This is a genomic window from Flagellimonas hymeniacidonis (assembly GCF_008040165.1).
Classification (GTDB): Bacteria; Bacteroidota; Bacteroidia; order Flavobacteriales; family Flavobacteriaceae; genus Flagellimonas; species Flagellimonas hymeniacidonis.
In genome coordinates, this window is the sequence record NZ_VRUR01000002.1 from 807,401 (window position 1) to 1,038,086 (window position 230,686).

Sequence of the window (230,686 nt, forward strand, 5' to 3'; positions counted from 1 at the left end):
CTCAGATTGTAATTGGTGCTCGTTCCTCCTTGTTTTTGCCCTTTTCCAATTTGGGGTTGGTGGTCATTGATGAGGAGCATGAAAGTTCTTTTAAACAATTTGACCCTGCACCAAGATATCATGCCCGTGATGCGGCTATTGTATTGGCATCGCTTCATAGCGCTCATTGCGTGTTGGGTTCCGCAACGCCCAGTATAGAAAGCATGGATAATGCGAAAAAAGGAAAATATGGGTATGCTAGTATAAAACATAGGTATGGGGATGTACTCATGCCAGATATTTCTCTGGTTGATATAAAAGAGGCTACCAGAAAAAAACGCATGAAAGGACATTTTTCTGAAACTTTGTTCAATGCCATTCAGGAGGCTCTCGAAGAAGGAGAACAAATTATTCTTTTTCAGAACAGAAGAGGTTTTGCTCCTATAATAGAGTGTACCACCTGCGGACACGTATCGCAATGCCCAAATTGTGATGTAAGCTTAACATATCATCAACATCGAAATCAATTACGTTGTCACTATTGTGGGTATCATATGGCTTTGCAACAAGGTTGCTTGGCTTGTGGAAGCCCTACTTTAGATAAAAAGGGATTTGGTACAGAGCAGATTCAAGAAGAGTTGAAGCAGCTTTTCCCAGAAATTAATGTAGGCCGAATGGATTTGGATACCACAAGAGGAAAGTATGCCTATGAAAAATTGATAACTGCTTTTGAGCAACAGGAAATGGACATTTTAGTAGGAACACAAATGGTGACCAAAGGGCTCGATTTTAGAAATGTAAGTTTGGTTGGTATTATGAATGCAGATTCTTTGTTGAATTTTCCAGATTACAGAGCCCATGAAAGAAGTTTTCAAATGCTCACGCAGGTCGCGGGCAGGGCAGGGAGGACCCAAAAAAGAGGTAAAGTATTGATACAGACGTACAATCCGTATCATCAGATATTGCAGCAGGTTACCACTAACAATTATGATAAAATGTTCTCTGAACAGTATTATGAGCGGGAACAATTTAAATACCCACCTTTGGTGCGTATTATCAAACTAACGTTAAAAGATAAAGATTACAATAAACTAAACGAGGCGGCCCAGTGGTTTGCCAGTTCTTTAAAAAATGTGCTTGGTCATCAAATTCTTGGACCAGAGTACCCACCTGTTGCCAGAATACGTAGGGATTACTTAAAGAATATATTAATTAAAGTGGGCAAGGGACAATCATTGCCACAAACAAAAAATAGCATTAAAAGAATTGAAAAATCTTTTAATGCTATTTCTAAGTATAAAAGTGTGAGACTCGTCTACAATGTAGACCACATATAATTATACGTTGGCAAGTGCTTCTGCCAGTTCTGTCTTTTTATTTCTACTTAATGGAATCTGTCTGCCCCCAACCTCTACATTCTTGCTATTGAATTTTTCAATTTTTTCCAGATTCACTATATAAGATTTATGGATTCGTAGAAACTTTTCAGCAGGCAATTGCTGCTCAAAAGATTTCATAGTGGAAAGAATTACAATATTGGCTTCATCTGTCACCAATTTAATGTAATCTCCCAATGCCTCAATCCATTTAATATCGTTTAAGATAACCTTACGCTTTTTAAGGTTGCTCTTTACAAAAATATGCTCCTCATCTTCATCCACCCTATTTATTTGCTCGTACTTGGCTACTGCTCTTTTAACAGAAGACTCAAAACGGGCTAAGGTGATAGGTTTGTGAAGGTAATCCGTTACATCATAATCAAAAGCCTTTAGCGCATAATCAGGCTTTCCTGTGATTAAAATAACTTGAGGAGGGTTCTCCAATGCCTCTAAAAGGTCAAAACCACTAATGATTGGCATCTCAACATCTAGAAAGATTAAATCGATGTCATGGTTCTTAAGACCGTTCTTAGCTTCAATAGCATTACTATATTCGGCTACTAGGGCAAGATGTGGGTGATTGTTGACCAATTTGGCAACGGCCATCCGTTGCATTGAGGAGTCGTCTACAATTATACTTTTTAATTTCATAGAATGGGGTGATTTGTAGGGTTTTAAATCATCGGCAAATTACATAAAAAAGGCGTTTAACGGCAACAAAAGATGTAAACATGGTCTATTTTGTTGTGTATATTACCATATACGTTACGTAGGTTTGCTTAGTTCATTTATGTTAATAACTATTAATGGTTAAACGAAGATTTTATGCTTTTCTTGCGAGAAGAAGTAATTATTACTAATTTTGCGCTCCTTTAAAAATATAATATATGAACCATTACGAAACTGTTTTCATTTTAAATCCCGTTCTGTCTGAAACACAGATAGAGGAAACAGTTAAGAAATTTGAAGATTTCTTAATTAAGAATGGTGGCAAAATGGTCTCCAAAGAAAACTGGGGACTAAAGAAATTAGCCTATCCCATTCAACACAAGAAAAGTGGTTTTTACCACTTATTTGAATTCACCGTTCCCGGTGAAGTAATTTCTCCTTATGAGCTAGAATTTAGAAGAGATGAGCGTATTATGCGTTTTCTAACTGTTAAGTTAGATAAGCACGCTATTTCTTGGGCAGAAAGAAGAAGAACCAAATTAAAAGCAAAAGCATAGGGTATGGCATCAATAGAACAACAAGCAAAAGCAAAAAAAGACGGGGAAATCAGGTATTTGACCCCGTTGAACATTGAGACCAACAAGCAAAAGAAGTACTGTAGATTTAAAAAATCAGGAATTAAGTATATCGATTACAAGGATCCAGATTTTTTAATGAAGTTGGTGAACGAGCAAGGTAAACTGCTTCCAAGAAGACTTACAGGCACCTCTTTAAAGTACCAAAGAAAGGTAGCCCAAGCTGTTAAGCGTGCGCGCCATTTAGCCTTAATGCCGTATGTTGGCGATATGTTGAAATAAAAAATACTGAAGAATGGAACTTATTCTAAAAGAAGATATACAGGATTTAGGCTTTAAAGACGATGTCGTAACAGTAAAAAACGGTTACGGAAGAAACTACCTTATTCCTAAAGGTTTGGCTGCTTTAGCTACACCATCTGCAAAAAAGGTTTTGGCAGAAAACCTAAAGCAGAGAGCACATAAAGAAAAGAAAGTCATTGATGAAGCCAATAAAAAAGCAGAAGCTTTAAAACAATTGGAAATCAGAATTCCTGCAAAAGTAGGTGCTGGTGATAAATTGTTCGGTTCTGTAAATAATATTGATTTGGCCACTGCTTTGGATAAAGCGGGTCATGAAATTGACAGAAAATTCATTAGTATAAAAGGAGGAACAATCAAAAGAGTTGGGCCATATGACGCTCAAATCAGACTTCATAGAGAAGTGATTGTGGACTTTCCTTTTGAAGTAATCGCTGAGGCTAAATAAATACTTAGTTTTCGGTTAATAACTTAATAAGAGCTATGCGTGCATAGCTCTTTTTTTTGTTCTATGTTTGTAGACACTCAAAAAACTAACTCACTCATTATGAAGAAAATTTTACCACTTGGGGTACTGTTTTTTATGGTATTCACCTCCGCTTTTTCACAAGTCACCACATCCAACATCAGAGGTACTGTTGTTGATGATCAACAAGCTCCCCTTCTTGGAGCCAATGTAGTTGCCGTACACACACCAACAGGGACACGTTATGGCGCTATTACCAATGAAGAAGGTAGGTTTAACTTGCTCAACCTTAGGGTTGGTGGACCTTACGAAGTTACCATCTCATACATTGGATTTAAAAGCAGTGTTAGAAACGATGTATTTCTGTCTTTAGGAAAGACGTTTAATTTTAATGCTTCTTTAGTACCAGATAGCCAAGCTTTGGATGAAGTAATTGTGGTTTCTGACCAAACTGGAACTTTTGGAAGTGATAGAACAGGAGCTGAAACCAGCGTAGGAAGAAGAGAATTGACAAGACTACCAACAATTTCAAGATCTACTAACGATTTTACACGTTTGGAACCTACAGCAAGTGCCGGTTCTTTTGGTGGTAGAAATGACCAATTCAATAATTTTTCTTTAGATGGAGCCATCTTCAACAACCCATTTGGTTTGGATGCAGCACAACCAGGAGGGCAGACTAATGCTACTCCTATATCCATAGATGCCATTGACCAAATCCAAGTAAGTACCGCTCCGTATGATGTAACACAATCTGGATTTACAGGAGCGTCAGTAAATGCGGTTACAAAAAGTGGTACAAACGAATTTTATGGTACCGTTTACGGATTTTTCAGAAATGATGACCTCACAGGTGGTAAAATAAATGGCGATGACGTTTTTAAAACAGGTTTAGAACAAAAGCAATATGGTTTCAGTATTGGAGGCCCAATAGTTAAAAACAAATTGTTCTTTTTCGTGAATTTTGAAAAAGACGATCTCACTTCTTTAGGAACAGATGGGTTTGTACCTAATACAGGTACCGGAGCTGCAAATGAGTCTAGAGTAACGCAATCAGATTTTGAGTTGGTTGATAACCTGTTAAGGCAAGTAGTCATAGGACAAGATGGACAAGGAAATGACATTTTTTACAACCCTGGAAGAATTACAGGATTCAACTTTGACCAAGAATCTACAAAAGGAATTTTCAAGTTGGATTGGAACATTAATGATAATAATCGATTGGCCATTATCTATAATTTCTTGGATGCTTCAAAAGGGAAACCTGCCAATCGTAATGCAATTCAATTTAGAGGGCCAGATTTGGCAACCTTGCAGTTTGAAAATGCTGGGTATGAAATCAATAATAGAATTCAGTCCGTTCAAATAGAACTGAACTCAACCTTGTCTAACAACGCTACAAACAAGTTACAAATAGGGTATACGCATTTTGATGACTTTAGAAGGCCATTTTCAACACCAGCACCTAGTATAACCATTTTAGATGCTGCCGGAACGTCCAGTTATATTATTGCGGGTCATGAACCTTTTTCTATCAATAACAAACTAGATCAAAAAGTATTTCAAGTCACAGATAATTTAAATTTCTTTAAAGGAGATCATACCTATACCGTAGGTTTTTCTTTTGAAAAGTTCCAGTTTGATAATTCCTTTAACTTAGGTGTCTTTGGTGCTCAAGGCGTATTTTTTCCAACGGGAACTATTACAGATTTCCCTGATTTCGCAAGCTCTGGTCAATTACAAGCAGCCTTTGATTCTGCTATTGCTACAGATGCAGCACTTAATGCTGCAGGACCCGGCGTAGCAGGTGGTTTGGCTTTAGCCGAAACCAATGTGGGGCAACTTTCATTTTATGCCCAAGATCAATGGGACATTACGGACAATTTTAAATTGACGTACGGATTACGCTTTGATAAGCCCTTATTTTTTGATACATCAGAAAAAGCACAAGAAGTAATAGATCGTAATTGTTGCTATAATCCAAGTATTGAATATACAGACCCATCAACAGGAGAAACTGCATTTTTTGATTCTACCCAATTGCCTTCGAACGATTGGTTAATCTCACCTAGAGTAGGATTTAACTGGGATGTAAATGGCGATGCTTCTTTACAATTAAGAGGAGGCTCAGGAGTCTTTACAGGTCGTTTTCCATTTGTATGGCTAGGAAATCAAGTGGCGAATCCTAATTTCTTTTTCTACACGGTTGTAGACCCTGACTTTAAATTTCCACAAGTTTGGAGAACCAATATAGGTGCGGACAAACGTTTTGAAAATGGCCTTGTAGCCACTTTGGATGTCTCGTACACAAAAGATATTAATGGAATACACGTTCAAAACTGGGGCTTGGCAGCTCCATCAGGTACGTTGAATACGCCATTTGACCAAAGAGCTTTTTATACAGATGCCGATAAATCTCCTAACTCTGCCTATGTATTTACAAATTCTGATGAAAATGGACGTATTTGGAATGTGGCAGGGAAAGTTCAAAAAACTTGGGACGATGGTTTGTACGCACAATTAGGATATAGCTTCCTGGATGCCAAGAGTGTAAACTCCATCGATGCGGAAATTACGAGTGATGCTTATAATGGTAATGCCATAGTGGGTAATTCCAATACAGCCGTATTGTCCAATGCCAGATATGGTGACAAACATCGCTTTATTGGGGTTATTTCCAAAGCATTCAAAACTGGAACAACCATATCTACCTTTTTTGAGTATGCAAAGGGAGGGCGTTACAATTATGTCCATGGAGGAAATATCAACGGCGATGATATTGCTGGAAATGGTGATGGATTCCAAAACGACCTGCTTTACATTCCAACAGCTTCAGAAGTGAGCCAAATGAATTTTAGCGAACCAGGACAAGCTGCAGCTTTTGAAGCGTTTATTCAACAAGATGATTATTTAAGTGATAATCGCGGTGAATATGCAGAGCGTTACGCTGCCTTGGCACCTTGGAGAAGTAGCTGGGATGTAAAAGTGCTTCAGGACATTAAATTGACTGATAAAAACAAGATTCAGCTAAGTTTAGACATATTGAATTTAGGGAATCTGATCAATTCAAATTGGGGTGTTGTTGAAATCCCAACCTTTAATCAGCTATTGGGTGTTTCTGTAGACGCTACGAATACACCAACCTATACATTTGATCCTAATTTAACAGAAACCTTTGCGGCAAATACCGCTGAAATCTCCAGATGGAGAGCTCAGGTAGGAGTTCGCTATATTTTTAATTAGAACAGTATAATTTATAGCAAGAAAGGCTGCGCAAAAGCGCGGCCTTTTTTATTTTTGCCGAATCAAATGAAAATGATCAGATGAAATATGCAAGACTGACGCAACAGCAATTGGAAGAGTTGCACCCAGAGTTTATTAACTTTTTGGCTACCCAATCCATTACTGCCGATGAATGGGCAAGCATAAAGAAAGAAAAACCGGAAGCAGCAGAAGAGGAATTGGATGTCTTTAGTGATTTAATATGGGAAGGCGTATTGTCCAAAGTGGAGTATCTGGAAAATATTTCTGAGTTGCATATGCATTTGTTCCATCTAACAGAAAAGGAAATGAAACTACTTTCTGTAAAGGTGATGAACCCAGAAATAGATTTACGTACCGAGATTGGGTTTGGTTGGTTCAAGAGAAATTTTCAATCTGACTTTGTAGAGTATCTAACCGCTTCCAAGGCTTATTCTGATGATAAAAACCTAGATAAGTTCAACTTGATCCAACAGGGCGCTACCATTACCAAGGGGGAACTTTACCAATGGTTTGATAAAATCATGGAATAACATCCTTATTTTTATATCACTCCGAGCTTGTCGAAGGGTGGGGAAAATGAAAAAATAAAAAAGAGCCCTTAAGGGCTCTTCTTCTTTTAAGCGTGTTATAAAAAATACTATTCCAAGCCAAAGTATTGCATTACTTCGTGGTAATCGCTTGTATCCACCCCGGTAGCTTTAAGCTGGGCCAGAACCTCATTGCCATTTTTGTTTCCTAATGAGATTTCTAAGGCCACTATCTTTAAAGTAGAATAGAATCCTTGAGCCACTTGAAAATCATTACCGTTAGCAGTTTGATAAAAATTTATGTTTACATCTCCTGCATCATTTGCATTATTACCAACCTCTCTATAGTTCACGGCTGAATACGAAGTATTAAAAATCAGAGGTCCGGGTACTGGATAGATAGTAGAAGTAACATTTTCAAGATAAAAAAGAAAAGTATAGTTGGATAGTTCCTGAACGGTAATGTCTAAGTCAGTGTCATCAACAAGATTAAAGGTAAATATGTTACCACCAAAAGGTGACATGTCTATCTGAGCTACCTGTACATTGGCATTGCCCTGTTCTCCTTGTTCTCCTTGTTCTCCTTGTTCTCCTTGTTCTCCTTGTTCTCCTTGTTCTCCTTGTTCTCCTTGTTCTCCTTGTTCTCCTTGTTCTCCTTGTTCTCCTTGTTCTCCTTGACAATCTAGGCCGTTAAACTCTCCATCACCATTAACATCTTCTGAAGATTGGCTGACGCCATCGGCATTTGAGTCCCAGCAATTGATGCCGTTATCGCCTTTATTTCCGGGTGTTCCAGGAGCTCCAGTTAGGCCGGTATCACCATCAGCTCCATTAGTACCATCTTCACCAGAACAGGATATAAAAGTGATGGTGGCTATAAGACACCCAAGCAGTACAAACATTTTTAATTTCATAATAATATGTTTTATGGTTATTATAGCTCTAAAATATGGTCGTTACCATTTCTAATTTTGTATGAATTGATGTAACCCAATTTTCAATTGACCTTTGGTGTGAAAGAGGAAGCTATACAGGTGCTTTTGCTCATACCAAATCAACAAAGAGTGTATATTTGCACGAGAATTTCTAGTACATGCCACAAAAGCCATCTATACCCAAAGGGACCCGGGATTTTTCACCAGCAGAGGTTGCCCGACGCAATTATATCATCCAAACCATCAAAAAACATTTTGAGGTATATGGTTTTCAACCCATAGAGACCCCTTCTTTTGAGAATTCGGATACCTTAATGGGCAAGTATGGGGAAGAAGGTGACCGTTTAATTTTTAAAATATTGAACTCTGGAGATTTTATTTCCAAAGTGGATGATGTCACCTATAGCTCAAAAAAATCTAGTTCGCTACTGCCCAAGATTTCGGAGAAAGCACTCCGCTATGATCTTACCGTGCCTTTTGCACGCTACGTGGTCATGCACCAAAACGAAATAGATTTTCCATTTAAGCGCTACCAGATTCAACCCGTTTGGCGAGCGGACAGGCCCCAAAAAGGCCGTTTTCGTGAATTTTACCAATGTGATGCCGATGTGGTAGGGGCAAATTCGGTTTTACAAGAAGCAGAACTCATACAATTGTATGATGCCGTTTTTACCGATCTCAAATTAGTTGGAAGCACAATCAAACTTAATAATAGAAAAATTTTATCTGGAATAGCTGAAGTGATTGGCGCACAACATTTGCTGATAGATTTTACCGTAGCCTTGGATAAACTTGATAAGATAGGGGAGGAAGGCGTGCGAAAAGAAATGTTGGCCAAAGGTATTTCTGAACTTGCCATTGAGAAAGCGGCACCTTTATTTACAATGTCCGGCTCAAGTTTGGAACAATTGACCCAATTGAAATCCTTATTGGGCGAATCCGAGATTGGGATGCAGGGTGTAGCTGAGTTAGAGGAAATCATTACTACAGTGGAAGCTGTTGGGTTAAAAACAGCAAACCTACAAGTGGATGTGACTTTGGCCCGAGGATTAAACTATTATACAGGAGCCATTTTTGAAGTTAGTGCCCCTGAGGGCGTGAGTATGGGCTCTATCGGTGGCGGTGGTCGCTACGATGATCTCACAGGTATTTTTGGGCTGAAAGATGTTAGCGGAATTGGTATTTCTTTTGGTTTGGACCGAATTTATTTGGTTTTGGAAGCGTTAGGACTTTTCCCGGAACACTTGGACAAGTCCATTGATGTGCTGTGCATTAATTTTGGAGCAAAGGAAAGCTTGGCATCTTTAAAATTGATAAGTCAATTAAGGGAAAATGGTATTAAGGCGGAGGTATATCCGACAGCAACCAAAATGCAAAAGCAGATGAAATATGCCAATAACCGCAAAGTACCTTATGTGATATTGATTGGGGAACAGGAACTTGCCAATGGGGAGTTTGTGGCAAAAAATATGGATACGGGAGAGCAGGAAACCTATTCTATGGACAGCATAGCAGCTTTTACCGAAAAGCTATAATATTTTCTCTATTTCTGTGATAATGTGATGGTAATACGCTACCGAATGCGGGACAAATCCATCTAACTGCTTAACATCAACTTTTGATTTAAATTCTGATAAACCAATTAAAGCTAACTCTTCAACTTCGCTTTCTTGCTTTTTTAAATTGGACATAGGAACATTTAGCCCACACAGAAAAACATGATGAAATTCGTTATCCTTTAGTGTTTCTGAATGCTCTTGCATGGACTTAAAAACTCCTATTGGCTTTAAATCAGATTTGGTAATAGGTATTCCGATTTCCTCGGCTACCTCACGTAATGCTGCCTGTTGAAAAGTTTCACCAGCTTCAATATGTCCTGCAACAGAGACATCCCAAAGCAATGGAAAGGTTTTTTTGCCCTTTCCCCTTTGCTGAAATAGTATTTTACCTTCAGAAGTATAAAACCAAATATGTACAGTGGGATGAAACAATCCTTTTAGGTGTGCTTCCGATTTTAAACAGACTTTTCCTGTGTAGTTTCCATTTTCATCCAGAATGTCAACAAGTTCATCCATTAAAAATGAGTTACGGTCTCATCCCATTTGAAAACTGAAGTTCAATTGGGATCAATCAAAATAGCTAAACGTCTCGCCCTCTTTTATGGTCAACAGCGTTTCATAAATCAATCGAATAACGTTTTCCACATCGTCCTTATGAACCGTCTCAACAGTAGTATGCATATAGCGTAGCGGCAACGAAATTAAAGCTGAGGCTACCCCACCATTGCTATAGGCAAAGGCATCCGTATCGGTTCCCGTGTATCGTGATGAGGCCAGGCGTTGAAAAGGTATCTTTTTAGCCTCGGCTGTCTCAATAATACGCTCTCTTAATTTGTTTTGTACAGCTGGAGCGTAAGAAATCACGGGCCCAGAGCCCATAGCGGTCTCACCCTCTTTCTTTTTGTCGATCATGGGGGTGGTGGTGTCATGACAAACATCTGTGACAATGGCAATGTCCGGTTTTATGGTTTGGGTAATCATTTCGGCACCACGCAACCCAATTTCTTCTTGCACAGAGTTGGTAATGTATAGTCCAAAAGGTAATTTGTTTTTGTTTTCATGGAGCAAACGAGCCACTTCGGCAATCATAAAACCGCCTGCTCGATTGTCTATGGCACGGCAAACGAACTTGTTTTTGTTCAGTACTTGAAATTCATCTGGATAAGTGATTACACAGCCTACATGAACACCCATTTTTTCAACTTCCTCTTTATCCTTAGCGCCTATGTCAATAAAGATGTTATCCAATTTTGGTGGCTCTTCCTTACTTTTATTTCTGGTATGGATGGCAGGCCATCCAAAAACACCCTTTACAATTCCTTTTTTGGTATGGATATTCACCCATTTTGATGGAGCAATTTGATGGTCGCTACCTCCATTGCGAATTACATAAAGTAAACCATTATCCGTGATATAATTTACGTACCAAGAAATCTCATCGGAATGTCCTTCAATGACAACTTTAAATTTCGCATCAGGATTGATAACTCCAACCGCAGTACCGTAGGTGTCGGTAATAAATTCATCCACATAAGGCTTCAAATAATCCATCCAAATCTTTTGCCCTTCCCATTCGTAACCCGTTGGAGAAGCATTATTTAGGTATTTTTCAAAGAATTTTAAAGACTTAGCGGTAATGATTTTTGAAGCTGCCATGTATATATTTTAGTCCACAAACATAACAATATTCACTTTTATTTAATAGCCAAATCCTAGGTTTATCCTTAATTTTGACAGGACTTTTGCTAAATGGCTCAAATGTTTCGTTACAGTTTGGTTTTTGTTTTTTTACTGATCTTCGGTTTAGGCTTTTCCCAAGAGTCTGCTAAAGATTCGGTTGCAGATTACTACGTTAGGTTTGAGGGTGATTCTATTTTGTATAGCTCTATAGCGCTTGACGAGGTTTTTATTTTTGGTAAACTAGAGTTTGCCGATAGAAAGGAAAAACTCAGATATTATATACTTCGTAGAAAAACCTTAAAGGTATATCCGTATGCAAAACTTGCCGCAGAACGGTTGGTGGAATTAAATGATAGCTTGACTAAAATAAAAAAGAAAAGACATCGGAAGAAATACACAAAAGAGGTTCAAAAATATATTGAAGGTGAATTTTCTGATAAGCTTAAAAAATTGACTCGAACAGAAGGTCAGATTTTAATCAAACTAATTTACCGCCAAACGGGAAAAACAGCCTTTAACTTGGTCAAGGAATTGCGAAATGGTTGGCGCGCGTTTTGGTACAACACTACGGCGAAAGCGTTTAAAATTAGCATTAAGGAAGAGTTCCATCCAGAGAAAATCCATGAGGATTATCTTATTGAAGATATTTTACAGCGCGCATTCGCAGCCAAGAAATTAGAACGCCAAGAATCTGTTTTGGATTATGATTATGCGCAGCTTAGCAATAAATGGAAAAACAATTCTCCTGATAAAAATTAGCTTTTGGGTTTCTTTCCAAAAATGGCTTCCATAAAAATTTTAATGGTGTAAAAACCAAAACCGATTGCTGTTATGGCCAAAAGCAGTCCAATGATTAACACCGGAATGTAAGCAACGTGCTCTTGATTTTTAAAAGCCTGGTATATGACAAAAGGGGCTAAAAACATTAATCCAACCGTAAAACCTATGTATTTCAGTCCTTTTGCTAAAAGTTGTTTGTCCGTTCTCATGCCAAGCTAAAGTAGGAATATTAGCTTATATTTATTCGCTTTAGTAGATAAATTAGGTATGGAACTAATAGTATTGGGAGTAGTGGTTTTGTTTATAATTGTTGCCACTGTACGATTTAAGATGCATCCTGTTTTTTCGCTTACCCTTGCGGCTGTTGCAACTGGTTTTCTTCTTGGTCTTGCACCAAACGATATCATGTCCACGATTGGGGAGGGTTTTGGAAAAACCTTATCAGGGATTGGTCTGGTCATTGCCTTTGGTACGGTAATCGGTATTTATTTAGAAAAGACTGGGGCAACCAAAGTGTTGGCCAATGCTATTTTAAAAATGATTGGGCTAAAGCGCTCGCCTTTGGCCATGAATCTAGCGGGGTATATCATTTCTATTCCCGTTTTTTGTGATTCAGGATTTATTATTCTCTCCTCTTTAAATAAAGCTATCAGCAAAAAAACAGGTATTCCTGTACTGGTCTTTGCCATCTCTTTAGCAACTGGACTTTACGCAGCACATGTTTTTGTACCTCCAACACCAGGCCCCTTGGCAGCGGCGGCCATTTTGGAAGCTGATTTAGGAATGGTATTGATTTTTGGATTGCTTGTTTCTATCCCAGTGTCCTTAACGGGGTATTTTTGGGCCAAGTTCATCGGAAAGTCGTTGGTGACAAAAGAGAGCGAAGAAACATCCAGAGTAAATACCGATGAAAAGGAGCGTAATATTAAACCATTTCAAGCTTTTTTACCCCTATTGGCACCAATTTGTTTGATAGCGTTAAAGTCCATAGTCAATTATCCTACCTATCCATTGGGAAAGCAGGTCGTTTTTCAAATTTTTGATTTTTTTGGTAATCCCATTATAGCATTATTGGTAGGCGTGCTTTTTGCATTTATGTTGGGAAGGAAAGTACCTAGTAAACAGAAAGAAGGATGGGTAACGGAAGCATTTAAACAGGCTGGATTGATTGTTTTGATTACGGGCGCTGGAGGTGCTTTTGGTGCTATTTTAAGAACTATAGATATTGCTTCTGTAATAAACCTTGAATCCAGCTCTGGCATTGGAGGACTTCTGATAGCATTTACTATTGCTGCGGTATTAAAAACCGCTCAGGGATCCTCTACCGTGGCCATTATAACAACTTCTGCCATAATTGCACCGATGTTGGAAACTTTTGGTCTGCTAACCATTACAGATAAGGCATTTACTGTGCTTGCAATTGGGGCAGGGGCCATGACGGTATCCCATATTAATGATAGCTATTTTTGGGTGGTATCCCAATTTTCCAATATTGACGTAAAAACAGCATTAAAGGGACACACCTTGGGAACCTTATGCCAAGGACTTGTCGGCATAACGATGATTTTGTTGCTGTATAAAATAATTTAGTTTTTATTCAATGGTAATGGTCTGCGAAAACTCTTCAACCACCGCGAAATATCCTAAGGCAAATACTTCGGGTTGGTCTACGTTGTCAAATACATCAAGATTGTCCAAATCGGTGACATCAAAAACATTACCTCTTACGGTTGCAACTGGTGTAGCAAAAACACCGCCATTGTCTTCGGTTTGTTCAATCAACAAATCCATATAATTATAAAAATCCTGATTGGCTCCTAAAATACTAATGGTAACATCTTGACCGGGAGTCAGGTTTTTGTCATAGAAATAGGAAAACTGAAATTGTTGCCCTTGGATGAACTGGTCATCCAACGCTTGGAATTCGCCAAAATCAAAATCAAACACATAAAAATCATTTTTATCTGGGTCGTCGGTGAATGTGATGATGACCTCGATATCATCTTCATCGAAAAGGGTTTCTGTACCTTGTTCAATATTGTCTAGAGGGGGGCTAGAGGCATATTCCGTTCTAGCCAAATAAGACCTTCCCTTATGGGTTATTTGAAGAATAAACACATAACCTGGTTCGGCATTGGTGGTTCTTATACGTTGGTCTGAGGTAGCATTGGGGTCAGGAACGTAAATTCCACTCCCCGCGGGCACTTCCGAAAGACTGGATACAAATACTTCTTCAAACAGTTCCGGAGCATCTGGCAAAGGAATCCCGTAAATAATGGACATGCTTTCTACTTGGGTAATGGGATTATCTTCAAAAAAATTGCTGGTTTCCTTAACCCTGATTTCCACAGGAACAAATTCAAGACTTTTGTCAACCCTAAGCAATGCATCTACAACCAGCCTTGGTTCTTCTTCAGGCAATTCAACCGTAATCTCATCTTCACAAGAAAAGAGTATAAAAAAAGCCAACAGTGCAAAAATCCGTTTTTTCATAATCTTAAAATTTGAAATTGTAGGTTACTGCGGGAATAATCCCAAAAATAGATGTTCGAAGTGCTTGGTTTCTACCTGTGTCTTCGTCTTCCCTAAAATTTATGGAAGCAGCATTCTTCCTATTGTATGCATTATAAATACTGAAAACCCACTCAGATTTTACTTTTTTGCGACTATTTCGTTTTGGTTTTAATGTTGCTGAAATATCCAATCTATGAAAATCTGGTAAGCGTTCCTCATTTCTAAGTCCGAAAAAAGGAACCGTAAGGCCTTGAAATTCAAACTGACCTAAGGGATAATTGGTCGGCTGCCCGGTTTGGAACACAAAGTTTGCATTAAAATTCCATTTCTCATTTAAATCATAGCTCCCAAATACTGCTATATCATGTGTTTTATCATAAGGTGTATTATACCACTCCCCAAAATTGATCCCTGTTTCCCTATTGGACCTCCCATCATCAGCAGAGGAAACTCTTCCAGGGGTACGCTGTTCCGATTTGGAAAGGGTATAGGCCAGCCAACCTTTTAATCGCCCCTCGTTTTTCCGCAATAAAAACTCCAAGCCATAAGCTCTGGCTTCACCATTTAGAATAACCTGTTCTATGGCATTGTTTGCAATAAGGTCCGCGCCATCTATATAATCAATTCTATTATCAATGTCCTTATAGAATACCTCTGTCTCTAAAGAAAATTCCCCCTCATTTATATTTTGAAAATAGCCTACCGCATATTGATCTAACAATTGGGGTTCAATAAACGGACCGCTTGGGGTCCATACATCTAATGGAGTAGGAGAGTTGGTGTTGGATAATAGGTGCAAATATTGTGCTAGTCGTGTGTAACTTGCCTTTATGGATCTTTTCCCATTAAAATTATAGGAAAGAGAAAATCTTGGTTCTAAATTGGTAAACTTTTCCAAACTTCCACCTCTGCCTGGATTTATGGTGTCGATTGGGGTTCCTTCTCTATAAATAAGCAAAAAGGGATCAAAGAAAACTGGGTCATCATTTTCGTAGACAAAAAATTCATCTTGTCCAAGCCTATTAAAATGACTTACTCGTAGTCCATAATTAATGCTCAGTCTTTCTGTAACCTTTTGCTCCACATCAACATATGCAGCAGTTTCGTTGGCGTATTTTTTGGTTAACTGATCCTCAACAATTCCGGAATCTGGCCTATTGGGAATTATTTTACCGGGATTGAATACGTAGTAAATATTATTTAGGCCATAGTTTAATTGAAACGAATCGTTGATATAGTGTTTAAGGTCATATTTAAGGTTAAAATTCTGAATGCCGGAGTCCCATTCAAAACCAACAAAATCAAGTTCTAAACCATAGGAATAATCAGAATAGATTACCGATAGATTTGAAAAGAGTTTGTCCGAAAACAAATGATTCCATCTAAAATTTCCAACAGCATTGCCATAGGTGTTCACAAAACTATCGCTAATACTAAAGAGGTCTCGACCAAAATAACCAGAGAGAAAAATATTGTTTCTATCGTTGATTTTATGATTGATTTTCGTGTTGAGGTCAAAAAAGTAGGCCTTATTGTCTACATCAAATAATGGTAAAAACAGATGTGCGTATGAAGCTCTTCCACCCACCAAAAAGGCAGTTTTATCCTTTGTAATGGGGCCTTCTACAAGTAACCGACTGGCCACGGCCCCAATACCCCCATTCACTTTTAATTCTTTGCTGTTTCCTTCTTTTTGAAATATTTCCAGCACAGATGAGACCCTACCACCATATCTGGCAGGAATTCCTCCCTTGAATAATTTAACATCCTTTATAGCATCGGGATTAAAAACCGAAAAGAAGCCAAACAAATGAGAAGAGTTGAATATTGTGGCTTCATCCAGTAAGATTAGGTTTTGGTCTGCCGCGCCACCTCTAACATTAAAGCCTGAGGAGGCTTCGCCAGCGTTGGTTACACCGGGGAGTAGAAGCAACGATTTTATAACATCTGCTTCCCCAAGTACCACCGGAATCTGTTTTATAGTCTGAACAGCCAGCGTATTGACGCTCATTTGTGGTCTTCGTATGTCTATTCGTTCCGAATCATCAGTTACCACAACCTCTTCTAATTGTTCCGCTTTCTCAAGAAGATTAAAATCCTTTTTTATGCTTGAATTTAAGGTGATGGTTTCTCGGATATCTTGAAAGCCCAAATAGCTTACCACTACATTGTAGCTTCCTTCGGGTAATGTAATGGAATAGAAACCATATTCATTGGTGGTCACGCCAGTTTTTAAACTTGGAAAGGCAATGGTTACGCCAATTAGGGTTTCATTACTGCTTGCCTCGGAAATGGTGCCGCTTAGGGTGTATTTTTGTTGAGCATGTAAAAAAAAGCATTCGAGGATCAATAAAAAAGAAAGTAGAATTTGCCTTTTTGACATGTATTATGATTTCTTATAATTACTTAAACCTCATCGCATACTACTGAAGTATTATGGGACGAGGAAAGTCAATTTGCTTCTAAACCATTTTGATTTAAGCCTAATGTTCTAAAATAGACAATTATCAAACCAAAAAAAACGGTTTAACAGATTCTTAATCTAACAAAAAACAATTAAGAAATCGTGGTAAGAATTTGATTGAGCGTTTCGCTTGGACACATTGCTTTTGATGCCAAAAGGACATCTGGCAGATAATACCCTCCTATATCTACAGAATTGCCTTGTGCATTGATCAATTCCTTGGTAATGTTCCCTTCATTTGAATGCAATGCTTCAAACACTTTTACAAAAGTAGATTTCAATTCAGCATCTTCATTTTGGGTTGCCAATGCTTCCGCCCAGTACAAGGTCAAATAGAAATGACTGCCACGAGTATCCAATTCGTTCACTTTTCTTGACGGTGACTTGTCATTATCCAAGAATTTTTCAGTGGCTTTGTCCAGCGCGTCGGCAAGTACAAGTGCTTTTTTATTATTATTTTTTTCACCATGATGCTCCAAAGACACTCCTAAGGCTAAAAATTCTCCCAAAGAATCCCATCTTAGATGGCCTTCTTCTAAAAACTGCTCTACATGTTTGGGCGCGGAACCTCCGGCACCTGTTTCAAAAAGCCCTCCGCCATTCATCAACGGCACAATGGACAGCATTTTTGCACTGGTTCCTACTTCCAGAATTGGAAAAAGGTCTGTGAGGTAATCTCGAAGTACATTTCCTGAAACGGATATGGTATCCTTTCCTTGTTTGATGCGTCCCAAAGTAAATTTGGTTGCATCCATAGGGGAGAGGATTCTTATATCCAGCCCTTGAGTATCATGGTCTTTTAGGTATTCTTTAACCTTGATAATCAATTGATTGTCATGAGCTCTTTCTTCGCTTAACCAAAAAACGGCTGGAGTGTTTGTGGCCTTAGCTCTGGAAACAGCTAATTTTACCCAATCTTGAATTGGCGCATCTTTAACTTGACACATTCTCCAAATATCTCCCTGATCTACTTTGTGCTGAATCAATGTTTCATTAGTGGAAGCACTTACAACTCGAACGGTACCGGGTTTTTGAATTTCAAAAGTCTTATCATGAGAGCCATATTCTTCAGCTTTTTGAGCCATTAAGCCTACATTAGGAACAGTTCCCATAGTAGTGGGGTCAAAAGCACCGTGTTCTTTACAAAAGTCTATTGTGGCTTGATAAATTCCTGCATAGCTACTATCGGGTATTACGGCCTTTGTATCCTGAAGCTTTCCATTTTTATCCCACATTTTTCCAGAGTTTCTGATCATGGCGGGCATTGAAGCATCAATAATGATATCACTTGGAACATGAAGATTGGTAATTCCTTTATCAGAATTTACCATGGCCAAATCAGGACCATTTTCTATACTTTCCGTAATAACTTTTTCAATCTCTGTGCGTTTTCCATCTGGTAGTTCTTGCAATTTATCGTAGAGTGTTTCTAACCCATTATTGGCATTAATACCTAGAGATTCGAAAGTGTCTGCATACTCCTCAAACAAACTCGAAAAATAGGTTTCCAATGCATGACCGAAAATGATTGGGTCGGAAACCTTCATCATAGTGGCTTTAAAATGGAGAGAAAGTAAGAGATTGTCTTTTTTTGCTTCTGCAATTTCCTTTGCTAAGAAATCCACTAACGCATTTTTGCTCATTACCGTAGTATCGATAATTTCATCCTTTTGGAGTGTTATGTTATCCTTTAAAACGGTAATCCCTCCACTTGCATCGACCAATTCAATGCGTACATCATCAGCGTTTTTCATGGTCAAGGATTTTTCGTTACTCCTAAAATCTCCATGAGACATGGTAGCTACATGGGTTTTGGAATCTGAAGACCATTCCCCCATGGAGTGTGGATTTTTCTTTGCGTAATTTTTGATTGCTTTTGGAGCCCTCCTATCTGAATTTCCTTCACGCAAAACTGGATTTACTGCACTACCTTTTATTTTGTCGTATCTGGCTTTGATGGCTTTTTCATCATCATTTTGAGGCTCGTCTGGATAGCTTGGAAGCTTATACCCCTTTTGCTGCAATTCTTCTATGGCTTCTTTTAATTGGGGAATGGAAGCACTTATGTTGGGTAGTTTAATGATATTGGCCTCGGGAGTCTTGGCTAGGTCTCCTAGAATTGCCAAATCATCTGTTATTTGCTGATCTTTATTCAAAAATTCTGGAAACACCGCCGCGATTCTACCAGCCAGGGAAATATCTTTTGTTTCTATGGTAATATCTGCGGTTTTAGTAAATGCTTTTACAATGGGCAAAAAGGATAGGGTAGCCAAAGCTGGTGCTTCGTCGGTTTTTGTATAAAAAATCTTAGCCATCTAATGTTTTTATTTAAGCGGAGCAAATATACAATTTATGGCTGTGGCTATACTAAGGGATTTTGCTAAAAAAAGGGACGTTTTTTTGAAGTAATATAAAAAACAAAAGCCATATCTATGTGTGAACATTGATATGGCTTTCTGAAAAGAGCTAAAAGATTTTATTCTGCGTTGCCGCAAAATTGCAACCATTGATTGCATCCGTTGCTCCTTTGACGTTTACTCAACACCATGTTTTTAATTTTACAACTAAACACCATCATGCAAAGTGTCCTAATAGTTTCCTAAATCTTATCAAAACGGGAAATTGCTCTCCTGTCCGCAAATAAAATTTACTATTTCTCTTTAAGGTCCGCCGAGGCTTCCCAAAATTTGAAATTCCTTTTGTGATCAGTAGTGTTACCAATTAAAAGGGAAACATCAGTATTTAAAGAACGTCAACTTTAAATTAGAAACAAGCTTTTGATATAATCTCTTTCTTATTTCTCCTACTAAAGTATAATAAAGTTGCAGAATTCCAAATTCTGTAATGGATTAAAAATCAACAACGTATGAACCGTGGTTATTAACAATTGTTCATAAAAAAAGCACCTATTAATAGGTGCTTTTAATTTGTATATGCGATTAGGTTTATCCCCTAATCTCTTTAATACGTGCTTTTTTACCGGTAAGTCCTCTAAAATAGAAGATTCTAGATCTACGTACTTTACCTTTTTTGTTTACTTCAACTCTTTGCAGTGCAGGCATGTTGATTGGAAAAATTCTTTCCACTCCAACGGTACCAGACATTTTTCTGATAGTAAAAGTTTCTGTTGCACCAGTTCCTCTTCTCTGGATTACAACTCCTTTAAAGAACTGTGTACGTGTTTTTTCACCTTCCTTAATTTCATAGTATACCGTGATGGTATCACCAGATGAAAATTTTGGAAAATCTTTTTTTGGAACAAATTCGTCTTCAACAAATTTTATTAAGGATTCCATGTTATGCTTTTTTATACGTTTAACAAGATTAACTTTCACGAGTTTCGTCAGAGGTTAATTTTGAGATTGCAAAAATAATGCAATATTTAGAAATGACAAGGTATTTTTCGCTTTTTGAAAGGCACGTTAACCAGCAGACAATCTTTTGACGTGCTTTACTGCAAATAAAAGAAGTCCCAAAGCAAAAAGAATATATGGTATGGCTCCTAAAATACTGATGATTTTGGTAGCCTGGACTAGGGACTCTGCGCCATTATACGCTGCAATTTTATTCCATATAATGCTGCCCACAGAAAAAAGCAAGGTCAAAATACTCGCGACCAACATTAAAATGGAAGCACTATTCTTTCGCTTAATTACAATAATAATACACGCAGCAATTACTGCTAAATGGGCAAATCCATTTATCAAGCCACTTATTATAAAATGTATGTATTGATTGGTTTCCATATTATTCCAATAAATCTGGTCTTAGTTTAGTAGTTCGTTCCATGGCTTGTTCCTCCCGCCATTTTTCTATTTTAGGAAAATCCCCGGTCAATAAGATATCCGGTACTTCTGTGCCTTTATAGTTTGATGGTCTGGTGTACACTGGAGGAGCCAATAAATTATCTTGAAAGGTATCCGTTAGTGCAGAAGTCTCATCATTTAAAACTCCAGGAAGCAATCTAATTATGGAATCGCACAAGACTGCTGCAGCCAATTCACCACCAGATAGCACATAATCTCCTATAGAGATTTCTCTAGTAACAAACAGATCACGCACCCGTTGGTCGACTCCTTTATAATGACCGCATAGGATAATCAGATTTTTTTTAAGCGAAATTTCATTGGCTACTCCTTGATTTAAGGTGCTTCCATCTGGGGTCATATAGATGACCTCATCATAATCCCGTTCTTCTTTTAGTTTGGAGATGCATTTATCTATAGGTTCTATCATCAAGACCATACCGGCCCCACCACCAAATTGATAATCATCAACTTGTTTGTAATTTCCTATTGAATAGTCCCTGAGGTTGTGAAAATGCACTTCTACCAATCCTTTTTCAATGGCTCGCTTTAATATGGAGGCCTCAAAAGGACTTTTTAATAATTCTGGTAAAACTGTAATAATATCTATCCGCATGTCCTGTAAAGAAAGTGGTCAAAGATAGCGGTTATTTGGCTTGATTATGAGTCCAAAAATAATGCAAGTAGGCTTCATCCTTTTCCCAGCCCAATCGTTCATATAGTTTTTGAGCGGGATTGTCCACAGCTGTTTCCAATGCCAATCCTTTATATCCCTTTTTTTTACAGAAGTCTTTTGCGTGATTCAGCAAAGCTTCGCCAACGCCTTTTTTTCGAAATTCTGGTAAAACGAATAAATCGTTTAAAATATAAAATGGTTGTAAGGATACAGAGGAGAAGGTTTTGTACAGCTGTGTAAATCCGCAAGCATTGCCATTTTCTAGCGCCAGAAATACTACGTTTTCCTTATTTGTAAAGCGTTCTTTTAAAAAGGAACGTGCTGCATCTAAATTTGATTCTTGCTCATAAAAGACCCTGTACTCATCAAATAGGGGTGCTATAAGTTCTAAATCTGATATGGTGGCTTTTTTAATTTCCATGCCAAAATCTAAAAACTCCCTTTAAAAGGGAGCTTTTATTATTTTTTGCTTTTGTTCAACTCATCTTGAAGTTGACGGCTTATTTTTTGCTCTCGCTCCAAAGCTCTTCTTCTATGGTCTTCAAATTCCTTTTCTACATCAGCCAATGCAGTTTTGGCCTGATGTGTTAAAAAGTTGCTATTTCTAAACCTATATATAAAGAAAAGTAAAAACAACAATAACCCTAAAATGATTGACCAAAGGATTAGTTTATAGGTTCCCTTGCTTACCATAGCGCCAAAAAAGGACATGCTATCTTTTTCTGAAGTAACAGTGGTAAGGTTGTTTGTGGTTTCGGATAACTTTGTATTAAGTTCTTCAATCTTGGCGTTGTTCCCTTCTATAGTGGCCGATAAGTCCTTTATAGTCGCGCGAGCATTATTGATAGAATCGAAGATGTTGCCTTTAATTCTGTTTAAATCAACTAAACGGACAACTTCATATCGAATACCATTGGCCCTATAATTACCGGACTTCCTTTCCAGTTCTTTAAATTGCCCAACTAGGGTTTCATCGTTTTTGGAATCAGCGTTTTGTTCTTGTGCTGTGAGCGAAAAGCAAAATGTCAGTAATGCAATGGTAAATAGTGTTCGTAAACATTTCATGGTCAATATTCGTATTTAATTTAGATTAAGGGTAGGGCGAAATTACACCAATAAACTAAAAATCAAAAGAAAAACCTTTACTGTAAGCAAAAGTGCTTGAAAATTTTATACTAATAATAAGTATAGCGTCTTACTTTGGCAATATATTTAGCTAGTCTTATTACCTGATGGGAATAGCCATACTCATTATCGTACCAAATATAGAGCACAATGCTTTTTCCATCTGCGGAGACCAAAGTAGCCTTACTATCATAAATGGATGGGGCAGAAGCCCCTACAATATCCGATGAGACCAGTTCATTGCTGAGGGAGTATTGTATTTGTTCAACCAAATCACCTTCAAGCGCATACTTCTTTAAAATAGTATTGATACTTTCTTTGGAGGTTTTATTTTTTACTTCAAGGTTTAATATGGCCAATGATCCATTTGGAACGGGTACACGAATGGCATTGGATGTTAATTTCCCTTTTAGTGATGGCAATGCTTTTGCAACTGCTGCCCCGGCTCCAGTTTCCGTAATCACCATATTCAATGCTGCAGCACGACCTCTTCTATATTTGCTGTGCATATTGTCCACTAAATTTTGATCATTGGTATAGGCATGTATCGTTTCTAAATGTCCTTTTTTTATACCCAAGGAATCCTCAATCACTTTTAGAATTGGGGTTATGGCATTGGTGGTGCAAGATGCAGCGGAATAAATTTTGGTCTTCTCTGGGTCAAATTCGCTATGATTTACCCCATGAACAATATTTGGGACTTCTTTTCCAGGTGCTGTTAATAGCACTTTACTGGCTCCTTTTGCTTCCAAATGTCTTGATAGGGCAGCTTTATCCCTAAAAGCTCCTGTGTTGTCAATAATTAACGCATTGTAAATACCGTATTTGGTATAATCGATATCTTCTGGCTTGCTGGCATTTATAAAAGTGACTGTAGTGCCGTTGATGATGAGTGCCTGGTTCTTTGCATCAACATCCACTGTGCCCATAAATTGTCCGTGCACAGAATCTGTCTTGAGCAAAGCAGCTCTTTTTTCCAATATCTCTTCACTTGCCTCCCCTCTAACAACAACAGCTCTTAATCTAAGTTGGCTACCTCTTCCGGTTTTGGCCATGAGCTCCCTTGCAACTAACCTTCCAATTCTACCAAAACCATAAAGCACTACATCCTTTGGTTTGATTTCTTTTGTGGACTGCGCGTCTTTTAGTTTTTCTAAAACAAATGCCTTTACGTTAAGATGATTGTTGTCATCCGAATGATATTCATACGTTAACTTTCCAATATCCAATTTGGCAGGTGGCAAGCTGATATCATTGATTGCTCTGAGAATTTCAACGGAATCAAAAATGGAAATAGGCTTTTGAACAAATTCCCCAGCATATTCATGTAGGTTGATGATGTCGCTTACATTCTTATCAATGATTTGGTTTTTAAAGAGCACCACCTCAATGGCTTTGTCATACCACAGATCACTTATTATTTTAATGAATTCTGTAGTTGCTTTTCTACGATCTGCCTGGAACGCAAGTTCTTTTTCGTAAGACTTAATATCGCTCATAGATGATGGTTGAGTTGTTGTTTTTAATTTTCGGCAAAATTATATATTTCAAACGTTTTCGTAAAGGATTTTCTAAATAAAAATAGCACCCTGATCAGGGTGCTATTTTTTACTCTTTTACGTTACTATTTATTGAAGAATCAGGCGTTCTTTTTCACCTTTTTCATTAATCATGGTAAAGCTGGTCCTTCCGTATTTCGAAATTTCACCGAAAAACTCCTTAGCATCATCAATGTTTTTGATTTCCTTGTCATCAACTTCAGTGATTACCTTGTTTTTTAAATCATACCTCCCATACCCTTCTGGTACATCAATAATCTTAACTCCCTTTTTGACTCCAAACGTCTTTTTATCTTCATCAGAAAGGTTTTTCACCATGAAACCGGTGGTGGGCAGAATAATCGTTTGCTGCTTTTTAAGGGTTACGTTTTTCGCAATTCGTCTACCCTCACGGTCCACAACAACTTCCACAGTATCGCCAGGTCTTTTAGAAGAAAGATACCCTGTTAATTCTGAAAACTTTCGGACCAAAATATTGTCAACTTGCTTTATAACATCTCCTGTTTGCAATCCAGCTTCTTCCGCACCGGAATCTTCACTAACTTGGGAAATATATACTCCTTCTATTTCATCCAGACCAAGTTCAATAGCTTCTTTAGAATTAATATTAGCTGCAGAAATACCTAACAATCCGCGCTGAACGTTGCCAAATTCCATGATGTCTTCCACCACTTTCTTTGCTATATTACTGGGAACTGCAAAAGAATATCCGACGTATGATCCTGTTTGTGAAGTAATTGCGGTATTTATTCCAATAAGGTCTCCGTTAGTGTTGACCAAAGCGCCACCACTATTACCGGGATTCACCGCAGCATCCGTTTGTATAAAGGACTGATTTCGTCCCAAGGATCTTGCTTTAGCACTAACAATTCCTGCAGTTACTGTTGAAGTCAAGCTAAACGGGTTGCCAACAGCCAGAACCCATTCTCCGATTTTTGCATTATCAGAATCCCCAAACGCTAAGTAAGGAAGTGGTCTGTCAACATCAATTTTCAAGAGGGCAATATCTGAACTGGGGTCAGCTCCAATGACTTCTGCCTCATAGGTCTTCTTATTGTTTAACGTAATCTCGAGTTGACTTGCCTTGGCGATTACATGATTATTGGTGACAATAAAGCCATCAGGAGATATAATAACTCCAGAACCTGTTCCAATTTGTGGAGTTTGTTGACGTTCAAATCCGTAAAAGAAATCAGCTAGGTTATTTGAACCTTTATTAATAGTCAAGTTTTTAACATGAACAACGGCATTTACCGTTTTTTCAGCAGCAATGGTAAAATCAACTTCGTTGATTCCGGCCCCTTTTGCCGATGTAGATAAGCTACTGGTGCTCAAGAAGGGTGTTGCTTCATTTGTAGTAACTAATTTATATGTGTCTTTTTCAAAAAATAATTTATAAGCACCTAAAGTAATGGCTCCCGCAAATAGCGATACGAGGAACAAACTGGCTATTCTTTTCATAATTCAATAATAATTTAACATTTAGCTTTAACAAAATTAAAGCAATTCACTTTTTACTATGTCGCTTTAACTCGGTTTTAACTACAAAAAAATCCTTAAAGAATGTCCTATCTTTGTTTCTTTGCAGACGAATATGGTGCTAGAATTTTTCAAATATCAAGGTACAGGCAACGATTTTGTTGTGGTTGATAATCGATTGGATTTTTTTCCAAAAGACGACCTCAAATTGATTTCTAAGTTGTGTGATAGAAGATTTGGTATTGGAGGTGATGGGTTGATTTTATTGGAAAATGATATAGCATCAGATTTCAGGATGGTCTATTATAATGCCGATGGCAGCAAAAGCATGTGCGGTAATGGTGGGCGATGCGCGGTAGCTTTTGCCCATTATTTGGGTATTATTGGTACGGAGACCACCTTTAACGCCATTGATGGGCTGCATTTTGCCACTTTGGAAGGCGACATAGTCAACCTAAAAATGAACAATGTAACGGATATAAAAGAAAAACCTGCCTACAGTTTTTTGGATACGGGTTCACCACACCATGTGCAACTTGTAGAAAATTTAGAAAGATTAAATGTAAAGATAGAAGGAGCAAAACTTCGCTATGGGATTTATGGAAAATCTGGAAGCAATATCAATTTTGTAGAGCCGGCTGAAGACCAATCGTTTAATGTGAGAACCTACGAACGTGGTGTTGAGGATGAAACCTTGTCTTGTGGAACCGGGGTTACGGCAGTGGCTATTGCTATGCATAAGCAAGGTAAAACTGCATCCAACCAAGTTGATATTAATACACCCGGCGGCAAACTGGCTATTAGTTTTGAGCAACAAAATGGTTCTTACACAGATATATATTTAAAAGGCCCGGCCAAGCAAGTATTTAAGGGAGATGTAGTATGTTGAATTTGAAGGGAAAACAGCTTTACTTAAGAGCGTTGGAGCCTAGAGATTTGGATTTTCTCTACCAATTGGAAAATGATACCTCCATTTGGGAAATAAGTGGAACACTCAAACCATATTCCAAAAAAGTACTCAGACTCTATCTTGATAATGCGCATAGAGATATTTACGAAGTGAAACAACTCCGCCTTTGTATCTCAGATTTAGAAGATACATGTATTGGACTTATTGATTTGTTCGATTTTGACCCAAAAAATAGAAGGGCAGGAATTGGTGTTGTTATCTCAAGAACAAAGGATAGAAATAAAGGATATGGGGCGGAAGCACTTTCTTTAATGTGTAATTATGCCTTCACCACCTTGGATTTACATCAACTTTACGCCAATATTTTAGAAGATAATGAAGCGAGTATTCATCTTTTTGAAAAACAAGGATTTGAAAAAATTGGTTGTAAGCGAGAATGGATAAGAACCAGCAAAGGTTTTAAAAATGAATTAATGTTTCAAAAAATAAACTCCGATGTATCTTAAAAAAGTACTTTGGGCAGCCGCAATTTTAGGTCTTTTGGTCTGCGGATTTATAGCCTATCAGATTTACAATGCCATCTTTAGTCCAAATACGCAGTTCAATAATGATCAGGCCTTTGTTTATATCCCTTCGGATGCCACTTTTTCCGATGTAAAAAATGTATTACAACCTTTGGTGAAGGATCTTTCCACTTTTGAAGCGGTTGCAGAGCGCAAAGGATACCATACGAATATAAAAGGCGGAAAATTTGCTATTGCAAAGGGAATGAACAATAACGAAATCATCAATTCGCTCCGCAGCAACAACATTCCCGTAAAAGTATCCTTTAACAATCAAGAATCCTTGGCGTCCCTTGCAGGGCGTATATCCCAACAAATTGAAGCAGATAGTATATCCCTTTTGAATGCTTTTAGTGATAAGGTATTTCTTAAAGAAGCCAATTTTAACGATGACACCAGATTGGGAATGTATTTGCCAAACACCTACGAATTTTATTGGAACATTAGGGCAGAAGATTTTAGGGATAGAATGCACAAGGAATATCAAAAATTCTGGAATGAAAATAGGTTGGACAAGGCTAAAAAGGTAAACCTATCTCCATCTCAGGTAATCTCCCTGGCTTCCATAGTTCAAAAAGAGACGGTAAAAGCAGAAGAAAGACCGAGAGTAGCGGGAGTCTATTTGAACAGAGTCCAAAAAGGAATTTTATTGCAAGCAGATCCTACGGTCATATATGCCATAAAAAAGGAAACGGGGAATTATGACACTATTATTAAGCGAGTGCTGTATCGAGATTTGGAAATGGACTCTCCATACAATACCTATAAATATAGCGGTGTTCCGCCAGGACCTATTACCATGCCAGATATTGCATCTATAGAAGCGGTTTTAAATCCTGAAAAACACGATTATCTTTACTTTGTGGCAGATGTTTCCAACTTTGGATACCATAAGTTTGCCAAAACACTTGCGCAGCACAACCGAAATAAGGTGCAATATATCCGTTGGCTCAATGAGCAAAAAGTGCTCAGATAATACTGCTTACCGTTAATTTTCAGCGCTTTAACGTAATTTGTGCCCTTTTTAAGAAAAACTTAAGAGCTTTATAAGTGTTAAAATAAAGTCTCCCCCTATATTTGCCGACCAAATTTAATTTCTCTGCTTTAACGCATTGAAATCTTAAATATGAGAGTTATGAAAAGATGGATAGGTTTTGTTTTGCATCTTGCCATGATAGTAATTTTGACAAGTTTTGGTTCATATACCATGACGAAGAAAGTGGACCATAAGGTGCCAGATTCGTTAAAGGTAAAGATGGGCATTGAAACACTTGTGCTTCAAGATTCTGTTTACGACTCAGAAAACAGTCTGGTCACACCACCTTTTTTGGGGAATGCTTATAATGGTTTCAAGGAAGCCTTGGCTTTTAAAGAATCGCAGGGAAGATATGATGTAGTGAATACGTTAGGATACTTGGGAAAATATCAGTTTGGAAAAAATACCCTCAAATTAATAGGAGTGTATGACCCAGATAGCTTTTTGAATGATGCGAAACTTCAAGAAAAGACATTTGAAATCAATATAGCGAGGAACAAATGGATATTACGAAGAGATATTAAACGCTTTAATGGAAAGCGGATTAGAGGGATAAAAATTACCGAATCTGGTATTTTGGCTGCAGCGCATTTGGCTGGAGCGGGAAATGTAAAAAAATATTTGCGTTCTTATGGACAGAACGATGTGGCTGATGCATATGGAAGTAGTATTTCATACTATATGAGAAAGTTTGCAGGATATGATATTTCGGAAATACCGCAAAAACGGAACGCTAAAGTTTAATAAACGACTGTGCAAGTAGTTTAAGACCCAGAATTAAGTTCTGGGTTTTTTTATGCCTGAATGATAAATATTGTTGGCCTTTTATTAAGATCAATTTCTATTTCTCCCCATTCATGAATAATTTTGGTCTGGATAAACTCTGTTGGTAAGGTAATATCAGCAGCAATACATAATCTGGTGCTCTTATGAAGCGTTCGGGTCAATTCCTTTAAGAGCTTATCGTTTCTATATGGAGTTTCCATAAATATCTGGGATTGCCCTGTTTCCTTCGAGATACGTTCGAGTTTTTTCAACATGGCTTTGCGTTCAGCTGCGTCAATGGGTAAATAACCGTTAAAAGCAAAGTTTTGGCCGTTCATTCCGCTGGACATCATTGCCATTAAAATAGAGGAGGGGCCTACCAAAGGAACTACCTGTATTCTTTTTTCATGGGCAATCCTAATCACATCCGCTCCAGGGTCCGCAATTCCAGGGCACCCTGCTTCTGATAACAGCCCAATATTGAACCCACTTATACAGGGTTCTAGATAGGAAGGTATCACTGCAGGGTCCGTAAACTTGTTCAAAGGTTCAATGGAGAGGCTTGGTTGTGGCTTGTTGGGACTTATTTTTTTAATAAACCGCCGAGCGGTCTTTTCATTTTCAACGATGTAATGGTCTGTGTTTTCTATAGTTCTTTTAATAGAAATAGGAAGCACCTCTAAAGGCGCATTGTCTCCCAAAGTTGTCGGGATAAGATAGAGCTTACCTAAAACGAGTCCTGGCTTAGCCTCTTCCATGGATATGACTTATTTTTGTTGCTATTGCTTCGCAGGCTAGATCAATCATTTCAAAAACGTTTTCAAAACCATCATCACCGCCATAGTATGGGTCTGGAACTTCTTTCACACCTAAATTTACTTCATTTAGCAACAAACTTACTTTTTGCTTTTCATTTTCACTTTCCGCTAAACTTAAAATATCCATGAAGTTATTTTGATCCATAACGTAGATAAAATCAAACTCCTTAAAATCATTTAAGGAAAACTTTCTGCATTTCTGTGTACTGATATCGATACCGTACTTGCCAGCTACGGAAATTGATCTTGGATCAGGTGGATTGCCAATATGATATCCTGCAGTACCCGCAGAATCCACAAATACATCCTCAGAATTAACTTTGGACTTTAAAATGCCTTCAGCCAAAGGAGACCTGCAAATATTTCCTAGGCAGACCATGAGAACCTTGGTTTTCATGAAGTTAAAAGGATTAAGAGAATTTTTTGCTAAGATCTTCTATATACTTTCTAAACTGCTTGTCTGTCTCTGCGAGGTTATCAACAGTTTTACAAGCATGCAATACGGTGGCATGATCTCGCTTCCCAATTTGAGAGCCAATACTGGCCAGCGAGGCTTTGGTGAATTTTTTAGCAAAAAACATGGCTAGCTGTCTCGCTTGAACAATATGTCTTTTTCTGGTTTTGGACTGCAATGTGGCTACGTCCATTTCAAAATAGTCGGATACTACTTTCTGGATGTAATCGATAGAAACTTCTCGTTTTGTATTTTTTACAAACTTTTCTACCACCTGTTGGGCCAATTCTAAAGTAACCTCTCGTTTGTTAAATGAAGACTGTGCAATTAGAGAGATAATGGCACCTTCCAATTCTCTAATGTTGGTCTTTATGTTTTTAGCTACATGATCTATGATTTCGTCTGGCATTTCAACCCCATCACGATATAGCTTATTTTTTAGGATTGAAATTCTAGTTTCAAAATCCGGACTCTGCAATTCTGCCGAAAGTCCCCATTTAAATCTAGACAACAAACGCTGTTCTATATCTTGCATGTCTACCGGAGCCTTATCTGAAGTAAGGATAACCTGTTTACCATTTTGATGCAAGTGATTAAAGATATGGAAGAACACATCTTGGGTTCCAGATTTCCCAGAAAGGAACTGCACATCATCAATAATGAGTACATCTATAAGTTGGTAAAAGTGGATGAAATCGTTTCGGGTGTTCTTTTTTACGGATTCAATATACTGTTGGGTAAATTTTTCCGCAGAAATATATAATACGGTCTTTTCGGGATACTTATCCTTTATTTCTACACCGATAGCATGTGCCAAGTGCGTTTTGCCCAAGCCTACGCCTCCAAAAACTAACAAAGGATTAAACGAAGTTCCTCCAGGCTTGTTTGCAACAGCCATACCTGCCGATCTAGCAAGTCTATTCGAATCCCCTTCCAAAAAGTTCTCAAAACTGTAATTTGGATTAAGTTGGGATTCAATCTTGATATTTCTAATTCCGGGAATCACAAAAGGATTCTTTAACTCAGGACTTTTTGAAGTAATGGGCACATCCAATTCTTGAGGACCCACTGCAGTGCGGTTAGCACTTGGAATCTGTTCCGTAAAAGGTTCCTTGTTCCCATACTTATTTTCCATTTTTATAATGTAAATAAGTTTTGCATTGCTTCCTAGCTCCTTGGTAAGGGCAACTTTTAAAAGTTTTACGTAGTGTTCCTCTAACCACTCATAAAAAAATTTACTGGGAACTTGAATGCTAAGTGCTTTGTCTGTTAACTTGATGGGCTTAATAGGTTCAAACCAAGTTTTGAATGCCTGCGGTTGGATGTTATCCTGGATAAAAGCCAAACAATTGCCCCATACGGAATTTGCAGTAACACTCATAAAAGTTTATCCTTAGTTTTGTTGGTTAGCTTTAAAATTTTAATAAAAACATCTAAGGGGAATCAGATGCTTATTGGATGCGACAAATATGTGAACAAATCTTTGAAAAAAAAAATGATTTGGTGGTTGAATATTCTGTTTTTTTTTTGCATGTTTCCCTAACGATAACCAAGCCTTTAAATATATAATTTTTCAGTTAATATATGCGATTAAATTCATTTTCTTTTAGGGTTCGTTATGGAGAAACGGACCAAATGGGTGTAGTGTACCATGGCAACTATGCACAATACTTGGAGTTGGGCAGGGTGGAGTGGTTAAGAGCCCTCGGTATCTCATATAGGGGCATGGAGGAAAATGGAATCATACTACCTGTAATTTCCCTACAAGTTGATTATAAAAAATCTGCGCTGTACGATGACCTACTTACGGTAGAGACCAAGATTAAAAAGCCCCCTTTGGTTAAGATAGAATTTGACTACAAAATCTATAATGAAACTAGGGAATTACTGGTTGAAGCTAATACCGTTTTAGCTTTTATGGATAAGAAAACGAACAGACCCATGAAATGCCCCGACTATATTCTGGAAAAATTGGATTTTTAATCCATACATGTAATTACTACGTGTTGCATCTTTTCAAAAAGTTGTTTGGTTTGAATTGCCTCGCTCTTCCTAACTGAAATGCAGAGCAAACATTTCAGTTCCATTTGTTGTAAAACGATGGTAATTCCTTTTTGCTTGATCAAACGCATTACTTTATCCATTTCAGGATAATCAAACTGCAATTGAAAGTGCGTTGTTATTGTTTTTTCAATGACAACAGCGTTCTCTAAAGCCATTTGGGCAGCAGCGCGGTAGGCTTGAATAAGACCGCCAACACCAAGTTTTGTTCCTCCAAAAACCCTTACTACTGCTACTAAAACATTAGTGATGTTAAAAGATTGAATTTGACCATAAATGGGCATTCCAGCCGAGTTATTGGGTTCGCCATCATCATTGGCTCTATAGGAATATATTTTTTCTCCCAATTGCCATGCATAGCATACATGATTGGCAGTATGGTGCTTTTTTCTCAAGGATTCTATAATAGGTTTTACATCCTCTACGGAAGAAATTGGAAATGCATAACCAAAAAACTTACTTTTCCTATCCTTAAATAGAATTTCAGGGGAAGGCTCTCTTACGGTTTTATAACTATCCTCTTCTTGCATTAAAATAAAGCTACCAGCATAATACTTACAATGGCCAAGGCGATACCTCCCCAATTTTTTAGACTTAGTTTTTCTTTGAAGATAAGAATTCCGAGAAGGGTCGAGAGCATTACAATGGCAACATTATTCAATGTAAAAATAGCTGCGCTATCAAATCCCTCATTTTGAAGTGCCCGTATTAAAAAGAAAATGGAAAAATAATTGGGAACGCCAAGAACAATTCCACCCATAATATTTTTGAAATTTGTTTTCAATGGTTGCTTTACTGCCTTTATACCAATAAAAACAAACCCGGTCAACGCAGCAAAACCAAAAACCATAGATGAGAATATAGCAACTTCTTTAGCGTCTAGGTGATTTTCCTGAAAATACTTCATACAGATATCGATAATACCGGAACCTAAAAAAACAAGCAAAGGCAGTAGCAAAGTCTTTTTAGAAAGTCCAATTGATTTTTCTTTCATTGAAGCAAGATAAACTGCTACCAATGCCAATAGAATCCCAATAATCTGAAAAATTGATAAGGTTTCCCTGTAAAAAATAACCCCAAAAATCACTGGCATCACCAACGACATTTTTGTTGCCACAGAGGCTACGGAGACTCCAGCAACTTGTGAAGCCCTTGCCATGAGATTAAAGACCAAGATAAAAAAGACGCCAAGCGCCATGGCACCTAAAAACCAAGATTTGCTTGCAATTTCTTTAAAATCGATATTACCATCGTAGAGTAGCATGCCAACCATACATGCGACCACATAGTTGGTGATAATTGCATAAAGCGTTTGAACTTTGAAAACATCAAACATTTTAAAAATGACAAAAATTAAACTGGAGCAAAGAACGCTAAGTGCGAGGTTCAGCATTATAGAAAAGATTTTAATTGGGTAATATCTTCTTTGCCTACTTGTAAATTCCAGGTTTTAATGCCTAGGAGGGAAGCGGTATCGGTATTTTCTTTAGTATCATCCACAAACAAGGTTTCGTTGGCTGCTAGTTTATTTTCGGATAGTACAAATTCAAAAATTTCAGCATCTGGTTTTCGCATTCCCATTTCATAGGATAGATAAAAAACCTCAAACGCATTTTTGAATCTATTGAATTTTTCCATTCCCATCTGCTCTTTTACAAATTCAATATGGATATCATTGGTATTGCTTAGCAAGAACAAGCGGTATTGATTTTCTTGTGCCAATGCTTCAATAAATTCCAATCTCCTATCAGGAAACTCCAATAAAATGGCATTCCATGCGTCAATCAAATCTTTATCCGTAGCGCTTGGAAATACGCTGGATACTTCCTCTAAAAACTCTTGGGAACTCTTTGAACCTTTTTCATAATTCTTAAATAGCGCGTCCAGGTCAGGTGTTAAGCTTTTATAGCCAAATTTTTCCATGGCCTTTGCGGTGGCTGGTTTGTCCAAATCAATAAAGATATCGCCGAAGTCGAGAATAATGTTTTTAATCATTTATAAGTAGTGATAGGGTGTCAGATATAATAGGTTTGGTTTCTATAAGCTTTCCCGAGATTTTTGGTGATGGAATACCACTAGTAAATGTAGTCGTTCCCTTAAAGATTCGTGCCTCGTCCCACAAATTGGAATCAATAAAGGCCTGAAGCGTTTTAGAGCCACCTTCAACGAATAAACTTGTTATGGAATGTTTAAAAAGTACTGAACAAATCTGTTGAACAATTTCAGAGGAAAAATCAATCAATTCATAATCAATACCATTCAAGTATTTAGATGAATCATCAGTTTGAGTCAATACAATAGTTTTAATTTTAGCATTCAAAACATGAAAACTTGAAGGGACCTTCAAATCCTTATCCATTATAACACGAATAGGGTGTTTTCCTTCCCAATTTCTAACATTCAACTTTGGATTATCTGCTAAAACTGTGTTAGTACCAACCAAAATAGCTTGTTCCTCACTTCGCCATTTATGAACCAGTTGTTTGGAATATGTATTGGTAATCCAAAATGGAGTAGGATTCTTCGCCCTCATTTTGGATGCAGGGGCCATAAAACCATCCGCTGTCTCTGCCCATTTTAAAATGATGTAAGGTCGCTTTTTCTCTTGAAAACTTAAAAATCGTTTATGATGAACCCTGCATTCTTTTTCAAGAACGCCAACAGTCACTTTGCATCCAGATGCTTTTAATTTTTCAATTCCTCTCCCGGCTACTTTATCATGTGGGTCTTGAAGTCCTATAAAGACTTCTGGAATTTTATGTTCAATAATAAGATTGGTGCATGGCGGTGTTTTACCAAAATGGGAGCAAGGCTCTAAACTTACATAGAGAACTGCGTTGGAAAGCAGCTTTTTATCTTTTACAGAATTAATGGCATTTACCTCGGCATGAGCTCCGCCATATGGATTGGTAAAGCCTTCGCCAATAATTTTATCATTGTGAACAATAACACAGCCAACCATAGGATTTGGTGCAGTAGTACCGAGCCCTTTTTCACCTAATTGGATGCAGCGTAGCATGTATTTTTCGTGTATATTCACATCGCAAAAATAGAATAATAAAACACAATATGGGCGAGGTTGTAATTAGGGAAATTACTCCAGATGATAATGCTCAGGTAGCACAGGTTGTCCGTAAAGTTCTGTTGGAAATGGGTGTGCCAAAAATAGGGACAGCTTATGCAGACAAAGCATTGGACGACATGTATGGGGCATATAATACTGCTAAGGCAACGTATTTTGTAGTTGAGGATAATGGGCAAATCATCGGTTGTGCTGGAATTGCACAATTGGATAATTATGAAGGCAACGTTTGTGAGCTTCAAAAAATGTATTTGTTAGAAGAGACCAGGGGCAGAGGCTTGGGTTCCAAAATGATTACGGTGTGTTTGGAGAAAGCCAAGTCATATGGTTTTGAGCAATGTTATTTAGAGACTATGCCATACATGAAAGCCGCTCAAAAACTATACAAAAAGAACGGCTTTGAATACATAGATGCTCCAATGGGTGACACAGGTCACTATTCCTGTCCGGTTTGGATGCTCAAAAAATTGTAGCATGCTGCTCAAAGAAATCAAGACCATTTTTCATCAGGAACTGGATGCTATATATCCAAAGGAAGAAGTTGATGCTTTCTTTTATAGATTGATAGAACATTACTTGCAGTTAGAACGATTTGTATTGGTGATGCACCCTAATCATACTATTACCAAGGAGGAGGAACAACCACTTTTTGAAGCATTATCCGGATTGAAACTGGAAAAACCGCTACAATACATCACTGGAATGGCATATTTTATGGATTTGGAGTTGAAGGTCAATGCGCATGTGTTGATTCCAAGACCAGAAACAGAAGAATTAGTAGCATGGATTATTTCAGATTATCAAGTTGAGCAGAATCGAGAGCTCAACATTCTGGATATTGGTACTGGTAGTGGATGCATTGCGATTGCTTTGGCAAAAAACCTTCCAAATGCAAAAGTATATGCGTTGGATGTCTCAACAAAAGCATTGGAAGTGGTACACCAGAATGCAACTTTAAATAATGTCGATGTTACTTTGGTGCAAAAAGACATTCTGAATCCAAAACTTGATCTAGAACTTAAGTTTGATATCATCGTGTCTAATCCGCCATATGTGAGGGAATTGGAAAAAGAAAAAATCAAGGAGAACGTAAAAGCATACGAACCCAGTTTGGCACTTTTCGTCCCAGATGAGGATGCATTGTTGTTTTACAGAGCCATTGTTGCTTTTGCGAAAGAACATTTTTCAGAAAAGGGGTGTTTATACCTAGAAATCAATCAATATTTAGGAAAGGAAACCAAAGCACTTTTAGAAGCGCATAATTTTTCAGAAATTGAGCTTCGCAAAGACCTTTTTGGAAACGATAGAATGCTTAAAGCAATAAAACCATGAATATCCAGCAGCATATAGAATCCCTTAGAGAAGAGCTACGGAAGCACAATTATAATTACTATGTGTTGGACAAGCCTACCATCTCTGATTATGAGTTTGATGTAAAACTTAAGGAGCTTCAGAAATTAGAAGAAACGCATCCTGAATTTTATGATGCCACTTCGCCCACATTAAGGGTTGGGGGAGAGGTGACCAAAAATTTTGAAACTGTTCAACATGAGCATCGCATGTATTCCTTGGATAATTCCTATTCCAAAGAAGATTTAGAGGATTGGGAAAAGCGTATCCAACGCATTTTGGGTGATGTTGAGGTCGAATTCACCTGTGAGCTAAAATATGACGGGGCCTCCATCAGCTTGACCTACGAAGAGGGAAAATTGGTTAGGGCAGTTACAAGAGGTGATGGTTTTCAAGGTGATGATGTGACCACCAATATAAAAACGATAAAATCCGTTCCACTACAATTAAAAGGTGATTATCCTCCTAAGTTTGATATACGTGGGGAGATTATCTTAACTCTGGAAGGTTTTTCCAAAATGAATCAGGAACGCTTGTCAAATGGGGAAGAGGCCTATATGAATCCAAGAAACACGGCTTCAGGCAGTTTAAAATTGCAAGATAGCGCCTTGGTGGCTCAGCGTCCTTTGGAATGCTTACTGTATAGTATTACAGGCAAAAACCTAAATATTGCTTCGCAGTTTGAGGTTTTGGACAAAGCACGGGCTTGGGGATTCAAAGTGCCAACGGTGGCAAAATTGTGCAAGACAACAGATGAGGTCATGCAATTTGTGGATTATTGGGATGTGCACCGGCACGATTTACCTTATGAGACAGATGGCGTAGTGATTAAAGTAAACAATTTACGTCATCAAGAAGAGTTGGGGTATACGGCCAAAGCCCCACGTTGGGCAATGGCCTATAAGTTTAAGGCCGAGCAAGTGTCAACGGTGCTACATGAGATCACCTATCAAGTAGGGCGTACAGGGGCCATTACCCCTGTGGCAAATTTGGAGCCTGTACTGTTGGCTGGGACTACAGTGAAACGTGCATCATTGCACAATGCAGATCAGATAGAGAAATTGGATATTAGGTTTGGTGATACTGTTTTTGTGGAAAAAGGAGGGGAAATCATTCCGAAGATTATAGCAGTGGATTTTACCAAACGCCCTGCAGACTCTGTTCCTACTGCTTACATTCAGCATTGCCCCGAATGTAATACGCAACTAGTGCGAAAAGAGGGGGAGGCACAACACTTTTGTCCGAATGATACAGGATGCCCAACTCAGATTACTGGCCGCATTCAGCATTTCATATCAAGGAAAGCAATGGATATTGAAGGCTTGGGTGGGGAAACCGTAGAATTGCTATTTAAAGAAGGCTTGATAGCGAATTATGCTGATCTATACGCGTTGACCAAAGAGCAAGTAATGCCGTTGGAGCGGATGGCTGAAAAATCTGCTGAAAATTTGGTAAATGGAGTTGCAGCTTCAACAGCAATACCTTTTGAGCGTGTTTTATTTGGGTTGGGAATACGCTATGTAGGAGAAACTGTGGCCAAAAAACTGGCAAAAGCCTATAAAAACATCGATGGCTTAGTTGCAGCCACAGAGGAAGAATTGGTTGCCGTCGATGAGATAGGTGGCCGTATTGCTGAAAGTGTTGTGCAATTTTTTGCTGAACCCTCCAATGTGGAACTAATAGAGCGATTAAAATCTTATGGATTGCAGTTTTCGCTATCCGAAGAACAATTGGAGAATCAATCTGATCAGTTAAAAGGGAAAACTTTTGTGGTTTCTGGCGTTTTTGAATCCCTGGGAAGAACAGAACTGAAAAAACTAATTGAAGACAATGGTGGTAAAGTGGCCTCATCCATTTCCTCCAAAACAACTTATTTGGTGGCAGGGGCCAATATGGGCCCAAGCAAGAAAACCAAAGCCGAAGGTCTTGGAATTCCCATTATTTCGGAACAAGATTTTATAGAGATGCTTTAGTTTTCGCAATTTTCACAGTAGGTATTGTATAGGTAGTAATCTTCCAGTAGTTGAAAGGTGACACCGCCTTTATGTGATTCATCAAATAGTCTGCAGAATCTATTCTTATTTAAGTTAATGGCATTGAGCATAATGGTACGATACTCAGGATTCTGAATGATTTCCTTGTTTACTAAAGTAAGGTTCAGGTAGTAGAAAAGAAGGTTTTCATTCACATCTACCATCTTCATTTTAGGTTGTAATAGATGCTCCGCACTTTCCAAATCGGAATAATAGGTTAAAAACTGCGCAAGGCTTAAGTAATCATAGTCCTGTAGCGGTACTTTTTTGTAATTTTTCAATATAAAGCCAACAGATCTGTCTTTGTTGGTATAATCTCGTTGCCGCATATAGAGCTCACTTTTAATAATGTGATAGTTGACCAACATTCTATCTATAAGCGCTTGCTGGATTCCATATTTTTTGAGATTCAAGAGTTCTGTTTTAAAATTATCCTGCTGAACAGGTTCTACGTTATGACGCCATATCCGCATTTTTAATGCTGCAATATTGTACTTGATCTTTTTGTCTTTAGGCGCTAGTCTTTCCAGCTCTAGTAATTCTTTGTATGCAATAAGGAGGTTTCGTTCATCCTTCAAATAGCGAAATGCTGAATTTTTATTGAAAAAAGGTACGTATTTCAATTGACGGGGTATTTCCATGGATGATAATAGATTTGGATCTGCCTCTTTGCCCTTCAATCGCTCAAAAATAGAATTCTGTAAGATTTTTGCCTGATCAATATCATCATTTCCAATTGCTTGGTTGAAAAGGTCGATAATAACCTCTGTTTTCATGTCTTTGTACTTATCAATACGCTCAAGGTCCAATCTGATAATTGCTTTACGGTGGTTCCGTAAATATTTTTCCAACGTTTCGGATGTACTCCCTACAAGTTTGTTCTTTATTTCTTGCTTGCTCAATTTTTTGAATGATGCATATGGCGTGTCAGAAATATCATTTAAAAATTCAACCCAGTTTTCAGAGGTTGAAACTTTGGTTTCAATAGTAGGTTCTTGAAATGCCTGCATGGCCTGTACAATGCTCGATGCGCGATCTTGTTGTAGTTTTAGGTTACGCTCGGCATTCCCTTCTACCGAAGCATAGGCTTTGATATCGATTTTTTTAATATTGAAATCTGTCAACCTTAATGAATCGTAAAGGGGTTTAATGTCCTCTTGTGAATAGCTCGATTTGTTTTTTTCAAATGGAATGGTAAAGGTTAAAGTCTTCTGTTTTAATGAATACTCTGCACCTGTTGCTTTAGAGCTTAGTTTGGTCTTATAGGTGAGGGAATCTAGGTACATCCCCATATCCAATAAGCTCCACTGGTATGATTCTAGGTTGAAGATGGTGTTGTATCTGCATAATGTTCTGTTGCTTAAAAACAGAATGTTAAATTCTACTTCTTTGTTAAGAAATAAAGCGGGTAATTTACCTACTCTAACGCGATACCTGTTTTCTGTTGTCGGCTTCAAGGTCTTTTTTAAGGCTGGGGCATACACTGGCTTTAAAAGCATCCCTTTTATTTGTTGGGGTTCTGGAAATAATTCTGAACAATCGTATCGATTTTTGGTGATAATGTCCACAGCAATCCCGTCACCAGCATTTTTAAAAAGCATATTGAACCACTTCCGGTCATTGATTTCAAAATAAAGGGTATTGGATTTGTCCATTTTGATTGAAAAACCAACTTCCTTGGGTTTTTGTGAGAATAGCTGCAAGCAACGTTGACAATTGTTGCTTCGTTCTGCTTCTGTACGTGGAAATACGATGTCGAAGGTATTTTGGGCTACCACAGAAGTAAATGACACTATGGAGAATAGAAAAACGAAAAGATGATTTAAATGCATCGTTGATTTTATATAAATTTATCTTGAAAAGTAATTTTTGATAAGGTCTAATTTAGGTAAGAATGTGGATAAAAATTGATTTCACGAGTATAAATCAAAATGTGATATAGTTTATTAAGATGTCAGTCCTAAAAACATATGAGGAATTCGTGAATACTTTAATAGAAGCCGAACCTTCAGTAGATTGGCCCGAAGCCATGCAATCGCTTTGGTGGGCTTCCAAAGGAGATTGGAATGCTTCGCATGACATTGCTCAAGAACTGCACACCAAAATGGGAAGCCGAATTCATGCCTATTTACATCGCGTGGAAGGAGATGATTGGAACGCTTCTTATTGGTACAAACTGGCTAACGAATCTTTTCCATCGGATAGTTTAGAAGAAGAGCTTAGAGAGTTGGTGATTTCAGCTTTGAAGAAATAGTCGATTATCACACTAGTTTTTTCTAAATATTCTTCTAGAATTGGGTTGCCTTCAGTTTCTTGTGTCCAACAGATGTTGATGACCCACCATCTTTTATTATCATTCAATAGTTGTATGCTATTGATTCCTCTCATAAAAGGTTTTTTGCCATTCTGGCTTTTAATGGAAGCATTGGTGCTAAATACTTGCGAAATATCCCAAATGAGTGTAACGGATTTATACAAGTATATAGATAGAGGTTGGAAGAGGCAACTTCTACTTCCTGACAAACCGTTGCTCTTGTGCATCAAAAGCAAACTTGTAGATGTCATATTTGCCGCCGCGACCATCTTTTTCCAATTTTTGGGCAACGATCATTTGTTCTCCATCGCTGCGCAAGCTTATCATCCCATAACGAGTAAGGTAGGAGTTAATCTCTTTATATTTTTTTACCATTTTATCCTTAAGCTCTTCTAATATTACAAGATTGGCTGGGATATCCACAAAGTTGGCCTTGAAATCATCGTGCTCATTCTTAGCTTCTTCCCAGTTTTGGTACTTTTTTACCAGCTCTGGAATAGTTGTTGAAGAGAAATCTTTGTTGGACCGAGCAAGCTCAGTACTAAAAATCAAAGGCTTTTTGCTATACCCTGTCTTTCCTATTGCGCCGAGTGTGTCTGGTCTTGGGTGACTGTAGTTTTCATTGTCCCCACTAGAGATTACCGTACCCAAGGCATTTATATTTTCTAAAAACTCATAACTGAACAAATGACTGCCATGGTGGCACGCCTTGGCAATATCGGACTGAAGAATATCCTTAGCGCTTACACCCAATTTATGGTTGATATACTCCCCTGCTTCTTCGTTAATGTCACCACCGAGCATTACCTTTAAATGTTTGTATTTCAGCATTAACAAAACCGAATGCCCATTCTTTGTTTTTCCGTTGTCCTTTAAAAATGGGAGAACCTGTTTTCCGTCTTTTTGGGTAATAATTGGAGCAATAACCTCAAGTGAAAGTTCATTGTTTCCACCATTACCCAACAAAAAACCAGTATGGTTGTTTAGCGCTTCAAAATCTGGTTGAGGCTGTTGTACTAAGGCAAGTGCCATAGTTTCTGGGTATTGAGACCCTTTGCCAATACTGTTTTGAGGGTCGCTCAATATTGATTTCATAGCAGCATCTGTAAGCACTAAGGATTCCAGATACTTTTCCCCATCTGAAAGCTCTTCTACTTTTCCCAACAGCGTATTCCAACCTTTTGTATGATCTACAGGACGCTGCACAATACCACTATGATAGATTTTATCAAACTGGATAGCTGGTTCTTTAAAAATATCTGCAAACCCCAAAAAGTGATCATTGTCTGGATGGCTTACAATGGCCTTAAACTTCATAGGCAAACTATCGTTTTTATCCAGATTAAATCGCCAGTAGAGATAGCGGTACATATTGTCTCCTTTGCCGGCATCAATAAAATAATGTTTATCATCCGGGGTAACCATATGACAACCATCTCCTTGGCCAATATCCACAAAATTGACTTCCAGGATTCGCTGTTTTTGGATATTTTCAATGGAAATCCACCCAGTTTTATTTCTGGAAAGCACTAATACCCGGTCGTTGATTACTTCGGTATCCAGGACAGTGATGTAATCTCCGAACAACAAATGCTGCACCCACTTTGATGAGGTCTCGCTTTCTAGGATTTTAGCATCGGGAAAACCCGCATAAGTGAAATTTCTTGACCCAGTAGAGTTGAATAATGAAGTATCTAATTGTGCCATATTTTTTTGACTGTTTAACTAATTGTTGCAGTAAAAGCAAAAGGGCGCTTTTCAATATAAGAAAATTCTTATGTTATACTGCGAATTGATGTAAAACAGGTATTAAATCGTGTGTAAATGAGCTGATTTATATGATATACCGTTACGAACTCAACGATTTTACACGGAAATACTCACCCCATTTACTGAAGCATTTTTATCCTGATCAAAATAAAAATCAATTCGACCTAAATTAATACCAAAGGCTCCCACTTGGTTGATTAATACGGAATCTCCGTTTTTGTTTGTACGGATGTCCGGCTTATCCAAAAAGGTATGGGTGTGTCCGCCGATAATCAAATTGGTGTAGTGGGTACGTTGCGCCAATTGCGTATCTGAAGGGCGTTCCGGATTCTCATAATCATAGCCCAGATGGGAAAGACAAATGACCAAATCACACTGCTCCTCTTCTTTGAGTTTATGTTCCATATCAGAGGCAATTTCAAAGGGGTTTAAGTACAAAGTTTCCTTGTAAAGTCTTTTTGTGACCAAACCATCCAAAGCTATTCCAAGGCCGTAAACACCTATTTTTACTCCATCTACTTGATAAATTTTGAATGGTTTCACAAAACCATCCATTACCGTATTGCTAAAATCATAGTTAGCAGAAAGTAACTCAAAACTGGCATGGGGTACTTGAGCTAATAATCCATCCACACCATTATCAAAATCATGATTGCCAATGGTTGCTGCATCATAATTGAGTTTGCTCATTAATTTAAACTCCAACTCCCCTCCATAAAAATTAAAATAGGGAGTGCCCTGAAATATATCGCCTGCATCAAAAAGTAGCGTATTCGGATTTTCGTTTCTAATGCTTTCAACCAGCGTTGCTCTTCTTGCAATTCCGCCTAGGTTGGCATATAGCGAGTGGGAATTTGGAAAAGGATCTATATGGCTATGCACATCATTGGTATGCAAGATGGTAATGTGTTTACGACCTATGCTGGAACATGAATTTAGTCCAAGCCCACCAAGTCCAATTAAGGCTGATGTCGCTGCTGTATTGGTTAAAAACTCCCTTCTTTTCATCTATTCAATTGTATAAAACGATCATCAACGGTTGCTTTTAAAGTGTCTACTTTTTTAAAGTAATCTATAATCGCGTTTCGTAAAAGGTAGTCCGTATGGGTAACAGTATTCACATGCTTAAAAAAACCCATCTCTTCACCGCCTTGAACTAAATAATCGGATGTTGCCACATGGTAAACGCGATTTTCATCGAAAGGGCTTCCATTTATATTTACAGATTCCAAAGCGCCTTTTTTGTTTAAAACAATCTGCATTCCTGCTATAGGATGTGCCCGTGTTGCAGATGCCAGAAAAGTAATGAGTTCTCTCACAGCACTACCTTTTAATTCTACTACAGAAATATAATTCTCAAAAGGCATTACCTCATAAGCATTTCTGGCTGTGACATTTCCTGCAGAAATAACAGAACGAATTCCTCCTCTGTTGAGCACCACAAAATCAAGATTTTTCCCGGTTCTAGATTTAAAAAGAGGTTTGGTTTCTTCAAAAACAATATCGGCCATTAAATTCCCCATGGACGTATTACGTGCGCCGTCATCCAGAATCAAGGGTTTGGGAGCATGCGCCAAAGTACTGTCCAGAACTTGGTTTATTCTATCCTTAAAAGGCTTTACAAAAAAAGCGATAGAGTCAGCTTCCTTGTAAGTGGAGTCAATTTTTATTTGTTCGCTTTTAATTTCCGAAAGTCTACTTGTTTCCTGCTTGCAGGCCATCAAAAAACAAAAAGTTACAAATACAACAAATTGTTTTAATTTTAAATAATCCACGTAACTATCTTTGTTAAGTAATCTTGGTAGAATAATTACCTTTGTAAAAATGCATAAAAAATATGTTTTTAAAAGGGCTCCAAGATAAATTTAAAGTTAAATCGGGTCTTAAATTTTTACAGGAGGAAATGGAAAAGGCTCCTGTGGCCTTGGATAGGGAAAAGGGCATTACCAGAATTGGATGTATTGTTGACGTGGACAACTTTCATAATGCGGAAGTATTTTATGAATTGATAGACGAGTTTTCACTTAGACCTAATGCCATTAAGATTATTGGATATAAGCGGGAGTATGATAAAAACTCGCCTTATGCCATTCAAATATTCTCCGACAAGGATTTGGGCTGGAAGGGTGTTATTGAAAACGGATATGTCCTGGAGTTTTTGGGCAGAGAGTACGATATGATCATCAATTATTATGAAGAAGATAATTTAATGATGAAGTTGTTGTCCGTTAAAACTTCAGCAAGACTGAAAGTAGGTTTTGGTACACTGGATCACAAAATCAACGATTTAATTTTAAATACTCCTTTTAAAGACTTTAAAGTTTTTAAAAGTGAATTAAAAAAGTATTTGAAAGTTTTAAAGGAATTGTAATGGAACAATTTGAGGGTACTGGAGTTGCATTGGTAACACCTTTTAATGATGATTTTTCTATTGATGTAAAGGCATTGGAACGAATCATCGAACACTGTATTGATGGAGGCATAGACTATCTTGTGGCTTTAGGCACCACAGGAGAAGCCGCAACCCTTTCCAAAGAAGAGAAACAACAGGTAATGGATACCGTTATAAAAACCAATGCAGGTAGATTACCTTTGGTTTTAGGAGTTGGCGGAAATAACACTGCAGCAGTTGTTGCCGATTTAAAAACACTTGACCTCTCTGAGTTTGATGCCATACTTTCGGTTTCTCCATGCTATAGCAAACCTACACAAGAAGGAATATACCAACATTTTAAAGCTATTGCCAAAGCATCCCCAAAACCAATAATCCTCTACAATGTTCCTTCTAGAACCGGAAGCAATATGTTGCCAGAGACGACATTACGGTTGGCACATGACCTACCCAATATTTTAGCCATAAAAGAAGCGTGTGGAGATATGACCCAGATTGATGAAATTATTAAGGGAAAGCCTGACGATTTCTTGGTGATTTCTGGGGATGATTTTACAGCGCTCCCAACAGTTTTAGCAGGTGGGGCAGGAGTAATTTCAGTTTTGGGGCAAGGTTTGCCAAATGCATTTTCCAGAATGATTGCTTTGGGAAGTGATGACAATGCTGAAGATGCATATCAAATACATCATGCGTTACTGCCTATCATGCAGTTGATTTTTGAAGAAGGGAACCCTGCGGGCATCAAGAGTATTTTTGAATATTTAGGGCTGTGCAAAGCTACAGTGAGGCTTCCACTAATCGAAGCTACGCCGGGTTTAAAAGACAAAATACAAAGTTTTCTAAAGGCATTTGAAAAGGTGCATGCTTAGTGTTCGTTAAATGTTCGCCAAAAGAGTGGTAAATAGCATCTCCTGCACTTATTTTTGGATTCCAAATCAATTTTTTAAATCCGTTGATTATCACTAATTTTGCAAAATGTTTTTGAAAATGAGGTCGATTCTCCCTTTACTCTTTGCCGTAATCTTTCTTACATCGTGTAGCGAGTACCAAAAGGTACTTAAAAACGAAGATGTTAAGCCCAAATATGATTTGGCTGAAAAATACTATGCGGAAGGGGATTACAAAAGAGCAAAAAGATTGTTTGAACAAATAGCACCGAAGTATGTGGGCAAGCCACAAGGTGAAAGGGTAATGTTCTTTTTTGCGGATTCTTATTTTAAAACGAAGGACTACTACCTTTCCGGGTATCAGTTTGAGCGTTTTATAAAATCGTACCCGAAAAGTGATAAAATCCAAGAAGCTACTTTTTTAGGAGCTAAAAGTTATTATGAGCTTTCTCCAGAATATTCTTTAGATCAAACAGACACAGATAAAGCCTTGGCCAAGCTCCAATCATTTATCAATACCTATCCAGAATCAGAATTTTTTGCCGATGCCAATGAAATGGCAAAAGAGCTAACCGCAAAAAAGCAAAAGAAACAAATAGAGATTGCAAAACAGTTTAATAAACTGGGGCAGTTTAATTACCCAATTCTCGTTTCGGCAATAACCTCACTGGATAATTTTATTTCAGATAATCCTGGATCTGTTTACAGGGAAGAAGCACTGTACTACCGTATTGAGGCAGCCACAAGTTTGGCACTGAATAGTACCGAGAACAGAAAAAAAGAACGTCTGGAAGATGCGCAAGCTTCGTATAATACGTTAATGCGCTATTTCCCAGAATCACAATTTAAAAAGAAAGCGGATAATCTATCCGAAAAAATCCAAAAGGAATTAAGCGAGTATTCCAATTCCAAATAAATAGTTTAATACGCAGCATATGCAAGATTTAAAAAATACAAAAGCTCCCGTTTCCACTGTTACCCATAACAGAAATGAGTTTGATGAAAAAACGGAAAACATTTACGAAGCTATTTCCATTGCTTCCAAACGTGCCATCCAAATCAATTCAGAGATAAAAAAGGAATTGTTGGAAAAATTGGAAGAGTTTGCTACTTATAGCGACAGCTTGGAAGAAGTTTTTGAAAACAAGGAGCAAATAGAAGTTTCCAAATTCTATGAAAAACTTCCAAAACCACACGCATTGGCAGTTATGGAGTGGTTGGAAGATAAAATCTATTACAGAAACACAGAGAAAGACGCTTAAGGAATGCTAAGCGGAAAAAACATTCTTTTGGGCATTACCGGGGGAATTGCCGCTTATAAAACCACCTTTCTTGTTCGGTTATTGATAAAAGCTGGTGCTGAGGTCAAGATTGTTATGACCCAAAGCGCCAGCTCTTTTGTTTCCCCCCTTACGCTATCCACTTTGTCTAAAAACCCTGTGTTGACGGACTTCGTCAATGAAGAGGATGGAAGTGTTTCTTGGAACAACCATGTAGCACTGGGACTATGGGCAGACCTAATGATCATTGCCCCGGCAACGGCCAATACGCTTTCCAAAATGGCACATGGTACTTGCGATAACTTGCTTATGGCCACGTATCTATCTGCAAAATGTCCAGTTTATTTTGCTCCAGCAATGGATTTGGACATGTACAAACATCCATCTACCACTACTTCTTTTGAAAAATTAAAATCCTTCGGTAACCTTATGATTCCGGCTGAAGCTGGTGAATTGGCTAGCGGACTTCATGGAGAGGGTCGTATGGCGGAACCTGAACATATTGTAGCGTTTGTTCAAGAAGATTTGGCAAAAGAACTCCCATTGTCCGGAAAAAATGTGTTGATTACGGCTGGCCCTACACATGAAGCTATTGACCCCGTTCGATTTTTGGGGAATCGTTCATCAGGAACAATGGGCTTTGAACTTGCCAAAAGCGCTGCAAATTTGGGTGCCAAGGTCACCCTTATTTCTGGCCCTACAAACCTTAAGGTGGAAAATGACCGCATAAAACTTATTCGAGTTACATCCGCCCAAGAAATGTATGATGCAAGTCATGAACATTACAAAACTATGGATGTCGCTATTTGTGCAGCAGCTGTTGCAGATTATCGACCAAAACAAGTTGCTGCTGAAAAAATCAAAAAGAAAGAAGGCGATTTAAAGATTGAACTGGAACGTAACCCGGATATCCTTTTTTCATTGGGAGAATTGAAGCAAAAACAGTTTTTGGTAGGATTTGCTTTGGAGACAGAAAATGAGCTGGAAAACGCAAAAGGAAAACTTCAGCGTAAAAATTTGGATGCCATAGTACTAAACTCTTTAAAGGACGATGGTGCTGGTTTTGGTGGAACCACCAATAAAATCACCTTCATTGATAAGAATTTGGATATAAAAACGTTTGCATTGAAGACGAAGCCAGAAGTGGCTTCGGACATTTGGGAAGAAATTATCTCCAGGATTCATGCGTAGCATTTTAGTACTCACTTTTTCTCTATTGGTATCGCAAGCAATATTTGCGCAGGAACTGAATTGCACCGTAACGGTCAACTCTGATCAGGTTAGTCAGACCAATCAACAGATTTTTAGGACTTTGGAGCGCTCCCTTAATGATTTTGTGAATAAAAGCAAATGGACCAATAGGGTGTACAAAGAGAATGAGCGGGTAAATGCTAGAATGTTTATTACCGTCACACAATATGAGTCAGATAGGTTTGAGGCAAACATTCAAATACAATCTTCCAGACCGGTTTTTAACAGCTCTTACGAAAGCCCTGTGTTTAACTACAAGGATGACGCCTTTAATTTTCAATATCAAGAATTTCAGCCATTAGTGTTTAATGAAAATGTTTTTGATTCCAATTTGGTTGGTGTACTAACATACTATATATACATCATTCTTGGTTTGGATGCCGACACCTTTTCTTTAGAGGGCGGGGATGATTTATTTAGAAAAGCACAAAATATAGTAACACAGGCACAAGGGTCCAATTTTTCAGGCTGGAGTCAGGAAACAGGGACACGTACTAGATTTGAATTGGTGGATAACTTGCTCAGTAATTCCTTTAGGGAATACCGTATAGCTATGTACAATTACCATAGAAAAGGATTAGATATTCTTGGCGATAACAACAGTACAGGGAAGCAGGTAATTTCTGGGAGCATGCGTTTATTTGAAACACTGATCAAGCGTAGACCCAATGCTTTCTTAATTCAAACCTTCTTTGATGCCAAGTCCGAGGAAATTCAAAATATCTTCTCCGATGGCCCTAAAGTGGACATTGTAAAACTAAAGGAAACCCTTAATAGAGTGGCGCCATTTTACTCTAACACCTGGAACGAGATAAAATACTAGCCCATTTCTCCAAAGAGATTTATCTTTACAGTGTAAATCTTCAGTATTGCTTACAAATCTTTCTATTCAGAATTACGCATTAATAGACGATGTAAACGTTTCATTTTCGGATGGTTTTACGACTATCACTGGTGAAACAGGAGCTGGTAAATCTATATTATTGGGTGGTCTTTCCCTTGTTCTTGGAAAACGAGCTGATTTGAGTTCGCTTAAAAATGAAGCACAGAAATGCATTATAGAAGCAGAATTCAACATTTCAAAATACCAAATGAAGGGTTTTTTCAATACGAATGATTTGGATTATGAAGACGACACCATTTTAAGGCGGGAAATCTTGCCCAGTGGAAAATCAAGAGCATTTGTAAACGACTCACCGGTTACACTAGATATTTTAAGAGGATTGGGAGCACGATTGGTGGATGTCCATTCCCAACACCAAACATTGCGGTTGACAGAAAATGATTTTCAGCTAAAAGTGGTAGATGCTTTAGCAGAGAATAAGGAAAACCTTCAGGCGTACAAAGAACATTTAGAACTTCATAAAAGCGCTTCCAAAGCGTTGCAGGACTTAATGGATTTTCAGGCCAATGCCAACAAGGAACATGATTATAATAGTTTTTTGTTCAAAGAACTGGAAGCAGCACCATTAAAAATTGGAATTCAGGAAGAGTTGGAATCTGAATATGAGCAATTGAACAATGTGGAGCAGATTATGGAACTGCTATCCGAAGGACATCAATTGTTGAATAACGAACAGCTAGGTGTTCTTGGTAGGCTGGCTGATTTGAAGAGAGTTTTTCAAAACCTATCGGATTTTGGAAGCTCCTATTCAGCATTAAATGAGCGTGTACAATCCATATTTATAGAAGCAGATGATATTGCTACGGAATTGGAACATATAAAAGATGGAGTAGAGGCAAATCCAGCTCGTTTGGAAACAGTTAATGGACAGTTACAGCAGCTGTACGATTTACAAAAAAAGCACCAGGTGAGCTCTGTTGAAGCGCTTATTGATATAAGGAATCATTTGGCAGAGCAAGTGGATGCCATTGAAAATATTGAAGAAAAAATTAAGGCAAGAGAGGGTGAGGTTAAAGAAATCACAAAGCAAGTGGAGACATGGGCGATTAAAATTAGGGAAGCCAGAAACGCGGTGATTCCTAAATTGAAGCTGATGCTTCAAGAAAGTCTTTATGCTCTTGGCATGCCTTCTGCTACCTTTAAAATCGAGGTAAATTCTTCCACTAGTTTTAAATCAAACGGAAAAGATGATTTAACCTTTTTGTTTTCTGCCAATAAGGGTTCTGACTACGGTGAATTAAAAAAAGTAGCTTCGGGCGGTGAATTATCCAGAATTATGCTGACCATAAAAGCTATTTTGGCAAAATATGAGCAGCTTCCCACAATGATGTTTGATGAAATTGACACTGGCGTTTCTGGAGAAATATCCAACCGGATGGGGGAAATCATGCAGGAGATGAGCAAAACCATGCAAGTCTTTTCCATAACCCATTTACCACAGGTAGCGTCAAAAGGACAGCAGCAATTCAAAGTATTCAAGGAAGAAAAAGGAGAAGGAACCAGTACGCAGATGAGAAAATTGAATGCAGATGAGCGTATAAAAGAACTGGCAGAAATGCTTGGAGGTAAATCCATTTCAGAATCTGCTATGGCACATGCAAGGCAGTTATTGCAATAACTTTGGCAGTACAAATACAACAACGTAAAACTCGATAAGAATAAATATCTTTGTCGCAGAAACCAACTATAGATAAGAAATATGGCATACAATCTTTTAAAGGGTAAAAGGGGAATCATTTTTGGAGCTTTGGATGAACATTCCATTGCATGGAAAACAGCGGAACGCGTTCATGAAGAAGGTGGAACTTTTGTATTGACCAATGCGCCCATTGCGATGCGAATGGGGCAGATTAAAGAATTGGCTGCAAAAACGAATTCGGAGATTATACCCGCAGATGCTACAAGTGAAGAGGATTTGGAAAATTTGGTGACCCAAGCCACGGAGATCTTAGGAGGTAAACTAGATTTTGTATTGCACTCTATAGGCATGTCCGTTAATGTTAGAAAGGGAAGGGCATATACAGATGAAAAATATGATTTCACTGCTAAGGGATGGGACGTTTCTGCGCTTTCATTTCATAAGGTGATGCAGTCCCTGTATAAGGCTGATGCCATGAACGAATGGGGGAGTATAGTAGCCCTGACTTATATGGCTGCGCAGCGTACTTTTCCAGATTATAACGATATGGCAGATAACAAGGCCTATTTAGAATCTGTAGCAAGAAGTTTTGGGTATTTCTTTGGAAAGGAAAAGAAAGTGCGGGTAAACACCATTTCCCAATCTCCAACTCCAACAACTGCTGGGCAAGGTGTTAAAGGTTTTGATGGGTTTATCAGCTATGCTGAAAAGATGTCGCCATTAGGTAATGCATCTGCTGCAGATTGCGCTGACTATACCGTAAGTTTGTTTTCAGACTTAACAAAGAAGGTGACCATGCAGAATTTATTCCACGATGGCGGGTTTTCCAATACTGGTGTGAGCCAAGAAGTAATTGATGAATTTACAGAGTAACAATAAAATTTAGCAAACAAAGCCATCTCTTTTTGGGATGGCTTTTGTGTTTTTAGATGAGCGTAGATATATCCATAATAGTTCCTGTTTATAATCGGCCTGAAGAAATTCGGGAGTTGTTGGAAAGTCTCATACTTCAAGATTTTAAAGGAGGTTTTGAAGTGGTTATTGTAGAAGATGGGTCAAGCCAGGATTCAAAGGAGGTGATACATGAATTCCAAGAAAGCTTGAACATTTCTTACTACTTCAAGGAAAATTCAGGACCAGGGGAATCGCGTAATTATGGCATGAAAAAGGCCAAAGGAAATTACTTTATCATATTAGACTCTGACTGTATCCTGCCCAAGCAATATTTGGCAGAAGTGAACAAAGAGTTGCAAAAGGAGTTTGTGCATTGTTTTGGCGGCCCCGATGCTGCTGACCAATCTTTCACCACCGTGCAGAAGGCAATCAATTATGTTATGACTTCTTTTTTTACCACTGGAGGTATTAGGGGAGGAAGTGAGTCGGTTGGTAAATTTCAACCCCGTAGTTTTAATATGGGAATTTCCCAAGAGGCTTTTGAGAAAGCAGGTGGTTTTGGTAGGATTCACCCGGGGGAAGACCCAGATTTGACATTTCGTATCTGGAAGGCCGGGTTTAAAACCAGATTGTTTAGTAAGGCCTTTGTGTACCATAAAAGGCGTATTGATTGGAATAAATTCTTTATTCAAGTGAATAAATTTGGAAAGGTGAGGCCCATTTTAAACAGGTGGCACCCTGGAACTGCAAAACTTACCTATTGGTTTCCCACTTTTTTCATGCTAGGATTAATAACTTCAATTGTATTGGCAATTGTTGGTATCATGATTCCATTGCTACTATTTTCGGTATACTTTTTAGTGCTGTTTTTTGATGCATTGGCAAAAACCAAAAATTTAAAAGTGGCTTCACTAACAATTTTTGCCAGCTTAACGCAGTTTACAGGATATGGAATGGGTTTTCTAAAATCCACAATGTTGCTTAATTTTAGTAGCAAGGAACCGGAAGAATTATTTCCAAAGCTGTTTTTTAAAACAAAATAAGGTGTTCAAAAAGGGATGGAAAGGTTTAAACAAGAGAAAAGTAAAAGTGTTTTTGCTCTTTTTGCTATGTTCATTCCTTGCATGGTTTCTTAGTAATCTTTCAGAGCCTTATGAATCTAGGGCCAACTTTGTCCTCAATTATAAAAACCTTCCAGACACGCTATTATTGGGCAACAATGCGGTCAATAGAATAGAAGCAAAAATAAAAACAAGCGGATTTAAGTTTCTCTACTACAATTTCACCAATAAGCGAATAGATATTGACTTATCCGGAATAATCAATCGAAATGGTTCGTACATTTTAACCGAGGATGCGGTAAAAAAGCAAATGGAACGGCAACTTTCTCAGAGTATTTCTCTAATTGATTTAGATAGGCGCGAGCTTAAGGTGGATCTTTATCAAGTTGCATCCAAGGAGATTCCAATCAAGGCAAATTTGGATATTCAGTTTCGACAAAACTACATATTGGAAGGAGAGCCGTTGATCAACCCTACTACGGTTTTGGTAAAAGGACCAAAAAATGAAATAGATGCGCTTACGGAAATCCATACTTCAGAAATTGAGTTGACAGACGTTTCCTCAGATTTCTCCAAAGATGTTCTGCTTGTTTTTCCAAAGACCTTGGACAATAGTATCTTTTCCATTAACCGAGCTAGTGTATCGGGGAAAGTGGCCAAATTTTCTGAAGAAGTGTTTGATGTCCCAGTTCAAGTGGTGAATTTTCCCGAAGGCTATGACGTTAAGACCTTCCCCAATGCCATAAAAATTCTTTGTAAGGCCACCATTGGTCAATTAAAGGTTATTTCGGCAAATGATTTCTTGGTGGTCGCTGATTATAAACAACGCAACAATGCCAATGATAATGTGATATTTTTGGAAATAACAAAAAAACCAGAAAAGGTACATGGGGTTCGTTTGCTAGAGAATAAGATAAACTTTGTTTTGGAAAGGAAATGATGATTGTTGGGTTAACAGGAGGTATTGGTGGAGGTAAGAGCACTGTAGCAAAAATGTTCAAAGACCTAGGTGTGCCAGTGTACGATTCCGATTTGGAAGCCAAACAGTTGATGACGAACTCATCAGAATTAAAAGAAGCAGTCAAAAACCTCATAGGAGAAGGTGCCTATGATGGTGATACCTTAAATAGAAGTTTTATAGCGAACAGAATTTTCAGAGATCCAGAGGTATTAAAAAAACTGAATGCCATTGTACATCCTGCTGTAAAAAAACATTTTTTAAAATGGGCTGAAAAACAAGATGCTTCCTATGTAATTCAGGAAACCGCTTTGATTTTTGAAAACGATTCACAAGATCAGTATGATCACATCGTTTTGGTAACAGCACCCTTAGACCTACGTTTAAAAAGGGTAATGAGCAGAGATGGTGTCAAAGACCAAGAAGTACTTGACAGGATGAAGAACCAAATGGATGATAATGAAAAAGAAGCCTTTTCACATTTTTCAATCCATAATATTGACTTAGAAACCACCAAACAAAGGGTTGAGGAGATACACCACAGACTTGTTGGGCTGGCGGATTGACCATAAATTTTAACATTTTTGTTAAGGTTAGGTTAAACGGTAAATGGCCTAAATGTTAAATTTCTAATTTTACCCCAATGAACAAGAAGCTTTTCGTTCTTCTCGTCATTCTTATGAGTTTATCCCTGACTGGGATAATTTTTGTTCAAGTGTATTGGATAAGAACATCAGTAGACGACAAGGAGGAGCAATTCTCAAGAACGGTTACAGACATACTGGATAAAGTAGCTAGTAGAGTGGAGAAGAGGGAGATGAAGGACTATTCAGATCGTTTGGCTTCCCTAGTAGATAGTATTGGGCAACCTAAAACTACACAGTTCAGAAATTTTTTGTTTGTTGACCGGGATTTAAACTCAGACGAGATTCTTTTTTATTCCCATGGAATTTTAGAGGAAGATTACAATATAACATCAACGTTCTTTGATAATTTAGGTGGGGAGGATACCACCACATTTAAAAACTATACAAGCAAGCGTACCAAGGCTGTCTTTAAAGAAGAATATGGCCTGGATGGCAAAAGCTACAGCTTAACTCCCATTCAGAAGGCTGAAAAAATTGGCGGGTTATCCAAAATAGATAAAGCAGCTTGGGAAGATGTTTTTATGGAATATGCCAAAAGTAGGCCAATTCACAAGAGGGTGTCCAAACAAGAACTGGAATTGCTATTAAGTCAGGAATTAAGCAATAGAAATATAGATATTGATTACGAATACGGGGTATACAGCCAAGGTTATCCGACCAAGGTGAAATCCAAAAAGTTCAAGTTTTCAGAATCCAAAATGTACGAGGCTCCGATTTTTAAGGACAGTGAGGGGAGTACAAATTTTTCATTGTTACTTACGTTCCCGACCATGAAGAAGTTCCTGTTTCAATCGGTAATGAGCATGGCCTTTTTGTCGTTAATTTTTACCCTTGTGATTATGGTGGCCTATTCCAGTGCAATCTATCAATTGATAAAACAAAAGCAAATATCTGAGATAAAGACAGATTTCATAAACAATATGACCCATGAGTTTAAAACTCCCATCGCAACAATAAACCTTGCCGTAGAGGCCATACGAAATCCAAAATCCATAGAGGATAAGGAAAAAGTATTACGGTATTTAGGGATGATTAAGGATGAGAACAAACGCATGCATGCCCAAGTAGAGAATGTATTAAGAATATCCAAGTTGGAAAAAAATCAACTGGACATTCGTAAGGATAGAGTAGATGTGCATGACATAATAGTAGATGCCATTGCGCATGTGGAATTGATTGTTGCTGATAGAGGCGGATATGTAAATTCACATTTAGATGCGGAAAGGTCAGAAGTTTTGGCGAACGACATCCATTTTACCAATGTAATCGTGAACATGCTGGATAATGCTGTGAAGTATTCTCCAGAATCCCCAAAAATAGATATTTATACCGAATTGGTTAAGAACAACATAATTGTTAAAATCCAGGACCAAGGAGCTGGAATGAGCAAAGCAGTGGTTAAAAAGGTGTTTGAGAAATTTTACCGGGAACATACCGGGGACATACATAACGTAAAAGGTCATGGATTAGGATTGGCCTACGTAAAACGAATAATAGAAGATCATCAGGGAGAAGTTTATGCAGAAAGTGAAAAAGGAAAAGGAAGTACTTTCTTTATTAAACTGCCTTTAATTTAATAAACTATGGAGACAGAAAATAAGAAAATATTGTTAGTGGAGGATGACCCTAATTTTGGGATCGTGCTAAAAGATTACCTGTCCATGAACGACTTTGATGTGGTTTTGGCCAAAAACGGTATGGAAGGCTTTGAAAAATTCAAAAAAGACAATTATGATGTCTGTATTTTGGATGTTATGATGCCTTACAAAGATGGGTTTACGTTAGCACGGGAGATACGGGAAAAGAATGAAAATGTGCCGATTATTTTCCTCACCGCAAAAACAATGAAAGAGGATGTTCTTAAGGGGTATAAGGCTGGAGCAGATGATTATTTGAACAAACCTTTTGACTCTGAAGTGTTGTTGATGAAACTTAAAGCAATACTTCAAAGAAAAGCTTCTAGTACGCTGGCAGACAGTAAACAATTTGAATTCATTATTGGTAATTTCCACTTGAACTCAAAGCTTCGCTTTTTAAAATATATGGATGAGGAACCAGTGAAACTTTCTCCCAAAGAAAACGAACTATTGAGGCTACTTGCACTCCATGAAAATGATTTAATGCCAAGAGAATTAGCACTGACAAAAATATGGAGGGACGACAATTATTTTACTTCTAGAAGTATGGATGTGTATATAGCCAAACTAAGAAAATATTTGAAGCGGGATGATGTTGTTGAAATCCTCAACATTCATGGAGAAGGATTCAGACTCGTTGTTAAAGCAGAGAATCAATAAAAGCCGTTTTTTCAATAAAACTTTAACCACCTTAGGGTGGTTTTTTTATGCAAATGAGTTGGCTATTATTGCAGTTGGTTTAATATGGAGGTTACAATTTCATTTGGTGTATTGGCCACAGAAACGATAATAGCTTCCAAGGGCGGTTCAAGAGTATCAAATTGTGATTGAAGTAAATCCAAGGGCATAAAATGTCCATCTCTATTTTCAGCTCTAGATTTGATGAGTTCAAATGAACCTTCTAAATAGACAAACTCGAGATAGCCTTCCATTTCACTAAGCAGTAAATCTCTATAACTTTGTTTTAGAGCGGAACAAGCAATGACAGCTCCTTTTAATTTGTGTTCTTTGGCCAATTGGTTGAGTCTTATGAGCCAACCTTTTCGGTCATCATCATTCAACGCCTTGCCATCACTCATTTTTTTGATGTTGGCTTCAGGATGAAAATCGTCCCCATCATAAAAGGGAATTTGTAAAGTATCGGATAAAAGTTTGCCAATAGTGGATTTTCCAGTTCCAGAAACGCCCATTATAACAAACACTGTGGGTGTATTAGGCATGTGAATTTGTTTTAAGCTGTTCAGTTATCTTTTTAACCACCATTTTTGGTTCCTCATTGTAGTCCACCCATAAAATAGTGTTGTTTTTCCTTAACCAGGTAAGTTGTCTTTTGGCAAATCGCCTTGTATTTTTTTTAATCTCAGAAATTGCAAAATCAAGGGTTATGTTTCCTTCAAGATACTCAAAAAGCTCTCGGTAGCCTACGGTTTGTAGGGCATTAAGATTTTTATGTGGGTATACTTTCCTTACTTCTTCCAATAATCCAGCTTCCATCATAAGATCTACTCTTTTGTTGATTCGGTTATAAATTACCGTTCTATCGGCCTGAATACCAACGTAAAGTGTATTGAAAAATCTTCCCTCTTTTTTCTGGTTTAAAAATGAAGAATACGGCTTGTTAGCGGTGATACAAATCTCCAAGGCTCTTATTAATCGATGAGGATTATCAATATCCACTATGTCGTAATACTTTGGATCGCGCGCCTGCAGTTCTTCTTGCATACCTATTAACCCACCTTTTTCGAGCCTTGCGTTTAGGCTTTCCCGTAATTTGGTATCCACTTCAGGAAACGTGTCCAAGCCATGTACAACCGCATCAACATACAGTCCACTACCACCCACCATGATAATATGATTTTTGTCCTGAAAGAGTTGTTCTAATAACAGCAAAGCCTCTTTTTCAAAATCTCCTACGGAGTAGGGGTCAAAAATACTTTTGTGCTGTATAAAGTGATGCCGAACGGCATTTAATTCTTCACGCGTTGGCACGGCTGTACCAATGTTCATTTCCTTAAAAAATTGACGGGAATCTGCTGAAATCACATCCGTATTAAAGTGCTGGGCTAAAGAAATACCCAATGATGTCTTGCCAATAGCTGTAGGGCCTACAACAGCAATTAAAGTTTTGGAACTCATAGCAGCTCACCACATTTATAACAGTTTGTGGCATCATCTCTGTGGCCTTCAGCAGTGCAGCTAGGACAGGCTTGTGTATTGGTATGGACAACACTCTTTGCCTTATCACCATTTTTATGTCTGGAAAATTCAACAGTTACTATTCCGGTAGGGACCGCGATGATACCATACCCTAAGACCATGATAATTGTGGCCAAAAACTGCCCAATATTGGTTTGGGGAGCAATATCACCATAGCCCACGGTGGTGAGCGTTACAATGGTCCAATAGATGCTTCGAGGAATACTGGTAAAACCGGCTTCATCACTCTCTATAAGATACATAATGGTACCCATGATTACAGAAAGGATTAGAACAACATAGATAAAAACCGCAATTTTTGCCCTACTTGCTTTTAGCGCAGCCTTAAGCTGGGATGCTTCTCCCATAAACTTAACAAGTTTCAATATTCTGAAAATACGCAATAACCGAAAAGCTCTTACCGCCAAAAGGACCTGTGATCCAGCAAGAATGTATGAGAGATAAAGTGGAATGGTAGAGACAAAATCAATGATGCCATAAAAACTAAAAACATATTTCCATGGCTTTTTTATGCTAATCAATCTTGCAATATATTCAAGGGTAAAAAAGATGGTAACCACCCATTCTAGTGTCAATAAAACCGTGTGATAGTGTTCGTCAATCTCCTTTACGCTCTCCAACATGACCAAAATAACGCTGAGAACAATCAAAATGACAAGTACAAGATCAAAAAACTTGCCTAATGGCGTGTCAGCTTCATAGATAACTTCATGAAGCGAATTTTTCCAACCGGAATGTATTTTATGCTCTTTCAAAGGGTAGGCGTTAACTCCAAAATCTTAAGCTTGTTGTTTTTTCTCAAATAAGATTCAACAATAAAAGTAGTGTTTTCATCACTGGACATTGGGGTTATTATGGATTCTAAGATATGAATATTATTTATTTGGTGGTTGAGCTCCACATAGCAAAACCCTTTCAATACTCCATTTTTAATTAAGATAAGGCTCTGTTCTCCTAGTTCACGTCCCCTGTCCAACAATGCTACGTTTTTTCCAACAACACTATACTTTTGAAATGCATCATTTATTTTTTGATTGTATTCTATAGTTTTTTCAATAGCCGTACAGCCATCTGCACAACCATTTTTAGCATGTTCACAAATGGTATCCAGGCATAATGATGAAGCACAGATGCTATATTCTTCACTTATTTTTTTAAGAAAGCTTTTCGCTGAAGGAACACCATTGAATCCTATTTTTTTCTCTTTTTGAAGCTTACTCTTAACAATTTCCAAGGTTATATGTGGTGTGCCGTTCTTAGAAAAATTTATAACATGGGAAAAAAGCTTCTTTTTAGTAATGCTATTGTGTTTAGGTTTTGTCTTATGCAATTCTTGGTACTCCTTTAAGATTGCGATTAATTCACTTCCAGTACGCTCGTAGGAAACTCTTTTGGTTTCTTTTTGAAGCTTGCGGGCCAACTGGCCAACGTTGGTAAAGTGTTGATTGATTCTTTTTTTTATGTCCTTGGTTTTGCCCAAGAAAATGATATCACCATCCTTGTCGTACATATAATACACCCCTGTTTCTGAAGGTAAATCAGAAACGATATCCAATTGCGTAGGCGATAACTCTCCTTGGGATTCTTCACGGATAACCTCTTGGACAATGATTTTTTCTGAATCTTTATTTAGCAGTAACTTAAAAAGTTTTAGGGTAGCAATTGCATCACCATTGGCCCTGTGACGATCACTAATTGGAAAACCGAGAGAACGTACTAGTTTTCCTAGGCTATGCGATTCTGCATCTGGCAGTAATTTTTTGGAAAGGTCTACCGTACAAAGGGTTTTCCGTTGATAATCATAGCCCAAACGCCTAAATTCTGTTCTAAGGATTCTATAATCAAATTGCGCATTATGGGCTACAATCACCGCTCCATTTGTTATCTCAACAATACGTTTTGCAACCTCATGGAATTTTGGCGCAGCCCGTAACATATGGTTGTTGATACCCGTAAGCTTGGCGACAAAGGGTTGAATTTCCCGCTCTGGATTCACCAAGCTTATAAACTTGTCTACAACCCGGTGTCCATCAAATTTGTGAATTGCAATTTCCATGATACCCTCCTCATTATATTTTCCTCCTGTGCTTTCAATATCGAGTATGGCGTACATGAAATTCGCTAAAATAAATTATGAATAGTTACGTGCTCCAAAGATACTACTTCCTATGCGTACCATATTTCCACCTTCTTCAATGGCGATACTGTAATCCCCGCTCATTCCCATAGATAGAACCGAGATGTTTGGCAGTTTTTGTTTCAAACCGTCAAAAATGGTTTTCAAAGAAGCAAATTCTTTTCTCACTTGAGACTTATTTTCGGTAAATGTTGCCATCCCCATCAGCCCCACAACTTTTATATTTTCTAAAGCTGCAAACGTTTCCGAGCTTATTAGCTGATGCAATTCCGATGTGTCCAAACCAAATTTGGTTTCTTCTTTAGCAATGTGCATTTGTAACAAACATGGGATTACCCGATTGTGTTTTTCGGCTTGTTTATTGATTTCTGTAAGTAGGCGAAGGCTATCAACCCCGTGAATAAGCGAAACAAACTCAGCCATATACTTTACCTTATTCCGTTGTACATGACCAATCATATGCCATTCAATGTCTTTAGGAAGCGTCTCCCATTTTTGTGTCATTTCTTGTATTTTGTTTTCTCCAAAAACACGATGGCCGGCTTCATAAGCTTCTAGAATGGCTTCATTGGGTTTGGTTTTGGAGACCGCAACCAAAGTTACGTCCTTTGGTATTGTTTGATTAATTGCAATAAGGTTGTCTTTTATAGACATACTTCAGATTTTCAAATTGTTTTAAAACTCATAAATGGCCAATCCACTTCTCAGTTTCGGCTCTATATAAGTACTTTTTGGCGGCATTACCAGTCCAGCATCGGCAATGGCTTTAATTTCATTCATGTTTATGGGAACTAAGCTAAAACCAACTGCGAACTCACCTGTATCGATACTGTCTTTCATTTTAATGATATTGTTTTTTCCATACCCATAGGAAATACGCTTGTCATTTCTAAGGTCAGAAATTCCAAGAATGGGCTCTAAAATGGTTTTATACAATATTTGAGTGTCCAATTCGCTTAAAGCGTCGGTAAACTTATACACCGTTTTTCTTAAATAAAGGGAATAAAACTCACCATCCAAATACATGCTAAAATGATGCTTCCGAGTTGGTTTGTACAATCCATCTTCCTTTTTTTCAATCCTGAAATGGGTATCCAGTTGAATCAAAAATTCATTTTTGGTAAGACCATTTAAATCTTTGACCATTCTATTGAATTCATAAATTTTTATCTCTGATTCTGGTATCAGATATGCCATAAAAAAATTATAGGCCTCATCCCCGATATGTTCCTTGTTTTCGGTTTTCAGTTTTTTCGCCAGTAGATTGGAAGAAGCGCTTCTGTGGTGGCCATCCGCAATGTAAAGCGCACTGATGGAAGCGAAGGTTGCTTGTAGGGTTTCAATGGAGGCTTTTTTTTCGACTTTCCATAGTCTATGGTTGATTTTATCTGTAGTGGTAAAGTCGTACTCGGGAGTAGTGGATGTTTCTTTTTTAAGAATGGCACTTACCGATTCATTGTCGGCATAGGTCATTAACACAGGTTCTGCATTAAAGCCCACTGTTTGTAAATAATCGGCAAAGAGTTTTTCTCTACGCTGGATGGTATCCTCATGTTTCTTGATGATATCGTTTTGATAATCCAATACACTGCAGGCGCAGAAAAAGCCCAACGTTTTAAAAAGCCCTTTTTCAATTTGGTACAAATAGAAGCAAGGCTGTTCATCTTTTTGAAAAATGGTGTCCTCCAAAAACTCCGTGTACCGGTTATGAACAAGTTTAAATCGTTCTTTTCCTGTAATATTTTTATCGAATTTAAATCCAGGGTTTATAATGTGTAAAAATGAGAAGGGATTGTACTTTAATACCGCTTTCAATTCATTTTTTGAATATTCTTCATATGATCTAGAAGCAACAAAAGCAGCTTTATCCTTTGTTGGGCGAATGGCCTTAAATGGTTTTATTTGGGCCATGCTGGTTTAGGTAAATTGCTTTGAGACTTTTTCGGCTTTTCTAGACTCCGAATAATCATAAAACCCTTCTCCTGATTTCACCCCTAATTTTCCTGCCATAACCATATTCACCAATAGGGGGCATGGGGCATATTTTGGGTTTTTAAAACCATCGTACATCACGTTTAAAATAGATAGGCAGACATCCAGACCTATAAAATCAGCAAGCTGCAACGGCCCCATGGGATGTGCCATGCCCAGTTTCATTACGGTATCAATCTCCTGTACTCCTGCAACACCATTGTATAAGGTTTCTATGGCCTCGTTGATCATTGGCATAAGAATTCTATTGGCAACAAAACCTGGGTAATCATTTACCTCGGTGGGTGTTTTACCTAATTTAGCAGACAACTCCATGATGGTTTTGGTAACCTCGTCAGAAGTGCTGTATCCTCGAATAATCTCCACCAATTTCATGATAGGAACCGGATTCATAAAATGCATTCCAATTACGTTCTCGGGGCGCTGGGTGGCAGCTGCTATTTGCGTAATGGAGATAGAGGAAGTATTGGTTGCTAGAATAGTGTTGGTATCGCATACTTCGTCTAAATCCTTAAATATCCGAAGTTTAAGGTCTAAATTTTCCGTAGCCGCTTCTACCACTAAATCTACTTTTAAAACCCCTTCTTTTACATTGGTAAAAGTTGAAATATTGCTTAAAGTACTTTCTTTATCGTCTTCCGTGATGGATGCTTTTGAAAGCATTCGGTCAAGATTCTTTGTAATGGTCGCCAAACCTTTGTCCAAAGATGCTTGCGCTATATCGATAAGATGTACTTGAAATCCATTTTGAGCAAAAACATGTGCTATACCATTTCCCATAGTTCCAGCGCCAATTACTGCAATAGTCTTCATCAATTTATTTTTTAAAAGATTCAATAATTTGTAGGGCCACACGCAGTGCTTCTGTTCCTTGTTTTAGAGTAACAACGGGTTCTGTGTCATTATTGATGGCGTCTGCAAAAGTTTCTAGCTCATCCAAAATGGCATTATTGGTTTCTATGTCAGGGTTTTCAAAATAGATTTGCTTTTTGATGCCTTCCGCATTTTGCAAGATCATATCAAAATCTCCTGGTTGTTCCGGAGCATCCTTCATTTTTACCACTTCTACCTTCTTTTCCAAAAAGTCCACAGAAATGTATGCATCTCTTTGGAAAAATCTGGATTTTCGCATGTTTTTCAAGGAAATCCTACTTGATGTAAGATTGGCCACACATCCATTTTCAAACTCAATTCTGGCGTTTGCGATGTCTGGGGATTTGCTGATGACGGAAACCCCACTGGCATTGATTTTTTTCACTTCAGATTTTACCACGCTCAAAATTGCATCAATGTCATGAATCATGAGATCAAGTACCACAGGGACATCTGTTCCTCTAGGATTGAATTCAGCCAACCTATGTGTTTCAATAAACATGGGTGTTTCAATCTTATCTTTTACAGCTAAAAAAGCAGGGTTAAATCGTTCCACATGCCCAACTTGCCCTTTGATATTATGTTCATCTGCCAATTTTAATAATTCTGTGGCTTCTTCAGAAGTATTGGTGATGGGTTTTTCTATAAAAATATGTTTCCCTTTTGCTATGGATTTTTTGGCGCAATCAAAATGTGAAAGGGTAGGGGTTACAATATCAACCACATCAACGGCGTCGATAAGCGTGTTGATGTTTTCAAAAAAGGAATATCCAAATTCATCAGCTACTTTTTTTGCATTGATTTCATCTGGATCGTAAAAACCTACGAGTTCATATTTATCTGATTCGTTTAAGAGTCTAAGGTGTATTTTACCCAAATGTCCTGCACCAAGGACACCAACTTTTAGCATACGTACTGTTTTTGTCAAAAATACGGATATGAGATCACTCTTCCATAAAAATAAGAGCGCGCCAACTATAAAATTTGTAAAGAACTCTTTAAATTCGTGTGCCAGACTAAGAAGATGAAAGACACACACAAGCATAGGGGTATGCGGAACAAATTAGCAGAAACGCTATCCGCAAAGGGGATACAGGATGTCAAGGTTTTAGATGCGATTAAAACCATCCCAAGGCATCTCTTTTTAGATAGTGGTTTTGAGGATCATGCCTATCAAGATAAAGCCTTTCCCATAGGTGCAGAGCAAACTATTTCCCAACCCTATACAGTGGCTTTTCAAACAGAACTGTTACAGATTAAGCCTAACCATACTATTCTTGAGATAGGTACCGGAAGCGGATACCAAACAGCTGTTTTGCTCCATTTACGTGCTAAGGTGTATACTATTGAGCGTCAGCAAGAGCTCTTTAAAAAAACCAAACTGTTCTTTAGCAAAATGCATTACCGTCCTAAGAAGGTGATTTTTGGAGACGGCTATAAAGGATTGCCAGAGCAGGCACCCTTCGATGGAATTATTGTGACAGCAGGAGCTCCTGAAGTTCCAAAGTCGTTAATGTCCCAGTTGAAAGTAGGGGGGCGATTGGTAATTCCGGTTGGAGTGGAGGAACAGGTGATGACCCTGTTTACTAGAAAATCTGAAAAGGAATTTGAAAAGCAAGAATTGGGTTCTTTCCGATTTGTACCCTTGCTTGAAAACAAAAACTAGCGCTTTATTGGTTAAAACTCTTTTTTATTCTGGATAGGTCACGTTTGTTATCTCTATCCTTGATGGTTTCCCGCTTGTCGTACTGTTTTTTACCCTTCGCCAGTCCAATGTTCACCTTTGCCAAACCTCTTTCATTAATAAAAAGATTGAGAGGTATAATGGTAAGCCCAGAAGTAGTTACCTCTCTGCGGAGTTTTTTTAGTTCTCTTTTGTTCAACAATAATTTTCGCTCCGCCTTTGGCTTATGGTTGTAATGGCCACCATGACTATACTCATCCACTTGCATATTGATTACAAAGAGTTCTGCTTTGTCATTGAACTCACAAAAGCTTTGAGATAGCGAAGCCTTACCCAAACGAATAGATTTTATTTCGGTTCCACCCAAGACAATACCCGCAGTATAGGTGTCTAAAATTTCGTAATCAAAACGGGCCCGTTTATTTTTTATGTTGATGTTTTTCTGCATTGTGCGCAAAAATAGAAACTCTTATCAAAGAAAATTGTAATGTTACACTAGATTTTACGATTCTTTATAAAACCTAAACTAATGAAAAGAATTTTTATTGGAATAGTATTCCTTTTTTCCCTTGCTTGCAAGGAAAAACCCAAAACTAGCTATACAGTTCAAGAGATTATAGATAAATCTATTGAGGACAGTGGCGGCATGCACTACATTGATCATAACACTTCATTTGTATTTAGAAATAGAAAATATGTTTCTCAGAATGATCAAGGGAAGAAGATATTGAAACGAATCTCCTTTTTAGATTCCATTACGATTACGGATGAAAAGACAAATGCTGTTTTTCAACGCTTTATCAATGATAGCCTCGTTAAATTATCTGATTCCATAGCCAATCGCTACGCTAATTCTGTCAATTCTGTTCATTATTTTGCCAGACTTCCATATGGATTAAATGATGGAGCGGTACACAAGAAAATTCTGGGTGAAGAGTCCATCAAAGGAGTCAATTACTATAAAATAGAGGTCACTTTTGACCAAGACAATGGAGGAGAGGATTTTGATGATGTTTATGTGTACTGGTTTAATAAAGAGACGTTTAAGCCTGATTATTTAGCTTATGATTTTCATGTAAATGGAGGAGGGCAACGTTTTAGGGAGGCATATAATGAGCGGTATGTGAACGGTATTCGTTTTGTGGATTACAACAATTTTAAGACTAAAACCAAAGGAATACCCATTTATGAAATTGGACAGCTTTTTGAAAAAGGCGAATTGGAATTGCTCTCTAAAATAGAGCTATCTGAGGTCGAGGTGAATAAAAATTAGTCCATTTGCAATCGGATGTCTGTAGCGACGCCATCAATGATACGAATGATAAATAGACTGCTGTTGTTATTATCATCGATATGGTCATATTTTTCAATCCCTAACATATTATTGACAAAGTTTGGTGTAGAATTACTGTGGCCTACTACCAAAACATTTAGTCCTTCGTTGTTGGTTTTGAATGCCTCAATATCAACTGAATTGGGATCATAATACTCAACAGTAATATCTTTTTTTACCGCAGTTGGGGCTGCTGTCATGGAAGTACGCTCATAATTAGTAGAGTATATTGCATCCAAGGCAATAGGATCAAAGACTTCCGCCCATCGAATAGCTCTTCCCAATCCATCTTGATTCAGCTCAGGGTCCTTATTTTCAGGGTCAGTCCTGTCCTTTTCTGCATGTCTAATAAAATAGAAAGTTGAAATCACTGGCTCTTCAGTAATTTCCATATCTTTATTAGAGCTATTGCAGCTTATAGCTGTAATAACAAAAATTGTGATGACGAATAGCTGTTTTATTGCTCTCATAATTGCTGATCTAAAGGTCCCCTCTTAAGTTATGTTTATGGTATTTAAATGTAACGTTTAATTTTCATTTCTTGTATGCTTAGACTTTTGATATATTTTTCGTTTGTTTTTACAACAAGCGTGATATGGACGCAGGAACGTACTATTCCAGCAGACTTTAGGCAGCATACTTTAACACAATTTAATGCCAATTTACTCAATGCCACCCACGGTTTAGATTGGAATAATCCGAACTCTTTTTCCATCTGGACCCGTTGGCAGTGGCAGACCATCGATGGTGACCCAACAACACTATTTGCTAATTATTCACACAAAATAAATCAAAAATCAGCTATTGGAATTGGCTTTTTACAGCATAATACGGGAGTTTATTTAAATACTGGAGGAAATATTAATTATGTATATGCCATTCCCCTGGAGGACAATATAAAATTGATTTTTGGAGCTAATGTTTTTGGGTTTCAGGAAATACTGGCGGATGATCGTTTTGTTCCTGATCCAGATATTGATTTACCGGAATTGGAAAGTACAAATGCTTTTATTGTTCAGTTTTCTCCAAGTGCTCGGCTGCAAGTGAATCACTTTAGTTTAGGAATAACCGTGGAGAACGCATTGGACTTTAATTTGTCGGGTAATGATGGAGCCAGCACAGCGGATAGACGAGTTTTTACAGGAACATTGAGTAACGATTTTTTAATAGGTCCTTTTTTGGGTGATGCCGATAGTTTTTTGAGACCAGTGGTTTATGTTAGATCTATTCCTGATCAAGACACTCAGTTTGGGATCAATGGTTTGTTTTCAACCTCCAAATTTTGGGTACAAGGGGGGTACAACAGTTTTTATGGAGTTTCTGGTGGATTGGGAGCAACGATTTCCAAACAACTTTCTATTGGGGGTTTAATTGAATTTGGGATTGATGATATTTTGCAAGACGAAAAGTCTACTCTTGAATTGATTGCTTCCTACCATTTTGGAAAAATGGATAGCAGAAAAAAAGTAGTTGGGTTCGATGTTGAAAGAGATGACGGCTTGGCACTTGAAAGAATTAATGAAGAGATGGAAAAACAAAGACAAAAAGAAATAGCAGCACAAAAAGAACTAGACGAGAGAGAATCCCAAGAAAAAGCAATAGTTGAAGCCCTTCGTTTAGAAGAAAACAAAAAGGCAGAGGAAGAAAAGCAAAAAGCATTGATTATTGAGCAACAACGAAAAAAAGATTCCATTACCCAAGCAAAAATAAAAGCTCTAAAGCAGGAGAAAGCACAAAAGAAATTAGATAGTATTGCAAAGCTTCGTGAACAGAAAGTTGAAGTAAAAGCTAATGAAAAGTATGAAGAAGTGGCTAGTGCAGCAGGGTTGGAACCTGGATTTTATCTAATAGCCAATGTATTTGGGACCAAAAGATATTTTGAGAGTTTTATGCTCACCTTGAAGAAAAAAGGATTGAATCCAAAATCATTTTATAGGAGCCAAAACAAGTTCAATTATGTGTATCTGGAAAGATACGATACAATGTCTGAAGCTCGAAAGGCAAGGGACAGTAAGCTTTTTGGAAACTATCCAGATAAAACTTGGATTTTTAGGGTGAGGGGAAAATAGGAGGGTAGGTGTTAGCTCTTTATCTCTTTCTGTATTAGGTGTTCCAAATAGGCAATGGTATTCACCAGGTATTTTCTATCTCTGGTCATTGTGGACATTGCAATTGCTCCTTGAAGCATAGTGAAGAGCTGCTTGGCAAATTGCAAAGGCGGTACTGGCAAATGGATTTCACCTTGTTTAATACCATCTTCTAAAACAAGGGCTATTTTGCCTTCAATCTCTTTTATGGTTTCTTTTACAGCAGCGGCCAATAACTTGTTATTGCTTTGTGCATCTATCCCTACATTAAGAATGGGACAACCGCCAAAGGGCAGTGTAAATACATCGTATTGGCGATAAAAACGTATTAGTGAGAACAATTTGTCCAATGCACCACCTTCAATATCCAATTTTTCATCAATGACGGATAGCAAATGGCTTCTGTTATATTCAAAAGCTGATAAAGCAAGTGCTTCCTTGTTCTCAAAGTTTCCGTAGATGGCTCCCTTAGTCAGTCCGGTAGCCTCTGTAAGGTCGCTCATACTGGTTCCCACATAGCCAAACTTATTAAAAATAGGAGCGACGGTCTCGATAATGTAAGCGGTAGTTCGTTCTGCTTTTTTGGTCATAGTGGTTAGCGTTGGCAATGGGTATTGCTAATATATAAAAAACATATACTGTATGGTATTTTTAAAAAGAAAAGCCCTCACTTTTAACAAAATGAGGGCTTTAACTGCCTTATTCTCTGCTTATTTTACCAACTCATTTTGATTTCTAAAGACCAGTTCATCATCAAATGAATCTAAAAGCACAATGCTCTCTGCTTTAATCTTTCCTGCCAAAAGCTCTTTGGATAGATTGTTCAACACCTCTTTTTGGATAAGCCTTTTTACTGGCCGGGCTCCAAACTGTGGATCATACCCTTTTGCTGCCAAGTAATCAATTGCTTCTTCGGTGGCATCCAAAGTAATGTGTTGCTTTGAAACCAATTTTTTCAGCTGGTCTAATTGCAATCCCACAATCTCCTTAATGTTTTGTTTGCTTAAAGGTGTAAACATGATAATATCATCTATACGGTTGAGAAACTCAGGGCGAATGGTTTTACGCAATAGTCCCATAACCTCGATTCTGGCTGCATGGGCGGCGTTGTCCAAATCTGTAGCTTCTTCAAATTTCTCTTGAATGATTTGACTTCCCATATTGCTGGTCATGATGATAATGGAATTCTTAAAATCGGCAACGCGTCCTTTGTTATCGGTCAACCTTCCTTCATCCAAAACCTGTAGCAAAATATTGAAAGTATCTGGGTGTGCTTTTTCAATTTCATCCAGAAGTACTACGGAATAGGGTTTTCTGCGGACTGCTTCAGTCAGCTGTCCACCTTCATCATAGCCTACATATCCAGGAGGTGCTCCTACCAATCTGCTCACAGAGTGTCTTTCCTGGTATTCACTCATATCTATTCTTGTAATAGCATTTTCATCATCAAATAAATAAGCGGCAAGGGTTTTGGCCAATTCCGTTTTTCCAACTCCTGTATTTCCTAAGAACAAGAAAGAACCTATTGGTTTTTTAGCATCTTGTAGCCCAGCCCTACTTCTCCGTATGGCATCTGAAACGGCTACTATGGCTTCTTCTTGGCCCACAACGCGCTTATGTAACACATCTTCCAACTGAAGCAATTTTTCGCGCTCGCTTTGCATCATTTTGGTCACTGGAATACCGGTCCATTTGGCTACAACTTCCGCAATATCTTCATTGGTCACCTCTTCTTTGATCAACGTTCCAGCACTTTGTTGATTAGCTAATTCATCCTGTAATTGCTGTAACCGTTCTTGGGATTCCTTGATTTTACCATAACGCAGCTCTGCTACCTTGCCATAATCCCCATTTCGCTCTGCACGTTCTGCCTCCAGTTTAAAGTTTTCAATATCCTGTTTTGTTTTCTGAATATTGTCTACAACAGTTTTCTCACTTTCCCATTTGGCAAAGATTTCATTTCGCTCTTCTTTGAGATTGGCAAGTTCTAGGTTTAAACTTTGAAGTTTTGCCTTATCATTTTCACGCTTGATGGCCTCAATTTCAATTTCAAGCTGCATAATTTTTCGGTCAAGGACATCTAGCTCTTCAGGTTTGGAATTTATTTCCATTCGTAGTTTAGAAGCCGCCTCATCCATAAGGTCAATGGCCTTGTCTGGTAAGAACCTGTTGGTAATATAGCGCTGTGAAAGCTCCACGGCAGAAATTACTGCTTCGTCTTTGATTCGTACTTTATGGTGCGCTTCATACTTTTCTTTAATCCCTCTTAAAATGGAGATAGCACTTTCAGTATCTGGCTCATCAATAATCACCCTTTGAAACCTTCGTTCTAAAGCTTTGTCCTTTTCAAAATACTTTTGATATTCATCTAAGGTAGTGGCTCCGATTGCTCGTAATTCTCCTCGTGCCAAAGCGGGCTTAAGAATGTTTGCAGCATCCATGGCTCCTTGACCGCCACCAGCACCCACAAGTGTGTGAATCTCATCAATAAAGAGAACAATATCCCCATCTGAAGTGACCACCTCTTTGATGACTGCTTTTAACCGTTCTTCAAATTCTCCTTTAAATTTAGCTCCAGCAATCAAGGCTCCCATGTCCAATGAGTAAATAATTTTATTCTTTAGGTTTTCTGGAATATCCCCTTGAACAATTCTATGTGCCAACCCTTCCGCTATTGCTGTTTTACCCACTCCTGGTTCGCCTACCAACATGGGGTTGTTCTTTGTTCTTCTAGAAAGGATTTGTAAAACACGTCTAATTTCTTCGTCTCTACCGATTACGGGGTCTAGCTTTCCGCTATCAGCAAGTTGATTAAGGTTTTTAGCGTATTTATCCAAAGAATTGTAAGTGTCCTCTGCACTTTGGGAAGTTACTTTTCCGCCTTTGCGCAATTCTTGAATTGCTGCATTTAAGTCTTTCTCATTTACACCTTGGTCCTTTAATATCTGAGCTATTTTACTCTTGGACTTAAAAATGGCGAGCAGCAGATGTTCTATGGAAACAAACTCATCTCCTTGCTTTTTTGCAATGATGTTTGCTTCATTAAGTGATTTTCCTGCTTCCCTGGAAAGCATAATATCCCCGCCAGATACTTTAGAGAAACTTTCTAGTTCCTTATCCAGAATTTGGTTGAGAAAAGCCGTATTGACATTCAGTTTTTTTAGAATAAAGGGCAACACATTCTCATCAACCTCAGCAATTGCTTTAAAAAGATGCTCATTTTCTATTTGCTGATGTCCGAGCTCTTGAGCAAGTTGTTGGGCTCGCTGTACTGCTTCTTGTGATTTTATAGTGAAATTATTAAAATTCATTTCAATTGTTTTATTTCCTTTGGTTCAAGAACCTTACCATAGGAAAGATACGGTCAAAATGTCGCTTAAACCCTTAAATAGCAGGACATTTCGTCAGATTGTAAGCTTTTTGTTCTTGCTCGACATATCTATTAAATTTACAGCATGGGAATATTCGATAGTGTATTTGGAAAGAAAGAAAATCCTCAAAAAGAAGAAAAGCAGATTCCATGGATTCCGTTGACATCTATTGAGCAGTTAGATGAAATTGTAGAGAAATCAAAAACGAGAACTCAGCTCATTTTTAAACATTCCACAACATGCGGAATTAGCAGAATGGTATTGAATATGTTTACTGGGTCGTATACTTTAGGAGATGAGCACGATGTTTATTTTTTGGATCTTCATGCCCATAGGGATGTTTCTAATGAGGTGGGCTATAAGTTCCAGGTAATGCATCAATCCCCACAACTTTTAATCATTAAAAAAGGAGAAGTAACGTATCATACTTCACATGGCGCTATTGCAGACGCTGATTTGGCGCAGCATGTTTAAGGAAAGATATGGTTGATTCGAGCGCAGTCGAGAACTCCTTCAATGAATTAGTCCAGGGCTGCTCAACTCCGCTCGTTTCAACCTAAAAATTAATCGTTATACTGATTTCTGGCTATAAACTGATTTTGGGTAAGGATTGATTTCAACCTTGCCTTTAAATCTTCACCAGCATCATATACCATTTGTTCATTGCTAGGAAATGGCACTGACCTAATATCCAACAAAGAAATCAAATCTGTATCCAAAGCTCTTTTATCTCCTTTATAATTTGCGTACACATGTTCAAAAACAAATTCACTGGATAGGGGGTAGGAGTTAATTTCCTGACCGTTGGATAAGTCGGTGAAACTTACTTTGGCTCCAATTTGAGCAGCTTTAAATTGCGTGAACTCATAAAAGTTACACTGTACAGTTCTGAACTTATCTACTTTAATTTGATTACCCAAGCTGTCTTTTACTGCATTCCCTTGCTCATCCAATAAGTACTCGTACCCGTCCTTAATTTGTCTTTCTTTTACGATTTGCTTTTCGTTTATACGCTCTGGAGAAATATTTATCTCCCTAAAGTTTACATTCAATGCATAATCGTACTTGACGTTGGACAATGGGTTTGCGTGATACTCAGTCCAAAAATCATTAATACCAAAGGCGTTAAAATCCAACAACTCATCTTCTAAGCGCTCCGGAATGATTTGCTCTGTCTCATTTCCTATTTCAACTTTCACATATTCAAGGCCTTTTGTATATGCCTGGTCCATTTTGGAAACAGTTTCCTTGTAACCAGGATTGATATCTTGCAGATACTTAAGTTCGTTATATGCAGATCTGTAGTCTACTTTTTCACGGGCAGATGCCAACAAACTTGAAGCATTGTTATACAAATAGTTGGACAACTCATTTTTGGTTGCCAAAATGTTTGAATCGTAATTGGCGAATCCAAAAGAAGCATTTCTGCCCTCATCTCTAATAAACAATGGCAAAAGCGGTCTAATACGCTGTTGAAGTCCCTTTAGCTTCAAATATTTATTATAAATGGCTTCTAGATTGGCTGGGTTTCCATCTTTCTGTAAAAAGACAATTTCCTCTTCTTCTCGTTGCGCATTCTTTTCAAAAGCATCCTCAAGCATTAATATATAAGCTTGATTCCCTTTTTTTGTTTTGTTTTCGGACAAGTTTTTAATTGCTTTGTTCATAGCGGTAACATAGTTGCCACTGTTTAAAGCTACTTGGGTTTTCTTGACTCCTCCACAGGCGACGAGTAACACCATTGTACTAATGAGTAATATTTTTTTCATGGTTTTCTGATTTTATCGGTTTTGATGTAGTTTTCAACAGCCGTGCCAAAAACCTACTTTTTAATAACGAAAAAGGGCAAGGGGTAGTATAATATCGATGAAATGCACAAAAAGGGCATCTTTTTTATGGAGTTTAAACATAGTCAGGCTATTGTTAATTGTCGTTTGATAAAATCAATTTCTACAACAATTTTTATCAATTTAATTCCCTTTTCTATTCGTAATTTTAGCACTTCTTAATTTTAACATAGATGCAAAGAGACCACCAGATTTTTGAGCTTATAGAAAGTGAAAAGGAAAGACAGATTGAAGGAATAGAACTTATCGCCTCAGAGAATTTTACAAGTCCTCAAGTAATGGAGGCTGCGGGTTCTGTTCTCACCAATAAGTATGCTGAGGGATATCCGGGAAAGCGGTATTACGGAGGATGCGAGGTAGTTGATGAAGTAGAGCAGTTGGCCATAGACCGTGCAAAGGAGCTGTTTGGGGCCGTTTATGCCAATGTACAACCACATTCTGGTTCTCAAGCAAACGCCGCGGTATACCATGCATGTTTACAACCTGGCGACACTATTCTGGGCTTCGACTTATCGCATGGGGGGCATCTTACCCACGGTTCACCGGTAAATTTCTCTGGCAAATTGTATAACCCCGTGTTTTATGGGGTGGATGAAGAAACCGGAACATTGAATTATGATAAGATCCAAGAGATTGCAAATAAGGAAAAACCAAAACTGATTATTGCGGGTGCATCTGCCTATTCCCGTGATATGGATTTTAAACGGTTTAGGGAAATAGCGGATAGCGTTAACGCTATTTTATTGGCTGACATTTCCCATCCTGCTGGACTCATTGCCAAAGGCATTATGAACGACCCAATCCCACATTGCCATATTGTTACTACGACTACGCACAAAACCCTGCGCGGACCTAGGGGGGGGCTTATATTGATGGGAGAGAATTTCGAAAACCCATTTGGTATTCGTTTAAAGAACGGAAACCTTCGTAAAATGTCAGGCTTATTGGATTTGGCCGTATTCCCTGGTAATCAAGGAGGGCCATTAGAGCACATTATTGCTGCTAAGGCTATTGCATTTGGCGAAGCACTTTCAGATGATTTCCTTCACTATATGCTTCAAGTAAAAAAGAATGCAGATGCCATGGCAAAAGCATTCATGAAAAGAGATTACAAGGTGATTTCTGGAGGAACGGACAATCATATGATGTTGATCGACCTTAGAAATAAGAACATCACTGGGAAAGATGCAGAAAAAGCATTGGAACTAGCTGCTATTACGGCAAATAAAAATATGGTGCCTTTTGATGACCAGTCTCCATTTATTACATCAGGGATACGCTTTGGCACCCCTGCCATTACCACTCGTGGTCTTAAGGAAGCTGATATGGAAACTATTGTAGCGTATATCGATGAGGTTATTATGAATCCAGAAAGTGAAGAACATATTACTCAAATAAGACAAAAGGTCAATGACTTAATGAAGTCACGACCTTTGTTTAACGCTAAATAGCTAACGGTAGGGTGTTCTTAGGTTAAGCCTAAGGTGTAAATGTTTTAATCCAGAAGGAAAAAGTCTTCTTTACATAATTTTTTGTTTTCCAAGGCGTATATCAATACATCGTATTGTAAATCATCCTCAAAATACAATCCCCAATAGTCAAAGTATTTTTTTTGATTGTCTAGTGGGCCAAAAACGTTTTGTGTATTGTCTTCAAAAACTGGAACAAAAATCTCGTAAGGCATTTCTGTTAGTCCTTTGGTAAAATATACAAAGTGTTCACTTGTTTTGAAGATGATTTCTCCCAATTGTTCTGGAATACTGTAATCATAGATTCTAGATACAATGACGGAGGTGTCTTTAAAATGAAGGGAAAGCTCAGCAATATCTATACTATTTTTATTTTGCTTTCTTAATTTTTGAAAAGCCTCATCAAAAGTAGCTGGTTCTTTTACATCGTTCTCATCTATGGTAAACCCTCCCCAATTTCCAGTATTGAAATGATGCAGACTTTCGGTGAGTCCAAAATTGCAATAAATATTTAAAATTAGGTCTGTTTTCTTCTTCCCTGTATGATAACGACATTGGACCGTAATGTTTGCGAAAAACTCTTTTTCAAGAATTTTTACAAACTCATCTAGCCCATTTGCTGTGACAAAAGTTCTTGTACCATTTAGGGGGAAATTCGGATTCGCTTTTTTGTCGATTGGCATATTCAGCATTTTTCATAGTTGTTCTCTATCAAAGTTAAAACGAATCTTTTTTTCGGGATTGAAGGAAAACCTTAAAAATTCTGGGGGTTTTCTAGTATTCGAGCACTTTTTTTACCCCAAATGCTAAAAAAACAACATGAGCACACCAAGATGTGATTTTATGCAGCATTAAAAAATCAAATAAAACCTCTGTTCTTTGCAGCAAGAATTAAAGCCAAATCGTTCTCATTTTCGGTGCCGAAAAGAGATTTTAAATGCCGCTTTCTATTTTCAATTGAAGAAGGAGATAGCCTAATAAAGTTTTCTAGGTCTTTGTTTTTTGTGCCTATGGATAAATGGTACAATATCTGTTTGTCCTTTTCATCCAAACTAATATCGTTGGTCATTTTCTTTCTAATGGCAGAAAGCGCTTTTGAAGAATAATATGGTGGATTTAAAGTTATTGTCTTGACAGCTTCTTCAAGCGTTTTGGGATCTATATCCGTTTTTATAAGATACCCATCTGGGTCCACAGATTTAAGAATACTGTTTATTCTGTAGTTATCACTAAAAGAAGACATAAAAACAATCTTGGTATCTGGCACTAGCTTTCTTGCCAAGACCCCTAAATCTTCACCTGTGTGCGGTTGATCTTCATTTGGAGGGAACAACTGTACATCTAAAAACAAAATATCGTATTGAAAAGAGTGTACTGACTCTTCTATCATTTTTCTGCCAAGCTCATAGGTATTAGCCGTATCGACAATAATACTATACCCTTCAAAGACTATGCGTTCTAGAATAAACTTATAGCCGAGCATGGTCATTTCATGATCATCAATTGCTAATATTCTAAGTGTCTTCATACCGATACTTTTAATTTGTAAACTTAGACATTCAAGATGTGTCTTCGTTCCATGACATCCTTTTGGTTGTCCACTTTTATATAACTATACGGAAGGCGCACCATAATGGTTGTTCCTTCTCCTTTTTTACTGTTAATGGCCAGGGTGCCATTTATTTTTTTCACTCTGGAGGTAACGTTTCGTAATCCAATGCCTCTTTTCCCTTTGCCAATATCAAAACCAACCCCATCATCGGAGATGGTTAATTGCAATTGATTCCCTTCTGGTCTAAAATCGACGGTCACCTGTTTACATTGCGCATGTTTCACGCAGTTTTGGAGCGACTCTTGAACAATTCTATAAGCGTTTATTTTAATATCGCCTTCCAAATCGTCCCACTCCACACTATTGTCATATGTAAAAGAACAATCAATTCCAGAGGACCTGTTTATACCATAAATCAGCTCTTCCAGAGATACAATAAAGTTATAAAATTTTTGATAAGAAGCATCACTAAGCTCATGCGAAAGGGTTCTTATTTCTTCCTCTAGTTCGCGAAGTTTTTCTATGAGCTCCGCGCGGTGTGCAATGGATGCTTCGTCCTCTTTATCATTTAATCCACTGAGAATTAGTCTAATACCTAGCATTTCTCCTAAAATACCATCGTGCAGTTCTTCCGAAATGCGTTTTTTCTCCAGTTGCTTGCCTTCTTCAAATTTGCCTTGCTGGGAAAGCATAAGATTATAGATTTCTTGGTTGCTCTCTTGCTGTTTTTGTTGAAATTTAAGCCTGTTATTGCTGATACGTTGCGAGATAATGGTAAACAAGGCTATACCTGCCAAAACAACACCAAGAGCTATAGCAATCCATATCTGTTTTTGGCGGGAGAGCAGTTCATTTTCTTGAATAACCTCATCGGTTTCTAAACGGATACGGGCAAATTTGTCTCTTTTGGCACGCTCTTCTTCTTTGATTTTTTCGCTAAGCTCATAATATTCATTTGAATAGGCCACCGCTTGATTACCGTCCAAAATTGTCAATAATCGTAAGACTTCTAAGTGTTGGTCTGTATTAGAAGTTTCTCTTGAAAGTTTGAGTGATTCTTTAGCATTTTCTTTAGCTTTTATTGAGTCACCTTGAAAGGCTAAAAACTCTGCATAATAATGTTTCGCTCGGGCTTGATCTTCTGAAAAACCAATACTATTATTTAAGCTAATCGCTTGATTAATTAGTTTATTAGCGGTTTCAACATCATTTTTCCCCTTAAAAATAGAGTATGCCATGCTGGTCATACTTCTAGCAAATAAAACCGGATTTTCGACTTTTAAACTTGACTCTTCAAGTAATTCAGAATATGCTTTTTCTGATTTCTGATATTCTTTGTTTTCCAAGAATACATAAGCGATGTTATTTTTGTTTTGCCATTCTAACCCATTCTTATTAGATGAATTGTGTTTCTTAATATATAAGCCAGCTCGTTGGTAGTATTCCAATGATTTTTCATGATTATTCATGCTATTTGTAATCACACCCAGCAAATTATAGCAATTATAAATACGCATATTATCTTCTAGATTCTCGAATATACGCAAGGCTTCAGTTGCACTTATCTCAGCACCTAGATAATCTTTGAAATATTCTTGAATGTCACCCATTCCATAGAGAATTCTTCCTCTTAAGGATTGGGATATGGAATCTTTGGGCAGTAGCAGGAAGTTTTTATACGCTTTTTGATAGTGATAAAAGGCACTATCCATAACTCCATAGGATTTAAAAAAAGAGGCCATATCCCAGTGCGATTCCCCTTGGGCTTTGTGGAGTTTTTCTTTTTTTGCCAGTTGTAATACTTTTTGGTTCATTTTCCTGAACCCTAGTGAGTCTTGAAGCTTTTTATAGGCCAATGAAATTCGGGAAAGATGGTCTAGACTTATCGTGTCATCGGATATTGAAATTGCTTTTTCCGACGCTCTTTTTAAGTATGCTTTTCTGGTACTTGTTGGCAGATGGGCACTGTCTCTGGCTGCATTAATCCATTCATTTATAACATCTGAACTTGGAGAATTGAGTGCCTTCACCTCTTTGGATTGTTTCCCACAGGAGGTTAAAAGTAGAAGAATAAGTATTAAATAGTTGTTTTTCAAATTAATGTGTTAAAAAGTACTCGGTAATTTGTTTTCTTTTACTACAAGGTAAAAAAAAAGCCCTAATCCGCATCGGAAAAAGGGCTATTCAACAAAATCCTTAATATTTATAATTCTCGGTCGTCATCCAATATTGATTTCAAACCAAAAAAGGCTTTTTTATTGAGATCGATACTTGCATCTTTTTCTTTCAATCCAGATTTAGCTGATTCAATGACCACTATATTTTCTGAAGTGGAAGAAGTTCTTTCATCAAAGTTGTCGCTACAAAATGACATGCAAGAGCAAATAAAAATGTAAATAATACTACGAGTAAATGTTTTCATAACATTGGTGGACTAATGATTATTGTCGATCATCATCACTCTTATCGCTACCGGTATTTGCATCTTGATCTTCTAACTGTGCCATTAGTGCTTCTGTTTCATTTACATCTGTTTCAGCTTCGCATGAGAACATTCCAAGGGTCATTACTGCTACTGCTAAAATACTCAACGTCTTTTTCATAATATTAGGGTTTTAGGTTAGAAAAATGGTTTATACAGCCAAGATATCTAGAGCCTAAGAGTAGAGCCCTAATGGTATGAATGTTTTAGTAAATGGTGCAGTTGTATTAGAATTTTAAGGGAATCTGTAAGAATTAACCTAATTAAGAGGTCCAACCGCCGTTTTGGAGAGCATTTCCTTTAAGGCATCTATTTTTACCTTATAGGTTTTAGAAAAGGGAAGTTCTTGTTCATAATCATTACGCAACGTACATATAGATTTGCCATAGTTGATACGTGATACATACCTACTGTTTAAAATATAGCTTTGATGTATGCGGATAAAGCTTTTTGGAAGCCTTTGCTCAAAAGATTTTAAGGTCTTAAAGGCACTTATTACGTTGCCATCGCGCATAAAGAAGTCGGTGGTATTGTTGTCAGACTTTAAATACAGAATGTCTATGGTATTCAAGTAACGGTAATCGTTATATGATTTTAAACAAATAGTGGACGGCATATGCTGTTTAGGATGCCTTACCCTTAAGCGCAAAATAGTCTTTCTGATATCAAACTCATTATGGGGGAGGATCCAATAATCGAAAAAACCACTTTTTATGGCATTGTATGCGTACTTTTTGGAGGTGGAAAAACCTATAATAAGTGGGAGGGCCTCCATGAACTGATTAAGTTCCGAAACCATATGAAAATACTCCATGCCCTCTCCTTCAGATAAATTGATGAAAACCACATCTGGAGTAAATTTTAAAATAGCATTTAAACCATCTGCAGCATCATGGGCAACCCCTACACAAGAGAAATCTGGATACTCCTGCAAATAAAGTTGCAGTTGCAGCTTAGAAGAAGCATCAGAGTCAATTATAGTATAGGTATATTCCATCTGTAATGTACTGGGTGCAAGTTACTAACGCCTAAAACAACCTCGTTGCAGTTTTCCCTTAAAAAAACTATGGATTTTCCTCAAAAACGCCTTTTTTTTGTTAAAAAAGACCACTTTCCAATTGTAAAACTAGTTTTCCGTAACATTTTCGTATGCTCCAGTATCCGGATTTGGTAACCTGCTCTCTCCTAAAATATCCATAGTAATCGGAGGAACTATATTGGGGTCTGCAAGATCAATTGCAGCGGAATTATCGCTTATACTAAATTGATTTTGGAACGGCCTTGCAAAACTTGGATCATCATTAAAAATAGAGTTGAGGTATATACTGGAATCATCAAAATTATAGAGAGGATTATCTTGGAATTGACTATTTGGGTCGTTGAACCGGATAAGACAATTTTGAAAGTAGCTATTGAAGGCAGCACTTGGATTTTGCACGAAGGAAAGTTCTACCGATTGACTACCATAAATAATACAGTTTATAAAGTTTGCAGCTTGCAAGTCTTGAGTACTAATTCCTTCGGTTGGGGATTCCTTAAAGTTGTTCAGGGAAAGTGCGGTGCCATTCCGTAAACCATTGTTCCAATAATTAGCAAGGGTACAATGGGTAAAATTGTATGTTCCTCCAAAGCTACCATAGAAAGAATGACCCCCAGCATTGCCCAAAACCACATTTTCTGCCATTATATTGGCTCCAATACTCCAGAGGTTATCGTTTTGGCTGTTATAAATCTGTGTTTTGCTTAGAATCAAGTGAGGCGAGGCTGAAAGTCCATCTCCATCCACACGAAGTCCTACCGTTCCATTTTTAATAGTAAGGTAATTGATATTGGCACTGCTTCCTTGCCTCAACCAAATAGTGCCCCATTGCCCTGGTTCTTGGGCATAGGTGGGTTCTAAACGGTCGCCTTCAAAAATCACTTCGTTTTCCAAAAGCTCTCGGTTTTCGCTTAAAAGGCCATTAACAACTAATGCTCCTCCTTGTTCCACTAAAATTCCTGAATCATTATGAAAATGTACTCGTGTACCAGCCTCCATAGTCAGGGTAGTGTTCTCCGGTACGGCGGCATAACCATATATGACGTAAGGCTTTTCGCTTGTGAACAGCAATTCATCTGCTTCTAAAAAGAAACCCTCTACTCGAATTTCGTTTCCATCTGGATCTAAACCCAGCACAAGAGTTTCTTTGGTTCCATTGGATAATGTTCTGGGATATAAAAAGATGGCGTCCTTCACCAAAGTGACCAGCGGCACTTCTTGGGTGTTAACCCCACTTCCAAATAAGAGTGCATCGGTGTATAAAAACTCATTTTCTGTAGTTGGTGTAATATCAAAAGTGGTTTCGATAAAAACATACAAGCTGTCTTTGGCCAAAAGCGGAACATCATTAAATTCCTTGCCTGCAAGACCATCTACATTTAACCTGTAACTGCTGTTCTGTCCATTTTGCAAACCAACAAATGGAATTAACACGTCATCATTACTGTTGTTATATACCTTTAAGGTATAGGTGCTACTTCCAATGTTTGTAAAGATGGTATCTAAAAAAACGGTGTCTTTAGAAAATTGAAGGTTGCCAGAACTTGGCGCATAATCAAAATCTTTTCGGCATGAGCTCCAGAATATGGTAAGCGTTAGCCCAAAAACAATCAAGATTACTTTTATATACCAGCGGTTCACGTTTTGTTAAATAGATTTTGGATGGATTCGGGTACTCGTTTGGGCCTAAATGTTTTTGCATCCAATAGGCACCACTCTGTAGAGGCTTTAACTAAAAGTTGACCTGTTTTATTGTTTTTAATCTCCACAACTCTAATAGATAAAGGCCCATTTGTGTCCTTTATATAGGTAAAAACTTCAATAGTATCGCCCAATAGGGCGGATTTTGCATAGGTAATATTATGGTTTTTAACCACCCAAATATTTTCTGACCGTATGGACTCCGTAGTAGCTTTAAACCAATGCTTTTTAGAGATTTCTTGAATCCATTCTACATACCTAATATTGTTTACATGGTTGAGATCATCTAGGTCTTGGGGTTCTACTTTAAAGACTTCCTTATATTCTTGCATTAGCTTTTTTTACGGATTTTAACCTCAAAAAGCTTGTCCCAATTTTTACCTGTCACAAAAAACGTCCCTCTTTCTTTATGATAGGCAACACCATTCAATACAGAATTGCCTTCATCCCATTGCGGCCCCTTGTTCACTTTGTTTTTTAGTCCGCCAAAATTAATGACTCCCTCTATAGCTCCAGAAACAGCATCAATGATCATCATGCTTTCTTTTTGATACACATTGGCGTATAGTTTTCCGTCTACATATTCCAGTTCGTTGGCCATATTAAAAATGGATTTGTGGGTAACCGTTTCAATATGACCTTGTTCTTCCAATGTTGAAGGGTCCAAAAACCAGATTTTTTCTGTTCCATCACTTTTAAAAAGCTTTTCTCCATCATTGCATAAACCCCAACCTTCCCTACTTTCTCCGTAACTAAAGTTTTTAATTTTTTCAAAATTGGAGGGATTGTACACATACCCTATACCGCTTTGCCATGTTAATAGGTATAGTTGATCGTTAAGAAGTGTAAGTCCTTCACCAAAAACCGATTTATCCAAGTCTATCTTTTGAAGAATCTCACCAGTCTCAAAATTCACTTTTCTAAGCGTAGAAGCTCCTCTTTTTCCAGTGCTTTCAAAAAGCACCCCATTATTAAATTCCAATCCTTGCGTATAGGCAGTGGGGTCATGCGGGTAAGTGTTGATAATTTCATAGGTGTAGACTTCTGGCGCACGAGCAGCCAAAAGGCGAATCTTTTTCTGAATCTCTACGGATTTTTCTTCAAGACTTATCCTAGCCACTAGAATCTTGTTTCCCAATGTTTTTTGATTGAAGGTAAGCTTACCATTGGTTATTGGCAATTCTTGGCCATCTATAAAATAGTGCACCTGACCAATTTCAATCTCTTTTTTATTTTTAATGGCAACGCCAACCTGCTGGTTTTGCTGAAACTTATTTTTGTTTCCCTCTAACTGAATACTAAAGAGTTTGGATGGATCTGCATCTCCTCCACAGCCTAAGAAAAAAAGTAAGAATCCGAAAATAGAAAGTAGCTTGGCCATAGTTTTTACAACTTGTTTCATTTTTTATACACTTGGTCATCGAAATTAAGAATGAAATAGGATTGCGGCAAATTTTAAAAGGTCGTATATTTGCATTTGGCAAGTCCTACACGACCAGCTCCTGCAAAATCCCCCAGGGTGGGAACACAGCAAGGGTATGTGGTCGTAGCGGTGCGATGTAGGTAGCTTGCCTTTTTTTGTTCCCTAAAGTCACGTAATTGTGAATGCTTCAACTACAATTTTAAACCGTAATGATGGATAAAAAAGTTGTTTTGATAACTGGTGGTTCCTCAGGCTTGGGAAAGGCCATCGGAACTTATTTGACCTCCAAGAATTTTAAGGTTTATGGCACTGCCAGAAATCCCAAGAACTACCAAGATTTTGATGCTTTTGAATTATTGCCTCTGGATGTAAAGGTTCCAGAGACTATTACCAAAGCAGTTGCAGATATCATCTCAAGAGAAGGAAAACTGGATATCTTGATTAATAATGCAGGTGTTGGAATCACAGGTCCAATTGAAGAAACGCCCCATGAAGAAATCTTAAATGTTTTTGATATCAATTTCCATGGCCCCATACATGTGATGAAGGCCGTTTTGCCTCAAATGAGAGAACAGGGTGGGGGAAAGGTCATCAATATAACATCCATTGCCGGTTATATGGGTTTGCCATTTAGAGGGTATTATTCAGCGTCGAAGGGAGCATTGGGCATCATTACTGAAGCATTACGGATGGAGGTAAAAGATTTTGGTATTTCCATTACCAATCTTGCTCCTGGGGATTTTGCAACCAATATAGCGGCAGGTAGATATCACGCTCCGGTTATGGATGGTTCACCATACGAAGCGGTATATCAAAAATCCTTGGATTTAATGAACGAGCATGTGGATGCTGGTGGTGACCCCATTCAAGTTGCCAAGAAGGTATATGCCATTATTCAAAAACAAAATCCAAAGATTCATAACCCTGTAGGTGAGTTTATGCAGAAGTTTTCGCTGTTTTTGAAGAAGATATTACCAGACAAAATCTATGAGCGACTTTTGCTCAATCATTATAAGCTGTAAAGCGATGGCATGTTTTTTGATAATTAGAAAAACATGATACAACTGAAAAGACTTACCGGAATTTGTTCACTCTCCCTACTATTACTTTTTGGAGGGTGCGACGAAATTTTTGAATGCATTTTTAACATCAACCCAGAAATTCACAACAAGCAATTACTTATTGGTTTCGTTGGTGAAAGGTATTCAGATATTGTTACCGCGGAGATTAGCAATGAGGTCAATGACAATGATTATGATTATTTCTTTGATGTTATTGGGGAACTTCCGCCGGGTATTTTTTATGATTTTAATAGAAGATCAGTAGAATTTTTTGGTACTCCTGAGGAAACGGGCACGTATAGGTTTACAGTGGAATTGTTTGTTGAAGGTTATGATTATGACGGGTATGATAGAAGCCCAACATGTTCAGAATCTACAGTAAGGGAGTTCACTATTCAAGTGGTGGAATAAACAGGCTTCATATATTTTTATCAAATACTAAGGACAAGCCTGCTATTGTTGTAAATTCGCAACTAATTCCATATTCACTTAAAACAACTCAATACGAATGAAATTTTTTATTGATACAGCCAACCTTGATCAGATTTCCGAAGCACAACAGTTAGGAGTTTTAGACGGTGTAACTACAAACCCCTCTTTAATGGCTAAAGAAGGTATTACCGGAAAAGAGAATATTTTAAAACATTATGTAGCTATCTGCAATATTGTGGATGGTGATGTTTCTGCAGAGGTAGTATCCACGGATTTTGCCAATATGGTCAAAGAAGGGGAAGAGCTTGCTAAGCTTCATGAGCAAATAGTAGTTAAGGTCCCAATGATCAAAGATGGGGTAAAAGCCTTAAAATATTTTTCAGACAAAGGAATACGAACCAATTGTACGTTAGTGTTCTCTCCAGGACAGGCATTGTTGGCTGCCAAAGCGGGAGCTACCTACGTTTCTCCTTTTTTGGGAAGATTGGACGATATCTCAACAGATGGACTTAATCTTATTGCAGAGATTCGCCTTATCTATGATAATTATGGATTTGAAACTCAGATTCTAGCTGCATCTATACGCCATACTATGCATGTTATTGACTGTGCAAAAATTGGGGCGGATGTGATGACAGGGCCATTATCATCAATAGACGGTTTGTTAAAGCACCCGCTTACTGATATTGGATTGGAAAAATTCTTGTCAGATTACCGTAAAGGCAATAGTTAAGGAAAAGAAACTTAAAAAGGTGTAAAATGCCCTTAGAACCTTGTTCTTGGGGCTTTTTTATTAGAAAGAAGTATATAGGTTAGCGAAGGCGTCGACAATTAAAGTGTCCTTGGCAATCACACATTTGTTTAAACCATCAATAATCATAGCGGTTTGGATTTCCTTAAAATCTTCTCCATGAAATTGCTTGCTTTTTTCCAACCCGTGCTCTTCTACCATGCTAATCCATTGCGGATAGGATGTTCTAACGTTGATGCCCACAAAATTATAGTCTGGATACTTTTTTTGCAGTTTAGCGACATGACGGGTAACATTTCTAAAATGCCTTTTCTGTGAAGCCGTCCAAAAATAAAATACCGTTTTTTTCTGCTTGCTTAATTCCTGTAACGAAATTTTGTTTTTGTCCACATCGGTAAGGATTAAATGTGGTAGTGCATTATTAGGCTGCAAGTTTTGAATGCCTTGGTATAAATGGGTGATTTCTTCCTTATGTTTTTCGTTGGAAGAAAGCATTCGGAACTTATCAATGAAAATCTGACACTCCATATTGGTAGAGTTGCGTTCCTTCAATAGATAGTCCATGGCAATATTTCTAAACAGAATATCCCTAAGCTCTGTTTCTTCAACCAAACTATCTACAAGCGTTAGTTTGTGCTTGTTGAAGTGTAAATGACTGCTAACAGGTTTTTCTTCCCCTCCACAATTTTTCATACATGCCATATAAGAAAGATTGCCAAAGTGGTATTTCATAAAATCAAAATAGGGTCTAAAGTAGGTAAGGTCCCTATTATTTAGATCAATGGCTTTTCTATAATCATAGAAACCGCCGTTTAGATTATGCATGGTTTCTTCGCCAGTCTTCTTTTTATGATAAAAAGGGTACTTTTCTTTGTGTATGTAGTTATTGTAATCAATAGAGGCTTTGGCCATCACTAAAGCCCTGTCAGATAGCTGGTTATCTATGGCAAGTTCTTCAAGGTGTTCAAGCTTTAGCAAACGTAAAGAATCAATCTTTTTGTTGAAGGAATCGGGATCCAAGTTATAATAGCTGTATACCAAAGGTTCTTCCTTTTCATCTGCAAGGAACATTTCTATTAAGAAATTATTTATTTCGCTCCCTTTGCCAGAAAAGACCAAAGATTCATCGAACTCCATGGTGTTCAGGCGAATTAGGATACTATCCCCTTCCTGTAGATAGAGATATTGTAGTTCGGGACTATGGTCAAAATGATAAAGGCCTTCCTCAATACCTTGTAAATTAAATGAAAAGCGATTGCCCTCGTCTAACTTTACAGAGTCTACATATGTATCATTTTTATACAGTACAACATACTCACTCGTAGGGTTAACTATCTCCCCGCCAAAAAATACGGAAGGACACTCTCTGGATTTTTCGGAGCATGCCAAAATGGAAAGAAAAGAGAGGCCGAGTAAAAGTCTTATCATAAAACAGGATCAATCTTGTTTGACCAACAAAATTACGGATACCAGAAAACCCTTCTTGTTAAGGGCTAGTTAAATGTTGTAAAACATTGTATTTGTGTAGTTTAATAAAGTGCTTTTAAATTGGAAATAAGAGGTGGTTTTAGCTATTTTTGCAAAAAATATATCATTGCATGTTATCAGTATCTAATTTATCAGTGCAGTTTGGAAAAAGAGTCTTGTTTGATGAGGTAAATGTGACCTTTACCCATGGGAATTGCTATGGGATAATTGGCGCCAATGGTGCCGGAAAGTCTACCTTTTTAAAGATATTGGCGGGGCAAATAGATGCTACCTCGGGGCATGTCCATTTAGAGCCTGGAAAAAGGATGTCCATTCTAGAACAAAACCATAATGCGTATGATGATGTTCCCGTATTGGAGTCGGTGGTAATGGGCAATAAACCCCTTTTTAAAATTAAGAAAGAGATAGATGCACTCTATGCAGATTATACGGATGAGAATGCAGAGAAAATAGGGGAGTTGCAAGTGCAATTTGAAGAAATGAACGGATGGAACGCAGATAGCGATGCTGCTGCGCTGTTGTCCAACTTGGGTATAGCGGAAGAGCTACACTATACCAATATGGCCGATTTGGACTCTAAATTGAAGGTTAGGGTGCTTTTGGCCCAAGCCTTGTTTGGTAACCCAGATGTGCTGATCATGGATGAGCCTACAAACGATTTGGATTACGAAACCATAAACTGGCTAGAGAACTTTTTGGCCAACTATGATAATACGGTAATCGTAGTTTCTCACGACAGACACTTCTTAGATGCCGTGTGTACTAGCATTGCGGATATCGATTTTGGAAAAATAAATTTGTTTTCTGGAAACTATACATTTTGGTACCAGAGTAGCCAATTGGCTGCAAGACAAAGAGCACAGCAAAACAAAAAATCAGAAGAAAAAGCCAAGGAACTTCAAGAGTTTATTCAACGCTTTAGTGCCAACGTTGCAAAAAGCAAGCAGGCAACATCCCGTAAAAAAATGCTGGATAAGCTTAAAATTGAAGATATCAAACCTTCTAGCAGAAGGTATCCCGCGATTATATTTGAAAGAGAACGTGAGGCCGGAGACCAAATATTGAATGTCGAAAAGCTTTCCGCGACTTCAGATGATGGAGATTTGTTGTTTCAAGATGTGAATATCAACTTGGCAAAAGGGGACAAGGTGGCCATAATCTCCAAAGATTCAAGAGCAACCACCGCTTTCTATGATATTATAAACGGAAAAGTGCCTGCAGGTAGTGGAGATTATAAATGGGGAGTAACTACAATCCAATCTTATTTGCCAGCAGATAACGCTTCGTATTTTGAAGACCCTATTAGTTTGGTGGATTGGTTACGCCAATGGACCAAGACGGAGGAGGAAAGAGAAGAGGTGTACATTAGAGGGTTTTTGGGTAAAATGTTGTTTAGTGGAGAAGAAGCCCTTAAGAAATGTACGGTGCTTTCTGGAGGAGAAAAAGTGCGTTGTATGTTGAGTAGAATGATGCTCTTACGTGCCAATGTGTTGCTGTTGGATGAGCCTACCAATCACTTGGATTTGGAAAGTATAACGGCTTTCAACAATTCACTGAAGAATTTTAAGGGTACCGTTTTGCTAACGACCCATGATCATGAATTTGTTCATACCGTGGCCAACAGAATTATAGAATTGACTCCTAAAGGATGCATAGATCGCTATTTAACTTTTGATGACTATATGTCTGATAAATCAATCAAGGAACAGCGAAAGAAAATGTACGCTATGGCAGCGGTATAACACTTTAGCTACGCATTAAAATACTTACTGTTCCAAATAGCTGGATTAAAGTTTTTTCCCAGAGCAAATCCATAAAAAATTACAATGGAGGCGATAGCCTTGAACATAAAGAAGAAAATAATCCAAAATTCTGCTGTGGAGTTATTTTTTGAAAACAACCCATTGGGTACCATAAGCGAAACCAAATAGCTTATCAGTACGACTAAAAAGGTTAGATTGATTATATTTTTAAATGGCCACGCCAGCATTTTACGAAATGGATGGAGGTCATTCCCCCATTTATGGATCAGGTAGAAATAATTATTTCCAATGGGAGCAAAGAGGAGTGGGTCATCCCTGTCTTCCAATTTAAAAAGTTTGGATGGCGCCATAACTTTATACCCTTTGATGTCAATATCATGATCAGCTTCTAGGGTCTTAATTTTGGTAATGGCCTGCTCAGGAATTTTCCCTTTAAAATAACTGCTGTCCAGAAATCGAAGTCGGTAATTAATACAGATTTCCTTTATTTGATCTAGATGATAAATGTATTCCGTTTCTAAAAGGTCAAAATTGAAATTATTGACAACTATTTTGTTTTTAGAATGGAGCTCCGTATTAATTTTAGCTTCTTGTGTAAAGTTGCTAGCTAAAATGTGCTGTACTTCTTCTAAAAGTTGATGTTCTTTAGCACTCTTTTTTCTTTGTAGATACAGCTTATGCTCAATGTCTGTATTTTTGAATATCATGTTCACTTTTCTTAGCAATTCCCTCAAAGTTAACGAATTGTAATACTGTTTTAGAATTGAGTGAAAAATCAATATGTTAACATTATGTTAAATTGATTTCTGAGTTTTCAAAAAACTGCTCCGTTTTCATAAAAAGATGTAACTTATCGAAGATTTTGGTATTTGAACGTCTAACTATATTTTTCAGACGTATATTTGAAGCAGTCCCAAAGATTAGAACAACTATGAAAGCCCCCATTAAAAGAATCCTACTTGGTCTATGTTTTGCCTATACGTTATCGATTTCTGCCCAAGAAATCAGCGAGTCAGCTACTAAGTCCATTACCCAGAATACTATTGAATCTGATAAACATAAGATGCTTCTGGCAGCTGTAAAAGCTACCCAAATGGAAGATATCTTAGATAAATCGGGACCCTTTACAATTTTTGCACCTTCTGATGCTGCCTTTGCAAAATTCTCCAATGAAAAAATGGAGCAATTAATCAATTCCAATGACAAAAGCGAATTGAAGTCTTTGCTTACCTATCATATGGTTGCAGGGAACCTATCGGCTTCACATATTTTAAGAGCTATGTGCAAAGGAAATGGAAAAGCTAGTTTTACAACCATTCAGGGAAAGAAACTAATTGCCCATATGGATGGTTATGATATTGTCTTAACGGATCCTGTTGGGAATACTGCAAGAATTACTGCTGCGGACGTAAATCAAAAAAATGGTGTCATTCACGAGATTGATAGCGTGATTGTACCAAGCCAAATGTAGTTAACGCAATTCAGCTCCCAATTCTTTTTGATAACGAGCCAATAACTTGGACATTATTTTGTCAATCTGTTTATCGGTCAAGGTTTTCTTCTCATCCAATAAAGTAAAACTAACGGCATAGGATTTTTTCCCTTCCGGCAAATTTTTGCCTTTATAAACATCAAACAAGTTCACCTTTTTAAGAAGATTTTTTTCGGTATTCCATGCCAAATTGTATACCTGCTGAAATGAAACGGCTTCATCCAATTGTAAAGCAAAATCACGAGTTACTTCTGGGAACTTAGGAATTTCTTTAAACTGTTTATTTTGCTTGCTTAAGGAACTAAGGATTAAATCCCAATCAAAATCAGCATAAAACACTTCTTGTTTAATATCGAATTCCTTTAATATAGCCCTGTTCACTAAGCCATAAGTTCCTAATCCAGAGCCATTTAGATTGCATTGCAAGCCTTCCGCATAAATGTCATCCGAATAGGGTTCTATGGATACATCCCTTAAACCTAATCTATCTAAAATGGTTTCCACACTTCCTTTTAAGAAGAAAAAATCGGTTTTCTTAGCAGATAGGGCCCAGTTATTTTTAGAACGATTCCCAGAGACAAAAAGCGCTAAATGTTGACACTCGTTATTCTTTTTTCCAGACTTATGATAGGTCTTTCCAAATTCAAACAGCTTTAAATCTGTTTTCTGTCTGTTATTGTTATAACTAACCGTTTGCAATCCAGAAAACAGCATTGAAGTCCTTAATACTGATAAATCAGCACTTAAGGGATTCAACATATCGACAGTTTTTTTCTTTGTCTCTACAACATTTTGAGTTCCTGCTGCAACCAAACTATTGGTCATAATTTCATAGAAACCCTGAGCTGCCAACATGTTTCCAACAATATCCTGAATCCGATAACTTTCAAACCTGGAAGTCTTGGCAATGGAAGCGGTAAGCTTTTCTTTGTAGTCAATGTTGTTATAACCAAAAACCCTTAGAATTTCTTCAATAACATCTACTTCGCGTTCCACATCTACTCTATACGTGGGAATGGTGAGCCCAAGACCGGATTCGGTAACATTGTTCACCTTTATTTCCAGCGAGGCCAATATAGACTTTATGGTATCCCGTGGAATTTCCTGTCCAATCAAGGAGTTGATTTTATCAAAAGTCAAGAAAACTTGACGTTCTTGTGCTTTTTTAGGGTAAAGGTCAACCACCTCTGAACTAATATCCCCACCTGCAATTTCACGAATCAATAGTGCAGCCCTTTTCAGCGCATACTCCGTCATATTAATATCGATTCCTCTTTCAAACCTAAAGGAAGCATCGGTATTTAAACCATGTCTTTTTGCTGTTTTTCTAATCGATACAGAATCAAAATAGGCACTTTCCAAGAATATGGAAGAGGTATGTTCGGTTACACCAGAATGTATTCCTCCGAAAACCCCTGCGATACACATGGGTTTCTCCGCATCACAAATCATTAAATCATCTTCGTGAAGCTCACGCTCCACATCATCCAAAGTTGTGAACTTTGTTCCCTTGGGCAAAGTCTTTACCTCAATTTTCCCTCCTTTTATTTTAAAGGCATCAAAAGCATGTAAAGGTTGGCCCAACTCGTGAAGAACATAATTGGTCACATCAACCACATTATTAATAGGAGATAAACCAATAGCTTTAAGTCTGTTTTTTAGCCAATGAGGAGATTCTTGAACAATAATATTACTGATGGTTACACCACAGTATCTAGGTGCCAATTGGCTATCCTCAACCTCAACATCGATTTTAAGCGATCTATTATCGATGGAAAAATTACTGGTGGAAGGAGTTACCAATTCCTTGGAGATTTCCAATTGTTCCAGTCCAGCCTTTAAATCACGAGCCACACCAAAATGGCTCATAGCATCCGCACGATTGGGAGTAAGTCCTATTTCGAATACTTCGTCATTTTCAATTTCAAAAACTTGTGCACAAGGTGTGCCTGGTTCCAGTATTTCACTCAGGACCATAATACCATCATGGCTTTCTCCTAAGCCAAGTTCATCTTCAGCGCAAATCATGCCCTGACTTTCTTCACCTCTAATTTTCCCTTTTTTTATCTTCCAAGCTTCACCTTCCTTGGTGTATAGGGTAGTGCCAATTGTAGCAACAGGCACCTTTTGACCAGCTGCCACGTTGGGAGCTCCGCAAACAATTTGTAAAGGAGCATCTTCACCCACATCAACAGTGGTAAGTCTAAGTCGGTCTGCATTCGGATGCTTATCGCAAGTAAGTACGTGGCCTACCACAACACCTTGTAATCCTCCTTTAACCGATTCAAAGCTAGAAATGCCCTCAACCTCCAAACCTAGGTCGGTCAACACTTCTCCTGTTTTTTGCGAATCCCAGTCAATTTGCAAAAATTGCTTTAACCAGTTGTAAGAAATCTTCATACCCCAATTTTAAAGTGGACAAAGATAAAACAATAGGGGAAGAGATTCAATGTAAATAATATTCTAAACAATCGCCTTTATTGTAATTTTTGCGTTGTATTTTCGATTTTAAGGATAAATCTTTCAGAATATGAAAAGAATTTGGTTTTTAGCAATAAGCTTCATGCTTTTATTTTCTTCTTGTGAAGAAGAGCAAAAAGAACTTCTTACCGGAAAATGGTGGGCAAAATTGGATGTTTCAGAAACGGAAGAACTCCCATTTAATTTCACATTATCAGAAAGTAAAGAAGGTGGCTATCGCATAGAAATGTACAATGCAGATGAGACAGTACTAGTTGACGAAATTGAAATAAACAATGATTCCATTCATATCAAAATGCCCATTTTTGAAGGATATATTTCTGGAGTGTTTTCCGAAAACGAAATCAGAGGAGATTTTATTAAAGAAAGTTTGGAACGCATTGTTCCTTTTAAAGCCGTTTATGGAGAACGGGATAGATTTGAGGCAAACCAGCCCGCTAATAATGATATCTCAGGAATTTGGGAAACCTATTTTGATGTTGACACAGAGGATGAGTACCCTGCCAAGGGAATATTTATGCAAAATGGAAACAAAGTAAATGGGACTTTTAGAACTACAACTGGTGATTATAGGTATTTGGAAGGTACAGTAAGCGGCGATACCCTTAAGCTTTCCACGTTTGATGGTGCACATGCATTTTTGTTTACGGCTCGAGTGACGGATAGTACCCTGCAAGGCCATTTTTATTCAGGTAATCACTCGGTTGAAAAATTTGTGGCAAGAAGAAATGAAGCTTTTGAACTTCCAGATGCGAATACGTTGACTTTTTTAAAGGATGGATATGACAGTTTTGATTTTTCTTTTCCAGACGAAGCAGGCAATTTAGTGAGTTTGTCCGATGCAAGATTTGAAAATAAAGTAGTTCTTGTTCAGATTATGGGAACATGGTGCCCGAATTGTCTGGATGAGACGCGTTTTTATGTGGATTTTCTTAATGAAAACCCTGAGTTGGATGTTGAGTTTGTAGCCTTGGCTTTTGAGTATGCCAAGACACAAGAAAAAGCATTTGAAGGTATTGCTCGGCTTAAAAAGAGAGTGGGAGTGGAGTATCCAATCCTATTGGCCCAATTTGGTAGTTCTAGTAAGCAAAAGGCGAATGAAAAACTACCGATGTTAAACCATGTATTGTCTTACCCAACCACTATCTATATGGATAAAAATGGAGCGGTCAACAAAATACACACTGGTTTTAATGGTCCTGCTACTGGCAGGAAGTTTGAAGAATTTAAAAAAGAGTTTTCCGAAACTATAAGTATGCTAACCGAGGAAACGGTTGAGCTTAAATAATGGTAGACTTTCCTAGGTCGATGTTTTCATCATTCATATTGAAGTCATCCTCGCTGTCAACAATATTTTCGGCAATAAAATCCCCAACCTGATTGGTGCCATATTGGCTTTTGGTTTCTAAATCGGGAGTAACCACACCTTTCTTTAAAGATTTATCTACCGCTTCTCTGACAGCCATCGCTTCTTCAAACAGTTTAAAATGTTCTAAAAGCATTGCGGCCGATAGAATGGAAGCAATGGGATTTGCAATATCTTTCCCCTTGGCTTGCGGATAAGAACCATGAATGGGTTCAAACAGCGCATTTTCATCCCCTATGGATGCCGAGGCCAGTAACCCAATAGAGCCACCTATAACACTGCCTTCATCTGAAATGATGTCTCCAAACATATTTTCGGTTAGGATAACATCAAACTGTTTTGGATTAAGGATGATTTGCATCGCCGCGTTGTCCACAAACAAATATTCCAATTTAACCTCTGGATAACTCTCACCAATTTTGGCGACAACCTTTCTCCAAAGCCTAGATGATTCAAGTACATTGGCTTTGTCCACTAAAGTGAGTTTATTTCTTCTGTTTTTAGCCGCTTTGAAGGCCAAATGCGCTATTCGCGAAATTTCTTTTTCAGAATATTCACATAAATCAGAAGCTATAGTACCTTCTTTGTTGATTTTTTTCTCACCAAAATAAATGCCCCCAGTCAATTCTCGGTAAATGGTGAAATCGGTTCCGGAAATAATCTCTTTCTTTAGCGGTGAATTCTCTATAAGGGTCGGAAAAACTTTAACAGGTCTAATATTGGTATAAAGCCCAAGCGCTTTTCTTAACTTGAGTAATCCTTGCTCTGGTCTTACTGTCGCATTGGGATTGTTGTCATATTTAGGGTCACCTATAGCTCCAAATAATACGGCATCCGATTCCTTACAAAGATTCAGGGTGTTATCTGGCAGTGGACTTCCTTTCTTATCGATGGCAATTGCACCAACCAGTGCTTCCTTATAAATAAAATTGTGGTTAAAGGTCTCTTCAACGGCTTGTAGGCACTTCACGGCTTGGGCTAAAACTTCCGGTCCTATACCATCTCCAGGCAACAATGCAATATTCAGATTCATTTAATGGTGATTTCAAGTGTATTAGAAGTAGAAATAATTATGCCAAACTTTGAATGGCAATATCACTTGTTTCAATAATTTGATGGATATCATCGTCCAAAATTTCTTTTTTCTGATCTGCAAACTTTAGAAAGTTTTCATAAACCACATCCAATTGAAGCTTAGTGAGCTCATATCCCACATTTTTTGCACGATATGCCAAAGCAGCACGTCCACTTCTTGCAGTCAGAACGATTGATGACTCACTCACTCCTACATCTTTAGGGTCAATAATTTCATAGGTTTCCCGCTGCTTAATAACTCCATCTTGATGTATTCCAGAGCTATGCGCAAAGGCATTGGACCCAACAATGGCCTTATTGGGCTGTACTGGCATTCCCATTTTTTGCGATACCATTTGGCTGGTGTCTAAAAGGAGTTGGCTGTTGATGCCTGTGTCCAAGTTTAGATAAGGATGCTGTCTTAAGATCATTACAACCTCTTCCAAAGAAGTATTTCCTGCTCGTTCTCCTATTCCATTAATGGTGCATTCTATTTGTCTTGCCCCATTAACAACTCCAGCGATAGAATTTGCTGTTGCTAAACCTAAATCGTTATGACAATGGCAAGAAAGTATTGCTTTATCAATACCCTTCACATTTTCTTTTAAATATTTCATTTTTGCCCCATATTCTTCTGGCAAACAATATCCTGTTGTATCTGGAATATTCAAAACTGTTGCACCTGCTTTAACTACAGCTTCACAAACTTGTGCTAAAAATTCATTGTCAGTTCTACCAGCATCTTCGGCATAAAATTCCACATCTTCAACAAATGATTTTGCATATGCAACTGCATCTACCGCACGCTCTATAATTTTTTCACGGGTGGTATTAAACTTGTACTTAATATGGGAGTCTGATGTTCCAATTCCTGTGTGAATTCTTGGTCGCTTGGCAATTTTAATGGCTTCTGCAGCAACCTCAATATCTTTTTTAACGGCACGGGTAAGACCACAAACCGTTGCATTTTTTACCAATTTGGCAATCTCCTGAACAGAATTGAAATCTCCTGGACTTGATATAGGAAAGCCTGCCTCAATAACGTCTACTCCCAAAACGTCTAAACGTTCTGCGATGACCAATTTTTGTTTTGTGTCTAATTTACATCCAGGAACTTGCTCTCCGTCCCTTAGTGTAGTATCAAAAATTTGTACCTTATCTTTAGCCATTATTGTTGTCAGTTTTATCTAAACCTTACGAAGATATAGTAGGCGTTGGCAAGAACTGTAAAATGCTAAAATCCATTACAACGTTAAATTGTATTTCATAAGGATTAATGTGTTGAAATACAAATGGTTAATTTATATTTTTTACGATGACAAATGCCCATAGGGACACGCTGTTTGTGTTAATAAAATCCCTTTCTAAATCAGAAAAACGACAGTTTAAGCTATATGTAGGAAGACTTGGGGTGAATACGGATGCCAAGTTTTTGGCACTTTTCAATTTATTGGACAAGATGCGCACCTATGATGAACGTCAGATTTTGGATAGTGGCATTGTGAAAAAATCACAGCTTTCAAACCTTAAAGCACACCTATATAAACAGATTCTAGTGAGTTTACGGCTTAACCCGGTTAACCAAAACATAAGGGTTCAAATTAGGGAGCAGCTTGATTTTGCTACCATTCTTTATCAAAAAGGACTGTACAAGCAAAGTCTCAAGATTTTGGATAAAGCCAAAAATTTTGCCATTGAAAATGAAGAAAAAAATGTTGCCTACGAGATCGTTGAACTCGAAAAAATTATAGAGACGCAATACATTACTAGGAGTATTCCACGACGGGCAGATGAACTTACTACGCAGGCAAAGGAACTTTCTGCGCATAATGTGATGACCAGTAAGCTTTCTAACCTTTCTCTTCAACTCTATGGAATGATGTTGAAAGTGGGCTATGTGCGTAACGATGAAGATTTAAAAAGCGTTCAGGATTATTTTGAGGCACATTTACCTGCATATGATTTGGATGATTTGGGCTTTAGGGAAAAACTATGGCTATACAAGGCTCATTTGTGGTATAGTTTTTTAACCCAAGATTTTTTATCGTCCTATAAATATGCAAGTAAATGGGTGGATCTCTTTTATGAAAACGAAGAGATGATAGCCTTAAATCCTGTATTCTTTTTAAAAGGGAACCATTATTTATTGGAATCCCTCTTTTTTGTAAAATACAGTTCCCAGTTTAAACAAACTTTGGAAAGAATGGAGCAGCAGTTGAGCAGCCCAAAATTTCCTCAGAATGATAATATTACCTCACTTGCTTTTTTATATCTCAACTCCAACAAGCTCAGTCTCCACTTTTTAGAGGGCACATTTGATCGTGGTTTATACTTGGTCAATATTATTGAATATGGGATTAAAAAACATAGGGACCGTATAGATGAGCACCATATTATGCTCTTGTATTATAAGATAGCCTGTCTTTATTTTGGAAATGATGACAATAAAAATTGTATTGTCTATTTAAAGAAAATTATTTCCAATAAGAATCTGAAAATGCGCGAAGACCTTATGTGCTTTGCAAGGGTGCTAAGCTTGGTTGCCCATTATGAAGCTGGAATGGACTACCATCTGGAAGTACAGCTTAAAAGTACCTATAAGTTTCTTTTGAAAATGAATGACTTGCATGCCGTACAGAAGGAGATGATCAAATTTTTACGTAGTCTGGGCGATATTTATCCGAGTGACCTTAGAAACGAATTTCAGAAGCTGTACAATGAGTTGAAGAAATACGAGAATCATCCATATGAAAAAAGAGCATTTTTGTATTTGGATATTCTTTCTTGGTTAGAAAGTCACTTGCAAAATAAACCTGTAGGGCAAATTATTAGGGAAAAAGCACTGGCAATCAAACGTTAAACACAAGCATTCCAAACAGGATCGTTTGGTGGTTTGGCCACAAATCTGATGTTTTCTTTTTTTACGGGATGTTCAAATTCCAAACTTCTTGCATGTAAATGAATTCCTCCGTCTCTATTGCTGCGATCTGCACCGTACTTTAAATCTCCTTTTATGTGGCATCCCATTGTATTCAACTGCGCTCTAATTTGATGATGCCGCCCTGTTTTTAAATCAATTTCCAAAAGGTGGTAAGAATCAAGTTTTTTGATAACTGTATATTCCAAAATGGCCTTTTTGCTATTGGAAACCTCTTTTTTATAGGCATACGATTTATTTTGCTTTGGATTGCGAACAAGCCAATGGGTCAATACTCCATTTTGATTCTCCGGAGCATTTTTCACCACTGCCCAATAGGTTTTTTGGGTTTTCCCTTCAGCAAAAAGTTTATTTAATCGTGGTAGGGCTTTGGAAGTTTTAGCGAAAATTACAATACCCGAAGTTGGCCTGTCCAAGCGGTGTACAACACCTAAATAGACATTTCCTGGTTTGTCATATTTTTTCTTGAGGTATTGCTTTACCACCTCACTTAGTGGTACGTCGCCAGTTTTATCTCCCTGGATGATATCACCTGGTCTTTTATTTACCGCAATAAGATGATTGTCTTCGTAGAGTATATCTACATTGGAAAAATTGGAATGGGTGGTGTTATCTGACAACTAAAAATGATTAACTCTTGGAGAGATTAATATTGTTCTTCTTCATTAGGGAAATCCCGTTGCTTTACATCATCCACATATTGTGAGATTGCGTTGCCCATATCCTCATATAAATTCATATATCTACGCAGAAAACGGGGATTAAATTCATGGGTCATTCCTAATAAATCATGAACAACAAGCACTTGCCCATCTACACCATTTCCGGCACCAATGCCAATGATAGGAATAGAGACACTTTCAGCTACTTCTTTGGCTAATTTTGCAGGTATTTTTTCAAGAACAATTCCAAAACACCCAAGTTTTTCTAGCATTTTGGCATCCTCTTTTAGTTTTTGGGCTTCTTGTTCTTCTTTGGCCCTTACCGTATAAGTCCCAAATTTATAAATGGATTGGGGAGTGAGGCCTAAATGCCCCATAACCGGGATGCCTGCTCCTATAATACGCTTCACGGATTCTTTTATTTCTGCACCTCCTTCAACTTTTACTGCATGCGCTCCACTTTCTTTCATAATCCGAATCGCAGAGCGCAATGCTTCTTTTGAATCACTTTGATAGCTCCCGAAGGGAATATCAACGATGATTAAGGCTCTTTTTGCAGCCCTTACCACAGAACTGGCATGATAAATCATTTGATCTAGGGTAATGGGGAGTGTGGTTTCATGGCCTGCAATGACATTACTGGCTGAATCTCCAACCAGTATGACATCTACATTGGCAGAATCCACAATTTTAGCCATGGAATAATCGTAAGCAGTTAGCATGGAAATTTTCTCTCCATTTTGTTTCATTTCCACTAAGGATTTTACGGTAACCCTTTTGTATTCTTTTTTGGCAACTGACATTCAATACAATTTAGTGGTTAAATGTAAGCAGATTTGTTTAATTTGTGTATCAATCGAAAAACTTCAAAAATGAAAACTTTATTTGTATCGGTATTGTGTCTAGTTTGTTTTGTGAAAACTAGTGCACAAGGCCCTAATCCGCCTGAGGTAACTCCTGAGCAAGAAGTTAAACAGGTAGTTGAAGCCTTCTTTGATGGTTTCCACAAACAAGATTCGTTAGCAATGAAAAGCTTGGTCACGGATGATGTGGTATTGCAAACCACCGCCAGAAACAAGCAAGGAAAAACGTTGTTTAAAACAGAGAAATTTGATAAACTCATCACATCCATCACTAGTATTCCCGATAGCATATCATTTCAAGAAAAATTGACTTCTTTTTCTATTCAAGTTGATAGAACAATGGCCAATGCTTGGGTTGGTTATGAGTTTTGGTTGAATGGAAAGTTTAGTCACTGTGGAATTAATTCCTTCCAACTCGTTAATTTTGATGGAGATTGGAAAATTATTTATTTGATTGATACCAGGGGTAGGGCAGGATGTTTAGAAGAATAATCCCCTTTGCGGTTTAGTAATCTAACTTTATTTCAAAGAAACATACATCCGCATTATGGTAATGTGATGGTAGGCCCAATGTGTTTTTTAATTTTTTCATTCCCAAAAAGGTAAAGCCACAGCTTATATAATGATTGATTAGTCGCACATTATTACCACAAGTGTCCATTCTTATGAAGTCTTTTTTACGCTCTTTTGCGAAAGCAATAGACCATTCAACAATTTTCCTTACAAAGTTGTTGCCCCTAAAGTCGGGGTTTGTGGCTATCCTATGAATGTAAATGGCGTCATCGTTCTCACTACCTTCCCAAATCTGCGGATCGCTATAAGATATTGCCCAAACACAGGCTATTTTGTTTTCGATGAGTAATTTAAACTGCCTATTCTCTGAAATTTCGGTGGTGATAAGATGCTCATCAAATTCTGGCCATAGGTTATCAGGAAACTTTATTCTTTGGTATTCAGTAGCCAGTCCATAAAGTCTGAAAATTTCTGAAAGATCTTCTTTGGTGCTGTTGGTTATCGTCATGAATTAAAATGATACTAAGTCTGTAGGATACTATTGTATAAAGTCAAATTTAGTTCGATAAAATTTTAATATCATCAATTAATCGAAGGATTTCATCATTATCCGTTCCATTATAAACCCCGCGTATTCGTTTTTTTTTATCTACCAAGACAAAATTTGGAGTATGTATAAAATCTTGCAAACCTCCATCACCTTCATCCACAGCAGCAAAATAGCTTTTACGTGCCAAATGGTATATGTGCCTCTTATCGCCAGTGGTAATGTTCCATTTGGTATCAATAACCCCGTTTCTGTCGGCGTACGCTTTTAAAATAGGAATGCTGTCCATTTCTGGTGTTACGGACATGGATAGCAGCATTACTTCATCATTCTCAAGAAAAACCTGTTGTAATTTGCCCATATTATTTGACATGATAGGGCAGATACTTGGGCACCTGGTAAAAAAGAAATCGGTGACATAAATTTTATTATCATAATCAGCTTGTGTAATGCGTTCCCCGTTCTGATTCATTAGAGTAAAATTAGCCACTGTATGCGGGGCTTCACTGTTCTGGAGACTGACATCTACTAGTTCTGGATTGAAATCTTGAGGACCATAGATAGGTAATTCCGATTTACTATTGAAAAAGAGAAACAAAAAAATCAAAATACCAATAGCTATAAGAACTATTGGTATTTTAAATGCATTTAATTTTTTGAATTCGCCCATTGGCATGCGCTTATAAAATGGAGGTTTCAATTTTAATATCGGAATGTGCCCAAGCTTTATCAAATTCTTGTTTTATGGTGGCAGCTTCTTCCATTTTCCCTTGAGCTTTCAAACTATTGTGTAAGCCCATCAGTGACCAACCATTTTGGCGTAGGACATCCAAGTCTTCCCTATAGATTTTTTCCGCTTCTTCATATTTTTTGGCATTCATTAAAATGGCACCTAGGTTCTGTCTTGTTGGGATATGCCATGCCGCCGGCTCGGTATAGGTGAGAGCATCTTCAAATTTCACTGCATTTTGAAGGTGGGTTATCGCTTTGGAAATATCACCATTTAAAGCAGCTAACTCGCCAGCCACTACTTCGTAGGCTATGTTTGCGGAACTACTAGAAGGATTTTGCGGGGTGGCCACCAAATCTGCCAAATCAGGGTCATTTTTCAGAGCTAGAATGGCATCTAATTCTTCTTGCGCTTCTTTACTGTTCCCTTTACGCACAAAAGCCATTCCTCTGGCATAGTGTCGTATTAGGGTTAGATGCTTAATGTCTGGGTTTGGCGCTGGGATGGTAAGAATCTCATTCCATTTGCCAAATCTGGTATATGCCAACATGGGGGTAGCGGCAAAATCTTGTAAAAATGGCATAGTGATATACTCTCCAATCGGCACTTTTTCTGCGGTTTTTTTAGCGGCATCAATAGCAATGTCGCTATCTCCTAGCAAACTAGCTGCCGACCATAAAAAATGGATGTTATGCGGGTAATATCCTAAAGGATATAGACCTTGTGAGTAGCATTGGGAAATATAATCCTCATCAGCCAGAATAGCGGCTTGATTAGCTGTCACCGCATCCAAATAACGTCCCACGCGAATATAAATATGTGAGGGCATGTGGACAATATGACCTGCAGCTGGCATTAATCCACCTAACTTATCTGCACTTGCAACACCTAAATCCGGTTTAGGTAATTCCACCATGTGAATATAATAATGGTGTGCACCTGGATTGTTTGGATTGATTTCCATCGCTTTTTCAAGAGCTGCTTTGGCCTCTGGAATGTTTGGAGAAGGATTCCCTTGAGCATCCCAATAATTCCATGGTACTGTGTTCATTACCGAGGCAGCATAAAGCACTTGAACTTCTGCATCTTCTGGAAATTGTTGCAATACTTTAGCCATTTCATTCATATAAGCCATATTGAGTTCAGCAACATCTTTTGTAAGATCTTCACTATAGCGCGCTGTTAAAGCATGAATTAGAGCTTTTTCCTTTACAGTGGCATTGGTAGCCAGACTTTTGGCTTTGGCCATAGCCTCGTTGGTCTTTATTTTACGGTCTTCTGGTGACAATGGATCGTTGATGTTAGGACCTAATGCATAGGCTTGACCCCAAAAGGTCATGGCTGAGGTTGGATCCAAACGTGAAGCCTCCATAAATGATCGATGTGCCTCTGCATGGTTGAAGGCGTACGTAAGCCTTAACCCTTGATTAAAGAATGTTTGAGCTCTCTCATTTTTGGTGGTAATGGTGTAACGCAAATCTCCCAAATTTTCAAAAAGGGGAGAGATTTGTTGTGTGGAATCAACCACATCAAGCAGGTATTTGGTGGGGGTACATTTAATAAAACTAAAAGAAGCTTTCTGATAGTTTTTAGATGTTTTTGCCGAATTGTTTTGGGTCAAAAAATGGACCGCTGCTAATACGCCCAGTACTACTGCGACCAAGCCAAGTTTAGTTTTCATAATGTTCAAATTATAAGGTTTTCTTCCTTGTTATTGTGATAAAAAATTAGTGGGGGAGTATTATTCTAATCTATTAGGCGCTGTCTCGGGAGATGATAATCACGGCGCTTGAATTAGCGAGCAGAGAATTTTATCAAACAAATCGCTAATAATCGGTAACGAAGGTAACAAAAGTTATGGAATTACAAGAGGGTATTTTATTCTTGTGCATGGCTGCTAGCTTCTTCTTTTTCTTTTTTTCTTGAAACTAAAAGATGTGGATACGGTGTGGGCATTTAACCCATTGGACCTGTGATAAAAAAAGTAACGAAAAGTGAAGGAGTTCAATCCCTTGTTCTTTCTTGCATCTGGCCAGTGTCTCCAGCCCATACCAAATTTGTAAGACTGAAAAGAAGATAGATCATAATCGGAAGTGTAATAGTCGTCATTTGGATTATGTTCACCCAAAGGCGCAAAATACTTGGAACCATTTTGCGTATAAAACCTAAAACTGGGAAGCAATGTCCATTTATGGCTAAGCTTTAGTGCAGTTTCATTATCCAGTGTTAATCCAAATATTCCAAAATCGTCCACATAACCACCAATTTTGTTTCTTAAAATAATACCGCCAGAAGTAAAACTATTCCATTTTAGCGAAAGTGCTGCTTTATAGCGCTTATTGGGAAACTGCTCCACTGCTCTTGTGTCATCGGTAAAAAAGATTCTATGAAAAGGAGTTGCTAATAGTCCTCTTTGTAAACTGAGTACAGAAAAGATTCCAATAGTATTTTTTTGATTTACGACTTGGGTAAATCCTAAATTCAAATTATAAGAATCTCTTTTATACTCATCGTACCATTCTTGAAATCGCAATTCTACCGGATAAATTAGAAATTGCGGACTCGCCAAAAATCCACCCTCAAGTCTTCCCCATCGTAAATCATCATTAAATATTTGCAATTGGGCGGTATAGGTCCGCATATCATTTTTGGAAACTTTTGATATGCCAATGGATTTGCCGAAAGAAAAATAATCTGATTCTATAGAACCACTAAGCCCAACATTCACGGCAAGCTTACTTTTTTCAAAATAACGGGAATAATGTAAACTGGAGTAGGAGCGGGCGTCCAACCTAGAAGCAGAAGACATGACCCTATCAATATTATCCGTGGATGCGGATGAAATAACATCAATTCCAAATTGAAAATCAAGCCCGTTTTTCCCAAACGACTTTTTTAGATTGAATGTAGGTCCAAAAACACTTAATTGTTCGGTTCCCTCACCTCCGGTAACTGGTGAATTGTCCCCACTTTGTACGTAGTGGTTATACAAGAGCTCTACTTCGGTTTCATTTATCTTAAAGGCATTGTTTTCTTTGTTTTGCGCTTTGGAGAATAAGAATGAAAATGCGAGGCTACCTACCAGTATGGTTCTTTTGTTCATATATCAATACGCTAATTGCAGCCACAGCCTCCGCTGCCCTTATTACCTTCTGCCACCAATGCACCTTCTCTTATGGTATGCACATAATGTTGAAATTTGATATCACTGGTTCCTGACATTGACATTTCTGGGTCATTTATATATTGTCTTTCATAGGGTTTTAATGTGGTGGAGCAAGACCAAAGAAAGAAGTGGAAAAATAGTAAGAGTATAATGCTATATAGAAACCGCTTCATAGTGTAGTTGTTTTGTAAAGAATATTTTGTTTTGATCATCAATAATGATTCCATGGGTTTTTGGTAATTGGTTTAAAAAAGAAAGCCCTTTATCAATTCCCATGGCATAAACCGCGGTTGCCAATGCATCAGAGAGTTCAGCACTTGGTGAAACTATGGATACACTTTTAATTCCTTTTATGGGTTTTCCATCTTTTGGATTAATGTTATGAGAGTATCTACTTCCATTATGAATAAAATGTTGCTCATAGTCACCGGATGTTGCAACTGAAGCTTCATGCAATGGAATAGTAAGCAATGTCTCATTTCTGTTATCAGGATTAGCAATGCCTATTTTCCAGGGCTCACCTTTTTCGTCATGGCCAAAGGCGGTCAGGTCACCACTAGCATCAATATATCCGCCAATAACATTATTTTCTTTCCACATCTTTCTAACCACATCGGCAGCATAGCCCTTTCCTATGGCGGCAAGACTAATGTGCATTCCTTTTGAATTTAACTTTACTGAATTGGTTTCAGGGTCTATCGAAATTTTTCGATATCCAACTTTCTTGAGTGCTTTCGCAATACTATGTTTAGCAGGAAATACAAATGCTTCATTTTTAAAACGGAACAATTTTTTTAAGGGACCGACGGTGATGTCAAAATAACCGTTTGAAATACTGGATATTTTTTGGCTCCGGTGTAAAAGTTGCACAACTTCATTATCTACATGTACGGTGGCCTCACCCGCATGCTGGTTGATTATAGAAATTTGGGAGTCGGGTTTAAATTCAGATAGCAGATTTTCTATTCGCTGGATTTCACGAATACCTTGCTCCAAATATTGATTTGCTATAGCAGCATCTGAAGCAATCAAACCCAGTTCAAAAGAACACCCCATCAATCTGCATTTTCTTTTGAATCGATTCATTTTACCTAATAAGATTCGATTTTATTTGCGCGATGAAATCATCAATGCCCTGATCGTGATAATTAAGAGGAATGATTTCCCCGGTGGTGTTCTCTACCAAAATTATTGTCGGAAAAACGCCCTGAAAATTGAACTTCTCAGCTATTGATGCATTATATGTCTTTGTAGCTTCGTCCTGCTTTTTTCGTTGCGGAAAATCTATTCGTTCAATCTCGATATCCTGTTTCTCCAAAAAATATTTGAAGTACGGGTCTGAGAGCACATTTCTATCAAATCTAATACAATTTACGCACCAGTCCGAACCTTCAAAAAATACCAATTTATATTTAGTACTAACAGATTCCTTTGTATTAAAGGAAAAAGAAAAAAGAATGAACAGTAAGGGAATGTATTTCAAGAGTGTTGAGGTTTTTAACCGTTAGACTCCTGTAATTTCTGAAAATTTACTGTATAAATCAACAATCACTTAAAAACACTCCTACAGCAAGTCCTCCCTCAGAAGTTTCTTTGTATTTCGTATTCATGTCTTTAGCGGTTTCCCACATAGTGTTGATTACCTTATCCAAAGGTACTTTAGCTTCTTCTGGATTGGTGTCCAGGGCCAATTCTGCAGCATTAATTGCTTTAATGGCTCCCATTGAGTTACGTTCGATGCATGGTATCTGTACCAAGCCGCCAATAGGATCACAGGTAAGCCCTAAATGATGTTCCATGGCAATTTCAGCTGCTACAAGAACTTGTTCAGGAGAACCACCTAATAACTCTGTTAAGGCGCCAGCTGCCATAGCAGATGAAACTCCTATCTCTGCTTGGCATCCACCCATAGCGGCGGATATGGTTGCTCCCTTTTTGAAGATACTTCCTATTTCACCTGCCACCAACAAGAATTTTTTGATATGGTCAAAACCTGCCTGATGGTTCTCAATTACCATATAATACATTAACACCGCTGGGATAACTCCTGCACTGCCATTTGTAGGGGCAGTTACCACTCTACCCAATGATGCATTTACTTCATTGACCGCCAAGGCAAAACAACTTACCCATTTTAAAATGGACCGGAATTTAACTTCGGTCTTTCGAATGGTCTGGAGCCATTCCTCCGGATTGGAATAGGGGAGGTCTCCTTTTAGTTTTTGATGCATTTCAAAAGCACGTCGTCTTACATTTAGTCCACCTGGAAGGGTACCTTCGGTATGACAACCCAAATACATGCATTCCAACATGGTTTCCCAGACGCGCTGCATTTCTGTATCGATTTCTGTTGATGTTCTGAGCGATAACTCATTTTCATGGACAATATCAGAAATGGTTTTTTGCTGTTTTTCACAATAAGCAAGTAGTTCAACGCCTGTTTTTATGGGATATGGGAAAGTCTTAAATGTTTCCTTGTTTTCCTTGGAGTGCACCAACTCTTCCTTTACAACAAATCCGCCACCAATGGAATAATAAGTTTCTGCTTTGGATGTTCCATTTGCCAAACGTGCTTCAAACCGGATTCCATTGGAATGAAAGGGAAGAAATTCTTTTTTGAAGATGATGTTTTCCGTAAAATTGAATGAAATTTGTCGCGTTCCAGCAAAATTGAGTTTCGAGGTAGCCTTAAGATGCTCAATGGCAGGATCTATACTTTCGGTAGGAACGGTTTCGGGGTTTTTGCCCAACAACCCCATCACTACTGCAATATCTGTGGCATGCCCTTTTCCTGTAAGGGATAATGAGCCATACAAATAAACTTTTATGCCAATAACTTCTTCAAAAAGATTTTGCTCTTGTAGCTCTTTAATCCATCGTTCTGCTGCCCGCCATGGACCAAGGGTATGGGAACTGGAAGGTCCGACACCAATTTTGAGCATATCAAAAACACTAATACATTCCATTGATCATATTTGGTGTTTCAAATATAAGACGCTCCAAAGTATAAAATTGAAATTATCGATAATGATATTTAAAGGATCAAGGAATAAGTGAACCTTGACTTGGTTCTCATATTTAGTGTGATTTGTTCCCCCTACATGGGTGACAGCTTGTCATATTCTTTGACATGGCATAATCATTGACATTTCTAGAGCGAGACAAAATTGAATTTTCAACAGATATAACTTTAGATACAATGAGCAAAATTATAGGTATAGACTTAGGTACGACCAACTCCTGCGTCTCTGTGATGGAAGGTAACGAGCCCGTGGTAATTCCAAATGCCGAAGGTAAAAGAACAACACCTTCTGTAATTGCATTTGTGGAAGGCGGAGAGATAAAAGTGGGAGATCCTGCAAAAAGGCAAGCGGTCACCAATCCGAATAAAACGATTTATTCTATTAAGCGATTCATGGGGAATAAATTCTCAGAATCTAAAAAAGAAGCAGATCGTGTTCCTTATAAGGTAGTAAAAGGAGATAACAACACTCCAAGAGTAGATATTGATGGTCGTTTATACACACCTCAAGAACTTTCAGCTATGATTCTTCAGAAAATGAAGAAAACTGCTGAGGATTACCTAGGACAAGATGTAACAAGAGCAGTAATCACTGTTCCAGCATATTTTAACGATTCACAAAGACAGGCTACAAAAGAAGCTGGTGAAATAGCCGGTTTAACGGTAGAACGTATTATTAATGAACCTACGGCTGCATCTTTAGCGTATGGGATGGATAAGAAAGATACGGACCAAAAAATCGTTGTTTTCGATTTTGGAGGTGGTACGCATGACGTTTCCATTCTTGAATTGGGAGATGGTGTTTTTGAAGTATTGGCAACAGATGGGGATACACACTTAGGTGGAGATGATGTAGATCAGAAAATTATTGATTGGTTGGCTGAGGAGTTCAAAAAGGATGAACAGCTAGATCTTAGAGAAGATGCAATGGCTTTGCAACGTTTGCGTGAAGCTGCTGAAAAAGCAAAGATTGAATTGTCGTCTTCTGCACAAACTGAAATTAATTTACCATATGTTACTGCAACAGCATCTGGTCCTAAGCACTTGGTAAGAACATTGTCAAGAGCCAAATTTGAGCAGTTGATAGATGATTTGGTAAAAAGAACAATAGAACCTTGTGAGACAGCATTAAAAAGTGCCGGGCTTTCAAAAAGTGATATCGACGAGATTATCTTAGTAGGTGGTTCAACCCGTATTCCTGCAGTACAAGAAGCTGTAGAGAAATTCTTTGGAAAGAAACCTTCAAAAGGAGTAAATCCAGATGAGGTAGTAGCCGTCGGTGCTGCTATTCAAGGTGGTGTATTGACAGGAGATGTAAAGGATGTATTGCTGTTGGATGTTACCCCACTTTCTTTAGGAATTGAAACCATGGGTAGTGTTTTCACCAAATTGATTGAGGCGAACACTACAATCCCAACAAAGAAATCGCAAGTATTCTCTACTGCAGCTGATAATCAACCTTCGGTTGAGATTCATGTATTGCAAGGAGAGCGTCCAATGGCGGCAGATAACAAAACCATTGGTAGATTCCATTTAGATGGTATTCCACCTGCGCCAAGAGGTACACCTCAGATTGAGGTTACTTTTGATATTGATGCCAACGGTATCATTAAAGTATCTGCTACCGATAAGGCTACGAACAAAACCCAGGATATCCGAATTGAGGCTTCTTCTGGATTGACAGAGGAGGAAATCCAAAAAATGAAGGCAGAAGCGGAAGCTAATGCGGAATCAGATAAGAAAGCTAAGGAGACTGCGGATAAGTTAAATGAAGCAGATGGCATGATCTTTCAAACAGAAAAGCAATTGAAGGAGTTCGGTGATAAATTGTCAGATGACAAGAAAAAACCGATTGAAGAAGCTTTGGAAGAATTGAAGAAAGCTTATGAAACCAAAGATTTGGTAGTGATTGAACCAGCTTTGGAGAAAATCAATGAGGCTTGGAAAGTGGCATCGGAAGAAATGTACAAGGCTCAGGCTGAGGCACAAGGTGCAGCAGGAGGAGAACCTACTGCTGATGCAGGTGCAAATGGAGCTGAGAATGGAGCTGCTGAAGGTGACAACGTTGAAGATGTTGATTTTGAAGAAGTGAAGTAAATTTTCAAATACATAAATAAAAAAGCCCGCAATTTGCGGGCTTTTTTATTTAATATGGCATTATTATGCCGCATTTAATTGATGTATTTCCATCTCTTGAAGCTTCTTTAACGCCTCGGCTTTTGAGTTCACATTAAGTTTCACATAAATGTTCTGAATGTGAAAATTCACCGCGCTTGGGGTAACACAGAGTCTATCGGCAATCATCTTATACGTATATCCCTGAGTGAGGAGTTCAATGATTTGATTTTCCTTTTTTGAAAACCTTTCAAAGGTTTTTGTTTGGAAAGAGTGGATGATTTTCCTTGCAACATCGTGCTCCAGAGCTACTCCATGCTGATGCAGTTCCTCCAGTGCATTGAAGAATCGATTTTTGGTCAGGGGCTTGGTCAAAAAACCATCTGCTCCCTTTTTAAAAGCCTCCCTTATAATGTTGAAATCACATTTCTCACTTGTCATTAAGATTTTAGGAGGGGTGTTTTGTTTATTAAAGTACTGAATTCCGTCAATTCCAGAGATTCCAGTTAAATTAACTTCGGACACAATAATATCTGATTCAATTTTTCCTGAAAGAGACATGAATTTATTTACCGATGTATGTATTTCTGTTAATTCGTACAATAGCTGGTCGCTAAAATAGAATCGATAAAGGGGGTGTAAGTTTTCATCATTATCAATAATCACGATTTTTAATGGGTCAGTTTTCATAGGTACTAGATTTGAGTTATCTGATTTTGTCATTTGCATCTTCATTTTACCCTATTATTAGGGCAAAATGCATCCTGTCGGCCACATCGAGATAGGGGTGTTCAAAAGGAAAGCTTATGATCATCAAAGTATTAATTTATAATACAATGATAAGCTTCACCATGGTCCTAACCAGACATGCTGATAACAATCCTATAAAGGATTAAATCAATAGAAGTTTAGAAAAGGTTTTGGAGTGCTAGAAAAGAACCCTTGTTTGATTAGGGGGACTTGATCCTGCACTGTGAATTGTAGCTTTTTTCATTAGTATAAGATTTGGGATTTGTGTTATTTCAAGAATTAAATTAGGTTTTTTTTTCTTTCAGAAGAGCGTTTTGTAGTTTTTTTCGTTCAAATGCACTTTGCTGTTTTTTGTAAAAACAAACACGACAGACGATGAGGCATGTGCTATAAAGCGCTTAAAACTAAACGTTTGTAGTATATGCAACGAAATAGGATGCCCTTTTGGAGCATCCTATTCTTGATAAAATCGGTCCGGGTGAAATAACACAACCCGTTTCTATGATAAAGTGCAGTTCCCCCTGTTTAATCTATCATAGTTCTATAATATTCAGTATTTGACAAAATCAGATAAGTCTCAGGTAGTGGACCAATTTTTCACATTTTAATCTTCAAAGGAGGTGCTTGTGTACTTGCTAGAAGTTCCAGTGTTCAATGCTGTTTTAAGATTCTCATCGCTATAAGCTACCATTGTACCATCCATAGATTGTCTTCTATAAGCGATTGTTACTTGCTCAATAGTATGGTTTTGACCTCTGTTGGACACCACATAACTCTCTCCTTTTTCAACGTCAAGTTGTATGGCATAATCATCTCTACTACTGTTAATATGACTTCCCAAGTTTACAGAAGGGGTGAGCTTGTTATAGGTAACTTGAGTGGCGTAGAGGTCTAGACCTCCGAATCCATCCCGTCCTTCGGAAGCAAAGAACAAAAGTGTGCTGTTGTATATATTTGGATATAATTCATCTTCTTTGGTGTTGACCTTGGGGCCAAGATTTTTGGATACACCTAAACTTCCATCCGCATTGATATCAGCAACATAGATGTCATATTTTCCATAGCTCCCTCTCATATTCGAAGCAAAGAAAAGGCGTGTACCATCTTCTGAAACTGTAGGGTGCTTAGCAGAAGCATATTTTGGGCATACCTTTAATTTGGTAATATTGCTCCACTTGCCATTGATGTTTTCGGCACGATAAACCTCGTGTATAAGTTCCTTTTTTGAAAACAATCCATACAATGGCTTTTGCTCATTGGATTTGCTAAAATATGCCGTTTTACCATCTTGTGTTACCGACATTGAGGGAATGTAACCTTCAAGTGTGGATAAATGCCCATTTTGATTGGTATTTTCGATGGTTTCTTTACTGTTTTCAAATTTTATTGGATTTTGAGCTGTAGTCAGTGTTACACAAAATAAGCCAATAATTAAAGTTAAGCTGTTTAAAGAACGTGTCATGATGTATAGATTTGGGGGTTAATACATGACAAAGTTGAGCAAAGTTTTTTGAGAATTACTTATCAATTTTTCATAGGTTTTAAATTTTAACGAATAAAAACCGCATTTCATCGAATATATTTTATTCTTTTAACACTTGAAAACAAGCAATATGCAGATTAACGTGTTTTTGTGCATTTTAGCTGATTATTAAAGACTCGTGTTTTTCAGGTCTCTGAAAATACCTAATCGTAGGTTTTGGATGAATTCAATACTAATCGATTAATTTCTCTTAATTCCTGTGCGGTAAGATTTCTCCATTTGCCCACTGGGACATCCAATAACACATTCATAATGCGAACACGCTTTAATTTTTTCACTCTGTAATCCAAATGTTCACACATTCTACGAATCTGCCTATTTAAGCCTTGGGTTAGAATTATTTTGAACTGATGGGAGCTTAATTGTTCTACTTCACATTTTCTGGTTATTGTATCCAGAATAGGTACCCCGTTTCTCATTTTTCTGAGAAAATCATTGGTAATGGGTTTATTAACAGTTACAATATATTCTTTCTCATGATTGTTTCTAGCGCGTAGTATTTTATTGACGATGTCTCCGTCATTGGTCATAAAAATGAGCCCCTCACTTGGCTTGTCCAGTCGTCCAATAGGAAAAATGCGTTTGGGATAGTTTATGAAATCGATAATATTGTCCTTTTCCACCCTTGTGTCTGTTGTGCATACAATACCGACGGGCTTGTTAAAAGCCAAATAGATAGGTTTGTCCTTTGGCTCGGAGATTAATTCGCCATCCACTCGAACCTCATCCTTTGGAGTAACTTTTGTTCCCATCTCCGGGATTTTTCCATTGATGGTAACCCTACCTTGATCTATCAGTTTGTCCGCAGCTCTTCTAGAGCAGTAGCCAACTTCACTCAAGTATTTGTTAATCCTGGTTTCCTTCATAGTGGAAAAAATGGATGTTACTTTGGTAATTGATTTTCAATAAGTTCCAAAAATATGATTTTTGATGCGTAATCTTCCATTTTCGTGGATAGATCATATAGCACTCATTAAGCTGTTTATATTAGCTAGTTGCTCTATGATTCCTATTGTATGGATTCCAAGGTTTGGAATAGGGGACGAAATTACCCTTAAGATTTTTCCCTAAGATGTAAAGAGGTTGAGAAGCTAGTTAGAAATGCCTTCTCCTTATTGTCTTTTTCGGGCTTCGAAATTTTTCATGAACTTTTCAGCATTGGTGCTTGATGCGCCTCGCCCATACAATTTCAACTCTACAAGATGGTCTTCGGCCTTATCAAAATTGTTGAGTATGGAATAGGCCAAAATACAGTTCCAATGAATTCCTACAGCAACCTTTGTGTTTATTCGAGCTTTTTTGTCTTTTAAATTCTTTTCAAGTAAGGCGTCCTCCCAAATTTTTATTGCTTCTTTGATTTTGTCCAAATTAGCTTGGTTTTTCCCATCACCGAAATTGATTAGTGCACGACGGATAATTTCTATTGCCTGGTCTAGCTTTGGATAGCTGGTTTTTTTGCCTTTTGCTGAATTGAATCTTGCTTGCTCCGATTTTTCCTGATAACCAAAAGTATCATTTAAAAAGTTGGCAGCATTTGACAAAGCAGATGTATAAGAATTTTTTTGTAATTCTTGTAAAAAGACCAGTTCGTTATTTTTCCAATACTCCTTTAATTCAGCATTGGAGTCTCTTTTAGGGGTCTCCTTATTATGTGTTGCATTGTCAACTACCTCATTCAAGTATACATTTCCATCTTTGTCATAAACGTTGACCGATACAGGGTTTTTGTACATTATTTCATAAAAGAAAACAGCATTTTCCTTGTTCTTTTCAAACTTTCCTTCATACTCGAATCCGTTAAGCAATATTTCGGCAGTGAAATCAGAATTATCCATGGCTTTTTGAAATCCTTCAATTCGTATGTACTCGTTAGCCATTACCTCTTCATCCAGGACTTCACCAGTATATATGCGTTCAGGAAGTATAGGGTTTCTTGGTTTACCAGCAATCAGCTTTTCCGCTGCTGAATAATTTTCGTAGCGCTCTATCTCGGCTAGATATTCATCATGAATTCTTTCCAATTTCTCTACAAAGGCTTTTTCTTGCTCTAAAATTGAAGGCAAATTTTTCTGTACAACTTTTGGAGTGTAAGTCCAGGCTAAATTTAATTCAATGGTGGGGTATTGTACATAATTGAATTCTATTTTTTCAGTGCTCACTCTTTGTGCTTGTGTAAACATGCCGCTTACGAACACTACTATCAAAAGGAAATTTTTCATGATTTTTGAAAAAAAATTATCAAAGGAGGTTTTAAGAAGAACTTTCATAGCCTGAAGTTAAACTGCCTTTTGTTCTTAACGAGACAACAATTGATAGCACAGATGTTTGGGTTTATAAAAAGGCACTCTGAGTTGGTGTAATTTTCCGAAAACAATTCACGTATATAGCAAGAGCTAAAAACAGGGTCATGGATTCTTTTTTTTAAATTGGGTTAAAAGGATTTTAAGTTTCAATAAGAATGTCATAACTTTTGTTGTTACTAAAAAATCCAGCATGTCAAAATTAAATGTAGCTGTACTTGGACCTATCCCAAGAGATCATATTACCACACACCATGGGGAAGAGATAGAAAAATATGGTTGCGCTACACACACTGCCATTGGGTTGGCCAAATTATTGGGCTCGGATGGCAAGGTCCATTTGGTGTCCCATGTCCGAAAAAAAGATGAAGGGCCTGTTAAGGAGTTACTTTCTTTCTATGACAACTTGGATACCACACATATTACTTCAGATGCTGATCAAGGAGATGTAATCAGTTTAAAATTTATAGACCAAAATAATAGACTTGAAAAGCAAACGGGATTTATGAACCCAATTGTACCAGAGGATTTAGAAGGCTTAATGCATTGTGAGGTTTTCGTTTGCGTTCCCATAACCGACTATGAAGTGCCTTTGGAGACCTTAAAATACATCAAAGCAAATAGTAATGGCTTAATTATTTTTGATGCGCATGGTCCTACGAATACCATTACCATATCTGGAGATCGAAAAATACGCTTCTGGATAGATCGCGATCAGTGGTTACCTTATATTGATGTGCTTAAAATGAATTTGGAAGAATCTAAATGTTGTTGGTTTGAAAAAGAATATCAGTTAGAAGATTTAACTCATTTTGATGAACAGGATCAATCACATTTGTCAGATTTTGCAAAACATTCGCTAGACAGAGGAATCAAATCCTTAATTGTAACGCTGGATGCTAGTGGGGGAGCGGTCTTTTTTAAAGAGGGGGATACCATACGGAGTGAAAAGGTTAAATCTGTTAAAGTGGAGCATGTTATCGACACCACGGGGTGTGGAGATTCTTTTGCAGGTGGATTGGGTTATGGTTTACTAAAAGATCCTACGAACTACTTAAGAGCAGCCAAATATGCCAATGCCCTAGGTGCTTTAAGAACACAAGGCAGAACGTTTGAAGTTTTTAAATCCAAAGAAGAAACGGATCAGATTATTCTTGACAATTATGGTAGCCTTTAAACTGTTTAAATGTAATGTTGTTTGTTGTGCTAAATCAACAGTTATTTCTCGGCACTTTATTACTCCTTCGGGTTCATATGCATCCTTCCAGAGGTTTACTGGGCCATATGCCATGACCTCACCTAAAAAGCGGCAAAATTCATTTTTATCAACCTCTGCGATGAACGCTGAAAATTTATAGGAAAACGTGTGGCAGAATATACACCAGTTGGGTTGTACTTTTTAGTCTATTTCCAGTAATTATTGGCCTGTGTTATTACTACAAATTCCATAGCTAACTTTCATTGTAGATGCGAAATCATTTCAATGAGATATTTCCTTATAACTTTTAAAAAAGTTAATCCAAATATTTCTAGAAAGCCTAAGAATTATGGGCAGCAGGAGAACCATGGTCAACACAATTAACCAATAGGTTGTTATCAAGTTTAAGTCTAGAACTAGGAAGAAAAGGACAAACGCCAATCCTCCAAAAAAAAGACCAACGGGGTAACTTACGTACATGGCGCCAAAGAAGAAAGAGGGCTCCATCTTATATTTTGTATTGCAAACGCTGCAGCGTTCGTTCATCTTTAATGTTTTCCGTATTTTATATGGGTTTCTCTCAGAATACATGAGTTCACTTTGGCATACTGGGCAGCTGCCTTCTATAATACTGTTAAGCTTGGTTCCTTTTAAAAATTTCATGCCTCCCTATTACTTGTGACTTTAAGACTATACTGATTTTTACCGATTATACGTAATTATAACTTACAAGTCTGATTTATAATTGAATACTGTACAAAAATAAGAATCAATCTATTGATAGTTCTCATACGTTAATTGCTATTTTTTGTACTTTTAAGACATATTTATATGAATACGATACCCATCTTAAATATTGCCCAGTTTGATAAAGAGGAATCTCTGGATAACTTTTACAGTAATGATTTAAAGAAGCATTTGCAGAAAAACGCAGAAATCTTCCACAAACCTCATAAACACGATTTTTTTCTTTGTGTACTATTTTTAAAAGGCTCTGGTAGACATGAAATAGATTTTAATTTATACAAAATAGAACCAGGGAGCGTATTCTTTTTAATGCCCGGACAGACGCATTATTGGAAATTCGACGATGATCCAGAAGGGTATATCTTTTTCCACTCCCAAGAATTTTATGAACTCTTTTTTTTGAATAGAAAGCCACAGCAGTTCCCATTCTATTATACGTTTAGTAATCCGCCATACCTGACTGTGACACCCTCAAAACGCTCTGTTTTAGAAGCATATTTTAGGGAAATTTATGAGGAATATCAACGAGCTCCTATGTATCATATTCAGAAAATAGCCAGTTTGGTAAATCTTGTTTATATAGAGTTGTCAAGACTTTATGTTACAGAAGAAGTATCGAATAGGGCTTTATCTCCTACTTATTTACAGACTTTGGCTGCACTGGAAAAATTGATTGCAGCGTCTTACAAGGTGGAAAAGTCAGCTAAATTCTATGCAAATAAACTAGGTTTTACAACGAAGCATTTGAATAGAATTACTAAAACGACACTAAACAAAACTACTACGGAATTAATTACGGAACGGCTCATTCTAGAAGCCAAACGATTGATTGTACATTCTGAAAACCCGTTATCCCATATAGCGGAGGAATTGGGATACGAGGATTACGCTTATTTTTCTAGAGTGTTTAAGCAAAAAACAAATACAACGCCTTTAACATTTAAAAAAGATTATCGTTTGCTTAAACAGGGGTAATTGATTTTTGTTTGATTAAAAAAAGATACTTTGATGATCATAGCTCTAAAAAACAAGTCCCCAATAATCAATGATTATTGGGGACTCTGCGGAGAAAGAGGGATTCGAACCCCCGGAGGTGTGACCCTCAACAGTTTTCAAGACTGCCGCATTCGACCACTCTGCCATTTCTCCTAATGCGGGTGCAAATATACTAACCTTTTTTATTAGAATAAAAACCTTATTACTTTATTTTTTTCGACCTAAACAATCCAATTTTACCTACTACTTTTGCGCCCATGGATCAGTGGTACCATTATGCACTTTTAATTGTTGTGGGCTTCGCGGTTGGTTTTATAAATACCGTTGCAGGTGGGGGTTCTTTACTTTCTTTACCCACATTAATTTTCTTGGGATTGCCTCCTAGTGTAGCCAATGGAACCAATAGAGTGGCCATTGTAATTCAAACAGCAATGGCTACTGCCGGTTTTAAAAGTAAAGGGGTTTCTACTTATCCGTTTAATATTTATTTGGGTATTTCAGCCTTTTTAGGCGCTATCATTGGAGCAAGAATTGCTGTTGACATTAAGGGTGAAACATTTAACCGAATTCTTGCCATTGTAATGATGGCCGTTGTACTGATTATCATTTTTAAGCCCAAAATGAAACTCATTGAAATGCAAGAACGCCTTACAGGGAAGTATTTATGGCTAAGCATTGTGGTCTTTTTCTTTTTTGGTATTTATGGCGGTTTTATCAATGCAGGTTTGGGTTTTTTAATGATTCTATTCATGCACTTTGTCAATAGAATGAATTTGGTTAGAGTAAATGCTACAAAAGTAGTGGTGGTTTTTATTTATATGTTATCGGCTTTAGCAGTTTTTGCATTTAATGATAAAGTAAATTGGAAACTTGGATTTATTTTGGCCATTGGAAATGGAACAGGTGCTTGGGTAGCCAGTAGATTCTCGGTTAAAAAAGGAGATGGATTTATAAAGACATTTTTGGTGGTGATGGTGGTCATTATGGCCATTAAATTATGGTTCTTTACGTAACGATTAAAAACTTAAATTAAACATATGCCTGGGTTTGAACTTTTTGGAGACAATGAAAGGAAACAAGTACAAGACGTACTGGATTCTGGGGTTTTAATGCGCTATGGATTTGATGGAAACCGACAAGGGCATTGGAAGGCAAAAGAATTGGAAGCTGCCTTAGTTGAAAGAATGCAAACGAAACATGTTCATTTGGTCAGTAGTGGAACTGCTGCCCTTACTGTAGCATTGGCAAGTGCAGGAGTTGGAGCAGGGGATGAGGTGATAATGCCCACATTTACATTTGTAGCAAGCTTTGAATCTATTTTAGCTATTGGAGCTGTCCCAATTCTTGTGGATGTAGATGATACATTGACACTTAGTCCCAAAATGGTAGAAGAAGCGGTTACAGAACGTACCAAAGTTGTAATGCCTGTGCACATGTGTGGTTCTATGGCAGATTTAGAAGCGTTACAATCTATTTGCAAAAGACATAATTTGTTATTGTTGGAAGATGCATGCCAAGCTATTGGGGGCAGTTACCAAGGAAAACCATTGGGAAGCATAGGTGACTTAGGTTGTTTTTCGTTTGATTATGTAAAGACGATTACTTGTGGAGAAGGAGGGGCTTTAATTACTAATAAGGAATCGTATTATGAAAATGCCCATAAATATTCTGATCACGGACACGACCATTTTGGTAGCGATAGGGGAGCGGAGCAACATCCATTTTTAGGATATAACTTTAGAATCTCCGAGTTGCATGCGGCTGTAGGGCTGGCTCAAGTTTTAAGGTTGGATGATTTTTTAGCGATTCAGCAACGGAACTATACCATTTTAAGAGAGGCGTTGTCCAATATTCCAGAAGTTACGTTTAGACGTGTTCCCGAAGGTGGAGTGGAAAATTATTCGTTTTTAAACTTCTTCCTTCCGAATGAAGAAACTACAAGGAAAGTGCACCAGAGTTTAGGTGCATCTGGAATTGATGCTTGTTTTTATTGGTATGATAACAACTGGCATTATTACCGAAAATGGGAGCATTTAACCAATTTGAAATCGTTGGGCAGTCTACCCAAAGAAGTTATAGATGGCTTACCTGACTATTCAAAATCGGATTTCTCTGCATCGGACCATTGGATAGGTCGCACTATTTCATGCTTAATTAAGCTAAGCTGGACGGAAGATGAAGTTCATCAACGGGCCGAAAAAATGGTAAAAGTAATTCAGGAAATAGTTTAATAATTTACGTACTCCACAATCTCCAGACCGTAGCCAACCATACCAACACGGCGTGTTTTCCCAGAATTGGTCAATAATCTTATTTTGGAAATATCCAAATCGTGAAGAATCTGAGCCCCAATCCCAAAATCTTTGGTATCCATATCAATTTTAGGCGCTTTTGTAACGCCATCAGGGGACTGTATTTTTTTTAGTTCTGCCAAGCGCCCTAACAAATTCATATTTTGGTTTCCTTGATTAATAAAAATCATCGCACTTTTTTCCTCCCCGTTCAACGCATCAAACATTTTGCGCAATGTTTTATCGGGGTTATTCGTCAAAGTGCCCAGGATGTCATTATTGACCAAGGTAGAGTTTATACGGGTCAAAATAGGCTCGCCACTTTTCCAAGTTCCTCGAACCAAAGCAATATGTACTTGATCATTGGTAGTTTGTTGATAAGCGCGCAAACGGAAATCCCCAAACCTTGTTTTTATATCAAATGCTTCCTTACGTTCTATAAGACTATCATGTTCCATCCGATAGGCAATTAAATCCTCAATGGAAACAATTTTTAAATCAAATTTTTTGGCTACTTCAACAAGTTCAGGCAAGCGGGCCATGCTACCATCTTCGTTCATAATTTCAACAATCACCCCAGCTGGCTTAAGATCTGCAAGTCTAGCAAAATCAATAGCGGCTTCTGTATGGCCGGTTCGCCTAAGCACTCCGCCTTCTTTTGCAATTAATGGGAAAATGTGCCCTGGCCTTGCCAAATCGTGTGGTTTAGTGATTTGCTCCGTAAGAGCGATAACCGTTTTAGCTCTATCCGATGCCGAAATACCTGTAGTCACGCCATTTCCCCGTAAATCCACTGAAACAGTAAAGGCAGTTTCCAAAGGGTCCGAGTTGTGCGTAACCATTTTATGAAGGCCCAATTCTTCACACCTACCTTCGGTAAGGGGGACACAAATAAGCCCACGGCCATGTTTGGCCATAAAGTTTATGGTTTCTGGAGTAATCAACTCAGCAGCGGCCAAAAAGTCTCCTTCATTCTCCCTATTCTCATCATCTACGACTATTATGACCTTACCTTGTCTAATGTCTTCAATGGCATCCTCAATGGCATTGAGTTGTATCTTTTTTTCCTTGGTAACCATTATTCTTCCGAAACTTTTTCTTTCTTTTTAAAGAGATTCTTTATCCCATCAATGATATGTCCAAATCCTATTAACCCTTTATCGGCAGTAGCTCTTCTAGTTAAAGAGATTCCAAGTGGTAACATGATCAATGTTGGGAGCCAGGCTCCTAAAATGTTATTGATATTTCCTTCCTTGGCATAATTGCTAGAAAATACTCCAAGAAAATAATAGGTCAAAAATAAGATAATAGCAACTACCATGGGCAGTCCTAACCCCCCTTTTCTAATAATGGCACCTAAGGGCGCTCCTACAAAAAATAGAATAATACAGGAAAATGCCAATGCATACTTTTTATGTAGAGATAATATATGGCTATTATAAAATTTAAATCTTTTTTGGAGTTCTTCTTTTTTTGAAACCACGGTAGACAAAATACCAGTTACGGTGGATTTGGCACTACCAATGAGCTGTACTCGTTTCCATTCTGGAAGATCTGTTAAAAATGCTTCAATGCTTTGAATACTATCTTTTTTAATTTCCTCCTTTTCTAAAGTTTTAACTGGTATTGGTTTTTCAGCTTGTGCTATTTCCGTGCTATCATTTTTTGCAGCTTTTGAAAAAGCACCCATACGGGTGGTAATGTTCTTGGAAAAGGCCTCCACTTTCTCCAAATTATTTTTTCCAAGGGAATCAATATCCTTAATCAAGCGGCTAACATTTTTCATTTTATCCGTGGTAATATTACGGTCCTCTTCTAAGTCTTGATTGTTCAATTCTGAAATGTCAATATTGATAGTGTAGGTTTCAAATTTTGATTTGGCGAACGGATGTTTTCTTTTATCCTTGCTACCTTTTGGTTTTAGCTCCTCATAGTAGTTGCCATCTTTCAGGACCAGTTGGATGATATCTGAATCCTCACTACTGATCAATTCCCCAGATTTGGCCTTGATTACCGTATTGTTTACGCTTTGATTGGTTTTTTTATGGATGATTACATTATCTAAAAAGCGATCTTGTTCCCCATATTTTCTATCCACTTTTATGTTCATTCCGGAACCCGTTCCTTCAAAGTCGCTGAAAATACCTTCGGTAATGGCAGCAGCAGGCTTTACTTTGGCAATATTACGTCTTAGGTTGAACATTTTTTGCTCCGACTTTGGAATTACCGTATTTGCAAAGAAAAAAGTAACCCCGCCCAATAGAATGACAAATAGGATCAAGCTCCGCATTCCTCTTTGCAAAGAAATTCCAGAAGCTTTCATGGCCGCAAACTCATAGTTTTCAGCAAATGTCCCGAAAGTAAGGATGGATGCCAGCAACACCGTCAGCGGCAATACCTTGTCTACCAGTGTTGGGATGAAATAAAAAATAAACTTACCTATAATAACTATCCCTAGCCCTTTTCCTGCCAAATCATCTATAAAGAGCCAAATTCCCTGAAAAATGAAGATTACAATCAGGATAAAAAAGGCACTAAAGAAATTGTAAAGAAATCGGGATAATATATAGTTGTCGAGGATTTTCAATGCTTAATTTCTTATGATATAGTAGCCCTTGTCCTCATACTTTTTCTCATTAAAAGTAAATAGGGTACTGGATAGCGATTGATTTGTCTTAAATGAATTGACGGTTATAGACGTTTTGGTACTATTCTTACCTGTTTGAATGAGTTTATAAATGTGTTTCGTCTGCGTGTCAATACCTAAAAGAATGGATTTTATCTCAGTATTAGAATCTATTGGGGTCAGTTTTACGTACTGAATTTTTCTTCCACCTACATTTTGTAGGATATCCCATTGATAATTATGTCCAGATCTATAAAATGTGAGCATTTTTGATGGGGTAACATTATTATCATCCTCGGAAACCTGCTCAATGGTAATCTCTTCGTTTTCGGGAACAATGGTGTATACTTTTTTACCATCATTAAGTTGTTGTGCGCCTAAATAGTCCAACATATATTTATCACCACTGATGGTCACATTTCCATTGGTTTCTTGTTTTATGTTGGCTTCGGTATTCTCCAAAGTAGACTTAAAATCGATATAGATATTGTCGTAGCTCATTGCTTTGGTGTATACCTCATCCAACAAGGTTTTTGCTTTGGATGAGTTTTGTCCATAGGAGAAGGCCCCTATAGCAAGTGCACCGATAAAAAGTAACTGTTTTTTAAACATGATGTTATTTTGTTTCATTTTGTAAAAGTTGCTCTAAGGCATACATGTCTGGAACCAAAACCTGGCGCGCTTTACTTCCTTCAAAAGGCCCTACAATTCCAGCGGCCTCCAGTTGATCAATAATTCTTCCAGCTCTGTTGTATCCCAATTTTAGTTTTCGTTGAATAAGCGAAGCGGAACCTTGTTGTGCTGTAACAATGACTTCTGCAGCATCTCGGAACATAGCATCTCTATCCGCGATATCATAATCAATCCCCGTGCCAGAATCTTCTCCTACATATTCAGGAAGCAAGTGGGCATCTGGGTATGCGCGTTGAGAACCAATATACTCTGTTATTTTGGCCACCTCTGGGGTGTCTACAAAGGCACACTGCAAACGGGTAACATCATTTCCTTGTGTATAAAGCATATCACCACGCCCAATAAGTTGGTCTGCACCCTGTGCATCAAGAATGGTCCTTGAATCTATTTTTGAAGTCACTCTAAAGGCAATACGTGCTGGGAAATTTGCCTTAATAATTCCGGTAATGACGTTGACAGAAGGTCGCTGTGTAGCAATAATCAAATGAATTCCAATGGCCCGTGCCAATTGTGCCAATCTGGCAATAGGAGTTTCTACCTCTTTGCCAGCAGTCATAATTAAATCTGCAAACTCGTCAATAACCAAAATAATATAGGGGAGGAACTTATGCCCATCATTTGGGTTCAATTTTCTTGCCTTGAATTTTACATTATATTCTTTGATGTTACGAACCATTGCCAATTTCAGTAATTCGTACCTATTGTCCATTTCAATGCACAAGGAATTCAAGGTGTGAATTACTTTAGTGTTATCCGTAATAATGGCATCTTCAGAATCTGGAAGTTTGGCCAAGAAATGACGTTCGATTTTATTGTAAAGGGTAAGTTCCACTTTTTTGGGATCCACCAAAATAAACTTAACCTCTGCCGGGTGTTTTTTATATAATAAAGAGGTAATGACTGCATTTAACCCGACAGATTTTCCTTGACCTGTTGCCCCAGCCATAAGCATGTGTGGCATTTTTGCCAAATCTACCACAAAGGTTTCATTGCTGATGGTTTTTCCAAAAGCGATAGGAAGTTCCATCTCTGCCTTTTGAAATTTATTGGATGCAATCACCGACCGCATGGATACTATTGTGGCATTTTTATTAGGCACTTCTATACCGATGGTTCCTTTACCTGGAATTGGTGCAATGATTCGGATGCCTAATGCCGCTAAGGAAAGTGCAATATCGTCTTCAAGATTTTTGATCTTGGATATTCGGATACCCGCTTCGGGAACAATTTCGTAGAGTGTCACCGTAGGACCAATGGTTGCCTTGATCTGGGCAATTCCAATTTTATAGTTTTTTAAGGTGCTTACAATCTTGTTCTTATTTTCTTCAAGCTCTTCCTGATTTATGGTGATACCACCAGAAGCACCGTGGGGGTCTAGAAGATCAAGAGGAGGGAATTTATAATTACCCAGTTCTAATTTTGGGTCAAATTCTCCAAAATCCTGAACCAGCTTTTCTGCTTTGATATCTTTTTCTTCTTTTTCCTCAGTAACTTTCTCAACCTTTAAATCAATATCCATTTCTTCCTCCTGTGGAAGGTTTACATCCAACCCAGCTTCTGTCTGAAGGGGTGGAATATCTTTTTTGTGTGTATACGTATCAACCACAACAGGTACATCCGCATCTGTACTTAATTCTATGCTATTTTCGCCAGCAACAGAAACTTTAGGGTTGGTCTTCTTAAAATCGGATTTGATGTTTTGTTTTTGTGAACGAAAGAAGCTGGCGATTCCCTCTGGGGTAAAATTGAAGAGCTGAACCAAAATGACTATCAAAACAAAAATCAATAAAAGAAAAACTCCAATTTTTCCTGTATAGTCTTGAAGGAAATCGTTCATTTCATAACCAATCAAACCTCCTAAAAGTGGTTGCTCCACAGCGAAAAAACCCAAAGCTACGGAGACCCAAATAATACCTGTTAAACCCCAAATCCATTTTCCAATAAGCCCTTTTTTATCCAACCCAAGAAAAAGATATAGTCCTGTAACAGCTAGCAACAAAGGGAAAGCAAAGGAAGCAAGGCCAAAGCCTTTGTACATAAAAAAATGACTTACACCAGCGCCAAACTTGTTCAGTAGATTACTGGCTTGTGCATTTCTGTCCTTAAACTGGGAGAGCATGCTTTGATCTTCTTGCCAAGTAAAATAATACGACATAAACGAGAAGAATAGGGCAATACTGAGTACAATTAATAAACTACCCAAAATGATTTTATTTTGTTTGGATAGTCTTAGCGAAAAACTCTTTTTGGCGGATGTAGGTTTAGATTTTGTCCTCTTCTTTGCCATTCAATTATTTAATAATGGGGCTAATTTACAAATTTACGTTGCTAAAGGTGTTAACAGATGTTACTCAAACAAATTTTGGCAGATAAATGATGAAACCAATAATGCTTGCGATAATGGATACTATCATAACGGCACCAGCAGAGATATCTTTTATAAAACCAATTTTTGGGTCGTTATTGGGTTGAATATAATCTGATATTTTTTCAACAGCAGTGTTTAGACCTTCTATGCCCATAACCATACCAATAGCCATTAATTGCATCACCCATTCCACATGCGAAATTTCAAAGTAAAAACCAGCACCGGTCATTACTAGCGCAATCACAAATTGAATCTTAATGCTGGATTCGGTTTTCAAAAGTAGAAACATCCCTTTTAAAGCAAAACCAACACTCTTGATCCTATTTTGTATGAATGATTCTTTAGGCATTCATCAACGCTTGGAGTGCAGCTTTATAATTGGGCTCGTCCGCTGTTTCTTGAACTTGTTCTGTGTGAATAATTTGTCCATCCTGATTCAATACAACAATAGATCTAGAAAGGAGTGATTCAAACGCGCTGTCTGCAAAAGCAACACCATATTCTTGTCCGAAGCTTCCTGTTTTATAATCGGAAAGCATTTCTACATTTTCAATTCCTTCTGCTCCACAAAAACGTGTTTGTGCAAAAGGTAGATCTTTGGAGATGCACAAAATTTTTGTGTTTTCCAATTTAGCAGCTTCTTCGTTAAATTGCCGCACCGATTTTGCGCAAGTACCTGTATCAACGCTTGGAAAGATGTTTAACACCACTTTTTGTCCGCTGTAATCTGAAAGAGAAACCTCTGAGAGGTCAGATTTTGTAAGTTTAAAATTTGGTGCAGTCGTATTGATTGATGGTAATTCCCCAACGGTATTTGCTGGATTTCCACCTAGTTTTATTGATGCCATTTTGTTAAAATTTATTTTGGTGTGAAGGTAAAAATATTACTGTTTGCAAAGATTGTTCTTGTAAAATATTTAACCAGAATTTATAAGACTGCTATGATGCTGATTGTGGAGTGGCCAATTGTTTAATTTTTATTTGCAAGGCAGCAAACAATAATGTGGTAAAAGGACTCAACCAATTAAAAATAGCATATAGGAAATATTCCCCAACGCCAACACCGAGAACACCACTATGATAAGCGCCACAAGTGTTCCAAGGAACCAAAACCGACGTTACCGTTCCTGAATCTTCAAGGGTCCTACTGAGGTTTTCCGGAGCCAAGCCTCGTTCTTTATATGCCTTAGAGAACATTTTACCAGGCACTACAATCGCTAGATATTGGTCCGATGCGGTCACGTTTAAAGCCAAGCAACTTCCTACGGTGCTTGCAAAAAGCCCAAAAGTGGTCTTTGCCATGCTTAGCAGTGATTTTGTGATGCGCTGTAGTGCGCCAATACCGTCCATAACGCCCCCAAAAACCATTGCACAAACAATTAACCAAATGGTTCCTAGCATACCGGACATGCCTCCTGAGGAAAATAAATCATTTAATGCTGGGTCGTTTGTGGCAATATTGGTGTCCACTGTTATGGCATTTAAAATTCCTTTATAACCGGATTCAAAATTTAGGCTTGTGCCTCCGCCAATCGTAGTTACAATTTCTGGTTGAAAAATTAAAGCAAACACACCCCCGAGTAAAGTTCCGATTAGCAGGGCCAATAGGGGAGGAGCTTTTTTAACAATTAGAAAGATGACAACAACTGGCACTATAAAAAGCCATCCATTGATATTGAAGGTAGCACTGATATTTTGCAAAATGGCATCTGTATCGGCAACCCCGGAGGAGTCTAGCGTAAAACCTAAAATAATAAAGACCACAAGGGTCACGGAAATTGTTGGGATCGTAGTCCAGGCCATATACCGTATATGGGAAAATAAATCACCCCCAGCCATAGCCGGAGCGAGATTTGTTGTATCACTTAAAGGCGACATTTTATCTCCAAAGTAAGCTCCAGATAATACTGCACCTGCAGTCATCCCCAAAGAGATGCCCAAAGCTTCTCCTATGCCTATTAAGGCAATACCCACAGTTGCAGCAGTTGTCCAGCTACTTCCAGTAGCAATAGAAATGATGGCACAAATAATAACACAGGCGGCTAGAAAAATAGTAGGGTTTAGTATTTGCAAGCCGTAATAAATCATGGCGGGAATAATACCACTGACCAGCCATGTTCCTGAAAGTGCCCCTACCATTAATAATATCAGCAGTGCACCAGTAGTGGACTTCACATTTTCAGCCACTTCGGCTAACATCTGCTTGTAAGAAACTTTATTAAAAAAGCCAACTATGGCTGCTACAGCACCTCCTAATAATAGAATAAATTGGTTAGAGCCACTTAAGGCGTCATCGCCAAAAACGTATACATTGTATGCCAGCATAGCCACCAATGCAAAAACGGGGATTAACGCCTCCCAAATATTCAGTTCTCTATTTTCAATGATTTGTTCGTCTTCGCGGTATTTGGCTTTCTTCTTTTTTTCTGACATTAGTTGGAGTTTGGTAAAAGGTAATATTACGATTTTGAACCTTGTTCTCCAAACAGAGTTTCTAAAGCAATTTAAACCAAGACTGTGCTATTCTCGAGAATATTCAATCTTTCCATACAAGAACGCATTGCTAAATAGGTTCTGTGGATATCATTATCCAAGCCTATTGAAAAACGTATGAGTCCTTGAGAAAGCCCCAACGCTTCCTGCTCTTCCAAAGGAATTTCTGAGGAAGTGGAGGTACCTGGTGCACTAAATAAGGTTTTATAAAAACCAAGACTAACGGCTAGGTAGCCCAATTTTTCTTCTTGCATCAGTTCCATTAGCGCATTTGCTTTGTCCAAACTGCCAACATCCAAAGTCATTAATCCGCCATAACCATACTCTTTATTCATTTGTGCTGTCATGATTTTATGACCAGAATGATGTTCCAAACCTGGATACACCACTTTAAGACCATCTTTTTGAAACTGTTCCGCCAAATATTGCGCATTTTCACCATGCTTTTTGATTCGGATATGAAGGGTTCGCATGTTTTTAAGGACCGAAGCTGCCCTTAAGCTATCCATGGTGCTTCCTAAGAGCATACCTGCTCCGTTGTTAACATCTTTCAGGCTTAAACAGAAATCTTTTGAAGCACATACCGCACCTGCAACGCAGTCACTACTTCCATTGATGAATTTGGTTAAGCTATGTACAACAATATCCGCTCCCAATTTGGCTGCATTAATGCTTAGTGGGGCAAAAGTGTTGTCCACAACCAAAGGGATACTATGTTTTTTTGCAAGTTTGGAGAGCGATTGAATATCTGCTACTTCAAGCAAAGGATTGCTCACAGATTCGCAATAAATCATTTTAGTATTTGAAGTAATGGATGCAGCTACTGAATCTATATCCGTAATGTCAACAAATGTGGTAGAGATATTAAACTTCTTTAAAAAGTTTTTGAGAAATGCATAGGTGCCTCCGTAGATGGTTCTACTACAGACAATATGATCGTTTGCATTGCAAAGTTGAAGTATCACAGCACTAATTGCACCCATTCCACTAGCATAGACATTGGCCGATTCGGTTCCTTCAAGCTGTGCCATGGCTTCACCCAAATATAAATTTGAAGGGGAAGAATGCCTGCTATAGAGATAACAGCCCTCGGTATTGCCCTCAAACGTATCGAACATGGTTTTTGCAGATAAAAAGGTATATGTTGAAGAATCGGAAATGGAAGGATTTACCCCTCCAAATTCTCCAAAATATTGTAAGTCTTGGATATTGTCTGATGCTTTATAATTCATTGGAATACTTTTATGTAAATGTATTTCGTTATAGTGTTAAAGTCAATCATTATTAATGTTTATAGATTTATTTCCTATATTTTTCTAATTATTAGAATATTAAACTAAATTTGATTTGATATCTCGATATCAGTAGAAAAAACATCAGGATGAAACTGGATGAAACCGACAAGCAGCTCATAAAATTGCTACAAGAGGATTGTAAAAAGACTACCAAGTATTATGCGGATATTTTGCAACTATCCAAAACCGCTGTTTATGAGCGCATTCGACGTCTAGAGCGTAACGGGGTTATTACCAATTATGTGGCCTTGGTTGATAAGGAGAAAGTACATCGAAATTTTACCGTTTTGTGTCATATTAAATTGGTGCAACATACAAAGGAAAATGTATTGCGGTTTGAACGGGAAATTTTAAAATTGGAAGAGGTTTCTGAATGTTTTCATGTAAGTGGGGATTACGATTATATCTTAAAAATTAATATGGAGAACATGGAAAGTTATAGGGCTTTTATGGTAACCAAACTTACGGCGATAAGCAATATTGGAAGCACTCAAAGTTCCTTTTCTATAAGTGAAGTAAAGAATACCCCCTCTGTGCATATTTAGCAAAGTTTAACGTAAATCCATGTTAAAAGGGGGTTCGTATTGGGATGATATTCCTAAATTTTTGGTCACATCAAAAAACGAACAACAATCAAAAAACAACTTTTTAAGCATGAATTTCCGTATTCGAGTTTTGCTCACGATACTGGCAACAGTTATTGGAGGGCTATCGCTAGTACTGTATACCACCATTTCACAAGATATACTATTTGATAATTTAAGCTTCTGCACATCCACAAACCAAGAACTGATTCTTGGGAGTATGGCTTTTTTTACATCCGCTGTCTTGGCAGGCTTTATTGCTACATTAATTGTGGTAAAGGACAATTATTTGCCTCACAGCGTAATCTCGCTTTTCATTGTAGCAAAAATGTCTTTTGCGGTGCTATGCGGACAATGGCATGGACCGTTATGGTTTGAAACCGGAATACACCTGTCGCTTATTGGTGGAATTTGGTTAGGAAGATATGGTGCTGTAAAATTTCCGTTGGCGCCGATGTAAATTGAAATTATAAAGATTTCAGATAAGACAGCATTTTATTTCTAGTATTACTATCTGGTATTTTGCCAAGTCCGGCACTCATATTATCAATCATATGATGGGGCTTTGACGTTCCTGGGATGACGCAGCCTACATTTTTATTGGATAGGATAAATTTTAAAAAATATTGCCCCCAGCTGTTTATATCCTGCTCTTTTGCCCATTCTGGCAAAACTTTCCCCCTGGTCAACCTGAATAATGATCCACTTTCATAAGGTTGATTTATGATGGTTGCGGTTCCATACTTTTCAGCAGTTTCAAATAAGGAGTTTTCAGCATGTCTGGATCGGATGGAATAATTAAACTGAACAAAATCGGGTCTTTCTGCCTTAATGATTTTTTCCAACGTGCTATGCGAAGAATCAACATAATGTGTAATGCCCCAATACCGAATCTTTTGCTGCTCTTTCCATGCCTTAAGTGTTTTCACATGCGTTTGCCAGTCCACTAGATTATGGATCTGTATCAAGTCCATTTTATTTCTTTGCATTTTCTGGAAAGATGCATCCATTTGACGAATGCCGGCTTGTTCCCCAGATATCCAAACTTTAGTGGCATAAAACAGCTTGTTTCCAAAATCTTGTTTGCTGGTAAGATCTCCAACCACTTTTTCCGAACTTCCATACATAGGGGAGGAGTCAATCACAGTTCCACCCATACGGTACATTTCATAAAGAACTTGACTTAAAACCTTGCGTTGTTCTTCATTATTGCCAACGTCAAAAGTTTGCCAAGTACCCAAGCCAACTACAGGCAATTCCTCACCTGTAGAAGGGATAATTCGTTTAAATATTTTTCTATCAGAAGGCATAAAAGAATATAGCGAAAGTCCAATTCCCGCTAAAAGTGATAATTTTAAGGTTTCCCTACGGTTATACATTGTTTTCATATGTCTTGTCATTTAAAATTAAAACATTCTCTTTTTGTTTTTGGTGTTTTCCCAATGTAAACCCAATGTAACTCCATAAAAATGCAATGGGAATTGCCAAAAAGGCAATTGCACCCAACCCCCATCCAATGGCAACAAGTCCTGCGAACATCCAGCCAACCAGAGCATCCCCTCCTCGGTATATAGCGGTGTCGATGAAGTTTTTAGCCTTATACTTTTCATCAAAAGAGGTTACGGTAAATAAAATTTCTTTTCCAGGACGTAAGAGGACGAAATTCCCAGATCGATGAATAATCATCAGTACAGATATGATACTTAGTGATGGGTTAAGCCCCAGAAAGATAAGACCGAGTCCCATGATAAATGGAATAGATGCCATTACTATGGATAACCCAACCATTTTTACAATTTTACTGGTAAAGAAAAACTGACCAACAATTGCAATGGCATTAACAGTAAAATCGATATTTGAAAAATAACCAATACGTGCTGAAGTACCAGTTAAGGTTTTTTCTACAATATGTGCTTGTTCAAAGTAAAGTACGGTGGAAATGGAAGTGTAGAGCACCACAAAACCAACAATTCCCAGCAGATAATAGGATTTGGTAATCATTTTAACGCCTTCAAACAAATCAATAATAACAATAGAAGAATGTTGAGCTGCCCTGTTGAAATGATTTTTTTTAGGTGATAGGGCCAAAATACTTAGTATACAGAAGAGTGCCATCAATAAAAATACAGCTGCAAAGAGCAACAATATGCTAATAGAAAATTGAGCACTTAAATACTTTGCAATTACTGGCCCAGTTAGGGCCCCTAAACTTCCGCCGGAAGCTATGATTCCAAAAAACCGTTTGGAAGATTTACTAGAAAATATATCTGCCATAAAACTCCAGAAAAGCGAGACCACAAACAGATTAAATACACTGAGCCAAATAAAAAATGAAATGGCCACAATTCGTGTTGACCCAAAAATTTCAAAGAGTGCATAGAACAACAGAATATTTGCCACAAAAAAGGAATAGGAAAATAGAAGTACGCTTCTAATGGAGTTTTTGGCAATCAAGAGAGCAAAAACAGGTACGACTAGCAGCATAGCGACAAAAGTGCCTGTAAACAACCATTGCATGTTTATGGCCCCATTTACAATACCCATTTCATCCCGCAAGGGTCTTAGAATAAAATAGGAGCAGAGCAGACAAAAAAAGTAGATGGATGACCATGTCACCAGTTTCAGTTCGTTTTTTTTCATGGAGTTGTTGCTTCCGTTTAGAGAAATGCCAAACTTCTATTGACGAATCAGTCCTGCTTCTTAGAAGCAATCTTTTTCCCGGTGCCCTTAACGGTAAGATTGAATTTGGTAATGGGCATATCTGGAAAATTTGCAACATTTTTTCTTGTGTAAGAGGTGTTGCCTTCATCAAATAGGTATATATCCTCATAGCGCTCTTTCCCATTTCTCACATCCAATTCGCCTTGAATGGTCATAGCGCGGGTTATGGAATCGTAATTCAAGTATTCTTTTGCCGTTCCAGGCCAGTTACTATAGATTCCTATCCGCTCAAAACCATCAACAAAGTTTCCGTATCTAATGGCTTCTAAAAAAGTTCTCTCTCTGTCTTTAAACCGGCCGCTATCGCAGGTGACCTCACCCTTGCAAATAATATATTTAGGTTCCCTATTTAAATCAAGATCATAATAGCAGGTTTGGGTGCCTTTTTCGGTAAACCAAATTCCCTTTTCTGGATGGTAGGTATTGTAGAACTCGAATTGTATCTCCCATGTTCCAATTAAAAAGTCTAGATTTCTGATAGAAGGCTTGCTTTCCGCTTTTTGAGCAAAAAGAGTACTGGAAAAGAATAATACAGTGAGGAAAGTAAGTAGCTTTTTATATGTCATTTTGAAAAGGAATTTGAATTAATACTGGAACTAGTTACAAATTCCAAGTCCTTTTCAATGGCGCATTGGTAAATCTATATGAGTGATTTATAAATCAAGGATTTTATGAGTGGTTATCCCTGAATTTGGACGGTGTGGTATTCTCAGTTTTTTTAAAAAAGCTATTAAAAGAAGAAAGGGAGTTAAAACCACAGTCGTACGCAATGTTGGCAATTTTAATATGGGCGTAGTCTGGATGCAACAACTTTTGTTTAGCCTCCTCAATTCGATATCCATTCAAAAAATCGGGGAAGCTTTTCCCAATCCCATTATTGACAATATAGGACACCAAGTATGAAGGTAGCTTTAGCGCTTTTCCAACTTTGTTTAAGGTGCAATTTGGATCTAAAAATAATTTTTGCTCCTGCATTAAAAGATTAAGCTGTTTCACATGCGCATTGAGCTCCCTCTCCGAAAGTTTAATATTCTGATGCTTTTTAGAGGGATTGTATTTTAAAAGTGATGGATTTTTAAAGAGCAAAAAGGCCAAAAAATAGATAAATGGAAGGTAAATAATGGGGCCTAACAAGTAAGGCGTTATGCCCAAAATATAATTTGAAAAATATAAAAATTGAAACACCGCTGTCCCAATCAACAAAGACAATATCCAAATAATGTGGCTATGGGTCAAAGGAGTGGAACGCTTAGAAAAAAAGTGAACCCCTAAAAGAATTAGCCCTAGAAAGCTATAGCTGATTTGGTGAAACAATAAGGATGTATATCCTCCAGCATACCAAAAGCCATCCAAAGAAAGCGTGGTGATAGACAACAGCAACAAAACCCCTGGTAGAAAATGCAAAAGGTTGAACCAAGACCATTTTCTAGGAAATAAGAAATGGAGTGCATAAAGAAACAAGGCTGGTCCAGAGACAGCGTGGGCCATAAAACCGAAATTAATTACCCAGATGGGGGTACTATCCAAATATACCCAGAGAATAGACTTGGCAAGTCGAATGGTTATGGCAACAAAAAAAAGACAGAGCAAAAGATTTCTATAATCTTTTTTACGCTCATAAAAACTATAAAAGGCCATCAACAGGCTTTGTGTAGCACCTACTCCGGCAATGAACACTTCCAATTCTTTGTTGATCCTGGCTGTTTGCATATTCTAAATGAAACTCAATTTAAACAAATTTTATGGTAATTAAATGAATGTTTAAATTAAAGATATATACAGTTCTTCCCTTGATAAAATCAAATCTAAAAAGAAGCACCTCTTTTCACATAAACATTGTTATTTTTGTAGTGATTATCGAACAAAGTAATATCCCTAAGAATTAGATATGAATCAATACGATGTGGCCGTTATTGGCTCTGGACCTGGAGGCTATGTAGCGGCAATTCGCTGTGCGCAATTAGGAATGAAAACAGCAATTATAGAAAAGTACAGCACCTTGGGCGGTACCTGTCTAAATGTGGGTTGTATTCCATCAAAAGCACTTTTGGATTCTTCGCATCATTATGAAGATGCCATAAAACATTTTGAAGAACACGGAATTGATATTCCTGGAGAAGTCAAAGTGAATTTAAAGCAAATGATCGCTAGAAAACAAGGAGTCGTTGACCAAACAACCAAGGGTATCGAGTTCTTAATGGATAAAAACAAGATTGATGTATACCAGGGAGTGGGAAGCTTTAAAGATGCCACGCATATTAATATAGATAAGGCCGATGCCAAAACGGAGACCATTGAGGCAAAGCACATCATTATTGCCACGGGTTCTAAACCATCTAGCCTACCTTTTATAAAAATTGATAAAGAACGGGTCATAACATCAACAGAAGCTTTGAAGCTCAAGGAAATCCCTAAGCACATGATCGTGATTGGCGGTGGGGTTATTGGCTTAGAACTTGGGCAAGTATACAAGCGTTTAGGTTCAGAAGTTACCGTAATAGAATTTATGGACCGGATTATTCCTGGAATGGACGGAGGACTTTCCAAAGAATTGATGAGGTCATTAAAAAAGCAAAAAGTAAAATTCAATCTATCCCATAAGGTAAAATCTGTTGAAAGAAAAGGGAATGAGGTGATTGTAAAGGCAGACGATAAAAAAGGACAAGAAGTCACTTTTACCGGAGACTATTGTTTGGTTTCTGTTGGGCGAAGACCTTACACAGATGGATTGAATGCCGAAGCCGCTGGAGTGAAATTGGATGATAGGGGTAGAGTAGAAGTCAATGACCATTTACAGACCAATGTTTCCAACATTTATGCTATTGGTGATGTGGTTCGCGGAGCGATGCTGGCACACAAAGCTGAAGAAGAAGGAACTATGGTTGCAGAATTGATTGCTGGTCAAAAACCACATATCAATTACAATCTAATTCCTGGAGTTGTGTATACTTGGCCAGAAGTTGCAGCCGTAGGTAAAACCGAAGAAGAATTGAAAGAAGCAGGTATTGCTTATAAAGTAGGACAGTTTCCCATGCGTGCTTTGGGTCGTGCCAGGGCCAGTATGGATATAGATGGTTTCGTGAAAATATTAGCGGATAAAGCTACAGATGAGGTACTAGGTGTGCACATGATCGGTGCCCGTTGTGCCGATTTAATTACAGAAGGGGTCACCGCTATGGAATTTAGAGCTTCAGCAGAGGATATAGCGCGAATGAGTCATGCGCATCCAACCTATGCTGAGGCTGTAAAAGAGGCTGCTTTGGCTGCCACGGAGGACAGAGCTCTTCATATCTAAACCGCAGTTATGATAAGGAAATTTTTGTTTTTGGTAGGACTGATTCTGGTTTCCTGTAGTTCAGATGACACTGGTGAGGTGCCCGATGGAGATACTCCAGAGCAAACTGGACTTACCGAATTCCAACTCGAATTTATAGAAGAATATCATTACGTTACCTTTAATCTTAGCCCAACCTCTTTTGGTGGGAATCTTAATGAAAAATGGAGCGAAGAAGTCAAAATCTTTCTAGATGGGGGTGCAGATGCCAGTTACCAAGAATCTGTCGAAAATCAGATTTCTACCCTAAACGATTATATGACTGATGGAACTACATTGGAAGTTGTAAATGCGCTTTCAGAGGCAAACGTACATTTGTATTTAGGTCCAGCGGTAGATATAGAAAACTTATGGCCGGATATGTTCTCATTTCTTTCTCAAGGTAGTTTTCAAGGCTATGCGCTCTATTCAAGTAGTTCATCTAACATCAACTTCGGCCGTATTTGGGTAAACAATGACGGAATGCCCATATTTACACATGAATTAGGTCATGTTTTAGGCTTTGGCCATGCCAGTGATGCACGTTGCGGCCAAAACTCAAGCTTTATGTGCTCAAGTCTATCCAATGGATTCTCAACTTTTGATACAGGCATGATTAAAACACTATATCATCCCGATATCACTGTTGGAAAGACATTTCAACAGCTTCGGCCTGTTATAGAAGAATTATTGCTATCTGAATCCATTGCACTTTAACCATATATTTCAAAATAGCTCACCTACTTTTTGAAAAGGACTCAAAAATAATAGTCGACAATCACCATATTACTTAAAACAATGAGTCCTGACTATCGAAATAGCCAGGACTCTCCTCCTCATCATAGCAACCCTACTTTATTAATGTTACCTCTGGAAAAGCAGCCTTATAGCCAAACCAAAAGGCATTATGGGAAGGAAAACGTTCTAATTTTGTTCCATTGGAATTGAACAATCCATTTTCTTTGAGACTCCATGCAATTCCGTTTTCATCAATGACCTTACTGCCTCGGTCATAATCTTTAAATTTTAAACCTTTGGTTTTAAACACGCGATGTGCACTTGTTTTATCTGTAAACACCGTAAATGCGACTGTGCCTATTTTATTTTGATAGATAGGATGCTTTCTTAAAAAGTTACTGCTAATGGCTAAATTTTCATTAGATACATCTGGCAATCTTAGTGCAAGAATTTCATCTTTGTTTTTTAAGCTGCTGTCAATTTTGGGAACAGTAAACATTAAGTCATCGGTGGAAAAGTAATCCTTATAGGCAACACCCTCTCTATAGTCCCTTCGGTGCCCTGTATCCAAGGATAACACTTTGGTGTCTGGATGTCTTTTCTGCCATTCACCCCAAGTAGTGGTCACCACGCTTAAATAATCAAGTTTTATTCCCTTACCTACCAGAGGCCCAATAACAGGCTCACCTTCCAAAGTACTCCAAAGCGATTGGGTGGCCTTGTCATACATCAATTTATTAGAACGATATAAAAACCCACTAGTGCCCAATTCATGATTGGTGCCTTCGTGTTTTGTTTTATATAAAATAACCGTACCACATAAGGTGCAATACACTCCTGCAACATCAATTCCACCAACTTGGTCCACAAACATTTCATGCCAAGCCAAGATTTGTTTTGGATAGGCTCTGGCATCTCCATTCACTTCAATACCAAAAACGGTGGCACTATCGCTTAGGTACGTTGCTTCCAAAGGACTTATCATTTTAGGGTTGCGCAATGGTGGAATACCATCTTGAAGCACACCTCCCCAACGCACTTCATCCAACCGTATCAAAGATTGCTTGCTTCTATTTGAAAAGTATTTTTTAAATTTTGGATCAATATATTCGTGCAGTTCTCCTTTAAATTGATAGTACTCTTCTGAATAGGTTGCATTCTTATTCCATAACCATTGAAACCATTTGTCGTAATCGAAACCAAACTGTTTATTTGTCTTTTGCTCCAATAATTTGAGAAGTTTATTTGAATGAGCGGTGGATCTAGAAAAATATATGGATTCCAAAAGCATGATTTCATAACTCTCCTCCCAATTAGAAGCTATAAAACTTAATGCTCTGGCTGTTGCATCTGAATCACTTTCGTTCAGTAAATCCAAAAAATAGGAGGTAATTTCTTTTTGGTTAGCCATAGCCTCACTCTCCATTTTAGGTCCAGAATTATTTTGGAAATAGTATAGGGATGCCACGGAAAGGTAAACAGAGAAAAACAAAAAACTTTTAAGCTTGAATGCTGTTAACATAAATATGCATTTATGCTAGTTCAGTCGATTTAAAGGCCTAGAAATCTTGTATTTAACTCTTTTTTATGAGAAGAATAGGTTTACTGGTTTTTGGCCAAACCAAAAATACGATGCAGAAAAACTCTTGTTTTAAGGTATATTTCTTTGCGGATGGGTTTGCTAGCCTTATATAAATCGACACTTTGATTTTTGGCATAATCCAATCCCCAGGCAATGTTACCCTTAATTTCAGATTCATACTTGTTGTACCTCAATGCAAGAAATGTGCAGGCAAGCATAAATACCAATGTTGTTGGAATTACTACTGACGGTGTTACTATATGGTTAAAGAATCTATACAAGCCCAAGCCAGTAAAGCTACCATATAGAATTATAAAATGGATGACATAAATAGATAAAGTGTTGGCACCAATGCTTAGCACTGTTTTATTCGTCATGAACTTACGAAACAGCATAAAAACCGCGAACGCAAGGAGCACATCTCCTAACCTGATGAACAAGTAATTGTTAAAGAAGATGTCTGCAAAAAGTTGCACACCAGTCAATCTATGTATAAACAGAAATACATCTGACGAGGTAAAAATTAGCAAACAACCCACAGCAAGTGCCGTACTTATGGCAACATCATACAAATACTTATAGTCTTTAAATCTGTTAAACAGGATGGATATAAACCCTCCTAATGTGGCATAACCCAACCAAGGGATTATTGTGAATACAGAACCGTTGGCCTTAGTAAAATAATTGGCTATCGCATCTGGCAAAAATGAAAATGACCATTGTTTATAGGTTGGTTCAAAAAGAAATAAAACCAAAGTAATCCCTATAAGCAAAGATGGGAAAAGGTATTTTTTCTTTTCAGCCGAAAAAAGATAAATCCCGATTAAGGCCAAAATGGAAAGCCCTATACAATGTAAAACATCGACCAAATAGAAGGAGTCATAAATTTCCCCATTAAAAATCCCAAAAAGATTCATGCGCAACAGATAGCCTATCAACAATAATTGTAGACCTCGTCTAATTCCTTTTTTCACTCTTGGATTTTCGAACCCTTTTTGAGGGACTTTAATGAGCAGGTAGGTGAAAATAAAACCAGAAACCGTGAAGAAAACGGGAGCGGTTATACCTCTAAAATAAAGCCAAACGGTAAAAATAATGTTCTCCCTGTCCCTAAAAACAGGGTCTAGCAAACCATCTATAAAATGCCCTTGAAGCATCATTAGAATAGCCCATGCACGCATGGCATCTATAAAAAATAACCTGTTGGTTTTGGCTTTCATTGGTAAACTATTATCCTATATACTTGCCTAACAGCTAGTTTGGACGTTTCGCGATGCGAAATTAGACAAAATACTCGCAAGTATTACCCAATTGAGGTATTTTAGCGAAACAAACAACATTTTCTATATATGGCTGCAATTTTGGCATTAGCAGGAAGCAATTCTTCAACTTCTATCAATTTTAAACTCGTGCGGCATACCGCTGCACTGATACAAAACCATGAAGTTCAGATGCTAAACATGTCAAGATATCCTTTCCCTATATTTAGCGAGGATGAGGAAAAACAAAAGGGCTATTCCAATTCTTTAATTGAACTAAAAAATGATATCGCCAACGCAAATGCGTTGATACTTTCTGTAAACGAGCACAATGGCAATCCCTCCGCGTATTTTAAAAATGTATTGGATTGGTTGTCAAGATTGGAACGAAAGTTTTTGTTGGATACAAAGGTGCTGTTAATGTCTACGGCTCCAGGAAAAAGAGGAGGAATTGGTGCATTGGAGGTAATCCAAAACTTGTTACCTAGGTTTGGTGCCGAAATTGCATCTACATTTTCTCTGCCCTCTTTCCATGAGAATTTTAATGAAAATGGAATAAGCGACGAAACCCTAAAAAAACAACATCAGGTAGCCTTGGATGTGTTTTTGGAAACCATTAAGTAAATTTCATTGCGTAGCCATCGTTCCTTTTCAACGCCCTCTCATTTAGCATATAAAAACGCTTTGTTGGAATGGTCAAAATCATATGATAAAATTGTATGGTTAGACAGTAATGAGCATGTGAACAAGTACACCTCTTTTGATGCAATTCTTGCCATTGACGGACAGACCGATAAGTCTAAAAAATGCTTTAAAAACACCGATGAAGTAATAGATTTTATCGATAATGAGAATGATTGGCTGTTTGGTTATCTTTCATATGATTTAAAAAACGAGTGGGAAGACTTGGTTTCGAAGAATTATGATGGCCTGGATTTTCCTGAAATCCACTTTTTTCAGCCAGATAAAATTATAACCGTAAAGGAGAAAAAAATCACCTTTTTATATCTGGATAGCATTTCTGATGAAATAGAGAAGGACTATAAGGAAATTCTGGAAATTGTACAGTCAAAAGAAAAAAAGAACACGCATTTTCAATCTATCCGTATAAAACTCAGAATCCATAAAGATGCCTATTTTGAGAAAATAAAAAGAATGCTATGGCACATTCACAGAGGAGACATTTATGAGGCCAATTTTTGCCAGGAGTTTTATTCGGAAAATACCAATATTGACCCATGGGAGACTTATCGACATTTAAATATGATTTCTACTCCTCCCTTTGCTACTTTTCTTCGGTTGGAGGATAAATACCTACTATGTGCGTCACCAGAACGCTATTTAAAAAAAATAGATCAAATGGTTGTATCACAGCCCATTAAAGGCACATCGGCTAGAGGAGAAAATGAAAAGGAAGATGAAGAATTTAAAATTGCGTTGCAAAATGATGCTAAGGAAAGGGCAGAAAATATTATGATTACGGATTTGGTTAGAAATGACCTTTCTAAAAGTGCATTAAAAGGTAGTGTAACAGTAGAGGAATTATGCAAGGTGTATACCTTTGAGCAAGTTCATCAAATGATTTCTACGGTTGTTTCAAAAGTGCCAAAGGGTAAAAACCCATTTGAACTGATTAAAGAAACCTTTCCTATGGGTAGTATGACGGGAGCTCCTAAGATTTCAGCAATGAAAATAATAGAGGAGTTGGAAGAAACCAAAAGAGGACTTTATAGCGGAGCGGTTGGTTATTTTGATCCTAAAGGAAACTTTGATTTTAATGTGGTGATACGGAGTATTTTATATAATGCTTCCAGAAAATATGTTTCCTTTTCGGTAGGTAGCGCCATAACGGCAAAATCGGATACAGAAAAGGAGTACCAGGAATGTTTGCTCAAAGCCAAGGCCATGAGAAGTGTTTTGGAGCAGCGCTGATGTTTATTAGTATTTTAGCCAAGTGTTAGAAGAGTTCAATAAGGAAATAAAAGACCGTTTTTCTTTTTTGCAAAAAGCGAGCCTGCTCGTGGCGTGTAGTGGAGGAGTGGACAGCGTGGTCTTGACTCATTTATGCGTCAAATCCGGATTTAAAATTATTTTGGTACACTGTAATTTTAATCTGCGGGGTAAGGAGAGCGATGAAGATGAGCAGTTTGTGCGTAGGCTTGCGAATCAATTTAAGGTTGAGGTATTAGTAAAATCTTTTGATACCAAACACTATACTCAAAACCATAAGGGGTCCATTCAAATGGCGGCAAGAACACTGCGATATGAGTGGTTCGCGCAACTAGCAGCAGAAAGGAAAATTGACTACATTTTAACCGCACATCATTTAGATGATAGTTTGGAAACCTTCTTGATCAATCTCTCAAGGGGTACGGGAATCGATGGTCTCTCAGGCATTCCAGCCCAAAATGATAAAATAGTTCGACCACTTATTGGTTTTTCAAGAGCTGAGATTCTTCAGTATGCCAAAAACGAAAATTTTAGTTGGAGGGAGGACAGCAGCAATATGGAAAGCAAGTATTTGCGCAACAAAATTCGCTTGGAAATTGCACCTAAACTTAAAGAACTTCAGCCTGCTTTTTTAAAGAACTTTAAACAAACACAGGTTCATCTAGAGCAAACTAATTCCTTGATTAAAAATCATATCAACCAAGTAAAGGAAAATCTGTTCAAGGAAAAAAATGGTGTAATTTCTATTGATATCGAAGCACTATCAGCGCTAAAACCACAAAAAGCATATTTGTACCAGCTTTTTAAGGAATATGGATTTAAAGAATGGGATGATGTGTACGGACTTTTAACAGCAATGAGTGGGAAAGAGATACACTCCACAACCCATAGATTGGTAAAGGACAGAACGGATTTAATTTTGTCAACAAAAGAAACAAAATCCCGACAGACATTTCTAATCGAAAAAGATGAATTAAAAACTACAATACCTATTCCTTTGACTATTGAAGAAGTCGAAATCATGGAAAAAGGAGCACCAAATGTGGTTTTTTTGGATAAGGAAAAGTTAAACTATCCGTTAATATTAAGGAATTGGCAAAAAGGCGACTATTTTTATCCATCTGGAATGAAGGGGAAAAAGAAGTTGTCAAAATTCTTTAAAGATGAGAAAGTTGATGTGCTTTCCAAAGAAAAACAGTGGTTGTTATGCTCAGGCGAGCATATTGTTTGGGTAATAGGCAGAAGGTCAGATGAGCGATATAAGGTTGATGATTCAACTAAGAATATTTTAAAAATTACATGTTCTGTATGAGGTATTTGTTACTACTCTTAGGTTTCTTTTTTGCATGCTCTACTGTTCAAGCACAATCTGATGATGACCCTGCTCTTTGGTCGCATGAAGTGAAGCAGCTATCAGACACGGAATACGAACTTGTCTTTAAAGGGAAGATTTTTGAAGGATGGCACGTCTATTCCCAGTATACGGCTGAGGGCGGTTCTTTACCAAGTGAGTTTACTTTTGAAAAAGCAGGAGAAGAATATGAATTACTTGGAAAAACTGAAGAGAGCGAGACGATTACGGAATACAGCGACGTTTTTGAAGTTGACGAAACTTTTTTCAAGAAAGAAGCCATTTTTACTCAAAGAATTAAGCTCTTAAGTCCAGAGGTTTCACAGATATCTGTTAACCTATTCTATCAAATATGTAAAGAAGTTTGTATTCCAAAGGATGAGCTATTTCAAATTTCGTTAGATGGAAATGCTTTTGTTGCCGCAGAACAGACTGTGGATGAACGCAGTCTTATCCTTGGGTCATCATTAAAGTTGGATTTAAAGAACAAAGCACTTTTAAATCAAGGTGATTTTGAAAATTTAAAAGGGGGGTCCAATCTCTGGATGATTTTTGGTCTGGGCTTTTTAGGGGGGCTTATCGCGTTATTGACACCATGTGTTTTTCCAATGATCCCACTTACAGTATCTTTCTTCACTAAGCAAACCCAACAAAAGTCGAAGGGAATAGGGAATGCCATATTATATGGCTTCTTTATTGTATTGATTTATTTTTTATTGAGTTTGCCCTTTCATTTGTTCGATTCTGTAGATTCTCAAATTCTAAATACCATTGCCACCAACATCTGGCTTAATATAGTCTTCTTTGTCATTTTTGTGTTTTTTGCTTTTTCCTTCTTTGGGTATTATGAGTTGACCTTACCAAGCTCATGGGCCAATAAAATGGATGCGGCATCTTCCAAAGTGGGAGGAGAGTTAGGAATATTCTTTATGGCGTTGACGCTTGCCATTGTTTCCTTTTCATGCACAGGACCCATTTTAGGAGGTCTTTTAGGAAGCACCACCTTGGCGGAAGGCAATGTGGCCATAAATCTTTCAGCGGGAATGGTAGGCTTTGGATTGGCTTTGGCGCTTCCATTTGCCTTATTTGCGCTATTTCCTGCATGGCTAAATTCCTTGCCAAAATCTGGAGGTTGGATGACCACAGTGAAGGTCGTTTTAGGATTTTTAGAATTGGCACTAGCATTTAAATTTCTTTCAAATGCAGATTTGGTTGGAAACTGGGGTATATTCAAAAGAGAAATATTTTTGGGCATTTGGATTGTATTGTTTGTATTGTTGGCACTTTATCTTTTCGGTGTATTCAGATTTCCGCATGATGGTCCAAAGCAAAAACTTTCACCCACCCGAAAATTTATCGGATTGTTAAGCGTAGCTTTTTCTGCATATTTAATATTAGGGCTGCTTAACATTACCAACTTGAAATTGCTAAGCGGCTTTCCTCCACCAGATTTTTATAGTGTAAAAGAAACAAAGAGTGACTGTCCATTAGGCCTGGATTGTTTCAAGGACTTTGAAGAGGGGGTGGCCTATGCACAAGAAGTAAATAAGCCGATTCTTTTAGATTTTACAGGTTGGGCTTGCGTAAACTGCAGAAAAATGGAAGAAAACGTATGGAGCGATTCCAAAATATATCCATTGCTTAAGGATGAATACGTGCTTATTTCATTATATGTAGATGATAGGAAGGAACTTCCTGAGCGGGAGAAGTTTGATTTTAAATACGATTCCGGAAGAATAAAGACTATAGAGACCGTTGGTCAAAAATGGGGAACTTTTCAAACCATAAACTTCAATGCAGCCTCCCAGCCATACTACGTGTTACTTTCACCTAATCTAGAAATTTTGAATGATGCTGTACAGTACGTGGACACAGAAGTGTATGAAGCATGGCTTAAATCCGGTTTGGAAAAGTATCATCTTTCCATGAATAAATAGGTTTGGATTACTTGATCTAGAGATTCACCCTTTTTGGAAAAAAGCTTAACTTAGTTCCGCTAAATTAACTTAACCAAACACCCCGTGAAGAAGTTCAAGAAAGTACTTATAGTACTTGCCGTTTTGTTACTTGTTATAATCTTTGGTGCCTTTTTGTTTGTCAGTGGTTTAAAACCTGACTATGAAGGACAAAAAACCTTGCCTGGACTCCAGAGTGAAACGACTGTTTTTTTTGACACATATGGAATTCCCCATATCTATTCAGATAATGAAGCTGATGCTTTTCGTGCACTGGGCTACGTCCACGCCCAAGAACGTCTGTGGCAAATGGAGCTGTTAAGACGAGTTGCAAAAGGAGGGCTTTCCGAAGTATTTGGAAAAGACTTGATAGAAACAGATAAGTTTTTCCTTTCGCTTGGAATAGATGATTATACAACCGAAACGGTTTCTAAATTAGATATGGATAGTGAAACGATCATGCTTTCCAATGCCTATTTAGATGGAGTAAATGAGTTTATAAAAGAAGGGCCAACCCCAATAGAGTTTTACCTTACTGGATTGGAGAAAACCTCTTTTTCTCTTGAAGACGTTTATAATGCCGTTGGTTATATGGCTTTTAGTTTTGCAATGGCCCATAAAACAGACCCGTTGTTGACCAACATAAAAAATCAATTGGGAGAGGATTACGTAAATGATTTGGCTGTTGATTCGGATACCTCTACCACTTGGATTAAAACATTTAAGAATTCCGGTTTAGATTCCATTGATGTTAATATCACTGCCAGTGTCTCTCGTGCTTTGGAAAAACTTCCTGTGCCTCAATTTATTGGAAGTAATAGTTGGGTGTTGGCCCCAGAGAAGACCAAAAGCGGAAAAGTTATTTTGGCAAACGACCCTCATATTGGTTTTGCCCAACCTTCAGTTTGGTATGAGGCCCATATGAGTACCCCTAGTTATGAGAAATATGGCTATCATTTTGCTGGGGTGCCATTTCCAGTATTGGGCCATGATAGAAATTTAGCATTTGGGCTGACCATGTTTGAAAATGATGATATTGACTTTTATTTTGAAGAAACCCACCCATCCGACAGCACAAAATATAAAACCGAAGAAGGTTGGAAAGCGTATGAGTTTGTAAACAAGAACATCAAAGTAAAAGATGGAGACGATATTGCTTTTACCTATAAAAAAACCAGGCACGGACCAGTATTAAATAATATTGCAAAAGAAATAAAAGGAGAACGTCCCATTGCCATGTCATGGATTTATACTCAAGTTAAGAATCAAGTGGTGGATGCCTTGTATGGTATTGGCCATGCAGAAAATATGAACGAGTTTGAAGCAGAACTACCTAAAATTCATGCACCTGGATTAAACGTAATGTATGGTGATGCAGCTGGGAATGTGGCCTGGTGGGCTACTGCAAAATTGTACCAAATGCCAGATAGCCTATCTACCAAATTTGTACTGGATGGAACAACAGGGGAACAAGAACGTTTGGGTTATTTTGATTTTTCTGAGAACCCAAGTGCTGTGAACCCTCCATGGAACTATGTGTATTCCGCCAACAATCAGCCCGACTCTATTGCTGGAATGTTATATCCCGGGTATTATTTACCTGAGAACCGTGCCATGAGAATTGTGCAATTGTTAGACTCAAAAAATGATTGGGATAAGGAATCAACCTCAGAAATGATTCTCGACGTTACTTCAACAGTAAACCCTGCTTTGGTAACAGAACTGATCAAACTGCTTGATGTGACCCACTTATCCGAAGAGCAGTTGGTACAAATAGATGCACTCAAGAATTGGAATGGGGAGTATACGCTGGAAAATACAAATGCAGTACTATATCATAGGTGCGAATATTATGTTTTGAAAAATACATTTGAAGATGAATTGGGTCCTGAGCAGTTTAATCAGTTTTTAAGCACGCACCTGCTAAAGCGTCATATTGCCAAAGGCACTGGTATGTCATCTGGCAAATGGTGGGATAATGTTCACACAACCGATAAAATTGAAACCAGGGATGATATTGTATTAAAATCTTTTGCAGATGCATGGCAATCATTGATCAATGATTTTGGTACCGATTTCAGCCAATGGACATGGGACAGGGTGCATACGTTGGAACATCAACACCCTATAGGCAGCGTAGCGTCTCTACGTTCGTTTTTTAATGTGGGCCCATATCCTGTTAAAGGAACCAAAGAAGTAATCAATAATATGGCTTTTCCCTATGACAGTACGGGCTTTTATAAAGTTAATTCTGGCCCCTCAACACGTAGGATCATTGACTTTTCTGATATAGAAAATAGCATTAGTATTTTACCTACTGGACAATCTGGGAATCCATTTAGCAAACATTACAAGGATCAAGCAGAACTTTTTGTAAACGGAGAGTTTAGAAAGATGATGATGAATAGGCAGGAAATTGAAAGCAAGGCAGAATCCATTTTGACATTTTCCAAAGAATAGCCCAATTCGCACAAGATGTTTAAGAACTATATCTCATATGTTCTTTATGATAGTAGAATCATCAAGATTTTATGTTAATTCTTGATGATTATTTATTTTTTTGACACTTGTTAAGTTTAATGATTATAAATAGTATTTTAGACTTAGCTAGTTTGAATAAGAATCGCCCTACCCCAAGCGGAAACCTAACATAAGTATGATTTATTTTTTCAAGAAGTATTTAGCGCCAATATGTAGCTTTGGCTTTTTTTTATTGACCTATGCTCAAGAAGATTCTCAAGAAAAGCACTACAACTTTTTTGATGATCAAGTGGGTATTGAGAACACTGGATTATATAGGGGTATTGTTTATGCGGAAAAATACAGAACCATAAACGAGAACACACAATTCTTCCAAACTCGAGATTTTCAAAAAGGGAGTGTCTGTTATGATGGTCAGTGTTATTATGATCTTGATCTTAGGTATGACGTATATGAAGATGAAGTTTTATTAAGACTTATCACCAAAGCGGGTGGTGGCACCTTAAAATTACTGAAAGAGCATATTGAGCGTTTTCAAATCACAGACAATAAGTTTATCCAAATTCAACCCGAGGAAGCCCCTTTGCTCAACAATCATGGTTTTTACGAAGTTGCATATGAAAGTGCCGTTTTTTCATTGTATACAAAATACCTAAAGAAAAGCTTTGAACGAAAAGATAGGAAATCACTTTACTACGAGTTTTTAGACGGAGCCAGTGAAAATGTACTCAAGTACAAAGGCAGCTATACCACATTTAATACCAAAAAGGAGATAGTAACCCTGTTCCCTGAATTTAAAAGAGAAATAGACAAATTTTACAATGTAGCAAGAGGCTTAAGAAAATCTAATCCAGATGGCTTCAAAATTAGTCTTGTAAAACGCATTGAAATACTACTATCTCAAACCGCAAACCAATCAAAATAATGAAAAAGGCTTTAATCACGCTCGTACTTTTTATGGGCATGCAATATATTGTTGCTCAGGAGAGTATTCCTAGAATTTCGGTTTCGTTCACTAATGTGGATGTATCGGATGCACTGGATATGATAGAAAGTAGAACAGAATACAAATTCTTTTATTTAGATGAATGGCTTCAAAATATTAAAGTAACTGGCAATTATGAAGATATGCAGGTGAGTCTGATACTTGATGATTTATTTAAGGACACGGTATTGAACTTCTATATTTCGGATGATCAAAAAATATTTCTCTTACAGAACAATCAGATCTACGATGCCTTACCTGATGATTTTTTTGGGGAAGAAGAAGAGTTAGTAGAGGACGAGATAGGGTATGAAGAGTTGAATGATTTAGGTCCACTATTTGTAAATTCAGATGACAATAGTGCTACACGCGGGCTGCAAGTGGTTAAGATTGGGAAAGAGAATAGAAACAACAGGAGAAGGACATTTACCCTAACCGGAAAAGCGGTTAACGCCAAAGGACAGCCTATTCCAGATTTAGCGATTATTGCCCAAGGAAAAGATATTGGAACCTCTACAGATGCTGGGGGAAATTATAGTATGACCCTTCCTGTTGGTGAAAACATTATTGAAACCAGAGGACTGGGAATTCAAGGTTCCAGAACTAAGGTGATTCTGTATAATGACGGTTCTTACAATTTTCAATTGAATGAGAGTTTTGAAGTTTTGGATGAGGTGGTTGTGCAAGGAAACAGGGATAGAAATGTTGAGACAGCGCTAACGGGAGTTACACTAATTGAAGTTGAAAAAATAAAGAATATTCCTTTGGTATTGGGAGAACGGGATATTCTCAAGGCAGCAATTACGTTACCTGGTATCACCACTGCTGGTGAAGGAGCCGCTGGTTATAACGTAAGGGGAGGAAGAACAGATCAGAACCTAATCTTATTGGATAATGGGGTTATTTACAATCCATCCCACTTTTTCGGAATCTTTTCTGCCATTAACCCATTTAGCACAGGAACTGCGGAAATATATAAAGGAAATGTCCCTGCAGAATTTGGGGGAAGACTTTCCTCCGTTTTTGATATTACCACCAAAGATGGCAATACAGAGAAATTTTCAGGTGAAGCTTCCATTGGCCCCGTTACAAGTAATATAGTGCTTGAAACACCAATAGTTAAAGATAAATCGGCATTGCTTGTTGGGGGTAGAGCTACCTACTCCGATTGGATTTTGCGCTCTTTGGACGATGAGCAACTCAACAATAGTACCGCTTCCTTTTTCGATGTGGTCGCCAAATACAATCATACCATAAATGAGAACAACGAGATAAAAGCAACTGGATATTTTAGTCGTGATGAATTTAGCATTACATCAGATTCAATATTCGATTACAGCAACAGATTGGTTTCTTTAAAATGGGATCATAAGTTTAGCGAAAAAACAACTGGAAGTTTGATCCTCTCCAATAGTGAATATAAGTTCGGAATAGAGTTCGATGGAGAATCTAACGATGATTTTGATTTAGGCTACAAAAACAATGAAACGGAGTTCAAAATAAAAATGAAATACCTCCATAGCGACAAACACAAGTTTGATTATGGAATATCGAGTAAACTATATGTAGTAAACCCGGGAGATATTGTTCCATTGGATTCTGGATCAGACGTTTCTTCCTTGACCATTCCTGAAGAACGGGGGCTGGAATCTGCTGTTTTTTTATCGGATAGTTATAAGGTAAACGACAAGTTGTTGATAGATATGGGACTCAGGTTTTCCTTCTATGCCGCACTTGGAGCTTCTGCACAGCGAATCTATCAGGACAATGCACCCAGAAATAGTGGCACTCTGGTAGAAACACAAGAATTTGATAAAAACGAGGTAATTGAAACCTATGGAGGACCAGAATTACGTCTTTCGGCGCGTTACTTTATCAAGCCAGACTTTTCAATTAAGGCGAGTCTTAACAATGCCTACCAATATATTCATACCCTATCCAATAACACAACGGTTTCCCCAACGGATACCTGGAAGCTTTCAGACTTAAATATTGAACCGCAGGAGGCATATCAAGCATCGCTGGGACTCTATAAGAATTTTGAAGGGAATAAGTATGAGGTAAGTCTTGAAGGCTATTACAAACAACAAAAGAACCTTCTTGACTACAAAGTAGGCGCACAGTTGCTGCTTAATGAAGCTATTGAAACAGAAGTATTACAGGGAGACGGAAAGGCATACGGTGTGGAGTTCCTTGTAAAGAAAAACGAAGGAAAACTAAACGGTTGGCTGGGATACACGTACTCACGATCATTTGTAAAACTGGATAGTGAGTTTAGTGAAGAACGCGTAAACAATGGAGATTTTTTCCCATCCAATTTTGACAAACCACATGACATAAGCTTGGTTGCCAACTATAAATTTACCAGAAGATTTAGCGCTTCGGCAAACTTTGTATATCAAACCGGTAGGCCAGTGACTTTTCCAATAGGAAGTTTTGCCTTCAACAATTCTGAATTTGTTTTTTATAGTGATAGAAATAAGTTTAGAATTCCAGATTATTATCGATTGGATTTAAGCTTCAATATGGAAGGGAATCATAAGATCAAAAAATTTGCCCATAGTTTTTGGAGTTTTTCCATCTATAATGTTTTAGGAAGAAACAATCCTTACTCTGTATTTTTTGTTACCGAAGATGGTGATATAAAAGCATTTCAAAGCTCAATTTTCGCCATTCCTGTTCCTACCATAACATATAACTTTAAGTTTTAAGGGAATGGTGCTACTAAAAAAACATTTTTACTTTTTGGTAGCATTGGTTACCTCCTCATTATTTGTAGGATGTATTGAAGAATTCACTCCAAAGACTGAAGAGTTTAGCGATTTTCTTGTGGTAGAAGCTACGATTACCAATGAAATGAAGCATCAAAAGATTTATCTAAATAGAACCTATGCTTTTGAAGACGAAACCCCGCTTCCAGAAACAAATGCCCAAGTAATGGTACTGGATGGAGCCAGTAATCAGCACACTTTTGTGGAGTCGGAACCTGGAGTGTACACCTCTACTCAACCTTTTAATGCTGTTTCGGCAGCGGATTATCAACTCAACATTACTACACAAAGTGGAGAGTCCTTCAGTTCTAATAGAATGGAGCTGCCAAAAGGTTCTGCCATAGACAGTTTGTACGTAGAACGTATCGTAACAGATTTGGGTGAAGAAGGCGTAGGTATTTTTGTGGACAACTTCAATGATCAGGACGCCTCTAAAAACTATAGATATGAATATGTGGAGACCTACAAAATAATAGCCCCCGATTGGAACGCTACTACCTTGATTAATATTCCTGATATTATATGTCCAAGAACAATTAAGGTTGGCAGGGAGCGGGAGGAAAGAACTTGTTACACATCCAAAAGTTCTAATGATATCATTTTGGCAAGTGCTGAAAATTTTGATGAAAATAGGATTAGGCGCTTCCTTGTTCGATTTATAAATAGAGAGAACTATATCCTGTCGCATCGGTACAGTATTTTGGTTCGGCAACACGTAGAATCAAATCAAGCATTTTCGTTTTATAGTGCCCTTAAGGAATTTTCAAGTTCAGAAAGTGTGTTTTCCGAAACGCAACCTGGATTTTTGGAGGGAAACCTATATTCAAACTCAGATACAAGTAATAAAGTCTTGGGCTATTTTGATGTGTCTAAAATTTCTGAAAAGAGAATTTTTTTCAATTATGAAGACCTTTTTCCAGGTGAGGATTTACCTCCTTATGCCGACCCATGTGTAAAGGCGGCCCCAAAAATAGCTGAGGGCCATGGAGCAGACCCAAGATGTATATTGGCATCACTTGTAGATTTGGATTTAATACGATATGTAACCGACAATCCCGGTTATACAGGCCCGCAAGGGGAGGGAGGCCCGTTTTTAACAGTTCCAAGAATATGTGGTGACTGTACGGTTTTAGGAACAACAGAAGTTCCAGAATTTTGGACGGAACAATGATTTATGAAGGCGATTCTTGAAGAAAAAAAAAGTTGGTTGATCATTATAACGATAGTGCACATGCATAGTTGCGTGGAACCTTTTGATGCTAAAACAGGTGAATTCTTAAGCGCTTTGGTGGTCGATGCAACGATTACGGATGAGCAAAAAAATCAACAAGTTTTCCTTTCAAGAACTTTTAAGTTTGAAGAAGAATCGCCTACCGCAGTAACTGGGGCTCAAATAATGGTAGTGGATGGTATGGGCAATACTTTTGATTTTGAAGAAGTTTCTGCAGGAATGTATCAGTCCACAGCGACCTTTGCTGCTGTGCCTGGTAGAACTTATACTTTGTCCATTACAACACCAGATGGAAAGTCTTATCAATCCAATGCAGCTCAACTGCCAGAACCTGTTGCCATAGACGATGTTTACGCCGAACGTATTGTAGATGATTTTGGAGAAGATGGAATTGCTATTCTTGTGGATAGTTTTGACGCTACAGGAAATTCACAAAACTTTCGGTACGAGTATAATGAAACCTATAAAATCATAGCCCCAGAATGGAACGCTTTTGATTTAAAAAGCAACGGTATAGATTGTGGAGTGGATGTTATTCCCAAAACAGTTCAAAATCAGGTTTGTTTTGGAAACGCAGTATCCAACAACATTATTTTGACCAGTACAGCCAATTTTGATGAAAATAGAATAAGCAAGTTCATGGTCAGGTTTATTAACCGGAACAATTACATTATTTCCCATCGATATAGCATTGAAGTCACTCAATACACCCAATCCAATGAGGCATTTGCTTTTTTTGATGCCTTAAACGAGTTTTCAAGTGCGGAAAGTGTTTTTTCGGAGAGCCAACCAGGATTTTTGGTCGGCAACGTATTTTCCGAGGATGATCCCAACGAAAAAATACTGGGCTATTTTGATGTGAGTTCCGTATCTAGAAAACGATTTTTCTTTAATTACGATGATTTATATCCAGGAGAACCTTTGCCTCCTTATGTGAATAATTGTATGGAAATAGCTCCTAAATTGATTAGTCAAGGTGGTGCCAGATGTGTATTGAGCGCTATGGTAGAAGCAAATCAAGTAAGTTATTTAAATGTTAATGATGACCCACCATTTGAAGAAGGCCCATATCTAGTGACAGCAAGAGAATGTGGAGATTGTGAAGTTTTAGGGAGTAATATACAACCGAGTTTTTGGACAGAATGAGTAAAGGATACAAGATATTCATGCTGATGATTACCCCATTCTTAATGATGGTTATGTGTTCTTGTATAGAGGCTTTTGATACTAAGTTTGAAGATTTTGAAAGTGCTGTTGTGTTTGAAGCCGTAATCACAGATGAGCTTAAGCAACATGAAGTCAGACTTACCAGAACCTATGAGTTCGAAGATGATGGACCGGAAGCAGAGTCCAATGCTGATATTCAAATTGTGGATGGGGCGGGAAACACTTTTAGTTTTCAGGAAACGGTTCCTGGTACCTATGTATCCAACCAATCTTTTGCTGCCCAAGCAGGAAGAACATATCAATTGAAGGTAACAACCAATGATGGTAGATCATATAGCTCCACAATAATGGAGATGAGTGAAAGGACAACTATCGATGAAGTAACGGCACAGCGTATTATAAACGATGAAGGGATAGAAGGAATGGCGATTTTTGTTGATAGTTTTGACCCTTCAGGTAACTCAGTGAATTATAGGTATGAATATGAAGAAACCTATAAAATAATTGCACCACTGCATAATAAAAATACTTTGGAGATTGTATTTTCCGACTTTCCTGATTGTGAAGCTAGAATTGTGCCTAGAGAAGTTGAAGAACGTGTTTGTTTTGCCACCAACTTATCCAATAGAATTATTCAAACAACAACCAGTGAATTGGAAGAAGATAGGGTGGATAAGTTTCTTGTTCGTTTTATCCCAAGTGATGACTTTATACTATCACATCGATACAGCATTTTGGTAAGGCAGTATGTTCAATCCAGTATTGCCTATTCCTTTTATGAGACCCTTAACGAATTATCGGGCAATGAGAGCCTTTTTTCAGAAACACAACCCGGATTTTTAATAGGGAACATTTCTTCCGATAGTAGTAAAAATGAAAAGGTTTTGGGATACTTTGATGTTTGTGCCACCAATGAAAAACGCATTTTTTTTGATTATAAGGATTTTTATCCAGATGAACCGCTTCCTCCATATATCGTCCCCTGTGTGGAAAATTCCCCATTAGTAATTAATTTCCCTCCAGGCACTTGTCCATTGATTAGACAATTAGAATTGGACATAGTGGAATTAATTGGAGAGAATGAGGGACAATTTCCACTTGGAGGACCATTCATAATTGTTCCCAGAGAATGCGGAGATTGTACAGCACTCGGCAGTAACATAAAACCCAGTTTTTGGACGGAATGAGTAAAGGAAACGAGATATACATGCCAGTGGTTGCATCATTTTCAATAATGTCTATGTGCTCTTGCATAGAACCTTTCGATGTTGAGTTTGAAGATTTTGAAAGTGTTATCGTGTTGGAAGCAACTATTACAGATGCGCAAGAGCAACAACGTGTATTTTTGACCAGAACATTTGAGTTTAAAGATGATGGTCCTTTTCCCGAGAGCAATGCGGATGTAAGGGTTGTGGATGGAGCAGAGAACACTTTTGTATTCGAGGAAACCATACCAGGGGTTTATATTTCTAATCAAGCATTCGCTGCCCATCCTAATACAGATTATCAACTACATGTTGAAACACAGGATGGAAGATTCTATAGTTCAGATGTAATGACGTTGACTCAAGCCACACAAATAGATCAACTTCGGGCTGAAAGAGTTACTAATGATTTGGGAGAAGATGGAGTGGCTATTTTGGTAGACAGTTTTGATTCTACTGGAAATTCTGTGAACTACCGTTACCAATATGAAGAAACATATAAAATTATAGCACCAGATTGGGCTCGGTTAGACTATGTAATTCAAAATCAGAATGGCGCAGAAACATTGGAATTGGTACCAAGAAGCCTTGACGAGCGGATTTGTTACAGCACCGATATCTCAAACATAATCTTACTTACTAGTACTGTAGATTTAAATGAAGATAGAGTATCAGAATACATGGTAAGGTTTATAAACAAGGACAACTTCATTCTATCTCACAGATACAGTATTTTGGTTAAGCAATTTGTGCTATCTAACGCAGCTTATACCTTTTATGAACGACTAAACCAATTTTCTCAAAGCGAAAGCTTGTTTTCCGAGAATCAACCTGGTTTTTTAGAAGGCAATATTTTCCCAGAAGACAAAGAAGAAAAAGTATTGGGTTTTTTTAGTGTAAGCAGCGTGACAGAAAAAAGGATATTCTTCAATTACGAAGATTTGTTTCCCGATGAAAGATTGCCGGATTATGTGGACCCGTGCAGACCTACAGGGATTAATAGTGGTTTGTTGGAGCAGGTAAGGGCTGATGTCGTAAAATATTTTGGAACAATTATAGATAATGTTACAGGTGAAGAAGAAACTGCTGTAGTGCCACGGGTTTGTGGCGATTGTACTGTTTTAGGCTCTTCAGAAATACCAGATTTTTGGATAGAATGAATAGATCAAAAAACAAATACAAAATCATATTTGCTGCATTGTTAACAATGTTGACATCTTCCTGTATTGAGACTTTTGAAGCCACTTTTGAGGATTTTGAAAGCGCCATCGTGGTAGAAGCCACCCTCACTAATATGATGGAGCAACAAACGGTTTTCATCACAAGGACATTTAAGTTTGAAGAAGATGGTCCTTCAGTGGAAACCAATGCCAATGTCCAGATAGTAGGTGGTGGCAATACGTATTTGTTTCAGGAAAATGAACCAGGATTATATGTTTCAGAGCAAACCTTTGCTGCGCAACCCAATACAACATATCAACTGTTAATCACAACCCAAGATGGGCGTTCATACAGTTCAGATGAACAGACGTTTACCACAACCACTCAAATAGATAATGTACGAGCGGAAAGAATCACAAATGATGATGGGGAGGATGGTGTCGCTATTTTGGTTGATAGTTTTGATGCTAGCGGCAATTCCCTAAACTACCGTTATGAGTATGAGGAAACGTTTAAAATAATAGCTCCTTTCTGGTCGCCTCTATCCTTAGAAAGGACCCCATTAGATGTAGCCACCCAAATATGTGAGGTTAGTGTTGTTCCAGATGATAAATCTGAGGAGACCTGTTTTGCAAGTGATTTTTCAAATGCCATAATCCAGACCAGTACGTTGGATTTGGGTGAAGACCGCGTGGATAATTTTATGGTCCGTTTTATAAGCAGGGACAACTATATCATCTCCCATAGGTATAGCATTTTGGTGCGCCAATATGTGCAATCCAATAGTGCTTTTACCTTTTATGAGACCCTTAATGAATTTTCAGGAAGCGAAAGTTTGTTTTCCGAGACCCAGCCAGGCTTTTTGGAAGGTAATATTAGATCAGATTCAAGTGATGATGAAAAAGTGCTGGGCTTTTTTGATGTGGCATCTGTAGTGGAACGGCGCATTTTCTTTAATTACGAAGACCTCTTTCCAGGAGAGCCACTTCCACCTTATATAGATCCTTGTGAATTAAGTTCTCCGGTACTAAGTACACCAGGAATGCCACCCAAATGTGTGCTTGCAGTTCAAACAGACCTTAATTTGGTCAGTTATGCGGGAAATAATGACAGCAGCGATCAAACTGAAGGACCCTATTTTGTAGTACCTACTGTTTGCGGAGATTGCCAGGAAATTGGAAAAGTGCAACCTCCAGATTTTTGGATAGAATGAATAGATCAAAAAACAAATACAAAATCATATTTGCTGCATTGTTAACAATGTTGACATCTTCCTGTATTGAGACTTTTGAAGCCACTTTCGAGGATTTTGAAAGCGCTGTGGTTATTGAGGCAACGCTTACCAACATAATGGAACAACAAACGGTTTTCATTACAAGGACATTTGAGTTTGAAGAGGATGGTCCTTCAGCGGAAACCAATGCCAATGTGCAAATCGTAGGTGGTGGCAATACGTATTTGTTTCAGGAAAATGAACCAGGACTATATGTTTCAGAGCAGGCTTTTGCCGCGCAGCCCAATACAACCTATCAATTATTGGTCGCAACCCAAGATGGGCGTTCATACAGTTCAGATGAACAAGCGTTTACCACCACCACTCAAATAGATGATGTACGAGCGGAAAGAATCACAAATGATAATGGGGAGGAAGGCGTGGCCATTTTTGTTGATAGTTTTGATGCTAGCGGCAGTTCCCTAAACTACCGTTATGAGTATGAGGAAACGTTTATAATAATAGCTCCTTTCTGGTCTACTAGGGGACTGGAAAGAACCCCGCCAGACCAAGCCACCCAAATTTGTGATGTTCGTATTATCCCTGATGAAGAATCCGTAGAGACCTGCTTTGCAAGCAATTTCTCAAATGCCATAATCCAGACCAGTACGTTGGATTTGGCTGAAGACCGTGTGGACAATTTCAGGGTCCATTTTATAAGTAGTGAGAACTACATCATCTCTCATAGGTATAGTATTTTGGTGCGCCAATATGTACAATCCAATAGTGCTTTTACCTTTTATGAGACCCTGAAGGAATTTTCAGGGAACGAAAGTTTTTTTTCCGAGACCCAGCCAGGCTTTTTAGAAGGTAATATTTCATCAGATTCAAGTGATGATGAAAAAGTGCTGGGCTTTTTTGATGTGGCATCTGCAGTGGAACGACGTATTTTCTTTAATTACGAGGACCTCTTTCCGGGAGAGGAACTCCCACCATATATTGACCCCTGCAGATTAAATTCCCCACCTCTTAGTACTGGGGTTCCCCCAAGGTGTGTTTTGGCTAGTCAGGTGGACCTTAACTTAGTCAGTTACGCAGGAAATAATGATAGTAGCAATCAAAGTGAAGGGCCTTATTTTGTAGTGCCCAATGTTTGTGCTGATTGCCGAGAAATAGGAGAAGTGCAACCACCAGATTTTTGGATAGAAGAGTAATGATATTGGAAAGAAGAATGATAAAATTATCGCCCATTTTACCTAGAAAAATTATGATTGCCTTAGCTGGAATCTTTCTTTATGGTTGCATAGAACCCTTTGAAGGGACCTTTGAAGACTTTGAAAGTGCATTGGTGATAGAGGCCACAATAACTAATGAGATGCAACAGCAGGAAATTTTACTCACCAGAACCTATGAGTTTGAAGCTGATGGTCCTTCTGCGGAGCCAAATGCCATGGTCAATGTGAGTGATGATACCGGAAACGTTTTTGCTTTTGAAGATACAGGAGAAGGAGTTTATCTTTCCACACAACCTTTCGCAGCACAAGCAGGTAGGGCGTATCAACTTTCAATAACCACGCAAGATGGTAGAAGTTATGGCTCAAATATGGCGCAATTGACCGCTGAAACATCAATTGATGAAGTGATTGCAGAACGTATAGTCAATGATAATGGGCAAGATGGGATGGCCTTACTGGTAAATAGCTTTGACCCTACAGGCAATTCCAAAAATTATAGATATCAATACGAAGAAACCTTTCGCATTATTGCTCCTGAATGGACCCCAACCTCTTTAATAGGAGACCCGGCGGGAGGTTGTGCAGTACTTAAAGTACCAAACACGACGGATATAGAAGTTTGCTATGGCACGGACAGTTCCAATACCATAATACTTACTTCTACAGAAGATTTAGAGGAGGATAGAGTCAACAGGTTCATGGTGCGTTTTATAGCAAGGGACAACTATATTATTTCGCATAGATATAGCATCTTGGTAAAGCAATTTGTGCAGTCCAATGAAGCATTTACCTTCTTTGAAACCTTGAATGAACTTTCAGGTTCTGAAAGTTTGTTTTCTCAGACCCAACCTGGTTTTTTACAAGGAAATGTATTTTCCAATGATAATAGAGATGAACGTGTATTGGGGTTTTTCGATGTTAGTTCCGTTTCTCAAGAACGCATTTTTTTCAATTACTCGGATTTTTATCCAGATGAACCATTACCACCATATATAGAAGAATGTAGACCCAGCTCACCTCCAATTGCCTCCCCAGGTGGTTGCGTACTAAGACCTATTCTTGAAAGCGGTGCGGGCATATATGCAGGGGACAACGGAGAACCAATGGATGGCGAGGGTCCTTTCTTTATAGTGTCACGTGCATGTGGAGATTGTAAAGTCCTAGGGGCATCAGAAGTACCAGATTTTTGGATTGAATGATAAAATTAGTAGACACATACCGCCTTTTATTGCCCATTTTTGTGGGATGGCTCCTTTGCAGCTGCATAGAACCTTTTGAAACGGAGTTTGAAGATTTTGAAGACGCCTTTGTAGTAGATGCAACTATAACAAATGAAATGAAACGGCAAGAAATCATATTGACCAGAACATTCAAGTTTCAAGATGAGGAAGTGCCCACTGAAGTTGGTGCTAGGATTATGGTGAAAACTGATACAGGAGAGGAATTTATTTTTGAAGAGACCGACTTTGGGAAATACATTTCCAATGTTTCTTTTTCGGCAGTTCCAGATAAGGACTACCAATTATTGATTGCATCTAGAAATGGCGAAGAATATTCTTCAGAACCAATGAGATTGCCGCAAGCCTCAACTATAGATACTTTGTATGCCAACCGGGTAACGAGTGATTTTGGTGAGGAAGGAATAGGTGTTTTTATAAATACGTCGAATCCTTCAGAAGATTCAAACTTTTACAGATACGAATACGAGGAGACCTATAAAGTAATTGCTCCAAGATGGAATCCTAAAGAATTAGAAGTTGTGGAGGGGGTCTTTACAGATAGCATAATAATAGTTCCTAGATCATTGGACGAAAGGGTCTGCTATCCAACAAATGTTTCAAATCGCTTTATCCTAACAGATACAGATGACTTTGATACAGGGATAGTAACTAATTTTATGGTTAAGTTTATAGAGCAGAACAATTTTATAACTACACATCGCTATAGTATTTTGGTGCGTCAGTTTGTACATTCAATGGAAACATATAATTTTTTGGAAACCTTAAATGAGTTCTCAATATCTGAAAGTGTGTTTTCTGAGACACAACCCGGTTTTTTGGAGGGGAATATTACAGCTGAGGACAACCCTTCTGAAAAAGTATTGGGCTTCTTTGATGTAGCTGCAGTTTCAGAGAAACGCATTTTTTTTGGATATCGCGATTTTTTTCCAACGGAAAGACTACCAGAGTATATTGAACCCTGCGTTGAGAATGCCCCAGCTATAGGACTTGTAGATTTGATTAGATGGGATTTAGTAAAGTATATTGAAGTTAATGATGGAATTATTCCAGGAGGAGGTCCGTTTATCACTGTACCCGAAGTATGCGGGGATTGTACGGTATTGGGAACTTCGGTGGTTCCAGATTTTTGGATAGAATAAACTTAGAATTATGAAAAAACAAAAAAGTACATTTATTTTATTAGTGTTGATGGCTTTGTCGCTAAATGCGCAGAACAATGCTATTACCAGCATTCCGCAAGAAAGTGTATACTTACAGTACAACGAATCTTTGTTGTTTTCTGGAGAGCATTTAAAATACAAGATCTATTGCCTTGATAAATCAAAGCGAACACTTACCCGTGTTAGTAAAATGGGATATGTTTCGTTGATCAACAAGACTGGTGAAGTGGTATTTGTTCATAAGATAAAGCTAACCGATGGTTCAGGGTATGGAGATTTCTTTGTTCCAACCTCTGTGCCTACGGGCAGCTACAAACTACTGGGTTACTCAGAATGGATGAAGAACTTTGGAAGAGAAGATTTTTTTCAATCGGACATTCATATCATAAATCCATACCAAGTTACGGAGGAAGCTTATTTGGAGCAGCCTATGGATTCTCTTAATCCCGTAGCAACCCGTAGCATTAAACAACCCATAACTAACGGAAATAGGAACCTGAATAAAAATTCTTTATTGCGTTTGGCCTTGGACAAGGCAATCTCCGGAAAACGGGAAAAAGTGGCATTGACTATATCTGGGACTGATGCATCTACCTTTACAGGAGACTACAATATATCTATCCGAAAAATGGATTCAATTTCTTCACCCCCCCAGATAAGTGCAGAATTCTTTTTTAGCGAAATGCTTAAAAGAGGAAAAAATGCGAGTACGCCAAATGGAGTTGTCAATTTACCAGAATTAAGAGGTGAAATAATATCAGGAGTTATAACAACCAAGGATTCGAACCTGCCTGCTGAAAATTTAAGAATTTCATTGTCCTTGCCAGGGGATAAATATCTGTTTAAAGTAGCTACCTCTGATAGTGAAGGTAAGTTTAGATTTATCCTGGATAGGGAATATGATAATTTGAGTGGAGCGCTGCAAATATTGTCAGACGATTTGGACAAGTATGAGGTTACAATGGATACTCAAAAGATTGACCGTTCAGGCATTCAGTTTACAGATTTTGTGCTTACAAAAAGATTGAAGGATTATATCTTGGAAAAAAGTATTCAAAATCAAATTGAAAATGCGTATCGCGCAACCAAATCAGACTCTATTGTTCCTGCAAATCATGTGGCACCTTTTTACAGAAAATTCACTACATCCTATGATTTGGATGATTACACCAGATTTAATAGTCTGCAAGAAACCATTGTGGAAGTTGTAGATCAGGTAGGAATTAGAAAATTGAGTAACGGAGACCAGGTTTTTGAAGTAAGACCGGAAATTGGCTATACCGACAATAGCCTGTTACCTATGGTATTTGTTGACGGTCTTTTTATTAAAAAGCACCAGGATTTTATGGATTATAGTTCAAAAAAGATAAAGACGATAAGTTTCTCAAGAGACAAAGTCATTGTTGGCTCACAAGTATTTCAGGGTGTTATTTTGTTTGAGACAATCGATGGTGGTTTTTACAATGATTTTTATACGCCACACATTTTAAATGTTGATTTGTTTAAACCACAGTCTAGAAAAGACTATTACATACAGCAGTATTCTGATAATGCTGCACAGAAACGCATCCCAGATTTTAGGCAGCAATTGCTTTGGGAACCAGACTTGGACTTATCGGCTGGTGAAAAGGAAGTTGTTTTTTATACATCAGATATTCCAGGTCAATATGAAGTTGTTTTGGAAGGGTTTACTTCTCTTGGCAGACCAGTGTCTGTTAAAGAAAAATTTGTTGTGGAATAGGGTAATATCCATTTAATCCCGATTAAAACCATAGGCTTTACCTATAAAATTATGTAGAACTCACCCTCTGGGCAGTTGTTGGTATAAATTATTATCCAAAGGCTGATAAGATAGTTATATTTAGAAATAAGGATAATTCAATGTTATAGTTATGTCCTTTTTCAAAAACTATCCAATAATATCACTTCCAAAAATCAAGGTGGTAATCCTTACCGTACTTGCATCATTTTCATGGAATGCAAAACTAGTTGCCCAAGTTGAGCAAAATGATATAGCATATTATAAATGGTTTGATGAGTTAATCGGCATCGAAAATACTTCACTTTACAATGGTATTGGCGCTGTTGAAAAATACAGGGTCATTAACGAACACCATAAGTTTTATAAAACGACCGATTTTTTATCTGGTTCTATAGTATATGACGGCCAATACTATAGCGGGTTGGAGATGAAGTATGATTTGGATGAAGATGTAGTTTTGTTGAACCAACAGAGCGGATTACGGATTGTGCTTTTACAACTTATTAAAAACAAAACAGAGCAGTTTGCCATAGACAATCATACTTTTATTAATATCAATGACAGCCTTTCTAGGGCTAATGGTATTTTGGGATTTCATGAGGTGCTTTTGCAAAATCCAAGGCTTAAATTGCTTGAAAAGCACACAAAAAAGAGATTCAAACGCCAAGGCAAAAAATCACTTTACTATGAATTTAAAAGTAGGAATTTTAATCTCCTATTCTATAAAGACAGATATTATACCGTAGGTAACAGAAAGGATTTTATCAAGATTTTCCCCGAATTTAAAAAGGAAATTGAAGCCTATTCCAGAAAAACCTTCCCCAAATCGAATTACCGCCAACATTTAATAGCGCTTACCAAAAGAATCGATGAATTGTTACAACAAAACGTTAACGGCAGATGAGACTATTACTTACAATCATATTGCTGCTAAGTTTTAAATTGATTATTGCTCAAAATGACACCATTGGGGTTACGATTTCTTTTAAAGATGCTCAAGTCACCGATGTTTTAAATGAAATAGAAACCTTAACGGAATATCGATTTTACTATGTAAAGGACTGGTTGGGCACTACACCTGTCTCTGGGAATTATCAAAACGCAGGAATCCAGGATGTATTACAAGATATTTTTAACGGAACTGTCATTAACTACTACATTCTAAAGGATAAGAAGATAGCACTAAATAGGAATAACATTATATATGATGAACTGCCACCAGGGTTTTTTGGGCATCTTGAAAAAACGGAGGAAGTAGAAGACCAAGAAAATACAATAGCAAACAACGCGATTTTTGTGGACAAGGATGATGTTTCAGAAAGGAATGAAGTGGAAACTGTTCGAATTGGAAAAGCGCATATTTCCACACGGAACAGATTTACGCTTACAGGATATGTTCAAAACAAGAAATCTGGAGAACCTATTGCAAATCTGTCTATTGTTGCTAAAAACAGTAAAATTGGAACGGTTACGGATGCTTCAGGATTTTATACAATTGAATTACCTTCTGGATTAAATGTTCTAGAGACAAGTTCCTTAGGTATTGAATCTATGCGCAAGAATGTCATCATATACAATGATGGACGACTAGATTTTCTACTTAATGAAAGCGTTGAACGATTGGAAGAAGTCGTTGTTAGGGCCGATATTGCCAAAAACGTGGAGGAGGTCGCTATGGGAACAACAGAGATCTCATCCGAAGAGACCAAGAATGTCCCTGTGGTACTTGGAGAGCGTAATATTTTAAAAATAGCAACCACTTTACCCGGCATTAGTTCGGTGGGTGAGGGAGCTACTGGATTCAATGTGCGTGGTGGAAATGCTGATCAAAACCTGGTCATCATGGATAATGCCGTGATTTATAATCCAACCCATTTTTTTGGCATTTTTCAGGCAATAAACCCGTTTACTGCTGAGGACCTCAAGATATACAAAGGAAGTATTCCTGCGGAATACGGCGGAAGACTATCTTCGGTTTTTGAGATTACCAATAAGGACGGCAACACGGATAAATTTGCTGGGGAAGCCTCAGTGGGACCAGTCACCAATAATGTAGCACTTGAAATACCCCTTGTTAAAGAAAAATCAGCACTTATTGTTGGAGGCAGAAGCTCGTATTCAGATTGGATATTAAGGTCATTGGATGAAGAGTCTCTAAAGAACAGTCAGGCCTCATTTTACGATGCAATCCTAAAATACAACCATAAAATCAATGATAATAATGAGATAAGGGCAACAGGTTATTATAGCCGGGATGCTTTTAGCATAACATCAGACTCCCTATATAATTACAGCAACAGACTATTTTCTCTAAGATGGAGTCATAAATTCAATGACCAAAATAGTGCTGACCTAATATTGGCCAATAGTCAGTACAAATTTAATATTGACTTTGATGGTGAAACCAATACAGATTTTGGCTTTGGATATAAGGTGAATGAGACACATTTGAAGTATAGAATGAGATACCTGCTTAATGAAAAACATAAATTTGATTATGGTATTTCTTCCAAACTCTATGCGGTAAATCCAGGTGATATTGATCCTGAAGGGAATGAATCTATTATTGAACCCCAAAGTATCCCCAAAGAGAGGGCTTTGGAAACTGCCTTGTTTTTTTCAGATACTTACGAGTTTAGCGAACGATTATTACTGGATCTAGGTTTTAGATACTCAGCCTATTTTGCTTTGGGTGCTTCTGTACAGCGTGTTTATGAAGATGGGTTGCCAAAAGAGGAGGGGACTTTGGTGGAGAGTGTTGAATATGATAACAATGAAATAATCAAAACCTATACTGGACCTGAGGTTCGTGTTTCGGGACGGTATTTTTTGGGAAAGGATTTTTCGATAAAGGGCAGCTTCAACAGTACCTATCAATATATTCATACGTTGTCTAATAATACAACAGTATCTCCCATAGACACATGGAAGCTATCGGACCTAAATATTGAACCCCAAAGAGCGAATCAGTTTTCATTGGGTTTATATAAAAATTTTGACGATCATAACTTCGAATTAAGTCTGGAAGGCTACTATAAAAGGTCTAAAAACAATTTGGATTTTAAGGTAGCAGCAGAGCTTTTACTCAATGAAACTATCGAAACTGAGGTGTTGCAGGGAGAAGGGAAGGCCTATGGTGTGGAGTTTTTACTTAAAAAAAACAGAGGCAAATTTAACGGCTGGCTAGGATATACTTACTCAAGGTCATTCATTAAATTGGACAGTGAGTTTGCTGAAGAATTGGTAAATGATGGAGCATATTTCCCATCTAATTTTGACAAACCGCATGATTTAAGTCTTGTGGCAAACTATAAATTCACAAAACGTTTTAGCCTCTCAACAAACTTTGTATACCAAACGGGTAGGCCTGTAACATATCCTATTGGAAATTACACGTTTAGAGGTGCGGATTACGCTTTCTATAGTGATAGAAATAAATTTAGAATTCCGAATTATTATCGGCTGGATTTAAGTTTTAATGTAGAAGGAAACCATAAATTGGAAAAACTTGCCCATAGTTTCTGGAATATTTCAATATATAATGTACTGGGCAGGAACAACCCTTATTCTGTTTTTTTTATCACAGAAAGCGGAGAAATTGAAGCCTATAAAAGTTCAATTTTTTCAATCCCGATACCAACGATTACCTATAATTTTAAATTTTAAAAACAACAAGATTCTAGCAGATGCACAAACGTCTATTCCATATCACTTTTCTCATCCTGCTAACAAATATGCTTAGTGGTTGTGTAGAGTCTTTTGATGCCGCTACCGAAGATTTTGAAAGCGTTTTGGTTATAGATGCCCTAATAACCAATGAGGTAAAGCATCAAGAAATAAACCTCAGTCGCACATTCCGCTTTGAAGAGGAAAAGGCTGGAAGTGAAAGTAATGCTCTTGTTAAGGTTGTGGATGATATGCAAAATGAGTTCATCTTTGAAGAGAACAACCCGGGACAATACGTATCGGTAAGTATGTTTGCCGCGCAACCCAATGTAAATTACCAATTATCCATCACCACGAGTGAGGGTAGTATCTATGAATCCACCCCGGAAGTACTTCCCAAGAACACCCCTATAGATGATTTGTATGCATCTATGGAAACCAATGATCAAAACGTGGAGGGTGTGGCCATTTTGGTGGATACCTATGATCCAGAAGGGGAATCCCAATATTACAGGTTTGATTATGAGGAGACCTATAAGATCGTCGCACCTTTTTGGAATCCGCTTGAATTGATTATTGAAAATGAAGAACGTTTATTTATTAGACCGGTTCCAAGGGCCCAAGAAGAGCAAGTATGCTATAATACTGTGAATTCCGTCAACATAATCTTAGGAGATACCAGCGGATTTAGTGAGGATAGATTAAACCGTTTTGAGGTTAGATTTTTGGCAAGGGATAATTATATTATTGGCCATAGGTACAGCATTTTGGTAAGGCAGTATGTCATATCCAGAGAGGCCCATATCTATTACGAAACCCTTAATGAATTTTCGGGATTGGAAAGTATATTTTCCGAAAACCAACCAGGCTTTTTTAATGGAAATATAAGCCCGAAGAACGATTCGAAGGAAAAAGTTGTCGGATTTTTTGATGTGTCATCAGTTGATGAAAAAAGGATATTCTTTGATCATAAGGATTTTTTCCCAGAAGATCTAGTTCCTGCATTTCCTTTTGATTGTCCAATAACCACTCCTACAGGAATTGAGTTTATAAATGGAGTAAGATTTGAGACAACAGAATATTGGGCAAACCACTCTCCAGAAGATGCTTCTGAAGGGTTTTTTAAAGTAGTCCCAAGAATTTGTGGGGATTGTACAGTACTGGGCAGTAATATTGTTCCCGATTTTTGGATAGAATAATTATGAGACTTATAAATAAAAATATTCAAAATGTTATAGTAATTCTTTTTGTAGGAACACTAAGCCTATTCGGGCAATCCATAAAATCAGATAAAAACGGGCGTAAAATCCCCAATGAAAAGATTTTTGTACACTACAATAGCACTTTATTATTTGCTGGGGAATATTTGCTCTACAAAGTGTATAACCTTAATCATAAAGGATTAAGCAACCTTAGTAAAATTGCCTATGTGGAATTGGTAGGAGAGGACATGGAGATTGTATTTAAGCATAAAGTGCGTTTAGAAAATAGTGCTGGACAGGGAGATTTTTTTATTCCGTCCACGGTAAAATCAGGAAATTACAAACTCATCGCTTATACCAAATGGATGAGGAATGGGAGCGAAAACGATTTTTTTCAGGGAGAAATAGCGATAATCAACCCCTACCAAAGTGACCAAAAGAATATCCTTAAAGACAGTAGTAATATTTCTACTAGAAGTGTAGCCCTAAATCCAAATAAGAAAAAACTATCAATACCAGAAGTTGGTAATAGCAGTGTTAAAATACACTTTGAACAAGATGCTTTTAAACGAAGGGCCAAAGTTTCTTTAAGAATTGAGGATGTATCAGATTTATATACCAATGGTTCATATTCCATTTCAGTAAGGAATATGGATACCATAAAAAAACCGCAACCCCTTAGTTCAGAAACATTTAAAGAATCTTGGGGCGAAGAGCATGAAACCTCAAATACTAAAATTGAAAACCTAATGTATCTCCCAGAGTATAGGGGAGAGTACATTTCTGGTAGAATTTATTCAGAGGATTCCACCATGTCTGTTGAAAGTGAAAAAGTAGCAATCTCCATTCCAGAGGAGAACGGATATGTTTTGAAAGTAGTGGCAACAGATAAAAATGGTATGTTTTCCACAAATTTGGAAAAGGAGTATAGTGGCACAAAAATGGTTGTGCAGGTTTTGGGTGAAAACAGAAAAAAGTACAAAATAGCGTTGGATGGGGAAACTGCCTTGGATTACTCCGATTTAGTTTTCAATAGATTTAAAATTACTCCTAAGATAAAGGATATGATTGTTGAAAGAAGCGTCCATAACCAGATTGAGAATGGCTATTTTTCAATAAAACCTGACTCTATAAAACCTATTCACGCTATAGTTCCTAACTACCAAGGTATGTTGTATACGTATAATTTGGATGATTATACTCGATTTTCAACAGTTGGTGAGACCTTGGTAGAAGTAGTTGAGTTGGTATGGGCCAAAAGGATTGGACAGGATGAATATACGTTTCAAATAAAAGAGAATGATTACGATTTTTATACGAGTCCAGACTTTCCTCCTTTAATTATTGTTGATGGAATTCTTGTTCAAAACCACACCCATCTTTTACAATATAATGCCAGAAATGTAAAAAGTATTAGCTTCTTGCGGGATAAATATATAGTTGGGCCCAAAATTTTTCAAGGTGTTTTGGTTGTTGAAACCATAGACAAAGATTATGTTTCTCCATACGGCGGTGAGCATAGAACAAGTATGGAACTGTTTAGACCTTTACCCAAGAAGAGTTATTATTATCAGGAATATGGTAATGAAACCGATTTAACCTCAGATAGAATTTTGGATTTTAGATACCAATTGTACTGGGATCCCAATCTTACTTTATCTGATTCTCAAAATGAGGTGATTTTTTATACTTCAGACATACCGGGTGAATATGAAATGGTTCTGGAGGGCTTTTCATCAAGTGGAAATCCTGTATCGGTTAAGCGGAGATTTATGGTGGAATAAAATTTAGTATATTAAGGTAATTGATCTCAAAGAACTTCTATGAGACGAAGATATACCTTTTCACTTCTTTTTTTGCTTCTTCTTCTAAGTTGCATAGACCCATATGAGCCAAAAACAATAACTTTTGAAGACATTTTGGTCGTGGAAGCACTTCTTACGGATGAATACAAACATCAAGAGGTAATTCTAAGTAGATCCTATGAGTTTGAGAGAGAAGCTCCCTATCCAGAAACAGATGCTTTAGTGCGGATAATCAATGATTTTGGCACCGTCTACGAATTTACCGAGGCTGAGCCTGGAAGATATGTTTCCGTCACCCTTTTCAAAGCTGAAACCAACTATGAGTATACACTTTCTATCATAGCCAGTAACGGAACGTCATACAGTTCAACACCAGAACAGCTAAATGGCACATCGATAATAGAAGATTTGTATGGCAATAGGGTAGTGGATGATTTTGGTGAAGACGGAATTGCAATACAACTTGATAATTCCAATATTTCAGATACCCCAAGTTTTTTTAGATATGAATATGAAGAAACGTACAAGATTATTGCACCACGCTGGCTATCCTATGATTTTGCGTTGGTAAGCTCTAATTCAGTAGGGAGCCAAACGCAGGTTTTCGCAACTAACGGCTTAGAGAGTGTAATATTGGTTCCTAAGGAACAAGAGGAAAGAATTTGTTATGGCACAAACCGGTCCAAGAACATCATTATAGGTACTACGGAAGAACTGGAAGAAAATAGGTTGTTAGGGTTTAAGGTGCGGTTTGTGAATAGCGATGATTTTATACTCTCCCATAGGTACAGCATATTGGTGAAACAATATGTAACCTCATTTGAAGCGTATACCTACTACAAAACCCTTAAGGAAATATCAAGTTCTGAAAGCCTGTTTTCTGAAAACCAACCTGGTTTTTTTATAGGGAACATTAAGTCAGAAAAAAATAGGGATGAAAAAATAATCGGCTTTTTTGATGTATCCGCAGTTACTGAAGAGAGATTATTTTTTAATTACTCCGATTTTTATCCGGGAGAGCGTCTTCCTCCCTATGTGAACGCGTGTAGGTCCATTAAGCCAATTACCTTATTGGAACAGGTCCGACTGGATATTGTTCATTACAATGACCCTGGAGCATATGAGGATGAAGATGATGCACAAATTGCGATTCCTCGTGAGTGTGGCGATTGTACCGCTTTGGGTAGCAATGTTAAACCTTCTTTTTGGCAAGATTAGAAAGGTATTTCTTTCCATTACTTCATAGTCAATAAACCATCTATCGATTATAAAGTGATATACATCAAATTAAAACCCAGTATCCGTCAAACAGAACTTCTTTGTTGAGTAGAACTTAATAAATTATAGGTTCTAAGTATCAAAGAACTTAAATGAAATGGCCTTCTATTTTTTTCCTTTTTCATCTTTTTCTAAGTTGCGTGGACCCATACGAGCCAAAAACAATAACCTTTGAGGACATTTTGGTGGTAGAAGCGATTCTAACGGATGAATACAAACACCAAGAAGTAATTCTAAGCAGATCCTATGAATTTGAGAGGGAAGCCCCCTATCCAGAAACAGATGCTTCAGTCCAGATAACAAATGATTCTGGAAAAGTATATGAATTTACCGAAATGGATCCAGGAAGATATATTTCAGTTGTTCCATTCAAGGCAGAAAAAGGTTATGAATATTCACTTTCTATTAAATCCAGTACAGGAAAGACTTATGGTTCCACGGCCGAACAGCTGCATCAACCTGTAAAAATGGATAGTCTTTATGCAAAGAGGATCAATGATGATTTTGAAAATAATGGAATGGCGATATCCATAGATAATTCAGATCCAACAGGTCGGTCTAGGTATTTTAGATATGAATATGAAGAAACCTATAAGATCATAGCTCCTTATTGGCTGTCCTATGATTACAAGATTGTTAATGCCGGGTCCGTACATGAAATGGATATAGTTTTTACCTCTAATGGATTTGAAAGCGTTATTTTGGCCCCGAAGGAAGAAGAAGAGCTTATTTGTTACGGAACAAATGCTTCTACAAGAATTATCGTAGAAACCACCGAAGGCTTGGATAAAAGTGAGCTTACCAATTTTCAGGTTCACTTTATTGAAAGTGATGATTATATACTTTCACACAGATACAGTATTCTGGTAAGGCAATTTGTGACTTCCTTTAATGCCTACAACTATTACAAGATCCTTAGGGATATTGCGAGCTCTGAAAGCCTTTTTTCTGAAAATCAACCAGGTTTTATCGTGGGGAATATTAGTGTTGTCAATAATCCAAACGAAAAAGTCATTGGCTTTTTTGATGTATCATCTGTTTCCGAGAGGCGACTTTTTTTCAATTACAAAGATTATTACCCTAAAGAAAGGCTTCCACCTTATGCTAGTCCGTGTCATCCACAAAAATCAATAACCCTAATGGAACAGGTTAGATTAGATTTTGTACATTATATTGAGCCAAATCCTTTGGATAACCCTCCCTTGAATGCTATTCCTAGAGAATGTGGGGATTGCACTGCTTTAGGTAGTAATGTTAAACCTTCTTTTTGGAAAGATTAGAATACGGGAAAGTTTCTTCCAGTAAAGAGTCATTCATTAACTATAAAGTGGCCTACATCAAATTAAAACCCAGCATTGATCAAAGAGAAATTTATTGTTAGGTGAGATTACCTACATTTCCATCCTGATCAACATGATTCTCTTTTCGTAAATGTTAACAAAAGTATACGGTAGTGCAGTTTTTGGAGTTGAAGCACAAATCATTGTTGTTGAAGTAAATGTTGACAAAGGAATTGGTTACCACTTGGTGGGACTACCAGACAATGCCGTAAAGGAAAGTAACTACCGTATAGCCGCCGCACTACAGAACAACGGATATAAGATTCCAGGAAAGAAAATCACCATTAATATGGCACCGGCCGACTTGCGAAAAGAAGGCTCTGCCTATGATCTTACTTTAGCGTTGGGAATACTCGCTGCGTCCAATCAAATAGAGCATAAATCAATCGGAAAGTACTTGATTATGGGAGAACTTTCATTGGATGGGGATTTGCAACCCATAAAAGGAGCTTTACCTATTGCTATAAAGGCACAGGAAGAGGGTTTTAAAGGATTTATACTTCCCGAAGAAAATGCCAAGGAAGCTGCAGTTGTGGGCGATTTGGAAGTATACGGTGTGAAAAATTTAAAAGAGGTCATAGATTATTTTGATAAAAAAAAGCCGCTCCGACAAATAAAAATCAATACTAGAAAGGAATTTCTTCAAAAAGCAGATTTTCCAGAATTTGATTTTTCAGATGTAAAAGGTCAGGAAAGTATAAAACGTTGTATGGAAATCGCAGCCGCTGGTGGACATAATATTATTTTAATTGGACCTCCGGGCTCTGGCAAGACGATGCTAGCTAAAAGATTACCTTCTATTTTACCACCAATGACCTTGCATGAAGCATTGGAGACCACAAAAATTCATAGTGTTGTAGGGAAAGTGAAAAGCAATGGGTTAATGAGCCAACGCCCTTTTAGAAATCCACATCACACCATAAGCAGTGCCGCATTGGTCGGTGGGGGAAGTTATCCGCAACCAGGTGAAATCTCATTATCCCATAATGGAGTTCTGTTTTTGGACGAACTCCCTGAATTTGAACGAAGGGTGTTGGAGGTGATGCGACAACCTATGGAAGATAGGGAAGTAACCATTGCAAGAGCAAAATTCACTGTAACCTATCCAAGCAGTTTTATGCTGGTAGCTAGCATGAACCCCAGCCCTGGAGGTTACTTTAATGACCCAGATGCTCCGGTGACTTCTTCTCCAATGGAAATGCAACGGTATTTGGGTAAAATTTCAGGACCATTATTGGATAGGATTGATATTCACATTGAAGTTGCTCCGGTTCTGTTTGAAAAACTATCCGAAGAACGAAAAGGAGAAAGTAGTATTGAAATTCGAAAAAGGGTCATTGGAGCGAGGGATATTCAAACCAGAAGATTTTCAAATTTAGAACAGGTGCATTATAATGCACAAATGAATACCAAGCAGATTAGGGAGTTTTGTGTTTTGGATGATGCTTCCAAAGTACTACTTAAAAGTGCTGTGGAACGGTTGAACTTATCGGCACGAGCTTATGACAGGATTTTAAAAGTAGCTAGAACAATTGCGGATTTGCAGAATGTGCAAAATATTTCAACCCTTCACATTTCGGAAGCTATTCAATACAGAAGTTTGGATAGGGAGGGATGGTTGGGATAATCATCAATTGGAGTAATCCTTGATTTTAATCGTTCTATGGTATTTTTTGAATAATAGAATAGCAAAGTAAAGAGTCAATGGCCTGGCATTTAACTTTTCTTTGAACTTTTGAGAAGATTTATTAAAATAATCAGTAATACTATATATGTTCTCAACCCCTTCTTTTTTAAGTAGTTGATAGCTATGATATCTCAAGTACGGAGCTAAGTTTTTACCCCTATAAGATTGATAAGTGTACATATTTAATAAATAAGCTTCATTTAACTCTAATTTAAATTGTTTCTTTCTATAATTAAAGCCGTTGTATTCTATAGACATAAATGCAGTTATGTCCCCACTATGTTTTAATCCAATACATTTTAATCCATTGTCAAAACGTTCTATAAGAGTCTCAGTATTTACAAAGGAAATATTTTTAAGTTTTTTTATATCGCTAAGTGTTAAAAAACCAATTTCAAAATCTTCTTTGTTGCCTTTAATAACTGGCTCAATATAAATATTAACTCCTTCTTTAACCCAATAATATGCTCCAATGTCCAAACCTATTCGGGTAAGAAAATTTCTAAGAGTCATAAGAAAAAGACCATGCTTAATTCTTATAAAGAATAATCTAAATTTATAAAACTTACTCCCCTCCTTTGCTCTCATAAGCTTAATGGTTAATTGGTAGTCTACCATATTCGCCATTACCACTCTTTAATCCCATTCTAAGTCTAAATTCTTTAGAAGACATTATTGTTCTTTCATTCGCTTCTGCAATAGTATGTATTCTATTTATGAAATCAAGATTAGAGGCTAGTTTAGTGCGTTTACTATCATACCATATGTTATCTTCAATTCCAACTCGCACACCACCACCAGTTGCAATACCAATAGAGTTCATTTTTAATTGCGCAGTTCCAATACCAGCCAAACTCCAAAAAGAATTTTTTGGTAAATCATTTATCATAATACCAGTGTTGAGCAGGTTTGCTTGGGCACATGCAATATTCCCCAATATAAGATTGAAATAATATGGTGGCTCAATCAATCCTTTTCTCTCGAGATATTTAGCATAATTAATCATTCCAATATCAAAGGCTTCCAACTCAGGAACAATTCCATTTTCTAACATTGTTCTTGCTAAATCTTGAATCATTTTTGGAGAATTCTGACTAGCAGTAGCGTTAAAATTAAGAGAACTCAAAGTTAAACTGCCCATATCTGGTTTTAAAGCACCTTCAAGAAAAAGAGGATCTGCTCTTTTTTCAAATTCTGAATAATCCCTTCCACTCAATGACACACATAGTACTAAACTTGAATTGTATTTTCTGATATCTTCTATTATTTTACCGTATGTATCCCTCTTATAGGTTGGATTTCCGTTTACAGCATCCCGTGCGTGAAGGTGTACCATGGTAATGCCAATTTCGGAGGCTTTTAGCACATCCTCTACAATCTCTGATACACTTATCGGTACATGAGGTGTCATTTCCTTTGTGGGAATCATTCCGGTTGGGGTGAAATTGACAATTAGCTTTTCTGACATAAGTGGGAGTATAATTGAATTTGAAAATGGAAATTATTTTCGAAAATATAGATACGAATCGTTTTTGCAAATTTTCTCAGATAGGATTACAATATATTAGCTGTCATGCATGAGTAATACATAAATGAATTTCTTAACCTTTTCGCTTTCAATTTCTTAAGTAAATCGTAAAAAATGATGTATTACATAAAAAAATAAGTTAATTCTACTCATTTTCAATCTTTTAAACTTGATTCTGAAGTATTTTTGCGCCCGTTTTAAAATAGTAGTCATGCAATGTGTAGAATTGAATCCCGTTGGCAACTTTGATCCATGGGAACAAGAAAAGATAGATGAATTATTGCATCAAGAAATATCACAATCCCTTGGAGATCGTTTGGTTTTTGAAAATGAAAGTGTTAAACTTTGGGATTTACGCCTAGATCCAGGTGAGCGCATACCTTTTAGGAACCATAACACCAATTATAGTTGGGTTTGCACAACAGGTGGCTTAGCATTGACTCGCCATGGTGATGGCAAAATTAACATGATTAAACTTGAACCAGGAGATACCGAATATTGCAAAAACATTGGTAAAAATTACACCAATGATTTAGAGAACATAGGTGAAAATACTATTGCTATTAATATTTTGGAATATAAGGAGAGCAATGTTGGAAAACAGTTATTGTTCACTGATTAAATCACTTTTATATTCGCTTTCAACCCTTCAATAATACCAAGGATGTTTTGCACGGTATCTTCCATGTAATACTTCACTGCCAAGTGCGGAATACGAACCGTAGTAAAACCATTCTTAAAAGAATGCATAGCTTGCTCTAAATCACTTATTGCTTGTTCATGGGTTATCATATTGTAATCCTTATCAATTTCAATATTGAGTTTAACCCTTGAAATGGCAATGTCCACAGATTTTTTGCCATCCCACCATTCTAACATGGGATGGGCTCCAGCTTCTTTTAGAGCATAAAATAGTTGTATGGCCTCTAGAGGGGTATTATTGTCTAGAATAATCTTTTTGATAAGTCGGGTATGTCGTTCACAGAGTTCCACTCCTAAAGAATCCATAGATTCCTTATGTTCGTGGTACCCGATATTTTTGTCACAATCCTTACATGTCATGAGTATCGGTCAAGTTTAGGTCAATTATACAATTTGGGACTATTATAACTTTTGCATTTTCATATTCGTATAAAAAATCGATGTATAACATGGCACTTTTAGATGAAATGCACTTTCTTAGATGAAATGCATAGATTAGGGCAAAACTTTTTAAATTAATGACAGAAAAAGAGACATATGTTTAAAAAAATAGGGCCGGGAGTCTTGGTGGCAGCGGCTTTCGTTGGTCCAGGGACAATAACGGTATGTACATTAGCGGGGGTTCGTTTTGGATACACCCTCGTTTGGGCTGTTCTTCTATCCATCTTGGCGACTATAATACTTCAAGAAATGGCAGGGAGAATTGGTGTAATTTCTCAAAATGGGCTTGTTGATGTAATAAAGGAAGAACTCAAAATAAAGTGGATAAAAAATACTGTCATTGGAATTGTATTGGGAGCCATACTTATTGGCAATGCTGCATATGAAGCTGGTAACATAGGCGGCGCAACTCTTGGACTTGAGGGTTTATTGGGCGAAACCGTTCTAAGTACTTTTTTCCCCGCTATTATAGGTTTTTTTGCTTTTCTACTATTATGGTTTAGTAGTTACAAAACACTAGAAAAGATATTTGTTGGACTAGTTGGTATTATGGGAGTATGTTTTGTGGTCTCTGCCATTATCACCAAACCATCTTTAATTGCCATTGCCAAAGGAATGTTTGTCCCCAAACTTCCAGAAGGGAGTTTATTAATGGTAATTGCTTTGGTAGGGACAACCGTGGTCCCGTACAATCTGTTTTTGCATGCCTCTTTGGCCAAAGAAAAATGGAAGTCCAAAGACCAATTAAGTGCTGTTAAATGGGATACTGTTATTTCAATTGCTTTAGGCGGAATTGTTTCAATAGCAATAGTAATTACAGCTAGCGCTGCACCAATACAAGAAGTTGGCAATGTAATGGATATGGCAAAAGGTTTAGAGCCTTTATTTGGAAAAGGAGCTATTTATTTTATGGGGATAGGTCTTTTGGCCGCAGGAATAACTTCAGCTATAACAGCCCCATTGGCCGCCGCTTTTGTAGCGAGCAGCTGTTTTGGCTGGGATGGCGGTATGAAAAGTAAAAAGTTTAAACTTACCTGGTTCATAGTGTTGTTTTTGGGAGTTTTCTTTTTGTCTTTCGATATAAAACCAATCCAGGTAATACAGTTTGCCCAAGTTGCCAATGGTATATTGCTACCTGTGATGGCTATGTTATTGCTGTGGATAGTCAATAAAAAATCTGTAATGGGAGAATTTAAGAATACATTATTGCAAAATATTTTTGGAGTACTGATTGTTGGGTTTGCCATATTTTTGGGAGCGAAAAGCATTTTAAAAGTAATCGGCTGGTTCTAGATGAAAGAATTTAGTATTGATATCAATTGTGATGTTGGGGAAGGTATTGGGAACGAGTCTGAACTTCTTCCTTTAATAAGTTCATGCAACATAGCCTGCGGAGGACATGCAGGAGACATTTCAAGCATTACTGAGGTAGTCAAACTGGCAAAATTGCATAAGGTAAAGATTGGTGCACATCCTTCATATCCTGACAAAGCTAATTTTGGTAGAGAAATAATGAATATTCCATACTCAAAATTAAAGGAGAGTCTCAAAGACCAACTTAAGACTTTTGAAGATGTGCTTCAACAGGAGAAAGCTAAGTTCAGTCATATAAAAGCCCATGGTGCTCTGTATAACCAAACAGCAAAAGATAGCGAATTGGCCTTTCATTATTTAGAGGTCATACAGCAGTATAAAGATTTCGCTTCATTATATGTTCCATATGGTTCGAAGATTGCAAAACAAGCTTTGGATGCAGGATTCAAAATAATGTATGAGGCGTTTGGAGATAGAAACTACACAGATAACTTAAGTCTGGTTTCTCGAAAACACGATAATGCTCTTATACAAAATCCTCAGAAAGTATTGAAACATATTCTTTCTATTATAAAAGAAGGTAAGGTAATTACCAATAGCGGAAGAAAAATCGAAATACATGCTGAAACAATTTGTATTCATGGGGATACTTCCTCAGCATTGGAAATATTGATGTATCTTTCAAATGAATTACCCAATCACAGCGTACAGCTACAAAAGTGAAGAGTTACCCCATAAGAATAAGACCATATGGTAAGCATGCCGTTCTAGTAGAATGGCCAAATTTGGTAGACAAATCTATTTTAGAAGATATTCTTGCGTTTGTGGACTGTTTTAAAAGTCTGAATTTACCAGGATGGGAAATGTCAGCTGCCTATAATTCATTAACCATGGTCAATCACTTAGGAGAAATTGACTATGGGCACATCAAGAAATTGATTGATGAGTGCCATTCCAAAAAAACAAAAACTAGTAACAGAACAGAGCGGTATTTATGGCGAATACCAGTTTGTTATGATTTGGATTTTGGGATTGATATCGAAGAAACAAGTGCAACTTTGGGTCTATCTGTAAAAAAACTGATAGAATTGCATACTTCTTTTGAATATACGGTTTATGGAATTGGATTTTTACCTGGATTTATGTACTTAGGAGGATTACCTGAAGACTTAGAAATTCCAAGGCGAAAAGAACCCAGATTAAACGTAGCCAAGGGTTCTGTTGGGTTGGCTGGAAAACAAACAGGGATATATCCTCAAGACTCCCCTGGAGGTTGGAATATTATTGGAAGCTGCCCCGTTTCAATATTTAATCCTGATTTGGAAAAACCATGTTTTGTAAATGTTGGGGACAAAATCCAATTTTATAAAATATCCAGTGCCGAGTACGATTTACGAAAAATAGAAGGTGAGGTTGGTATTTACAAGCCAGAAAAAACAATACTGAATGCTTAAAGTACTAAAATCTGGTTTTTTTGTGACCATCCAAGATTTGGGGCGATTTGGATATAGAGATATAGGTGTTCCAGTTTCTGGGGTCATGGATCAAATTTCCGTTAAAAAAGCCAATAAGCTTTTAGACAATAAGCCAGAAGCTGCCGTAATGGAAATAGCCATGACGGGTCCTACTTTGCTATTTGAATCTCCAACATATATTTGTTTATCCGGAGCATATCTCTCCCCTGCACTAAACAATAAGCCCATTGAAAACAATAAGGTTATCAAAGTTTTAAAAAGCGATGTTTTGTCTTATGGGCGACTTGAAGAAGGATTTAGAAGCTACTTGGCCGTTAAAGGAGGTTTTAAAACAAAGAAGGTTTTAGGAAGCTATTCCCAGTATTTTCCAGTTACAGAAAATAAGTGCCTTGAAGATGGTAACGAAGTGCTCTTTGATGAGACCGTTTCTTTTAATCCGTTGTTGTCGGGTATTAAGATGGAAAACCACTTAAAGTTAGCCGATTTGGAAGTATATAGAGGGCCTGAATTTGAACTTTTGACGGATCAACAGCTGGCATCACTTTTTTCAAAACCTTTTACAGTTTCAAAAGCCAACAATCGTATGGCATATCAACTGTCAGAGCTTATAGCGGGACATAAAGAGTCTATGTTGACCTCTGGGACATTGCCTGGAACAGTGCAACTTACCCCAGCGGGGAGGTTAATAATTTTAATGAAAGACGGACAAACAACAGGGGGTTACCCGCGGATACTTCAACTATCTGAAACTTCAATTTGTGTATTGGCTCAAAAAAAGTTCGGAGATTCTATTTCATTTACGCTGCAATAAAGGAAGATTATATTTTCTTGTATACCTCTTCAAATGGTATTCTAAAACGGGGGCCGTAAATCCCTTTTTCATCACGAATCCCACATCCTATGACCATATTGATTTCGGCGCCAATCGGTAAATCCAATATTCGTCTTATTCTCAAGGTATCACTGCCTTCCATAGGGCAGGTATCATAACCAATCGCTGCCATGCTAATCATAAAGTTTTCTGCTGCCAATCCTGCGCTTTTATGTGCCACTATACGCATATCCGAATTTCGTACTTGTCGATAAACAGGTTTAAAAATTCCCAAAATTTGAAAAACAGCGTATTTCATCCACCCAAGCAGCCCAAAAAAGTCAAAATAAACAGTAGGGATAAGTTTGCGGTAATAATTAAGGGCAAACTTTTCTCTTGAGGTATAAGAATCTTTAGGTTTCTTTCCATAGGCCGATTCCAGAAAATCAAGATTATGCTTCGCTCTTTTACGCCATAAGTCCTTACGGGAAATCACTACGACCATTTGTTGTGCTGTTTTGGCAGCATTTTGACCCAGACAGGCTTTTGTCATTTTTGCTAAAATAGCTTTGTCAATAACATGGTAGAATTCCCATAATTGCATATTACTGCTAGTGGGTGCCAAGACGGCATTTTCAATACATTGTCTTACTTTTTCAATATCCAGTATGGTGTCATTTTTAAAAACACGAACAGAACGTCGATATTGAATTGCTTGGGTAACGGTTTTTTCCATATTGCTAAAGATACCTAATGTGGTTTTATAATTTTTTTTGTACTATTGAATTGTGAAAGCAAAAAATCTGATTAATAGTGTGGTCATTATTGTTCCTCTTTGGGAGTGATACAGATTTGCTATTAATCAAAAAAAGCCTGTATCAAGCAAATGATACAGGCTTTTTTTATGCTCCACAAAATAAATGAATATGGGATTTTAAATTGATTTAAATATTTGAATATCAATTAGATATATCAATATTAATTTAAATGAATTTAGAACCTGTATAACTGTTAAAATTATTGAGTTTTGGAAACATCTATCTTTGGTTATTGGAGTAAATTCAACAAAAACCTGGATTTGAAAGAAATGTATTAATGGAATTGAACAAGTATAGTAAAAATGTAACCCAAGACCCAACACAACCAGCCGCACAGGCCATGTTGTACGCTATTGGATTAACAGAAGAGGACCTTAAAAAGCCTTTAATCGGAATTGGAAGTACAGGCTACGAGGGCAATCCTTGTAATATGCACTTGAATGAATTGTCCACTTATGTAAAAGAGGGAACGCAACAAGGTGATTTAGTCGGGTTAATATTTAATACTATTGGAGTTAGTGATGGCATTTCTATGGGAACATATGGTATGCGTTATTCCCTTCCATCTCGAGATATCATAGCAGATTCTATGGAAACCGTGGTTCAAGCAATGAACTATGATGGTTTAGCAACGGTTGTTGGATGCGATAAAAATATGCCAGGAGCTTTAATGGCTATGATTCGTTTAGATAGGCCTTCAATCTTGGTATACGGAGGAACGATTGCATCTGGCTGTTTGAAGGATAAAAAATTGGATGTCGTATCTGCATTTGAAGCTTGGGGACAGAAAGTCGCAGGTACTTTGAATGAAACTGATTATAAAAGCGTGATTCAAAATGCGTGCCCTGGGGCTGGAGCCTGTGGGGGCATGTACACAGCAAACACTATGGCCTCTGCTATTGAAGCGTTGGGTATGGCACTGCCCTATAATTCATCCAACCCAGCCGTTGGAGATAGAAAAAAACAGGATTGTATTGCCTCAGGTAAGGCATTAAAACATTTACTGGAGCATGATATCAAACCAAGTGATATCATTACCAAAAAATCTTTGGAAAACGCTGTTAGGCTAATAACCATTTTAGGTGGCTCAACAAATGCAGTACTTCATTTCTTGGCCATTGCCAAAGCTGCTGAAATTGAATTTGGATTAGAAGATTTTCAACGAATTAGTGATACCACTCCATTCTTGGCAGATTTAAAACCAAGTGGGAAGTACCTCATGGAAGATTTACATAGCGTAGGAGGAGTTCCAGCAGTAATGAAATTTATGCTTAAGCATAATATGTTGCATGGCGATTGTCTTACCGTTACTGGAAAGACCATAGCCGAAAATTTGGCAGAAGTAGCTGATTTAACAGAAGGGCAGAAGGTGGTTATGGGCCTTAACAACCCGATTAAAGATACTGGCCATCTTAGAATACTTTATGGTAATCTAGCTATCGAAGGAGCTGTTGCTAAGATTACGGGTAAAGAAGGATTGCATTTCTCAGGACCGGCAAAAGTTTTTGAAGGTGAATTTGATGCCAATGACGGTATACGTGATGGATTGGTGAAAAAAGGTGATGTGGTGGTAATTCGCTATGAAGGACCAAAAGGAGGTCCTGGTATGCCAGAAATGCTGAAGCCAACAGCGGCCATAATGGGAGCTGGTTTAGGAAAAGACGTAGCCTTGATTACCGATGGAAGATTTTCTGGGGGGACACATGGCTTTGTTGTAGGGCATATAGCTCCGGAAGCTCAAGACGGAGGAGCTATTGGATTAATACAAGATGGCGATATCATTACCATTGATGCCGAAGCAAATAGCATTTCTGTCGATATTTCAGATGAAGAATTAGCGAGCAGAAAAGCAAAATGGGTACAACCACCCTTAAAGGTGAAAAAAGGAAGTCTATACAAATACGCCAAAACAGTTTCTTCGGCCTCCCAAGGTTGTGTTACTGATTTGATTTAACAATATAGTCCCAGAGGGATGGGGGTTTCACTACTCCAAAAATTGGACGCATATGGAAACATTGAGAGCACAAAAAAAGGAAAGTAAAAAGAAAACCCCAATAAGAATAAGTGGGGCAGAAGCCATAATACATTGCTTGTTGGCAGAGGGTGTGGATTTGATTTATGGATATCCTGGAGGGGCCATTATGCCTGTGTATGATGAACTTTATAAGTTCCAGGACAAGTTAACGCACATCCTTACAAGACATGAACAAGGCGCTACGCATGCTGCTCAAGGCTATGCTCGTGTAAGTGGAAAAGTTGGAGTGGCCATGGCGACCTCGGGGCCTGGTGCTACAAATCTAGTTACGGGAATTGCAGATGCTCAGATAGACTCAACACCTATGGTATGCATTACGGGACAGGTACCAAGACATTTGTTGGGCTCAGATGCTTTTCAGGAAACTGATATTGTTGGAATTTCCACACCCGTTACCAAATGGAACTACCAAATTACAAAGGCTAGCGAGATTCCAGAAATAATGGCTAAAGCATTTTATATTGCAAGGTCAGGTAGGCCAGGCCCGGTCCTAATTGATATTACTAAAAATGCTCAGTTTGATGAATTAGACTTCGCCTATGAAAAATGCACTGGGGTACGTAGTTACAAACCTGTTCCAGAACCAGACTTAAAGGCCATTGAAGCTGCGGCATCATTGATCAATAATGCTAAAAAACCTTATATCGTATTTGGACAGGGGGTAATATTGGGCGAAGCAGAGGCAGAACTCAAAGCTTTAGTAGAGAAAGCCGGTATTCCAGCAGCATGGACTATTTTGGGACTTTCTGCAATGGATACAGATCACCCCTTAAATGTAGGAATGGTAGGTATGCATGGCAACTATGGGCCAAACGTATTGACCAATGAATGTGATGTGCTTGTTGCTATTGGGATGCGTTTTGATGATAGGGTTACGGGGAGTTTGGATACCTATGCCAAACAAGCTAAGGTAATTCATCTTGAGATTGACCCAGCCGAAATCAATAAAAATGTAAAAGCTGATGTGGCAATTTTAGGAGATGCTAAGCAGACACTGGATTTATTATTACCACTTGTTAAAAAGAATGACCATAGCGAATGGAAAAATGAGTTTGATAAAAAATATCAGATTGAATATGACACCGTCATTAAAAATGATATAACCCCTACTAAGGAGGGACTTACTATGGGGGAGGTCATTGAACAAATCAATATTGCATCAGAACACAAGGCAGTAATTGTAACCGATGTAGGACAACACCAAATGATTGCTTGTAGGTATGCCAAGTTCAAACAATCCAAAAGCAATATTACCTCCGGAGGGCTAGGAACTATGGGTTTTGCTTTACCAGCAGCTATTGGTGCTAAAATGGGAGCTATGGATAGAGAAGTGGTTGCTATTGCAGGTGACGGAGGGTATCAAATGACCATTCAAGAACTTGGAGTCATCTTTCAGCATAATGTGCCAGTTAAAATAGTCGTTTTAAATAATGACCATTTAGGAATGGTGCGTCAATGGCAAGAACTTTTCTTTGAAAGCAGATACGCTTCTACCGTAATGACAAACCCTGACTTTGTAAAGATTGCAGAGGGGTACCATATTAAATCTAGAAGGGTAGTGGAGCGCTCAGATTTGAAGGATGCCGTTACAGAGATGATTGCTTCCAAAGATCCATACTTTTTAGAAGTTAAGGTTGAAAAAGAAGATAATGTATTCCCAATGATTCCTTCAGGAGCATCGGTTTCAGATATCAGGCTCAAATAAGATGGATCAGACCAATATTTTAGATGCACCAAGTGTGTATCCAAAACTACTAATCAAGTCACAAGAGACTGGGTTTTCTATGCCTTCCGATGTATATATTGGAACGCTGTTGAAAACATTGATAGCCTCCAAACCCAAAGGAAAATTTCTGGAATTGGGTACAGGCATTGGACTTTCCCTTTCATGGATGCTAGAAGGGATGGATGAAGATTCCCAGATAATAAGTGTAGATAACGATGAGAAGCTGATAGCAATAGCGCAAGACTTCTTTGGAGAAGAAAAAAGACTTTGCTTGGTATGTGATGATGGCGAAGCTTGGTTGTCCCAAAATCAAGATGAACGATTTGATTTGATTTTTGCGGATGCATGGCCAGGAAAGTATAGTTGTTTAAATAAGGTGTTGTCCTTGGTTAAACCCGGAGGCTTCTATGTGATTGATGACATGGTAGCACAACCCAATTGGCCAGATGGACATGAAGAAAAGGCGATTGAACTGGTTAAAATATTAGAGGAAAAAGAAAATTTTACGATAACTAAAATGAACTGGTCTACAGGAGTACTGGTTGCGGTTAAAACAAAATAGACATGGAAAATCAATGGTATACCATTTCGGTTTATTCAGAAAATAATATTGGATTGCTCAATAGAATATCTGGAATATTCTTAAAGAGACACATTAACATAGAAAGCCTAAACGTCTCTAAATCAGAAATTGAGGATGTTTCAAAATTTACTATTGTAATTTTCGCCACTGAAAATTGGGCAAGAAAGATTGTACAACAAATAGAGAAGCAAGTTGAGGTAATAAAAGCATATTATCATACAGATGATGAGACCATTTATCAAGAGTCCGCTTTGTTTAAAATAGCGTCCAATTTACTGTTTGATGAACGACAGATTCAAAACATTATCAAGGAAAGTAACTCGCAAATTGTTACAGTGGCCAGAGACTTTTTCGTGTTGTCCAAAACCGGGCGCCGGCATGAGATAGATGAAATGCACGATGCTCTGGAGCCATATGGCATTATGCAGTTTGTACGCTCAGGAAGGATTGCAGTCAGCAAGGCTACAATGCCCATTACCAATATTTTAGCAGAATTTCAAAATCAATAAATAGCACAAAATCAAAAACTAAAAATGACAAATTACTTTAATACACTGTCGCTGCGTGATAAACTGACACAACTTGGGAAATGTAGATTTATGGATTCCAATGAATTCGCTGATGGCGTCGCGGCACTAAAAGGGAAAAAGATTGTAATTGTTGGATGTGGGGCACAAGGTCTAAATCAAGGATTGAACATGAGAGATTCTGGATTGGATATTTCGTATACCCTTCGGGAATCGGCCATTAAAGAGCAGCGTCAATCCTTTAAAAACGCCAAAGAGAACAATTTTAATGTGGGTACCTATGAAGAACTAATCCCTACCGCGGATTTGGTTATCAACCTTACCCCAGATAAGCAGCATACCAATGTGGTGAGCACTGTGATGCCCTTGATGAAAAAAGGAGCTACGCTTTCCTATTCCCATGGCTTTAATATTGTGGAAGAAGGAATGCAGATTCGAAAAGATTTAACCGTAATAATGGTAGCACCTAAAAGTCCAGGTTCGGAAGTACGGGAAGAGTACAAAAGAGGCTTTGGTGTACCGACGCTAATTGCTGTGCATCCTGAGAATGATCCTGAAGGAAAAGGTTTGGAGCAAGCAAAAGCTTATGCAGCCGGTACCGGTGGACACAAAGCAGGAGTTTTGGAATCATCTTTTGTGGCTGAAGTAAAATCAGATTTAATGGGAGAGCAAACCATTCTTTGTGGATTGTTACAGACGGGTTCCATCTTATCTTTTAACAAAATGCTGGAAAAAGGTATTGATGCTGGTTATGCTTCCAAATTAATTCAGTACGGATGGGAAACCATTACCGAAGGATTAAAACAAGGTGGAATAACCAACATGATGGATAGACTTTCCAATCCTGCTAAAATTAAAGCATTCGATTTGGCTGAAGAACTAAAAGGTATTATGCGTCCACTGTTTCAAAAGCATATGGATGATATTATGAGCGGACATTTTTCTAAAACCATGATGGAAGATTGGGCTAATGCAGATAAGAACCTATTGGATTGGCGTGCAGCAACTGGCGAGACTTCTTTTGAAAAGACTCCAGCCGGGAGCAATGAAATTTCTGAGCAGGAATACTATGACAATGGTGTTTTGATGGTAGCTTTTGTAAAATCTGGAGTTGAACTAGCCTTTGAAACCATGACAGAATCAGGAATCATTGGAGAGTCTGCATATTATGAATCGTTACATGAAACGCCATTGATAGCCAATACCATTGCTAGAAAGAAATTGTTTGAAATGAACCGAGTGATTTCTGATACAGCGGAGTATGGCTGTTATTTATTTGATCATGCTTGCAAGCCTTTACTAACCGATTTCATGAAAGCAATAGATACAGATGTTATTGGAAAGCATTTTGGCGAAGGAAGTGATAATGGTGTGGACAATGTGAAATTGATAGCCGTTAACAAAGCCATGAGAGAGCATCCTGTTGAGATTGTGGGAGCGAGATTGCGCGAATCCATGACAGCAATGAAGCCAATAGTGTAAGGATTAGCTTTTTTGCGCTGAAAACCTAAAAACAATTGTGAAAGGAACGGCGACCACATATTTTCCTAGAATAGAGGACATTCAGGAAGCAGCTAAAACCATAAAAGCAGTAGTTAGTAAAACTCCCTTGCAACAAAGTATTCGCTATTCTAAGAAGTACAAAGCCAATATTTTGCTCAAGCGAGAAGACTTGCAAAGGGTGAGAAGCTATAAGATTCGAGGTGCTTTTAATAAAATTAGTTCACTATCTAAATCGGAGTTGCAAGAAGGTGTGGTTTGCGCCAGTGCTGGCAATCATGCGCAGGGAGTCGCTTTTGCCTGTAACCACTTGGGTGTTAGCGGCACTATTTATATGCCCGTGGTGACGCCAAAACAAAAGATTGATCAGACCAAAATGTTTGGTGGAGATTGGGTGCAAGTGGTCTTGGAAGGGGATACATTTGATGATTCTTATAAAGCAGCTGAACAATTTTGTAATCAAAGCGGTAAGACTTTTGTTCATCCTTTTGATGATAAAAAAACCATTGAAGGTCAGGCCACAATTGGTCTTGAATTGTTAAAGCAATCTGAAGAACCGATTGATTATGTTTTTGTAGCTGTAGGTGGTGGAGGTTTGGCTGCAGGCCTTTGTGCAACATTCAAAGCATTATCTCCAAAAACTAAAATTGTAGGTATAGAGCCTGCTGGCGCACCTTCCATGAAAACCTCCATTGAAAAAGGAGTACTCACAGAGTTAGAGCAAATCGACAAATTTATCGACGGGGCGGCGGTGCAAAAGGTAGGACAATATACATTTCCTATATGCCAAGCACATCTACACAAGATGGAAACGGTTCCCGAAGGGAAAGTATGCCAGACCATATTAGAATTGTACAACAGGGATGCAATAGTTGTTGAACCTGCGGGAGCACTGACCTTGGCTGCCTTGGATGACTACAGAGATGAAATACAAGGTAAAAATGTAGTGTGTGTCATTAGCGGTAGCAACAATGACATTACCCGTACCGCTGAGATTAAAGAGCGAGCACTGCTGTATGGCAACCTTAAACATTATTTCATTGTACGGTTTCCGCAACGACCGGGAGCATTAAAGGAATTTGTTGTGGATATTTTAGGCCCCAATGACGATATTACACACTTCGAATATTCAAAAAAATCAAGCAGAGAAAATGCACCTGCTGTTGTGGGGATTGAATTGAAAGCTGCTGAAGATTTAGAACCATTGATTCAGCGAATGAAGACCAATAATTTTTTCGGAGATTATCTAAACAACAAGCCTGATCTTTTTCAATATTTAGTCTGATCATTTAACAATTCAGATGGTTTTCATTATAAGTGTCCCAACTAAATCGTTTTCGTAGCTAAACCTTTGAAAACACAGCATTTGCAAGCCATTTTTGTGTTAGCTTTGCACATTGTTCAGGGCTATTTATTGAACATAATTAACTAAAAGCATAACAATATGCAGACCAAAACAACGATACCGGAAGCATTCCGAATAACGAAAGAAATACACCAGAAAACCTATTTGGTCAATGGAGAATTAAAGGAATGGAAAGGAAAAAATACGACTGTGATTTCTACAATTTCTTCCACTAAGGAGTATGCCCACACCGTATTGGGAAGCATTCCAGATATGGGAGAAACAGAAGCCATGGAAGCTCTGGACGCTGCGGTAAACGCATACAATCAAGGTCAAGGTGTATGGCCGACCATGAAGGTGAAAGATCGCATTGAATGTATGGAAGCCTTTGTGAAGAAAATGGAGGCGAAGCGCGAGGAAGTTGTGAAACTTTTGATGTGGGAAATTGGGAAATCTATGCCCGATTCTTATAAAGAGTTCGACCGTACCGTTGAGTATATTTATGATACCATTGAAGATTACAAGCAATTGGATCGCAACTCTGCCAAGTTTCAAAAACATGATGGGGTATATGCTCATATTCGCAGAGGACCGCTGGGGGTGGTTTTATGTTTAGGACCCTATAATTACCCGCTTAATGAAACCTTTGCATTGCTTATTCCGGCAATTATTATGGGAAATACTACCGTTTTTAAGCCGGCAAAGCATGGTGTTTTATTAATTACACCACTTATGGAAGCCTTTCAAAGCAGTTTTCCAAAAGGTGTAGTAAATATTTTATTTGGTAGGGGTAGGGCGGTAGCGGCTCCGATTATGAAAACAGGCAAGGTTGATGTATTGGCATTGATTGGAAATAGTAAATCTGCCAATGCACTGCAAGACCAGCATCCAAAGAGTAATAGATTACGATTGGTTTTAGGGCTTGAAGCCAAAAATCCAGCAATAATTTTACCTGATGCCGATTTGGATCTCACTGTTAATGAATGTTTGGCAGGTACCCTTTCCTTCAATGGGCAGCGCTGTACCGCATTAAAGGTGGTTTATGTTCATGAAGATATAAAGGAGGAGTTTTTAAAACGATTTTCTGAAAAGGTAGATGCTTTAAAATTTGGTAACCCTTGGGATGAAGGAGTAAAACTCACCCCATTGCCTGAGCCTGGAAAACCAGCATATATTAAAGAATTGTTGGACGATGCCAAAGTTAAAGGAGCAAAAGTTCAGAATAAAAAAGGAGGGAAACCATCAGATAATTTTATCTGGCCAGCGGTATTGTATCCCGTTTCCAAAGATATGCGGGTATATGAAGAAGAGCAATTTGGCCCCATAATCCCTGTTGTTTCCTTTAAAGATATTGAAGAGCCCTTAAATGATATGGCCGAGTCCAATTACGGACAACAGGTAAGTTTGTTTGGAAAGGATGTGTATACCCTATCTCCATTAATAGATACACTGGCAAATTTGGTTTGTAGGGTAAATTTAAACAGCTCTTGTCAGCGAGGTCCAGATGTATATCCTTTTACGGGTAGAAAAGACTCTGCACAGTCAACACTAAGTGTACATGATGCGTTGCGTTCGTTCTCTGTACGTACTTTTGTGGCTTTTAAAGACAATGAGTTGAACAACGAAACCATTGAGCAGCTGTTGGAAGCTAAGGTGAGCAACTTTTTAAGTACGGATTACATTCTATAATAAGGGCTTTTAAAATTAATATTGGAATAATTGAGCACGTTCACCATGTCGCTCCTTTAAGGCAATGGCATCGGCCAGCCCTCTAATGTAGTATGTAAAGCTGCCTTCCCAAATAGTCTTTGTGCCCAATTCTTCATATTCAGGGATGTTTTTGATATGGAATTTGGCTGCTTCAATGTCACCCAGAATCAACAAAATAGATGAAAGATTGGCATTAAGCGCATTTTGAATCACAGGATCTGAGGCACGAACCAGCTTATCTGTAAAGTAATTTCTGGCATATTCCAAATCAGGGGCAACCTGTTCCAAAGTCTTCCTTTTCTTTTTACTTAAGGAAGAAAGGGAATGGATACTCTTTTTAGCTATTTCGCATGCATCATTTAAAGCCTCATGTTCTTTGCCCTTAACTCCGAACATGGCGCTATAAGCATTTGCTTTTTGATTTAGGAAATGATCTTCTAAAATGCGTCCGGCTTCCTGAATGAAATATTCTAAAATGGCAGCCTCGTGTTTTTTTATTCTTTTTTCCAAGAGTTTTCTTTTTTTCTCGGGTTTTTTGGTCATTTTGTATTTCAACTTAAAAGAAGGGTTAAATACCAAATGCCGTAAACGCAGTTTTTTTGTAAAGCCGTCCCTATCATCAATATAATATATGATTTCCTTGTCAAGAAGGACTTTATCTTCTGCAGTTTTTACCAGTAGTCTGGCCGCTACATTGATTTCTCCCATAATGCTTTCTGGATCCGAATAATCTACATCGAGTTGAACGTGTTCCATCTTAAATGTATCGGTGCTCAACTCAATAGAAAAATCAGGGTCGGTTTGCACCCAAACAAAGGGACGGGAATTCAACATGTATTTCTTGCTCCATTTTGTTATGGTATCTCGAACGGCTCGTCTTCTAAGTCTTGCGCGTTCTTCAGAATCCATTTCACCTATCTGCATGGCCCAGTTCATTTCATCCCAAAAGTCCATGGGGTCTAATTTGGTATTCACTGTTGTAGAAAAGGTGCGAAGGGCTTCATCCATAGGAGTAGCGGGCGAAATTTGATATGCCCATGCCACTGGAGCTTTGGTAAGCTTTACTTTTTTTTGCCCTGTACCGAGTATAGGAATTAGCAAAACAAAGGACAGTAAAAATACGTTGTAGGATTTCATTGCTATAATGCTTGGTATTTGTATAGGGGACTTATTAGATTATCTACTCTAAATTAACATTGTCCATCTATCGTATATAACATTGTTTGAGGGATGACGGTTCGCAATTGACCAATGGTTACATTTCGGATGTCTGGGGTTAAAGAAAGGCCCTTAGAAAATTACTAAGGACCTAACCATGCTGAAAACAAATTTTATTAATTAGCAGGAGTAGAGCGGGTATAGGAGAAAGCACCTCCATTACCCTCTTCCCATGCAGTAAAGGTTAGGGTGAGATAAATGTCGTCTTCCACAAGCCATGCCCCCAGTTTTTTGCCTATTACATGAGAAAAATCCGTTGTGGATTGGGTACCAACGCCCTCAACTACGACTTCAAAATCATCTTTGACGGTAGAAGTATGAAGTTCTTCTTCTTCCAGATAATAAATAATAGAAGCAATGTTATGGAAGCTGTAAAAATTTGTAGGGTCACCCAAAGTGCCATAAAGATTAAAATCAGCCCAAGCTTCATGACCATTACTTCCAGTATCATCCAATAGTGCCCAACGTACATTTTTGGTGCCCCCACTTGGGGCTATTGTGTTGATATCCTTAATGGCTGCACTGGCGTCATCGTCAAAATCTGCAATTAAGTCTGAATTATTGTCATCAATGTGGATGGCATCTTCCTTGAAGTTGTTTGGGTGTGACCACCATGCAAAGTTGTACATAGGGCCAGCATCTTGGCGCGTGAAGATGACATTTTCGGTCAATTTATCTTGATTTTTGGTGGCAGTCCAATCTACCTTGGTGGCTTTGCTGAAGACCATGTCCGGGCCATCCCAAACAAAACCAGAAAAGCCATCACAGTTATTGTCCAAACCGTCTCCTGCTATTTCGATAGCGCCAGGATTAATGGTCGCCAAGTTGTCGTTACAATCATCTTTGTTGGCAACGTAATTTTCTATATCGGTGCGGCAACCGAGTGCCACCTGGATATTTGCTTCGTCTCCGAAACCATCCCCATCCAAATCTCGATAATAAACAAAATTGCTATCAGGGTTAACATCTGAATCAGTATCATCACAATCAAAAGCATCGTTGTTTTTGGTGTGATTTTCAGGTTCGGCCGCACAAATGGACAGCTGCATGGATTTTTCCTCAACACCAAAACCATCACCATCCAGATCTTCATAATAGGTTATCATTACATCTGGTTTTACGGTAGCATCGGTATCATCACAATCCCCACCTATTTCTACATAACCATCTGGCCTTTCTATACAGCCAATTTCGGTAGCGTTAGAGTCTCCAAAACCATCTTTATCCTTATCAAAATAGAAGGTTCTTTCACTACAGCCAGGAAATATAAGGTCATCCTTATCATTGGTATCTGTATTATTTGCCACAAAACCCGTAGGTCTGGAACATGCACTTTTTGAGACTGCTGCATTTCCAAAGCCATCGCTATCGGAATCTTGGTAAAAAGTTTTGGTAGCGCAACCATCATCGTTACTACATGATGTTATGGCCATAAAGGAAAGTAACAAGGTAAGGTTACCAATCTTTTGTGAAGTTTTCATACTATTTGTCTTTTAGGGTTAAATTTTAGAAGTATTACCACAAATTCTGCATGGTAATCGAGGATAAAACTACTAGTGCTTAAAGTGCATTTAAGGACTGGATTTATAAATAGGGCAGGACAATTGATGAATACCCCTTTTGAATGGATGAAATCAAAAATATTATAGGAATTGACTTACAAGAAATGAAGTTTAAATTTTTTAGGAGTGCCTTTGGCTGAGTTTGCGAACTTTTATCTGCCCTGTATTTAATGCAGGGAAACAACAATACATAGAACAGGGGCCTTACAAGTCCCCTGTTGTTTTTAACTTTATAAGTGCAATGCCATTAGTTGGAAGTGCCAAGATCGTCCACGGGACGTCCCGTACCATAATTGACATTGATTATCTTGACCTCTCCATTTTTTACGGTAATGGCCCCCACAGGTCCCGAAAAGGGTTCTTCTGCAATATTTGCATGCTCGGAATAACCAGAACCGGGATTTGTAATGGTGTAGTTTTCGCTCCATGTATGCTCCGTGGTCACAAGATCCTCTAAGAAACCGGTTAAAGCTATGGTGGCGCCAGAGCCGGCCTCCGTTAACCCATCCAAGGTTTTTAGGGTAAGCCCATAAGCTGAGTTGTACCCTCGCCCCACATATATATTCTCCAAACCTGTAATCTCCCCATCCTTAATGATCACGCTGGCCGTGGTCTGCTCATGCTCGGGTTCTATGATCAGTACCTCAGGGGTTATGTAGGACATCTGGTCCAAATAGGCATGGACTTTTTTTCCACTATTTCCAACAGTGTTCAATACGGATTTGTTAAAATCCAGACCATGATCCTCCACTTTTAAATAATCTTCCAAGGGATCGATTATCTGGCCTACGCTAAAATCCCCATCCTCGTTTAAATTTGAAGCCAGAAAGCGGGTATCCGTGATCTTATTGCCCGGTACATTTGCATAGGTATACTGTATTTCCGGTAAAAGCACATAGGGCTGTGAAATGGTACTGTTGTCTAATTCGGTAAAATGTCTAAAGGCCATGTCAGTGACCTCAAGGGTGGCAGGTTCGGTGGGGTCTCCTCCAGATATTTCAAAGTCTGGTACGGTGGTGTACCCAAATCCCGCATAATATACATGAAAAACATCCACTTTACCTGAATAGGTGAGGGTTCCGGTGGGTAGGGTACCTGGAGTTGCACCAAAAATCAACTCCACATCAAAAACCTGATGGGTGAACTCTTCAGGAACATTAAGGTCTATGATACCCGTGGGCAAAGATCCAGATCCATCAGCCTCCACAATGGCCAGAAATACATCGGAGGTCATATCATCTTCAAGTGTGAACCGCGCTCTGACAAAAACATCTTGAAAGGGATTATATCCACTTCCACCATCTGTGATAGTAATGGATTGAAAATCCCAAAGCATATCGGCATGTATCCCGGCAATAGTATCTATAACCGACTCCGGAGCGGTTATCGTTACCGTTGGTGAAATTTGGTAACCTGACCCTTGGGTAGCCCTGAATTTTACGTTTGGGAAATCTTCTTCAATTGGAAAATCATCTATTAAACCATTTAACTGCGCTGGAAGAATGGAATTTCGGCCACGCCTTTCAATGGGCATGGTAAAGCCTCTCCCCGGTAGAGGAACAGGATCAAACTCGGCAATAACATTTGGAATAGCCGGGGTAGTGGTAGGGGTAATATCTGGACCAAATACAGCGGGCAAAACACCTACTTGTGGTGCCTCATCTGCACCGTTTATGTTTGAGTAGGCCAGGCGCTGACCGGCCTCCACTAAGGGAAAAAGCAGTTCGATCTCCGTACCTTTAACATTAGCCGGCACTTGCATGCTGTATTCACCAGAGGTATTGTCCACCAATGCGATACCTATATTGCCCTGGGTAAAGGTGAAGGATCCCTCTATATAAATGGATGTGTTACCAACACCGTTGCTGTTTTCCAATCTGGAATGTTGGGCATTGACCTCAGCATCCAAATTGGCGCGGATGGTAATGTCCTGTGGCACTTCTGGGGCGCTGTTGGTAAGGTCTGTCTCTATACTTACCACTCCTTTTATGGTTGCGGCACTTTCCCCGTCCAATCTAAAGACCTCAATTTTTGAAGCCTCAGAAGTTTCAATGGGCACGATCTTATTGTTTATGTTTTGGTAGTGTACGCCCTCCAAGAGGCTCCCAAAGTCTACCATATAAGAAAAATTGGCAAAGCTTGTAGCGGATACGGCCACATGGTAGCCACCCAATAGGATATCCACAAAAAGAGCATTGCCGTTCTGGTCTGTTGTTGTAGTGGCCACGGACCCATCCTTTTGGTTGGTAATAGTAATGGTAGCCTCGGCAACGGGGCTTTCATCGTCATGTAGGGTAATGGAGTAGTCCAAAAGCCCAGAAGCCAGGGTAATGGCTGCGGCATTTTCTTTGGCCTGCTCCTGTGTTAGTTCTTTTTGTGATTGTAATACGTCCTCTTCGGAGAAGTCATTTTTACAAGACTTTGTCACCAAGCCGAAGACCAGTGCCAAAAGTATAGGGGCGAAGGTATTTTTTATTCTTTTCATTTTTCTTTTTTTTGATGGGACACGGGTGTCTAGGTAATTAAGCGCAATACTTAGACTTTTAAGGGCAAAAAGGGACCGTAGGCCCCTTCTCTAAACTAACTAACTCAAAAAAAACTAATGGTTGCACTACTTATTATTCAATATCATTAACACGCACACCTGTACCGTAATCGATGTTTACGATCTTGGTCTGCCCATTTTTTATATTTACAGTGGTTCCCGATGATATTGGTGAAAAATCTTCTTCTGCAATGTTCAAATCCTTAGCATAACCGGAACCTTTATTGACTAGAGTATAGGCACCGCCCCATGTTACTTCTCCTGTTACTGTATTTGTAGTAAAGCCGCTGAGGCTAAAAGAGGCCCCGGTGCCCTGGATGGCATCCACTGTTAGGTCCACTTCAATGGTATAGCCTGTACCCGTGTTGGTGACCGTTAGGGAAGTGATTTCGCCATCATCGTTTACTTTAAGCGTGCCCTCTGCCTGCTCATGTTCAGGTTCTATTACAATGGCGGTAGGGGTGGAATAGGAATATGGATCTAAGCGTATTCCTGCTACCGGGTCGGTACCGTAAAAAGCATCATCATTAAATACAATGTTGCCATTCGAAACACGTACAGCCAAGTCGAGATTCTGAACCTGTAATTCGTTTTGGGGAATACCGTCGACATCACGTTCAAAAACTTCAAAACCTTCAAAACCTTCATCAGTCACAATAACTCCCGGAGAGCTTTCATATTTATAACCCACCTCTGGTAGTACCACGTACCCTTGGGTATTGCCCGTATTGTCCAGATCAAATTCATATTGGAAGGCCATATCCGTAATTTCCAAGGAAGCCTGTGTGGTTGGTTTTCCTCCTCCCTTTATGGTGATGGAAGGGATGCTGGTATACTTGTCTCCGCGATTCACTATTTCAAATTGCCGTATCTCTCCATTATATGTAAAACTACCAGTGGCTGCAGTAGTTTCTCCACCTTGCGGCTCAAACCTGATGGCAATATCTGTTACTACATAATCAGTAAATAATTGTGCAGGAACATTCAGCAATGGACGTTCTTCAACAGGAAGGTTTCCTGATCCATCTGCATCAAGTTCTTCAATGAAAAAAGAAGCCTGTAAAAGATCATCCTCGCCTATAATGTCTAAATATACTTCCACTTTTGATAGCGCTTCATACTCGCCAGGGGTCAAAATTTGGTACATGTCGTCAAATTCCCAATCTACCCAAGCTTCAATTACAGCTGTGTCGCCAACCACTACAGGAAGTGGGTTTTCTGGCGGGGCATCAACGGTTATGATAGGGGTTGTCTTAAAATCGTCTGAGCCTTTACTGCCCCTGAACACGATATGCTCATTTGCTTCTAAATCGATTTCATTGGGAAAATCATTAATGGAAGCATTAAGCATGGTCAGCAACAGTCCACGACCCTGGGGCGTAAAGTTGCTTGGGGTAAAGCCCCTGCCCGGTGCCGGTGGGGCAGAAAAATTGGCCGTTGCCCCTGAAATGCTGGGAGATGTGTCAGCTATTGCGTAATCGGGGCCAAACAAAACGGGCTGGGTCCCTGTCTGCACCCCTACATCCACACCATTTTCCATGGACCAGGCCAGGGTTTGGTCTGTCTCTACCAAAGGTATCAAGAGTTCTATCTTGGTCCCGTCTGTACCTGCAGGTACCTGCATGGAATATTCTCCAGTGGTATTGTCTACCACCGCGACACCTATATTGCCTTGGGTAAAGGTAAAGGAACCGAGTACATAAATGGAACCAAAGGAACCACCTCCACTGCTCTCCAATCCAGAGTGTTCTGCGTTAACCTCGGCATCCAAATTAGCACGTATGGTAATGTCTTGTGGTACTTCTGAAGTGCTATTGGTAAGATCTGTTTCTATGCTTACCACTCCTTTTATGGTAGCAGTACTTTCACCGTCCACAATAAAACCTTCAATTTTTGAGGCTTCAGACGATTCAATGGGTACAATCCTTTCATTTATATTTTGGTAATGTACGCCCTCTACGGGTTTTCCAAAATCTACTAGATAAGAGAAATCTGAAATATTTTCTGCGGATACAGCAACATTGTGGCCACCCAATTTAATGTCCACAAAAACGGCATTACCGTTAGCATCCGTTGTGGCGGTGATTACAGTGCCATCTGCTTGGTTGGTAACGGATACGGTTGCACCGGCGATGGGCTTGTTGTCCTCATGCAGGTTTACCGTATAATCCAGCAAACTGGAGGCCAGTGCTATGGCGGCCGCATTTTCTGCTGCTTGTTCATCTGAGAGTTCTTTTTGCTGCTCGAGCAAGTCTTCTTCGGTGAAGTCATCCTTACAGGAGGTGACCAATATGCCAAAGGCCAGCACGGTAAGTATGGGAAATAAAGTGTTTTTGATTCTTTTCATTTTATTCGGATTTAAATAGATTCAACAAAAAATTTATAGGTATTGTGTTTATGTTTTTATTTAAGGTGCAACTCTAAAAAGGAATAGGAAAAATTAATGCCAAACCTGTGCGCATTGAGGTCGCCAACAATATTTTCGGGTTGCCCAAATTGAACATCGTTTAGATCTGTAAAGCCTCTTTGGTAGATAAACTCCAGAGAAAAGACCTCTTTGTTGGGGAGGTTAAAGTCTAACGCAAAACCAGCGTGTGCAGCTAAGTTTACTGTTTTGTAATCTCCGCCCACTTCTTCCCACTCATTGGAAAGAATGACCCTAGTGCCATCATTAAATATAAAATAGGAGTCATGGTTTTCCCTGGCCCTAAAAATATATGCACTGCTGGCGCCTACGATTAGTTTTGGCTGTATGGCCGCATTATTTAGGTCTGGAAGGCTTAGCCTAGCAGAAAGCTGCGCATTGGCAGCGTGCATAAAAACCTGACGGTTTTGGTATTCCAGTGCAGCGATGCCCGCATCTGAAAAACTGTTGCCCCCTACATTAAAAAGGTTTAAGTCTCTGGCGAGGTCCGTACGACTACCGCCAAAAACATCGTATTGTAGATCAAACTGCACCTGCAAATAGGGCAGGGCCTGGTATCTAGCAAAAGCGCCAATATTTCCTGTCATCACCGAACCCGGTCGACTAAATTGGCTTAAACCGCCCCCAGCTTTGGCGCCTATATTAATAAGTGCATTCCTAGGGTTGATTTCTTCATCTAACTGTTGTGACCATCCCTTTTCAGGGAGTGTGATCAAACACAGGATGGATACATAAAATAGTATTTGCTTCATAGTTTTTTGTTTGTTTGAAGACTTTACATGGTTAAAAAAACATTCTGTATACATATCATTTTAAATAAAGGTTGATTGCGCCTTTTTAAAAACCGCAAGACATGATCAATTGGTTTCTAGGCGCTTGCAAATTATTTATAAGTGGTTTTGATTTTTTGTGATTGCTGCATGGATTTGGTAAGGATCCTCGGGGTATATGCGCAAGGTTTTTCATGTAGTAGGTTTCATAGCTTTGGGTTACTTTTTGTTAGGTTGATGAAAACTCAACAATCAGCACCAAATTTAAATAGCAGCCATGTCCAAAATGCACCAGAATTGACGGATGTAGGGTTTGAGTTGATGGTTAAGGGTGAAGGGTGAAGGGTTGGAGGGGGAAGGGTAAAGGGTGGGAGGTGAAAGGATTGGAGGCGATACAAAATAAAAAGCCCCATGCATTTGCACAGGGCCTTTTGGATAGGTTGGTTGTTATTTTTCTTAGATATTGGCCGCAAGCCAATCTCCAACTTCGCTGGTTTTGTATGCTTTTCCGTTTTCGGCAAGGTCTTCGGTGACTATGCCCTCTGCCAAAGATTTGTTTACAATGGCACGTATGGCTTCGGCTTCATCATTTAAATTAAAATCTTCGAATAGCATTGCCGCGGACAATATAGTCGCCAAAGGATTTGCAATATCCTTACCCGCTGCTTGTGGATACGATCCATGAATGGGTTCGTACAATTTTGCGGTTTCTCCCACAGATGCCGAAGGCATTAATCCCATGGAGCCTGAAATTACGGAGGCTTCATCTGTTAAAATGTCTCCAAATAAATTTTCGGTGATGATCACATCATAATCACTTGGCCATTGTACCAAGCGCATGGCAACGGCATCGACGAATTCATAGGAAACTTCAACTTCTGGATAGTCTTTTTCCATGGCTTGTACGGTTTCTCGCCATAGGCGTGAAGATTCCAACACATTGGCCTTGTCCACACAACAAAGTCTTTTGGAGCGACCCATGGCCATTTCAAAACCTTTCTTTGCCAACCGCTGAATTTCTGCACGAGTGTAGGTCATGGTGTCGAATGCGGTGTTTCCATCATCCTTTCTTCCCCGTTCTCCAAAATACACTCCGCCGGTCAATTCACGCAGAATAATTAAATCGGTACCCTCAATGCGCTCTCTTTTTAGTGGGGATTTATCAATCAACGAAGGAAATGTAAACGTAGGGCGAACGTTGGCAAATAATCCTAATTTTTGGCGCATTTTAAGCAATCCCTGTTCCGGACGTACTTTGGCTGAGGGGTCGTTATCAAAACGTGGGTGCCCAATAGCGCCAAACAGCACTGCATCTGCGCTGGCACACACTTGGTGGGTTTCGTCTGGATAGGGTTCGCCAACGGCATCAATAGCGGCAGCTCCTGTTAGGGCTGGTGTCCAGTTGATTTCGTGATTGAATTTTTTTGCGACGGCGTTGGATACTTTTACGGCTTGATCAATGACTTCGGGACCAATTCCGTCTCCTGCCAAAAGGGCTATGTTTAATTTCATTTATATCAGTTATCAATTGTTGATTAATTGGTTTAAGGGCAAAAGGTAAAGGGATATATGTGAAAGGCTATTGTTCATCGGTCATTGTATATTGACAATTGTCAAATAAGGTTAAGCATTTTTTCTGTAGCTTTTATGGCAGATACCGTTTGGTCGGAATCTAAACCTCTAGTAGTAAAATCTTTTTCTTTCATTCGCCAGGTTATAATTGTTTCACAAAGGGCATCCGAGGTACTCCCAGGTGGAATTCTAACGCCGTAGTCTACCAATTTGGGCAGTTCCATCTTTTCCTTTAGATATACCTTTTTCAATGCATTGATGAAAGCATCAAATTGTCCATCACCCTGTGCGTTTTCTTCGTAAGCTTTTCCATCGATTTCTATGGAAAGGGTAGTGGAAGGCTTTAAGCCTTTGGAATGGGTGAGCACATAAGACTTTACAAATACACGTTGTTGATGCAATTTACTGTCCAGAACATCCGAAATGATGTAGGGAAGATCTTCTTTGGTGACTCGCTCCTTTTTATCGCCAAGCTCAATAATTCGCTCCGTAACTTTTTTGAGCTCATTATCATTTAAGATTAATCCCAACTCCTGGAGATTTTTTTGAATATTAGCTTTTCCTGATGTTTTTCCTAGTGCATATTTGCGTTTTCTACCAAAACGTTCAGGCAACAAATCATTAAAGTAAAGATTCTTTTTACTATCTCCATCTGCATGTATTCCAGCAGTTTGTGTAAAAACATTATCTCCAACAATTGGTTTGTTGACTGGGATGCCAAAACCAGTAAAGGCAGAAACCAATTTGCTTACTTTATACAATGATGATTCTTTAACTCCGATAGAAATATTCGGCATAAAATCGTTAACCACAGCGACCACACTTGCCAAAGGAGCATTACCAGCACGTTCACCCATACCGTTAACGGTAAGGTGCAAACCATGGCATCCCGCTTTTAGTGCTTCCATAACGTTGGCAACACTTAAGTCATAGTCGTTATGACCATGAAAGTCAAAATGTGTTTCTGGATATCTATTGATAATTTGCCCAAGAAAGTCTGCTGTTTCATGATGGGTTAGAATACCCAAAGTATCTGGAAGCAATATTCTTTTTATGGGTTGAGAGGTAAGAAAATCAAGAAATTGAAAGACATACTCCGGTGAATTTCGCATACCGTTACTCCAATCTTCCAGATATACATTGGTGATAATACCTAAATCTTTGGCTTTGGAAAGGACTTGTTCAATATCGGCAAAATGTTGCTCTGGGGTCTTTTTAAGTTGGTGTGTTAAATGATTAAGAGAGCCTTTGGTCAATAGGTTTTGCACCTTGGCACCGCTTTCCTGCATCCAATCTAAGGAAACACCCTTGTCTACAAAGGTGAGTACTTCCACTTTGGAAAGGTACCCCTCGCTTGCTGCCCAATCCGTTATGTTTTTAACCGCTGTGAACTCCCCTTCTGAGACTCTTGCAGAAGCAACCTCAATCCGATCCACTTTAAGTTCTTCCAGCAGCAGTTTGGCCAGGGTAAGCTTTTCTGATGAAGAGAAGGATACGCCAGAGGTCTGTTCACCATCCCTAAGGGTGGTATCCATGATTTCAACAGTACGTTTTTTCATTTTACTTTAGTAATCTTCCTAAAATGCTTTAGAGCGGGGTGTCTTGGGCAAATTCTTGAATGCCTTTTTTAATGTTCAATAGATAATCAATATCATCAAAGCCATTCAACATGTTTTCTTTCTTATAATCGTTGATGGCAAAGCCTTCACTTTCTCCTGTTTCCAAAATGGTGATGGTTTGCTCAGGCAGGCTTATCTCCAATTCGGAATCTGGATTGCTTTCAATCGCCTTGAAGATTTTATCCAAAAATTCCGCACTTACTTGAACTGGAAGGACCCCAATGTTTAAGCAGTTGTTTCTAAAGATATCTGCAAAGAAACTGGATACTACGCAACGGAAGCCGTAATCATACACAGCCCAGGCAGCATGTTCTCTTGAAGAACCGGAACCAAAGTTTTTACCACCCACCAGTATTTTGCCACTGTAGATAGGATTGTTGAGCACAAAATGCTCTTTTGGGGTATTGTCCGGATGGTACCGCCAATCCCTGAATAAATTATCACCAAAACCCTTTCGCTCCGTTGCTTTTAAAAATCGTGCAGGAATGATTTGATCGGTATCCACATTTTCTATGGGTAATGGTACCGCTGAACTTCTTAATGTGTTGAATTTATCGTAAGCCATTTTTTAATCGGTTGTCAGTTGTCAGTAAACAGTTATAAGTTGTCAGCTATCAGTCATCAGTTTTCTGAACTCTGATATCTGATATCTGTTTTTTTATTTTATACGGTTTGTAATTCCATCAATTCTCTTGGATCAGTAACCTTTCCAGTGACTGCCGCTGCCGCTGCTACCAATGGACTTGCCAAAAGCGTACGGGAACCAGGGCCTTGTCTGCCTTCGAAATTTCTGTTGGAGGTACTTACCGCGTATTTACCCGCTGGTATCTTATCATCATTCATTGCTAAACAAGCTGAACAGCCAGGTTCTCTTAACTCAAAACCGGCTTGATTCAGGATATCTAAAATACCTTCTTCTTTAATGGCCTCCTCTACACGATGTGAACCTGGAACCAACCACGCGGTTACATTATCGGCCTTTTTTCTTCCTTTAATAATGGAAGCAAAAGCTCTAAAATCTTCAATTCTACCATTGGTACAGCTTCCTAAGAACACAAAATCAATAGGCTTCCCAATCATGGCATCCCCTTCATTAAAGGCCATATACTGCAACGACTTTTTATAGGTAGCGGCTCCGCCTTCAACAGCCTCAGCCTGCGGAATACCATTTTGGATTCCGATACCCATTCCTGGGTTGGTACCATAGGTAATCATAGGTTCTATTTCACTTGCATCAAAAGAAATTTCTTTGTCAAAAACAGCATCTTCATCCGTGTGCAAGGTCTGCCAGTACTCCATGGCCTTTTCCCACGCGTCGCCTTTGGGAGTGTATTCCCTTCCCTTTATATACTCATAGGTTTTTTCATCTGGTGCGATCATGCCACCACGGGCACCCATCTCTATACTTAGGTTGCATACGGTCATACGGCCTTCCATCGACATATTCCTAAAAACATCGCCAGCATATTCCACGAAATAACCAGTAGCTCCAGAGGTCGTCAATTTGGAAATAATAAAAAGCGCCACATCTTTTGGTGTCACTCCTATACTCAAATTTCCATTAACATTGATGCGCAAACTTTTTGCTTTAGGTTGCATGATGCATTGCGTTGACAGCACCATTTCTACTTCACTGGTTCCAATACCAAAGGCGATGGCACCAAAAGCGCCATGTGTAGAGGTGTGGGAATCTCCACACACTATGGTTGCTCCTGGGAGCGTAATTCCATTCTCAGGGCCTATAACGTGAACAATGCCATTTTTCTCATGTCCAAGCCCCCAATAAGGGATGTTGTGTGCTTTTGAATTTTCTTCCAAGGCTTTAAGCTGATTGGCGGAAAGTTTATCCTTTACAGGCAAATGTTGATTTCTTGTTGGAGTGTTATGATCTGCAGTGGCGAATGTACGCTCAGGATACAACACTTTTATGCCCCTGTTTTTAAGTCCAAGGAAAGCAACGGGACTGGTCACTTCGTGTACCAAATGCCGATCAATAAAAAGTACGTCAGGACCATTTTCGATATGCTGCACTACATGTGCGTCCCAAACCTTATCAAATAGTGTTTTACTCATCGTTCTGTTCAATAAATTATAAGCTTGTAAATTTAAAATAATGAAAAAAACCTGCTTTCTATTTGCTACGAAAATTACGATGTTCAAGGCATGTTTTTCATCAAATGGGAACCTGACTTTCTCTTTTTGTTGATTTAAAACAAAAAACTTCTCAAATGTTATCCGGTCTATTGATTTTTGAAGCTTATGTATGATGCCCCATTTGAAATTTTGGGTATTCCCGATGAGCGTTTACCAAATTGGAGCTTTTTTTTTAAAACTTACTCATTGGCTTTGAATGAATTATGTCTAATAACCTGAACTTTAACAGCTTTCGTCTTATTTTAACATTGCTGTAACGCTATGGAAACAATGTGCTCGCTACTTTAGAGACTCGACCTAAAAGTTTATTCATTAACACATCAAAAACGAACAAATGAAAAAAAGTTACACGGCCATTTCGGCCATGATTCTAGTTGCAATTTTTTGTATTTCCAACAGTGCTTATTCTCAACTGAACTTTCTGCCCAGGGGTAGCCAAATGGCAAAAGTTTCTCAGCGAATTGGAAATACAGATGTTACAATTGTTTATTCCAGACCTAGCGTAAATGATAGGGAAATATGGGGAGCCTTGGTTCCTTACGGAATGAACAACTTAGGATTTGGTACCGCTACAGAATCTCCTTGGAGAGCTGGAGCAAATGAGAATACCATATTCAAGACCTCAGACGACCTAACTATAGGCGGAAAAACACTACCAGCTGGTAAATATGGCTTACATATGATTGTAAATGAAGATAACACAGCTACTGTTATTTTTTCCAAAAATCATGATGCTTGGGGGAGTTATTTTTATGAGCCAAGTGAAGATGCCCTTCGAGTGGATGTTGAAACTAAAGAAGGCCCCCATGTAGAACAGCTTATGTATGTATTTAACGAAGTAGATGCTACATCTGCCGTTGCTTCGTTGAACTGGGGAAAAAAGCAAATACCTTTTAAGGTAGAAGCTGATGTTACCGGTAATGTATTGGCAGATATTAGACAAAAATTGCAAACATCACCAGGATTCAATCGTCAGTCTTGGGAGCAAGCCGCAAATTATGCATTGAACAATAATGGGGATTTAGATGAGGCTCTTGGATGGGTTGATGCTGCCATTGCTGGACAGTTTTTCAGTCAGAAAACCTATAACAATCTTAGTATCAAGTCTCAGATTTTGGCAAAACAGGGAAAAGAGACCGAAGCAAAAGCCCTCATGAAGGAAGCTTTACCGTTAGGAACGGTTTTTCAAGTTCACGGGTATGGAAGACAACTCATTGGCCAAGGAAAAACTGATGAAGCCCTTGAGATATTTAAGTGGAATGCTAAAGCGCATAAAGGAACATGGCCTGTACACTACGGATTGGCCAGAGGATACTCTGCCTTAGGAGATAATAAGTCCACAGTGAAGCATTTAAAAATTGCCATGCAAAATGCGCCTGCCCAAGCCAATAAGGATAGGGTTGCGGCCAATTTGGCAAAAGCTGAAAAAGGAGAAGCAATCAACTAACTAAATTTAACCAAAGTTAAAGTTGAAAGATGCCTGGCGAGAGCCGGGCATCTTAGCTTATATAATTCCAGATTGTTTTCTGCTGCATCATTTTAGTGAACGCGTAGCGAATCAACGCATTTTCTGCTTTTTCTAATCTTGGGTCGGTTTTCAATAGTTGAATAGCATGATATCTAGCTGTTTTAAGAATCTGGTTATCCTTAACGATATCTGCAATTTTAAGATTGAGCAGCCCACTTTGTTGGGTACCCATTAAATCTCCCGGGCCTCGCAATTTTAAATCAACCTCAGCAATTTCAAAACCATCATTGGTGCGTACCATCGTTTCTAATCGGGTTTTACCATCTTCGGATAATTTATGGCTGGTCATAAGAATACAAAAGCTCTGCTCGGCACCTCTGCCCACACGTCCCCTTAATTGGTGCATTTGGGAAAGACCAAAACGCTCCGCGCTTTCAATGATCATTACGGAGGCATTAGGAACGTTAACGCCAACCTCAATAACTGTTGTAGCTACCATAATATGGGTTTCACCCTTTACAAAACGTTCCATTTCATAATCCTTGTCAGCGGGTTTCATTTTGCCATGTACAATGGATATTTGATATTCCGGTAATGGAAAATCACGGGCAATACTTTCGTATCCATCCATTAAATCTTTATAGTCCAATGCCTCTGATTCTTGAATCAAAGGGTAGACGATGTAAATTTGCCGTCCTTTTTTTATTTCATCTTTAATAAATCGAAATACCTTTAATCGATTGCTATCAAATCTATGCACTGTTTTTATGGGCTTGCGCCCAGGGGGTAATTCATCAATCACAGAAATATCTAAATCTCCATACAAGCTCATTGCCAAAGTTCTTGGGATTGGGGTGGCTGTCATCACTAAGATATGGGGAGGAATCTCATTTTTATGCCATAATTTGGAACGTTGGGCTACGCCAAACCGATGCTGCTCGTCAATGATGGCCAGCCCAAGATTCTTAAATTGAACCTTATCTTCCAGAACGGCATGGGTGCCTACCAAAATATTCAACTCGCCATTTTCCAATTGCTCATGAATAATAGTACGCACCGATTTTTTTGTGGAACCTGTAAGCAAAGAAATGGTAATGCCCATATCCCCAATCAATTCTTTTAACCCATTGTAATGCTGATTGGCCAAAATCTCCGTAGGAGCCATTAAGCATGTTTGAAACCCATTATCAATGGCCAAAAGCATACACATTAAGGCAACGATGGTTTTTCCAGAACCAACATCCCCTTGAAGTAGTCGATTCATTTGAGCATTGCTGCCCATATCATTCCTGATTTCTTTTATGACTCGTTTTTGGGCATTGGTAAGCTCAAAAGGAAGGTGATTTTTAAAAAAGGAATTGAAATTTTCACCCACCTTATCAAAGGGCATTCCCTTTATTTTTTGCTTTCGCAATAGCTTTTTGGAAATAAGTTGTAATTGCACATAAAAAAGCTCTTCAAATTTAAGCCGAAACTGTGCCTTGGCCAATAATTCCTGATTTTTTGGAAAGTGAATATTAAAAAGCGCTTCACTTTTTGAGATTAGTTTGAGCTCATCCAAAATTCCACTTGACAAGGATTCTGGAAATTGCCCTTTGCATTCTAAAAATAGTTGTTGCATCATTTTGGCAATGACCCTATTAGTAATACCCTTATTGCTAAGTTTTTCGGTTGAAGGATAAATAGGTTGCATGGCAATTTTTAAACCTTGTTGATGCTCCGATAACAATTCCATTTCTGGATGTGGCATGGAAAAAGTGCTACCATAACGTGTAGTCTTGCCAAATACCACATAAGGCTCATTGAGTTTTAGATGTTCCCTTATCCATTTATGCCCCCGAAACCAAACCAATTCCATTTGCCCAGTTTCATCCACAAAACTGGCTACCAAACGTTTTCCGCGTTTTTGCTCAACAGTTTTAAGATGCACAATTTTACCAATGACCTGTACGTCCGCTCCGCTTTGCTGTAATTGGTTGATTTTATAGTAACTGGTTTTATCCAAATAGCGATTTGGAAATAAATGCAGTAGATCTTGATAGGTCTGTATCCCCAATTCAGATTGCAAGGTTTCGGCCCGATTGGGACCAACGCCTTTTAGATACGGAATAGGTGTTTGTAGAAAATTGGGATTCATCAAACTAAAATATGTAATTTGGATTGACTTTTGTTATTTACAAATCATGAAGCTGAGCCCCATCGCTATTTTTTTCCTTTTTGCGCAAATCCTTGCTTCGCAAATTCAAGATAAGGTTGATTTTATAAGAGCCGAAGTTTTTGTTGAACCCATTCCGGAAGAAAAACAGATTAACGGCAGGGTTCAATATGAATTTCAGGTGCTAAAAGATGTAGATTCTGTTTTTTTGGACGCGGTCAATATTGATTTTTCATCGGTTTTGTTAGGTGCTGAGAAGGTAAAATACACAAATGATGGAAAAACAGTTTCTATCAGAAAAAAATTAAAGAAGGGAGACACACATTTTCTGGATTTGAGCTATCAAACCAAACCAAAGCAAACTGTCTATTTTTTGGGATGGGAAGATGACAATCCTTTCAATAACCAAATCTGGACGCAAGGTCAGGGAAAATATACCAGTCATTGGCTTCCCAGTTTTGATGATATGACTGAAAAGGTGGAATTTGATTTATCTATTTCATTTAATAAAGAATACGAAGTGTTTGCAAATGGTGCTCTAGTAGATAGAAACGAAAGCATCTGGAAGTTTGATAGTCAAAAACCAATGAGTAGCTATTTGGTTGCCTTTGCTATCGGCAATTTCAAAAAAGAGAACATCACTTCTACTTCAAAGATTCCAATAGAGTTGTACTATGAACCCAAAGACAGTTTAAAAGTAGAGCCTACCTATCGTTATAGCCAGAGAATCTTTGATTTTTTGGAAAAAGAGATTGGTATACCCTATCCCTGGCAAAATTACAAGCAGATTCCCGTTCAAGATTTTCTGTATGCAGGAATGGAAAACACGGGAGCTACTATTTTTTCGAACACCTTTATGGTGGACTCCATTGCTTTTTTGGATAAAAACTATGTGAATGTGAATGCCCATGAAATGGCACACCAATGGTTTGGCAATCTGGTAACAGAACAAAGCGGGGAACATCATTGGTTACATGAAGGGTTTGCTACTTACTATGCCTACTTAGCAGAAAAAGACATCTTTGGAGAAGACTATTTTTATTGGCGCTTGTTGGAGACCGCAAGGGCATTAAATAATTTTTCGGGAGATGGAAATGGCGAGGCGTTGACCAATTCAAGTGCTGGTAGTCTTACTTTTTACGAAAAAGGAGCTTGGGCATTGGTAATGCTCAAGGAACGAGTAGGGGAGTCCAATTTTAAAACGGGCATCCAGCATTATCTAGATAAATATGCTTATCAGAATGTGACCATTGCCGACTTTATGTGGGAAATGGAAAAAGCATCGGGAATGAAACTTACAGATTTTGAGGAAAGCTGGTTGCAAGAATCTGAGTTTCCGTTTGAGGATGCAAAAAAGTTTCTCTCAGATAAGAACATGTATATATACATATATTTTGATATCAAAAATAAGATAGGCACACAAAAAAGCCAGGTTGAAACCATTTTAAAAAAGGAGTGGGATTCGTTCAATTCTGAGCAACTCAAGCATCAATTGCTTTTGGATTATGGAAACCAATTGTCTCCTGAATTTATCAAAGAAATATTGAATACTGAGAATGTTAAAGTAAGGCAAGGATTAGTAATCTCATTAACAAAGATATCTAAAGAATTAAAAGGTGATTTTGAAGTGCTTTTAATGGATAAAAGTTATAAAACTATAGAGGCCATTCTTTATAGACTTTGGACCGACTTTCCAGAAAATCAAAAATTGTACTTGGATAAGACCTCCAATATTATTGGACTTCCAAATAAAAATGTGCGTTTGTTATGGCTCACATTGGCATTGGTAAGCCCGGAATACCATTCAAATTTAAAGCCCAAATATTTTGAGGAACTTAGTGGGTACACTGGTTCTGAATATCACTTTGAAGTCCGATTACTGGCTTTCCAATATTTAAAAAATATAGGTGCTTTTAGTGATGAAACCCTAAAAAACTTGCTTAAAGCTTGCAATCATCATGTATGGCATTTTAAAAAATCTTCAAGAAAGATTTTAAAGGAATTTTTGAAAGGAGAAGGAAGTATAGCCCGACTTAAAGCTATATACCCAACACTAAAGCAAGAACAACAACAATATTTAGACAAAGCATTAGGCAAATGAGAGCATTGGTTATTTCTGGTGGTGGTAGTAAAGGTGCTTTTGCAGGTGGTGTGGCGCAATTCCTAATTCAGGAAGCCAATCATAAATATGACTTGTTTGTGGGCACTTCCACCGGGAGTTTGTTGATATCCCATTTGGCATTGAACAAACTGGATAAAATCAAGCAAATCTATTCTTCGGTAAACCAAAAGAGCATTTTTAATAGTTGCCCTTTTGTAATTAAAAAGAAGCATGGTATCGAGATGATTGCCATAAATCATTGGAACGTGGTCAAAAACTTTATCCGCGGAAAAAAAACTTTTGGAGAGAGTGAAAACCTAAGACACCTGATACGGGAATCCATTACGGTAAAAGAGTTTAATGAGTTAAAGAAAAGCACAACGGATGTCGTGGTTACAGTTTCCAACCTGTCCTTGAATCAAGTAGAGTATAAATCCATTAACGATTGTACCTATGATGAGTTTTGTGATTGGATATGGATTTCATCCAACTATGCACCTTTTATGAGCTTGGCCAAACGAGAGGGTTGTGAATATGCTGATGGAGGGCTTGGCAGTCTTGTGCCCGTAGAAGAAGCTATAAAACGTGGCGCTACGGAAGTGGATGTGGTGGTATTGCATACCGAGGTTAATTACTTAAATCGTATGCCCGTAAGAAATCCGTTTGAATTGATGACCACCATTTTTAGCTTTATGCTAGATCGTATTGAGAACCAGAATATCAGAATTGGAAAGTTGGTTGCCAATCAAAAAGATGCGATTATTAACTTTTACTATACCCCAACGGTGCTTACTACAAATTCCTTGATTTTTAATAAGGAGCGAATGACCTTATGGTGGAAAAGGGGTTACTTATATGCAAAGAATAAAAACGAAGAGACCAGTCCTATAGATCCTGATCACCAAGAGTAAGGTGTGTTACCATAGTTCTCCCACCTCATTCTTCACAAAACTCAGTGCAGTGGTAGATGGGGATTGTTTTTCCATGGTTTGGTTCAAAATATCTTCACGGAGTTTATCTGGAGAGTCTGTCTCGCTCATACCGGCAGAACGTATAATTTGAATGGTAGCATTTTTCGCCGCCTTTATAATATTCCAACATTCTTCAGACATATAAATCTGCTGGGAAAGGTTATGCTCAAATTCTGTTTCAACCTGTTTTATCAGTAGATTTTCGTAATCAATCTTGTTTTTTCCTTTTGGTGCAACGCGCACTACCAAACTATTGATGGCGATACGTTCCAGAAAAAGGACCATTCGTTCATAGGCCTGCAATCGAATTGGAAGGGTGTCTTTTTGGGAATCTTTGTGCAACAAAAAGCGTCTTCGTCCATCCTCATTTCGGGTATGCAATCTAAAAAAATAAAAAGCTACGGCTCCTGTTACAACTGCAGGTAATAAATAAGCAAAAAGTTGAAAGATTTGATCTCCAGTCATGCGATAGTTGGTTTTTTTGATTTTATAAAAACTAGAACGCCATAATGCTTTAAAAAGTATGACATGATTAATCAAAAACCAAACACATGTTTATTGAGCAGTTTTGACACTCTCTTTCACTTTGTCATAAAACTCACGGTAATTAGGCTGCAATTTAATATTGATGCCCTCTTTAAAGTTTCCATCTTTTACCGAAACACCAATATTTTCAACAGGAACTTGATATGTGCTCGCTAGTTCTTTGGAAATTGTTGTTGCCTGATCAAAAGTTACTCCAAATTCTCCAGTGATATTCAGGCCTTCAACCTCAGCACTCAATGCGGTATTGGCCTTGATAACCGCAGCTACCTTTTCTAACCAACCCCTGCCTTCATCTGTTAAATCGTTACCAGTATCCGAACCAAATAGGGTGTTTAAACTGTTAGAAATTACAATGCTTCCGTCCACAAAATCAGCTTTTGCTTCACTTCCCATAGTTTGCTTTACCCTTCTGAGCAAAGCAACTGTATTGGAATCGTTTGCTGATATCATTTGATTAATACGGCTAAGTTGTCTTTCTTTTCGGTCCAAAGCAGCTAGGGTGGCGTTAACATTTTCACTGCTCTTTTTTGAAAGCTCTGAAAAACTACTTAGATTTTTTAATAGTGTAGCGTTGGCATCCCTAAGTGCTATATTTTCGACTTCCAAGGTTTCCGCTTTACCAGAGCTGGAGGAAATTTTTCTTTTGGCTTCTGCCAATTGCTGTTCAATATCTCGTTTTTCAGTTTTTAAATTCTCTATCTCAGCAAAAAGCTCGCTCTTTTTTTGCGAAAGTCCTGCAGCGGTAAAGAATAATGCCAATAAAATAGGTAAATGTCTTTTCATAGATTCGGTATTTATGGTTTTGTTGTTATAGTAGGCCTAAATTATAATGTTTTTTCCGAAATCACCTTTCCACCAAGATAATTGCAATCATAAAGTTCTTGCATATTGGTAAACGGCACCTCTGTTTTTTGGTAGCCGTATACAGCTTCTAAATCACTACTTAGGTAGTCATCATCTACATTCACTTGAACATCATTCATGGTGAATTGACTAGGATGTTCATACCCAGCTGCATGCGTTATTTCCAAAAATTCCTTTCTAAACGTCTTGAAATATTGCGCCAATCGGTCAGATTTCAAAGGAACGTTGATACCATTTTGCAACCACTTGCTCTGTGTGGCCACTCCAGCTGGGCATCTATTGGTGTGACACACTTGGGCCTGAATACAACCGATGCTCATCATAGCTTCGCGTGCAACATTAATACAGTCTATTCCCATAGCAAAAGCCATGGCTGCCTTAGCAGGAAATCCAAGCTTACCACTGCCAATAAAAACAATACGGTCGCATATACCCCGATCCTTAAATATTTTATACACTGAAGAGAATCCATAAACCCAAGGCAGGGAAACATGGTCTGCAAAACTTGGAGGTGCTGCACCGGTTCCTCCTTCACCGCCATCAACGGTAATAAAATCAGGACCTTTTCCTGATTTTTTCATTAAATCTGCAAGTTCTTCCCATTGGCCCAATTTGCCAATGGCAGCTTTAATACCCACGGGAAGTCCAGTCTCTTTTGCAATGGATTCAATAAGTTCCAATAATTCAGGAATTGAGCTAAAGGCTTTATGCGTTGCCGGGGAAAGTACATCTTTACCCACTTCAACACCTCGAATTTTAGCAATTTCCGAAGTGATTTTAGCCCCAGGGAGCACACCGCCTTTTCCTGGTTTGGCACCTTGAGACAATTTTATTTCTATGGCTTTAATGTTCGGATTTTCATCCACCAAAATTTTCATTTTTTCCATAGAGAAATTACCCTCCCTAGATCGAACTCCAAAATAACCTGTTCCAAAATGAAATATAACATCGCCACCTTGTTTGTGGTATGGTGATAATCCCCCCTCGCCAGTATTATGGTATGCCTGACACTTTTTAGCGCCTTTGTTCATAGCTTCTACCGCAGCAGCCGATAATGAGCCAAAGCTCATTGCGGAAATATTTATTACGGAGGCGGGTCTATATGGCTTTTTTCGCTGGTTATAGGCACCAATCACCTTGGCACATGGTAAAAAATATGGGTTTTCTAGGTTTGGATGGTTTTTAGGGGTTTCATATCCAATCATTGCATTTTTTACAAAAATATGCTGATGGGCATAAATGTCCCTATCTGTTCCAAAGCCCTCGTAATTGTTTTCTTTTTTAGCCGAAGCATAAATCCAACCCCTCTCAATCCTGTTGAAAGGAAGCTCTTCTCTGTTATTGGCAACAAAATACTGACGCATTTCTGGGCCAATACTTTCCAGCCAATACCTAAGATGGCCTACTATTGGAAAATTATGACTGATGGTATGGGCGCGTTGAAAAAAGATATCCCGTATACCCACTAGAATCAGAAATACGAGAATCCAAGTCCACCATGGAATACTTGCTAAAAAATCCAACAAAGGTTCCATTTTACAGATTCAGATAGTCTAGCGCCAGTTGTGTCATCGTTTTTACACCAAGCAGCAATCCACTATCATCAATTTTAAAATCTGGCGTATGATGTGGAAAAGATTCCGTACTACCTGGAGTCATACCACCTAAGAAATAATAAAAACCAGGGACTTTCTCTTGAAAATAACTGAAATCCTCGGCGCCTGTGATTGCTTTGTGTATACTCACATTTTCATCTCCCGCCACTCGCTTGAGGGTAGGGGCCATCTGAGCAGTTAAATCTAGATCATTGTACGTGATAGCGGTCGAGGTTTGGATGTCAATAGTGGCTTCACCTCCATAGACTTTGGCAATGGCCGGAACCATTTCTTCCATACGTTTGTTAATATGCTTTTGCATCTCATAATCCAAAGTTCGTATGGTCCCTATCATTTCAGCACTTTCTGGAATAATGTTGGAGCGCACTCCACTTGTGATTTTCCCTACGGAGATTACTGCAGCTTCATTAATCAATTCGGTTTCCCTACTGATGATGGTTTGCAGACCATCAATAATTTTTGCGCTTATAAGAATGGGATCTACACCACCCCAAGGTTGTGAACCGTGGGTTTGCTTTCCTTTTACATTGATAACAAACCGCTGTGCAGAGGCCATGCTGCCCCCTGGTTTATATTTCACGGTTCCTACAGGTGTTTGGGAGTTGATATGAAGTCCGAAAATAGCATCAACATTTGGATTGGTAAGCACCCCCTCTTTTACCATTAATAATGCACCGCCTTCTTCACCGGGTGGTGGCCCTTCTTCTGCGGGTTGAAAAATAAATTTCACCGTTCCTTTAATCTTGTCCTTGTTTTTAGAGAGTACCTCAGCAACTCCCATTAAAATAGCAGTGTGGGTATCATGGCCGCAAGCGTGCATTACCCCAACACTTTTGCCCAAAAATTCGGACCTAACTTCAGACTTATATGGCAAATCATTGCGTTCTGTAACAGGCAATGCATCAATATCGGCTCTAAGTGCAACAACCTTTCCTGGTTGATTTCCTTTAAGTAAACCAACAACACCTGTAACCGCAACTCCAGTTTGAACTTCAATTCCTAATGATTTTAGGTGTTTTGCAATCTTCTCAGCAGTTTTAAATTCTCGATTGCTTAGTTCGGGGTTCTGATGAATGTCTCGTCTCCATTCAATAACCTTGTTTTCAACCGCAGAAAAATCTTTTTCTAGGTTGGGACCTTGTGCCCAAATGGAAAAACCTGTCATCAGGAATGCGAACGTTAAAATTTTGTGCATATGCATGTATTTGAGTTAGAATTTTATGAGTTGATAACCATCATTCTGAAGCTGAATTAAGGCTGTCATTGCCGAAAGCGATATTTTAGCACCAGGAATGAGGTCTTTTTTTGGAAAATTACGCGATTTTGAAGATTGGCCACATAGAATAACTTCGACGCCAGCATCCATGAGTTCTTTAACGAGGTCGTAGTTTGGATTGGAGACACCAAATCTAGTTTCATAAGCTTCATTTTGAATAATATCTTTAGAAGCCTTATTGTGCACTACTAGTGCCACTTTAAGTTGAGATAATGGAACACCACTCTGTGCGTGCATATTTAAAAAACGAGCAGCGGTTTCAATGGTCTTGTTGACTTCTGTATGTGATTCGGGACTGGTCATAATGTCAAAAACCACTTTAAATTCTGCATTTACATCGGTTTTAAAATCAGGATTCGTAACTGACCAGACCTCTCCATAATTGTCCAAAACAGGTCCAGCTTGTTTCTCCTGAGCATTTCCATAAGTAATAAAAACAAAAAACAAAAGTGCAGTAAAAAGATTCCTCATGTATTACAATTGAGTTTCTAAATATATCAAATTCAATTTAAAATGAATGCTGTGTTTATAAGTATTGAAAGGATGATTTTAGCATGAAACCATTATTGGCTAATTTCACGTTTACTTTTAAAAACAATAGAGCGTTTGAGTACTTTTTTAGAGGAATTAAATGATGCGCAACGGGCCCCCACACTTCATAAAGATGGTCCCTTAATGGTTATTGCTGGTGCAGGGTCCGGAAAAACACGGGTTTTGACCTATAGAATTGCTCATTTGATGGAACAAGGAGTTGATTCCTTTAATATTCTAGCGCTAACATTTACCAACAAGGCTGCTCGGGAGATGAAAAAGCGAATCGCCACAATAGTTGGAAATTCCGAGGCAAAAAATCTGTGGATGGGTACGTTTCATTCCGTTTTTGCAAAATTACTTCGTTTTGATGGGGACAAACTTGGATATCCGAGCAACTTCACCATTTATGATACCCAAGACTCCCAAAGGTTAATTGCTTCCATTATAAAAGAAATGGGCCTCGATAAGGATATTTATAAATACAAGCAAATTCAGAATAGGATATCTTCTTATAAGAACAGCTTGATTACAGTAAAAGCATATTTTCAAAACCCAGAACTCGTAGAGGCAGATGCTATGGCCAAGCGACCAAGGCTTGGGGAGATTTACCAAAACTATGTGGATCGTTGCTTTAAGGCCGGCGCTATGGACTTTGACGACCTTTTATTGCGTACCAATGAATTGCTGACCCGTTTTCCTGAGGTTTTAATGAAATATCAGGATCGGTTTCGATATATACTCGTAGATGAGTACCAAGACACCAACCACTCGCAGTATCTTATTGTAAAAGCGTTATCCGATCGTTACCAAAACATCTGTGTTGTTGGTGACGATGCACAGAGTATCTATTCCTTTAGGGGAGCCAATATCAGTAACATTCTTAATTTTCAACGGGATTATGATGATGTAGCTGTGTATCGATTAGAACAGAATTACCGATCCACAAAAAATATTGTGAATGCTGCCAATTCTATTATCGAAAAGAACAAAGACCAATTGGAAAAGGTGGTTTGGACTTCGAACGATGAAGGCAATAAGATTAAAATACACAGAAGTATAACGGATGCTGAAGAGGGCAGGTATGTAGCCGAGTCTATTTTTGAAAATAGGATGCAGCAGCAAATGGGGAATGGTGAATTTGCGGTTTTATACCGTACCAATTCCCAATCAAGAGCCATTGAAGATGCACTGAGAAAAAGGGATATTCCATATCGAATTTATGGAGGGCTCTCTTTTTATCAACGCAAGGAGATTAAGGATGTATTGGCCTATTTGCGTATGGTTATTAATCCAAAGGATGAAGAAGCTCTAAAAAGAATTGTCAACTTTCCTGCTAGGGGAATAGGGCAGACTACCATTGATAAGTTGGTGGTTGCAGCCAATCATTATGGCCGTTCTATTTTTGAGGTTATTGAGCATCTGGATAAGCTTGATCTAAAGATCAACTCGGGAACCAAGCGAAAATTGGAAGACTTTGTCACCATGATAAAGAGCTTTCAAATCATGAATGAGGGTGCTGATGCCTTCACACTTGCAGAACATGTAGCTAAAAAAACTGGCCTGCTTTTAGAATTTAAGAAAGATGGTACTCCAGAAGGTATTGGCAGAATGGAGAACATCGAGGAACTCCTAAATGGTATTAAAGATTTTGTCGAGGGGCAGAAAGAATTGGCTGATGCTACTGGGAATATATCGGAGTTTCTTGAAGATGTTGCCTTGGCAACTGACTTGGACAAGGACACAGGAGACGATGACCGTGTAGCTTTGATGACGATTCACTTGGCCAAAGGATTGGAGTTTCCGTATGTATATATTGTGGGAATGGAGGAAGATTTGTTTCCTTCGGCCATGAGCATGAATACTAGAAGTGAATTGGAAGAGGAACGCCGTTTATTTTATGTTGCATTGACCCGAGCCGAAAAACAAGCTTTTTTAACCTATACCCAAAACAGATACCGATGGGGGAAATTGATTGATGCAGAACCTAGTAGGTTTTTAGAGGAGATCGATGATCAATATGTAGAGAACCTAACTCCAGTAAATGATGGTTATCGGTACAAACCTATGATCAATGCGGATATTTTTGGTGATGTTGATAAGAGTAAATTGCGTCAAATTAAACCAAAAAATGGCAATCCACCCAGTGTTCATAAGCCCAATGAAAATCAGCTTCGCAAATTAAGAAAGTTAAAACCAGAGCTATCCTCCCCAGCGAATAATACAAATTCGATTGACCCGAATCTAGAAGAAGGGTCTTTAGTCAACCACACCCGATTTGGTAAGGGAAAAGTACTTAAAATAGAAGGTGTTGGCAATGATAAAAAGGCTGAAATCCAGTTTGAAAGAGGAGACATTAAAAAATTGCTTCTCAGATTTGCCAAACTAGAAATATTGAACAACTAAGCTGGGGTTAGTCATAACGAATTTGCGCTAAGTCACCTTGGTCTGCGATATGAATAGCCTTTAATGATTCTTTAAAATAGGTATCGGTATATTGAGTTCCGTCGAATTCCAATGCTGAGAATACGATTTTTGACCCCATAATTTCTGGAATTAAAATAAGAGAACCATCTTTTTCTATGCTTGACTTTATATGAGCTCGATGACCCAAAACAGAATATTCGGAAATTAAAGAACACTTCTGATTGGGAAATATGTTAGCCTTACTAGCTGTATTATCTGAAATGGAATATGCATCAATTCTATTACGGTAAGTAAGCTCTGTAGCTTCTTCCCAACCATCCAATATGTAAATAGGAGTTCCTTTTTCAGTCTTTAAAGTATAAATATCAGTTAAGTTAAGGGGTTCTCCATAGAGAGTAATGGGGGTTACTTTCCCATCAATGCTATATAATGCTTGGTTTCTAATGGTATGGTTTAAATTGCCCTTGGGTAAATGCCATGAAAAAACCGCTATTCTCCCATCATCTGAAGTAGCTAACAAAAAGCTTGGTTTCTTCCGAGAATAATGTTCGCTTACTTCTTCCAAAAGATTGGGAGTGTTTATACTTTCAATGATGCTTACAACTTTATCATTTAGAGCCGTTACCGCTTCAAGCGACACCGTATTTTCTGAATCAGCAGATTGTTCATTAAAAAGTTGATTTAAACTGTATACAATGTCTCTACCATTGTTGAAGCTATATTCAAGTGCATCTTTATTTGTTCCTTTTTTATTGGTGCAACCAAATAGAGTGACAATAATCCACAAAAAGGAAATTTTGAATATTGGTTTGGGTATCATGATATATCAATCAAAAAAAGGGGCTATGAAAATTTGTAGCGTAAAAGTGGTTGTTATTTTGAGTAAATCAGTATTGAAATGAATTGATGCCCTATCCCATTTGATGAATCAGCAGTTTGGGAAAACCGATGGTAGTTTGAGCTTTTATTGGATTTCAGTACTAATCAAAGATAGTTGTCAAAGAATTTTGACCATATTCTTTGTTACTTTGTGTAAAATCTAGGCAAAGAAGATCAATGGCTGAGTTTATAAAGCTTTTTGAAGAAAACCCAAACCCTAAACAGGTTGAAAGGATAGGTAATATACTTAGGAAAGGTGGTTTAATAATTTATCCTACCGATACGGTATATGGTCTAGGGTGTGATATAACAAATTCAAAAGCGCTGCAAAGGATTGCTCGTATTAAAGGCATAAAGCTGGAAAAAGCCAACTGGTCTTTTGTATGTGCTGATCTTAGCAATCTATCCGATTTTGTTAGGCAAATAGATTCTACCACGTTTAAGATTCTGAAAAGGGCCCTACCTGGTCCTTATACATTTATTTTACCTGGAAACAACAGCCTACCAAAAGATTTTAAGAGGAAGAAAACGGTAGGGATTAGGGTTCCCGACAATGAAATTGTTAAAGCTCTGGTCACTGAACTGGGAAATCCCATCGTTTCCACATCAATCTACGATGAAGACGACATCTTGGAATATACTACCGACCCTGAACTTATTTACGAAAAGTGGGAAAATCTTGTTGACGTGGTTGTTGATGGTGGCTATGGAGGAAACATAGCATCTACGGTAATAAATTTATCCGAAGGATATCCAGAAGTTGTTAGGGAAGGAAAAGGCACTCTGGATATTTTTTAATAAAAAAAAAGCGGCCATTGGCCGCTTTTCAATATTTATATATTGGTTTCTTAGTTTCCTGATCCACCAATAGCAGGATCTTTCATTCCTTCTTCTATCATGTTATAGAATTGATCAATTTTTGGAAGAACAACAATACGCGTTCTTCTGTTTTTAGCACGCTCTGCTGCCGTATCATTAGAGGCCAATGGTACATAAAAACTTCTTCCTGCTGCTGTCATACGCTCAGGAGCAACATTAAACTCATTTTGCAATGTTCTTACGATTGCCGTTGCTCTTTTGGCACTTAAATCCCAGTTATCTACCAGTACTCCACTAGAGTAGGGCACATTATCTGTATGTCCTTCTACCAAGAATTCAAAGTCTGGCTTGTTGTTAACCACTTTGGCCACTTTGCCTAAAACACTTTTGGCAGCATTGGTAATATTATAGCTTCCACTACGGAACAATAATTTATCAGAAATTGAAACAAAGACTACACCTTTCTCAACACTTACTTCAATGTCTTCATCATCCAAGTTTCCAAGAACTCCTTTTAAACTTTGAACTAAGGCAAGGTTTACAGAATCTCTTCTGGTAACCGCATCTTGTAACTTTCTGATGGTTAAATCTTTCTCTTGTAGACTTTCCAATGATTTTTCAAGATTTTCAGCACCTTTGGTTGTTAGCGTAGTCAAATTACCCATGTTGTTGATCAACTCTTGGTTATTCGCCTTCAAAAATGCGTTTTGATCTTCCAGCGTTTGCAATTTGGAAGTGGCAGATGCTTTTTCTTCTAAACAATCGTTGAGCTTAACGGTTGCCGAGTTCAATAAATCCTGGGTTTCTTTTTGTTGTGCTTCCAGTTCAGCATATTTCTTTTGTGATACGCAAGATGACAATAAAACTGCCATTGCTAATGTTCCTAGGAAAACTTTTTTCATGGTTCTGATTATAAATTATGAATTGTTAGATATCAATGCTAAAATTTGAATGCCAAAATTAGGTAAAAAGCGAAATTGGAATATTCAAGCATCGTTAATCTTTTACTAAAATGTTAAAATTCTTTACTTGATGTACGAAATGAGACCAAACAATGGATGTTGTTGAATAGTAATTTAATATAAAATTAGCTTTTTCCCTTTTTTTGTAAAGCTTTCTAAAGTTAGCATAAAAACTTAAATGTGCGCGCAGAATAGCTATACAATGACTAAACTTGAACTGAAAAATAAAACGGAGCGCCGCAATACCATCCAACAGCAATCGCATAAAAATGATGAAGAGCGCCTTTTTTCTTGGTAAGTTTTTGGTAATGGAGTAGAGCGAATTTCTAAAATTAAGGAAAGTCTTTTTTGGATTCATGTTTTCTAGAGTGGAACCTCCCAAATGATACACCTTACTTTCCCCTACATAAAATACTTTGTGTCCGGCATTTTTGGCCCTCCAACAAAGATCAATTTCTTCTTGATGGGCAAAATAGTCCTCATCAAACCCATTTAGCAATTTAAAAACATCACTTTTAATGAACATACATGCCCCTGTTGCCCAAAAAACCTCTTTGATATCATCGTATTGGCCTTCGTCTTTTTCGAGAACTTGAAATATTCTCCCTCTACAAAAAGGATACCCTAATTTATCTATAAAACCGCCTGCCGCACCAGCATATTCAAAGTACTCTTTTCGTTTTAAATCCAAAATTTTGGGTTGGATGATTCCAGCATTTGGTAAGCTGTCAAAGGCGTTTAGAATAGGGTTTAACCAATTAGGTGTTACTTCAACATCTGAGTTCAACAGACAAAACACATCAGCCTCTATATGCTTTAACCCATCATTGTACCCTTTGGCAAATCCACCATTTTCACTGTTTTCAACAATATTGATTTGCGGATAAGCATTTTTAACAAATGCTATGGAGTCATCTCCACTAGCATTGTCTACAAGATGTATACTTGCTCCACTTGAGTGGGCAATAACGGAGGGAAGAAATCTTTCTAGAAGCGCTTTTCCGTTCCAATTGAGTATGACTACGGCAACTTTCAAAACGGCAGCAAATTAACGGCTAAAATCAGGAATTTCCTTCAAAAACCGATATTTTTCCTTTTCAATGTCGGTTTCGCAGTAAAAATGGTCAATTCCATTGGTAACCATAAGATAATTGGATTTTAAAAGATAATTATATTGGGCAATCTGATCAAAGGTAGTTTGAGCAATCTTCACATCAGGTGCTTTGCACTCCACCAAAATTTGGATATTACCATTGGGTTTAAAGACGACGATGTCATAGCGCTTTTTTAACTGGTTCACCACCAATTGTTTCTCCACATTGATAAGACTTTTTGGGTATTTTTTAGTTTCCAATAGAAAATGGATAGTATGTTGGCGTACCCATTCTTCAGGCTGAAGTAACACAAATTTTTTCCGGATTACGTCAAAAATATGGAGCCTATTTTCGCTACTTTTGATTCTAAAGGAATATTTGGGAAAGTTCAATGGTTGCATTGGACAAATTTGATGATTTTTTCTGAATGGATAGAATAAAGGAAATAGTTGCTAGTATAAATGAGGGAAACCCGAAACCAGTATATTTTTTAATGGGGGACGAGCCCTATTACATCGATAAAATCTCAAAATATATTGCTGATAATATCTTGACAGAGGATGAAAAGGGGTTTAACCAAATGGTGCTCTATGGTAAGGAAACAAGCGTTGATGAAGTGGTGTCCAACGCTAAGCGATTCCCAATGATGGCTGAACATCAAGTGGTTATTGTAAAAGAAGCGCAACATCTTTCCAGAAATATAGAAAGCTTTACCGCCTATGTAGAAAATCCGCAGCCATCTACCATCCTTGTTATTTGTTATAAGTATAAGAAGCTTGACAAGCGTAAGAAGTTGTATAAGGCCATACAAAAGTCTGGCGAACTTTTTGAAAGCAAGAAACTATATGAAAATCAAGTTTCTGAGTGGATACGAAGAACGCTCAGTGGGAAAAAATATAAAATATCGCCCAAAGCTTGTATGCTATTAGTAGAGTTTTTGGGTACGGATTTAAGCAAAATTGGCAACGAACTCGACAAACTAACTTTGGTGATTCCGTCATCTGTTGAAATAACACCTGATTTAATTGAAGAGCATATCGGTATTAGTAAGGACTTCAATAATTTTGAGCTAAAAAAGGCAATAGGCGAAAGGAATATTGGCAAGATTACACGTATTGTTGATTATTTTGCTCAAAACCCAAAGGATAACCCATTTGTAGTCACTATTACTCTTTTAAATACTTTTTTCACCCAACTGCTTCAATATCATGGACTCCAAGACCATTCCCCTGGAAATGTGGCAAAGGTGTTAGGGGTTAACCCGTATTTTGTAAATGAATATACCGTTGCTGCAAAAAATTACCCAATGAAAAAGGTGAGCAAGATTATTTCAAGCTTACGAAAATTGGACCTTAAGGGTAAGGGGGTAGGAGCAAATAACTTAGCGCAAGCTGATCTTTTAAAAGAGCTTGTTACTGAGATTGTTTGAAAACTATTTTCTATCCACGCTGTATTTGCCGGGACCTAAAAGAAAGACTACAATAAAAATGGTGGCGTAAAGTAGTGCGAGCTCCTTTTTACCAAAAGGATCAGCACCATGATAAACCAAACCAGCCACCAGCATTGTAATCACAGTAGGAATAGCAGCCCACCTTGTTTTAAAACCAATGATTAATAGGATAGGGCAAATAAACTCACCAATTACGGTTAGAAATAAGCTTGGAGCTTGTCCTATACCAAGTGGATTAACAAATTCGGTGTTACCACTGATTAATTTCTGAAATTTGGGTAAACCATGGGTTAGCATAAATGCAGCAGGAACAATCCTTAAAAGGGCAAGACCTAAATGGATTAAGATATTATTTTTCATTCAAGGGGAATTTTATTTTCGTGAAAGTATAAATAATGTATTATATGATTGCAACAATAGTTTGCAAAAATGAAATTTCGGTGAGATTGATTGTACAGTGATTCTCATTTCAAAAGATGCCTGAAACTACCTCAATTTTGGAAATGAACCAGGGTCCGCTTCACGCATAATTTCATAGACTTTTTCGAAAACATCCTCGGCATTGGGTTTTGAAAAATAATCTCCATCTGAGGCATACGCGGGGCGATGGGCCTTGGCGGTAAGTGTTTGCGGTGCACTATCTAAATATTGATACCCTCCTTGTTTTTCTATAATTTCTTGCATTAAGTATGCAGAGCACCCACCTGGGACATCCTCATCTATAATCAAGAGTCTGTTGGTCTTTTTTAGACTTTTTAACAGGTCATGCTTTAAGTCAAAAGGTAAAAGGGACTGCGCATCTATTACCTCGGCATCGATACCCACTTCAACCAGCTCATGAGCCACTTTTTCTACAATTCTTAGGGTAGATCCATAGGAGAGCAAGGTAATATCTTTGCCCTCTTTCAGGGTTTCAACCACTCCAATAGGTGTACAGAACTCTCCTAAATTGGATGGTTTTTTTTCTTTTAAGCGATAACCATTTAAACTTTCTATTACCAGTGCCGGTTCATCACTTTTCATTAAAGTATTGTAAAACCCTGCTGCCTGAGTCATATTTCTAGGGACTAAAATATACATTCCACGAAGTAGATGTATTAAGCCACCCATTGGTGATCCTGAATGCCATATTCCTTCCAACCTGTGTCCACGAGTTCTAACAATTAGTGGAGCCTTTTGCTTACCAACAGTGCGGTACAAGAGCGTAGCCAAATCATCACTTAAGGTTTGTAAACCATAGAGGATGTAATCCAAATATTGAATTTCCGCAATGGGTCTTAATCCTCGTAGCGCAAGCCCAATTCCCTGACCTATAATCGTAGTCTCCCTAATTCCTGTATCAGAAATCCGTAAGGAACCATACTTTTTCTGCAACCCTTCCAAACCTTGATTTACATCACCAATGTTACCCGTATCCTCGCCAAAAACCATAGCTTCTGGGTACTTTTCGAAAAGTGCATCAAAATTATCCCTAAGGATTACCCTTCCATCAACCTCTTCTATAGTATCTGCGTAAAAAGGTTCCAAAGACTCAAGCTTTGTAGCATTGGTAGGGAGTTCGCTGTAGAGATGAGAACTGTACTTTGGATATGTGGTATCTAAAAATGCCGCAATCCATTTTTGTAGTTCTTGTTTTTCCTGAGTTGTCTCTCCCAATAGGTATCGTAGTGCAGTTCTTGCCTTTGATGCCAAATCCTTTTTTAAGGGCTCTTCAATGGCAATAAGGTCATTTTTTACTTTTGATATAAATGTACGGTTCGGGCTTTTAGATGCCGCTCCTTCAAGGAGGCTTACAAGCTGCTTTTTTGCATCTATATGTGGTTTTAAAAACTCTGCCCAAGCCTCTTTTTTAGCCGCTCTAACTTTCTGTTTTATTTCTCTTTCAAGATTTTTTAGTTCTTGTTCCGTTGAAATGCCATTTTCAATGACCCATTCCCTAAAACGTTTGTTACAATCATTGTCACGCTCCCATTCTAAACGCTCTTCAGATTTATACCGTTCATGAGACCCTGATGTGGAGTGTCCTTGTGGTTGCGTAAGTTCGGTGACGTGTATTAATACCGGAATATGGTTTTCCCTTGCAATATCCGAAGCATTCTCAAAGGCATGAATAAGAGCAGTGTAGTCCCATCCCTTAACTTTTAATATTTCGTAACCATCATTGTCTTCATCTCGTTGAAGGCCCTTTAAGACCTCAGAGATATCACCTTTAGTCGTATGAAATTCCGCAGGAACTGAAATGCCATACGCATCATCCCAAACACACATGACCATAGGCACTTGCATAACCCCGGCAGCATTAAGCGTCTCGAAAAAATGTCCTTCACTAGTACTTGCGTTTCCAATAGTACCCCAAGCAACCTCGTTTCCATTATCAGAGAAGTTCGTTTGGCCTAATCCGTCAAGGTTTCTATATATTTTGGATGCTTGTGCCAAGCCCAACAAACGTGGCATTTGACCAGCAGTACACGAAATATCAGCGCTGCTATTTTTCTGTTTCGTTAGGTTTTTCCATGTACCATCCTCATTAAGGCTATGGGTTACAAAATGACCTCCCATTTGTCTCCCGGCACTCATGGGTTCTTTTTCTATATCAGTGGTAGCGTAAAGCCCATGAAAAAATTCCTTAGGACCCATAAGGTCCAAAGCCATCATAAAGGTTTGATCGCGATAATAACCGCTTCTAAAATCTCCATCTTGAAAAGCACGGGCCATGGCAAGTTGTGGAAGTTCCTTACCATCTCCAAAGATTCCGAATTTGGCTTTACCAGACAATACCTCTCGTCTTCCTAGGAGACTACATTCCCTACTGGTTACTGCAACTTCATAGTCTTTAAGGATTTGTGATTGAAAATCATTAAATGAAATGTCGTTACTTGTATGGGAATCTGGCTTCATAAACGGTTGCAAATTTCTGCAAATTTACAAAAATAAGGACGAAAAAGCAATGGGTCACCCTGTTAATAAAGTAACAATTTTGCAAAAAATATTTATAAAAATGAAGAATTATTTAATTCGAACTATATGAAAAGCTGTTTTATTGAGAATATATCAAACTAAAACCATTTTCTGGTAAAAAGGCGTATTAACGTTTTTGGACTCAATGTTACTACAAATCGAATACGTTCGCCATAATTAGGCTGGGCGATTTCATATCCATTATTGGAGTATACCGGGAAGTATAGTTCGAAGAAATCCGTGACGAAATTTAAACGCACTCCAGAATCGTATTTAAACCTTGCATTTTCACCACGATTTTTAATAGCACCGATATCACCATATAATTCGATCCACTGCCATACGTTAAAGCTAAGATTGCCGGTTACAATCCAATCGTTTCCGAAGCGATCATCAAAAATAGACTTAAAACCACCTTCCGATAGAATGAACTGCTGACTGGTAAGGCCTGAGGCATTTTGAGACCTGTTCAAATAGTTTAGATCAAAAAGATAATCTGTGGGACGGTCCAATGCAAAGCTAAAAAAGTCGGAGTCGGTGGCATTGCTGATAAATTTTCCTGCATAGAGCCTTAGATTCAATTGCCGGTTATTATCGAACAGGGTCCGTTGTTCCCATTCGAAGGACAGTTTTGAAAAATTTCCTGACACTTGACCATCGAGTACCCAAGATCTGTACCTGAGAATATTATTGTCAACATCACCATAACGAACATTGAATACGCTAAAATCAGGCTCCGTATCAATTTGATCAATAATACCTTCATCAATGTTTCTGAATACATTTCTAAGTCTTACGAATAAGAATTGTCTGCGATTTGAAATGAAATCATTGGGTCGCCAAATAAAATTGACGGCCGGGGTAATTGTTGTAAATCGAGAATTTATGTCAAAAAAGGCACTGCTGGCACTCATGGTATAATTGATGGAGTTCAATTTGCCCTTATCGAAAAAATCACGTATTCTAAAACCAACACTTCCTACTAAGGATTTTTCTTTCATCGAATATCTTGGTTTGATATCAAAAGAGAAAGGTTGATTGATAATTGGTCTATTGTTCAAGCTGATACCGGCAGAAAGGCCATTATTGACATCAAACTTAAATTCGGGCACATAAAACAATTGATTGTAATATGGATTCTCAATATCCTTTAAAAAACGAAGCTGCAATTTTTTATTACTGGAGAAAAAACCATTTAGACTTTTCCAGTTATTTCTCTGGTTTACTTCGGGAATCTTTTTATCGTAATTTAAAACCAATCTGGTTTCATTATTTCTTGGTATCGTAAACGTACGTGAAGTATCAATATCTTTAAACCAATACTTCGATACCACTGAATCTTTTTGAAGTCCAAATAGGGATATTGGAACATTAGAACCGGTTCTATTTTTAATAGTAAATGAAATGGAATCTTCAGTCTTGGTTACTTTCCTTATTTTAAAATCGATGTTGGTTCTAAGTGCAACATATTCATCAAAAAACCAACTAATATCTTTTGTCGACTTTTTTCTCAACATCGTCTCTAGCGTTTTGGCCTTTAGATTAGGGTGTAGCTTAAACTGGTCATAGAACTCCAGAATGGTACTGTCAATTTTGTCATAACCAATGTACTCGCCCAAGTATGCCATGCCCAGACCGGCCTTGTAACTATTTGCTATTCTTTGATTGAATCGTGTTAGGGAATCGCTAGGTGTAGCTAATGCCTGATGGTCATTTCTTCGCACAGATAACATCTGTAACAGGTAGTACTGTTCGTTGAAGTCGGTTTTGGCGAGGTTATAAGAGCGAAAACCCCATAAGCGTGATAGTTTTCCTGTAAGTTTTTGATCAGGGTAATACTCGTCAACATATTTGATCAACAAATAATAAACAATACCATCCATAACCCATTTTTCCTTGCGCTCATCTAAAAACAATGTTTCTTTTAGGATGCTGTTTAGGGCCGTTTTAAGGAACTTCATTTCAAACTGAAACTGTTCTCTATAGGGTCGTATAAAATTCGGTAACTGATTGATTCCATATAGCGGGCTTCTGTTATAATCCACTTCAGCCACCAAAAGGTTTTTATGTGGGTATTCTCCCAAATTGTCTCTGATGAACTTAGCAATTTTATTTATCGAGATTCCTTGGGAGATTTCATCATACTTGGAAGTTTCGATATCGGAAGTAACGGTTAAATAATTTGTTATGTGTGTAGTGAAATCCTTTAAGGGTGTGAGCAGGATTTGGCTGTTTTTTTGTTGTTTTCCAATTAAATGTGCTTCGTTTCCAATTGAAAAATCAGTATTTGAATTCACTTCGAAGTTAGTAGCCAAATGCAATCCTTTGGGATAAGTGATACGTATTTCAGTATTTGTGACATCGGTAATTTGATCGTTCAAATCTTTATTGGAGTATAGATGCCATTTATCATCAAAAACGGCTGGTGTAAGATACCAATCACGTAAATAATAACCTCTTCTGTAACCGTGACCATAATCCGTATATCGGCTACTTGGCAAATCAACTTGATAAGTTAAAAAGAGTTCTGCTGATGCTCCGGGTTCCAGGGGTTTGTTGAGCATTACCTTGATGATGTCAATAGCTCTAGTTCTTTCCCATTTTACTCCTCTATAGTCACTATCGACAATGCTTGTTATCCTGGTAAACCCTCTATTTTTATCATTTGCAAGATGGAGACTCTTGTTGAACTCTTCACCAAACTTTTTTGCCAAAGCCGTTTTTTTACTGGAATATGCATGGTTCCAATCATTGAAATAAAGGGTGAGAAGGCCACGGTTAGAGTCATTAACATAAGTAAACTTCTGTCTTATCTCAATTTGCTTCGTAGTTCCATTAAGCGTAGCACTTATTTCATTTTTATGCTGACCATAAGCGATTAAGCCCAGCAAGAAAAGAGGTGTAAGTAAAATTCGCCTAAATGAAAGAATGCTAATCAAGGTCAGTGGGTTAGAAATTCGGGCTTAAGTCACGGCCTTTGTAAAAGGCATCAATAATGTGAACCACTTCATCTTCAGTATCTACTATTTTTATAAGATCTAGATCCTTGGGGCTGATATTACCGGCTGCTAACATAGTATCTTTAATCCAGTCAATAAGTCCACTCCAAAACTCGGTCCCCACGAGTATAATTGGGAACGTATGTATTTTGTTGGTTTGTATTAGCGTAATCGCTTCAAAAAGTTCATCCAAGGTTCCAAACCCTCCGGGCATGACCACGAATCCTTGGGAGTATTTAACAAACATGACCTTTCGTACAAAGAAATAGTCGAAATCCAAGCTTTTATCCCTGTCTATATATGGATTGTCATGCTGCTCAAATGGAAGCTCAATATTAAGTCCAACGGAAGTACCTCCTGCTAAATGCGCTCCTTTATTTCCTGCTTCCATAATTCCAGGGCCACCTCCTGTAATAATTCCATAACCTGCATCTGCTACACTTTTAGCCACTTTAACGGCAAGTTCATAATAAGGCTCACCGGGTTTTATACGAGCTGAACCAAAAATGGAAACGCATGGTCCAATAGCACTCATTTTTTCGAAGCCACTAACAAATTCTCCCATGATTTTGAATATGGCCCAGGAGTCATTTGTTTTTATTTCATTCCATCCTTTGTGATGTTGTTCTTTCCGCATGTGTGTACTTTTTTATTAAACTGCCGACGCAATTTTGCGTTTGGCACTGTCCAGCTCCTTTTTCAAAAACTTAGCTGTGTAACTTTTATTGTCTTTGGCAACCTGTTCTGGCGTTCCTTTTGCTACAATCATACCGCCGCCTCGGCCACCTTCATATCCTATATCAATAATATGGTCCATCATTTTAATGACATCCATATTATGCTCAATAACCAAAATGGTATTCCCTTTGTCCACCAATTGATTCAAAACTTCCATGAGTACTCGAATATCCTCAAAATGAAGACCTGTTGTGGGCTCATCAAGAATGTAAAAGGTGTTTCCAGTATCTCTTTTAGAGAGTTCTGTAGCCAACTTTACCCGCTGTGCTTCTCCACCAGATAATGTTGTGGACTGTTGTCCCAATGAGATGTACCCCAACCCGACATCTTTTATGGTCTTCAGCTTTCTATGGATTTTTGGAATATTTTCGAAAAAATCAACAGCTTCATTAATAGTCATTTCCAAAACATCGGCAATTGATTTTCCTTTATACCTGATTTCTAGAGTTTCTCTATTAAAACGTTTACCATTACAAGTTTCGCATTCCACATAGACATCGGGTAAAAAATTCATTTCAATAACCTTAAGACCACCGCCTTGACATGTTTCGCACCGCCCTCCAGCAACATTAAAGCTAAATCGCCCAGGTTTGTACCCACGTATAGTAGATTCTGTGGTTTTTGCAAATAAGGCTCTAATTTCACTAAAAGTGCCTGTATACGTTGCGGGATTGGAACGTGGCGTTCGCCCAATAGGGGATTGATTGATATCAATAACCTTATCCGCATGGTCCAATCCAGTTATTTTTTTATAGGGCATTGGCTTTTTGACCCCATTAAAATAATGGGCGTTCATAATAGGATAGAGTGTTTCATTGATTAAGGTAGATTTACCGCTACCTGAAACCCCGGTTACACCGATAAGCTTACCCAATGGAAATTCTGCAGTAACATTTTTTAAGTTATTCCCCGTACAACCAGTAAGCACAATCTTTTTTCCAGTTCCTTTTCTTCGGTTAGCAGGCACTTGGATTTCCCGTTCTCCAGTAATATACT

204 protein-coding genes, 1 tRNA gene and 1 other RNA gene (2 of these 206 cut by a window edge) are annotated in these 230,686 nt (G+C 38.1%); 95 read left to right on the plus strand and 111 right to left on the minus strand.

Features of this window, described 5'->3' with window-relative positions:
* On the plus strand, positions 1-1,316 hold the 3' portion of the coding sequence (gene priA, locus FVB32_RS12535) for a replication restart helicase PriA (RefSeq protein ID WP_147744138.1). The gene continues 1,141 nt to the left of window position 1, outside the view; the window shows 1,316 of its 2,457 coding nt (coding positions 1,142-2,457); the start codon falls outside the window, past its left edge; the stop codon is at positions 1,314-1,316.
* Here the strand turns inward: priA and FVB32_RS12540 are convergent, their stop codons facing one another.
* Positions 1,317-2,009, minus strand: a complete 693-nt coding sequence (locus FVB32_RS12540) for a LytR/AlgR family response regulator transcription factor (RefSeq protein ID WP_147744139.1) — start codon at positions 2,007-2,009, stop codon at positions 1,317-1,319.
* Between the two features lie 236 nt (positions 2,010-2,245).
* On the opposite strand from FVB32_RS12540, the gene rpsF reads away from it, so the two are divergent.
* The 5 genes from rpsF to FVB32_RS12565 all read left to right on the plus strand — a co-directional run bounded on the left by rpsF (position 2,246) and on the right by FVB32_RS12565 (position 7,162).
* Positions 2,246-2,584, plus strand: a complete 339-nt coding sequence (rpsF, locus tag FVB32_RS12545; protein ID WP_055392374.1) for a 30S ribosomal protein S6 — start codon at positions 2,246-2,248, stop codon at positions 2,582-2,584.
* A 3-nt stretch (positions 2,585-2,587) separates the two neighbouring features.
* The gene (gene rpsR / locus FVB32_RS12550) at positions 2,588-2,884 is read left to right on the plus strand and encodes a 30S ribosomal protein S18 (RefSeq protein ID WP_106145737.1); all 297 of its coding nucleotides are present in this window, start codon (positions 2,588-2,590) and stop codon (positions 2,882-2,884) included.
* Between the two features lie 13 nt (positions 2,885-2,897).
* Positions 2,898-3,350 carry a 50S ribosomal protein L9 gene (gene rplI / locus FVB32_RS12555; protein ID WP_147744140.1) on the plus strand — a complete coding sequence of 151 codons (453 nt, stop codon included), beginning with the start codon at positions 2,898-2,900 and terminating at the stop codon, positions 3,348-3,350.
* Between the two features lie 99 nt (positions 3,351-3,449).
* The gene (locus tag FVB32_RS12560; RefSeq protein ID WP_147744141.1) at positions 3,450-6,611 is read left to right on the plus strand and encodes a TonB-dependent receptor; all 3,162 of its coding nucleotides are present in this window, start codon (positions 3,450-3,452) and stop codon (positions 6,609-6,611) included.
* Between the two features lie 80 nt (positions 6,612-6,691).
* A complete protein-coding gene (locus tag FVB32_RS12565) occupies positions 6,692-7,162 on the plus strand; it encodes a DUF6495 family protein (RefSeq protein WP_147744142.1) in 471 nt (156 codons plus the stop codon).
* Positions 7,163-7,269: 107 nt separating this feature from the next.
* Here the strand turns inward: FVB32_RS12565 and FVB32_RS17760 are convergent, their stop codons facing one another.
* Positions 7,270-8,073, minus strand: coding sequence for a collagen-like triple helix repeat-containing protein (locus FVB32_RS17760; protein ID WP_187269569.1), 804 nt, complete (start codon positions 8,071-8,073; stop codon positions 7,270-7,272).
* 179 nt (positions 8,074-8,252) lie between these two features.
* On the opposite strand from FVB32_RS17760, the gene hisS reads away from it, so the two are divergent.
* The gene (hisS, locus tag FVB32_RS12575) at positions 8,253-9,629 is read left to right on the plus strand and encodes a histidine--tRNA ligase (protein WP_147744143.1); all 1,377 of its coding nucleotides are present in this window, start codon (positions 8,253-8,255) and stop codon (positions 9,627-9,629) included.
* Here the strand turns inward: hisS and FVB32_RS12580 are convergent.
* Both FVB32_RS12580 and FVB32_RS12585 read right to left on the minus strand, forming a co-directional pair.
* Entirely contained in the window at positions 9,624-10,169 is a 546-nt protein-coding gene (locus FVB32_RS12580) for an NUDIX hydrolase (protein ID WP_147744144.1), read from the minus strand. The genes hisS and FVB32_RS12580 overlap by 6 nt on opposite strands.
* A gap of 51 nt (positions 10,170-10,220) precedes the next feature.
* Complete coding sequence (locus FVB32_RS12585; RefSeq protein WP_147744145.1) at positions 10,221-11,309, minus strand: M42 family metallopeptidase; 1,089 nt, start codon at positions 11,307-11,309, stop codon at positions 10,221-10,223.
* A gap of 102 nt (positions 11,310-11,411) precedes the next feature.
* Between FVB32_RS12585 and FVB32_RS12590 the strand changes: the two genes are divergently transcribed.
* Positions 11,412-12,092 (plus strand): DUF4294 domain-containing protein, encoded by a 681-nt coding sequence (locus FVB32_RS12590; RefSeq protein WP_147744146.1) that lies wholly within the window; start codon positions 11,412-11,414, stop codon positions 12,090-12,092.
* On the opposite strand, the gene FVB32_RS12595 is transcribed toward FVB32_RS12590, so the two are convergent.
* On the minus strand, positions 12,089-12,322 hold the full coding sequence (locus tag FVB32_RS12595; RefSeq protein ID WP_147744147.1) for a DUF6095 family protein: 234 nt from the start codon (positions 12,320-12,322) through the stop codon (positions 12,089-12,091). The two genes, FVB32_RS12590 and FVB32_RS12595, sit on opposite strands and share 4 nt — an antisense overlap.
* Positions 12,323-12,380: 58 nt before the next feature.
* Here FVB32_RS12595 and FVB32_RS12600 point away from each other — a divergent pair, with 58 nt between their 5' ends.
* On the plus strand, positions 12,381-13,703 hold the full coding sequence (locus FVB32_RS12600) for a GntP family permease (RefSeq protein WP_147744148.1): 1,323 nt from the start codon (positions 12,381-12,383) through the stop codon (positions 13,701-13,703).
* A 3-nt stretch (positions 13,704-13,706) separates the two neighbouring features.
* Here FVB32_RS12600 and FVB32_RS12605 read toward each other — a convergent pair whose 3' ends face one another.
* From FVB32_RS12605 to FVB32_RS12650, 10 genes are all read right to left on the minus strand, one after another.
* Positions 13,707-14,606, minus strand: a complete 900-nt coding sequence (locus FVB32_RS12605) for a DUF4249 family protein (protein ID WP_147744149.1) — start codon at positions 14,604-14,606, stop codon at positions 13,707-13,709.
* Between the two features lie 4 nt (positions 14,607-14,610).
* On the minus strand, positions 14,611-17,010 hold the full coding sequence (locus FVB32_RS12610; RefSeq protein ID WP_147744150.1) for a TonB-dependent receptor: 2,400 nt from the start codon (positions 17,008-17,010) through the stop codon (positions 14,611-14,613).
* Positions 17,011-17,183: 173 nt separating this feature from the next.
* Positions 17,184-19,406, minus strand: coding sequence for an NADP-dependent isocitrate dehydrogenase (locus tag FVB32_RS12615; RefSeq protein WP_147744151.1), 2,223 nt, complete (start codon positions 19,404-19,406; stop codon positions 17,184-17,186).
* 630 nt (positions 19,407-20,036) lie between these two features.
* Positions 20,037-20,387, minus strand: coding sequence for a 50S ribosomal protein L19 (gene rplS / locus FVB32_RS12620; RefSeq protein ID WP_147744152.1), 351 nt, complete (start codon positions 20,385-20,387; stop codon positions 20,037-20,039).
* A gap of 126 nt (positions 20,388-20,513) precedes the next feature.
* Complete coding sequence (locus tag FVB32_RS12625; protein ID WP_147744153.1) at positions 20,514-20,837, minus strand: hypothetical protein; 324 nt, start codon at positions 20,835-20,837, stop codon at positions 20,514-20,516.
* 1 nt (position 20,838) lies between these two features.
* A complete protein-coding gene (trmD, locus tag FVB32_RS12630) occupies positions 20,839-21,513 on the minus strand; it encodes a tRNA (guanosine(37)-N1)-methyltransferase TrmD (protein ID WP_147744154.1) in 675 nt (224 codons plus the stop codon).
* Positions 21,514-21,544: 31 nt separating this feature from the next.
* Positions 21,545-21,994 carry a GNAT family N-acetyltransferase gene (locus tag FVB32_RS12635; protein WP_147744155.1) on the minus strand — a complete coding sequence of 150 codons (450 nt, stop codon included), beginning with the start codon at positions 21,992-21,994 and terminating at the stop codon, positions 21,545-21,547.
* A 38-nt stretch (positions 21,995-22,032) separates the two neighbouring features.
* Positions 22,033-22,638, minus strand: coding sequence for a tRNA (guanine-N1)-methyltransferase (locus FVB32_RS12640; RefSeq protein ID WP_147744156.1), 606 nt, complete (start codon positions 22,636-22,638; stop codon positions 22,033-22,035).
* A gap of 110 nt (positions 22,639-22,748) precedes the next feature.
* Positions 22,749-24,197, minus strand: coding sequence for a glyceraldehyde-3-phosphate dehydrogenase (locus tag FVB32_RS12645; RefSeq protein ID WP_147744157.1), 1,449 nt, complete (start codon positions 24,195-24,197; stop codon positions 22,749-22,751).
* A 129-nt stretch (positions 24,198-24,326) separates the two neighbouring features.
* Entirely contained in the window at positions 24,327-25,718 is a 1,392-nt protein-coding gene (locus tag FVB32_RS12650; protein ID WP_147744158.1) for a S1C family serine protease, read from the minus strand.
* A 133-nt stretch (positions 25,719-25,851) separates the two neighbouring features.
* Between FVB32_RS12650 and dapF the strand changes: the two genes are divergently transcribed.
* The 4 genes from dapF (at position 25,852) to FVB32_RS12670 (ending at position 28,989) form a co-directional block, all read left to right on the plus strand.
* A complete protein-coding gene (gene dapF / locus FVB32_RS12655; protein WP_147745062.1) occupies positions 25,852-26,625 on the plus strand; it encodes a diaminopimelate epimerase in 774 nt (257 codons plus the stop codon).
* Positions 26,619-27,152, plus strand: a complete 534-nt coding sequence (locus FVB32_RS12660) for a GNAT family N-acetyltransferase (protein WP_147744159.1) — start codon at positions 26,619-26,621, stop codon at positions 27,150-27,152. The genes dapF and FVB32_RS12660 overlap by 7 nt, the downstream gene beginning before the upstream one ends.
* Complete coding sequence (gene mltG, locus FVB32_RS12665; protein WP_147744160.1) at positions 27,142-28,185, plus strand: endolytic transglycosylase MltG; 1,044 nt, start codon at positions 27,142-27,144, stop codon at positions 28,183-28,185. The genes FVB32_RS12660 and mltG overlap by 11 nt, the downstream gene beginning before the upstream one ends.
* A 159-nt stretch (positions 28,186-28,344) precedes the next feature.
* The gene (locus tag FVB32_RS12670) at positions 28,345-28,989 is read left to right on the plus strand and encodes a hypothetical protein (RefSeq protein WP_147744161.1); all 645 of its coding nucleotides are present in this window, start codon (positions 28,345-28,347) and stop codon (positions 28,987-28,989) included.
* A 50-nt stretch (positions 28,990-29,039) separates the two neighbouring features.
* Here FVB32_RS12670 and FVB32_RS12675 read toward each other — a convergent pair whose 3' ends face one another.
* From FVB32_RS12675 to dnaA, 3 genes are read right to left on the minus strand one after another with little or no spacing between them, the layout of a single operon-like run.
* On the minus strand, positions 29,040-29,768 hold the full coding sequence (locus FVB32_RS12675) for an SAM-dependent methyltransferase (RefSeq protein WP_147744162.1): 729 nt from the start codon (positions 29,766-29,768) through the stop codon (positions 29,040-29,042).
* On the minus strand, positions 29,755-30,225 hold the full coding sequence (locus FVB32_RS12680) for a low molecular weight protein-tyrosine-phosphatase (RefSeq protein ID WP_147744163.1): 471 nt from the start codon (positions 30,223-30,225) through the stop codon (positions 29,755-29,757). The genes FVB32_RS12675 and FVB32_RS12680 overlap by 14 nt, the downstream gene beginning before the upstream one ends.
* Positions 30,226-30,238: 13 nt before the next feature.
* Positions 30,239-31,663 (minus strand): chromosomal replication initiator protein DnaA, encoded by a 1,425-nt coding sequence (gene dnaA / locus FVB32_RS12685; protein WP_147744164.1) that lies wholly within the window; start codon positions 31,661-31,663, stop codon positions 30,239-30,241.
* A gap of 203 nt (positions 31,664-31,866) precedes the next feature.
* Here dnaA and FVB32_RS12690 point away from each other — a divergent pair, with 203 nt between their 5' ends.
* Positions 31,867-32,265, plus strand: a complete 399-nt coding sequence (locus tag FVB32_RS12690; protein WP_147744165.1) for an acyl-CoA thioesterase — start codon at positions 31,867-31,869, stop codon at positions 32,263-32,265.
* On the opposite strand, the gene FVB32_RS12695 is transcribed toward FVB32_RS12690, so the two are convergent.
* The 4 genes from FVB32_RS12695 to ribD are packed head-to-tail and all read right to left on the minus strand — an operon-like array spanning position 32,262 to position 35,383.
* Positions 32,262-32,873, minus strand: coding sequence for an IMPACT family protein (locus FVB32_RS12695; RefSeq protein WP_147744166.1), 612 nt, complete (start codon positions 32,871-32,873; stop codon positions 32,262-32,264). The two genes, FVB32_RS12690 and FVB32_RS12695, sit on opposite strands and share 4 nt — an antisense overlap.
* Positions 32,873-33,736, minus strand: coding sequence for an EamA family transporter (locus FVB32_RS12700; RefSeq protein ID WP_147744167.1), 864 nt, complete (start codon positions 33,734-33,736; stop codon positions 32,873-32,875). The genes FVB32_RS12695 and FVB32_RS12700 overlap by 1 nt, the downstream gene beginning before the upstream one ends.
* The gene (locus tag FVB32_RS12705; RefSeq protein ID WP_147744168.1) at positions 33,736-34,338 is read right to left on the minus strand and encodes an HAD family hydrolase; all 603 of its coding nucleotides are present in this window, start codon (positions 34,336-34,338) and stop codon (positions 33,736-33,738) included. Before FVB32_RS12705 ends, FVB32_RS12700 begins: the two co-directional genes overlap by 1 nt.
* Positions 34,331-35,383 carry a bifunctional diaminohydroxyphosphoribosylaminopyrimidine deaminase/5-amino-6-(5-phosphoribosylamino)uracil reductase RibD gene (gene ribD / locus FVB32_RS12710; RefSeq protein WP_147744169.1) on the minus strand — a complete coding sequence of 351 codons (1,053 nt, stop codon included), beginning with the start codon at positions 35,381-35,383 and terminating at the stop codon, positions 34,331-34,333. The genes FVB32_RS12705 and ribD overlap by 8 nt, the downstream gene beginning before the upstream one ends.
* A gap of 29 nt (positions 35,384-35,412) precedes the next feature.
* Between ribD and FVB32_RS12715 the strand changes: the two genes are divergently transcribed.
* From FVB32_RS12715 to ligA, 3 genes are read left to right on the plus strand one after another with little or no spacing between them, the layout of a single operon-like run.
* Positions 35,413-35,898 (plus strand): GNAT family N-acetyltransferase, encoded by a 486-nt coding sequence (locus FVB32_RS12715; RefSeq protein ID WP_147744170.1) that lies wholly within the window; start codon positions 35,413-35,415, stop codon positions 35,896-35,898.
* Between the two features lies 1 nt (position 35,899).
* On the plus strand, positions 35,900-36,757 hold the full coding sequence (gene prmC / locus FVB32_RS12720; protein ID WP_147744171.1) for a peptide chain release factor N(5)-glutamine methyltransferase: 858 nt from the start codon (positions 35,900-35,902) through the stop codon (positions 36,755-36,757).
* Positions 36,754-38,748: an NAD-dependent DNA ligase LigA gene (gene ligA / locus FVB32_RS12725; protein WP_147744172.1), complete on the plus strand. Its 1,995-nt coding sequence runs from the start codon at positions 36,754-36,756 to the stop codon at positions 38,746-38,748. Before prmC ends, ligA begins: the two co-directional genes overlap by 4 nt.
* Here ligA and FVB32_RS12730 read toward each other — a convergent pair.
* On the minus strand, positions 38,745-40,640 hold the full coding sequence (locus tag FVB32_RS12730) for a hypothetical protein (protein WP_147744173.1): 1,896 nt from the start codon (positions 40,638-40,640) through the stop codon (positions 38,745-38,747). The genes ligA and FVB32_RS12730 overlap by 4 nt on opposite strands.
* A gap of 119 nt (positions 40,641-40,759) precedes the next feature.
* Here FVB32_RS12730 and FVB32_RS12735 point away from each other — a divergent pair, with 119 nt between their 5' ends.
* Complete coding sequence (locus FVB32_RS12735) at positions 40,760-41,062, plus strand: hypothetical protein (protein ID WP_147744174.1); 303 nt, start codon at positions 40,760-40,762, stop codon at positions 41,060-41,062.
* Positions 41,063-41,317: 255 nt separating this feature from the next.
* On the opposite strand, the gene FVB32_RS12740 is transcribed toward FVB32_RS12735, so the two are convergent.
* The 3 genes from FVB32_RS12740 to FVB32_RS12750 all read right to left on the minus strand — a co-directional run bounded on the left by FVB32_RS12740 (position 41,318) and on the right by FVB32_RS12750 (position 44,613).
* Positions 41,318-42,829, minus strand: coding sequence for a ComEC/Rec2 family competence protein (locus FVB32_RS12740; RefSeq protein WP_147744175.1), 1,512 nt, complete (start codon positions 42,827-42,829; stop codon positions 41,318-41,320).
* 159 nt (positions 42,830-42,988) lie between these two features.
* On the minus strand, positions 42,989-43,900 hold the full coding sequence (locus FVB32_RS12745; RefSeq protein WP_147744176.1) for a metallophosphatase: 912 nt from the start codon (positions 43,898-43,900) through the stop codon (positions 42,989-42,991).
* Complete coding sequence (locus FVB32_RS12750; RefSeq protein ID WP_246139885.1) at positions 43,897-44,613, minus strand: 5'-nucleotidase C-terminal domain-containing protein; 717 nt, start codon at positions 44,611-44,613, stop codon at positions 43,897-43,899. Before FVB32_RS12750 ends, FVB32_RS12745 begins: the two co-directional genes overlap by 4 nt.
* Before the next feature lie 116 nt (positions 44,614-44,729).
* Between FVB32_RS12750 and FVB32_RS12755 the strand changes: the two genes are divergently transcribed.
* The 13 genes from FVB32_RS12755 (at position 44,730) to FVB32_RS12815 (ending at position 57,102) form a co-directional block, all read left to right on the plus strand.
* Complete coding sequence (locus FVB32_RS12755; protein WP_147744178.1) at positions 44,730-45,263, plus strand: DUF6913 domain-containing protein; 534 nt, start codon at positions 44,730-44,732, stop codon at positions 45,261-45,263.
* Positions 45,263-46,153 (plus strand): 4-hydroxy-tetrahydrodipicolinate synthase, encoded by an 891-nt coding sequence (dapA, locus tag FVB32_RS12760; protein ID WP_147744179.1) that lies wholly within the window; start codon positions 45,263-45,265, stop codon positions 46,151-46,153. The genes FVB32_RS12755 and dapA overlap by 1 nt, the downstream gene beginning before the upstream one ends.
* A 106-nt stretch (positions 46,154-46,259) precedes the next feature.
* Positions 46,260-47,087 carry an outer membrane protein assembly factor BamD gene (locus FVB32_RS12765; protein ID WP_147744180.1) on the plus strand — a complete coding sequence of 276 codons (828 nt, stop codon included), beginning with the start codon at positions 46,260-46,262 and terminating at the stop codon, positions 47,085-47,087.
* Between the two features lie 19 nt (positions 47,088-47,106).
* Entirely contained in the window at positions 47,107-47,433 is a 327-nt protein-coding gene (locus tag FVB32_RS12770; protein ID WP_147744181.1) for a DNA-directed RNA polymerase subunit omega, read from the plus strand.
* Between the two features lie 3 nt (positions 47,434-47,436).
* Positions 47,437-48,642 (plus strand): bifunctional phosphopantothenoylcysteine decarboxylase/phosphopantothenate--cysteine ligase CoaBC, encoded by a 1,206-nt coding sequence (gene coaBC, locus FVB32_RS12775; protein ID WP_147744182.1) that lies wholly within the window; start codon positions 47,437-47,439, stop codon positions 48,640-48,642.
* Positions 48,635-49,525, plus strand: a complete 891-nt coding sequence (gene porD, locus FVB32_RS12780) for a type IX secretion system protein PorD (protein WP_147744183.1) — start codon at positions 48,635-48,637, stop codon at positions 49,523-49,525. Before coaBC ends, porD begins: the two co-directional genes overlap by 8 nt.
* 46 nt (positions 49,526-49,571) lie before the next feature.
* Entirely contained in the window at positions 49,572-51,224 is a 1,653-nt protein-coding gene (recN, locus tag FVB32_RS12785) for a DNA repair protein RecN (RefSeq protein ID WP_147744184.1), read from the plus strand.
* A gap of 81 nt (positions 51,225-51,305) precedes the next feature.
* Positions 51,306-52,118 carry an enoyl-ACP reductase FabI gene (locus FVB32_RS12790; protein ID WP_147744185.1) on the plus strand — a complete coding sequence of 271 codons (813 nt, stop codon included), beginning with the start codon at positions 51,306-51,308 and terminating at the stop codon, positions 52,116-52,118.
* Between the two features lie 56 nt (positions 52,119-52,174).
* Positions 52,175-53,182: a glycosyltransferase gene (locus tag FVB32_RS12795; protein ID WP_147744186.1), complete on the plus strand. Its 1,008-nt coding sequence runs from the start codon at positions 52,175-52,177 to the stop codon at positions 53,180-53,182.
* Position 53,183: 1 nt separating this feature from the next.
* Positions 53,184-54,140 carry a CdaR family protein gene (locus tag FVB32_RS12800; protein ID WP_147744187.1) on the plus strand — a complete coding sequence of 319 codons (957 nt, stop codon included), beginning with the start codon at positions 53,184-53,186 and terminating at the stop codon, positions 54,138-54,140.
* A complete protein-coding gene (gene coaE / locus FVB32_RS12805; RefSeq protein ID WP_147744188.1) occupies positions 54,137-54,724 on the plus strand; it encodes a dephospho-CoA kinase in 588 nt (195 codons plus the stop codon). Before FVB32_RS12800 ends, coaE begins: the two co-directional genes overlap by 4 nt.
* A 77-nt stretch (positions 54,725-54,801) precedes the next feature.
* The gene (locus FVB32_RS12810; protein ID WP_147744189.1) at positions 54,802-56,382 is read left to right on the plus strand and encodes a sensor histidine kinase; all 1,581 of its coding nucleotides are present in this window, start codon (positions 54,802-54,804) and stop codon (positions 56,380-56,382) included.
* 6 nt (positions 56,383-56,388) lie between these two features.
* Positions 56,389-57,102: a response regulator transcription factor gene (locus FVB32_RS12815; RefSeq protein WP_147744190.1), complete on the plus strand. Its 714-nt coding sequence runs from the start codon at positions 56,389-56,391 to the stop codon at positions 57,100-57,102.
* A gap of 65 nt (positions 57,103-57,167) precedes the next feature.
* Here the strand turns inward: FVB32_RS12815 and FVB32_RS12820 are convergent, their stop codons facing one another.
* Genes FVB32_RS12820 through FVB32_RS12855 form a run of 8 tightly spaced genes read right to left on the minus strand, consistent with a single transcriptional unit; the run spans position 57,168 to position 64,571 of the window.
* Positions 57,168-57,662: a gluconokinase gene (locus tag FVB32_RS12820; protein WP_147744191.1), complete on the minus strand. Its 495-nt coding sequence runs from the start codon at positions 57,660-57,662 to the stop codon at positions 57,168-57,170.
* Positions 57,655-58,578 carry a tRNA (adenosine(37)-N6)-dimethylallyltransferase MiaA gene (gene miaA, locus FVB32_RS12825; RefSeq protein ID WP_147744192.1) on the minus strand — a complete coding sequence of 308 codons (924 nt, stop codon included), beginning with the start codon at positions 58,576-58,578 and terminating at the stop codon, positions 57,655-57,657. Before miaA ends, FVB32_RS12820 begins: the two co-directional genes overlap by 8 nt.
* On the minus strand, positions 58,575-59,414 hold the full coding sequence (locus tag FVB32_RS12830) for an ion transporter (protein ID WP_147744193.1): 840 nt from the start codon (positions 59,412-59,414) through the stop codon (positions 58,575-58,577). The genes miaA and FVB32_RS12830 overlap by 4 nt, the downstream gene beginning before the upstream one ends.
* Positions 59,411-60,772, minus strand: a complete 1,362-nt coding sequence (locus tag FVB32_RS12835) for an exonuclease domain-containing protein (protein WP_147744194.1) — start codon at positions 60,770-60,772, stop codon at positions 59,411-59,413. The genes FVB32_RS12830 and FVB32_RS12835 overlap by 4 nt, the downstream gene beginning before the upstream one ends.
* Positions 60,773-60,790: 18 nt before the next feature.
* Positions 60,791-61,450 (minus strand): YggS family pyridoxal phosphate-dependent enzyme, encoded by a 660-nt coding sequence (locus FVB32_RS12840; RefSeq protein ID WP_147744195.1) that lies wholly within the window; start codon positions 61,448-61,450, stop codon positions 60,791-60,793.
* 21 nt (positions 61,451-61,471) lie between these two features.
* Positions 61,472-62,707, minus strand: a complete 1,236-nt coding sequence (locus FVB32_RS12845) for a DUF1015 domain-containing protein (protein ID WP_147744196.1) — start codon at positions 62,705-62,707, stop codon at positions 61,472-61,474.
* A gap of 6 nt (positions 62,708-62,713) precedes the next feature.
* Positions 62,714-63,601, minus strand: a complete 888-nt coding sequence (locus FVB32_RS12850) for a 3-hydroxybutyryl-CoA dehydrogenase (RefSeq protein WP_147744197.1) — start codon at positions 63,599-63,601, stop codon at positions 62,714-62,716.
* A 4-nt stretch (positions 63,602-63,605) separates the two neighbouring features.
* Entirely contained in the window at positions 63,606-64,571 is a 966-nt protein-coding gene (locus tag FVB32_RS12855) for a Gfo/Idh/MocA family protein (protein WP_147744198.1), read from the minus strand.
* 114 nt (positions 64,572-64,685) lie between these two features.
* Between FVB32_RS12855 and FVB32_RS12860 the strand changes: the two genes are divergently transcribed.
* Complete coding sequence (locus tag FVB32_RS12860) at positions 64,686-65,327, plus strand: protein-L-isoaspartate(D-aspartate) O-methyltransferase (protein WP_147744199.1); 642 nt, start codon at positions 64,686-64,688, stop codon at positions 65,325-65,327.
* A gap of 4 nt (positions 65,328-65,331) precedes the next feature.
* On the opposite strand, the gene smpB is transcribed toward FVB32_RS12860, so the two are convergent.
* Positions 65,332-65,793 carry an SsrA-binding protein SmpB gene (gene smpB / locus FVB32_RS12865; RefSeq protein WP_147744200.1) on the minus strand — a complete coding sequence of 154 codons (462 nt, stop codon included), beginning with the start codon at positions 65,791-65,793 and terminating at the stop codon, positions 65,332-65,334.
* 81 nt (positions 65,794-65,874) lie between these two features.
* Between smpB and FVB32_RS12870 the strand changes: the two genes are divergently transcribed.
* A complete protein-coding gene (locus FVB32_RS12870) occupies positions 65,875-66,618 on the plus strand; it encodes a DUF6503 family protein (RefSeq protein ID WP_147744201.1) in 744 nt (247 codons plus the stop codon).
* On the opposite strand, the gene FVB32_RS12875 is transcribed toward FVB32_RS12870, so the two are convergent.
* Positions 66,615-67,148: a histidine phosphatase family protein gene (locus FVB32_RS12875; RefSeq protein WP_147744202.1), complete on the minus strand. Its 534-nt coding sequence runs from the start codon at positions 67,146-67,148 to the stop codon at positions 66,615-66,617. The genes FVB32_RS12870 and FVB32_RS12875 overlap by 4 nt on opposite strands.
* A gap of 75 nt (positions 67,149-67,223) precedes the next feature.
* Between FVB32_RS12875 and FVB32_RS12880 the strand changes: the two genes are divergently transcribed.
* Positions 67,224-68,747, plus strand: a complete 1,524-nt coding sequence (locus FVB32_RS12880) for a PorP/SprF family type IX secretion system membrane protein (protein WP_147744203.1) — start codon at positions 67,224-67,226, stop codon at positions 68,745-68,747.
* 11 nt (positions 68,748-68,758) lie between these two features.
* Here FVB32_RS12880 and FVB32_RS12885 read toward each other — a convergent pair whose 3' ends face one another.
* Together FVB32_RS12885 and clpB are read right to left on the minus strand one after the other, a co-directional pair.
* On the minus strand, positions 68,759-69,355 hold the full coding sequence (locus tag FVB32_RS12885) for a TetR/AcrR family transcriptional regulator (protein ID WP_147744204.1): 597 nt from the start codon (positions 69,353-69,355) through the stop codon (positions 68,759-68,761).
* 120 nt (positions 69,356-69,475) lie between these two features.
* A complete protein-coding gene (clpB, locus tag FVB32_RS12890) occupies positions 69,476-72,076 on the minus strand; it encodes an ATP-dependent chaperone ClpB (protein ID WP_147744205.1) in 2,601 nt (866 codons plus the stop codon).
* A 144-nt stretch (positions 72,077-72,220) separates the two neighbouring features.
* Between clpB and ytxJ the strand changes: the two genes are divergently transcribed.
* The gene (gene ytxJ, locus FVB32_RS12895; RefSeq protein ID WP_147744206.1) at positions 72,221-72,610 is read left to right on the plus strand and encodes a bacillithiol system redox-active protein YtxJ; all 390 of its coding nucleotides are present in this window, start codon (positions 72,221-72,223) and stop codon (positions 72,608-72,610) included.
* An 89-nt stretch (positions 72,611-72,699) separates the two neighbouring features.
* On the opposite strand, the gene FVB32_RS12900 is transcribed toward ytxJ, so the two are convergent.
* A complete protein-coding gene (locus FVB32_RS12900; RefSeq protein WP_147744207.1) occupies positions 72,700-73,905 on the minus strand; it encodes a hypothetical protein in 1,206 nt (401 codons plus the stop codon).
* A gap of 251 nt (positions 73,906-74,156) precedes the next feature.
* Here FVB32_RS12900 and glyA point away from each other — a divergent pair, with 251 nt between their 5' ends.
* Entirely contained in the window at positions 74,157-75,434 is a 1,278-nt protein-coding gene (gene glyA, locus FVB32_RS12905) for a serine hydroxymethyltransferase (RefSeq protein WP_147744208.1), read from the plus strand.
* A 44-nt stretch (positions 75,435-75,478) separates the two neighbouring features.
* Here the strand turns inward: glyA and FVB32_RS12910 are convergent, their stop codons facing one another.
* The 9 genes from FVB32_RS12910 to FVB32_RS12940 form a co-directional block, all read right to left on the minus strand.
* Positions 75,479-76,135 carry a hypothetical protein gene (locus tag FVB32_RS12910; RefSeq protein WP_147744209.1) on the minus strand — a complete coding sequence of 219 codons (657 nt, stop codon included), beginning with the start codon at positions 76,133-76,135 and terminating at the stop codon, positions 75,479-75,481.
* Between the two features lie 176 nt (positions 76,136-76,311).
* Complete coding sequence (locus FVB32_RS12915) at positions 76,312-76,980, minus strand: response regulator (RefSeq protein ID WP_147744210.1); 669 nt, start codon at positions 76,978-76,980, stop codon at positions 76,312-76,314.
* Positions 76,981-77,003: 23 nt separating this feature from the next.
* Positions 77,004-79,100 carry a tetratricopeptide repeat-containing sensor histidine kinase gene (locus FVB32_RS12920; protein WP_147744211.1) on the minus strand — a complete coding sequence of 699 codons (2,097 nt, stop codon included), beginning with the start codon at positions 79,098-79,100 and terminating at the stop codon, positions 77,004-77,006.
* A gap of 107 nt (positions 79,101-79,207) precedes the next feature.
* Positions 79,208-79,378: a hypothetical protein gene (locus FVB32_RS17765; RefSeq protein WP_187269570.1), complete on the minus strand. Its 171-nt coding sequence runs from the start codon at positions 79,376-79,378 to the stop codon at positions 79,208-79,210.
* A gap of 67 nt (positions 79,379-79,445) precedes the next feature.
* A complete protein-coding gene (locus tag FVB32_RS17770; RefSeq protein WP_187269571.1) occupies positions 79,446-79,607 on the minus strand; it encodes a hypothetical protein in 162 nt (53 codons plus the stop codon).
* Between the two features lie 138 nt (positions 79,608-79,745).
* Positions 79,746-80,483: a LytR/AlgR family response regulator transcription factor gene (locus FVB32_RS12925; protein WP_147744212.1), complete on the minus strand. Its 738-nt coding sequence runs from the start codon at positions 80,481-80,483 to the stop codon at positions 79,746-79,748.
* A gap of 129 nt (positions 80,484-80,612) precedes the next feature.
* Positions 80,613-82,166, minus strand: coding sequence for a hypothetical protein (locus tag FVB32_RS12930; RefSeq protein ID WP_246139886.1), 1,554 nt, complete (start codon positions 82,164-82,166; stop codon positions 80,613-80,615).
* Positions 82,163-82,558 (minus strand): acyl-CoA thioesterase, encoded by a 396-nt coding sequence (locus FVB32_RS12935; RefSeq protein ID WP_147744213.1) that lies wholly within the window; start codon positions 82,556-82,558, stop codon positions 82,163-82,165. The genes FVB32_RS12930 and FVB32_RS12935 overlap by 4 nt, the downstream gene beginning before the upstream one ends.
* On the minus strand, positions 82,558-83,628 hold the full coding sequence (locus tag FVB32_RS12940; RefSeq protein WP_317132211.1) for a glutaminyl-peptide cyclotransferase: 1,071 nt from the start codon (positions 83,626-83,628) through the stop codon (positions 82,558-82,560). Before FVB32_RS12940 ends, FVB32_RS12935 begins: the two co-directional genes overlap by 1 nt.
* Before the next feature lie 76 nt (positions 83,629-83,704).
* On the opposite strand from FVB32_RS12940, the gene ffs reads away from it, so the two are divergent.
* From ffs to fsa, 4 genes are all read left to right on the plus strand, one after another.
* An RNA gene (gene ffs, locus FVB32_RS12945) (signal recognition particle sRNA small type) lies at positions 83,705-83,803 on the plus strand.
* Positions 83,804-83,861: 58 nt separating this feature from the next.
* Positions 83,862-84,671: an SDR family oxidoreductase gene (locus FVB32_RS12950; RefSeq protein ID WP_147744214.1), complete on the plus strand. Its 810-nt coding sequence runs from the start codon at positions 83,862-83,864 to the stop codon at positions 84,669-84,671.
* Positions 84,672-84,704: 33 nt separating this feature from the next.
* Positions 84,705-85,121 (plus strand): hypothetical protein, encoded by a 417-nt coding sequence (locus tag FVB32_RS12955; protein ID WP_147744215.1) that lies wholly within the window; start codon positions 84,705-84,707, stop codon positions 85,119-85,121.
* A gap of 97 nt (positions 85,122-85,218) precedes the next feature.
* On the plus strand, positions 85,219-85,875 hold the full coding sequence (fsa, locus tag FVB32_RS12960) for a fructose-6-phosphate aldolase (RefSeq protein ID WP_147744216.1): 657 nt from the start codon (positions 85,219-85,221) through the stop codon (positions 85,873-85,875).
* Between the two features lie 60 nt (positions 85,876-85,935).
* Here the strand turns inward: fsa and FVB32_RS12965 are convergent, their stop codons facing one another.
* Complete coding sequence (locus FVB32_RS12965) at positions 85,936-87,321, minus strand: TlpA family protein disulfide reductase (RefSeq protein WP_147744217.1); 1,386 nt, start codon at positions 87,319-87,321, stop codon at positions 85,936-85,938.
* A gap of 170 nt (positions 87,322-87,491) precedes the next feature.
* On the opposite strand from FVB32_RS12965, the gene FVB32_RS12970 reads away from it, so the two are divergent.
* On the plus strand, positions 87,492-89,123 hold the full coding sequence (locus tag FVB32_RS12970) for an ABC-F family ATP-binding cassette domain-containing protein (RefSeq protein WP_147744218.1): 1,632 nt from the start codon (positions 87,492-87,494) through the stop codon (positions 89,121-89,123).
* Between the two features lie 8 nt (positions 89,124-89,131).
* On the opposite strand, the gene FVB32_RS12975 is transcribed toward FVB32_RS12970, so the two are convergent.
* A complete protein-coding gene (locus FVB32_RS12975) occupies positions 89,132-89,851 on the minus strand; it encodes a hypothetical protein (protein ID WP_147744219.1) in 720 nt (239 codons plus the stop codon).
* Between the two features lie 224 nt (positions 89,852-90,075).
* Here FVB32_RS12975 and FVB32_RS12980 point away from each other — a divergent pair, with 224 nt between their 5' ends.
* Complete coding sequence (locus tag FVB32_RS12980; RefSeq protein ID WP_147744220.1) at positions 90,076-90,615, plus strand: fasciclin domain-containing protein; 540 nt, start codon at positions 90,076-90,078, stop codon at positions 90,613-90,615.
* Here FVB32_RS12980 and pheT read toward each other — a convergent pair whose 3' ends face one another.
* A complete protein-coding gene (gene pheT / locus FVB32_RS12985; RefSeq protein WP_147744221.1) occupies positions 90,616-93,036 on the minus strand; it encodes a phenylalanine--tRNA ligase subunit beta in 2,421 nt (806 codons plus the stop codon). It abuts the gene before it with no gap.
* Between the two features lie 130 nt (positions 93,037-93,166).
* Between pheT and FVB32_RS12990 the strand changes: the two genes are divergently transcribed.
* Positions 93,167-94,405 (plus strand): peroxiredoxin family protein, encoded by a 1,239-nt coding sequence (locus tag FVB32_RS12990; RefSeq protein ID WP_147744222.1) that lies wholly within the window; start codon positions 93,167-93,169, stop codon positions 94,403-94,405.
* On the opposite strand, the gene leuB (FVB32_RS12995) is transcribed toward FVB32_RS12990, so the two are convergent.
* Both leuB (FVB32_RS12995) and FVB32_RS13000 read right to left on the minus strand, forming a co-directional pair.
* A complete protein-coding gene (gene leuB / locus FVB32_RS12995) occupies positions 94,398-95,516 on the minus strand; it encodes a 3-isopropylmalate dehydrogenase (RefSeq protein ID WP_147744223.1) in 1,119 nt (372 codons plus the stop codon). The two genes, FVB32_RS12990 and leuB (FVB32_RS12995), sit on opposite strands and share 8 nt — an antisense overlap.
* Before the next feature lie 37 nt (positions 95,517-95,553).
* Positions 95,554-96,726, minus strand: a complete 1,173-nt coding sequence (locus tag FVB32_RS13000) for a 2-isopropylmalate synthase (RefSeq protein ID WP_147744224.1) — start codon at positions 96,724-96,726, stop codon at positions 95,554-95,556.
* Positions 96,727-96,872: 146 nt separating this feature from the next.
* Between FVB32_RS13000 and FVB32_RS13005 the strand changes: the two genes are divergently transcribed.
* Positions 96,873-98,417, plus strand: coding sequence for a hypothetical protein (locus FVB32_RS13005; RefSeq protein ID WP_147744225.1), 1,545 nt, complete (start codon positions 96,873-96,875; stop codon positions 98,415-98,417).
* Here FVB32_RS13005 and FVB32_RS13010 read toward each other — a convergent pair.
* Positions 98,414-99,115: an RluA family pseudouridine synthase gene (locus FVB32_RS13010; RefSeq protein WP_147744226.1), complete on the minus strand. Its 702-nt coding sequence runs from the start codon at positions 99,113-99,115 to the stop codon at positions 98,414-98,416. The two genes, FVB32_RS13005 and FVB32_RS13010, sit on opposite strands and share 4 nt — an antisense overlap.
* Before the next feature lie 26 nt (positions 99,116-99,141).
* Positions 99,142-99,960 (minus strand): 3-methyl-2-oxobutanoate hydroxymethyltransferase, encoded by an 819-nt coding sequence (panB, locus tag FVB32_RS13015; RefSeq protein ID WP_147744227.1) that lies wholly within the window; start codon positions 99,958-99,960, stop codon positions 99,142-99,144.
* Between the two features lie 69 nt (positions 99,961-100,029).
* On the opposite strand from panB, the gene FVB32_RS13020 reads away from it, so the two are divergent.
* A complete protein-coding gene (locus FVB32_RS13020; protein ID WP_147744228.1) occupies positions 100,030-100,512 on the plus strand; it encodes a nuclear transport factor 2 family protein in 483 nt (160 codons plus the stop codon).
* A gap of 13 nt (positions 100,513-100,525) precedes the next feature.
* Here FVB32_RS13020 and FVB32_RS13025 read toward each other — a convergent pair whose 3' ends face one another.
* The 8 genes from FVB32_RS13025 to FVB32_RS13060 form a co-directional block, all read right to left on the minus strand.
* Positions 100,526-101,041: a GNAT family N-acetyltransferase gene (locus FVB32_RS13025; protein ID WP_147744229.1), complete on the minus strand. Its 516-nt coding sequence runs from the start codon at positions 101,039-101,041 to the stop codon at positions 100,526-100,528.
* A 49-nt stretch (positions 101,042-101,090) separates the two neighbouring features.
* Positions 101,091-101,750 carry an SCO family protein gene (locus FVB32_RS13030; protein WP_147744230.1) on the minus strand — a complete coding sequence of 220 codons (660 nt, stop codon included), beginning with the start codon at positions 101,748-101,750 and terminating at the stop codon, positions 101,091-101,093.
* 10 nt (positions 101,751-101,760) lie between these two features.
* Positions 101,761-103,491: a tetratricopeptide repeat protein gene (locus FVB32_RS13035; RefSeq protein ID WP_147744231.1), complete on the minus strand. Its 1,731-nt coding sequence runs from the start codon at positions 103,489-103,491 to the stop codon at positions 101,761-101,763.
* Between the two features lie 216 nt (positions 103,492-103,707).
* The gene (locus tag FVB32_RS13040) at positions 103,708-104,913 is read right to left on the minus strand and encodes a DUF3570 domain-containing protein (RefSeq protein ID WP_147744232.1); all 1,206 of its coding nucleotides are present in this window, start codon (positions 104,911-104,913) and stop codon (positions 103,708-103,710) included.
* A gap of 11 nt (positions 104,914-104,924) precedes the next feature.
* Entirely contained in the window at positions 104,925-105,149 is a 225-nt protein-coding gene (locus tag FVB32_RS13045; RefSeq protein ID WP_147744233.1) for a DUF4266 domain-containing protein, read from the minus strand.
* Entirely contained in the window at positions 105,130-106,032 is a 903-nt protein-coding gene (locus FVB32_RS13050) for an FAD:protein FMN transferase (protein WP_187269572.1), read from the minus strand. The genes FVB32_RS13045 and FVB32_RS13050 overlap by 20 nt, the downstream gene beginning before the upstream one ends.
* Before the next feature lie 31 nt (positions 106,033-106,063).
* The gene (locus FVB32_RS13055; RefSeq protein ID WP_147744235.1) at positions 106,064-106,459 is read right to left on the minus strand and encodes a thioredoxin fold domain-containing protein; all 396 of its coding nucleotides are present in this window, start codon (positions 106,457-106,459) and stop codon (positions 106,064-106,066) included.
* A 58-nt stretch (positions 106,460-106,517) separates the two neighbouring features.
* Positions 106,518-107,942, minus strand: coding sequence for an L-serine ammonia-lyase (locus tag FVB32_RS13060; RefSeq protein ID WP_147744236.1), 1,425 nt, complete (start codon positions 107,940-107,942; stop codon positions 106,518-106,520).
* A 233-nt stretch (positions 107,943-108,175) separates the two neighbouring features.
* Here FVB32_RS13060 and dnaK point away from each other — a divergent pair, with 233 nt between their 5' ends.
* Entirely contained in the window at positions 108,176-110,095 is a 1,920-nt protein-coding gene (gene dnaK / locus FVB32_RS13065) for a molecular chaperone DnaK (protein ID WP_147744237.1), read from the plus strand.
* Between the two features lie 63 nt (positions 110,096-110,158).
* Here the strand turns inward: dnaK and FVB32_RS13070 are convergent, their stop codons facing one another.
* From FVB32_RS13070 to FVB32_RS13085, 4 genes are all read right to left on the minus strand, one after another.
* Positions 110,159-110,803 (minus strand): LuxR C-terminal-related transcriptional regulator, encoded by a 645-nt coding sequence (locus FVB32_RS13070; RefSeq protein ID WP_147744238.1) that lies wholly within the window; start codon positions 110,801-110,803, stop codon positions 110,159-110,161.
* A 664-nt stretch (positions 110,804-111,467) separates the two neighbouring features.
* Positions 111,468-112,325, minus strand: coding sequence for a TolB-like translocation protein (locus FVB32_RS13075; protein WP_147744239.1), 858 nt, complete (start codon positions 112,323-112,325; stop codon positions 111,468-111,470).
* Positions 112,326-112,549: 224 nt separating this feature from the next.
* A complete protein-coding gene (gene rluF, locus FVB32_RS13080) occupies positions 112,550-113,272 on the minus strand; it encodes a 23S rRNA pseudouridine(2604) synthase RluF (RefSeq protein ID WP_147744240.1) in 723 nt (240 codons plus the stop codon).
* 246 nt (positions 113,273-113,518) lie between these two features.
* A complete protein-coding gene (locus FVB32_RS13085; RefSeq protein ID WP_147744241.1) occupies positions 113,519-114,625 on the minus strand; it encodes a hypothetical protein in 1,107 nt (368 codons plus the stop codon).
* 274 nt (positions 114,626-114,899) lie between these two features.
* Here FVB32_RS13085 and FVB32_RS13090 point away from each other — a divergent pair, with 274 nt between their 5' ends.
* Complete coding sequence (locus FVB32_RS13090) at positions 114,900-115,883, plus strand: carbohydrate kinase family protein (RefSeq protein ID WP_147744242.1); 984 nt, start codon at positions 114,900-114,902, stop codon at positions 115,881-115,883.
* Between the two features lie 303 nt (positions 115,884-116,186).
* Here FVB32_RS13090 and FVB32_RS13095 read toward each other — a convergent pair whose 3' ends face one another.
* A complete protein-coding gene (locus tag FVB32_RS13095) occupies positions 116,187-116,567 on the minus strand; it encodes a DUF983 domain-containing protein (RefSeq protein ID WP_147744243.1) in 381 nt (126 codons plus the stop codon).
* Positions 116,568-116,735: 168 nt separating this feature from the next.
* Between FVB32_RS13095 and FVB32_RS13100 the strand changes: the two genes are divergently transcribed.
* A complete protein-coding gene (locus FVB32_RS13100) occupies positions 116,736-117,626 on the plus strand; it encodes a helix-turn-helix domain-containing protein (protein ID WP_147744244.1) in 891 nt (296 codons plus the stop codon).
* Between the two features lie 89 nt (positions 117,627-117,715).
* Here FVB32_RS13100 and FVB32_RS13105 read toward each other — a convergent pair.
* A tRNA-Ser gene (locus FVB32_RS13105) sits at positions 117,716-117,800 on the minus strand.
* A gap of 104 nt (positions 117,801-117,904) precedes the next feature.
* Between FVB32_RS13105 and FVB32_RS13110 the strand changes: the two genes are divergently transcribed.
* Positions 117,905-118,660, plus strand: a complete 756-nt coding sequence (locus FVB32_RS13110) for a sulfite exporter TauE/SafE family protein (protein WP_147744245.1) — start codon at positions 117,905-117,907, stop codon at positions 118,658-118,660.
* A gap of 24 nt (positions 118,661-118,684) precedes the next feature.
* A complete protein-coding gene (locus FVB32_RS13115; RefSeq protein ID WP_147744246.1) occupies positions 118,685-119,878 on the plus strand; it encodes a DegT/DnrJ/EryC1/StrS family aminotransferase in 1,194 nt (397 codons plus the stop codon).
* On the opposite strand, the gene ribB is transcribed toward FVB32_RS13115, so the two are convergent.
* From ribB to FVB32_RS13155, 8 genes are all read right to left on the minus strand, one after another.
* Positions 119,875-121,017 carry a 3,4-dihydroxy-2-butanone-4-phosphate synthase gene (gene ribB, locus FVB32_RS13120; protein WP_147744247.1) on the minus strand — a complete coding sequence of 381 codons (1,143 nt, stop codon included), beginning with the start codon at positions 121,015-121,017 and terminating at the stop codon, positions 119,875-119,877. The two genes, FVB32_RS13115 and ribB, sit on opposite strands and share 4 nt — an antisense overlap.
* Complete coding sequence (locus FVB32_RS13125) at positions 121,017-122,525, minus strand: LptF/LptG family permease (RefSeq protein ID WP_147744248.1); 1,509 nt, start codon at positions 122,523-122,525, stop codon at positions 121,017-121,019. The genes ribB and FVB32_RS13125 overlap by 1 nt, the downstream gene beginning before the upstream one ends.
* A 3-nt stretch (positions 122,526-122,528) precedes the next feature.
* On the minus strand, positions 122,529-123,176 hold the full coding sequence (locus FVB32_RS13130) for a LolA family protein (RefSeq protein WP_147745065.1): 648 nt from the start codon (positions 123,174-123,176) through the stop codon (positions 122,529-122,531).
* A gap of 4 nt (positions 123,177-123,180) precedes the next feature.
* Complete coding sequence (locus FVB32_RS13135) at positions 123,181-125,544, minus strand: DNA translocase FtsK (RefSeq protein WP_147744249.1); 2,364 nt, start codon at positions 125,542-125,544, stop codon at positions 123,181-123,183.
* Positions 125,545-125,608: 64 nt separating this feature from the next.
* Complete coding sequence (locus FVB32_RS13140; RefSeq protein ID WP_147744250.1) at positions 125,609-125,974, minus strand: diacylglycerol kinase family protein; 366 nt, start codon at positions 125,972-125,974, stop codon at positions 125,609-125,611.
* Positions 125,967-126,473, minus strand: a complete 507-nt coding sequence (tpx, locus tag FVB32_RS13145; RefSeq protein WP_147744251.1) for a thiol peroxidase — start codon at positions 126,471-126,473, stop codon at positions 125,967-125,969. Before tpx ends, FVB32_RS13140 begins: the two co-directional genes overlap by 8 nt.
* Positions 126,474-126,564: 91 nt before the next feature.
* The gene (gene nhaC / locus FVB32_RS13150; RefSeq protein ID WP_147744252.1) at positions 126,565-128,058 is read right to left on the minus strand and encodes a Na+/H+ antiporter NhaC; all 1,494 of its coding nucleotides are present in this window, start codon (positions 128,056-128,058) and stop codon (positions 126,565-126,567) included.
* Positions 128,059-128,129: 71 nt separating this feature from the next.
* Complete coding sequence (locus FVB32_RS13155) at positions 128,130-129,350, minus strand: aminotransferase class I/II-fold pyridoxal phosphate-dependent enzyme (RefSeq protein WP_147744253.1); 1,221 nt, start codon at positions 129,348-129,350, stop codon at positions 128,130-128,132.
* A gap of 149 nt (positions 129,351-129,499) precedes the next feature.
* Here FVB32_RS13155 and FVB32_RS13160 point away from each other — a divergent pair, with 149 nt between their 5' ends.
* Complete coding sequence (locus FVB32_RS13160) at positions 129,500-129,958, plus strand: Lrp/AsnC family transcriptional regulator (protein ID WP_147744254.1); 459 nt, start codon at positions 129,500-129,502, stop codon at positions 129,956-129,958.
* A 19-nt stretch (positions 129,959-129,977) separates the two neighbouring features.
* Positions 129,978-130,457, plus strand: a complete 480-nt coding sequence (locus FVB32_RS13165) for a hypothetical protein (protein ID WP_222707962.1) — start codon at positions 129,978-129,980, stop codon at positions 130,455-130,457.
* A 7-nt stretch (positions 130,458-130,464) separates the two neighbouring features.
* Here the strand turns inward: FVB32_RS13165 and FVB32_RS13170 are convergent, their stop codons facing one another.
* The 4 genes from FVB32_RS13170 to FVB32_RS13185 form a co-directional block, all read right to left on the minus strand.
* Positions 130,465-131,385, minus strand: coding sequence for an aldo/keto reductase (locus FVB32_RS13170; RefSeq protein ID WP_147744256.1), 921 nt, complete (start codon positions 131,383-131,385; stop codon positions 130,465-130,467).
* Positions 131,369-132,637, minus strand: coding sequence for an NTP/NDP exchange transporter (locus tag FVB32_RS13175; protein ID WP_147744257.1), 1,269 nt, complete (start codon positions 132,635-132,637; stop codon positions 131,369-131,371). The genes FVB32_RS13170 and FVB32_RS13175 overlap by 17 nt, the downstream gene beginning before the upstream one ends.
* A gap of 47 nt (positions 132,638-132,684) precedes the next feature.
* Complete coding sequence (locus tag FVB32_RS13180; protein WP_147744258.1) at positions 132,685-133,284, minus strand: hypothetical protein; 600 nt, start codon at positions 133,282-133,284, stop codon at positions 132,685-132,687.
* Positions 133,285-133,387: 103 nt separating this feature from the next.
* Complete coding sequence (locus tag FVB32_RS13185) at positions 133,388-134,428, minus strand: helix-turn-helix domain-containing protein (RefSeq protein ID WP_147744259.1); 1,041 nt, start codon at positions 134,426-134,428, stop codon at positions 133,388-133,390.
* Positions 134,429-134,606: 178 nt separating this feature from the next.
* Here FVB32_RS13185 and lpdA point away from each other — a divergent pair, with 178 nt between their 5' ends.
* Positions 134,607-136,013, plus strand: a complete 1,407-nt coding sequence (gene lpdA, locus FVB32_RS13190) for a dihydrolipoyl dehydrogenase (RefSeq protein WP_147744260.1) — start codon at positions 134,607-134,609, stop codon at positions 136,011-136,013.
* A 9-nt stretch (positions 136,014-136,022) separates the two neighbouring features.
* Positions 136,023-136,748: a DUF2927 domain-containing protein gene (locus tag FVB32_RS13195; RefSeq protein WP_147744261.1), complete on the plus strand. Its 726-nt coding sequence runs from the start codon at positions 136,023-136,025 to the stop codon at positions 136,746-136,748.
* 133 nt (positions 136,749-136,881) lie between these two features.
* On the opposite strand, the gene FVB32_RS13200 is transcribed toward FVB32_RS13195, so the two are convergent.
* On the minus strand, positions 136,882-138,291 hold the full coding sequence (locus FVB32_RS13200; RefSeq protein WP_147744262.1) for a DUF3179 domain-containing protein: 1,410 nt from the start codon (positions 138,289-138,291) through the stop codon (positions 136,882-136,884).
* Between the two features lie 80 nt (positions 138,292-138,371).
* Positions 138,372-139,571 carry an acyltransferase family protein gene (locus tag FVB32_RS13205; protein ID WP_147744263.1) on the minus strand — a complete coding sequence of 400 codons (1,200 nt, stop codon included), beginning with the start codon at positions 139,569-139,571 and terminating at the stop codon, positions 138,372-138,374.
* Between the two features lie 129 nt (positions 139,572-139,700).
* Here FVB32_RS13205 and FVB32_RS13210 point away from each other — a divergent pair, with 129 nt between their 5' ends.
* From FVB32_RS13210 to FVB32_RS13320, 23 genes are all read left to right on the plus strand, one after another.
* Complete coding sequence (locus FVB32_RS13210; protein ID WP_147744264.1) at positions 139,701-140,234, plus strand: NADPH-dependent FMN reductase; 534 nt, start codon at positions 139,701-139,703, stop codon at positions 140,232-140,234.
* 6 nt (positions 140,235-140,240) lie between these two features.
* Positions 140,241-141,542, plus strand: a complete 1,302-nt coding sequence (locus tag FVB32_RS13215; RefSeq protein ID WP_147744265.1) for an anthranilate synthase component I family protein — start codon at positions 140,241-140,243, stop codon at positions 141,540-141,542.
* A gap of 88 nt (positions 141,543-141,630) precedes the next feature.
* A complete protein-coding gene (gene tilS, locus FVB32_RS13220; protein ID WP_317132212.1) occupies positions 141,631-142,872 on the plus strand; it encodes a tRNA lysidine(34) synthetase TilS in 1,242 nt (413 codons plus the stop codon).
* Positions 142,869-144,848, plus strand: a complete 1,980-nt coding sequence (locus FVB32_RS13225) for a protein-disulfide reductase DsbD family protein (protein ID WP_147744267.1) — start codon at positions 142,869-142,871, stop codon at positions 144,846-144,848. The genes tilS and FVB32_RS13225 overlap by 4 nt, the downstream gene beginning before the upstream one ends.
* 84 nt (positions 144,849-144,932) lie before the next feature.
* Positions 144,933-147,326 (plus strand): penicillin acylase family protein, encoded by a 2,394-nt coding sequence (locus tag FVB32_RS13230; protein ID WP_147744268.1) that lies wholly within the window; start codon positions 144,933-144,935, stop codon positions 147,324-147,326.
* Between the two features lie 196 nt (positions 147,327-147,522).
* Positions 147,523-148,272 carry a hypothetical protein gene (locus tag FVB32_RS13235; RefSeq protein ID WP_147744269.1) on the plus strand — a complete coding sequence of 250 codons (750 nt, stop codon included), beginning with the start codon at positions 147,523-147,525 and terminating at the stop codon, positions 148,270-148,272.
* On the plus strand, positions 148,272-151,043 hold the full coding sequence (locus tag FVB32_RS13240; protein WP_147744270.1) for a TonB-dependent receptor: 2,772 nt from the start codon (positions 148,272-148,274) through the stop codon (positions 151,041-151,043). The genes FVB32_RS13235 and FVB32_RS13240 overlap by 1 nt, the downstream gene beginning before the upstream one ends.
* Positions 151,044-151,047: 4 nt before the next feature.
* Positions 151,048-152,274: a DUF4249 domain-containing protein gene (locus FVB32_RS13245; protein WP_147744271.1), complete on the plus strand. Its 1,227-nt coding sequence runs from the start codon at positions 151,048-151,050 to the stop codon at positions 152,272-152,274.
* 3 nt (positions 152,275-152,277) lie between these two features.
* Positions 152,278-153,480, plus strand: a complete 1,203-nt coding sequence (locus tag FVB32_RS13250; RefSeq protein ID WP_147744272.1) for a DUF4249 domain-containing protein — start codon at positions 152,278-152,280, stop codon at positions 153,478-153,480.
* Positions 153,477-154,688 carry a DUF4249 domain-containing protein gene (locus FVB32_RS13255; RefSeq protein ID WP_147744273.1) on the plus strand — a complete coding sequence of 404 codons (1,212 nt, stop codon included), beginning with the start codon at positions 153,477-153,479 and terminating at the stop codon, positions 154,686-154,688. The genes FVB32_RS13250 and FVB32_RS13255 overlap by 4 nt, the downstream gene beginning before the upstream one ends.
* A complete protein-coding gene (locus FVB32_RS13260) occupies positions 154,685-155,866 on the plus strand; it encodes a DUF4249 domain-containing protein (protein WP_147744274.1) in 1,182 nt (393 codons plus the stop codon). Before FVB32_RS13255 ends, FVB32_RS13260 begins: the two co-directional genes overlap by 4 nt.
* Positions 155,863-157,080, plus strand: coding sequence for a DUF4249 domain-containing protein (locus FVB32_RS13265; RefSeq protein ID WP_147744275.1), 1,218 nt, complete (start codon positions 155,863-155,865; stop codon positions 157,078-157,080). The genes FVB32_RS13260 and FVB32_RS13265 overlap by 4 nt, the downstream gene beginning before the upstream one ends.
* On the plus strand, positions 157,077-158,294 hold the full coding sequence (locus FVB32_RS13270) for a DUF4249 domain-containing protein (protein ID WP_147744276.1): 1,218 nt from the start codon (positions 157,077-157,079) through the stop codon (positions 158,292-158,294). The genes FVB32_RS13265 and FVB32_RS13270 overlap by 4 nt, the downstream gene beginning before the upstream one ends.
* Positions 158,279-159,514 carry a DUF4249 domain-containing protein gene (locus tag FVB32_RS13275; protein ID WP_147744277.1) on the plus strand — a complete coding sequence of 412 codons (1,236 nt, stop codon included), beginning with the start codon at positions 158,279-158,281 and terminating at the stop codon, positions 159,512-159,514. The genes FVB32_RS13270 and FVB32_RS13275 overlap by 16 nt, the downstream gene beginning before the upstream one ends.
* On the plus strand, positions 159,511-160,695 hold the full coding sequence (locus tag FVB32_RS13280; protein WP_147744278.1) for a DUF4249 domain-containing protein: 1,185 nt from the start codon (positions 159,511-159,513) through the stop codon (positions 160,693-160,695). Before FVB32_RS13275 ends, FVB32_RS13280 begins: the two co-directional genes overlap by 4 nt.
* 10 nt (positions 160,696-160,705) lie before the next feature.
* On the plus strand, positions 160,706-162,457 hold the full coding sequence (locus tag FVB32_RS13285) for a hypothetical protein (protein ID WP_147744279.1): 1,752 nt from the start codon (positions 160,706-160,708) through the stop codon (positions 162,455-162,457).
* Positions 162,458-162,608: 151 nt separating this feature from the next.
* Positions 162,609-163,382, plus strand: coding sequence for a hypothetical protein (locus FVB32_RS13290; protein ID WP_147744280.1), 774 nt, complete (start codon positions 162,609-162,611; stop codon positions 163,380-163,382).
* The gene (locus FVB32_RS13295; RefSeq protein ID WP_147744281.1) at positions 163,379-166,144 is read left to right on the plus strand and encodes a TonB-dependent receptor; all 2,766 of its coding nucleotides are present in this window, start codon (positions 163,379-163,381) and stop codon (positions 166,142-166,144) included. Before FVB32_RS13290 ends, FVB32_RS13295 begins: the two co-directional genes overlap by 4 nt.
* 20 nt (positions 166,145-166,164) lie before the next feature.
* Entirely contained in the window at positions 166,165-167,343 is a 1,179-nt protein-coding gene (locus tag FVB32_RS13300) for a DUF4249 domain-containing protein (protein ID WP_147744282.1), read from the plus strand.
* A 2-nt stretch (positions 167,344-167,345) separates the two neighbouring features.
* Entirely contained in the window at positions 167,346-169,130 is a 1,785-nt protein-coding gene (locus FVB32_RS13305) for a hypothetical protein (protein WP_147744283.1), read from the plus strand.
* 39 nt (positions 169,131-169,169) lie between these two features.
* On the plus strand, positions 169,170-170,369 hold the full coding sequence (locus FVB32_RS13310) for a DUF4249 domain-containing protein (RefSeq protein ID WP_147744284.1): 1,200 nt from the start codon (positions 169,170-169,172) through the stop codon (positions 170,367-170,369).
* A gap of 200 nt (positions 170,370-170,569) precedes the next feature.
* Complete coding sequence (locus tag FVB32_RS13315; protein ID WP_187269573.1) at positions 170,570-171,709, plus strand: DUF4249 domain-containing protein; 1,140 nt, start codon at positions 170,570-170,572, stop codon at positions 171,707-171,709.
* Positions 171,710-171,860: 151 nt separating this feature from the next.
* Complete coding sequence (locus tag FVB32_RS13320; RefSeq protein ID WP_147744286.1) at positions 171,861-173,396, plus strand: YifB family Mg chelatase-like AAA ATPase; 1,536 nt, start codon at positions 171,861-171,863, stop codon at positions 173,394-173,396.
* Between the two features lie 3 nt (positions 173,397-173,399).
* Here FVB32_RS13320 and FVB32_RS13325 read toward each other — a convergent pair whose 3' ends face one another.
* Together FVB32_RS13325 and FVB32_RS13330 are read right to left on the minus strand one after the other, a co-directional pair.
* Complete coding sequence (locus FVB32_RS13325) at positions 173,400-174,044, minus strand: GNAT family N-acetyltransferase (RefSeq protein WP_147744287.1); 645 nt, start codon at positions 174,042-174,044, stop codon at positions 173,400-173,402.
* A 4-nt stretch (positions 174,045-174,048) separates the two neighbouring features.
* On the minus strand, positions 174,049-174,924 hold the full coding sequence (locus FVB32_RS13330; protein ID WP_147744288.1) for a BKACE family enzyme: 876 nt from the start codon (positions 174,922-174,924) through the stop codon (positions 174,049-174,051).
* 271 nt (positions 174,925-175,195) lie between these two features.
* Here FVB32_RS13330 and FVB32_RS13335 point away from each other — a divergent pair, with 271 nt between their 5' ends.
* Positions 175,196-175,606 carry a hypothetical protein gene (locus FVB32_RS13335; protein ID WP_147744289.1) on the plus strand — a complete coding sequence of 137 codons (411 nt, stop codon included), beginning with the start codon at positions 175,196-175,198 and terminating at the stop codon, positions 175,604-175,606.
* Here FVB32_RS13335 and FVB32_RS13340 read toward each other — a convergent pair.
* The gene (locus tag FVB32_RS13340; protein WP_147744290.1) at positions 175,603-176,046 is read right to left on the minus strand and encodes a hypothetical protein; all 444 of its coding nucleotides are present in this window, start codon (positions 176,044-176,046) and stop codon (positions 175,603-175,605) included. The two genes, FVB32_RS13335 and FVB32_RS13340, sit on opposite strands and share 4 nt — an antisense overlap.
* Before the next feature lie 177 nt (positions 176,047-176,223).
* Between FVB32_RS13340 and FVB32_RS13345 the strand changes: the two genes are divergently transcribed.
* The 4 genes from FVB32_RS13345 to FVB32_RS13360 are packed head-to-tail and all read left to right on the plus strand — an operon-like array spanning position 176,224 to position 179,727.
* Positions 176,224-177,420 (plus strand): Nramp family divalent metal transporter, encoded by a 1,197-nt coding sequence (locus FVB32_RS13345; RefSeq protein ID WP_147744291.1) that lies wholly within the window; start codon positions 176,224-176,226, stop codon positions 177,418-177,420.
* Positions 177,421-178,164, plus strand: coding sequence for a 5-oxoprolinase subunit PxpA (gene pxpA, locus FVB32_RS13350; RefSeq protein WP_147744292.1), 744 nt, complete (start codon positions 177,421-177,423; stop codon positions 178,162-178,164).
* Positions 178,161-178,895, plus strand: coding sequence for a 5-oxoprolinase subunit PxpB (gene pxpB / locus FVB32_RS13355; RefSeq protein WP_147744293.1), 735 nt, complete (start codon positions 178,161-178,163; stop codon positions 178,893-178,895). The genes pxpA and pxpB overlap by 4 nt, the downstream gene beginning before the upstream one ends.
* On the plus strand, positions 178,888-179,727 hold the full coding sequence (locus tag FVB32_RS13360) for a 5-oxoprolinase subunit C family protein (protein ID WP_147744294.1): 840 nt from the start codon (positions 178,888-178,890) through the stop codon (positions 179,725-179,727). Before pxpB ends, FVB32_RS13360 begins: the two co-directional genes overlap by 8 nt.
* A 7-nt stretch (positions 179,728-179,734) precedes the next feature.
* On the opposite strand, the gene FVB32_RS13365 is transcribed toward FVB32_RS13360, so the two are convergent.
* Positions 179,735-180,463: a nitroreductase family protein gene (locus FVB32_RS13365; protein ID WP_147744295.1), complete on the minus strand. Its 729-nt coding sequence runs from the start codon at positions 180,461-180,463 to the stop codon at positions 179,735-179,737.
* A 359-nt stretch (positions 180,464-180,822) separates the two neighbouring features.
* Between FVB32_RS13365 and ilvD the strand changes: the two genes are divergently transcribed.
* The 7 genes from ilvD (at position 180,823) to FVB32_RS13400 (ending at position 189,950) form a co-directional block, all read left to right on the plus strand.
* On the plus strand, positions 180,823-182,499 hold the full coding sequence (gene ilvD / locus FVB32_RS13370) for a dihydroxy-acid dehydratase (RefSeq protein WP_147744296.1): 1,677 nt from the start codon (positions 180,823-180,825) through the stop codon (positions 182,497-182,499).
* A gap of 52 nt (positions 182,500-182,551) precedes the next feature.
* The gene (ilvB, locus tag FVB32_RS13375; protein ID WP_147744297.1) at positions 182,552-184,285 is read left to right on the plus strand and encodes a biosynthetic-type acetolactate synthase large subunit; all 1,734 of its coding nucleotides are present in this window, start codon (positions 182,552-182,554) and stop codon (positions 184,283-184,285) included.
* Position 184,286: 1 nt separating this feature from the next.
* Positions 184,287-184,868 (plus strand): O-methyltransferase, encoded by a 582-nt coding sequence (locus tag FVB32_RS13380; RefSeq protein WP_147744298.1) that lies wholly within the window; start codon positions 184,287-184,289, stop codon positions 184,866-184,868.
* A gap of 2 nt (positions 184,869-184,870) precedes the next feature.
* On the plus strand, positions 184,871-185,398 hold the full coding sequence (ilvN, locus tag FVB32_RS13385; protein ID WP_147744299.1) for an acetolactate synthase small subunit: 528 nt from the start codon (positions 184,871-184,873) through the stop codon (positions 185,396-185,398).
* Between the two features lie 24 nt (positions 185,399-185,422).
* On the plus strand, positions 185,423-186,898 hold the full coding sequence (gene ilvC / locus FVB32_RS13390; protein WP_147744300.1) for a ketol-acid reductoisomerase: 1,476 nt from the start codon (positions 185,423-185,425) through the stop codon (positions 186,896-186,898).
* Positions 186,899-186,935: 37 nt separating this feature from the next.
* Positions 186,936-188,201 (plus strand): threonine ammonia-lyase IlvA, encoded by a 1,266-nt coding sequence (gene ilvA / locus FVB32_RS13395; RefSeq protein WP_147744301.1) that lies wholly within the window; start codon positions 186,936-186,938, stop codon positions 188,199-188,201.
* A gap of 159 nt (positions 188,202-188,360) precedes the next feature.
* A complete protein-coding gene (locus FVB32_RS13400; protein ID WP_147744302.1) occupies positions 188,361-189,950 on the plus strand; it encodes an NADP-dependent glyceraldehyde-3-phosphate dehydrogenase in 1,590 nt (529 codons plus the stop codon).
* A 15-nt stretch (positions 189,951-189,965) separates the two neighbouring features.
* Here the strand turns inward: FVB32_RS13400 and FVB32_RS13405 are convergent, their stop codons facing one another.
* From FVB32_RS13405 to leuC, 9 genes are all read right to left on the minus strand, one after another.
* Positions 189,966-191,108, minus strand: a complete 1,143-nt coding sequence (locus FVB32_RS13405) for a hypothetical protein (RefSeq protein WP_147744303.1) — start codon at positions 191,106-191,108, stop codon at positions 189,966-189,968.
* A 197-nt stretch (positions 191,109-191,305) separates the two neighbouring features.
* Positions 191,306-192,670 carry a putative metal-binding motif-containing protein gene (locus FVB32_RS13410; RefSeq protein WP_147744304.1) on the minus strand — a complete coding sequence of 455 codons (1,365 nt, stop codon included), beginning with the start codon at positions 192,668-192,670 and terminating at the stop codon, positions 191,306-191,308.
* A 328-nt stretch (positions 192,671-192,998) separates the two neighbouring features.
* Positions 192,999-195,236 (minus strand): carboxypeptidase-like regulatory domain-containing protein, encoded by a 2,238-nt coding sequence (locus tag FVB32_RS13415; RefSeq protein ID WP_147744305.1) that lies wholly within the window; start codon positions 195,234-195,236, stop codon positions 192,999-193,001.
* A 133-nt stretch (positions 195,237-195,369) separates the two neighbouring features.
* Positions 195,370-197,643, minus strand: coding sequence for a carboxypeptidase-like regulatory domain-containing protein (locus FVB32_RS13420; RefSeq protein ID WP_147744306.1), 2,274 nt, complete (start codon positions 197,641-197,643; stop codon positions 195,370-195,372).
* A gap of 56 nt (positions 197,644-197,699) precedes the next feature.
* Complete coding sequence (locus tag FVB32_RS13425) at positions 197,700-198,473, minus strand: hypothetical protein (protein WP_147744307.1); 774 nt, start codon at positions 198,471-198,473, stop codon at positions 197,700-197,702.
* A 474-nt stretch (positions 198,474-198,947) separates the two neighbouring features.
* The gene (gene leuB / locus FVB32_RS13430) at positions 198,948-200,003 is read right to left on the minus strand and encodes a 3-isopropylmalate dehydrogenase (protein WP_147744308.1); all 1,056 of its coding nucleotides are present in this window, start codon (positions 200,001-200,003) and stop codon (positions 198,948-198,950) included.
* A 101-nt stretch (positions 200,004-200,104) separates the two neighbouring features.
* On the minus strand, positions 200,105-201,622 hold the full coding sequence (locus FVB32_RS13435) for an alpha-isopropylmalate synthase regulatory domain-containing protein (protein ID WP_147744309.1): 1,518 nt from the start codon (positions 201,620-201,622) through the stop codon (positions 200,105-200,107).
* 28 nt (positions 201,623-201,650) lie between these two features.
* Positions 201,651-202,247, minus strand: coding sequence for a 3-isopropylmalate dehydratase small subunit (gene leuD, locus FVB32_RS13440; protein WP_147744310.1), 597 nt, complete (start codon positions 202,245-202,247; stop codon positions 201,651-201,653).
* A 98-nt stretch (positions 202,248-202,345) separates the two neighbouring features.
* Entirely contained in the window at positions 202,346-203,755 is a 1,410-nt protein-coding gene (gene leuC / locus FVB32_RS13445; protein WP_147744311.1) for a 3-isopropylmalate dehydratase large subunit, read from the minus strand.
* A gap of 415 nt (positions 203,756-204,170) precedes the next feature.
* On the opposite strand from leuC, the gene FVB32_RS13450 reads away from it, so the two are divergent.
* Positions 204,171-205,283 carry a DUF2911 domain-containing protein gene (locus tag FVB32_RS13450; RefSeq protein WP_147744312.1) on the plus strand — a complete coding sequence of 371 codons (1,113 nt, stop codon included), beginning with the start codon at positions 204,171-204,173 and terminating at the stop codon, positions 205,281-205,283.
* A 52-nt stretch (positions 205,284-205,335) separates the two neighbouring features.
* Here FVB32_RS13450 and recG read toward each other — a convergent pair whose 3' ends face one another.
* The gene (gene recG, locus FVB32_RS13455) at positions 205,336-207,441 is read right to left on the minus strand and encodes an ATP-dependent DNA helicase RecG (RefSeq protein WP_147744313.1); all 2,106 of its coding nucleotides are present in this window, start codon (positions 207,439-207,441) and stop codon (positions 205,336-205,338) included.
* A 46-nt stretch (positions 207,442-207,487) separates the two neighbouring features.
* Between recG and FVB32_RS13460 the strand changes: the two genes are divergently transcribed.
* Both FVB32_RS13460 and FVB32_RS13465 read left to right on the plus strand, forming a co-directional pair.
* Positions 207,488-209,560 (plus strand): M1 family metallopeptidase, encoded by a 2,073-nt coding sequence (locus FVB32_RS13460; RefSeq protein ID WP_147744314.1) that lies wholly within the window; start codon positions 207,488-207,490, stop codon positions 209,558-209,560.
* Positions 209,557-210,471, plus strand: coding sequence for a patatin-like phospholipase family protein (locus tag FVB32_RS13465; RefSeq protein ID WP_147744315.1), 915 nt, complete (start codon positions 209,557-209,559; stop codon positions 210,469-210,471). Before FVB32_RS13460 ends, FVB32_RS13465 begins: the two co-directional genes overlap by 4 nt.
* A 6-nt stretch (positions 210,472-210,477) precedes the next feature.
* On the opposite strand, the gene FVB32_RS13470 is transcribed toward FVB32_RS13465, so the two are convergent.
* From FVB32_RS13470 to FVB32_RS13490, 5 genes are all read right to left on the minus strand, one after another.
* Positions 210,478-210,996, minus strand: a complete 519-nt coding sequence (locus FVB32_RS13470) for a DUF7935 family protein (protein ID WP_147744316.1) — start codon at positions 210,994-210,996, stop codon at positions 210,478-210,480.
* Positions 210,997-211,086: 90 nt separating this feature from the next.
* Complete coding sequence (locus tag FVB32_RS13475; protein ID WP_147744317.1) at positions 211,087-211,860, minus strand: hypothetical protein; 774 nt, start codon at positions 211,858-211,860, stop codon at positions 211,087-211,089.
* Between the two features lie 41 nt (positions 211,861-211,901).
* A complete protein-coding gene (locus FVB32_RS13480) occupies positions 211,902-213,476 on the minus strand; it encodes an FMN-binding glutamate synthase family protein (RefSeq protein ID WP_147744318.1) in 1,575 nt (524 codons plus the stop codon).
* 1 nt (position 213,477) lies between these two features.
* Complete coding sequence (locus FVB32_RS13485; protein ID WP_147744319.1) at positions 213,478-214,752, minus strand: amidohydrolase; 1,275 nt, start codon at positions 214,750-214,752, stop codon at positions 213,478-213,480.
* 15 nt (positions 214,753-214,767) lie between these two features.
* The gene (locus FVB32_RS13490; protein ID WP_147744320.1) at positions 214,768-215,304 is read right to left on the minus strand and encodes a DsrE family protein; all 537 of its coding nucleotides are present in this window, start codon (positions 215,302-215,304) and stop codon (positions 214,768-214,770) included.
* A 135-nt stretch (positions 215,305-215,439) separates the two neighbouring features.
* On the opposite strand from FVB32_RS13490, the gene FVB32_RS13495 reads away from it, so the two are divergent.
* Entirely contained in the window at positions 215,440-217,770 is a 2,331-nt protein-coding gene (locus tag FVB32_RS13495) for an ATP-dependent helicase (protein WP_147744321.1), read from the plus strand.
* A gap of 7 nt (positions 217,771-217,777) precedes the next feature.
* Here FVB32_RS13495 and FVB32_RS13500 read toward each other — a convergent pair whose 3' ends face one another.
* Positions 217,778-218,611, minus strand: coding sequence for a hypothetical protein (locus FVB32_RS13500; RefSeq protein WP_147744322.1), 834 nt, complete (start codon positions 218,609-218,611; stop codon positions 217,778-217,780).
* A gap of 236 nt (positions 218,612-218,847) precedes the next feature.
* On the opposite strand from FVB32_RS13500, the gene FVB32_RS13505 reads away from it, so the two are divergent.
* Positions 218,848-219,468, plus strand: coding sequence for an L-threonylcarbamoyladenylate synthase (locus FVB32_RS13505; RefSeq protein WP_147744323.1), 621 nt, complete (start codon positions 218,848-218,850; stop codon positions 219,466-219,468).
* 50 nt (positions 219,469-219,518) lie between these two features.
* Here the strand turns inward: FVB32_RS13505 and FVB32_RS13510 are convergent, their stop codons facing one another.
* From FVB32_RS13510 to FVB32_RS13520, 3 genes are all read right to left on the minus strand, one after another.
* Positions 219,519-220,391 (minus strand): OmpA family protein, encoded by an 873-nt coding sequence (locus FVB32_RS13510; RefSeq protein ID WP_147744324.1) that lies wholly within the window; start codon positions 220,389-220,391, stop codon positions 219,519-219,521.
* 94 nt (positions 220,392-220,485) lie between these two features.
* Entirely contained in the window at positions 220,486-221,487 is a 1,002-nt protein-coding gene (locus FVB32_RS13515; protein ID WP_147744325.1) for a glycosyltransferase family 2 protein, read from the minus strand.
* A 12-nt stretch (positions 221,488-221,499) separates the two neighbouring features.
* A complete protein-coding gene (locus FVB32_RS13520) occupies positions 221,500-221,946 on the minus strand; it encodes a type I restriction enzyme HsdR N-terminal domain-containing protein (protein ID WP_147744326.1) in 447 nt (148 codons plus the stop codon).
* A 26-nt stretch (positions 221,947-221,972) separates the two neighbouring features.
* On the opposite strand from FVB32_RS13520, the gene holA reads away from it, so the two are divergent.
* Positions 221,973-222,974 carry a DNA polymerase III subunit delta gene (gene holA, locus FVB32_RS13525; RefSeq protein ID WP_147744327.1) on the plus strand — a complete coding sequence of 334 codons (1,002 nt, stop codon included), beginning with the start codon at positions 221,973-221,975 and terminating at the stop codon, positions 222,972-222,974.
* Positions 222,975-222,977: 3 nt separating this feature from the next.
* Here holA and FVB32_RS13530 read toward each other — a convergent pair whose 3' ends face one another.
* The 5 genes from FVB32_RS13530 to uvrA all read right to left on the minus strand — a co-directional run.
* Positions 222,978-223,355, minus strand: a complete 378-nt coding sequence (locus FVB32_RS13530) for a DoxX family protein (protein WP_147744328.1) — start codon at positions 223,353-223,355, stop codon at positions 222,978-222,980.
* Between the two features lie 126 nt (positions 223,356-223,481).
* The gene (locus FVB32_RS13535) at positions 223,482-225,893 is read right to left on the minus strand and encodes an alpha-ketoacid dehydrogenase subunit alpha/beta (protein ID WP_147744329.1); all 2,412 of its coding nucleotides are present in this window, start codon (positions 225,891-225,893) and stop codon (positions 223,482-223,484) included.
* Between the two features lie 158 nt (positions 225,894-226,051).
* Positions 226,052-228,892, minus strand: a complete 2,841-nt coding sequence (locus tag FVB32_RS13540) for a gluzincin family metallopeptidase (protein WP_187269574.1) — start codon at positions 228,890-228,892, stop codon at positions 226,052-226,054.
* Positions 228,893-228,902: 10 nt separating this feature from the next.
* Positions 228,903-229,589 (minus strand): LOG family protein, encoded by a 687-nt coding sequence (locus FVB32_RS13545; RefSeq protein ID WP_147744330.1) that lies wholly within the window; start codon positions 229,587-229,589, stop codon positions 228,903-228,905.
* Between the two features lie 15 nt (positions 229,590-229,604).
* Positions 229,605-230,686, minus strand: partial view of an excinuclease ABC subunit UvrA gene (gene uvrA, locus FVB32_RS13550; protein WP_147744331.1) — the final stretch only. It continues 1,780 nt past the right edge of the window; only the last 1,082 of its 2,862 coding nucleotides appear in the window; its start codon lies off the right edge, out of view; it ends in the stop codon at positions 229,605-229,607.

Coding starts and splice junctions, on each gene's coding strand:
- FVB32_RS13250 (WP_147744272.1), top strand. CDS start 152,278: ATGAAGGCGATTCTTGAAGAAAAAAAAAGTTGGTTGATCATTATAACG.
- FVB32_RS12615 (WP_147744151.1), bottom strand. CDS start 19,406: ATGGCTAAGATTTTTTATACAAAAACCGACGAAGCACCAGCTTTGGCT.
- FVB32_RS13050 (WP_187269572.1), bottom strand. CDS start 106,032: ATGGGGTGTTCTTTTGAACTGGGTTTGATTGCTTCAGATGCTGCTATA.
- FVB32_RS12980 (WP_147744220.1), top strand. CDS start 90,076: ATGAAAGCCCCCATTAAAAGAATCCTACTTGGTCTATGTTTTGCCTAT.
- FVB32_RS12935 (WP_147744213.1), bottom strand. CDS start 82,558: ATGCAAGAATATAAGGAAGTCTTTAAAGTAGAACCCCAAGACCTAGAT.
- FVB32_RS12745 (WP_147744176.1), bottom strand. CDS start 43,900: ATGAAAAGAAGGGAGTTTTTAACCAATACAGCAGCGACATCAGCCTTA.
- FVB32_RS12925 (WP_147744212.1), bottom strand. CDS start 80,483: ATGGAATATACCTATACTATAATTGACTCTGATGCTTCTTCTAAGCTG.
- ilvD (WP_147744296.1), top strand. CDS start 180,823: ATGGAATTGAACAAGTATAGTAAAAATGTAACCCAAGACCCAACACAA.
- FVB32_RS12540 (WP_147744139.1), bottom strand. CDS start 2,009: ATGAAATTAAAAAGTATAATTGTAGACGACTCCTCAATGCAACGGATG.
- FVB32_RS13265 (WP_147744275.1), top strand. CDS start 155,863: ATGAATAGATCAAAAAACAAATACAAAATCATATTTGCTGCATTGTTA.
- FVB32_RS13155 (WP_147744253.1), bottom strand. CDS start 129,350: ATGAATTATAAAGCATCAGACAATATCCAAGACTTACAATATTTTGGA.
- FVB32_RS12580 (WP_147744144.1), bottom strand. CDS start 10,169: ATGGATGAACTTGTTGACATTCTGGATGAAAATGGAAACTACACAGGA.
- FVB32_RS12950 (WP_147744214.1), top strand. CDS start 83,862: ATGGATAAAAAAGTTGTTTTGATAACTGGTGGTTCCTCAGGCTTGGGA.
- FVB32_RS12795 (WP_147744186.1), top strand. CDS start 52,175: ATGAGCGTAGATATATCCATAATAGTTCCTGTTTATAATCGGCCTGAA.
- FVB32_RS13130 (WP_147745065.1), bottom strand. CDS start 123,176: ATGTTTAAAAAACAGTTACTTTTTATCGGTGCACTTGCTATAGGGGCC.
- FVB32_RS13290 (WP_147744280.1), top strand. CDS start 162,609: ATGTCCTTTTTCAAAAACTATCCAATAATATCACTTCCAAAAATCAAG.
- rluF (WP_147744240.1), bottom strand. CDS start 113,272: ATGAAGGAAACCAGGATTAACAAATACTTGAGTGAAGTTGGCTACTGC.
- FVB32_RS12690 (WP_147744165.1), top strand. CDS start 31,867: ATGCGATTAAATTCATTTTCTTTTAGGGTTCGTTATGGAGAAACGGAC.
- FVB32_RS12565 (WP_147744142.1), top strand. CDS start 6,692: ATGAAATATGCAAGACTGACGCAACAGCAATTGGAAGAGTTGCACCCA.
- FVB32_RS13520 (WP_147744326.1), bottom strand. CDS start 221,946: ATGCAACCATTGAACTTTCCCAAATATTCCTTTAGAATCAAAAGTAGC.
- FVB32_RS12975 (WP_147744219.1), bottom strand. CDS start 89,851: ATGATATTCAAAAATACAGACATTGAGCATAAGCTGTATCTACAAAGA.
- FVB32_RS12650 (WP_147744158.1), bottom strand. CDS start 25,718: ATGAAAAGAATAGCCAGTTTGTTCCTCGTATCGCTATTTGCGGGAGCC.
- FVB32_RS12845 (WP_147744196.1), bottom strand. CDS start 62,707: ATGGCCCAAATAAAACCATTTAAGGCCATTCGCCCAACAAAGGATAAA.
- FVB32_RS12595 (WP_147744147.1), bottom strand. CDS start 12,322: ATGAGAACGGACAAACAACTTTTAGCAAAAGGACTGAAATACATAGGT.
- FVB32_RS13535 (WP_147744329.1), bottom strand. CDS start 225,893: ATGAAGCCAGATTCCCATACAAGTAACGACATTTCATTTAATGATTTT.
- FVB32_RS13110 (WP_147744245.1), top strand. CDS start 117,905: ATGGATCAGTGGTACCATTATGCACTTTTAATTGTTGTGGGCTTCGCG.
- FVB32_RS12955 (WP_147744215.1), top strand. CDS start 84,705: ATGATACAACTGAAAAGACTTACCGGAATTTGTTCACTCTCCCTACTA.
- prmC (WP_147744171.1), top strand. CDS start 35,900: ATGCTGCTCAAAGAAATCAAGACCATTTTTCATCAGGAACTGGATGCT.
- FVB32_RS13300 (WP_147744282.1), top strand. CDS start 166,165: ATGCACAAACGTCTATTCCATATCACTTTTCTCATCCTGCTAACAAAT.
- FVB32_RS12730 (WP_147744173.1), bottom strand. CDS start 40,640: ATGCATTTAAATCATCTTTTCGTTTTTCTATTCTCCATAGTGTCATTT.
- FVB32_RS12670 (WP_147744161.1), top strand. CDS start 28,345: ATGAAAAGATGGATAGGTTTTGTTTTGCATCTTGCCATGATAGTAATT.
- smpB (WP_147744200.1), bottom strand. CDS start 65,793: ATGCAGAAAAACATCAACATAAAAAATAAACGGGCCCGTTTTGATTAC.
- FVB32_RS13100 (WP_147744244.1), top strand. CDS start 116,736: ATGAATACGATACCCATCTTAAATATTGCCCAGTTTGATAAAGAGGAA.
- FVB32_RS13295 (WP_147744281.1), top strand. CDS start 163,379: ATGAGACTATTACTTACAATCATATTGCTGCTAAGTTTTAAATTGATT.
- FVB32_RS13485 (WP_147744319.1), bottom strand. CDS start 214,752: ATGCACAAAATTTTAACGTTCGCATTCCTGATGACAGGTTTTTCCATT.
- FVB32_RS12675 (WP_147744162.1), bottom strand. CDS start 29,768: ATGGAAGAGGCTAAGCCAGGACTCGTTTTAGGTAAGCTCTATCTTATC.
- FVB32_RS13490 (WP_147744320.1), bottom strand. CDS start 215,304: ATGAGGAATCTTTTTACTGCACTTTTGTTTTTTGTTTTTATTACTTAT.
- FVB32_RS12750 (WP_246139885.1), bottom strand. CDS start 44,613: ATGGCCTGCAAGCAGGAAACAAGTAGACTTTCGGAAATTAAAAGCGAA.
- FVB32_RS13285 (WP_147744279.1), top strand. CDS start 160,706: ATGAAAAAACAAAAAAGTACATTTATTTTATTAGTGTTGATGGCTTTG.
- FVB32_RS12910 (WP_147744209.1), bottom strand. CDS start 76,135: ATGCCAATCGACAAAAAAGCGAATCCGAATTTCCCCCTAAATGGTACA.
- FVB32_RS13340 (WP_147744290.1), bottom strand. CDS start 176,046: ATGACATGTAAGGATTGTGACAAAAATATCGGGTACCACGAACATAAG.
- nhaC (WP_147744252.1), bottom strand. CDS start 128,058: ATGTCAGAAAAAAAGAAGAAAGCCAAATACCGCGAAGACGAACAAATC.
- FVB32_RS13070 (WP_147744238.1), bottom strand. CDS start 110,803: ATGAAAACTGACCCATTAAAAATCGTGATTATTGATAATGATGAAAAC.
- FVB32_RS12855 (WP_147744198.1), bottom strand. CDS start 64,571: ATGCTAAAAGTTGGTGTCCTTGGTGCAGGACATTTGGGTAAAATACAC.
- FVB32_RS13225 (WP_147744267.1), top strand. CDS start 142,869: ATGAGGTATTTGTTACTACTCTTAGGTTTCTTTTTTGCATGCTCTACT.
- FVB32_RS12640 (WP_147744156.1), bottom strand. CDS start 22,638: ATGAAATGTTTACGAACACTATTTACCATTGCATTACTGACATTTTGC.
- FVB32_RS13060 (WP_147744236.1), bottom strand. CDS start 107,942: ATGGAATGTATTAGTGTTTTTGATATGCTCAAAATTGGTGTCGGACCT.
- FVB32_RS13185 (WP_147744259.1), bottom strand. CDS start 134,428: ATGCAAACAGCCAGGATCAACAAAGAATTGGAAGTGTTCATTGCCGGA.
- FVB32_RS13140 (WP_147744250.1), bottom strand. CDS start 125,974: ATGCCTAAAGAATCATTCATACAAAATAGGATCAAGAGTGTTGGTTTT.
- FVB32_RS13035 (WP_147744231.1), bottom strand. CDS start 103,491: ATGAAAACTAAACTTGGCTTGGTCGCAGTAGTACTGGGCGTATTAGCA.
- FVB32_RS13075 (WP_147744239.1), bottom strand. CDS start 112,325: ATGACACGTTCTTTAAACAGCTTAACTTTAATTATTGGCTTATTTTGT.
- FVB32_RS13380 (WP_147744298.1), top strand. CDS start 184,287: ATGGATCAGACCAATATTTTAGATGCACCAAGTGTGTATCCAAAACTA.
- rpsF (WP_055392374.1), top strand. CDS start 2,246: ATGAACCATTACGAAACTGTTTTCATTTTAAATCCCGTTCTGTCTGAA.
- FVB32_RS13475 (WP_147744317.1), bottom strand. CDS start 211,860: ATGAAAAGACATTTACCTATTTTATTGGCATTATTCTTTACCGCTGCA.
- pheT (WP_147744221.1), bottom strand. CDS start 93,036: ATGAAGATTTCTTACAACTGGTTAAAGCAATTTTTGCAAATTGACTGG.
- FVB32_RS13365 (WP_147744295.1), bottom strand. CDS start 180,463: ATGGAAAAAACCGTTACCCAAGCAATTCAATATCGACGTTCTGTTCGT.
- ilvN (WP_147744299.1), top strand. CDS start 184,871: ATGGAAAATCAATGGTATACCATTTCGGTTTATTCAGAAAATAATATT.
- FVB32_RS13460 (WP_147744314.1), top strand. CDS start 207,488: ATGAAGCTGAGCCCCATCGCTATTTTTTTCCTTTTTGCGCAAATCCTT.
- FVB32_RS13170 (WP_147744256.1), bottom strand. CDS start 131,385: ATGAAAACAATGTATAACCGTAGGGAAACCTTAAAATTATCACTTTTA.
- dnaA (WP_147744164.1), bottom strand. CDS start 31,663: ATGAGTGTTACTGCAAATTCCGTATGGGGCAATTGTTTGGCTTTTATC.
- leuB (WP_147744223.1), bottom strand. CDS start 95,516: ATGAATCTGAATATTGCATTGTTGCCTGGAGATGGTATAGGACCGGAA.
- FVB32_RS13210 (WP_147744264.1), top strand. CDS start 139,701: ATGGCTGCAATTTTGGCATTAGCAGGAAGCAATTCTTCAACTTCTATC.
- FVB32_RS12915 (WP_147744210.1), bottom strand. CDS start 76,980: ATGAAGACACTTAGAATATTAGCAATTGATGATCATGAAATGACCATG.
- FVB32_RS12590 (WP_147744146.1), top strand. CDS start 11,412: ATGTTTCGTTACAGTTTGGTTTTTGTTTTTTTACTGATCTTCGGTTTA.
- glyA (WP_147744208.1), top strand. CDS start 74,157: ATGCAAAGAGACCACCAGATTTTTGAGCTTATAGAAAGTGAAAAGGAA.
- FVB32_RS13325 (WP_147744287.1), bottom strand. CDS start 174,044: ATGAGAGCAAAGGAGGGGAGTAAGTTTTATAAATTTAGATTATTCTTT.
- FVB32_RS13165 (WP_222707962.1), top strand. CDS start 129,978: ATGTTAAAAGGGGGTTCGTATTGGGATGATATTCCTAAATTTTTGGTC.
- FVB32_RS17770 (WP_187269571.1), bottom strand. CDS start 79,607: ATGAAAAAGACGTTGAGTATTTTAGCAGTAGCAGTAATGACCCTTGGA.
- fsa (WP_147744216.1), top strand. CDS start 85,219: ATGAAATTTTTTATTGATACAGCCAACCTTGATCAGATTTCCGAAGCA.
- holA (WP_147744327.1), top strand. CDS start 221,973: ATGGATAGAATAAAGGAAATAGTTGCTAGTATAAATGAGGGAAACCCG.
- tpx (WP_147744251.1), bottom strand. CDS start 126,473: ATGGCATCAATAAAACTAGGTGGAAATCCAGCAAATACCGTTGGGGAA.
- FVB32_RS12645 (WP_147744157.1), bottom strand. CDS start 24,197: ATGAGCGATATTAAGTCTTACGAAAAAGAACTTGCGTTCCAGGCAGAT.
- FVB32_RS13415 (WP_147744305.1), bottom strand. CDS start 195,236: ATGAAAAGAATAAAAAATACCTTCGCCCCTATACTTTTGGCACTGGTC.
- FVB32_RS12755 (WP_147744178.1), top strand. CDS start 44,730: ATGTTTTTAAAAGGGCTCCAAGATAAATTTAAAGTTAAATCGGGTCTT.
- FVB32_RS12610 (WP_147744150.1), bottom strand. CDS start 17,010: ATGTCAAAAAGGCAAATTCTACTTTCTTTTTTATTGATCCTCGAATGC.
- FVB32_RS12810 (WP_147744189.1), top strand. CDS start 54,802: ATGAACAAGAAGCTTTTCGTTCTTCTCGTCATTCTTATGAGTTTATCC.
- FVB32_RS13330 (WP_147744288.1), bottom strand. CDS start 174,924: ATGTCAGAAAAGCTAATTGTCAATTTCACCCCAACCGGAATGATTCCC.
- FVB32_RS13545 (WP_147744330.1), bottom strand. CDS start 229,589: ATGCGGAAAGAACAACATCACAAAGGATGGAATGAAATAAAAACAAAT.
- FVB32_RS13270 (WP_147744276.1), top strand. CDS start 157,077: ATGAATAGATCAAAAAACAAATACAAAATCATATTTGCTGCATTGTTA.
- FVB32_RS12605 (WP_147744149.1), bottom strand. CDS start 14,606: ATGAAAAAACGGATTTTTGCACTGTTGGCTTTTTTTATACTCTTTTCT.
- rplI (WP_147744140.1), top strand. CDS start 2,898: ATGGAACTTATTCTAAAAGAAGATATACAGGATTTAGGCTTTAAAGAC.
- FVB32_RS12965 (WP_147744217.1), bottom strand. CDS start 87,321: ATGATAAGACTTTTACTCGGCCTCTCTTTTCTTTCCATTTTGGCATGC.
- dapA (WP_147744179.1), top strand. CDS start 45,263: ATGGAACAATTTGAGGGTACTGGAGTTGCATTGGTAACACCTTTTAAT.
- ribB (WP_147744247.1), bottom strand. CDS start 121,017: ATGGTTACCAAGGAAAAAAAGATACAACTCAATGCCATTGAGGATGCC.
- FVB32_RS13205 (WP_147744263.1), bottom strand. CDS start 139,571: ATGAAAGCCAAAACCAACAGGTTATTTTTTATAGATGCCATGCGTGCA.
- dapF (WP_147745062.1), top strand. CDS start 25,852: ATGGTGCTAGAATTTTTCAAATATCAAGGTACAGGCAACGATTTTGTT.
- FVB32_RS13305 (WP_147744283.1), top strand. CDS start 167,346: ATGAGACTTATAAATAAAAATATTCAAAATGTTATAGTAATTCTTTTT.
- FVB32_RS13410 (WP_147744304.1), bottom strand. CDS start 192,670: ATGAAAACTTCACAAAAGATTGGTAACCTTACCTTGTTACTTTCCTTT.
- FVB32_RS12765 (WP_147744180.1), top strand. CDS start 46,260: ATGTTTTTGAAAATGAGGTCGATTCTCCCTTTACTCTTTGCCGTAATC.
- coaBC (WP_147744182.1), top strand. CDS start 47,437: ATGCTAAGCGGAAAAAACATTCTTTTGGGCATTACCGGGGGAATTGCC.
- ilvC (WP_147744300.1), top strand. CDS start 185,423: ATGACAAATTACTTTAATACACTGTCGCTGCGTGATAAACTGACACAA.
- ligA (WP_147744172.1), top strand. CDS start 36,754: ATGAATATCCAGCAGCATATAGAATCCCTTAGAGAAGAGCTACGGAAG.
- FVB32_RS12770 (WP_147744181.1), top strand. CDS start 47,107: ATGCAAGATTTAAAAAATACAAAAGCTCCCGTTTCCACTGTTACCCAT.
- FVB32_RS12680 (WP_147744163.1), bottom strand. CDS start 30,225: ATGAAAACCAAGGTTCTCATGGTCTGCCTAGGAAATATTTGCAGGTCT.
- FVB32_RS12585 (WP_147744145.1), bottom strand. CDS start 11,309: ATGGCAGCTTCAAAAATCATTACCGCTAAGTCTTTAAAATTCTTTGAA.
- FVB32_RS13405 (WP_147744303.1), bottom strand. CDS start 191,108: ATGAAATCCTACAACGTATTTTTACTGTCCTTTGTTTTGCTAATTCCT.
- FVB32_RS13175 (WP_147744257.1), bottom strand. CDS start 132,637: ATGAAAAAAAACGAACTGAAACTGGTGACATGGTCATCCATCTACTTT.
- FVB32_RS12870 (WP_147744201.1), top strand. CDS start 65,875: ATGAAAAGAATTTTTATTGGAATAGTATTCCTTTTTTCCCTTGCTTGC.
- FVB32_RS12860 (WP_147744199.1), top strand. CDS start 64,686: ATGAAAGACACACACAAGCATAGGGGTATGCGGAACAAATTAGCAGAA.
- FVB32_RS13200 (WP_147744262.1), bottom strand. CDS start 138,291: ATGTTAACAGCATTCAAGCTTAAAAGTTTTTTGTTTTTCTCTGTTTAC.
- FVB32_RS12700 (WP_147744167.1), bottom strand. CDS start 33,736: ATGCTGAACCTCGCACTTAGCGTTCTTTGCTCCAGTTTAATTTTTGTC.
- FVB32_RS13095 (WP_147744243.1), bottom strand. CDS start 116,567: ATGAAATTTTTAAAAGGAACCAAGCTTAACAGTATTATAGAAGGCAGC.
- FVB32_RS13500 (WP_147744322.1), bottom strand. CDS start 218,611: ATGATACCCAAACCAATATTCAAAATTTCCTTTTTGTGGATTATTGTC.
- FVB32_RS13025 (WP_147744229.1), bottom strand. CDS start 101,041: ATGACGATAACCAACAGCACCAAAGAAGATCTTTCAGAAATTTTCAGA.
- FVB32_RS13480 (WP_147744318.1), bottom strand. CDS start 213,476: ATGGAACCTTTGTTGGATTTTTTAGCAAGTATTCCATGGTGGACTTGG.
- FVB32_RS12815 (WP_147744190.1), top strand. CDS start 56,389: ATGGAGACAGAAAATAAGAAAATATTGTTAGTGGAGGATGACCCTAAT.
- FVB32_RS13135 (WP_147744249.1), bottom strand. CDS start 125,544: ATGGCAAAGAAGAGGACAAAATCTAAACCTACATCCGCCAAAAAGAGT.
- FVB32_RS12835 (WP_147744194.1), bottom strand. CDS start 60,772: ATGTACGCCATACTCGATATTGAAAGCACAGGAGGAAAATATAATGAG.
- panB (WP_147744227.1), bottom strand. CDS start 99,960: ATGTCAGTTGCCAAAAAAGAATACAAAAGGGTTACCGTAAAATCCTTA.
- FVB32_RS12695 (WP_147744166.1), bottom strand. CDS start 32,873: ATGCAAGAAGAGGATAGTTATAAAACCGTAAGAGAGCCTTCCCCTGAA.
- FVB32_RS13420 (WP_147744306.1), bottom strand. CDS start 197,643: ATGAAAAGAATCAAAAACACTTTATTTCCCATACTTACCGTGCTGGCC.
- FVB32_RS13180 (WP_147744258.1), bottom strand. CDS start 133,284: ATGACATATAAAAAGCTACTTACTTTCCTCACTGTATTATTCTTTTCC.
- FVB32_RS13040 (WP_147744232.1), bottom strand. CDS start 104,913: ATGAACAAAAGAACCATACTGGTAGGTAGCCTCGCATTTTCATTCTTA.
- FVB32_RS13045 (WP_147744233.1), bottom strand. CDS start 105,149: ATGAAGCGGTTTCTATATAGCATTATACTCTTACTATTTTTCCACTTC.
- FVB32_RS13090 (WP_147744242.1), top strand. CDS start 114,900: ATGTCAAAATTAAATGTAGCTGTACTTGGACCTATCCCAAGAGATCAT.
- FVB32_RS12840 (WP_147744195.1), bottom strand. CDS start 61,450: ATGTCTATAAAAGACAACCTTATTGCAATTAATCAAACAATACCAAAG.
- FVB32_RS13005 (WP_147744225.1), top strand. CDS start 96,873: ATGACAAATGCCCATAGGGACACGCTGTTTGTGTTAATAAAATCCCTT.
- FVB32_RS12880 (WP_147744203.1), top strand. CDS start 67,224: ATGCTTAGACTTTTGATATATTTTTCGTTTGTTTTTACAACAAGCGTG.
- coaE (WP_147744188.1), top strand. CDS start 54,137: ATGATGATTGTTGGGTTAACAGGAGGTATTGGTGGAGGTAAGAGCACT.
- FVB32_RS13435 (WP_147744309.1), bottom strand. CDS start 201,622: ATGAAAAAACGTACTGTTGAAATCATGGATACCACCCTTAGGGATGGT.
- FVB32_RS13470 (WP_147744316.1), bottom strand. CDS start 210,996: ATGACTGGAGATCAAATCTTTCAACTTTTTGCTTATTTATTACCTGCA.
- FVB32_RS12740 (WP_147744175.1), bottom strand. CDS start 42,829: ATGGCACAATTAGATACTTCATTATTCAACTCTACTGGGTCAAGAAAT.
- pxpA (WP_147744292.1), top strand. CDS start 177,421: ATGAAAGAATTTAGTATTGATATCAATTGTGATGTTGGGGAAGGTATT.
- FVB32_RS13115 (WP_147744246.1), top strand. CDS start 118,685: ATGCCTGGGTTTGAACTTTTTGGAGACAATGAAAGGAAACAAGTACAA.
- rpsR (WP_106145737.1), top strand. CDS start 2,588: ATGGCATCAATAGAACAACAAGCAAAAGCAAAAAAAGACGGGGAAATC.
- miaA (WP_147744192.1), bottom strand. CDS start 58,578: ATGAGTTCCAAAACTTTAATTGCTGTTGTAGGCCCTACAGCTATTGGC.
- recG (WP_147744313.1), bottom strand. CDS start 207,441: ATGAATCCCAATTTTCTACAAACACCTATTCCGTATCTAAAAGGCGTT.
- rplS (WP_147744152.1), bottom strand. CDS start 20,387: ATGGAATCCTTAATAAAATTTGTTGAAGACGAATTTGTTCCAAAAAAA.
- FVB32_RS13255 (WP_147744273.1), top strand. CDS start 153,477: ATGAGTAAAGGATACAAGATATTCATGCTGATGATTACCCCATTCTTA.
- FVB32_RS13510 (WP_147744324.1), bottom strand. CDS start 220,391: ATGAAAAAAGTTTTCCTAGGAACATTAGCAATGGCAGTTTTATTGTCA.
- dnaK (WP_147744237.1), top strand. CDS start 108,176: ATGAGCAAAATTATAGGTATAGACTTAGGTACGACCAACTCCTGCGTC.
- FVB32_RS13020 (WP_147744228.1), top strand. CDS start 100,030: ATGAAAACTTTATTTGTATCGGTATTGTGTCTAGTTTGTTTTGTGAAA.
- FVB32_RS12715 (WP_147744170.1), top strand. CDS start 35,413: ATGGGCGAGGTTGTAATTAGGGAAATTACTCCAGATGATAATGCTCAG.
- FVB32_RS12625 (WP_147744153.1), bottom strand. CDS start 20,837: ATGGAAACCAATCAATACATACATTTTATAATAAGTGGCTTGATAAAT.
- FVB32_RS12600 (WP_147744148.1), top strand. CDS start 12,381: ATGGAACTAATAGTATTGGGAGTAGTGGTTTTGTTTATAATTGTTGCC.
- FVB32_RS12560 (WP_147744141.1), top strand. CDS start 3,450: ATGAAGAAAATTTTACCACTTGGGGTACTGTTTTTTATGGTATTCACC.
- FVB32_RS17765 (WP_187269570.1), bottom strand. CDS start 79,378: ATGTCATTTTGTAGCGACAACTTTGATGAAAGAACTTCTTCCACTTCA.
- FVB32_RS12705 (WP_147744168.1), bottom strand. CDS start 34,338: ATGATTAAAAACATTATTCTCGACTTCGGCGATATCTTTATTGATTTG.
- FVB32_RS12940 (WP_317132211.1), bottom strand. CDS start 83,628: ATGAAACAAGTTGTAAAAACTATGGCCAAGCTACTTTCTATTTTCGGA.
- porD (WP_147744183.1), top strand. CDS start 48,635: ATGCGTAGCATTTTAGTACTCACTTTTTCTCTATTGGTATCGCAAGCA.
- FVB32_RS13320 (WP_147744286.1), top strand. CDS start 171,861: ATGTTAACAAAAGTATACGGTAGTGCAGTTTTTGGAGTTGAAGCACAA.
- lpdA (WP_147744260.1), top strand. CDS start 134,607: ATGAATCAATACGATGTGGCCGTTATTGGCTCTGGACCTGGAGGCTAT.
- FVB32_RS13530 (WP_147744328.1), bottom strand. CDS start 223,355: ATGAAAAATAATATCTTAATCCATTTAGGTCTTGCCCTTTTAAGGATT.
- FVB32_RS13000 (WP_147744224.1), bottom strand. CDS start 96,726: ATGGCTAAAGATAAGGTACAAATTTTTGATACTACACTAAGGGACGGA.
- hisS (WP_147744143.1), top strand. CDS start 8,253: ATGCCACAAAAGCCATCTATACCCAAAGGGACCCGGGATTTTTCACCA.
- FVB32_RS12790 (WP_147744185.1), top strand. CDS start 51,306: ATGGCATACAATCTTTTAAAGGGTAAAAGGGGAATCATTTTTGGAGCT.
- FVB32_RS13310 (WP_147744284.1), top strand. CDS start 169,170: ATGAGACGAAGATATACCTTTTCACTTCTTTTTTTGCTTCTTCTTCTA.
- FVB32_RS17760 (WP_187269569.1), bottom strand. CDS start 8,073: ATGAAATTAAAAATGTTTGTACTGCTTGGGTGTCTTATAGCCACCATC.
- FVB32_RS13245 (WP_147744271.1), top strand. CDS start 151,048: ATGGTGCTACTAAAAAAACATTTTTACTTTTTGGTAGCATTGGTTACC.
- FVB32_RS13335 (WP_147744289.1), top strand. CDS start 175,196: ATGCAATGTGTAGAATTGAATCCCGTTGGCAACTTTGATCCATGGGAA.
- FVB32_RS12970 (WP_147744218.1), top strand. CDS start 87,492: ATGTTATCAGTATCTAATTTATCAGTGCAGTTTGGAAAAAGAGTCTTG.
- leuB (WP_147744308.1), bottom strand. CDS start 200,003: ATGAAATTAAACATAGCCCTTTTGGCAGGAGACGGAATTGGTCCCGAA.
- FVB32_RS13260 (WP_147744274.1), top strand. CDS start 154,685: ATGAGTAAAGGAAACGAGATATACATGCCAGTGGTTGCATCATTTTCA.
- FVB32_RS12735 (WP_147744174.1), top strand. CDS start 40,760: ATGTCAGTCCTAAAAACATATGAGGAATTCGTGAATACTTTAATAGAA.
- FVB32_RS12990 (WP_147744222.1), top strand. CDS start 93,167: ATGAAAAGAATTTGGTTTTTAGCAATAAGCTTCATGCTTTTATTTTCT.
- FVB32_RS13085 (WP_147744241.1), bottom strand. CDS start 114,625: ATGAAAAATTTCCTTTTGATAGTAGTGTTCGTAAGCGGCATGTTTACA.
- FVB32_RS13240 (WP_147744270.1), top strand. CDS start 148,272: ATGAAAAAGGCTTTAATCACGCTCGTACTTTTTATGGGCATGCAATAT.
- FVB32_RS12820 (WP_147744191.1), bottom strand. CDS start 57,662: ATGCCTAATACACCCACAGTGTTTGTTATAATGGGCGTTTCTGGAACT.
- FVB32_RS13195 (WP_147744261.1), top strand. CDS start 136,023: ATGATAAGGAAATTTTTGTTTTTGGTAGGACTGATTCTGGTTTCCTGT.
- clpB (WP_147744205.1), bottom strand. CDS start 72,076: ATGAATTTTAATAATTTCACTATAAAATCACAAGAAGCAGTACAGCGA.
- FVB32_RS12900 (WP_147744207.1), bottom strand. CDS start 73,905: ATGAAAAAAATATTACTCATTAGTACAATGGTGTTACTCGTCGCCTGT.
- FVB32_RS13030 (WP_147744230.1), bottom strand. CDS start 101,750: ATGGGCGAATTCAAAAAATTAAATGCATTTAAAATACCAATAGTTCTT.
- FVB32_RS12885 (WP_147744204.1), bottom strand. CDS start 69,355: ATGACCAAAAAAGCAGAACGAACTACCGCTTACATTATCGAGACCGTC.
- mltG (WP_147744160.1), top strand. CDS start 27,142: ATGTATCTTAAAAAAGTACTTTGGGCAGCCGCAATTTTAGGTCTTTTG.
- ytxJ (WP_147744206.1), top strand. CDS start 72,221: ATGGGAATATTCGATAGTGTATTTGGAAAGAAAGAAAATCCTCAAAAA.
- FVB32_RS12875 (WP_147744202.1), bottom strand. CDS start 67,148: ATGAGAGCAATAAAACAGCTATTCGTCATCACAATTTTTGTTATTACA.
- FVB32_RS13450 (WP_147744312.1), top strand. CDS start 204,171: ATGAAAAAAAGTTACACGGCCATTTCGGCCATGATTCTAGTTGCAATT.
- FVB32_RS12850 (WP_147744197.1), bottom strand. CDS start 63,601: ATGAAGACTATTGCAGTAATTGGCGCTGGAACTATGGGAAATGGTATA.
- FVB32_RS13160 (WP_147744254.1), top strand. CDS start 129,500: ATGAAACTGGATGAAACCGACAAGCAGCTCATAAAATTGCTACAAGAG.
- FVB32_RS13360 (WP_147744294.1), top strand. CDS start 178,888: ATGCTTAAAGTACTAAAATCTGGTTTTTTTGTGACCATCCAAGATTTG.
- FVB32_RS13345 (WP_147744291.1), top strand. CDS start 176,224: ATGTTTAAAAAAATAGGGCCGGGAGTCTTGGTGGCAGCGGCTTTCGTT.
- FVB32_RS12635 (WP_147744155.1), bottom strand. CDS start 21,994: ATGGAAATTAAAAAAGCCACCATATCAGATTTAGAACTTATAGCACCC.
- FVB32_RS13280 (WP_147744278.1), top strand. CDS start 159,511: ATGATAAAATTAGTAGACACATACCGCCTTTTATTGCCCATTTTTGTG.
- FVB32_RS13425 (WP_147744307.1), bottom strand. CDS start 198,473: ATGAAGCAAATACTATTTTATGTATCCATCCTGTGTTTGATCACACTC.
- FVB32_RS12660 (WP_147744159.1), top strand. CDS start 26,619: ATGTTGAATTTGAAGGGAAAACAGCTTTACTTAAGAGCGTTGGAGCCT.
- FVB32_RS13505 (WP_147744323.1), top strand. CDS start 218,848: ATGGCTGAGTTTATAAAGCTTTTTGAAGAAAACCCAAACCCTAAACAG.
- leuC (WP_147744311.1), bottom strand. CDS start 203,755: ATGAGTAAAACACTATTTGATAAGGTTTGGGACGCACATGTAGTGCAG.
- leuD (WP_147744310.1), bottom strand. CDS start 202,247: ATGGCTTACGATAAATTCAACACATTAAGAAGTTCAGCGGTACCATTA.
- trmD (WP_147744154.1), bottom strand. CDS start 21,513: ATGCGGATAGATATTATTACAGTTTTACCAGAATTATTAAAAAGTCCT.
- FVB32_RS13400 (WP_147744302.1), top strand. CDS start 188,361: ATGCAGACCAAAACAACGATACCGGAAGCATTCCGAATAACGAAAGAA.
- FVB32_RS13465 (WP_147744315.1), top strand. CDS start 209,557: ATGAGAGCATTGGTTATTTCTGGTGGTGGTAGTAAAGGTGCTTTTGCA.
- ilvB (WP_147744297.1), top strand. CDS start 182,552: ATGGAAACATTGAGAGCACAAAAAAAGGAAAGTAAAAAGAAAACCCCA.
- FVB32_RS13235 (WP_147744269.1), top strand. CDS start 147,523: ATGATTTATTTTTTCAAGAAGTATTTAGCGCCAATATGTAGCTTTGGC.